Here is a 226,056-nt window from a genome sequence, read left to right on the forward strand (position 1 = left end):
GAGCGGCGAGAATATCGCCAGTCGAGCGGATCTCGATGCTCACGCTTTCAGTATGCGTCGTTGAGTTGCCTCGCGCAACCGTTCCCAATCCGGCCGCGCTCACCACCAGAAGCCGTGCTTCTTCTTTTGGACGGCCTTCTTCTTGGGTGCTGCCATCTCATTCTTGGAGAGAGGCTTCTCTTTTTTGTCCGGCCCGGACATCCTTTTCGCCTCCCCCTTGCGATGCCGGTGTTCCGACGACGCCCCCAAGCCCGCATTCCTCGCCGCCCATCCGGTTCCCGGATCGGGCAGGAGGCCGTTCTTCGCCAGAGCCTGCGGCAGCCCGCGCCGTCCGATCGACTGCATTGAGAACGGAATTTCCGAGCTGGGCCGGAAGCGACCGTCGGGAGCCGACCGGGGCCCGATCACCGAGGCGGACGCCAGGAGAAGCCCGCCTGTGGCGGGCCTTCCGCATCTCGAGCATCGGCTGGTCCGGATCGAAGAGAAGCGCGGGCCCGGAGGCAGTTCCCCCGAAGGCCCGCCCTGCGCAGTCCGATGCGGTAACGCGTGGGCTCGCCGCTATGGTCGGGTGACCGGGGCGCCGACCTTGTTGCCCCACTCGGTCCACGACCCGTCGTAGTTGCGCACCTTCTTGTGACCGAGCAGATAGGTGAGGACGAACCAGGTATGGCTCGATCGCTCGCCAATCCGGCAGTAGACCACCGTGTCGCTTTCCGGGCTGAGTCCGCACTCCCCCTCGTAGATCTTCCGAAGCTCTTCCGCCGACTTGAAGGTCGCGTCCTCCTTTACCGCGGTTTTCCAGGGCATGCTCTTGGCGCCGGGAATATGGCCGCCGCGGAGCGCCCCTTCCTGCGGATACTCGGGCATGTGGAGCAGCTCGCCCGAGTACTCCCCCGGGCTGCGCACGTCAATGAGCGGCAGCCCCGCGCGCTGATGGGTGAGGGTCTGCTCGTAGAAGGCGCGGATCTCCCCATCCCGCCGGGCCGCCGGCGTCGGATAGGTTGTCTCCGGGTAGGAAGGCTTCTCCCGAGTGAGCTCTCTTCCCTCGCTGATCCACTTGGCTCGTCCACCGTTGAGGATCTTGGCATTCCGGTGGCCGTAGAGCTCAAAGGCCCAAAGGGCATAGCAGGCCCACCAGTTCGATTTGTCCCCGTAGAAGATGCAGGTCGTCTCCGGGGTGATGCCGTTTCGGCGACAGAGCGCCGCAAAAGCCTGCGGGGAGATGTAGTCGCGAATCATCTGGTCCTGCAGGTCGCGTCGCCAGTCGATATGGACCGCTCCCGGGATATGTCCCGTATCGTAGAGCAGCACATCTTCGTTGCTCTCCACGATGCGGATCCCTGGGTCGTTCCGGTGCTCCGCGAGCCATTCGGTCTCGACCAGCTTCTCCGGATGAGCATAGGCAATCGTTGTCATCGTTCTCTCCTTTGGTTGTTTCCTAATCCTTTCCGAAACAGATTGCGTAATCGGTGCATTCCCGACAGCTCGGCGCCTTGCAAGCCTGAAATCCTGCCCGCTCGCAGAGCTGCCGGTAAAAGAACTTCTTCCAGCGCATATCTCCGACGTTCTGGTCGCGCAGCGGACGGAAGTGGCGCTCGAGAAGGCGGCTGAGGGCCTTCCGGTCGGGCAGGCCGAGATCCTGCCAGAGATGATCGTCCGCCAGGCAGGCTGCGGCGAGGGCGTGTGCGATCCATCGGGTCTCTTCTGATCCATTCCCCGACTCGACCAAGAGCGAAGCGATCTCCCAAAAATCCTCCGGGATCACGCTGGCCAAGCAGGAGGGCTCTTTCTCAGCCCCGCTGAAGACGAGCAGCCGCTCAAATGAGAGGTCATCGAGACCGAGCCGGGGCACGCACGGGAAAGCTCCCCTGCCGGCGAAGCGCCGGACGACGTGCCGGAACATCCCGCGCAGCATCGCCCTCTCCTCCGCAGCACCGATGGGCGGGGCCGATGCGGAGAGGGGCGGAATCGTCGGAGAGGCCGCGCAAGTGACCATGACCTCTCATCCCCCGTAGCGGGCAACCTCCGGGAACTTCTCGATCATCTCGAGCGCCGCCGCGATATGCTTTTCCCCCGCCTCCGCGAGCTTTTCGCGATTGGGAAAGCCAAAGCGGTGGACGTCCCGGAGGACCTTATTGACCACCGCGAGCCGTCCCGCAAGGAGAACCATCTTTCCAAAGCCTTCGTGGTGCATCGACATCATCGGCACCACCATCACCCCTGTCTTCCGTTCGATCGTAAGCCCGACCGCGTTGAAGAAGAGCTCCACCCGCTCGAGGGTTTCGGGGTCGGGGTCGCCCACGATCGGAATCTGTCTCCGCTTCTCGGCATCGAGGATAAAGGGCTCCAGCAGCTCCTCGTCCTTCTTTCCGTCCCAGACCCCATAGGTGTCCTGGGCCCGCTGCTGCTTCACGAGCTCTCGAAGAAATCCTTCTCGCAGCTCACTTGCCCCGATCTCCGGCTCGACCGTCGCCTTCACTCCATTTCCTCCTTGAAGTCCCATGTTCTCTCCTTTCCTTTCAAAAGTGCCTTTCGCAGCCATGGCGGAGGAGTCCCCCGGAGGACTTCCTGGAGCTTTTCGAGGATCTCGCGGATCGGCTCCAGATCCTTCGCCTTCACCGGGTGAATCTTCTGCGCTACCACCCGCGCCGCCCCGGAAGCGCCGATCGCCGCCACGTAGAGAATCGCGCAATCCTTGATCGCCGCGAGCTTGGGCTCGAGCTTATCCTCGTTTCCGTCCTCCTCGAGGTCCCCGGAAAATTCGATCGTCTTCCAATGGCTTACCTCGGTTTCATCGATCTCATAGATCTCGATCGTCTTCGCCCATCCGAAATGGGCGTTCACACGAATTCCGTCCTGCGTCGCAAAGGCCACTTTCATCCCGTCCTCTGATCCTCCTCTTGGCATTGGCATGCCCGAGCGGCTTCTTCGTGAGGCCCCCGCCCGGGCCAATGAGCTCCTTCTTCCTCCTCCCGAGCCGCAATGAGCCGGTTGGCGACCTCGAAAAGGAAGCTCCGGCTCCCCCGATAGCCGACCAGCACCTGGTGGGCCGCACCCAACCGGTCGAAGATCGGGATGCCGATCCGATAAAAGGGAATCTGGAGCCGGGCGGCCATCTGACGGCCGTGCGAATGGGTCAAGAGAAGCTGGCATCCGAGCGCCTCCTGCTCCAGGTCCTCCAGATCCCCAATGCAGACCCGCTCCACGGGCAGGTCGGCAAAGACGATCGACTCGGTCGTCGAAACCGCCGCCTTGAGCTCGCATCCGAGCTCGGCAAGCCAATGGCCCACGTTCTGCAGCAGATCGGGCTCAGCGCCAATGGCCACCTTCACCCCGCCAAAGAAAAAGTGTCCGTCGAGCATCGCGTCGACCAGTTGGGATCGCTGCCGGCGATAGACCTGCGGCACGGGACGACCCGAGAGCTCCGCAAGAAGATGGAGGAAGCGATCGACCGAACGGAGGCCCATGAGTCGGTCCACGAGGAGATGGGGCACCCCGGTCTTCATCTCAAGCGCCAGCGCTGCGCCCCGCATCTGCTCGCCGAGCGCGATCGTCGCCCGGGAAGCGCCCATCCTGCGGATCTCCTCCAAGCGTGTCCCGCCCAGGGTCGTCGGCGTGAAATCTTCGGGAATATGCCCGTCGAGGGAGCCCGAGAGATCGGGAAGGAGGATCGGCCGCAACCCGAAGGACTCGACGATCTGCCGGATCTCCTCGAGATCCCCGGGGGAGAGGTGACTTCCCGCCAACAGATTGATCTGATCGTCGATCCGCGCCGCCCCGGGCTCGACCAGCTCTTCCACAATTTGGGCAACCGTCTTCGCCCACCCGTCCTGGAAGGCCCCTTTGAAGTCGGGGGTGGATACGTAGACGACAGGGAGCTCGGCCAGCTCGGGCCTCCGCTGCCGGATCAGCTTCAGGTACCCGACGATATCATCCCCCTTGGTCTCCGTCAGCCCGGTGGAGCAGATTCCGACGATCTGGGGCTTCGCCCGCTGCGCGATATTGAGCAGCGCCTGCTCGATGTTCTCCATCCCGCCGAGGATCGTCGTGACCTCGTTCATCGCGGTGGTCTGCAGCGGGATCATCTCGCGGAAGTGGCGGACGAAGAGGACGAGCCCGAAGGCGGTGCATCCTTGCGAGCCGTGCAGGACCGGCATGCAGCCGTGAACGCCCATCAGCGCGAGAGCCCCGCCGATCGGCTGGCTCATCTTGAGCGGGCTGACGCTGCACGCCTTTCTCGAGTTGATGACCTCGGCCACGTTTTCCCTTCTCGGATTCGTTCGTTAGCCTTCCTGCCAGGGAGCCGGAAGACGCACCTCCTGCCAAACCGGGTTATGGAGAGCTCGATCGATCTCGGCGACCAGGGCGACCATTCCCTCATACCCGGCGTAGGCATGATGGCGCTCCTGGTTGATGTCAAGCCAGGGCATCATCGCCTTGAGGGCGACGAATTGAGAACGGCCACCGGAAAGCATGATATCCGCCCGGGCTTCCTTGAGCATCCGGTAGATCTCTCGGGGAGTCATCTCCTCGATCATGTGGGCTTCGTCGCCCATGAGCTTCTTGATCCGCTCCTTGTCCTCGTCGGTCGATTTTTTGACGCTCGTCCCGACGATCTCCATGCCCACCTCCTGCAGGGCGGAGACGACAGACCAGGACTTGACGCCTCCGGTGATCAGGAGCACCCGCTTGCCGGCAAGTCGCTTCTGGTAGACTTTCAGCTTCTCCCACGCCCTCTGTTCCTCCCGTCGGATCAAGAGCTCGGTCTGCGAGAGCAGCTCCTCGGGAGCACCGCGTCCCACGAGCAACCGGGCCATGTTACGAAGGGCGTCGCTCATGTCGGAGATCCCGTAAAAGGAGCCCTCGAAGAAGGGGATTCCGTATCGCTCCTCCATCTTGCGGGCGATATTGATCATCGCCTTGGAGCAGACGAGCATGGTCGCCTTCGCCCGGTGGCACGAGGCGATCTCGTGGTACTTCGCGTTCCCGGAGATGCAAGCGAGGATCCGGATGCCGAGATGGTCGAGAAGCGGCTTCACCTGCCAGAGCTCGCCCGCCAGGTTGTACTCCCCAACAATGTTCACATCGCAGGGCGTCGTGTAGGCTGGCTCCTCGGTTCCGATCACATGATCGAGCAGCGCCTCCCCGGCGAGCTTGTTGCCGAGGTTCTTGCTGCCGGCGAAGCCGGGCGACTGGACCGGGACGATCGGGCGGCCAAACTGCTTCCTGGCCGCCTGGCAGACAGCGTCAATATCGTCGCCAATCAGCGCGGGGACGCAGGTCTGGTAGACGAAGACCGCGGGAGGGTCGTAGCGGTCGATCGCTTCCTGGATCGCACGAAAGAGGCGCTTCTCCCCCCCATAGACCACGTCCATTTCCTGGATGTCGGTCGTGAAGCCCATCCGGTAGAGATGGGAATCGGAGGACTTGGACCCCCGATTGTCCCAGGAATTCCCTTCGCAGGCGATTGGCCCATGGACGAGGTGGACCACGTCGGTGATCGGCTGGAGCGCGATCTTCGCCCCGTCGAAGGCACAGCCTCCAGCGGCGGCCCCTGGCTGGAGCTGCTTGGTGCAGCCCTTCTTCCGCTCCTTTTCCGATTTCGCCCGGTTCTTGGCGCAACCGGGCTCCTGGAAGACCGCCTGGACCTTTTCCGACAGGTTGCTCATCCCGACTCCTTTCGGGTCGTTTCCTTCCTACCGAATGATGTCGAAGCTATAGTCCGACTTCGCGGGGACGTTGGTGTTGTGATCCATCTCGTCGAAGATCTTGTCCAGGATCCAGACGAGCACGTTGAGCCCGCCCTGATAGCCCCAGACCGGATAGCGGTGATGGTGGTGGCGATCGAAGATCGGGAATCCCAGCCGGATCAGTGGCGTTCCCGTATCGCGCTCGAGATACTTGGCATAGGTGTTCCCGATCACGAAGTCGACCGGCTCCGTGAAGAGAAGCGAGCGCAGATGCCAGAGATCCTTCCCAGGATAGACCTGGCAGCCGGCTCCGAAGGGCGAAGAGCTCAAGAGCTCGCGCACCTTCCCTTCCCACGCCGCGTCGGCGTTGGTCGCCAGCACGTGCGCGGGCTCCGCTCCGAGCTCGAGCAGGAATCCCGTGATCCCGAGCGCCACGTCGGGATCGGCATAGACCGCAAACCGCTTCCCGTGGATATGTGGGCTCGAATCGGCGATCGCATCGACGAGCCGACCCCGCTCCCTTTCGAGTGGCTCGGGAATCGGCTTTCCCGAGAGTCGGGAGATTTCCTGGAGGAAGCGGTCGGTGGCCGCGACCCCGATCGGGTAGTGGAGCCCGACGGTCTCCTGCCCCTTGGTCCCGATGTAGGGGAGCGTCTTGGGCGTGCAGAAGCTCTGCATCGAGATCGTCGCCTTGGAATGCAAGGCATCGGAGATCTCGGAGAGCTTGGTGCCGCCGTCGTACATCCGGAAGGTCCCGTCGGCCGGGGTATCCCAGACGTCGCTGTTGTCCGAGACGATCAGGTAGTCAACCCCCATCAGATCGAGAATCCGTCGGATCTCCCGGATGTTCCCGACCACGTTGCCGTCGAAGCCGACGATCAGGTTGATCGTGCCGTTGGGCTCGCGCACCAGCGGGGGCACGGTCTTGGCCTTGCCGTCCCAGAAGTACTCGAGGATCCCCTTCATCATGTTGTCATATCCGGTGATATGACTCCCCACGAAGGAAGGCGTGTGAGCGAAGGGAACGTCAAAGTCCTGGGGAACGCTCCCCTTCTCCCGCGCATTCTTGATGAACGCGTTGAGATCGTCCCCGATCACCTCCGCCATGCAGGTCGTCGAGACCGCAATCATCTTGGGCTTGTAGAGGGCGTAGCTGTTCGCCAGGCCATCGATCATGTTATTGAGCCCGCCGAAGACCGCGGCGTCCTCGGTCATTGAGGAAGAGACGCAGCCGCTCGGCTCCTTGAAGTGTCGGCTGAAGTGGCTCCGGAAGTAGGCGACGCACCCCTGCGACCCGTGGACGAAGGGGAGGGTTCCCTCGAATCCGACCGCCGCGAAGATCGCGCCCAAGGGCTGGCAGGCCTTCGCGGGGTTGATCGTGATCGCCTCGCGGGCGAAGTTCTTGTCCCGATACTCCTTGGTCTTCGTCCACTCGCGAATCCGTTCAACCTCATCCGAGCAGGCTGCGTCCTCAAACTCCCGCTTCTTCCGCTCGAACATCTCGAGGTACTGCGGCTGCCGAAAGAGATGAAAGTGGTCGAGCACGTGTTCCGCGTTCTGGCTCTTGGTCTCTCCATTTGTTTCCATATCTTCTCCCTTTTTTCGTTACCGAGTTGTGCTTTCCGGGCTCTCTTTCCGCTGCGTCAGCCCTTCTTCCAAGGGGCCTTGGTCAGTCCCCAGATCGGGCTGTTGATCGCCATGTCCATGTCACGGGCGAAGATCGCGAAGCCGTCATAGCCGTGGTAGGGGCCGGAATAGTCCCAGGAGTGCATCTGACGGAAGGGGACGCCCATCTTCTGGAAGACATACTTCTCCTTGATCCCGGAGCCGACGAGATCGGGCTCGAGCTTCTCCACGAACTTCTCGAACTCATACCCGGTCACATCGTCGTAGATCAGCGTCCCATCCTTCACATAGTGGGTCGTCCGCTGGTAGTCGTCGTTATGGCCGAACTCATAGCCAGTGCCGATGACCTCCATGCCGAGATCCTCATAGGCACCGATCACGTGGCGCGGCCGCAGCCCGCCCACGAAGAGCATCACCTTCTTGCCTGCGAGCCGCGGACGGAACTTTGCAATCACCGCATCAGCCATCGGCCGATACTTGGCGATCACCCGCTCGGCTCCCTCCTTGATCCGGTCGTCGAAGTGGCTCGCAATCTTCCGGAGCGACTCTTCGATCTTGGTCGGACCAAAGAAGTTGTATTCGACCCACGGAATCCCGAACTTCTCCTCCATGTGGCGAGAGATGTAGTTCATCGATCGGTAGCAGTGGAGGATGTTGAGCTTCACCTTGGGAGTCCGCTCGAGCTCCTTGATCGTTCCATCTCCCGACCATTGCGCGACCACCCGCAGCCCCATCTCCTCGAGCAGGATACGGGAAGACCAGGCGTCGCCACCGATGTTGTAGTCCCCGATGATCGCGACGTCGTAGGGGGTGGAGACCCATTCGGGTTCCTTCCCTGCGGTCTTGTCGAGCACCCAATCCCGGATGCTGTCGTTGGCGATATGATGCCCCAGGGATTGCGAAACCCCCCGGAATCCCTCGCAGCGGACGGGAACGATCGTCTTGCCTTCGAACTCCTTGGTCTTCGCCTTGGCAACCGCTTCGATGTCGTCGCCGATCAAGCCGATCGGGCATTCCGACTGGATCGTGATCCCCTTGTTGAGGGGAAAGAGCTCCTGGAGCTCGTCGAGCGCTTTCGCAAGCTTCTTGTCTCCCCCGAAGACGATGTCGCGCTCCTGAAAATCGGTCGTGAACTGCATGGTCACGAAGGTGTCGACACCGGTCGTGCCGATGTAGTAGTTCCTCCGGGAGGCCCAGGAGTACTGCCCGCAGCCGACTGGACCGTGGCTGATGTGGATCATGTCCTTGATCGGACCCCACACGACCCCCTTGGAGCCCGCATAGGCGCATCCCCGGATCGTCATGACACCCGGCAGGGACTTGATGTTCGACTTGACCCCGCAATCGGGCTTTCCCTCTTCGAAAACCCCCAAATGCTTGGAGCGCTTCTTGACCGTCTTTTCCGGATAGGCTTTCAGGACCTCCTCGATCAATTCGCGGTTCCGGGCGCTCACTTCCTGGCAGTTCTCTGCCGCAGGCGTTGTCAGGCTCATGGTCTCTCTTTCCTCCGCGGTTTGAGGTCTCTTCTCGCACGTAAGGGACTGCCGGCTGGGAAACCGCCCACCCAGCCGGCCAATCCTTCCTTCCCATCCCTAAGCACAAAGGACCGCTTCTTCCGCGGCCTTGCCCACCAGTGATTCGTCCTCCCGCTTCATGATGCCGAACTGCATGAGGAGATCCTCGAGCTCGTCCATGGTGATCGGCGTTGGAATCACTCCATTCCCCTTGTTCGCATGGATCTTCTTCGCCAGGGACCGATATTCGTCCGCCTGCTTCGACTCGGGCGCATACTCGATCACCGTCATCCGGCGGAGCTCGGCATGCTGCACCACGTTGTCTCGGGGAACGAAGTGGATGAGAGTCGTACCCAGCTTGCCCGCCAAGGCCTCGGCCAGCTCCAGCTCCCGATCGGTCTGCCGCTCGTTGCAGATGAGGCCCCCGAGGCGAACCCCACCCGAATTGGCATACTTGAGAATCCCCTTGGAGATGTTGTTGGCGGCATACATCGCCATCATCTCGCCCGACATGACGATGTAGATCTCCTGTGCCTTGTTCTCGCGGATCGGCATCGCAAACCCGCCGCAGACCACATCACCCAGAACGTCGTAGGAGACATAGTCGATCCCCTCGTACGCCCCGTTTTCCTCGAGAAAGTTGATCGAGGTGATGACTCCCCGGCCCGCGCATCCGACTCCCGGCTCCGGTCCCCCCGACTCGACGCAGCGGATGTTCTTGTAGCCGACCTTCATCACATCCTCGATCTCCAGATCCTCAACACTCCCGGCGGCTGCCGCCAGGTGAAGAATCGTGTCCTGATTTTTCGAGTGGAGGATCAACCGGGTGGAATCTGCTTTCGGATCGCAACCGACGATCAGAATGCGCTGTCCTAACTCCGCCAAGGCGGCGAGGGTGTTTTGGGAAGTGGTCGACTTTCCGATCCCCCCCTTTCCATAGAAGGCAATTTGTCGCAGCTCGCTCATTGTGGATCTCCCTTGTTTTCCTAATTCCTTTTTCCCCGAGGGCGATCGTTTCCCGCTTCACCCTTCGGCGCTTTGCGAACGATCGAGCAGATCGCGTGCCAACGTCGATGGCGATTGAACCGCCTCCGGCGCTCGCCCGGAGGGAGAACTCCGGTGCTTCCGCCCGTGGAGCCCGGGAAAAAGCTCCATCTTCGGATTCGACGCGCCTCCTCCCTTGCTTTGAGTGCGCCCAGGCTTCGCTTTCTTCCGCTTCGCGTCCGTCGGCAACGTGCCAAAGCCAACAAACGATCGGCCAATGTCGCAAAGTAAACAGGTCCTGCCGGCGCTCGCCGGCCCTCCCGAGGCGCGGCACCTGGCATGTTTCCTGCTCGAAATCGGAGCATGGCGCCTCCACCCAAAGCGCGCTTGGCTCCTCGGCTAGTCGATACCACCCTTCGGGACGGCGAGCAGGCTCCCGGTGTGGCCTTCTCCCGGGAGGAGAAGCTCCGGCTGGCCCAAGCCCTTCTCTCCGCGGGAGTGCCCGAGGTCGAGGCGGGCATTCCCGTGATGGGCGCAACGGAGCAGGAGACGCTTCGGGCCATGGCGGCGCTCGCCGGCCCCTGCGGCCGGCTCATTTCCTGGGGGAGGATGCATGCCGCCGATTTGGCAGCGATCCAAGCCCTGCCAATCCGCTTTGCCAACCTCTCCATCCCGGTTTCCGATCTCCAGATCGAGAAGAAGTTACAGAAGTCGCGCGACTGGGTGCTCGAGACCGTCCGCCGCTTCGTTCGGGAAGCGGTTGACCTCGGGCTTGAGGTGGCGGTCGGCGGCGAGGATTCTTCCCGTGCCGATCTGGACTTCGTCGTGCGGGTGGTGGAAACGGCGCAATCGGCTGGCGCCGTGCGCTATCGATTCGCCGACACCCTCGGCATCCTCGATCCCTTCTCGACCTTCCGCTCGATGCGCAAGCTCCGTCGCGCCGTCGACATCGACCTCGAGATCCACGCGCACGACGACCTGGGGATGGCGACCGCGAATTCGTTGGCAGCCTACCGGGCTGGAGCAACGCACATCAGCGTCACGGTCAACGGACTAGGAGAGCGGGCGGGCAATGCTCCGCTCGAAGAGGTCGTGGCGGCCTTGCGTTACGGCAGCAGAATCGATTGCGGGGTACGGAGCGACTCCCTCCTCTCCCTTTCGCAACTCGTGGCCGAAATTTCCGGGCGTCCGGTCCCCGAGGCGAAGAGCATCGTCGGGCGAGCCGTCTTCACCCATGAATCGGGGATCCACATCGACGGCCTCCTCAAGGATCCCTGGAATTACCAAGCCTTCGACCCCAAGGACCTCGGCCGCTCCCACGAGCTCGTCCTCGGCAAGCATTCGGGCCCCCGGGCGATCCAGTGGGGCTATCGGCGTCTGGGAATCGAACTGTCGCTTTCCGAAGCCGAAGCGATGCGTCCACCCATCGCCGCGTTCGTGACCGCCCGCAAGCGCTCGCCGCAGGGCTCTGAGCTCCTCCGCCTCCTCTCGGCGACGGTCCCCAGCACCGCTCGGCACTCCTCCGTGCGAGCGCTCCGCCCCGTTCCCTAGCCGGCTACGAAGCCAGGATGCTCGCCCCCAGCTTCAACTGCGCCAGCGCAAGCCGCAGCTCCCGCCGGATCATCAGGAGCACCTCTTGCGAGAGGCGCTTCTTCTCCTCGATCGCCGAGCTCACTTCTTCCCGGTAGGCGGCAAGGGAAGCGGCTACCTGATGCAGGCATTCATGCCAGGCTGCAGCGATGCGGCACATCGATGCGCCAGCCGGGACGCGGGAGAGATGCGAATGGATCCGCTGCTGAGCTGCCACCAGCTCGGCCAAGAGGATCTTTTCTGAGGGAACCCGCTTCAGGTTGCTCACCAGGCCGAGCCGATGCAGGAGCCAGATCGTCCACTTCGTCGGGTCCCACTGCCAGGGCTTCACCCCGTTCCGGTAGTCGTGCTGAAACTCGTGGTGGAAATTGTGGTAGCCCTCACCGAAGGTGAAGAGCGCCATGATCCAGCTGTCCCGAGCGGTGCAGCGGAACGAGTAGGGCTGATCCCCGATCATGTGGCAGAGCGAATTGATGAAGAAGGTCATCTGCTGCACCGCGACCACCCGGGCGACTCCCCCGACCAGAAATCCCCCCAGGGCACCGATCCATCCCGCGTGGAGCGCCCCCAAGGCCGTCGGCAGGCCGAATCCCGCCAGGAATGCCAGCGGCACCACATACTTGTCCTGCCAGCGGCAAAGAGGGTCGGAGAGGAGATCCTTCACGTTGTCGAGAGGCCGCTCCGGCCGGAACTTCACGAGCAGCCACCCGATGTGCGCGTGGAAAAAGCCCTTGCGAATGTCGTAGGGGTCCTCGTCGCGATCGACATGCTTGTGGTGGTGGCGATGATCGGAGGCCCAAGAGATCGCCGATCCTTCAAAGGAGGCCGCGCCGAAGAGCAGCACGAAGAAGCGTACCGGCCACTTCGCCTGAAAGGACCGATGGGAAAAGAGACGGTGGTAGCCCAAGGTGATGCTCAATCCGGTCGCCAGGAAGAACCCCAGAAACAGCACCCACTGGTACCAGTCGATTCCATAAACCCAGGCGTAAGCCGGGGTCGCCGTCAACGCGACTACCAGGGTAGAGATCAAAAAAATGCTCGTCGGCCAATTCACACGATTCACTCGCCATTCTCCTAAGGATGCGCCAAGACACGGGGGATGGAATTCCACAAAAGTTCAGAGGAAAGACCGTCTTCCTTTGGCATCTGTGCCTTGATCAAGATCTAGTTACAGCCAAAAATACGGAAACAGACCCTCCGTTTGGCAGTGTAATCGGCGGCCGCTTGCGTTTACAGCCAATTCTTTGCATCCACCGCATGCAAATTGCGACCGAGATCGGCGCCGAGGACCAGCTTCTCGAGCAAGACCGCGATTCCCGGCTCGCGAGCGAAACCTCACCCGCGCACCCCGCTCCGGGCCGGAGCCGCTTCGGCTCGCCCGACCCGCAATCAGGAAACGCGCAGCCGCAGATCCTCGAGCAGCTCGGCGATCCGGACGCGTTCCTGGCGCATGCTGTCGCGCTCACGGACGGTGACGGTCTCCTTCTCCCCGGCGAACGGTCCGGTACGCGCTCCTTCCAGGGTTTCGAAGTCGATCGTCACCCCGAAGGGGGTTCCCACCTCATCCATCCGGCGATAGCGGCGGCCGATCGCCCCGCTCTCGTCGTAGAAGATCCGCAAGTGCCCCCGGAGGAGGTCGGCGACCTCGCGCGCCTTCCGGACCAGCTCCTCGTTGTTCTTGACGAGGGGAAAGACGCCGGCCTTGATCGGCGCAACCCGGGGGGAAAGATGGAGGACGACCCGCTTCTCGACCTTCCCTCCCTCGGCGACCACATTCTCCTCGTCGTACGCCTCGCAGAGGATGGCCAGGAACGTCCGATCGACACCGCCGCTCGGCTCGATCACGTGCGGGATATATTTCTGCCCGGTCTCCTCGTCGAAATACTCGAGCGGCTTGCCGCTGGCCACGGCGTGCTGGCGGAGGTCGAAATCGGTCCGGTAGGCGATCCCTTCGAGCTCCTGGCGCCCAAAGGGGAAGGTGTACTCCAGATCGTAGGTCTTTTCCGAATAAAAGGCCCTCTCCCCTTCCGGAACGTCCCGCACATGGATGTGCTGCCGCGGCAGCCCGATCGATTCATACCAGGCGAGGCGGGATTCCTTCCACTTCTCCAGCTCCTCGAGCCCGGTTCCCGGTCGAACGAAATATTCGACCTCCATCTGCTCGAACTCGCGGGAGCGAAAGAGGAAGTTCCGGGGATTGACCTCGTTGCGGAAGGACTTGCCGATCTGCGCGATGCCGAAGGGGATCTTCTTCCTCGAGGTCTCGAGCACGTTGCGGAACTGGACGAAGATCGCCTGCGCTGTCTCGGGACGCAGGTAAGTAAGGGAGCTCTCCTCTTCCAAGGGTCCCACGTAGGTCCGGAAGAGAAGATTGAATCGGCGTGGCTCGGTCAGCTCCCCGCCGCACTCCCCCGGACGCTTGGAAGGCTTTTGCGGGCAGCGCGCATCGGCGAGCTGATCGGTGCGGAAGCGCGCCTTGCAGACCTTGCAATCGACCAGCCAGTCGACGAACTGCTCCTCGTGCGTGCTCGCCTTCCAGACCGCCCGGTTCATGAGAATGGAGCCGTCGAGACCCACGATGTCGTCCCGCAGCTGCGTCATCGAGCGCCACCAGAGCTCCTTGATATTCCTCTTGAGCTCGACGCCGAGCGGGCCGAAGTCCCACAGGCCGTTGAGTCCGCCGTAGATCTCAGAGGAGGGATAGACAAAGCCACGGCGCTTGCAGAGCGCAACGAGCTTTTCCATGAGAGGTTCTTCTGTCATAAGAAATCAGCGGCGTGCGGCCAGGCCCGGCCGCACGGCAACGAGAGCGGTTAGGAATCGATGTCTCCCAGATCCAAGACAAGGAAAAAGCCCCTTCCCTCTCGCGCCTCCGTTCTGCGGATCCTTTCCGGCTTCGCCGGCCGAATTGCCAGCCATTTCGTTCTCGCGACGGTCGGGCTGCTTGCCGCGCTCCTCGTCGCCGCCTTCCTCCTATTACGGTTCTCCGGAGTGCCCACGCAAATCAAAAACGTCCTTCTGGCCGAGCTGGAGGCGCGAGAGATCACCATCTCCGTCGGGCGCCTCTCCCTCGACCCGCTGGGCCATCTCATCGCCAGCCGGGTCGCCGTCTTTCGCAATCGGGACCGGCAAGAGGTCTGGCTCGAGGTCGATCGCGTCCGGCTCTCGGTCGCCTGGCTCGCCTGGTGGAGGGGCAAGCCCTGGATCAAGAACGCCTCGGTCCACAACGCCACGATCCGTCTTCCGATCACGCCACAGAGCGAGGTGGAGCTATCCCGGGTTTCCGCCCGGGTCAACTTTGTTCCGGGCGCCCTGGAAATTCTGAGTGCGAACGCACGCGTCCTCAATCTCGAGCTCCGCCTCAAAGGGCGCATCCTCCTCAACGGATACCCCTCGCTCCCGCCCGCCGCGCCCGAGCAGCATCAGGCGGCCGACCTCCTCTGGCATCGCATTCTCGCTGCCGTCGACGAGATCGAAACCCAGCGCCCCATCCCCGTAGAGGTCGAGCTTTCGATGGCGACCAGGGACCCTTGGGAGGCGAGCATCCACGGCCGGATCCTCCCCTCCCCGATTGCGTGGCAGCAGATTCCTCTTGGGCGGTTGACGGGAGAGCTCCGCCTGGCCGGGCGGATCCTCCGCCTGGAGGAGCTCAGGCTCGGATTTCCCCGAGGGGAGATCTCCCTATGGGGGGAAGCTGATCTGCCGCAAGAGACGGGCTTCGTCGAATTGCTGAGCAACGCCGACCCGACCGTCCTCCGCCCTTCGCTTCCGGACCCGGTCGCCGCCGTCGTCCAAGAGTTTCATTTCATCGACCTCCCCAGCTTGAGCGGGCGGCTGACGGCCAAGTGGGGCCGGGAGCCATCCCTCCGCCTCTCGGCCGACCTCCATTGGCACCACTTCCGCTACCGCGGCCATCCCTTCGATGAGCTTTCGATCCCCCTCGCCTACGATGGGGCCAAGCTCTTCATCCCGGAAGCAAAGCTCCGTTCTCCCGGAGGCAACGTCGACGCGGAGCTCCTGTACGAGAGCGCGCCGCCCAAGTTGCGCCTCAAGGCGGAATCGACCATCGACCCGACCGTCTTCCTCGGCCTGGCGGGCAACGCCGCTGACCGGTTCTTGGAATCACTCTCCTTCCCCAAGGAGCCTCCGTGGGCTCGGGGGGAGATCACGAGCCGCAATCCGCTCGATCCCAAGAGCTGGGAGGTACACGGTACCTTTTTAGCAAAGAACTGCTCTTACAAGGGAGTGGCCGTTCGCTCGATCCAGTCCGACATCGGATTCCAGGATCAGATTCTCCGGTTCTCGCACTTCGCGGCGTCCCGGCCCGAAGGGACGATCTCGGGGAACTTCGATAACGATTTCGGCCACAAGATCGTGACCGTCCACGACCTCCTCTCCTCGGTCGACGTAATCGCCTCGGCCCCGGCTCTGGGAGAGAAGTTCCCCGCCTACGTGCAACCCTACCCCTTCGAAAAGCCGCCACGACTCCAGGTGAACGGCGTTGTCGATCTCAACGAGGGGAGCCGGAACCCGGTCAGCAACCTCCGAGTCGAGGTCCAGTCCGATTCTGTGCTCAACTATGTCCTCTTCGGGCGTAACTTCCCGATTGTCTCCCCCAAGGGCAGGATCCTTCTCCGCCGCAACGAGCTCACCGTCCAGGTCGACCAGTCCTCCCTTTTCGGTGGCCCGCTTCACGGAACCTTCCAGGTCACCCTTCGCCCTCAGCCCACCCCCTGTCCCTTTCATTCGGTCTTCGATCTCGATCACGGCGATTTTCACCAGGTCATGACGAACCTCTACCACGTCGAGAAGTGCTCCGGTCCCCTGCAGTTCCATCTCGCCTTGTCTGGATTCGTCGGCAATCTTCCCTCGCTGACCGGCGACGGAGATTTCGACGTTCGCGACGGCTACATCCTCTCGATCCCGTTCCTGGGGGGGCTCTCGACCAGCATGAGCACGGTCATCCCGGATTTTGCGATGGCCAAGGCCGATCAAGCGCACGCCCACTTTCGCGTCGGAAGTGGGGAGATCACGACCGACCAGTTCACCATCTCGAGCGTCGCCTTCACGATCATTGGGAAGGGAAGCTACAACTTCCTTCACGACAACCTCGAAGCCGATGCCCGTGTCAACGTTCGCGGCCCGATGGGAGCTGTCTTGTTCCCGATCAGCAAGCTCTTCGAGTACCATGGCTCGGGCAAGCTCGCCGCGCCGGAATGGAAGCCGCGTAACTTTTGACCGGGCGGAGAAAGCGTCCCGGCTCGCCAAAGCCCGAAGCAGACGATATAGGGAAAAAAATGTCCGAACTTCCCAAAGCGTATGAGCCCCAAGCGATCGCCGAGTCGCTCTACGCTCGCTGGCTCCACGACGGAAACCACCGGGCGGACCCCGAGTCGCTCAAGCCCGCATTCTCCCTCGTCATGCCGCCTCCGAACATCACCGGCATGCTGACTCTTGGCCACGTCCTGAACAACTCCCTCCAGGACGTCCTCGCCCGCAAGGCCCGCCTCGAGGGGTGTGAGGTCCTCTGGCTCCCGGGCACGGATCACGCCGGGCTGGCGACCGAGATGGTCGTGGAGCGCTCCTTGCGCAAGCAGCGTGGCATCGGGCGCAGGGAGGTGGGCCGGGAAGAGTTTCTCCGGCTGGTCGAGGAATGGCGGGAAACCCATGGCCGCATCATCATCGAGCAGCTCAAGAAGCTCGGGAGCTCCGCAGACTGGTCACGAGAGCGCTTCACGATGGATGCGGGCTATTCGCGGGCGGTGCAAAGAGTCTTCGTCGAGCTCTACCGGAAGGGGCTCATCTATCGGGGCAAACGCATGGTCAACTGGTGCCCCGCCTCCCTGACCGCACTCTCCGACGAAGAAGTCCTTCCGCGCGAGGAGCAGTCCCATCTCTACTACGTCCGCTACGCTCTGGAGGGCGACCCCGGCTCCTTCCTCACCGTCGCCACCACCCGACCAGAGACCATTCCGGGAGACACGGGCATCGCGGTCCATCCGGAAGATGAGCGCTACCGGCGCTGGATTGGAGCGCGGGCCTTCCGGCCCTTCCCCCACGAGCCGATTCCGATCGTCGCCGACGCGGCGGTCGATCCCGCCTTCGGCACCGGAGCGCTCAAGATCACCCCCGCGCACGACAAGCTCGACTTCGAAATCGGCCATCGGCACGGGTTGCCGATCGTCGACATCCTCCATCCCGACGGTCGTCTCCACTGCCCTGCCCTTCCCGAGCTCGACGGCCTCGATCGTTTCGAAGCGCGAAGAAGGGCGGCCTCGCTTCTGGAAGAAAAGGGCCTGCTCGCCAAGGTCGAGCCCTACCTCCACACCGTGGGGGTGAGCGAGCGAGCCAACGTACCGATCGAGCCCCGGCTCTCCGAGCAGTGGTTCCTCCGCTATCCAAAGCTCGAGGAAGCCCTCCAGGTGGTGCGGGAGCGCCGGATCCGATTCTTTCCCGAGCATTGGGAAAAGGTGTACGAACATTGGATCGAGAACATCCAGGACTGGTGCATCTCCCGTCAAGTCTGGTGGGGACACCGCATCCCCGTCTGGTGGAAAGAGGGCTCGCATCGATGCCAGGTCGAGTCGCCCGGCCCCGATTGGACTCAGGATCCCGATACGCTCGATACCTGGTTTTCCTCCTGGCTTTGGGCGTTCGAGACGATGGACTCCGCTACCCGGCGAAAGTTCTATCCCACCTCGGTCCTGGTGACCGGCCCCGACATCATCTTCCTCTGGGTCGCCCGCATGATCATCGCAGGACTCGAGTTCCAGCCGGGCCGGGGCTCGGGCCCAGAGGAGAACATCCCCTTCCGCGCCGTCTACTTCACCGGCCTCATCCGCGATCGCTTGGGGCGGAAGATGTCGAAATCCCTTGGCAACTCGCCGGATCCTCTCCTCCTGATCGAGAAATATGGTGCGGATGGCCTCCGCTTCGGGCTCTTACGGATCGCTCCGCAAGGCCAGGACATCCGCTTCGACGAGAAGCAGATCGAAGAAGGCCGAAACTTCTGCAACAAGCTCTGGAATGCCTGCCGCTTTCGGGTCCGCTATGGTCCGCTCTCCGCGGACGCGCGGCCCTGGGAGCATCGCCTCTCTCCATTTGCCGTGGAGATGCTGGCCGCGCTCGGCCGGACCGGAATCCGACTCGAGGAAGCCTTCGCCGCCTACGAGTTTAGCGAGGCCGCGGGGCTCCTCTATGCCTTCGTCTGGGATGACTTTTGCGCCTCCTTCCTCGAGGCGACCAAGGTCGACCTCGCCCGGGAGGGAAGTCCGACCGCCTCCGGAACCCTCGCCGCGTTCGACTATGCGCTCTCCTGGACCCTTCGGCTGCTCCACCCCTTCTGCCCTTTCGTCACCGAGGAGCTCTGGAACCGGCTCGAGCTCGGCCCCTCCACGATTCAGTTCGCCGGCTGGTTCAGCGCCGCAGAGGCGCAGGAGCTCGAGGAACGGCTGGCCGAGAGGAAGGAAGCGGCTCTGCAGGCTCGGGCGATCTATCAGGCGGCCGAACGGGGACGTCATCTCCGGTCCACCTACGGCGTTCCCTCCAACCAGAAGGTCCCCTTTCTGCTCCGCGCTGATGCGCCCCTGGCCGATGCCGAGAGGGCGGTGCTCGCGGCGCTCGCGAACGCGAGTGAAGTCGCCGACCTCGATGGCCCGCCACCCAAGGCTCCGATGGTGCTCACCGCCGTTGGCGAGCTCTACCTCCCCTTGGAGGGCATTCTCGACCTGGAGCTGGAGCGGAAGCGGTTGACCCACGAGAAGGAGAAGCTCGCCCGCAACTGGAAAGGGATCCAGGAGCGGCTGCAAAATCCGGAGGTCTCTGCCCGGGTGCCGGCCGAAAAGCTCAAAGCCTGGAAAGAACAGGCAGAAGAGCTCGAAGGCGCGATGCGCCGCATCGAGGCTCAGCTCAGCGAGATCTCCCAATAGAACGAATAGAGCGCCGCTCTTCAGCCACCCGACGGCTTCTCGCCCGGCATGGCCGTCTCCCCGTTGCCTCCGCCGAAAGCCTTCGCGCGGGCGGCTGCGTCGATGCGGGCCGCGAGCTCCGGGTTGCTCTTGATCGCCTGGACGGCCGCCTCCCTTCCCTGTCCGATCTGGGTCCCGTCGAAATAGATCCAGGCGCCGCGCTTGTCGAGGATCTTCTGGTCGAGCCCGAAGTCGATGAGCGACCCCTCCCGGGAGATCCCCTCGTTGTAGAGGATGTCAAACTCGCACTCGGTAAAGGGGGGCGCAATCTTGTTCTTCACCACCTTCATCTTCGTCCGGTTCCCGTAGACCGTTCCGTCACTCGTCTTGAGCTGCCCGATCCGGCGCACGTCGACACGGACCGAAGCATAAAACTTGAGTGCCCTTCCCCCCGGAGTGGTCTCAGGATTCCCGAACATCACTCCGATCTTTTCGCGAAGCTGGTTGGTGAAGAGGCAGATCGTCTTCGCCTTGCTGATGAGTGCGGTCAGCTTCCGCAGGGCGCTACTCATCAGCCGCGCCTGGGCACCGACCGTCGCGTCTCCAATCTGCCCTTCCAGCTCTGCCCGCGTGGCGAGAGCGGCCACCGAGTCGACCACGATCACATCCACCGCGTTGGAGCGAATCAAGGTCTCGGCGATGGTCAGCGCCTCCTCTCCGCAGTCGGGCTGGGAGATGAGCAGCTCGGACATGTTGACTCCCAGGCGCTGGGCATATTGCGGGTCGAGCGCGTGCTCCACGTCGATAATGACCCCGACCCCTCCCCGCTTCTGCGCTTGGGCCACGACCGTAAGGGCGAGTGTCGTCTTTCCTGACGACTCGGGACCGAAGATCTCGACGATCCGGCCTCTCGGAAAGCCCCCCGCGCCGAGCGCCCGATCGATCACCAGGCAGCCGGTGGGAATGACTTCAATCTGCAGACGCGCCCGGTCGTCTCCCAGGCGCAGGATGGCTCCCTCGCCATATTCCTTCGAGATCGCCTGGAGAGCCAGATCGAGGTTCTTATCCTGTCGTCGCCCCTTGAGATCCATCTTTTCGGATTCCACAGAACGCCCCTTTTCCCCTTTTCTTTCCCCTTTGCCCAGAAGGAATTCCCCTGCACGGAGTCCCAAAAACCTTAAAAGCCCCGATCGGCTTCGAGGAAGCCCTCGAGATGGCGCAGCCGGGTTGGATGACGCATCTTCCGAAGGGCCTTGGCCTCGATCTGCCGGATCCGCTCCCGCGTGACGCGGAACTGCCTGCCGACCTCCTCCAGCGTGCGGGGATAGCCGTCAAGCAGCCCGAACCGCTGCTCGATCACCGTCCGCTCCCGCTCCGTCAGGGTATGCAGCACGTCGCGGATCTTCTCCTTGAGCAACGAGTAAGCGGTCATCTCGGAGGGGTTTTCTGCCGACTTGTCCTCGATGAAGTCGCCGAAGGTCGTGTCGTCGCTCTCCCCGACCTGGCTTTGGAGAGAGATCGGCTGCTGCGCCATCTTGAGGATGGCTCGGATGCGATCGACGCTCAGCTGGATCTCGTCGGCGATCTCTTCCGGATTCGGCTCGCGGCCCAGCTCTTGGATCAGCTGCTTCTGCACCCGCATGAGCTTGTTGATCGTCTCGATCATGTGCACCGGGATTCGAATGGTACGCGCTTGATCGGCGATGCTTCGCGTGATCGCCTGGCGAATCCACCAGGTCGCGTAGGTCGAGAACTTGTAGCCGCGGCGATACTCGAACTTCTCGACCGCCTTCATCAGCCCCATGTTCCCCTCCTGGATGAGATCGAGGAAGGAGAGGCCGCGATTGGTGTATTTCTTCGCAATCGAGATCACGAGCCGGAGATTGGCCTCCACCATCTCGGTCTTGGCCCGCATCGCCTGATGCAACCACTTCTTGAGCTCGTTGTGCCTCTTCTTGAACTCCTCCACCCCGGCGTGAGCCTGCCTCTGGAACTGCTGCAGCTGCTCCTCCACCGCCGCAAGCGCCTCGGCGGTCTTGGCCCCTCGCCCCTGCGCCCGAAGCCGCTTCCGCTCGCTCTCCCAGCGGCAGATCTCCTGAAAGCGCTCCTCGCTAACCTGGACTAGGTCCTCGATGACCTTCTGCTTGAAGTAGAAGCGACGAAAGATCTTCTCCAGGGCCTGGTGCTGCTTTTCGAGATCCTTGGCCAGCTTCCCCTTCTCTTTCGAGCCGGCCGCCAATCCGCTCAGCCGGGCGTAGATCTCGTCGCTCTCCTCGATCTTCTCCTCAAGCTTGCTCATGAGGCCGGGCAGGACCTTCATGTAGGCCTCGCGCCCTTCGATGTGCTTGTCTTGAATGAGCCGGTCGAATCGTTCCCTTCCCTGCTCGAGCTTGCGGGCCAGCTGCAAGTATTCCCGCGCGATGAACCCGAAGCTATGAAGGCACTTCTGCACCATCAGCTCGGCATTCTCGATCCTCTTGGAAATTTCGACCTCTTCCTCCCGAGTCAGAAGGGGCACCTGGCCCATCTGCCGGAGGTACATCCGTACCGGGTCGTCGAGGATATCGAGCTTGGTCTCCTTTTCCTCGGGAACCACCCCCGTCTCCACCGGGGCCGGGCTCTTCTGCCGATCGACCTCCGAGCTCTCGATCACATCGATCTCGAGGCTCCGCAAGAACGCGATGATCGCTTCGATCTCGTCGGGTTGCGGCACGCAATCGGGGAGCGCCTCGTTGATGTCGTCGAAGGTGAGATAGCCCTGCTCCTTGGCGAGCTTGACCAGCGTTCGCAGCTTTTCCTGTCGCAGGGGCTCGTCGGACCAGATCTTGGCGAGCTTCTTGGCGAGTTGCTGCTCCTCGGCGACGAGCGGGGCCGACGGGACCGATGCCTGAGCGGGGCTGGCGGCAGAATGGCCGTTTTCCTCGGAGCTGCGAGCTTTGCTCAGGGTCGTGGAGCGAGCGGGGGAACCGGCGGAATTTCGGGAGAGAGAGGATGAGGACGGGGTTCGGGATACGATGGTTTTCTTGCTTCTTGGATTGCGCGGCATGGTCATGCTCGACTCATTTTCAGGGTTTCGACGACAACGAGACGGCCAAGGAAAGACAAAGTGAAAAAGGTTACTCGAGAGTCTTCCGCAAGTCAACGAGTTCCCTCAAGGCACCCTGCGCCTCGGAAGAGGCTCCTCCGGCTCGAACCCGCTCCTCGAGGAGGCAAATCCGCCTGCGCTTCCCCAGAAACTCGAGCCGCCGGCGGAGCGTACTCCAGCGTTCTTCCGGCTCGATCGAAGGGTCGACGAGCGGGGGACTCACCAGCAGGCCGATGACCCAGGCCCGTTCTTCCTCGGAAAGGGTGGGGAAGAGCGTCTCCGGATCCGGGCCGGACGACAGGATCTTCCGCACAAGCTCTCCTTCCTCGTTCTCCTCCAGCCACCGGAGGTCGAGCTCTGCGCGAACCCGCCCCAGGATTCCCGGCGCTTCGCAGAGCATCCAGATTAACTCCGTCAAGACGGCATCCCGCTTCACCAGGGGAGGGCTCTCGGGCCCCCCGCGCTCCCTGCTTGCCATGCCCGCCCTGCGAATCGCTTCCTCCAGGGCTCCGCGAGAGATTCCCAAGCGCGTCGCCACCTCCAGGGCAAAAGCTTCCCGACGGATCGGGTCGGAAATCCTGGCAAGCCAGACGGCCATCGATTGGGCCGCTTGGCTCCGGCCCCGGGGCAGCGCAAGGTCATTCTGGCGAACGGCTCGATCCAGGAGATGGGAGAGATAGGCGGGGGCCCCCTGCAGGATTTCCCGAAAGCGGCCAACCGCCGCCTCTCCGCCGCGGAGGAAGCTGTCCGGATCCTCGCCCGCGGGCAGAGAGGCCACGCGGACATCGAGCCCCGCCTCCGTCAGAATTTCGAGTCCCCGCACCGCAGCGCTCTCGCCCGCCCGATCGGCATCGAAGCAGACGATCACTTCATCGGCAAACCTCCGGAGAAGCCGGGCATGGTGCTCGGTGAGCGCCGTGCCCTGCACGGCAACAACGTTCGAAAAGCCCGCGGCATGGCAGCGGACCAGATCCATCGGCCCCTCGCAGAGAACCGCTCTCCCCTCCTGAACGATCGCCCGCTTGGCGCGATCCATGCCGAAGAGGACCTTGCCCTTGGTAAAGATCGGGGTCTCGGGAGAGTTGAGATACTTGGGTGTCGATCCGTCGGCCCCCACGCTCCGTCCACTGAAGCCGACGACCCTTCCCCCTTCCTCGGCGATCGGAAGGATCAGCCGGTCGCGGAATCGATCGTAGGGCCTCCCCTTCTCTCCGGGGACCACCAAGCCCGCCTCCACCAGCAGCTCGACCGGGTAGCCCCGCGAGGCACCCCACCGCAGGACGCCATCCCAGCGATTCGGTGCATATCCCATCCCGAATCCTTCCGCGACCTCCCGTGGGATGGCCCGGGATTCGAGGTAACGGCGGCCCGCTTCCCCTTCACCCTCCTTCCATAAGATTTCCCGCCACCAGTCGGCGACGGCCTTGTGAAGGGAAAAGAGGCGCTCGCGCGTCGAGGGGGCTCCCGCCTCTTTCCGAAAGCTCGCGGGCATTTCCATTCCGGCGCGCTCGGCCAACAGGCGTAAGGCGCCCAGAAAGTCGAGGCGCTCGTACTGCATCACAAAATCGAAAACCGTTCCCCCGTATCCGCTGCTGAAACACTTGAAAAGCTGCTTCTGAGGGTCGACAAAGAAAGAGGGCGTCCGCTCCGCGTTAAACGGAGAGAGAGCCTTGTATTTAGAGCCGGCTCGCTTTAGAGGAACATAATTGCCGATGACCTCCACAATGTCGCTGGCGGCGCGAACCGTTTCCACAAAATCCCGGAACGCCGGCATCCCCATCTCATTGGAATAAATCGGCTGCCGTGGCAAAACGCAAGGCCTACCCGAATCCCATGGGATACCTCCTTGTTCTCGCTGCCATCTTACTATTCTTATCATCCCCCGCTCATTCGAGAGCCTCCGGTTCGGCCGTGGTCATCGTCGAGCGGCCCTCCGTCATCCGCAACTTCTCCGCCGACCGCGCCGCGGTTCGGACCATGTTCCGCGACGCGCTCCTCCAATACACGAGGCAGGCTACGATGAAGGCCGCTTGGGCCAAGGTCGGCATCGCCCCGCAAGACATCGTCGGAATCAAGATTTCCGCATCGGGCGGTCCCGTCATGTCGAGCCGCAAGCCGCTGGTCGCCGCGATCGCCGAGAGCCTGGAGGAGGCGGGCGTGCCTCTCTACCAGATCGTCGTCTGGGACAAGCTGGAAGACGACTTGCGGGAAGCCGAATACTTCCCGCGGCCCGAAGGGGCGCCCTACCGCATCCGCTCGGTGATTCCGGAAACGGGTTTCGATGAGCATGTCTTCTACGTGAACGAAGTCCTTGGCCGCCTCATCTGGGGAGATCTCGCCTTTCGGGGGATCAAGCCCGGCGGCGGCCAGGCACAGCGCTCCCAGAAGCGCGGCGAGAAGCAGAGTGTTGCACAGATGTACGGCCAAGGCGTCTCGGCGGGCAGCCTGGAGAACCAGGTCAGCAACAAGTCCTACTATGCGCGGCTGCTCACGCAGATCTGCACCAAGATCATCAACGTGCCGGTCTGCACCGACCACAGCGGGGTCGGCTTCTACGGGAGCCTCGCCTCCCTCGCCCTCGGCATGGTCGACAACACCCGCCGGTTCCAGGGGGAGGGGAACTGGGGCGATCCGGCCATTGCGGAGATCCTCGACCGGCCTTTCGTCCGCAGCAAGGTCGTCCTCCACGTGATGGACGCGCTCATCGTCCAATATGCGGGCGGACCCGACTTCAGCCCGGAGTTCACCTATCCTCTCGGAGCGATCTACCTGAGCAGGGATCCCGTTGCGATCGACTCCCTGCTCGTCGGCCGCGTTGACGCGTGGCGCGTCGGCGCGCACATTCCTTCGCTCCAACCCATGATCCATTACATCCAGACCGCCGTCGAGTACGGGCTGGGCACCTCCGACCCCAAGGACATCCTGCTGATCCCCCTCCCATGAATCCCTCCTCTGATCCTGTCATCGACCGTCTCCAGTCCATCCTGGCCCGGCTCCGAGCCCCCGGCGGCTGCCCGTGGGACCGGGCGCAGACGCATCAGAGCATCAAGGGCCAGCTCCTGGAAGAGTGCTACGAGGTCCTGGAAGCGATCGACCGGAACTCACCGCAGGATCTCCAGGAGGAGCTCGGCGATCTCCTGCTCCATGTGCTCTTCCACTCCCAGATGGCCGGGGAGCGGGGCGCCTTCTCCTTCAACGACGTCGCCGAAGGCCTCTCGGACAAGCTCATCCGGCGCCATCCCCATGTCTTCGGGGATGCGAGTGCCAAGAGCGCGGAGGAGGTCATCATCCACTGGGAACGGAGCAAGCGGGAAGAGAAGCCCGAGCGGAAGAGCCTCTTCGACGGGATTCCTCGCGAGCTGCCCGCCCTCCTACGCGCCCAGAAGTACCAGAGCAAGGCGGCCAAGCTCGGCCTCGACTGGAACGATGCGGAGGGGCCCAGGGCGAAGATCGCCGAGGAGCTGGCCGAGGTGAACGATGCCCTAGCCGGGGGAGATCCCAAGCGGATCGAGGAGGAGGTTGGCGACCTGCTCTTTACCGTCGTCAACCTGGCCCGCCATCTCCACGTCAACGCGGAGTGCGCGCTCGGCGGGGCCGCCGGCCGCTTCCGGGCCCGGGTAGAGTTCATTGAAGAGGCATTGCGCCACCGTCCTCCCGGGAATCCCCCCGGGCTTGCCGAACTGGAGCTCCTCTGGGAACGGAGCAAAGAGGCTACCGGAGGATAGCGAAGCGCCCCCAATCCCTCTTGACTTCTTCCCCCCGCCCTCTCCCTTTTCGTCCATAAGATGATCCATGCCGTCCACGACCCCGTGAGCATCCACCGGCGCGCGATTGCGCTCGGCCGCCTGCTGGGATGGAGACGGGCCATCCTTCTCCGCATCCGGAACGACCCCGTGGAGGTGCTCTGCTCCCCGAGAGCGCCTGCCCGGGTGGGGAAACCCCGAATCCTCCTCTCGGCGGGGATTCACGGGGACGAGCCGGCCGGCGTGGAAGCCCTGCTTTCCTTCTTCGAGCAAAAGCCCCACTGGATCAGCCAGTTCGCCTTCACCCTGATTCCGCTGCTCAATCCCTGGGGGCTCCGCCACAACTCCCGCCTCAACGAACAGGGCCTCGACCTCAATCGTTCCTTTCACCGGGACGACCTGCCGCTGATCCGGGAGCTCTGCGCGCTCTACGCCCGCCGCGGGCCCTTCGATCTGGCGCTCCTCCTCCACGAGGACTACGATGCCTGCGGCGTCTATCTTTATGAGACGGGCCCCAGCGGCGAAGTCCGCTTCGGAGAAGAGATCCTCTCCCGAGTGAGCCCGTGGTGTCCGATCGACCCCCGGGACCGGATCGAAGGGCGGAAGCATCGGAACGGGATCCTCAACCGGCCCCTGCGAAAAAAGTGGTTCGAGAAGATGGGCCTGCCCGAGGCGGCCCATCTCCATTTCACAGGATGCCGGCGGGTCTTCACGATCGAGACTCCCTCCGAATTCGACGTCGGGTTGCGCGTGAAAGCGCACCGGGAAGCGATCGATGCGGCTCTCGGCCTGCTCGCCGCGAGCCGACCACCCGCCAACGCTCGCGCACGCGCTCTCGCCTCCCCTCACCGCAAGGACGCTATTTCCTCGCGCGCTCCTCTTCTCGCCACCTCTCCTGCGCCGAATGGGGAAAGTCGATCGGATCAATCTCGTAGCGCCTGACAAGGCTCTCGAAAAGAGCGAGCAGACGCTCGTGGATCCGTTGGGTAAAGGCGCAGCGATCCTCGCCCGGCCCGGAAGCAAACGGCTCTCCGAAGGAGACAAAGACGCGCGGTGGGCGGTGCCACGATCGGAGCTGATAGAGCCGGTCGGAGCCCACGACGACCGCCGGCAGAACGGGCGCTCTCGCCATCTGGGCGAGTGCGGCGGCACTCGGGCTCAGCTGGGCGCCGAGCAGGATCGAAGCCTTGCCATGGCGGATCCCGCGCTCGGGGAAGAGACCCACGACCCTTCCCTGCTTGAGCCGTTCGACCGCCGCCTTCGCCGCCCGGGCGTCCTGGCGGCTCCGATCGACCGGAATTACATTGAGCGCGCTCAGGATCTGCGCGAGAACCAGGTCGTTGAAGAGCTTCCCATCCGCCACATAGTCGATCGGCCGCGGGGACCGCATCCCAAGGAGAATCGGATCGAAATGGCTGATGTGGTTGGAGACCAGGAGGCAGCCGCCGCTCTTCGGGATCCGCTCGAGGCCTTCGATCGAGATTCGCCCGCTCCTCTGGAGCACGCGGAGGCAGATCGCGCCGCCAATGGCGAAAAAGCGATCCCTCCCCCCTTGCCCCAAACAGCCGTTGTTCCTTCGCCGGCCCTTGTCCGGCGAACCGTTTCGCGCTGCACGCCCCTCGGGAACAGAACCTTCTTCTCCCGGCCCTGCCAAATGCTCCTCTTCGATTCCCATTTTTTGGAGGAAAAACTTTGCCTTGCTATCGCGGGTCCGAACAAGCAAATCCTTTGCCTCGGAGAGCCCCAACCCATGCAAACGCCACCACCCACACTGGCGACCAAGCCCGCCGTCCTTTTCCTCTGCACCGGCAATTCCGCCCGGAGCGTTCTCGCTGAATTCCTCTTCCGCTCCCTCGCCAGAGACCGCTTCCGGGTCGAGAGCGCTGGCTCCCGCCCCACCGGCCGGGTCAACCCCCACGCCCTTTCCGTGCTGCGGAAAGTGTACGGTATCGACGCCTCATCGGCCCGCAGCAAGCGGATCGACGAGCTGCCGAGTGATCCGTTCGCGGCGGTGATCACCCTCTGCGACAGCGCCGCGGCCGAATGCCCCATCTGGCCCTATCCGGCCGCCCGCTCTCACTGGCCCTTTCCCGATCCGGCGGCCGTCGAGGGAACCCCTGAGGAGAAGGAGCGGGCCTTTGCCGACGTCGCCCGCGCGCTCGAGGGACGTTTCCGCAGTCTCCTGGCACTTCCCGTGGAAACGCTCTCCCGTTCCCAGCTCGAGGCCGAGCTGCGGAAGCTCTCCTCGTAGGGCGCAGGGCGGATCCGCGAGCCTTGCCGAACCGATCGCCCGCGCGCCCTCGTTCTCCGCACCCTTGCCGCGCGCCATCGCCCCCAAGCATGGTGGGAGCGGCAGGTAGCAGGCCGCCTTTTCCGCAACGACTCTCCGCCCGCACACGGGCAGGGGTTGGCTCGCGCCTCCCGAAGGACAGGATGGGGAGCTCGTCCACGGGAATCTCGTTACGACTGAAGAAATCCACCGCTTCGCCGAGAACCCGGAGAAACTAGACGTTCCCCGTGCGCCATCCTGGTCGCCAGGCTAGGCCAAGCCGAGTTAGACGAGCTCAATGAGAGCAGAATGTCCGGGAGCTGCAGCCAGGCGTGCGTCCCGAGTCAGAAGGGGCGCTCGAAGCGCCTCGGCAAGAGCCACGTAGATCGCGTCATAGACGGTGAGGTTCGGATAGAGCTCCCATGCCCTGCCAAGGAGAGGAAGGTGTGGATATCGTTCGATGGGAAGGTCGCTCAAATCGGTGAGAGCTTCCTTCCCTCGGCGTCTGCTCATCACGCGACGGAGACAGTATCTTCGACAAACCTGGGCCACTTCCAGATCCAAAAGATGGGGAGCGTGCATCGATTCGTCCGGATGGAAGATTCGTTCCTCAATGGTCCTCCCCTGCGCGGTGCGAAGCAGAACCTCTAGAACGGCGGAAGCGTCGAGGACGATCATCGTCCATCGCGTTCCTTCCGAACCGCTTCGGCGGGAGAAGGAGAAGGGACCACCCGAGAACGCCGCTGCAAACGCTTCCGCAGCTCCTCTGGAGTCGGTCGATCGGCGATCCGTTGGATTTCGCGAACGAGATATTCCGATAGAGAGGTGGCCAGCAAAGCCGACCGAGCCTTGAGCTTCCGGTGCAGACTCTCGGGCACGTTCCGCAACTGGATCATCTTTGACACGATGAGAGCATGCTTTCATGTGCCGCACATGTCAAGGAGCGCTAGCGCGGAGCAGAGTGCCTCGATCGTCCCGGAACGCTCTTCCCAGCCGGCGAGAAGGAAAAGGGATGGAACGGAGATCCAGACCTTAGCCCGCCGCTCGCGGGTCGGAGCGATCGATCAACTCCCGCAGCGGTGCGATGCCGACCGGCTCCCGCTCCAAGAGCGGAACCAGGGCGAAACGCTTGGCGTGAACCGCCGCCACGGCGTCGATCTCGCGCCATTCGCTCTGCGCACGCTGCCGCAGCAAGGGCGAACGCGGGTTCGCCGCCGCAACGCTGCTGTTCACAATCCATGCCCACGGCTCGATGCCGGCACGGCGAAGGTCGGCTTGCAAGCCCGCGGCTTCGAGCACGGGTGTCGTCTCGGCCAACGTGACGATCAACACCTTCGTCTGTCTCGGATCCTGCAGCCGCATGAGCGGGGTCGTGCAAGAGGTCCCGCGTTTTTCCTTCTGGCGGATGACCTCGCGGTGATAGGCGCCGGTCGCATCGAGCAAGAGGAGCGTGTGGCCCGTGGGGGCGGTGTCGAGGATGACGAACTTCTCCTCCGCCTCCTGCAGGATGCGAGAGAAGGCTTGGAAGACCGCAACCTCCTCCGTGCAAGGCGACCGCAGGTCCTCCTCGAGCAGGGCGCGCCCCGCGGCGTCGAGGTGGGTACCCTTGGCCTCCAGCACCTCCTTGCGGTACCGCTCGGCCTCCTCGCGCGGGTCGATGCGACTGACCATGAGCCGGGAGGAAGCGTCTCCCAGCGTCTCGGTCAAGTGGGCCGCCGGATCGGAGGTGGTCAGATGGACGGGAAAGCCGCGGCGCGCCAGCTCGACCGCGAATGCGGCCGCAAGCGTGGTCTTTCCGACCCCGCCCTTGCCCAGGAACATCACGAGCCCCCGGCCGTCGGCGGCGATCCCTTCGAGCAGGGCGGAGAGCGCAGGGGAGCTCGGGCGGACCAGTTCCGTCGCCTCCAGTAACTCCACCCTTGGCCCCTTTCCCTTCAGCAGCCGCCGCAGCGGATCGAGCCCGACGAGGTTGAACGGCTGAAGGGGAATCTCCTCCCGCGGCAAGGCACGGAGCGCCTCGGGCATCCGGCGAAGCGCGTCCTGCTCCCGCCGCCGGATCGAGGCGGCGAGTCGATCCTCTTGCGCTTCGTCCGAAGGGAAGATCCCGTTGACGACCAGGTGCTGCTGCCGGAGGCCAATCGCCGCCAGCTCTTCCCGCGTGCGGGCGACCTCCCGTAATGCGGCTTCCTGGGCGCGCGTGACCAGGACCAATCGAGTGCGCCCCGGGTCGGCCAACGCCTCGACGGCGGCCTTGTACTGGTTGCGCTGCCTGCCGAGCCCCGCCATCGGCCCCAGGCAGGAGACCCCCCCTTTTCCCGCCTCGAGGAATCCGCTCCAAGCGCTGGGGAGCTGCAGCAGCCGAATCGTATGCCCCGTAGGCGCGGTATCAAAGAGAACATGGTCAAAGCCCGCCGTCCGCTCCGAGTCGGTCAGCAGCACGGTGAACTCGTCAAAGGCGGCGATCTCGGTCGTGCATGCCCCGGAAAGCTGCTCCTCGATCCCCCGGACCACCGGCTCGGGCAAGTGGCCGCGGACGGGGCCGACGATCCTCTCCCGATAGGCGCGGGCCGCCTCCTGGGGGTCGATTTCCAGCGCGGAAAGATGAGCCACCGCGGGAACGGCCGCGATCCGGTGACCGATGGAGAAGCTGAACACCTGCCCCACGTTCGAGGCCGGGTCGGTGCTGACCAGAAGGACCCGCTTGCCTTCCTCCGCCAGATACACGGCCGAGGCGCAGGCCAGAGAGGTCTTGCCGACCCCACCCTTCCCCGTAAAGAAGAGGAAGCGGGGTGGATCTTCGAGAAAGCGCATGGAGGACGGGCGGCTTCAGCAGCAGGAACAGTGTCCGGAGCCGCAATCCTCCTCCGGCTCCTCCCCGACCTCCTCCGCCAGGCCCGCCCAGCGGGCCAGCTCGGAACGGCTAGGGTAGCGACCGGCCAAGGCCACTTCGCCTCCAACCAGAACCAGGGGAAGCGCCTCTTGGCCGGAACGCTCGAGGAAGGCCCTCACCGTGGCGTTCTCGGCAAAGGCGATCGGCTCTTGGGCGAGATTCCGCCGCTCGATCGGCGCCCCGTTCCGCTTCGCCCACTCCACATCGGCGGCGAAGTCGACCAGCACCTGGTCGACCTCGGCACCACAGACTCCCGTGCTGCAACAGAGCGGCGGCTCAAAAATTTCGATCGTTGTCATCTCTCTTCCTTTCCTGGTTTTTCCTCTTCCCTGCTTTCTTGCGTTCCGCGCGACCCTCCAGCCGAGCCTCGCAGGATTTTCCTTCCCCTTCCTTCTCCTCGCCCTTCGGCCTTACCGGCCGACCGGACACCCCACCCCTTCGTACCAGGCCTTGGTGCCGAGGCAGAGCCGACAGACCGAAAGCATGACCGGCACCTCGACCAGCACCCCGACCACGGTCGCCAGCGCCGCGGGGGAGGTCGGACCGAAGAGCGTGATCGCAACGGCGACCGCAAGCTCGAAGAAGTTGCTCGCCCCGATCAGCGCACCGGGGGAGGCGACGTTGTGCGGCACCCGAAACCAGCGCATGAGCAGATAGGTGAGCCCCGAGTTGGCATAAACTTGGAAGAGGATCGGAATCGCCAGAAGCCCGACGGCAATCCAGTTGGTCAGGATGTTCTCCGACTGGAAGGCAAAGATCAGCACCAGGGTCGCAAGCAGGGCAAGAGTCGTCACTGGCTTGAAGCGCGCTAGAAACGCGCTCTCGAACCAGGCAAGGCCCTTGAGCCGGATTACGAGGCTGCGGCTGATCCAGCCCGCAGCCAGCGGAATCACGATAAAGGCGACGACCGAGGTGAGCAGCACCTCCTTCGGAACGACGATCCCGCTCACCCCGACCAGGAACATCACGATCGGGGCAAAGGCAACGGTCATGATCAGGTCGTTGATCGCCACCTGCGCCAAGGTGTAGGCCGCGTCGCCATCGGTCAGATAGCTCCAGACAAAGACCATCGCCGTACAGGGCGCGGCCGCCAGGATGATCAGGCCCGCCAGGTAGTTGCGTGCGGTCGCCGGGTCGATCCAGTGGAGGACCGAAGAAAAGAGCCCGACGACAAAGAGCGATCCAAAGAAAGCCATGCTGAAAGGCTTGACCAGCCAGTTGACGAACAGGGTCACCGCCAGCCCTTTTGGCCTCCGGGCGACCCCACGAAGCCCGCCGAAGTCGATCTTGAGCATCATCGGAAAGATCATGAGCCAGATCAGCACCGTGATCGGGACATTGACGTGGCTCCCTCCCAGCTCCAGGGAGCTCAGCTGGCGAGTCGCATCGGGAAAGAGCTTCCCAATGGCCACGCCAAGGACCATGCAGGCCGCCACCCAGAGGGTGAGATACCGCTCGAAGAAGTCGATTCGCTTGCTTGACCTTGTCTTCATAATCTATTATTGAGCAATAAGAAGCGATTCTCTCTGCATCTTACAGTTCTACAATACTAGAATTATGAGAACGAGTCAAGCGGTCGAAGTGCTCGCAGCGCTCGGGCAGGAGACGCGGCTCGACATCTTCCGGCTGCTGATCCAAGCGGGCCCTGCCGGGCTGCCGGCCGGGGAGATCGCGGCTCGGCTCAAGGTTCCGCTGGCTACCCTCTCCTTCCACCTCCAGCATCTGAGGCATGCGCGGCTGGCGAGCTCGCGAAAGCGGGGGAAGCTGGTGCTCTACTCTCCCAACTTCGCGACCGTCGACCGGCTGATCAGCTATCTGCTCCGCGACTGCTGTGGCCGGCCGAGCGTGGCGCGGGAGCTCTGCGGGGAGGCAGTCCGCCGGCCCAAGGCCGGCGCCAACCCGGGTGCGAGCGCGGGCTCCCCAAGCCCGTGATCCGCCGGCGAGGAATCGAAGGCGCCTGCCGTCGCTACGGCGCAAAGGAAGCCGAGCCGGAGAGAGCGTCGGGAAGCCGCTCCAGATACTCGTCGCGGCTGATATCGATCGCACCCATCTGGCGGGTGGTTGGCGTCGCCACCTGGGTGTCGAAGAGCCGGAAGCCGCGCTCGATCAGGCGATCGACCGTGAAGACCAGGGCGGCCTTCGAGGCGTCGGAGACCAGGTGGAACATCGATTCGCCGGCGAAGAAGCCCCCGATCGCCACGCCGTAGAGCCCCCCGACGAGCTCGCCATCCTGCCAGACTTCGACGCTGTGGGCATACCCTTGCCGATGAAGCTCGCAGTAGGCCTTGATGAACCGCGGGCTAATCCAGGTGTGCTCCCGCCCGAGGGCCGGGCGCGCGCAGCCGCGGATCACCTCGGTGAAGGCCTGGTTGACCGTAAAGGAGAACTTCCCTTGCCGCAGCTTCTGCGAGAGCCGACGAGGAACATGGAACTGATCCATCTCGAAGACCGCCCGCGGATCGGGTGACCACCAGGTCAGCGGCCGATCCGTCCATGGAAAGATGCCCGACCGGTAGCCCGCGAGGAGGCGGCCGACCGAGAGATCCCCGCCGACCGCCACCAGGCCGTCGGGATCGGCGCGGGAGACATCCGGAAAATGGATGCGAAAGAGGTTCAGGATGATCGCAGCCACGGCGCTATTTTAAAGAAAAGTTCGTGGTTCAAAACAACTCTTAATTTCATCACAGCGCAAGCTCACCCCCGGCCAGGAGGGCTTGGCGGAGCGCGTCGAGGGCGGCCTGAGAGGCAAGCCGCTTCACCATGCTCCGATCCCCCGGAAAGGTTTTCCGGAAGGAATGGACCTTTTCCTTGGTCGCCAACCCGAACCAGACCAGCCCGACGGGCTTTTCTGCCGTGCCTCCCGCGGGTCCGGCGATCCCGGTTACCGCAACCGCCAAGTCGGCCCCGCTCCGCCGCGAGGCTCCGAGGGCCATCGCCTCGGCGACCGCAGCGCTCACCGCTCCATGGGCCGCAAGCAGCTCCCGATCGACTCCCAGCTCCGCTACTTTTGCCTCGTTCGCATAGGCGATCCAGCCGAAAGTGAAGGCCTCGGAGCTCCCCGGCACGTCGGTCAACCGATGGCTCACGAGCCCTCCGGTGCATGACTCCGCCGTTGCGATCGTCTTTCCGGAACGAGTCGCCAGCCCGACTACCGCCGCTTCCAGGGTCGTTCCATCTTCTCCAAAGAGGGCCGAGCCGAGCCGCTTCTTGACCAGGGCTTCCGCCTGATCCAGGACCGATGCCTCGGAATGGCCGATCCGAAGCTCCACCTCTCCCGCTCGCTCGCAGTAGCCGATCTCCCGGATCCCCAGGGCACGCAAACCTTCCTCGACCCGCTCCTGCACCTCCCATTCTCCCAAGCCGACGCTCCACCAGGAGCGCCAGAGAAACACCTGCCCCTCGGCGCGGGCGCGGAGCCAAGGGACGACCGCCGCGCGCCACATCGGCACAAGCTCCCGGGGTGGACCGGGCAGGAGAAACATCGCCAGCCTTCCTTTCTGGACAAAAAGGCCCGGGGCCGTTCCGACGGAGTTCCAGAGGATCTGCGCTCCCTTGGGAACCATCGCCTGCCGTCGGATGGTCTCCGGGAGTGCCGCGATCCCCTTGGCGGCGCAAAAAGCGCGGATCCGCGCATCGACCGCCTCCTGGAACTCGAGCTCCCGGCCGATCGCCTCTGCCGCCGCCTCCCGCGTGTTATCGTCCGAGGTGACTCCCAAGCCCCCCGTCACCAGCACGACATCAGAACGAAAGAGGGCGTCCTCGAGGACGCGCCGAACGACCGCGCCGTCGGGCACGACCGTCTGCCGCTCCAGCCGCAGCCCAAGCGTCCGGAGCTCCCTCCCCACAAATGCCAGATGCGCCTCCGTCACCTCGCCCAACAGGAGCTCGGTTCCGGTGCTCACCAGTTCGACGGTCATCGGGTCCCTCCGCTAGCCGGCCTCTCTCGATCGGAGGAGATCAGGACTTCTTCTTCTCGCCCTTCCCGCGCGGCGGAGGAAAGGACTGACCCGCAAGAAGAGAGACCTTGATGCAGGTCTTCTCTCCCAGGGCGCCGCAGCAGTTCTTGAACTTCTTCGTCGGATCGAGCGGGCAGGGGTCGTTGCGACCCATCTTGGGACCGCTGCGGCTGATCGGCACGATCGGATGGTCGTGGTGCGCCGCTTCCGCCTCCGGTGCCGCACCCTTCGGCTCGGGAGCGGCCCCTGCCTCGCCGTCCGAAAGGTCGGGCCGCACCAGCTGCTGCGGCAAAGACGAGAGGAAGCGCTCGAAGGCGAGCACGCTCGACGCCGACCGGAAGAGATTCTGGACGATCTCCCGCTTGATCCTCCCCATCAGATCCTGAAAGAGAGCATAGGCCTCCTGCTTGTACTCGATCAGCGGATCCTTCTGGCCGTAGGCGCGCAGACCGATCCCGCCCCGCAGCCCGTCCATCGCGTAGAGATGCTCCTGCCAGAGGCGATCGATCGCGGACAGGGCCGTGATCCGCTCAAGCTCCTGGAGCGATGCGGGATCTTCGTACTTCACCTTGAGCTCGTAGGACTGCTGGACCCGTTCGAGGATCTTCTGCGCGGCAGCCTCGGGATCGCCATCACCCAGGTCCTCCTTGCGCATCCCCACCGGGAAGGTGGCGTTCGCCCATCCGAGCAGCCCGTCGAGATCGGCCACCCCGCCTTCCAGCCGCGCGTGCGCCTCCTCCCGCACGACCTCGCCCAGAACATCGAAGAGCTCCTTTCGCGGCTCCTCGGCCTCCAGGATCTGGTCGCGGAAGTTGTAGATCACCTCCCGCTGGAGGTTCATCACATCGTCATACTGGAGGGTGTGCTTCCGAATGCTGTAGTTGCGCTGCTCGACCCGCTTCTGGGCGGTGGCCACCGCCTTCGTGAGCCAGGGATGCTCGAGCTCCTCGTCCTCCTTCATCCCCAGGCGAGTCAACAGGCCGGCGATCCGGCGGGAGTCACCGAAGTTGCGCATGAGATCATCTTCCAGGGAAATGAAGAACTTCGAGTTCCCGGGATCCCCCTGACGGGCGCAGCGTCCCCGGAGCTGGAGGTCGATGCGTCGGGCCTCATGCCGCTCGGTTCCGAGGACGAAGAGCCCTCCCAAACCGTGCACCCCCTCCCCGAGCTTGATGTCGGTTCCTCTTCCCGCCATGTTCGTGGCGATGGTCACCATTCCCCGCAGGCCCGCCCGAGCGACGATCTCGGCCTCCTGCTGGTGGTATTTCGCGTTGAGCACGCTGTGAGGGATCCCCTCCCGCTTGAGCATCCGGCTCAGGAGCTCGGAGGACTCGACCGAGATCGTTCCGACCAGGACCGGCTCCCCTTTTCCGTGGAGCTCCCGGATCTTCTCCACGATCGCATGGTATTTTGCCCGCCGCGTCTTGAAGATGCTATCGTCCATATCCTCCCGAACGCAGGGACGATTGGTCGGGATCGCCACCACGTCGAGCTTGTAGATATCGTGGAGCTCGTTGGCCTCGGTCGCCGCGGTTCCCGTCATCCCGGCGAGCTTGGCATAGAGCCGGAAGTAGTTCTGGATGGTAATCGTCGCAAGGGTCTGCGTCTCCCGGTCGATGTGGACGCCCTCCTTCGCCTCGATCGCCTGGTGGAGACCGTCGCTCCAGCGGCGGCCCGGCATCAGCCTCCCGGTATACTCGTCCACGATGATCACCTTGTTGTCCTGGACGACGTAGTGAACGTCCTTCTCGTAGAGGCAGTATCCGCGCAGGAGCTGGGCGATCGTGTGGATCCGCTCGCTCGATTCTTCGTACCGCTTCTGAGCCTCCTGGCGCTTTCGCTCCTTCTCTTCCTCGCTGAGCGCCACATCCTTCCCGATCGCGTCGAAGAGCGTGGCGAGATCCGGCGGGGCGAAATAGTCGGGGTCGTCCGGGCTCAGGAACTTCCGCCCGCGCTCGCTCAAATCGGCCTCGTGGTTCTTTTCGTCGATCGCAAAGAAGAGCTCCTCCTTGATCTGGTAGAGCTCGATGCGCCGGGAGTCCTGATAGAGAGCCAGCTCCGCATCCTCCATCATCCGGCGGGCTTCTCCCTCTTCCAGGATCTTGAGAAGCTGCTTGTTGCGCGGCATCCCGAGCTTGATCTTGAAGAGGATCCGACCGATCTCCTCCCGGGGGCGGCCTTCGGCCAAGGCTTTTTGCGCCTCCTCGGCGAGCCGGGCGCACTCGATCATCTGTTGCTGCACCAGGCGCGCGACCGGACCCCGGTAGCGCTCGTACTCCCCGGTCGAGGCGACGGTCGCCGGGCCCGAGATGATCAAAGGGGTGCGGGCCTCGTCGATCAGGATGCTGTCGACCTCGTCGATGATGGCGTAGGGATGGCCCCGCTGGACCTTCTCCTCCCGGCTCGTCACGACGCTGTTGTCGCGCAGGTAGTCGAAGCCAAACTCGCTGTTGGTCCCATAGACGATGTCGCAAGCATACTGCCGCCTCCGCTCCTCGAAGGACTGTCCCTGCTGCAGGCAGCCGACGGTGAGGCCGAGAAAGCGATAGATCTCGCCCATCCACTCGCTGTCGCGCGCCGCCAGGTAGTCGTTGACCGTCACGACGTGGACACCCTTCCCGGTCAGGGCGTTCAAGTAGACGGGAAGGGTTCCCACCAGGGTCTTCCCCTCGCCGGTCGCCATCTCCGCGATCTTCCCTTGGTGCAGGACGATCCCGCCGACCAGCTGCACATCAAAGGGGATCATCTCCCAGGAGATCCTGTGGCCCCGCACCTCGACTACCTTCCGAGCCTCGGTGAAGCGGCGGCAGACGTTCTTCACGACCGCAAAAGCCTCCGGCAGCAAGTCCTCGAGCGTCTCTCCCGCAGCGAGCCGCTTCCGGAACTCGACCGTCTTCTGCTGGATCTCCGCGTCGGGCAGAGCACGCAACTGCTCTTCGAAGCGATTGATCTCCGCCACGCGCGGCCAGATCCGCGCCACCTCCCTCCGGTTCTTCGAACCGAAGAGCATCTCCAGGATCTTCTTCAACATCAGAAAGACTCTATGCAAACGAGGAAGCTCGCACAAGGGGCGAGCGTCTCGCCCCCTTCCGCTGACCACCCCGCAACCGATTGCCCGCCATACCCATCCCGCCCTATCGAGCGACGACCTCGACGGTCTGCGTCCGCTGAAAGAGGATCGGCCCCCGCTGCTCCACGAGCGTAACGGTCAAGGCGACCTTGGCTCCCGCCCCGATCCTCGCCAGCTCGGGCGGCAGCTCCCCAAGCTCGGTGAGCGGGACATTCCCGATGGCCGCCACGATCATTCCCGCCTGGATCCCGGCGGCGGCAGCCGGGCTCCCGCTCTCCACCGATCCGACCAGGAGGCCGCTCCCCGGTGCCACCCGGAACGAGGCGGCCAGATCCTCGGTCAGCTCCTGGGCGACAATGCCAAAGCGCCTGACCAGAAAATCGGCAAGCGTCGCGGTCGGAGCCTTCCGGCCCTCCTGCGCGTTCTCCCTCGCCTTCCGATACCAAGCGAGCACCCGGTCTCCGGGAATGGCAAAGCCGATCCCCTCGATCGCCTCCCCGCTGAACTTGGCCGAGCTCAAGCCGACAAAGGCGCCCGTGAGATCGACCAGCGGCCCTCCGCTGTTGCCCGGATTGATCGCGGCATCAGTCTGGAGCAGTCCTTCGATCTGGCCCTCCTCCGTGTGGATCACCCGGCCTTTGGCGCTCAAGATCCCCTTGGAGACGCTGTTCTGATAGCCGACCGGGTTTCCCAGCACGATCACTGTCTGGCCCAGAAGATTGGGAGAGAGCCGGTGAATGTCGTACGAGGGGAGCGGCTTCGGCGCATCCACCTTGAGGAGCGCCAGATCCTGGACCGGATCCTCGAAGAGGACCTTGGCCTGGAAATCGTTGCCCTGGGAGAGGCTTACCTTGACCGCCCGGTTGACCGCCCGCTCGACGACATGGGCGCAGGTGAGCACGAACCCTTCGGGCGCCACGACCACCCCCGATCCGAGGCTGCGCACGCGCTCCGAAAAGGAGTAGTACCGGCCGAAGAAGAGCTCGAAGGGGTCCCGCACCTGCCGCTGCACGACCCGTTCAGCGTTGATGTTCGCCACGGCCGGAAGCACCTTCTGGACGACCTGGACGACCGGCTCGTCGGCCGGAGCCTCGGCTCTGCCGAGCGCCGGGCCGAGCAGCCCGAGAAGGACGAGCCCGATCGATCCTCTCTTCCCCCATTGTCGTCTCATTCGCCCGATCCTTTCTCCGTTTCCCGCTGCCCAGGAGCTCCTCTCCCGGCTCCTGGGCTCGCCCAGATCGCCGAGGCGCGTCGCAGCTCGGGTGCGAGCCGTTCGGCCGACCGGAGCCGCTCCGCCACGATGCCGCGATCGAGCAGCTCCTCGACCGTCTCGAGCGCTTCGGCGAACGAGGCAAGAGACCCCCCGGCGAGCAGCCCCACCGCGGCGTTGGCCGCGAGCAGCGCCCGAACGAGCCCCTTCTCCCGACCCTGAAAGACCGCCCGGAGCCGGGAGGCGCTCTCCTGCGCGGACCCGACCAACGCCTCCTCCAACCGGGTGCCCACATAGCCCCGGCGCCGCGCGAAGGCGGCCAGCACCTCCCGGCCGTCCGGCAGAGCCAGACCCCGGATCTCCGCCTCTCCCTCGACGCCGAGCTCCCCAAGAGCCCGCCCCTTCGCGTCGGTCCCGAAGACCACGGCCGCCCGCTGGCAACCGCCAAGCCGGAGCGCCTCCTCGAAGAGGGTCAGATGGGCGCGGGAAAAGACCCCGACCACCTGCGCCATGGGGCGGGCCGGATTGAGCAGCGGCCCGAGCAGATGAAAGATCGTCTTCCGGCCCTGGGCGGCGAGCTTCTTCCGCAGGGGTCCCAGCGCCAGGAATGCCGGATGGTAATCCGGCGCATGGAGATAGGCCATCCCGAGCTCCTGCAGGCTGCGCTCCGCCGCCTCCGGCGAGAGACGGATCGGGATCCCCATCGCCTCGAGCACGTCCGCACTTCCCGAAACCTTGCTCACCCCGCGGTTGCCATGCTTGACCACCGGAAGGCCCGCCGCGGCGAGCACGAACATGGTCCCAGTCGAGATATTGCAGAGGTTGAGCCCGCCCCCGCCCGTCCCGCAGCAGTCTAGAAGAGGTCTTCCTCCCCAATGGCCGCCAAACCCCAGGGGCACCGCGCGCCCCCGGAAGGCCTCGGCGAAAAACGCGGCTTCCCCGCCCGTCGCTCCGCGTTCCTCGAGGTCGAGAAGGAAGGCGATCTTCTCTTCCTCCGCGACCCCCGCGTCGAGCAGGAGCGCGACCGCCCGCTCGACCTCTTCCCGGCCAAGCGGTCGGCCAACGAGACTCCCTAGCGCCGAAGAGTTCACGGGCCGCCCTGGGAGTGGAGCGGGCGCCCACTTTCGGCCATCGTTCGAAAGGCCGAAAACCAGCCGAGCCCGTCATTGGGACCGGGAGCCGCCTCCGGATGATACTGGACCGAAAAAATCGGCAGCTCCTCGTGCGCCATCGCCTCGCAGGTTCCATCGTTGAGGCTCACCTCCCGAACGCGGACGCCTGGAGGCAGCGATTCGGGATCGACCGCATAGCCATGGTTCTGCGAAGTGATCCTCACCATTTTTGTGACCAGGTCGGCCACGGGATGGTTGGCTCCGCGATGGCCGAACTTGAGCTTAAAGGTCCTCCCTCCCAGCGCAAAAGCAAGGAGCTGGTGGCCGAGGCAGATCCCGAAGATCGGCTTCTTCCCGACCAGCGCCCGCACCGTCCGGTGGAGCGAGGGGAGGGCCGCGGGATCCCCGGGCCCGTTGGAAAGAAAGACCGCGTCGATCCCGCTCGCCAGGATCTCCTCGGGCGGCGTTCCCGCCGGCACGACGCGCACGGCGAAGCCCGCCCGCCGCAGCAGCCGCAGGGTGGCATACTTGATCCCGAAGTCGAGGGCCGCCAGCCGGAGGGGCGGCCGGGTGGCCCCCCTTCCCTCCTCGTTCACCTCTTTCTCCCAAGAATCCTCCGCCGCCGGATGGGTCTCCCAAGCGTAGGCCTGGGGACAGGTCACCTCCCGCACGAAGTCACGCTCCCCGTAGCTCCACCCCCGTGCCATCGCCACCGCCTGGGCGAGCTCGATCGGCTCGGTCGAGAGAACCCCGCGGCAGACCCCGTGCTCCCGCAGCCGAAGGGTCAAGCGCCGCGTGTCGATGCCATCGGCGGCGACCACCCTCGCCCCGGTGAGGTAGTCCCGAAGGGTGGCGGTCGCCCGCCAGCTACTGGCCCGTTCGGAAAGCTCCCGCATCAGGAAGCCGGCGACCTGCACCCGCGAGGACTGGTCATCAAAGGGGTTGACCCCGTAGTTGCCGATCTCGGGGAAGGTCATGGCGACCAGCTGGCCCCGGTAGGAGGGATCGGTCAGCACCTCCTGATAGCCGGACATCGCGGTATTGAAGCAGACCTCACCCACGACGGTCCCCTCGCTCCCCGCCGCCCGTCCGCGAAAGACCTCCCCATCCTCCAGGACGAGCACGGCTTCCTTTCCCCTCACAAGCGCCATACGATCTTCCCCTCCACCATCGTGAGCATCGCCCTTCCCTGCACCTCCCACCCCGAGAAGGGTGTGTTCCGACCCCGGGATTGGAACGCCTGCGGATTCACGGTCCACCGGAGATCGGGATCGATGACGACCAGGTCGGCCGCGGCTCCGGTCGAAAGCGTCCCCCCCGGAAGGCCGAGGAGGCGGGCGGGAATCGTGCTCAGGCGGGCGATCAGCCCCGGCCAGTCGAGCAGCTTGGGCTTCACGAGCGTCTCCGCGGCCACCGCCAGCGTCGTCTCGAGCCCCACGATCCCGAAAGGCGCCCGATCGAACTCGACCTCCTTCTCGAAGGAGCAGTGGGGAGCATGGTCGCTCGCGATCAGGTCGATCGCTCCGTCGATGATCCCCTCGAGCAGCGCTTCCCGGTCGGCCTCGGAGCCGAGCGGGGGATTCATCTTGCAGTGGGTGTCGTAGCGGGCGAGATCTCCATCGGTCAGGGCCAGGTGGTGGGGCGTGACCTCGGCCGAAACGGCCACCCCGCGCCGCTTGGCTTCGCGGATGAGGCGGACCGAGCCCGCGCTGGAAAGATGCTGGCAGTGGAGCCGTGCGCCGGTACGCTCGGCCAGAAGGAGATCCCGGCTTACGATCAGCTCCTCGGCGAGGCTCGGCCACCCCCGGAGCCCCAGGACCGCGCTCCAGTAGCCTTCGTGCATCACCCCTCCGGCCGAGACGCTGCTCTCCTCGCAATGCTCGAGGACCGGAAGATCGAGCATGGCGGCATATTCCATGACCCGGCGCATGAGGCCCGCATCCTGGATGCAGCTCCCGTCGTCGGTCAACGCCACCACCCCGGCGGCACGCAGCGAGCCCAAGGGAGCGAGCTTCTCCCCCGTTCTCCCCTCCGAAAGGCAGCCCGTCGGGTAGACCCGGACGACCCCCTGCTCCCGGGCCCGCTCCCGGATCCAGCCGATCGTATTGGGCTGATCGGCGGGAGGACGGGTATTGGGCATCGCCACGACCGCCGTGAACCCTCCTGCCGCGGCGGCACGCGTTCCGGAGGCGAAGGTCTCCTTCTGGGGCTCCCCCGGCTCCCGCAGGTGGACGTGGATGTCGATCAGCCCCGGGGCGACGATCCGGCCGGAGGCGTCGATCGATTCCCACCTCGTCTCCACCGGAAGGGAGGCGGGATCGACGATCCGCCCGCCGGCGACAAAGAGGTCGCCCACCTCATCCCGGCCACGGCTTGGATCGAGGATGCGCCCCCCTGAAAGACGGTAGAAGCCGCTCACACCCCTTCCCTATCCCGCCGATGCAACCGAGCCAACTCCGAAAAGACCGCCATCCGCACGGCAACCCCGCTGGCGACCTGGTCGAGGATGACCGAGCTCGGCCCGTCGGCGACCTCGCTCTCCATCTCGATCCCCCGCTCGACCGGCCCCGGATGCATCAGCAGGACCTCCGGAGGGCAGCGGCCCAAGCGGGCGTTGCCGAGCCCGTAGAGAGAGACATACTCCCCGAGCGAGGGGAACATCCCCTCCCGTTGCCGCTCATGCTGGATACGCAGCAGGATGATGACCTGCGCCCAGGGCAGGACGGGATCGAGCTCGCTGCTCAGCCTGACCCCGAACCGGCCGAAGACCTCCGGAAGAAGTGTCCGAGGGCCGACCAGGGTCACCTCGGCCCCGAGCTTCCGCAAGCCCCAGATATCGGACCGGGCCACGCGGCTGTGGAGAATATCGCCGACGATCGCCACCCGGACCCCTTCGATCTTCCCGAGGCGGCGACGGATCGTGAGAAGATCGAGGAGCCCCTGCGTCGGATGCTCGTGGGCCCCATCTCCCGCGTTGATCACCGAGGAGCGCACCCGGTCGGCCAGAAAATGGGCTGCACCCGCCGCCGAATGGCGGAGCACCAGGAAGTCGGCGCCCATCGCCTCGAGGTTCCGCGCGGTATCCTTGAGGCTTTCCCCCTTCCGGATCGAGCTCGACTCCTGATCGATCTCGAGCACATGGGCACCCAGCCGCTTGGCGGCCAGCTCGAACGAGACCCGCGTGCGCGTGCTCGGCTCGATGAAGAGATTGACCACCGTGAGGCCGCGCAGCGACGGCGACTCCCGTCCGCCTTCCCAGCGGCTCGTCATCGCGTCGGCGGCATCGAGAAGCAGGAGGATCTCCTCCCTGTCGAGCTCCCGCAGGCCGAGAAGATGGCGCCGGGTCCATTTCCCTTCGGCACGATGCTCCGGATTTCCCTTCGGACCTTCCGACCCCATAGCGGAAGGAAAATGGCAAAAGGGTGCCTTCGCGTCCAGCGGGATTGCTGGGCCTCCACAGCTCCCGCTACGGATCCTCACCCTTTCCCGAGCCCTCGCCCCTTCCGCCACCGGCCCCTCCCCTCTGCAACCCCATTCTTTTCGGATTGCCATCGGTAGTGGCTCGTCCTACAACCAGAATAGAGAACGAGCAGTGGCTACGCTATCCGGTCCCGCCTACGTCGTTGGCGACAACATCGACACCGATCAGATCATCCCGGCGCAATACCTCATGCTGGTGCCGACGGTGCCCGACGAGCTCCGCAAGCTCGGCTCCTACGCCCTTTCGGGCCTGCCCGACGATCTCTACCCCGAGCGGTTCGTGGCTCCCGGGGAAGAGACGACCCGCTATCCGATCGTGATCGCCGGTCGCAACTTCGGCTGCGGCTCCTCCCGGGAGCATGCGCCGATCGCGCTTGCCGCCGCGGGCTGCCGGATCGTGATCGCCGAAAGCTACGCGCGGATCTTCTTCCGCAACTCGGTTTCGACCGGGGTCCTCTACCCCTGCGAGTGCGCCGGGCGGCTCTGCGACCGGATCCGGACCGGCGATCTCGTCGAGGTCGATCTCCAGCGGGAAACCCTCTCCGTGGGCACCACGCGCCACGCGCTGAAGCCGCTGGGAGAGGCGAGGCCCGTCATCGAAGCGGGAGGCATTTTCCAATACGCCCGCAAGACCGGCATGGTGCCGACCCCGTAGGGGCGCTGCGGCCCGCTACCGCTTTTTTCCTCATGAAGACCTATCGCATCGCCGTCCTCGCCGGAGACGGCATCGGCCCGGAAATCATGGCCGCCACCCTCCCGCTCCTGCGGTCCGCCGCGCACAAGTTCGGTTTCCGCCTCGACTTCGAGGAAGCCCTCGTGGGGGGAGCCGCGATCGACGCCGCCGGCAAAGCCCTCCCCGATGAGACCCTGGAGGTCTGCCGCAACTCCCAAGCGATCCTCTTTGGCGCCGTCGGGGGCCCCCAGTGGGAAGCCCTTCCCGCCGAGAAGCAGCCCGAGCGCGCCGCCCTTCTGCCCCTCCGGCGCACCTTCGGCCTCTACGCCAACCTCCGCCCGATCTCCTGCTATCCGGAGCTCCTGGGCGCCTCCCCCCTCAAGGCCGAGGTCGCCCGCGGCGTCGACCTGCTGGTCGTGCGAGAGCTGACCGGAGGGCTCTACTTTGGCCAGCCCAAGGGGACCGTGATGACCGACCGGGGAGAGCGGGCCATCGACACCCTGGTCTACGAAACCGCCGAGATCGAGCGGGTCGCTCGTGTCGCCTTCGAGGCGGCGCGCTCGCGGAAGAAGTTCGTCACCCTGATCGACAAGGCCAATGTGCTCGAATCGAGCCTCCTCTGGCGGAAGACCGTGCGCCGGATCGCCGCCGACTACACCGACGTCCAGCTGGGCTTCCTCTACGTCGACAATGCGGCGATGCAGCTGGTGCGCAACCCCCGGCAGTTCGACGTCCTCCTTTGCGAAAACCTCTTCGGCGACATCCTGAGCGACGAGGCGGCCGCCCTCTGTGGCTCCCTCGGCATGCTTCCGAGCGCTTCGCTCGGCAAAGCCCGGTTCGGCCTCTATGAGCCCGCCGGCGGCTCCGCCCCCGACATCGCGGGCAAGGGGATCGCCAATCCGAGCGCGCAGATCCTCTGCGCCGCCCTCCTCCTCCGCTACAGCCTCGGCGAGGAAGAGGCGGCCCAGGCGATCGAAGCGGCATTCCGCGCGGCCTTGAGCGATGGCTTCCGGACGCCCGATATCGCCGATGACGGCGGGAAGACCGTCGGAACGGAAGCGTTTGCCCAGGCGATCCTCGACCGGCTCGAAAACCCCTGACCGCTTGCCAGAAGGCTGCCGGGGGGTTTTGCTTTTCAGGAGTCCTCGTTCTTTGTCAAAAGGATGACCATGAACTCGATCAAGCGGAGGGAACCCCTTCCCATCGGTACAGAGGACCTGGTCAACGCGCGCATCCTCTCGGTCTCCGAGGACAAGCTGGCCGGCTTCCACCCAGAACCCTTTGCCGAGATCGCCCGCCTCGCCGACCTTCCCCTCGCCACGGTCACCGCCCGGATCCGGGCGATGCTCGAGGGCGGGACGATCCGCCGGGTGCGGCAGACCCTGCTCGCCAACGACCTGGCTCCCGGCGCCCTGATCGCCTGGGAGATCCCGGAGGAGAAGCTCGGGGCGGCCTTCGACTTCCTCGTGGTCGAGGACCCCTTCAGCGGCCATGTCGTCCTCCGCTCGACCGATTCCGCCTGCGCCGGCTCCTCCTTCCGCCTCTGGAGCACCCTCAAGGTGCCGCAAGGCTTCTCCCTTGAAGCCCACTGTCGCTACCTGTCTACCCAGATCGGGGCGATCCGCCACCGGATCCTCCGTGCCAAGGGAATCTTCACCCTCGGCGTCGGCCACGTCCGCCGGCGGACGCTCGAGATCGGTGCGATCTGCCCGGCCAAGGCCCAGATGCACGCGGTCGAGGTGAGACGACTTTCCGGGGAGCAGTGGAAGGTCCTCGGTGCTCTCAAGGAAGAGCTCCGGCCGGAGGAGATTAGCCTGGGTCTCTGGGACTCTCGAGCCCGGTCGGTCGGCCTGGGCCTTCCGGAATTCGTCCGAATCGCGCGAGAGCTCGAGCAGCTCGGCATCCTCGGCCGCTTCTCGACCTTTCTCGAGCATGTGAAGCCCCTCTCGACGGGCGAGCGGGTCACCCGCTTCAACGGCCTCTTCCACTGGGCGGTGCCGCAGGGAAGGGAGAAGGAGGCGGGGGAAGAGATCGGCCGCTTCGAGGTCCTCACCCACTGCTACTGGCGAGAGGCCGGCCCCGACTTCGGCAACGTCAACCTGATGGCGGTCGCGCATGGCCGGGAAAAGGATCGGCTGCTGCTCCACAAGGCCGCCATCGACGAGCACCTTCGCCAGGTCGGGATCCCGGTCCTCTACTCGAACATCTTCTGGGGAGGCCGCAGCGAAATCAAACCGTCGGAAATCTTGCCGGAGGCGTACCGGAAATGGAGCCACACAAGGAGAATCGACTGGGAGACGATGCGCGACGGCTCTTCCTGAAGCGCATCTGGCCCGCGTCCGCTCGACTGGCTCGCCGGCTTCGGGATCAGTGGAACGAGCTCCACCTGGAGCTCGGGCCCTTGCGGGCCACCTTCCGCTCCTACTCGGGGGCGAAGCTGCGCGCCGACCTGAGTGCTGCGCTCAACGTTGCCCTCCTCTCCTTTCCGCAGGGGATGGCCTATGCCCTCATCGCGGGGCTGCCCATCCAGTTCGGAATCTACGCCTGCGCGGTCTCCTCGGTCATCGGCCCGCTCTTCCAGAGCTCCCGTTACGTCGTCCTCGGTCCGACCAACGCCACCGCGGTGCTGGTCTTCAGCTCCTACCTGAGCATGGAGGGGAAGATCGACAAGCTCCACTCCTTGAGCTTTCTTTTGCTCCTGATCGGGCTGGCCCTCCTCGCCGGCGCGATCTTCCGTGCGGCGGCCCTCACCCAATATGTCTCCCGGACCGTCGTGATCGGCTACATCACCGGCGCGGCCCTCCTCATCATCGCCAACCAGGTACACCATATCCTCGGCGTTTCGATCCCGGAAGCCTCGACCTTTTTCGACATCCTCAACCAGACGATCCGCCACGCGGGCCAAGCCCAATGGCCCTCCGTCGCCTTGAGCCTCCTCTCCTTCCTCGCCTGGTGGTGGCTCAAGACCGCCTTCCCCAAGCTCCCTGCGGTAGCGATCGCCCTCCTCGTGGTCTCCCTCCTTACGCTCCCTCTCCGCTCGCTCCACCTTCCGATCCGCTACCTCGACCCGATCCCCTTCGGCTTCTGGCCGGTGAGCCTGCCCTCCTTCCACTGGGACTGGTTTTCCCAGCTCGCCAGCGCTTCCTTAGCCCTCGCCTTCTTCGCCGCGATCGAAGGGGCGAGCATCGGCAAGTCGCTCGCCAGCCGCTCCGGCGAGCCCATCGATCCCAACCGCGAGATGTTCGCCCAGGGCGCGGCCAACGTCGCCTGCGCCTTCCTGGGAGGCATGCCCGTCTCGGGATCCCTCACCCGCTCCGCCCTCAACTGGATCAGCAGGCCCGCCACCGTCCTCGCCAACTTCTGGAGTGGCCTCTTGCTGGCGGCGGGTCTCCTTCTGGCGGGCCCCTTTTTCGCCTACATCCCCATGCCCGCCCTCGCGACGCTGGTCGTCCTTACGGGATTTTCCCTCATCAACTGGCGCGACATCCGCATCGCGGTCGAAACGACGACGGCCGACGCCCTCGCCTTCCTGGTGACCTTCCTGAGCGCCCTCCTCACTCCCCTCGACTTTGCGATCGGCCTGGGCATCGGCGTCTCCCTCCTCCTCTTCCTCAAGCAGGTGGGCCAGCCTTCCTTGATCGAATACACCTATGACGAGCAGGAAGGGTTGCGCGAGAAAGGCCGCGCCGAGGAGAGGATCCTCCCCGAGATCTGCATCATCCATGTCGAGGGAGAGCTCTTCTTCGGTGTGGCCGATCTCTTCCGCGAGCAGATCCGCCGGATCTGCTTCGATCCTTCCCTCCGCGTCGTCATCCTGCGGATGCGCAACGCCCACCACCTCGATGCGACCTGCGCCCTCGCCATCGACGAGCTCGCCAAGATGATGCACGAGAGCGGCCGTCACCTCCTCATCAGCGGGGCGACCCGGCCAATCATCCGGGTCCTCCGCAGCTCTGGCGTAATCGATACGATTGGCCGGGAGAACGTCTTCCCCCTCTTTGGCGTCCATCCCAACCTCTCGACCCGCAACGCCCTCCTCCGCGCCCAGCAGCTCCTCGGCAAGAAGGAGAGCGAAGTCCGCATCTTCTTTGAGAAGATCCATGCCAAGCCCAAGGGCGGGGAGCGCCAGACGGAGAGCGAGGGGTAGAGAAGGCTATCGAGCCTTAGGGGTAGAAGCCGCAATAGCCTGGGCGGACGAGGAACTCGCCTTCCCGACCGGCTGAACTGGTTCCAGGCTCACCAGCCCATCGGTACTGAGCATGAGGGCTTTCCAGTTCTCATCCGGATTTTCCCCAAACCACTTCTTCGGCGCAAGAAAGAGGTATTTTTCCGCCTTATACACAACGCCCACCTTTATCGCCCCATTTCCCACGCGCTCGACATACTCCTTTTCGGTTTCTTTATCTAGCTTCAGCTCCTCCTTCCATCTTGCGATGTAGTGCTCCCCCCGAAACCCACCGAATTGCTGGGGAATTCCCGCACTGATCGGCATGATTAACTGCCTGAACCACCACATACCACCCACCACGACAAACCAACAGATCACATATATCCACATTTTTCTATCTTCTGGAACCAATGTCCCCAGTATCGTAATTGAAATTCCTATAGGAATCATAACACCAAATATATATCCGAAGAGCGAGCAGAATCGCCAAAAGTTTCCACTCCACATTTCCTGTTGATACACAATCGAGGAAACGAGAAGCACGGTGCCAACGGCAACCAGAGCAAAAGACAACAGATAAGGAATTACAATTTTCAGTTCACATCCTATAAATTCCGGCTCCTCGCTGAATTGAGTGGGTAAGGGGGGGAGCGGATTTTCCGTTAAGGGATGGCAAGAAGCGGGGTTCTTGCCATCCGTCTTCGACGGATTTTTGGGGAGAGAGGAAGCCGTCAAGGACACTTCGACTTCGTCGATCCTCCTTGACGGCGGATTGCCAGACCGGGCTGCCTGGTGGATGCTTGCGGAATGGACGCGAACAAGCTTTTTGCTGCGGCGCTGCAACTGGGTTCGGAATGGAAGGTGAGCCGGAGTGAGCTCTCCGCGAAGGAGCACACTCTGAAGATCTGGCTCGATTTTCAGCAAGGTCATCGGTTTCCCTGTCCGGAATGTCGAAGAGCTTCCCCCGTACACGACACGGTGGAGAAGCGGTGGAGGCACATGAACTTCTGGCAGTACCGGACCGAGTTGATCGCTCGGGTTCCTCGGATCGACTGTCCGGAGCATGGAGTTCGGCTGGTGGAGGTTCCTTGGGCCAGGGCGGGGAGCGGGTTTACTCTCATGATGGAGGCGGTCATTTTGATGCTTTCCCGGGAGATGTCGGTTTCCGCGATGGCGGAGATGCTCAAGGAGCAAGATACCCGGCTCTGGCGGGTCTTGGGGCACTACGTGGAAAAGGCCTACCGACGCGAGGACTGGAGCGAGGTCAAGAAGATCCTGGTGGATGAGACCAGTAGCAAGCGGGGCCACCGTTACGTGACGGTCGTTACCGATGCGGAGAGCCGGAAGCTGCTCTTCCTTGCCGAGGGGAGAGGAAAGGAGGCTCTGGAGGCCTTCGCCAAGGAGATGAAGGAACATAATGCCGATCCGGGGCAGATCGAAGCGATCTGCATGGATATGAGCCCCTCCTACATCTCTGGAGCCCGGGAGTTTTTTCCGAAGGCGGAGAGGATTTTTGATCATTTCCATGTCATGCAGATGGCGGGAGAGGCGGTCGACCAGGTGCGCAAGGAGTTCGGGCGTCAAGGGTTGCTGCCGAAAGGAAGCCTCTGGGCGCTCCGAGGTAACGAATGGACGCGAAGCGAGGAGCAGAAGGGTCTGCGGAGTTCCCTTTGCGCCGCCTATCCTCGATTGGGAAGAGCCATTGGGTTGCGAGAGGCTCTCCAAGAGATCCTCTCCCAGGAGGATCCCCAAGAGCTCCGCTGGTGGTTCCGGTGGGCGGATCGCAGTCGGCTTGCCCCCTTCCGAAGACTCTCCAAAACCATCAAAGAGCATCTGGGGGGAATCATCGCCTTTCTCCAGAGCCGGATCACCAACGGAACCATCGAAGCGATCAACGGGCTGATCCAGCTGGCCAAAAGGATGGCCAGAGGCTTTCGGAGCTTCCGCTACCTGAGAATTGCCGCGTTCCTCAAAGCCGGAAAGTTGCGGCTCGATCTTCCCGCCCTACCCACTTGAAACAGCGAAGAGGCTAAATTCCCAATACAGTGTCGTGAACGGCCCTGCTTTCCGACTCCGCACCTCCGCACATGCCTTCGTCACTATTTCCGAAAGGTTACGATTCCGTCCGCGCCTGAAGCGCGCCACGCATTGTTTCCAACAACCGACCGGTTCTGCCTTTTCCAGCTTGGCATTGGCTTCATTCACTGTTTTCGATAATTCACACTCCTCGTCCCGCTTCAGCCTGGCCACAGTATCCCGTAAGTAATCTAGGGCAACTGCAATCAGAACCGCTGAACCAGATATGGTAGGCAAAAGGATTAGACCAATTAGCGCAATATCCTCCGTGCGATTTGTCGACATGAATGCAATCCCATGCTGGACACACCACAAGGCTCGCACAAAAAATCCATATAGCGCTAAGCCAATCGTCGCATACGAAAGCAGGGCAATAACTACTTTATAAATATATCTATATTTCCGTTGAATGCCATCATGTGTGACTGAGAGACCACATACGGATCCATTGACCAAATAGATAAGGAGACTAAAAACAATGCGTCCGTATTTCGCAAGAGCAATGAGCATGATTGCAACAACCATCAAGATGCAAAATACAACAGGAAACACTGTGCGTATAAAAAGGATGCACCTATCAGGCCACTCAAGCCAAACTAAGGCGGTGACTATTGCAACTACCAAAATTAACAATGCAAAAAGGCGCCGCCGGTTATTATCACCGCTACTGGTCGTATCTTTGCTATTCCCCTGGCACATGGCACCCTCCCCGATCATCAGCTCCCCCGCAACCGCAAGCACTTGCCTTATCCGCGGCATCACCAAGAAAAAGCCCAGCAGGAGGGCAGTAGTAAGAGTGTCGTCAGAGCTGTGGACGACGGCCGGCTCCTCTCGCTCCTCGGCTAAGCGGTAGATCCTCACCGTCTCTCCCCGCCGGTCGAAGATTCAGTATTTGGCAACCCTCCTTTCTGAACGTAAGCTTCCCATCCCATTGCCTGATCTGCTCAATCGGCATGTAACCAACATCGAGCACTGCTCCTTCCCGGTCCGGCTCGGTCACGCCCGAGAAGCGAAAGACGATGTTGTTCCTCATGAGGCCAAGCGGGCGATCATCCAAGTCGTTCCCGATCCCTCGGATAATCTCTACCGCCAAGCTGCAATTGCCCGGCATCTCCTCCCTCCTGAGGAGATTCCCGTGGATAAGCTCCCCATGCTCCTCCTCGGGAGCCGCCAGCCAATCCTTCCCCGTGTAGGGATCGAGCATGGTCGGCATGGGAATCTCCGGCTTCCCCCCTTCCACGATAGTGGCGTCTTAGGCGTAGGGCAAGCGCCGAAGGCTCGGCCGCTCCGGCCTACCCTCGCTCGGGCTTGAGCCGCGCAAAGAAGCGCCGGCCGCAGCGGAGAAGAGGATGGTCCGAAAGGCTCACGGTCGAGCGGGGATCGGTGACCCGCATCCCGTCGATCAGCACCGCACCCTGGGCCACCAGCCGCTTCGCCTCGGATTTGCTCGGTGCGGCTCCGATGAGGAGGAGCGCTTCGAGAATGGGCTGCTCGTGGCCGGGAAGGGCGAACTCGGGGATCTCCTCCGGCACCTCCCGCTGGGAAAAGACCCGCTCGAAGGTCTTGCGCGCCCTCTCTGCCTCCTCCGTGCCGTGAAATCGGGCGACCAGCCGCTCGGCGAGCCGCTTCTTCGCCTCCATCGGATGGACCTCGGGGGAGAGGGGAGCCCCCAGGAAGATGGGATACCATCTCCCCATCAGGTCATCGGAGATGCTCATCGTCTTCCCGAAGATGTCGTCCGGGGACTCGGAGACCCCGATCGCATTCCCGAGCGACTTGCTCATCTTGTTCTCCCCGTCGACCCCCTCCAGGAGGGGGAGGGTGAGCACAATCTGGGGAGGCTGCTTCACCTGCTCCTGGAGATCCCGGCCGATCAGCATGTTGAAGAGCTGATCGCTGCCACCGATCTCGACATCGGCACGGACCATGACCGAATCCCAGCCTTGGAGAAGGGGATAGAGGAGCTCGTGGAGCCCGATCGGCTCGCCCTTCTCGAGGCGCTGCTGGAAATCGCGCCGCTGGAGGATCTGGGTCGCGGTCGCCCGGCGCTGGAGGAGCAGCAGCTCCCGGCTCGTCATCTTCTCGAACCAGCTCGCATTCCAGACGATCTCGACCCGATCGGGATCGAGGATCCGAAAGGCCTGCTCCCGGTAGGTCGCCGCGTTGCGGCGCACCTCCTCGGCGGAAACCTCGGGCCGGGTGGTGTTGCGGCCGGTCGGATCCCCGATCTGGGCGGTAAAGTCGCCGATGACCAAGACCGCCTGGTGCCCCAAGTCCTGGAACTGGCGGAGCTTGAAGAGCGGCACCGAATGGCCCAGATGCAGGTCGGGCGAGGTCGGATCGACCCCGAACTTCACCCGGAGCGGGCGGGAGGCCGCCAAGCGCTCCCGCAGCTCGTGCGCGGAATGGACCTGCTCGGTGCCGCGGAGCAGCAGCGCAAGCTCCTCTTCGCCCGCCATGTGCGCAATCCTATCGGGAGGGTTCGGAGCTCTCCCTCTGCCCTTCCCGACGCTCCGATTTCGCTCCGCTGACGACGATCGGCCTACCCACCAGCTCCGAGCGATTGAGCTGGGCAAACGCCTGCTTGGCCGCTTCCAGATCCGCCATCTCGACGAAGCCGTAGCCCTTGGAGCGATTGGTCCTCCGGTCGCGGACGATGTCGACGTTCTTGACCGTTCCGACCTTGGAGAAGAAGTCGAAGAGGTCGCTCTCGGCCAGGTCGTAGGAGAGATTGCCGACGTAGAGCCGGGGCGTGGAGGGCTCGACGACCGATTCGAACATCGGCGCTTCGCGCTTCGGCCCCGCACTCGTGGGTCTTTGCGACTCCCGCTCCCGCTCTCGGTCCCGCTCCCGCGGGCCGCTCGAACGAGGGATGGGGGCTAACGGCTCCTCCCGTTTCCCGAAGAGGCCTTGGAAAAAGGCCTGCACCTTCTCTCCGAAGGAGAGCTTCCGCGGCGGCTCCGGAGCGCGGTAGCGGCCCCCGCGCCTTCGCGTCCGCTGGTCGCGCCTGGAATAGCGCCCATAGTTTCTTGATGATGAAGGATCCTGACTCATGATGGACTATCCGTTGGTGAGGACCCCAAATTCCGCCGCCCGATAGAGCCAGGGAGCCGGAAGGGATCTCTCGCTTGTTGTATGCTTCGATTCGCACGCCTGGTTCTCCCCCGACAGCTTCCCTCCTCGATCCGCCGCGATCCGCCAGGAAGCGCAGACGCGGGACTCCCGGCCGATGCCGAAGGCCGACGGACGGGAGGAAGACCCCGACCGTCCCCGGCTCTCGAGTTGTGGAGGCCCCCCAATGGGGCGACGAGACGAATGCATGGGCGGAGGATTGGATCGAAGCCGCAGGCTCATTCACTCGCATCCCCGACCCCCTCCCGAAGGGGGCTGCATTCGGCCCAGCGGCGATTTCCTCTTCCACGCGCAGAACTACTCGTCTCCGTCTCGTACTTGAGAACTCTGCCCTAAAGGATAGGCAAATGTCCCGAGGACGCAACGAATTTCCCGCAGCGCGGAGGCGAGAGTGCTTACCGTCAGGGCAGCGCGCGGTCGGCCTCTCCCTCCGGGGCGGCTGCCATGCGAAACGGCGGGACGCCGACGACGATCGCCCTCCCGCCGTCGTCCTGGCCGAAGTAGGCCCCTTCGGCCAAGGTGGCCTGCCGATAGAGATGGTAGCTCGAATAGCAGAACTTTCCGCCCGGCCGCAACTCGGGAAACGATCCAACGATCCCCTCCCCCTCGATCACCACCCTTTCTCCCGTCTCCTCATCGGTGAGCACCCACTTTCTCCCTTGGAGCCGAACGGTCCGGTCGCTCCCGTTGCGGATGCTCAGGTAATATTGGCAGACCAGCGGACGTTCCGACTCCCCCTCGGAAGAGGCGCGAAAACGAAGCCGCTCGATCTTGACCTCCAGTCCGGGCACGGCTTGCGGGGAGAAAGCGTGTTTCATTTCCCTTTCCGAGAGAGGAAAGACAAATTTAGAGTAAATCCGCCGCTTGGCTTTGGCAAGGCCCCTCGATGAGCTCCTTCCCTCCTGTCGCGCTGACGATCGCGGGCTCCGACTCGAGCGCCGGTGCGGGCATTCAAGCCGATCTCAAGACCTTCTCCGCTTTCCGCACCTATGGGGCCACGGCAATCACCGCGGTCGTCGCGGAGCACCCCGGCAAGGTTCTGGCGATCTCGAGCGTCGCCCCGTCCCTGGTCGGCAGCCAGATTGCCGCCGTCCTTGCGGCCCTCCCGGTGCGTGCGGTCAAAACCGGAATGCTCTATCTTCCTGCTATTGTCCAGGAAGCGGCCAACCAGCTGAGGGAGCTCGCTCGCGGCCTTCCCCTGGTCGTCGACCCGGTCTTGGTCGCTTCGTGCGGCGATCCGCTCTCCTCCCGGGAGACCCTGGCGGCCCTCGGTGAGACGCTCTTTCCCCTGGCCCGCCTCGTCACCCCGAATCGGGCAGAAGCCGAGCTTCTCCTGGGAAGGGAGCTCGGCAGCCCCGCAGCGCTGGCGGACGCGGCCCGGGAGCTTGCAGGGCGATTCGGGGTCCCCTTCCTCCTCAAAGGCGGTCATCTGACCGGCGAGTCGGCGGTCGACTTCCTGGCCGAGGGAGGAACGCTGCGCTCCTACGCCGCGCCGCGGATCTCCGGGGCAAGCCCGCACGGGACCGGCTGCACGCTCTCCGCAGCCATCACGGCGCGGCTGGCCTGGGGAGATCCGCTCCCCGACGCCGTGGAGAAGGCCAAGCGGTGGCTCACCGCCCTGCTCCCACACACGATCCGCTCCGGGCCCTACGCATTCCTTCCACTGCCCGGGACGGGGGAGCTACCCGCGGCTACCAGCCTTCCGTAACCAGGACCACGACCCGCTTCGCGAAGTCCTGGGCCACCCAGGGCATCACCTGCCGCTGCGCCTCCGGCGAGTTGATCTGCGTGAAGAAGAAGCTCGATCCGGAGACACCTACCCCGTTGAGCGTCTTCCGCCCGAGCTTCCGATTGAGGAGCGTCGCGCTCCCGATCAGGACGAAGCGGTATTCCGCGGTCGTCAGCGGATCGAGGACCTCCGGACGAATGGGCATCCGGGTAAAGTCGGTGAGCGTCACGTCGAGCTCCGCATCGGCCTCCTCGGGGCCAACCGTGCGCAAGCTCCCATCGTTGTCGAAGGCCTGGATGATCTCGTTGGTGACCATCGACTGGAGCTGCGGGATGACCGTCTTGTTGCGCACCGTCGGAACCCAGATGGTACGGAGCCCGTGCATCTGCTTGCCGCCGACCGTTCCGAGGCGATAGCCTCCCGAGCAGCCCCCCAGCAGGGCCGCGAGCAGGAGCAGAACCAGCCATGGGCGCCCAGCCCCCGTTGCGTTCGACCGGCACCTCACGGCCCGTTCGCTCCGCTGCTGCCTCCGGGCGCACCCGTTGGAGGCGGACCGGAAGGCGCCTCCAAGGGAGTGGCCGTGCTTGCCGTTTGCGCTGTAGGCAGGCCAAGGTCCTTTTCGACCATGGGGCGAAGCTGCTTGACCTTCTGCTCCGCAATCTTCCCCTGCTCCGAGTCGGGGTTCTGGCGGATCACGTCGCTGTAGTAGATGAAGGCGGCCTTGTAGTTGCGCGTCTTCTCGTAAAAGGTCGCAATGTTGAAGCTGCCGAGGGTGGCCCGCTTCTTGAGAAGGACCAGGTGCTCCCGTGCGGCCGCCACCTTGTCTCCGAGGGGGTAGCGGACGATATAGTCCTCGAAGGCTTCCATCGCCTTCTCCCCCGAGCTCTGGTCGTAGGCCGTGGCCAGGGCCGAGACGTACCATGTGTAGCCGAGCTGGTACTGTGCATCGTCGGCCAGCTCCGAGTTCGGGTATTTGTCGAGGATCCGGCTGTATGCCGCAATCGCCTCGGTGTACTTCTTCTCCTGGGTCCTCGCCAAGCCCAGCTGAAACTCCGCGATCGGGGCGAGCCGGCCGTACGGTGCTGCCCGAATGATCGACTCGTAGATATCGACGGCGGTCTTCACCGAGGGCCCGAAAGGCACGCCCAGGAGCCGCTGCGGCTCTCCCGCCAGGTAGAGATTACCGATCGCCAGCTTCCGCTCGAGCGCCTGCTCGAAGAAGGAGCTCGCCGGGTACTTCTGGATCATCTTGTCGTAGGCCTTGTCCGCCTTGAGGAAGTCGCCTCGCTTCTCCAGGCACTCGGCGATCCGGAACTGCGCCTCAGGAGCAAAGAAGGAGTAGGGCCACCGGCGCACGAGCACGTTAAAGGCGCGCAAGGCGTTATCGTAGTCCTTCGCATCGAGGAACTTCTTCCCCAGGGCAAGCTGATCGCGCGAGCTCGACGCCGAGAGGCCGGCTCCCGTGCTCTCGTCGGTCCAGCCCTCTCCGGGCCTCCAGACGAGCGGAGCGTAGAGCCGCATGGGGGCAAGCCCGACTACGAGGAGAGCCAAAAGCAGCCGCCGAATACGCACCGTGAGCTGCTAGACTAGCCGCTCCAACCCGAGCGGTCAAGGGGTCGGTCGGAGAAGCGCCTCTCCCGCCCGGGGAAGATTTTCCCGGACTTCCCGCTGGTCGGGACGATGGGATTCGATTAAGATCGCGCCCGTTGGCAGGAATCGGAGTTCGGCGGATCCGGGAGATCGTTCGTTCCGCGCTCCGGACGCCCGCGGGCGGGGCCCGCGCGGTCGAAGCCGGAACGGGGGAGGACGACGGCATCTGCGGAGCAGGGAGGAAGTGACGCCTATGACCTCGCGCAAGACAACCCCCCGTCGGCAGCCTACTCGCTCGAAACCGGCCACGCGCCCGGCTGCGGCGGCTCCTCGCAAGGGCACCTCCCGATCCAGGCCCCCGGCCGATCCGGTCGTCACGCTCGAGCCCATGATCGCTGGGGGGAACGGACCGGCAGCTTTGGCCCCGGTCGATCCCCCCACCGGCCTCCCGACCCCGGCGACCGAAGCCGGCTCCCCTCGCCTCTATCTCGTCGCTCGAGGACCCGAGTCCCTCTTCGCCTACTGGAACTGGTCCGAAGAACGCCTGGCCGCCGTCGCCCGCGAGGCCGACGACGGCTGCGTCCTCCTCCGGCTCCGGCGGGCCGACGGGACGATTCGTGAGGAGCATGCTCTTCCGCCCGGCTGTCGGAACTGGTACTTTTCGCTCCCGGAGGGCGGAGAGCGCTTCTCGGTCGAGCTCGGCGCCTACCGCGCCCAGGGGGCCCGGAGGCTCTTTCGCCCCTTCGGCTCTTCCCCGTCGGTCACCCTGCCCCGTTTCGCGCCTTCGGAGCGGAGCGACCAGACCCTGGTCACCCTCCCTCCGCGAATCCCCTTCGGCCGGCTGGCCGAGGAGATCGCCCCCCTCGCCCGTCCGGGCGAGCGGGTCGCCGAAACCCTGGCCCGCCTGCAGCAGGCGCCGGGCGAAGGTCCTTCTCCGGTCTCCCCCGAGCTTCTCTCCCGCTGGACGGCGGACTGGGCCGCCTCGCAGACCGCCGGAAGCTTTGGAGGCAGCCCTTCGAGCCTTGGCCTCGTTTCCTGGCCCGGCTCTTTCCCTTGGCCCGGCTCGGTGACCGCTTTGCCGGGCTCCCTTGCCTGGCCAGGTGCGGCGATCGGCTGGCCGGGCAGCTTCGCCTGGCCCGGCTCCTTCGCCTGGCCGGCCTCCTGGGCCTTCAGCCCCTTCGGGGCTTCCTGGGGGCTTCCGCCCGGGATCGGCCGCGAGCGGGGCTTCTTCCTCCACGTCAACGCAGAGCTCATCCTCTACGGGGGAACCGATCCCAAGGCACGGGTCACCGTGCTCGGGGAGCCGATCCAGCTTGAGCCCGACGGCACCTTCCGCTACCACTTCCTCCTTCCCGACGGAAGCTACCGCATCCCGATCGAAGCGCTCTCCCCAGACAAGGTGGAGACCCGCGGGGCGACCCTCTCCTTCCTTCGGCAGAGCGACTACCAGGGGAAGGTCGACGCCACCCCGCAGCCTCCGCTCCCGCCCGAGCCCTTGGGACGCATTCGCGGCTGAAGCGGTTTTCGGAAGGAAATCGGGCGGAAGGGGGATCGCGCGATGGAGACCCAGGGTTACCTGTCGATTCTTCTTCACGGCCATCTCCCGTTCGTCCGCCACCCCGAGCATGAGGAGTTCTTCGAGGAGGACTGGCTCTTCGAGGCGATCACCGAGTGCTATCTCCCGCTCCTTGCGGTCCTCGAGGGGCTCCTGCGCGACGGGATCGACTTCCGGCTCACCCTCTCGCTCTCGCCCACCCTCTGCGCGATGCTCGGCGACCCCCTCCTCCAAAGACGCTACCGGCTCCACCTCGAGCGGCTGCTCGAGCTCGCCTGCCGCGAATCGGACCGGACGATCTTCTCTCCCCCTTTCCCCGAGCTCGCCCGCTTCTACCGGACCCGGCTCGAAGAGGCCCACGCGGCCTACGTCGATCGGTACCGGGCCGACCTCCCGGGCGCCTTCCGGCGGATCTCCGACACGGGGAAGCTCGAGCTGATCAGCTGCGGGGCGACCCACGGCTACCTCCCGCTCCTCGCCGAAACCCCCGAAGCGGTTCGCGCCCAGATCCTGATCGCCCGCGACTCCCACCGGGCGCTCTTTGGGGAAGGGCCCAGGGGATTCTGGCTCCCCGAATGCGCCTACGATCCGGGGATCGAAGCCTATCTCCGGGAAGCCGAGATCCGCTGGTTCGTCGTCGACACCCACGGCCTGCTCTTCGCCGACCCCCGCCCCCGGATGGGCTTCTATGCCCCGGTCTACACTCCCCATGGGCCGGCGGCCTTCGCCCGCGACGTCGATTCGAGCCGCGAGGTCTGGAGCGCCTCCGAAGGCTATCCCGGCGACTTCGACTATCGGGAGTTCTACCGGGACATCGGCTTCGAGCTCGACTATGACTACCTCCGTCCCTACCTTCTCCCGACTGGCGAGAGAAAGTTCCTCGGGATCAAGTACTACCGGATCACCGGGGCTACCCAGGACAAGGAACCCTACTCTCCCGAGGCCGCCCGGGCGAAGGCGGCCCTCCACGCCGAGGATTTCCTCGCCAAGCGTCGGCGCCAGGTTGCTTCCCTCCGGGAAGAGGGCCTCCCCCTTCCCCCGATCATACTCGCCCCCTACGACGCCGAGCTCTTCGGGCACTGGTGGTACGAGGGGCCCCAGTTCCTCGACTTCCTCTTCCGTGAGATCGCCTCCGATCCGGGTTCCCTCTCCCCGATCACCCCGAGCGAATACCTCGAGCGCCACCCGACCCAGCAGCTCGCCCAGCCCGCTTCCTCATCCTGGGGATGGCGTGGCCACTCGGAGGTCTGGCTCGACGGGGTCAACGACTGGATCTATCCCCACCTCCACGAAGGCGCCCGCCGGCTCGTCGTGCAGGCCAGGCGGCACAACAGCCACAGGAAGCCGCCCGAGCGGCTTCTCCGCCAAGCGGCCCGGGAGCTCCTGCTCGCCCAAGCGAGCGACTGGGCCTTCCTTCTGAAGACGGGGACCGCCTCGAGCTACGCCAAGCGCCGCACCGAAACCCACCTCTACCGGCTCGACCGGCTCTGTGGCCAGCTCGAGAACGGCTCCCGCGACTTGGACTTCCTCCGCGAATGCGAACGGCGGGACAACCTCTTCCCCGATCTCGACTGGCGCTACTTCGCCTGATCCTCTTTCCCGCCCTTGCCATCGGAAGGCTTTTGCCCTACAAAGACCAGTGCCCGCTTCACTGCCGCGTGGTGCAATTGGTAGCACACCAGACTCTGGATCTGGGTGTTCTAGGTTCGAGTCCTAGCGCGGCAGCCAGATCCCTAAAAACGCTGTCGTTGTGGGACACCTCCCAAGACGATCACGATGTCACACACCCACAATGATCTGGCCTTAACCGTCGCCTATCCTCTCGCCTCACGGCTTTCGCATGACATCACGCAGGCTATCGGCGACGCGAGCGACGAGTTCGGGGCGATGGGAGCAAACGGTCCGCAGAAGCTTGCACCGGGCGTGGCCGAGCTCGATGACGTTACGCAAGCCTTCGATCCAAAGCGAGGCAAGGTGAACACCTTCCTGGCCGACGGCTTCATCGTGAAGACAGCCCAGGTCGACGCCCACAACAACGTCACTAATCCGACTGTCGGATGCCTTCTTGCCAGGACGATCCTGGCCTGAGTGGCTCCACCCGGGACACGCCGACGATGGCTTGCCCGTGGGATCCTCCGCGAAGGCGATCGGATCTGGCTCCCAAGCTCAACTCGAGCCGCTGGCCGCGGGTACTCCCGGTAGCGCCGAGGCGTGCGCCCGGTCGCCTCGCGGGATCAACACTCATTCGCCAACTCGCCCGACGCGGGCCGACAACCGCTGGGTCCACTCCCGAACCGCCCTCTCCAGCGCGGGAGGCGGAGGCGGAACGGATTCCTCCGTCCGAGCCGTCGAATAGTAGAGGCCGTCGTTATCGTCCTTGTAGCGCTCGCCATCGGTCCAATAATAGAGCTTTAGCCTTACGACCGCATCCCTGGGGACCTGGATCGGCTCCGTCTCCCAAATCGGCCAGCCGGCGTCGTTGCGGTGGTCGGTGCGCCCGAGATCGATCTCCTTCGGCCCGGCGGCCTCCTGGCCTACGATGCGCCAATGCAGGACGATCCGCCCGACCTCGGGCGAGGCAGCAACCTGTGCGGTGAAAACGCCGTCCCGAACGTCCGCTTGCCGCAGCTCGACCTGGAGCGACGGGAACCCGAAATGGAAATTGTGGCCGAAATCGCTGTCGTAGCGCTTCGGGCCGTGGGGGCTTTCATATTCGAACCAGGCGGCCATTTCGCGCGCTCCCGCGGGAATCGCGGCATGGCCGACCAATACGCTTCCGTCGCCGGTCTCGTCATAGTCGGGAGAGGTCAGCATTCCGGACGGGGAGTACAGCGGAGTGACGCTGACCACGTCGGTGGGCGGAAAGCGGAGATGCGCCGTGATCCGGTGGGCGGGGTCGCCGAAGATGTAGTGCTCCTCTGCCGGCACGATGCGCCTGGGATCGTAGCGCAAGGTCACAGTTTGCCCCGGCTGGAAATTGCCCCTGACCAGCTCGTGGAAGTCGGCCGTGAAGGTAATGCGGGGCGGCAAGTTGCCGAAAGGTCGCGGGATCATGGCAGGTCGAGCTCCTTGTCGAATTTCAATCACCTCTCCAGTCGTCTCTGGATCCATGTGGGCCGACTGCGATCGTAACCGAGGCCCGGTCGTCCATGACCTTGACGACGAGCGAGCGGGTGCCGGGATCCTGAGCGAACGCGTCTCCTGGCTGGTTGGCAAGCTGGTCGACGCTTGTGAGTTGCGGCAGCGTGCCCCCGTTCACGGTGACCGAGGCGGGCAAGCTCGCGGTAGTGGGATCGTACAGGACGCGCACGAGGAGATAGGGCTCCGCAGGGGTATAGGCATCGATCAGGCGTTGCACCACGATCGTCCGGACTCCCCCCTGGGACCTCTGGCTGATTCGTGTCGTTCGGTATTCCCCGTTGCTCTCCGCACGGGTGGTGAACCCGTCATCGAGGTACATCAGGTAATCGCGATCGGGGCCGGGATAGACGGTGATCTCGAGGGGATTCTGCGGCAGCTGCCCGACATACTGCTCGACCAGCGAGAGCATCGGCAGGATCGCGCCGGCGCGAATGTAGATCGGCACCTGGTCGAGGCCCGCCACCCAGTCCGGGATGTGGGTGCCCGCAGGGACCGCCGCGTCGAGCGGCGCCGTATTGTCCTTGAATGCGTACCAGGCAGCCGTGTTGGGAAGGTAGACGCTGCGCGTCGCGACGGGGGGATTCTGTTGCTGCGCCGGGAAGAGAATCGGGGCCACCAGAAAGTCGCGTCCGACGAAAAACTGATCCCCGAGATGGTGGTAGACCTCGGGATCCGAAGGGTCGTTCAGGAATAGGGCGCGCGCGGGCGGCATGCCGGTCTGCGTCCATTCGTACAGGGCATCGTAATGGATCTGCAGCATCCGGTAGCGCAGCTCCACGTATTTGCGGCAGTGGGTCGGGACCGGCTCCCCGTAGTTGTAGGGCTCCTGGAACTGCTTGTTGTATCCGTCGTAGTGATTGCGATACCAGGGCAGGAACGCGCCGAGGTGCATCCACCGCGTCAGCAGCTCGTAGTTGGTGACGCCGCCGTGGACGAAGCCGGGGCCATAGCTCGATTCGCCGACGCTGGCCGAGCCTTTCGCAAACCCGCCGATGTCGCAGCCCGAGATCGGCACGCCGGAGAGCCCGAGGTTGAGCACCTCAGGAAGGTTGACCGCGAGGAAGTCCCAGCTCGACGCGGAGTCCCCGGTCCAGAGCGCGCAGTAGCGCTGGATTCCAGCGAAACCGCCGCGGGCGATCATGAAGTTGCGCCGGTCGGGGCGGAGCGCGCGCAGGCCCTCCCAGGTCGCCTGGGCCAGGAAGAGCGCGTAGGCGTTGTGGCAGGCGCCGTTTGGCGCGTAGCCCACGCCGTCATTGACCATCAGCGTCAGCGGGAAGGTGTTGTACGCAAACTTCGTCGAATCGAGCGCCGGGCACATCATGTCCTGCCAGATCATGTCGATCCCGACCTCCCGGATCAGATGGGCATATTGCTGGCCCCAAACCTGCCGCACGTCCGCTCGGCCAAGATCGGGGTAGTTCCCCGACGACGACAGAGGCATGTTTCCGTACTGGTTGGGAGTCAGCGGCGGGTACTGGTAGGGATTGAAGCGATTGAAGTTCACTCCGTAATTCACCCCACCAATGAAGAGGGAGCGGCTGGGTCCCTGCCCGACATAGGTCCCATAGATCAGGCCGCCCATGTTGAGGATGGCCTGGCGTTGCGCATAGACCATGGTCTTTCCGTTCTCGTCCAGCGCGTTGTCGGTCAGGAAGGGCGTGATGTTGGTCGAGCACTTGAAGCCTTGCGCATGAAGCTTCGCGAGCAGGGCCGGAGCATTGGGAAATTTGATCTCGCTATGGGTGAAGGTCCGATAGTTGTCCTGGAAGTCGACGTCGATATGCAGCCCGTCGCAGGGTATGCCGCTTTGGCGATAGGCATCCGCTGCGGCCTGCAGCCGGTTGTGATCGTAATAGCCATAGGCTCCCTGGTGAAACCCTAGTGCGTACCGCGGCGGCATCGGGCTGCGGCCGGTCAGCGTCGTGTATTGGGCCAGGACATCCTGTGCGTGATCGCCGAGCAGAAAGTAGGTGTCGAGCTCGCCGAAGAGCGCCCCATAATAGATCTTGCCATCCATGTTTGAATAGTCGTTCGATCCTAGGTTGAAGTAGGATTGCGAGCTATTGTCCAGGAACAACCCATAGGCATAGGGCGCGCCGGCAAATTCCTTGTTCGGGCTGGGATTCACTTCCAGAAGGAAAGGGATCGACACGTAGAGCGGCTCCGACGGATTGAGCGGCCCCGGGCCCGACGGCACGGTGACGCCCACGCTGTAGGTGTAGTTGTCGAAATTGAACTGCGTCAGCGTAAAGAGGCTCTTGTTCAGCTGTGCACCGGCCTTCTCGCCCAATCCAAAATACAGGGCCGTTTCCGGCCGTTGCCGGAAGTTGGCGATCACAAAATGGCCCGGAATATAGACCAGGTTGTAGGTCGGTGGGTCGGCAGCAATCAGTTGCGCACCGCGGAAGACCTGCAAACGGTAGGGCTGCCGGTCGATCTGGACGCGCATCGACCCGGTGTCGACGACCAGGCGAGCCGGCGAGTCTTCCGTGACGGTCAGGCTCACGGGCCCAAGATTGAGGTTCACCACGGCGGGCGAGCCCTGCGGCCCGTAGGTGGCCGTCGGATCCGGGTGGAAGCGAAGGCGGAAGCTCGTCGTCGACAGAAAGGAGAGCAGGATCCGGCGACCTCCCGCGAGTTCCAGCGTGAAGGTGTCGCCGTTCCGGGTCACGTTCTGAACGGGCCCGGCGGAAGTCCAGTCGCCGCGGTTCGGCGTGAAGTCATTCACCGGGGTGTAATCGATGTCCGCAGGGTAAGCGAGGTTGGTCTGGGCGTCCATGACAAGGATCCTGTGGTTGACGATTGCGGAGGCCCCAGGCGATCAATGTGCGATGTCGATGAAGCCGGCGGGCCCGCGCGGCTTGGCCGGGGCCGAGTTTGGCAGCGGCGCCGTTTGCGCTTCAATCTGAAGGAGCCAGGAGAAGTTCCCGTTGCCGGTCTTCCCGAAATGCGAGTTCTCGCCAAAGATCGGGATCTTCCGCCCATTGCCGTCCCGCTTGAGGCTTCCGTCCTCGTTGGTCCGGAATCCAACGGCGGCGCCGGCGGAGTAGTGGCAGCCGACGCAGCTTTCCGTGCCGAACACCGGCGTGCTATCGATCGGCGGTGCGCCGTCTGCCAGTCGATCGTCCTGCTCCAGCGGGCCGGCCGGCTGCAGCCCTTTCTGGAAATAGGTCTCCATCGTCGTGTTCACCAGGAAGACAGGGACCATATCGCCGGGCGTCTTGTGCGTGATGCTCTCCGGTGCGCTCATGTTCCCCCCAGCAAAGGCGGGCGCGTTCGGGTGCACCGGCCACTGCGTCCCGATGAGCTCGTAATACTGGAAGACCGAATGCTCTCTGCGCAGCGCCGCCTGCACCTCCGCGTTGAGCGCCGCCGTCGAAGCGGCGATCTTCTTGTCGAGTGGATTGAGCGTTCCCTGGGTCGGCACCTCGACTCGCGTCACCTGGACGGGGGTTGTGGTCAGATGCTCGATCCAAGTGGTGGCCTTGGCGGGGTCGGGCTCGATCACCGGCGACCCGCTCCTCGGATCGAGGGTCGCGTTCTTGGGCGGCAGCTGGTTGGGCGTAGCATGGGAATGCGGGTCGAAGAAGTTCGGATGGGATTCGCCTCCCCCGGGAAGGGGGTTGGAGCGCACGTTGTCGATCTGCTCGAACGTGGCCCAGATCCATTCCGGCGACGAGCGGGTCCGCATCGCAATATGCATGCCCACCAATCCCGCATCGATCTCGCGTGTCGGTGGCTCCTGGCCGTCCGGAAAGGGCTCGGCGAGCTGGACGCGGACGCGGCGCGTGAAGAAGCGGCTGCGATCATCGTTAGCGCCGAGCTCCTTCCACGCAAACTTCACCTCGATCGCGCCGCGCAGCCGTTTGGATGCCGAGCCGATGGGGAAGGAGATCTCGTTATCGTCGGCTTTCTGCGTATATTCGACTTGGCCGTCGAGGCTATAGAGCTTGTGGCTGACGAGGTAGTCGAACTCTTCCTTGTTCACCAGCACTTCGTAGCGGACCCATTTCCCGTTCTGATCGACCAGCGGGCCCGAAAAGGCCTGAAAATTCTGATCTGCGCTGGTCGTATGCTGCCGCCACGCCGCCTTCGGGCGGAAGAGGGAGCTCTCTTCCGCGGTCGCTTGGCTCGGGTTCCAAGGCCTGGGACGGGCCCCCTCCGTCAGGAAGATGGTGCTGGCGGGTCGCCAGAAGCTCCAGACCCGCTCCGCGAAGCCGTCGGCGATCGTCTTGCCTCGGGCCGGCTTTCCGTCGGACGCCGCAGGCCAGTTCAACGCGATGAAGGTCTGCCACGCGAGAATGTCAAACTCCCGTTGCGCTTCGAGCACTCGACCCTCTCGGTCGAGACGATCCACCACCGCCCGATCGACGTCGTAGGGAAGGTTTGAGGAGAACGGCAACGGGAAGGAGCGCCCAGCCGGCGATTGCGCAAACGCGGTTGAGGCGAATGCCAGAAGGCCGGCACCGAGAGCCGAGCGACAGAACCTGGTCCCCATAAACGCCATAGTTTCCCCTCCCGCCACACCCAAGCACTCAGCGTGCCTAAAACACTTAAAAAGCATTAAGCCTCATTCTTTCCGGAGGTCAATCAGATTTCCCCCGAGTGCGATTGACCCATCCCCGGGCCACGAAGCCTCGTCCACTCCCCAGAAGGGAACTCGGCGTGACCGAGCACAAGGATTGGCGCCGGGAGCTTCAACCGAAACCGCTCCATCTCCTCCACCGCTGCGCATCTGCCTGGTGCGACTCACCGAGGGCCAAGGAAACCATCCTTATGACCAGAGCAGCGGTCAGGGGATCCACTACCTCCTGCACCGCTGCTGCGGACGACAGCTCCGCTGCGTCAGGACCGCTCCCCATCTCTTTTTCCGATCCGATCCTCAGGCGGGCGACGACCCTTGGCTTCCGGCCTTTGGAAGAGCAGACTTGTCCGAATCGAAGGACGGGAGTCCGTCGGGAGCTCCTCCAGGGGCGGGTGACCGGGGGGAGCCCGATGCGCCTGGCTTGGGCGCGCGAGCAAGAAGCAGCCAAGCGGCTCCCAAGGGCATTTTTTCGGTGGGCAGGGGCGCGGTAGTCTGCTAAGCGGGTTGGATGCAGGGACCGGGGACGAGATCGGGACGCGACGAGAGGCTCGATCCTCAGGGCCGCTTTCGTGCGGCGTGGAGGCCCGTAATGGCGGCCGTCCGCCAGTTGGGGCCGGAGGAGCTCGCTCGCCGCGCGACCGCGCTCAACCGCCTGACCGACCTGGCCGGACCGTTCGGCGATGCGCCACGCTCCATCTACGATCCGCTGCCGGTCTTGCTGACCGCCAGCGAGTTTTCGGGGCTCGAGGCGGCGGTCCGAGGGCGGGCCCGCCTGCTGGGCCTGGTGCTCGAAGATCTCTACGGGCCCCAGAGCCTCCTCCGCCGGGGCCAGATTCCCCCCGCGCTCGTGCTCGGGCAGGGCCGGTTTCTGCGCGGCCTCCATACTCGGGCCCCCCTGGCGGCGCCCCGCCTTTCCCTCTACGCCGCCGACCTGATCCGCACCCCCGACAACCGGTTCCGACTCCTCCGGGATCATGCGGGGGCGATCTCGGGCCTCGGCCATGCGCTGAGCCTCCGCCGCCTGGCTGCGGGCATTCTTCCGGAGCTCTTTCCCGCTGGCGGCTTGCGCTCCCTGCGCCCGGCGCGCGAGATGCTGGTCGACCATCTCTACCGCGAAGCCGAGGGACGGCTCGTCGCCGTACTTTCCGCCAGCACCGCCTCGCGCCCGAGCCCGGAAGCGGTCGACGAGGCCCTCCTCGCCCGCTCCCTCGGGCTCCTGCGGATCGAGCCGGGCGACCTCGCCACGCGCAACGGCGGCTTGCACATGAAGACGCTGAGCGGCCTGCTTCCGATCGCCACCTTGATCCGCGGGATCTCCGGGGTCGACCTCGATCCGCTCGAGCAGGGCGGACGGCCGGCCCGGGGCGTCCCGGGCGCCTTCGGTGCCCTCCGCGCCGGGGTCCTGACCATGTGGAATGCCCCTGGGACGGCCCTGGTGGAGGCGGCGGAGCTCCTCCCCTTCCTCGACCAGCTCTGCGAGCCCTTGCTGGGCGAGGGTCCGCTGCTCTTGCGCGCCACCGAGGAGGATCGGGCGCTCGCCTCGCAGGCGCCTTTCGCTGACAACCAGGCCACCACCGCGGCCCCGATCGCCTTTCGGCTCTTCGCCTGGAATGACGGGACGGAGTGGCGGGTCTTGCCCGGCGGGCTCGGCCTGCCGCTCGAAGCTTCCGGGCCAGACACCCCCTCACCCGGTTTGAAGGATCTCTGGGTGCTCGAGTCGGAGGAAGACTCCTACATCGTCGGGCCTCCCCCGGTGGAACCGCCCGATCTTGGACCCTTCCTCGCCGCCGCCCACCTCCCCTCGCGGCTGGCCGACAACCTCTTCTGGCTCGGCCGCTCGGTCGAGCGGCTGGAGGCCGCCTGCCGCCTGCTCATGCTCGCCCTGCCGCGCCTCGAGTCGGGCACCTCGCTGCCGCGCGACATCGCCGAGCGCACCCTCCTCATCCATTGCCTCGCCCGGGCCGGGCTTTTGTCCGCCGACATCGCCGGGGGCGCCGTCTCAGGACGGCTGCTGCGCCAGACCCTGGCGCGCGGCCGGCCGATCGGAGGGCTAGTCAAGGAGGTCGACCGGCTGGTCAATGTTTCCTCCGAGCGGCTCTCGCCCTCGATGCTGGCCACGGTCCGCTTTGCCCTTCGGCAAGCGGCCGACAGCCTCCCCAACGAGGAGACCGCACTCCCCATGCTGCTCAGCTTCGCGGCCACCTTTGCGGGCATTGCGGCCGAGAACATGTCCCGCGATGGTGGATGGCTCTTCCTCGAAATGGGTCGGCGGCTCGAGCGCGGAGAGACGATGGCGGAGAGCTTCGCCATCCTGCTCGACGCCCCGCCCGAAAGGCTCGAGCCGGGGATGGCGCTGAGCATCGAGCTGGCCGATTCGGTCTTGAGCTACGATCTGCGCCACGCGGGCATCCTCTCTCCCGGCCCCGTGCTCTCGATGGTCCTGGCCGACCTCTTCAACCCACGTTCGCTCGCCTTCCAGTGCGCAGCGCTGCGCGCCTGCCTCGAGCGCCTGGGCGCCGACGACGACGCGGAGACCGTCCACCAGCTGCAACGGGAGGTCACTAACCTGGTCGGTGTCGCCTCCGGCCTGGGCGAGCCTCTGCGGGAGGCGGCCGCCAAGCTCCGCCTCCTCTCCGACCGGATGCACCGGCGCTTCTTTGCGCTGCTGCCCGAAGCGCACGCCCTCGAGGAAAACGAAGTCCGCGAGCCTGCGCCATGACCCTCTACCGGCTCCACCACACCACGGTCTACGACTATACCGAGGACGCGGTGGTCCTGGGCACCCATTTCCTCCATCTCCTGCCGCGCGAGCGTCCCGGCCAGGCCGTCCTCGCCGCCCAGCTCGACATCTCCCCGACTCCCGACAGCCGCCGGGACGAGATCGATCACTTCGGGAACTTGACCACGACCGTCTCGATTACCGGGGCGCACCGGGAGTTCCGGGTAGCGATGAGCGCCACGGTCGAAGTCGGCCAGCCGGCCCCTCCCGCCTCGACCCCGCCCTGGGAGGAGATCGCCGCCCGCGGCCTCGGCGACGTCGATCTGGCCGAGTTCTGCTTGCCGAGCGCGCTCGCGACACCCGATGCGGAGATCGCGGCCTATGCCGCCAGGAGCTTCCCGGCGGGCCGATCGATTCGGGATGCGCTGCTCGACCTCAACGGGCGCCTCCACGCCGACATGACCTACGAGCCCGGGGCGACCGGCAGCGCCACCACCGCCTCCCAGGCGTTCGCCGGCCGCCGGGGCGTCTGCCAGGACTACGCCCACCTCATGCTCGCCTGCCTCCGCGCGCTCGGGCTTCCGGCGCGCTACGTCTCGGGCTACCTGCGCACCCAGCCGCCGCCGGGGCAGGACAAGCTCCGGGGGGCCGATCAGTCGCACGCATGGATTTCCGCGTGGGCCGGACCGGAGGCGGGCTGGATCGACCTCGACCCGACCAACCGCCTGCTGGTCCGGGACGAGCATGTGACCCTCGCCTGGGGACGCGACTTCCATGACGTCTCTCCCCTGCGGGGCATCATCGTGGGTGGCGGACGCCACACGGTACAGGTCCAGGTCGATCTCGACCCGCTCCTGCTCCCGCTCTGATCGGATGAGGAAATTCCTTTCCAAAGTCCTCCCGCCGTGCTGACTTTCTCCGGGAACAAGCCCGGAGACCCGATGTCGATCCACGCTGCGCTCACCCACCGCACCTCCTACCGCTACGACCGCCCGGTGATGCTGGGCCCACAGGTGATCCGGCTCCGCCCCGCCCCGCACAGCCGCACCCCGATCCTCTCCTACTCCCTCCAGGTCGCCCCCAAGCCCCATTTCCTCAACTGGCAGCAGGACCCACAGGGCAACTTCCTGGCCCGCGTGATCTTTCCGGAGCGGGTCACCCACTTCGAGGTGACGGTCGACCTGGTCGCCGACCTGGCCACGATCAACCCCTTCGATTTCTTCTTGGAGCCGCAGGCGGAGTCGTGGCCTTTCTCCTACGATGAGACGCTCGCCGAGGAGCTGGCCCCCTTCCGGATCGTGCCGGAGCCCGGTCCCCTGCTTGCCGCGCTCTTGGGCGAGACCCGCAGCCGCTTCGGAAGCTCGCCTCCCCGCACGGTCGAGATGCTGGTCGCGATCAACCGCGCTCTCCACGAGCAGATCGCCTACGTGGTCCGCACAGAGCCCGGCGTCTACGCCCCGGAGGAGACGCTCGCCCTGGCCCGAGGCTCCTGCCGCGACTCCGCCTGGCTGCTCGTCACCCTCCTCCGCCATCTCGGCTACGCGGCCCGCTTCGTCTCCGGCTATCTCATCCAGCTCGCGGCCGACACCAGGCCCGTCGACGGCGGTCCCGCCGGTCCGGAGGCCGACTTCACCGATCTCCATGCCTGGGCCGAAGCCTACCTGCCCGGAGCCGGCTGGGTCGGGCTCGACGCGACCTCGGGGCTCCTCGCGGGTGAAGGCCATCTCCCCCTGGCGGCGACCCCTTCGCCCCAGTCGGCCGCTCCCATTTCCGGCAGCTTCTCGGCCGAGGAGGGCGCCGGAAGCCGCTTTACCTTCGAGATGTCGGTCCGGCGCGTCTCGGAAACTCCGCGGGTCACCAAGCCCTACACCCCCCAGCAGTGGCAGGAGATCCTCGCGCGGGGTGCGGCCATCGACGCGGCCCTCCGCCAGGCCGATGTCCGCCTCTCGATGGGCGGGGAGCCCACCTTCGTCTCCGCCACCGACCGTGAAGCTGCCGAATGGAGCATCGAGGCGCTCGGCCCGACCAAGCGGACCTACGCCGGACGGCTCCTCCGGAAGCTGGCTCCACTCTGGGCCCCGGGGGCGGCGCTCACCTACAGCCTGGGCAAGCAGTATCCGGGCGAGCCTTTGCCGCGCTGGGCGCTCCATGCCCACTGGAGGGCCGACGGCGAGCCCGTCTGGAACGACCCCGACCTGCTCGCCTCCGACGACGATGCCGACAATGCCGCAGCATCGGATGCCGAGCGGTTCGCCCAGGCCCTGGCCGAACGGCTGGGCATACCTCCCGATCTCATCCGCCCGGCCTACGAGGACATCCATTACTACCTCTGGCGAGAAGCGCGGCTGCCGGCGAACCTCCTCGTCGAGGACGCCAAGCTTTCCGATCCCCTCGAGCGCGCTCGCTTCGCCCGGATCTTCAGCCGGGGGCTCGCCGCCCCGGTCGGCTCGGTCCTTCCCCTGCGCCGATCGCTCGGCAGCGGGCGGCCCCGCTGGGAGTCGGGCCGCTGGTTCTTCCGCGACGATGCGCTCTTCCTCGTCCCCGGCGACAGCCCGATCGGGCTCCGGCTTCCGCTGGCCAGCCTCCCTTGGGCCGACCCGGCGCGAATGGAAGGGCACCACGAGCTCGACCCGCTCGCCCCGCGGGAACCCTTCCCCCCACGCGCGGCTTGGCAGCCGAGGCGTTCGCGTGAGCCGCAACCCGAGGGCTTCGGCCCGGTCCCGCAGGAGACCCCGGTGCCGGGCCGCGAGGAACCAGGGATCGTCCGGACCGCCCTTTGCGTCGAGCCACGCGAGGGGCGCCTCCACGTCTTCTACCCGCCGCTCTCCGACGCCCTCGACTGGGTCGAGCTCACCGCCGCAGTCGAGGAGACCGCTGCCGCCTTCGGCCGCAAGGTTGTGCTCGAGGGCTACCTGCCCCCCCGGGATCCGCGCCTGCTCCACTTCTCCGTGACCCCCGACCCGGGGGTGATCGAGGTCAACATCCACCCGGCGGCAAGCTGGGCCGAAATGGTGGAACGGACCCGCCAGCTCTACGAAGCGGCACGCGAAGTCGGCCTCTCGGCCGAGAAGTTCCTTCTCGATGGCCGTCACGTCGGCACCGGCGGCGGCAACCATGTGGCGATGGGAGGCCCATCCCCAGCAGAAAGCCCCTTCCTCCGCCGGCCGGACCTCTTGAAGTCCCTCCTCGGGTTCTGGCACAACCATCCCTCGCTCTCCTTCCTCTTCGCGGGCCTCTTCCTCGGCCCCTCCTCCCAGCATCCCCGCGTCGACGAGGCGCGGGAGGATGCGGTCAACGAGCTCGAGATCGCCTTCCGGCAGGTCGGAGAGCCGGCGCGGACCCCACCGTGGCTCGTCGACCGGATCTTCCGAAACATCCTCTGCGACATGACCGGGAACACCCACCGGACCGAGTTCTGCATCGACAAGCTCTTTGCTCCCGAGAGCGCCTCCGGGCGGCAAGGCTTGGTCGAGTTCCGCGCCTTCGAGATGCCGCCCCATCCCGAGATGTCCTCGGCCCAGATGCTCCTGCTCCGCTCCGCGATCGCCGCCTTCTGGAAGCGGCCCTACGAACGGAGGCTCATCCGCTGGGGCACCCGGCTCCACGACGAGTTTTTGCTCCCCCACTATGCCGAGGCCGACCTCCGGGACGCTCTCGAGGAGCTGGGGAGCTACGGCTTCCCGCTCAACCCCGATTGGTTTGCCCCCCACATCGCCTTCCGCTTCCCCAAGCTCGGCGAGGTCGCGGTTCGCGATCTCCAGCTCGAGCTTCGCCAGGCGCTCGAGCCCTGGCATGTGCTCGGCGAGGAGCCGGCCGCTGGCGGCACGGCCCGCTACGTCGACAGCTCGCTCGAACGGCTCCAGGTCAAGGTGGAGGGCTGGGTGAGCGAACGCTACCTCCTCGCTTGCCATGGGGCCGCCCTGCCGCTCCAGCGGACCGAAACCCAAGGCCAATATGTCGCCGGGGTCCGCTACAAGGCCTGGCAGCCCTATTCGGCGCTCCATCCGACCATCCCGGCGCACGGACCGCTCATCTTCGACGTCTACGACCGCTGGAACGGCCGGAGCCTGGGGGGCATGACCTACCATGTCGTACACCCCGGAGGGCGCGCCAACCTGGAGATCCCGGTCAACGCAAACGCCGCCGAAGCTCGCCGCCGCGTCCGCTTCTGGCCCTTCGGCCACACTCCCGGCCCATGTCCCGAGCCACAGCCGCTCCCCGGCCCCGAAGAGCCGCGCACGCTCGACCTGCGGCGACGCTAGGGAGCGGCAGGAGCTCGGAAAGGGGGAAGCCGGTCCCGCCTGGATCGGCGGGCGGATTCGACGGGATCATTGACCCCCCTTGGGCACAAGGAAGCAGTGCTCCCCGATGAGCCCGAGGATCTCGTTCCACGCCTGCTCCTCGCTCTCCGTTGCCGGATCGAACGTCTCCGCGGCAGCAAAGAGGCTTTCCGCGAGCTCCTTGGCATCCCGCTTCCCCTTGTAGCCGACCTCCCGGTTCTGCTCGAGGATCCGGCTCCAAGCGGAACGGACCGACTTCCAGAAGGGACCGGTCTTTCGGAGGTAGCGGTCAGCCGCCGGAAAGTCGGCCCCCCTTCCCGTGCCGTAGGAAATGACGCCAAGCTCCCGGGCCAGGACCGACTCCCCCCCTTCTCCCCGGCTCACCTTGTCGTTCTCCTCCTCGAGGATCCAGCCGCCTCCAAAGGCCAGCTGATGCATCACCGAGCGCAGGAGGTCGTAATCCGACCTTCGGGTGAGCTCGCGCCGGGGAAGCGGCCGCCACAACGGATGGGAGACCCATTCCGAAACGCCTTCCGCGTGGCTCCATCGTCCGTAGCCCGCATACCGGGGCGCATCGTCGACATTCCAGACCGTCTGGGTCCAGCTCCCTTCGACCTCCTTTGGGCCCAAATCGAGGGACCTCCATCCCCCCTTCCCGGCATACTCCCAGAAGGAGCTCCTCTGGTAGTCCCAGTCCTGCCTCCAGTGCTTGGTCACCGCACCCTTCGCGTCCACGAGCAGATGCTGGAGGGCGATATGCCCGCCCTTGTCCTCGAGGATGACGACCTTTTCAAACCCGCCGATCTTGTATGGAGGATGGAGGGCATATCCAGGCTTCCAGGACAGGATCTCCTCGAACCGGTAGGAGACCCGCCACTCTCCGGCCATCGCCAGGATGGCCTTGCGATCCGCTTCGAAGGCAGCCTCGCGGGCACCGGCGGCCGCAGGCTCCCCATGGCGGGGAGGCACCTCCGCGCCAAATGCGGGCACTGCAGCCGCACCGAAAAGAAAGAGAGCCAGGATGGAGGAAGGCGGTGCCATGCGATGGCGATGATACGCTCCCGCGCAAGCCAGCGCGAACCATTGGTGATCCGCCGTGGGCGGTCTTGCCTGGGCTCGCCCCAAGGAGCGCCAGCCACTTTTTCATCGCCCGGCGAACGCCCGATCCGTTAGCCTCAAAGCCGCCCTGAGATCTCCTCAGGTCCTCCGCAACGAGCCCATGACGCTGATCTACGACCGGCTCCAGTTCGCCTTCACGGTCAGCTTCCACTACCTCTTCCCCCAGCTGACCATGGGGCTCGCCCTCTTCCTGGCCCTCTTCCAGACGGCGGCCATCGTAGGGAAGGACCCACTGGCTGACCGGGCGCTCCGGTTCTGGAGCAAGATCTTCGCGATCAACTTCGTCTTTGGGGTCGTGACCGGGATCGTCATGGAGTTCGAGTTCGGCACCAACTGGTCAGGCTTTTCTCGCTTCGCCGGGGAGACGGTCGGGCAGATGTTGGCGGTCGAAGGGACCTTCGCCTTCTTCCTCGAAAGCTCCTTCCTCGGGATCCTCCTGTTCGGGAGAGAGCGGGTCGGAAAGGGCCTCCAGCTCCTCTCTGCCTGGATGGTCTTTCTCGGGACCTGGCTCTCGGGCTTCTTCATCATCGGGGCCGACGCCTGGATGCAGCATCCGGTCGGCTACACGGTGGGGCCCGACGGGGTGGCCCATCCGAGCAGCCTTTGGGCTCTGTTGTTCAATTCCTGGGCCTTGACGCAATATGCCCACAACATGGCCGCTTCGGTGGTCACCTCCTCGTTCGTGGTCGCCGCGGTCGGTGCCTTCTATCTTCTGAGCGGCATCCACCGGGAGGCGGCTTCCTACTTCCTGCGGCGGGGAGTCCTCCTGGGGCTCTTGAGCACCGTCCTGGTCATCTTCCCGACGGGGGACCGGGAGAGCCAGCAGGTCTTCGCCGGGCAGCCGACCAAGGCGGCGGCGATGGAGGGCCTCTTCCAGACCGAGAAGGGGGCCCCGCTGATCCTGATTGGTCAGCCCAACTTGAAGTCCGAGTCGTTGGACAACCCGATCTACGTGCCCGAGCTCCTGAGCTTCCTCACCTACCATCGCTTCGCGGCGGATGTCAAAGGGCTCGAAGCCTTTCCGCGAAGCGACTGGCCCGACAACATCCCCCTGGTCTACTACGCCTACCATATCATGGTCGGGCTCGGGACGGTCTTTGTCGCCATCATGCTCGCCGCAGGGGTCTTGCTCGCGACGGGGCGGCTCGGGCAGAGCCGCTGGCTCTTGTGGACGATCCTGCTCTCCGTCCCATTTCCCTACATTGCGGCCACCGCCGGCTGGATCACCGCCGAGGCGGGACGGCAGCCCTGGCTCGTCTACTCCCTCTTCCGGACCGCTCATGGCGCCTCCCCGGGAGTCAACGCGGGGAATGCCCTTTTTACCTTTCTCGGCTTTCTTGGGCTCTATCTCTTCCTCGGGCTCCTCTTCGTTTTCCTGATCGGGAAGCGGATCTCCGAGGGGCCTCCGGGAGATCCGGCGTAGGGCATCCCATGGAGACCCTCTGGTTCGTTCTCTTGGTCGTCCTCGTCGGCGGCTATGTCGTCCTCGACGGATTCGACTTCGGCATGGGGATCCTCCTCCCCTGGCTCGCGCGGACGGAGGGAGAGAAGCGGATGCTCTACCGGGCGATCGGCCCCGTCTGGGACGGCAACGAGGTCTGGCTGATCGCAGGAGGGGGACTCCTCTTCTTCGCCTTTCCCAAGGCCTATGCCTCGGCCGCGAGCGGCTTTTACCTGGCGATCATGATCTTCCTCTGGGTGCTCATCCTGCGGGGGATCTCGATCGAGATCCGCTCCCAGCTCGCCCATCCGCTCTGGCACAGCTTCTGGGACGGAATCTTCTTCCTGGCCAGCCTGCTCGCCGCCCTCGTCCTCGGCGGGTTTCTCGGGAACCTGGTGACGGGCGTCCCGATCGAGGAGAGCCGAAGCTGGTTCTTGCCGCTCTGGACCTATTTCGTCCCCTCTTCCCGCCACGGGATCTTCGACGCGCTCACCCTGCTCTTTAGCCTCCTTTCCGTGGTGAGCCTCGGTCGGCATGGGGCCACCTACCTGATCCTGAAGACCGAGGGGGAGATCCGGGAGAGGATCCGGCGGCTCGCTCTCCAGTGGTGGAACGCCGAGGTCGCCCTCGTCCTCCTCTCGGTCGTCCTCATGCTCTCGACCCACCATCTCCTCCTCGCGCGGTGCGCGCACCGGCCGCTGGGGGTGGCCTTCCTCGCGCTGGCGGCGCTCTCGCTCCCCCTGGTTCTCTTCTTCCTTCGACGCCAGCGGGAGCTTCTCGCCTTCGTCTGCTCCTCGCTCTTTCTCCTTTCCGCCATCGGAGCGACCGCGGTCGGCCTCTACCCCTGCCTCTTGCTCTCCTCCTTGGACCGGGCCAAGAGCCTGACCATCTTCAACGCGGCGGCCAGCACGCCCGCGCTCCGGATGGGGCTCCTCTGGTTTGGGATTGGAGCTTTGCTGATCCTCGGCTACACCTTCCTTTCGTATTGGAGCTTCCGGGGGAAGGTGCGGAGCGAGGGCGAAGGCTACTGAGGCCACTGCCGGCCGAAGAGAGCGGCTTGGGGCGCCTTCAGCGGGAGCCGCATCGCCCGCTCACCGCCAGCCCGGCCCTGCGACGAGAGGGGAGCCGCACCGCCTTGGCGCATGGCCCTCCCTGAATCGAATGGAATTGCCCTACCCCGGAACGACCGCTCAACCGTTCCATGCCGTTGGCATCCTCTCCGGTTCGTGGTAGATTGAGATTTAGCTCACTCGTCTCGGGCGCCGGACGCTCCCGTCCGAAAAGGGGAGCGACCCGGGCCCCGGTGGCCGGGTCACGCAGCCGAGCGGGGAATAGTCGCGGAGGATAGACCGATGAATCCCGAACAGACGCAGGAGCTCCTCTCCGAGGAGACGCTTGAAAAAGAAGCGCTCCTCTTCGAATACAGCCAGGCGGCCGATCCGATCGGCTCCGGAGTGACTCCGAAAGTTCCCGTCAAGCAGTTCCTTCCCGGGGCCTATCTCTTCGGAAAGACCGTTCTGGCTTCCTTGGACCTTTCGGGCGAGCTCGGAGTTCCCTATCCGGCGACGAGCCCGAGCCTGCTCGCCGGCTTTGCCGAGATTCGCGGGGCGGAGTCCCTGGCGACCTCCCCCGATGCCACAAGCCAGCTCCTCTACGTCATCGAGGGCTCGGGCTTCACCGAGACCGAGTGGGGAGCCATCCCCTGGAGGAAGGGGGACATCCTCGTGCTTCCGGGCACGGCAGCGGTTCACCGGGCGGAGGAGGATGCCCGCTTTTACCTGGTCGACGACAGCCCGCTCCTGGCCTACCTGGGCGTGACCCGCCTCCAGGGCCGCTTCCTCCCCCTCCTCTTCCGCGGGGAATCGATCCGCCAGGCGCTCGCCAGGGCGCAGGCCGACCCGGAAGCGGCCCGGAGGAGCCGGGTGAGCGTGCTCCTGGCCAACCGGCAGTTCCCGCAGACCCTGACCGTGACGCACTGCTTGTGGGCCATGTTCGGGATCATCCTTCCGGGGACGCGGCAAAAGCCCCACCGCCACCAGTCGGTTGCCCTCGACTTCGTGGTCGAGGGGAGGCCGGGCGTCTACACCCGGGTCGGAGGGGAGCTCGAAGCCGACGGATCGATCCGGGAGCCCGCGCGCATCGACTGGGTGAGCAGCTCCGCCTTCGTCACCCCTCCGGGCTACTGGCATGAGCATGTGAACGAGTCAGACGGGCCCGCTTATATCCTGCCGATCCAGGATGCGGGGCTCCACACCTACCTGCGGACGCTCGACATCCGATTTGCGTAGGTGCGGGAGGCCCGGCCGAGGAGCGCCATCCGCGCCTCGGAGCTGGAGCCGTTCCCGCCTGCACAGCCTCAGCGAGCGGGGTCGCTCGCGGCCTTCGGCGCTTCGGCGCCGATTGCGGAGGGCACCTTCTCGACCGATGCGGCGATCCCGTTTTCATCGTACCGGACCCGGTAGAGCGTGAGCTTGCTCTTGTGGATGAGAATCCTCGCCTCCCGGCTGGCGAGCGAGAGGCCCGAGGTGAAGACCGCCGTGGCAATGGTCGCAGCGCCGATCTGCGGCTCCCGATACTTGGAGCCATCGGGAGAGAACGCATAGACATCCTCGCACGCCGAGCCCTTCCCCTGCGTGGCGTTCGGGGGCCCAAGGACGGCGTGGATCCGCTGGCGCGAGATCCCCGCCTGAAGGACCGCCGGGTCATACTGGATCGATGGATCCTTGCCCGACATCTTCTGCCGCACCTGACCCAGCCGCCCGCGGACCCGGCCCAGAATCCCGCCCGACTCCGACTCACCGGCGTCGGAAGATTGGGCGAAGGCGGCCAGTGCTCCGGCCCAGAGGAGCGCCAGCGTGGCCAGGACGGGCCAGCTGCTGCCGAGGAGGGGGAAACGCATGCCCGAGGCTAAGATCGGGAGATCGCTCCGAGCGAGGAAGAAATGGTCGACCGGGTGCGAACGGTCTACGATCGCCCTCACAAGCTTCCCGGGGAGGATCACCATGGACCGCCGTCGGTTTTTGCGGCTGGTCAGCCTGGCCGCCATCGCATCCCGCGCCCCCACCGTTGCCGTAGAGGCATCCGGCGGGGAGGCTGGCGGTCTCGACGCATCCCTGACCCGACTCCTCACGGAAGTGATGGATCGGGCGGAGATTCCGGGAGCGATCGTCGGAGTGTGGCAGGGTGCCGCTCGGCTCTACCATCGCGCTCTCGGCGTCCGCCATCTCGCGACCGGCGCTCCCATGGAGAAAGGCCTCTCCCTGTGCATCGGCAGCGAAACGAAGACCTTCACCGTCACGGCCCTGTTGCAGCTGGCCGATCGGAAGAGGCTCTCTCTCGATGATCCGATCGCACAATATCTCCCGAAGGTGCCCAACGGAGAGAAGATCACCTTGCGGGACTTGGCGGCAATGCGGAGCGGCCTGCCCTGCTACACGAAGAACACGCAGTGGCAGGCGATCTGGATCGAGCAGCCCTGCCGAGAGTGGGCTCCGGAAGAGCTGCTCCGCTATGCCTTCGCCCAGGATCCGCTCTTCCCGCCGGGAGAAAGGTACTACTATTCCAATACCAACGCCATTCTCCTGGGCCGAGTCGTGGAGATCGTGAGCGGCAGACCGCTGGCGGACTTTCTGGCCAGGCAGATTCTACGACCCTGCCATCTGAGCCACTCCTCTCTCCCGCAAGGCGCGGAGATTCGTTCCCCTCACGCCGACGGCTATACGAAGCAGATGGCGACGGGGGAGAGGGTCAATGCGACGCACTGGAACCGCTCCTGGGCATGGGCCGCGGGGGCGCTGATCTCCCATGCGGAGGATCTGCGACGCTGGGCCGCGATCGTGGCCAAGGGAACGCTGCTGAGCAGGGCAACCCAAGAGGAACGGCTGCGCTTCCTCCCGACCGACGATCCCAAGGTGGAATATGGCCTCGGTCTCTTTCGGGTCAATGGCTGGATCGGGCATAATGGTTCGCTGCCCGGTTACCAGAGCGTGGTGATCTATCTCCCGGAGAAGGATCTCACCTTGGTGGTGCTGGTCAACTCCGACATTCCGCAGGGAAACGACCTGCCCAGCACGCTCTTGGCCTACACCGTGACGAAATCGATCACGCCCCAGAATCTCTATCCACTTTGAAGGGGAACCCGGCCCCCTTCTGCCGGGCAATGGGCCTCATGCCGGTAAGCCAGGTGAGCGATCGCCACCAACGCCTCGCCGAAGAGGTGCACATCAAGCCCGACCAGGGGCAGCCGAATCCGGCGCTGCAATTCGAAGCCATCCTGCTTCAGCTCGAAGGCCTCCAGACGCGACTGCAACAGCTCGCCCGTCTGCCCGCCTTCCCAGTTGACCCGTTGATCCTGCAGCCAGCCCAGCGTGCGCCCTTGATCGGTGAGGATCGCTTGGTCTCGAGAGACCGGTTCGACAAAGAGCTGAACTTGCCATCCGTCCGGATAGAGGAGGGGAAGCGCCAGGGCGAGGCCTTCGCCCGTCTCGACGATCTCCGTCTGCTCCGTCCAGAATTGAAACAGCGCCTTGCGGCACGTATCCTCGCTCAGCAACTTTTCGGTCGTTTTCATCACAGCTCCTCCACGGGATATGGAATGTTCCAATGAAGGCAGACTTTTCGGAAGAAACCTTTCCAGTCGGTCGGCGCAAAGCTTTCTCATCGCTGATGCTGGTTTTGGCGGCCGTCTCGATCGGGCAAGTTGGGATCGATCAGGTTTTCCTGCCATCCCTTCGGAACATGCTCCGAGTACCATCCTCTTCTCCCCGTCGCCGAGTCGCCAATGCCGCGGACTCGTTCTTCCGCCAGAAGCAATGCGGCCTCGCAAGTCGATCGGCTCGTCGAGCTCCCGCAAAGCCTTGAGGGACCCCGCGACTATTGGCTCCCCAAGCGCTCTCCGATGTACTGGAGCACGGCGGTCGAGGTCGGCTGGCCGCCGTCGACGCCGATCACCTGGCCCGTGATCCAGGACGCGCCATCCGAGCAGAGGAAGGCCACGACCTCGACAATCTTCTCTGGCTGCCCCAGGCCGCCAAGCGGGGTAACCGCGGCGCACCGCCGGAGGAGGTCGGGCGGGAAGGTCTCCACCGCCATCGCCGTCTGAGTCGTGCCGGGAGCGACCGCATTGACGGTGATCCCGCGGGGGCCGAGCTCGATCGCGTGGCTCCGGGTGAGCGACTCGACCGCAGCCTTGGTCGCGGCATAGACCGAGCCTCCGGGCGAAGGAAGGCGGCCCGCAATCGAGCTCAGGTTGACGATCCGCCCGCGGCGGCTCCGGCTCAAAAGCACAAACTCCTTCGTCGCAAAGAGGACCGAGCCGATGTTGAGGGAGAGGAGCCGGAGGACGGACTGCTCCTCGAGATCCTCGATGGCACCCCCGTCGCCCGCAGCGGCGTTGTTGACCAGGATGTCCAGGGCGCCGAACTCGGAGAAGGCAGCGCGCACCACGTCCCGGGCACCAGCCGCAGACGAGAGATCGCCCTGTACGGCGGCGGCTTTCCCTCCGTTCCGCTCGATCTCCCGGGCGATCTCCTCCGCCGCTCGGGCGGTCCGGTTCGCGTGGAGGACGACCCAGGCTCCTGCCTCGGCCAGCCTCCGCGCAATCGCCGCCCCGATGCCCCGCGAGGAACCGGTCACGAGCGCGGTGCTTCCGTTCAAGCTCATGGGAGGATCCTACCGGTTCGCAGGCGGATCTTCGAGCCTTCGGGCTCCGCCGTCGCCGAAACCCATGGGGAAGGTCCGCTTGACAGAAAGGAGGGATCTTTTTATTTTGATTTAAAATCATTTTAATTCAAACGATATGCCGACCCACTACCAAGGTCCGCTTCCCGAGGTTCGGGCGCTCAACTGCTACATCAAGCTGACTCGCGCCTCGGAGAGGCTCGCTGCGGCCTTGCGCGGCCCCCTCTCCCGCGAGGGGCTGACCACAGGGCAGCTCGGCGTCCTCGAAGCGCTCCTCCACATTGGCCCGATGAAGGAGCGGGAGCTCGGCCGCAAGCTCTTGCGGAGCGGAGGCAACGTCACGGTCGTCGTCGACAACTTGGAGAGGCGGGGCCTGGTCCGTCGTGCCAGGAATCCGGAGGACCGGCGCTGTGTAATTGTCACCCTCACCCCGGAGGGAGAACGGCTCATCCAGCGGGTCTTTCCCGGTCATGCGGCGAGGATCACCGCAGCAATGAGCGTCTTAAGCCGATGGGAGCAGGACGAGCTGGGCAGGCTCTGCCGGAAGCTCGGGCGAGGCGTCGAGGAACGCAGCGCCCTGGCCGAGCCCATATCGACTCTCGAAAACCAATAAGCCGAAACAGGAGGATCCCCTATGTCAACCAAGGTGCTCGTGGTCTTCTACAGCATGTATGGACATGTCTATGCACTCGCCGAGGCGATCGCTGCTGGCGCCCGCGAGGTTCCCGACACCGTGGTCGAGCTTCGGCAGGTCGCTGAGCTCGTGCCCGAAGCCGTGCTGGAACGGAGCGGAGCCCAGGCGGCCCGGCAGGCATTCGCCCATGTCCCGGCCGCCCGGGTCGACGAGCTGGCCGAGGCCGACGCGATCCTCTTTGGCACGCCGACCCGCTTTGGCAACATGGCGGCTCAGATGCGCAACTTCCTCGATCAGACCGGGGGGCTCTGGATGAAGGGGGCACTCGTCGGGAAGGTGGGGAGCGTCTTTGTCAGCACGGCCAGCCAGCACGGTGGCCAGGAGACGACGATCACGAGCTTCCACACCACCCTGCTCCACCACGGGATGGTGATCGTGGGGGTCCCCTACACCGTGCCGGCACTCACCAACATGGCCGAGATCACCGGAGGCACTCCCTACGGCGCATCGACGCTGGCGGGCATTGACGGCTCCCGCCGGCTTTCGGAGAACGAGCGGGAGATCGCCCGCTGCCAAGGCCGCCATGTGGCGGAGATCGCCAAGCGCCTCAAGGGTGGGAGCTGAGGCCGGAGCCAAAGCAAGGAGCGATCCTGTGGACCATCCGGAAGAGCGAAGAGCGCGGGAGGACCGCGGGACGAGGGGTCGCGCACAGTCTCGCCCGACGGGGCGGAGGGCTCCCGGTGGCGCGCGGCGCCGTGCGGGCGAACGGCCATGAGCTTTGCGAGGGCGACGGCGCCGCCCTTGCGGAGGAGAGGACGATCCGGATGGGGGGCGTGGCCGCGGCGGAGCTCCTTGTCTTCGATCTTCCTTGAGGCATCAGGAACCATTCGCGTTTTCAGAGGGAAGGGATAGGTTTGCTCGAGATGGTCCTCCGAGCCCAATTTCCTGGCGAGCAGTCGGACGAAGGCGCCTTCGTCCGGCAGCGCGATGCGTTCCGCGGCTGGGTGAGTGCGGACGGCCGCTCCGGCTTCCCCGCCGAGGCGGGGCGCTACCATCTCTACGTCTCCCGGGCCTGTCCCTGGGCTCACCGGACCATCCTCGGACGGAAGCTCAAGCGGCTGGAAGGGGTCATCGGGATGACCGTCGTCGACCCGATCCGCGATGAGCGGGGCTGGGCCTTCCGGGAGGTGCCCGGAGCCTCAGCCGATCCGATCCACGGCTTCCGGTTCCTCAGCGAGGCCTATCTTGCCACCGACCCGGCCTACCGGGGCCGCGTCACCGTTCCGGTGCTCTGGGACACGCGGACCCGGCGCATCGTGAGCAACTCGGACGACGACATCCTGCGGATGTTCTCGCTCTGCTTCGGCGCCTGGGCGGATCCCTCGGTCGATCTCTATCCCAACGGCCTGCGGACGGAGATCGATGCGCTCAACGACTGGCTCTACGAACGGATCAACGACGGGGTCTACCGCGCGGGCTTTGCCACGAGCCAGAGAGTCTATGAGGCGGCGGTCCGCCTCCTCTTCGACTCCTTGGACGCGCTCGAGAAGCGGCTGGCCATGACCCGCTACCTCTTTGGGCCAAAGCCGGTCGAAAGCGACCTGCGGCTCTTCGTCACCCTCATCCGCTTCGACGCCGTCTACCACGGCCACTTCAAGTGCAACCTCCGCCGGATCGTCGACTATCCGAACCTCTCGGGCTACCTGCGGGACCTCTACCAGTGGGACGGAGTCGCCGAGACCGTCGACTTCGACCAGATCAAGCGCCACTACTACATCACGCACGACGACATCAACCCGACGCGCATCGTTCCTCTCGGGCCCATCCAGGATCTGACCGCGCCCCACGGCCGGGAAGCAATCGGCGGCTGCCTGAGCCGACCGGGTCGCGCGACAAGTCATTGAGCCGGCGCTGCCGCACCCGCCAGTCGGGCAGGAAGCGGTCGAGAAGGGCCTTGAACCGGTGGTCATGCCAGCGGACCAGAAGATGCGCCATCTCGTGGACCACCACGTATTCGAAGCAGTCGACCGGCTTTTTCGCGAGCTCGCTGTTGAGCCGGATCCGCCGGTCGCGGATGTTGCAGCTCCCCCAGCGCCTCTTCATCCTCTGGACGAAGAGGCGGGCGACACGGACCCCCAGGCGGGGCTCCCACTGCGCGATCAGGCGAGCGGCCGCCTGCCGGACGAGACCGCGGTACCAGAGGGCGAGCAGAGCTCCCCTCCTCTCTCGCGATGTTCCCGGTGGAACTTGGAGGCGGATCGCGCCCGCCGAGAGCCCCACCCAGGCGGGACCCGCTCTTTCGACCAGCCGGAGCGGATGGCGCTCCCCCCAAAGATCGTGACCTTCGCCGTCGCTGTAGGCAAAGGCGATCGCCGAGGGACGGCGAACCTCCGCCTGCTTCCGTCGGATCCAGTCGAGCTGGGAAGCCGCAAAGGCGTAAGCGGCCTCGAGCGGCATCCGGTCGGGGGTCGAGAGGGTCGCCCTCCCGTCCGGCGGGGAGACCCGGAGGTCAAGGTTCCGAATCCGCTTGCGCCGGAGGACCACCTCGACCTCCCCGAGCCGAAGCAGGATCGCGGGGTTCACCCGCTCTCCTCCGACCGCTTCCTCGCGGCGTAGACCGCGCTCTCGAAATCGAGGTAGCCGCCGGCGGCGGTCGGATCGCCGAAGGGCAGCACCTGGGTGGCCCAGTAGCCGCCGATTCCGTTCCGGCGATCGATCCAGAAGAAGGTGTTGGCGAGGCCCGCCCAGCTGAGGGAGCCCGCGGGACGGCCCGTCGAAAGATCCTGCCCATCGATCAGAAAGCCCAAGCCCCAGGATTTCGTGGGTCCGGGGAGGAGCTCCGCGAGGCGGGGATGGCGCGAGGCGGCGCCGGGAAAAGGAGCGATCGGGCCGCTGCCGAGATGGTTTTGCTCGGCCATCCGGACCGTCTCCGGCCGGAGCACCCGGCCCCGGTCGCCCATTCCGTCGTTGACCCACATCCGGATGAGCTTGAGGAAGTCGCCGACCGTTCCGTAGAGGGCATGGCCGCCCATCTCCACCTCGGGATTGGCGGGCAGCTCGAAGTCGGTCGGCAGCAGCGACCCATCCGGGCTCCGCTTGTGAAGGGCCGCGAGCTTGGCCCGCATCGGAGCGGTGAGGACGAAGCCCGTGCTCTCGATCCCGAGCGGCTCGAAGAGATCGGACTCAAAGACCTCCCCGAGACGGCGGCCGGCGATCCTCTCGATGATTTGGCCGCACCAGTCCATGCTCGTCCCGTACTCCCATCTCTCCCCGGGCTCGAAGAGGAGCGGGGTCATGAGGCTCGCCTTCAGCCCGGAGACGCTTGCGGGCTGACCTCGGGTCCGGTGGAGCCGGAGGTAGACCGGGTGGAAGAACTCGTAGCCGAATCCCGCCGTATGGGTGAGGAGCATCCGGGTCGTAATCGCCCGCTTCGGGGGACGCAAGATCGGCTCGCCGCTCCGATCGAAGCCTTCGATCCGCGGGAGCGTCCCGATCTCCGGCGCATACCGCGCCGCCGGAGCGTCCAGGTCGAGGCGACCCTCCTCCACGAGCCGCAAGGCGGCCGTCGCCGTGAACGCCTTGGTGGTCGAATAGAGAGCGAAGACGGTGTCGGCCCTCATCTCCTCCGGACGATCGATCCGCCGCTTCCCCGCCACTCCCTCGTAGAGGGTTCCCCGGCGGCCCGTCACCATCGCGACCACTCCGGGCACGCCCGGCCGGCCGGTGACCGTGCGCTCGAGGATCGGATCGAGCGCGGATCGAAAATCGGGAGCCATCGAGCGTTCCAGTCCGATTGTTCCCGCCGGAGCGGCCGCAGGCGAACCAAAAAGGGGAGCGCAACCGGAGGAGTGCCGCGGAAAGCCGCTGGAGCGGATGAGAGCGCGCTTCCTAGAACGCGAGGCAGATCTTGGCGACATGCTTGCCCGACTCCTGGTAGCGGAAGGCGTCGGCGATCTCGGCCAAGGCGAACGTCCGATCGATCACCGGCCGGAGGCCCGTCGCTTCCATCGCCCGCACCATCTCGCTCTGGTGACGGCGGCTCCCGACGACCAGCCCCTGGAGCCGGATCTGCCGCTGCATCAGGAGTGCGGTCCGGACGGGCCCCTCGATTCCGGTGAGAACCCCGATGAGAGCGATGCGGCCGCCAACCCGAGAGGCCCGGATCGACTGGTCCAGGGTACCGGGGCCCCCCACCTCGACCACATGGTCGACCCCTCGCCCCTCGGTCCAACGGAGGACCTCGGTGGCCCACCGAGGCTCCCGGCGATAGTCGATCGCCTGATCGGCGCCGAGGGCGAAAAGCTTCTCGATCTTCTCCTCCGAGGAGGAGGTGGCGATCACGCGGGCTCCCATCGCCTTGGCGATCTGGAGCGCGTAGATCGAGACGCCGCCGGTGCCCAGCACGAGCACGGTGTCGCCGGCCTTGAGCCCGCCTTCGACCACGAGCGCCCGCCAGGCGGTGAGGCCGGCGGTCGTGAGGGTCGCGGCCTCTTCGGGAGTCCAGCCGGCCGGCGACCGCGTGAACCAGGAAGCCGGGGCGACCACCGCTTCCCGGGCATATCCATCGATCCCGTCCCCGGGGACCTGGGAGAAATCTCCGGTGACCGGATCACCGTCCTGCCAGCGCGGGAAGAAGCAGGAGACGACCGCATCGCCCCTCGAAACGTCCAGGACCCCCTCCCCGACCTCCTCCACGAATCCGGCACCGTCCGACATCGGGATGCGGCCCTCTTCCGTTGGCAGCTTTCCCGAGGCGACGAGGTAGTCGTGAAAGTTGAGCGAGCTGGCATGGAGGCGGACACGGATCTCCCCCGGTCCCGGGACCCCCGGGTCCGCGCGCTCGACCATTCGCAGCCGTTCCAGGCCGCCGGGATGCTCCAGAATCACCGCGTTCATCGCGAGTCGCCTTCCCTGCCCATGCCCGATGCGCCGGAGAGACGCAAGCCCAATGCGCGGGCCGGGGCCCGCGCCCGGTGGCCTCCTCCCTGGTGCGGCCGAATGGCGGCTTCTCCCCGCGCTTGGGCTCTGCGGGATCGGTAGGGCCGAGTGCAGCCTTGACCAAGCCAAGCATCGTGGTTAGGGTGGCGCGAGGCGCACTTCGCACTCCGGGGAGGGATGGCTCAGCTTTCGACGCAAGACAACTCCCTGCCCAAGCCCATGGAGCGGACGATCGCCGGCGGAGGAAAGCGGGGCTTTGTCCTCTTCGGCCTCGTCGTCCTGATGGGAACCGCCTACACGGCGGTCCACTTCTTCCGAGATCTCTCCGGTTCCCACCCGCTGGCCTTCCTGCCGTTCCTGCTGCTCGCGGTGGCCCTGCTGACCGCTCTCTCCTTCGAGTTCGTCAATGGCTTCCACGACACCGCCAATGCGGTAGCGACCGTCATCTACACACGCACCCTCCGCCCCGGAGCCGCCGTCCTCTGGTCAGGAGCCTGGAACTTCCTGGGGGTGCTCGCCTCCTCGGGCATGGTGGCCTTCAACATCGTGGCACTCCTGCCGCCCGATCTCGTCCTCCATGTCAGCACCCAGGCCGGATTCGCCATGATTTTCGCCCTGCTCTCCTCGGCGATCCTCTGGAACCTCGGGACCTGGTACCTGGGGCTTCCCTCCTCGAGCTCCCATACGCTGATCGGTTCGGTGATCGGCGTCGGCCTGGCCAGCCGGCTCGGCTCGGGCCGAGGGGGCCTCTCCGGGATCGACTGGTCGCAGGCGATCAACGTCGGGAAGGCACTCGTCCTCTCGCCGCTGATCGGCTTCGTCCTCGCCTGGCTTCTTCTCGTCGTCGCCAAGGCGCTGATCCGTGATCCCCGGCTCTACCTCCCTCCGGTAGGGGAACGACCTCCGCCCCTCTGGATCCGTTTCCTCCTGCTCCTGACCTGCACGGGGGTGAGCTTCGCCCACGGTTCCAACGACGGGCAGAAGGGCATGGGGCTCATCATGCTCATCTTGATCGGGGTCGTCCCCACCGTCTACGCCCTCAACCATGCCCTTCCGGAGCGGGAAACCCAGGGGATGCTGCTCGAGACCGAGGCTTGCATCCGCGTCCTCGACCGCTACGCCCCTCCCGGAGCGATTTCCGAGGCCGATCCCGCCGCCCGGGCGACGGCTTTTGTCCAGAGCCGGAAGATTCAGCCGGGGACCGTTCCCGCGATCCGCCAACTGCTCCAGGATGTCGCCGCGCAGCTCCATTCGTGCAAGTCGTTCGCGGAGGTTCCCGCGGCCCAGGTCGCCAACATCCGGAACAAGCTTTTCGTCTTGAACCAGTCGCTGCGCGCGCTCACGAAAGCTCCACAGATCGGGCTGAGCGCAGGCGACCGGGAGGCTCTCACCGCCTATCGCCACCAGATGGACCGCGCGATCCAGTTCATCCCCGCCTGGGTCAAGGTGGCGGTCGCTCTCGCCCTCGGCCTGGGCACGATGGTCGGCTGGAAGCGCATCGTCGTGACGGTGGGAGAGAAGATCGGGAAGGAGCACCTCACCTATGCGCAGGGAGCGGCGGCCGAGATCACGGCGATGACGACGATCGGCTGCGCCGACCTCTTCGGCCTCCCGGTGAGCACGACCCACGTCCTCTCCTCGGGGGTGGCGGGAACGATGACCGCCAACGGCGCCGGGCTGCAATGGGCAACCGTCCGGAACTTGGCGGCGGCCTGGCTGCTGACGCTTCCGGCCTCGATCCTGCTCTCCGGCCTGCTCTTCACCCTCCTGCGCTGGGGGAGCTGACCGCAAGGGGGATCTTCCTGGATGGGCAGATCCCCCCGGGTCGCCGGCTAGCGCCTCTGCGGGAAAGACCGGGGTTAGAGACCCATGTCCTTTTCCGCTTTCTTGAGGGAGCTCTTCTCCTTCTTGCTCTTGCTGTGGAGATGCTTCTTGGCGTTCTTCTCGTCCTTCTTCGTGCTCTTCTCGACCTTCTTCTCCTCCTGCTTGCCCTCGTTCTCTACCTTCTTTTCTTCCTTCTGAGCATCCTTTTGGACCTCACCCTCCGCCTTCTGTGCCTGGCCTTGCGCCTGCTGCTCCACCCCGGACGCCGAGGGCATCCCCTGGGCGAGCGCATGCCCGGAGATTCCACAACCGAGACCCGAGAGCGCGCTGCAGATCAAGAACCGCGACAACCACTTCGTTTTCATGCTCCTCCTACGACCGCCCGGAAGGGTTGGTTTCCGGACCCTCCTCCCGAGGAATCCCCTGCTCGCGCTTTCCCGTCGCCGGAGAAGCGCCTTCTCGGAACGGCTTCCCTTCGTATGAACTCGGGCCCCATCGTTGTCAACCCCATCCCCAAGACCCCGGGCGGTGGACGGCCGCCCCTTTGGCGAAGGCCGCGACGCGGAGAGGCTTCTTTTCCCTCCCCTCCTTCCTTGACGCGCAGGGAAGAAAGCGGTTTGCTTGTGTTCTCGATCCCGTCGCAAGGGATCTTTTTCGGGGCATCGGTCGGATGGCACGCGCCGGCGTGGCGGAATGGCAGACGCGCCAGACTCAAAATCTGGTCTCGGCAACGGGGTGTGGGTTCGAGTCCCTCCGCCGGCAGACCTCAAGCTCCGGCGCGGCCTCAACGATCCGCCCGCGCCACCCCCCGAAGACTGCAGCGGCGCGATCGGGCGACCCGATCCTGATCCCGGATCGGCGGAAGGACTGCCGCCTCATCCCCCATTCCATCGCTAGCGCAAGAAACGGTCACCGAGGGCAAGCGACCGCCCTGCTGGTTGACCGGCTTTTCGAGCAACGTGGGCCGCGAGGATGCCAAATTGACGTCGACAAGAAGGTTAAGGCGATTCTCCAGCTGGTAGAACTTGGCCACCGTCTGAGCGGGAAGCTTGGCGCTGAACTCCTGGAAATCCTTCTTCCTCACGTCGAGGCGGCGCTGCTCGAAGGCGAACATGCGCCTCACCCTCTCCTTGGCTTGTACGTCGGCCGGCAAGGGTGCATGGCCGAGCTCCCATCCGGCTGCGACGCTTCGCCGGTGGGCTGCGCGTGAATGGTTGAGGGCAGGAGGAGAAAAGCGGCGAGAGCGGCCGAGAAGATCGGCGTTTCCCAAGGTTTCCTTCCACTGGCCGCAGGCTTGCGCATGGACCAGATTGCCTTGGCGGGCGAACCGTACAGGGAATCTCGAACGCCCTGAACCCGTACCGTGCGCTCTCGACACGGAGTTCGGCCCCATCGTTGCGGGCCCCGGGCTCCCGAAGGGATTTGCGGAAACCGGGTCGCTTGTGCGATTTTCCGATAAAGGCGATGAACAACGGTGCGAAAGCGGCTGCCGCTCTGCTGGCCCTTGCCGGATGGGTCGTCCTCGTGGTTGCGACAGCGTCCGCGTTCTCGGTCGGCGCATCCCTTTGGCTTTCGCTCCCTCACGCTTCTCTAGCCGATACGCTGCAGACTCTCCCCTGGCAGAATGCCGTATGGGCTCTTGCGGCTGCAGGGGCCTGGCTCGGCTTGCGCAAGCTGCGCCTGCGCCTCGAGGCGCGGATCTCGGCCGAGCCGGAACCGAGGAGCTTGGAAGCGAGGGAAGAGCGTCTGAGAAGCGGCCGCATCTACCAATGGTTCCTCATCGTCGTGACCTCCGTGATCGTCCTGACGGCGTGGAGCCTCCATGGCGCTCTGGCTGCCAGCCGCGAGCGATTCAACGAGATCTTGCTCTGGCTTTTTGCGGCTCAAGCGCTCTTAACCGCCGGAACCTTCGCGTTCTTCGCCTACGGCGTGGATATCCGCCAGCTCTTTCGGCGCAGGACGGGCCCAAGCAGGAACGAATCGAGCGGCGGGGATGGCTAGGCCGCCTACGGCGCTAAGGGTCCTGGGTGATCGGGTTCGCTGCCTGGCCTTCTGATCCTCCCCTTGGCCTCGGGCAAGTTCGCTCGCCTGCTTTCCCGCTGAGCAAGCAAATGGGCACTAAGAAGAAGCTCGCTCGCCGCGTCGCCGAGCCGGCGGTAGCGCAGCTCTTCGGTTTCCTGGCCAACCAAGGAACGGCGCGCGCTGCCTCTCCGGGATGCCTACTTCTCCGGTGCGAACTCGAGGAAGTACTGGTAGGGGAGGAAGTCATGCTCCTGCACGACGCGATAGCCGGCCTGCCGGAACTCCTCCTTGGCTTCCGCCTCGAGGATTCGATGCGCGGGGGGCGGACCGACAGGCGAATTCGGCTTGAAGTCGATCAGGACGACCCTCCCCTCGGGCTTGAGAGCGCCCGAGAGCTTCCGGAGATATTCGATCCGGTTGTCGACGTGGTGGAGAACCACGCAAAAGAAGATCCGGTCGACCGATTGGGGCTCGAGATCGGCGCTGCCCGGCTTGACCAGGCGAACCGTCACGTTCTGGAGACCCTTCTCCTTGACCTCCTTTCTCAAGTAGTCGGCCATCGCGGGCTCGGAGTCGATCGCGTAGACCTTCCCTTCCGCTCCCACCGCCTGGGAAAACCTCCGGGTGAAATAGCCCGTTCCCGCGCCGATGTCGGCCACCACGGACCCCGGCTTCAGGTTGAGAGCCTCGATCACCCGATCGGGCTCCTGCCACTTGTCCCTCTCCTTCGATTCAAAGAGCCGGGCATACTTCCCCACGTCATGAAAGCTGTGGTGATAGCCATGCATCGCCTTCGGCTCGGTCGCCGGAGCCTCCGACTCCTGTCCATAGAGGGTCGTGCCACTCCCCAGCAGAAGAAAGGCGGCCCATCGGATGAGCGGCTGACGCATCGTCGGGAAGAGATCAGTCATCGGGGAAAGCTCCTTGGGGGGTTTTGGGACGAGAAGCCGATAAGACATGGCGCAGTTCGGGCGGCGGCGCCCGTCGTGTCATGACAAGCATGGACGCCCGCGCTCGCCCGCTCAAGAAAGTTTTTTCATCGGGCCGGAAGCGATTGCCTGTTGCGAAGCGTCGCTCCCCGCGCCGGAGGGACGCATCCGGATCCGAGCCGCCCCGAGCGCCGGCAGATGCGCACGCAGTGCGCTCTCGACGGCCGAGGAGACTCGCTCCGCCTCCTGGAGGGTGGCACGGCCATCCATCGCCACGTCGATCTCGGCCGCGAGCCGGTGGCCCAGCCAGCGGGCCCGCACCTCGAGCAGCCGGTGAACGGGGACCGCGTGCCCGGCGGCATGGCGAATGGCCTCGACCACTTCCGGCTCGACCCCGTCGAGCATCCGCAGGAAAGCCGTCCTGGCCGACTGCCAGACGATGCCCAGGATCGCGGCGGTGATCCCGAGGCCGATGATCGGGTCGGCGAGCGGGAAGCCGAGCCGGGCACCGATGGCGCCCAGAACCACGGCCAGGCTCGTCAGTCCGTCCGTGCGGGCATGATAGCCGTCGGCGATCAGCGCAGCGCTCTGGATCCGCCGGCCCACCCGGATCCGGTAGAGCGCGACAAGCTCGTTGCCGAGAAAGCCGGCCACGCCCGCGGCAGCCACCCAGCCGAGGAGAGCCACCGGCTGCGGGTGAACGAGTCGATGGGCCGCCTCATAGCCCGAGACCAGGGCGCTGAAGAGAATGATGGCGACGATCGCCAGCCCCGCCAGGTCCTCGACCCGGCCGAGGCCGTAGGAGAAGCGCGCCGTCGGCTTGCGCTGGGCCAGGCGGAAGGCGACCCCGAGCGGGAGCGCGGTCGCCGCGTCGCCGATGTTGTGGATCGCATCGGCGAGCAGCGCCACGCTGCCCGAAAGGAGAACGATCCCGAATTGCACCGCAGCGGTAAGCAGAAGGATGAAAAAGGATCGTTGGACGGCCTGGAGCCCTTGTTGACTCGCCGCGATCGCGGGATCAAGGACCCCATGAGCGTGGCCATGGCGGTGGTTCGTTGCGCAACGCGGTGCTTCAGGAGGATCTCCCACTTCCGAGAAATGCTCGAGCGGCCGGGGCGGCAAGGCGGAGGGGGTGAGCTCGCCCATCCCCACAATCCTAATCGACCTCCAAGCGCGGAGAAAGCCTCAAGAAGCGGGTCTTCCGGAAAACCCGGAGGTAGATAGGGGTCGTTCCCTGCCGGAGAGAGGCCCTCCAATCCCGTCAAGCCTGGGCGCGGATGCCTCCCGGGGCATTTTCTGAAACTTCGGAGGAAACATTGATCCCGCCAGCTGGATTGGATCTAAAGATAGCAACCGAACCATCCTCCTTCATCTATGAAAGCCACCATCGAGATCCCGGACGACCTCTACCGGAAGATCCAGGCCAAGAGTGGCGCTCTTGGCAAGCCGCTCCAGGAATTGACGATCAACCTCCTCGAGCAGTGGCTCAGCGAAAAGGAAAAACGCTTCCAGGAATTGGTGCCAGCCGGGCTCGATTCTCGGCTTCCTGCCGTGGACGAGGCGATTCAAGCTGCCCCTTCCGTAATCCTCAGAAGAGCAAGGAGCGAGGATGTCCCCGCTCTTGTCCCTCTCCTCCAAAGCCTTTTTTCCCAAGAAGAGGAATTTGCGCCAAACGGCGCACTCCAGGAGCGGGGCTTGCGCGCGATCCTCTCCGATCCGCGGCTCGGAGACGTCTTGCTCGCCGAGGAAGATGGACGAGCGATCGGGATGGTGAGCCTTCTCTACACGGTTTCCACCGCTCTCGGAGCTCCTGTCGCCATCCTGGAAGACATGGTCGTCGATCCCTCTCGGCGGGGAGCCGGGATCGGCAGCGCCATTCTCGCCCGGGCGCTTCGGCTCTGCCGGGAACGGGGATGCGCCCGGGTGACCCTGCTCACCGACGCCCGAAACACAGGAGCCCAGAGATTCTATGAGAAGTCTGGATTCGCCCAGTCGGTGATGATTCCGTTGCGACTGATCCTGCGAGAAGAAGCGCGGCCTTGAACGAGCCGGCTTGGGCCGCTCCTGCGGCTTCGGACGGGGCGGCACGCCTTCTCGCGCACCGCCCCTCCAAAGGAAAGCGCGAAACTTCCGGAGCCCCTTGATGGCTCCTCGCTGAATTGAGTGGGTAAGGGGGGGAGCGGATTTCGGTTAAGGGATGGCAAGAAGCGGGGTTCTTGCCCTCCGTCTTCGACGGATTTTTGGGGAGAGAGGAAGCCGTCAAGGACACTTCGACTTCGTCGATCCTCCTTGACGGCGGATTGCCAGACCGGGCTGCCTGGTGGATGCTTGCGGGATGGCTGCGAACAAGCTTTTTTGCTGCGGCGCTGCAACTAGGTTCGGAAGGGAAGGTGAGCCGGAGTGAGCTCTCCGCGAAGGAGCACACTCTGAAGATCTGGCTCGGGTTTGGAGCAAGGTCATCGGTTCACCTCTCCGGAATGTCGAAGAGCTTCCCCCGTACACGACACGGTGGAGAAGCGGTGGAGGCAGATGCACTTCGAGCAGTACCGGACCGAGTGGATCGCTCGGGTTCCTCGGATCAACTGTCCGGAGCAGGGAGTTCGGCTGGTGGAGGTTCCTTGGGCCAGGGCGGGGAGCGGGTTTACTCTCATGATGGAGGCGGTCATTTGGATGCTTTCCCGGGAGATGTCGGTTTCCGCGATGGCGGAGATGCTCAAGGAGCAAGATACCCGGCTCTGGCGGGTCTTGGGGCATTCCGTGGAAAAGGCCTACCGACGCGAGGACTGGAGCGGGGTCAAGAAGATCCTGGTGGATGAGACCAGGAGCAAGCGGGGCCACCGTTCCGTGACGGTCGTTACCGATGCGGAGAGCCGGAAGCTGCTCTTCCTTGCCGAGGGGAGAGGAAAGGAGGCTCTGGAGGCCTTCGCCAAGGAGAGGAAGGAACAGAATGCCGATCCGGGGCAGATCGAAGCGATCTGCATGGAGATGAGCCCCTCCTCCATCTCTGGAGCCCGGGAGGTTTTTCCGAAGGCGGAGAGGATTTTCGATCCTTTCCCGCTCATGCCGATGGCGGGAGACGCGGTCGACCAGGTGCGCAAGGAGTTCGGGCGTCAAGGGTTGCTGCCGAAAGGAAGCCTCTGGGCGCTCCGAGGCAACGAATGGACGCAAAGCTAGGAGCAGAAGGGTCTGCGGAGTTCCCTTTGCGCCGCCTATCCTCGATTGGGAAGAGCCATTGGGTTGCGGGAGGCTCTCCAAAAGATCCTCTCCCAGGAGGATCCCCAAGAGCTCCGCTGGTGGTTCCGGTGGGCGGATCGCAGTCGGCTTGCTCCCTTCCGAAGACTCTCGAAAACCATCCAAGAGCATCTGGGGGGAATCATCGCCTTTCTCCAGAGCCGGATCACCAACGGAACCATCGAAGCGATCAACGGGCTGATCCAGCTGGCCAAAAGGATGGCCAGAGGCTTTCGGAGCTTCCGCTACCTAAGAATTGCCGCGTTCCTCAAAGCCGGAAAGTTGCGGCTCGATCTTCCCGCTCTACCCACTTGAAACAGCGAAGAGGCCCCTTGATCAAGGCTCCTTGTCGTGCATCATCGCCTCTTCCTTCGCTGCTTCTTCGGCGTGTGCCTGGGCGTTCTTGCTATGCCGTTCCTAAAAACATAGACAAACATTCCACTACCAGGGAAGGTCGTCGATGACGTCGGCCGAACCGTTCTGCCGACGGTTCGCGTGCCGGGATTGCGCCGGCAATGCCCAGGTTGCGCCCAATGCCCGCGTTTCCGGGAGCAAAGGCGCGGGCGGCTCTCGCAAGCCTCCCGACCGGGCATGCGCTGCCTGCGCCGCTTTGAGCCTCCTCCGAACCTCCGACCAGAACGACCACACAGGCTTCGCCCGATTCCTCGCGGGTAGGGCAAAGGTGAGGTGGCTGCCATTGCGGGCCGGCGCGGGCGGCCTCCCGCACGGTCGGACGCTTGGGAGAGGCCCAAGCCTCTCCTGGCCACGGCATAGGCCGCGCCCTGGTGAGAACCGATGCCGTGACGACGCGCGTGGTTCATGGCACCCATCATGGAAGTATAGGCCGGATCGACTTCGATCCCCTCGACTCCGGCTCGAAAACACCCCACCTTGAGCAGGGAAATGGTCTTGGAGTAGCCAAACGACGAGATCTTCCTGGCGGCGGATGGACTCGCCACCTCAAGCTCAGCCCTTCTTTTCTTGAGATCCAGCCGCTCAAGGACCAGGGGAAGACCACGCTCCCGGGCCATCTCCACAATCATCCTCGCCGCGTCGCCGATGATCGCCTTGGCTTGATCTTCGGTCTTGCCGTAGAGGTTGAGATCCACCCGAAGGGCCCGCCGCAGGTTGCCGAACCGTTCCGTCTCCGCCACGGCCAGATGGTCGTGGTTGATGTCGATCCCAACCGCTCCCGCCAGACGGCTTGTCGCAACGGGAACGGGCCTGGCCGGGACGCTCGCGAAGACCCGCCAGCCCTTCCGGTCCCTTAAAAAGCGGTAGCTTACCGCCACTCCCTCCCGCTTCCGGACAGGCTTGCCCGTCTTGGTCTGCGACAGAACGATCCGGCTCGCGGCAAGCCCCTGAAGGATCTCCTCCTGGCCGTAGGCGAATCGCACGCCGGGAATGACCGGGTGCGCGACAAGCCCCGTCCTTCAGGGCGGGGAAGGATAGCGCGGTCGTCCTTAGCTTTGGCTGGGTGTCTGTTGCTGGATGGACTCGTCACTGGACATTCCACGGAGACCAAGGAACGTTTGCATCCATCATGATACGCCCGTATGATTGAGCGCAATGCGGCGGCTGCAAGCCTTCCAGTACCAACTGCGGCCAGACGGCCAGCAAGAGAGGCAAATGCGCCGCTTCGCTGGCTCGTGCCGGGTTGTGTTCAACGAGGCGTTGCACTTGCAGATGGCGCGTTACGATGCCGGGGAGAAAAAGCTCAGTTACGCCGGGCTGTGCAAGGAGCTTACGAAATGGCGTAACGGCGAGCCCATGCCTTCCGGGCGTGTCGCGGCATGGCTGGCCGATGCGCCTGTTCATCCCTTGCCACAGGCGCTCAAGGATTTGGAGCGGGCCTACAGTAACTTCTTTGCCCAGCGGGCCGACTTCCCGCGCTTCAAGAGGAAGGGCCAGTCGGATCGCTTCCGTTACCCCGACCCGAAACAGATCAAGCTCGACCAGGCAAATAGCCGCCTGTTCCTGCCCAAGCTGGGCTGGCTGCGGGTCCGCCTCAGCCGGCAGGCGCTTGGGACGGTGAAGAACGTCACCGTCAGCCAGTCCTGCGGCAAGTGGTACGTGAGCATCCAGACCGAGCGCGAAGTCGAGCAACCCATCCCGAAGGGCGGCGCGGTCGGCATCGACATGGGTGTGGCACGGTTTGCCACCCTCTCGGATGGCACGTTCTATGCGCCACTCAAGAGCTTCAAGCGGCATGAAACCGCCCTGTGCAAGGCGCAGCAGGCCATGAGCCGCAAGATCAAGTGCAGCAACAACTGGAAGAAGGCCAAGGCCCGAATCCAGAAGATTCATTCCCGCATCGGCAATGCCCGCCGCGACTCCCTGCACAAAGTCACGACCACGATCAGCAAAAACCACGCGATGGTGTGCATCGAGGAGTTGCAGGTGCGGAACGTGTCCAAGTCGGCTTCGGGCACGGCGGATGCGCCGGGAAGAAACGTTCGGGCCAAGCCTGGACTGAACAAGTCCATCCTCGACCAAGGCTGGTTCGAGTTCCGGCGGCAGCTGGAGCACAAGATGGAGTGGAGAGGCGGCTGGCTCCTTGTCGTGCCGCCGCAGAACACGAGCCGGACCTGTCCGTGTTGCGGCCATGTGTCGGCGGACAACCGTCGGACGCAAGCCCGGTTCGAGTGCGTGGAGTGCGGTTTTGAGGAAAACGCCGATCTGGTCGGCGCGATCCATGTTCTAAGGGCGGGACACGCCCGGATCGCCTGTGAAGTGAGCGGCATCGAGTCGCCAGCAGCAGGAACCCGCCGAAGCGGCTCATTCCGGTTCAAGCCCGGATTGAGCGCCGTAGGAATCTCCGGGCTTTGGGCCGGGGAGGATGTCAAAGAAACGGGATGAATGGCGCGGAGAAAGTGCGCATCGCCTTCGTAGGCAAGTCCGCGCCGAATCGCAAGGATGCCGTTATTCACGCTGCCGCGCCTTCAGTGTGCTCCAGTGTTTCGAGAAACCACAACCGCCTTGCGAGCACAGTGCTGCCATAGTCGTGGTGCCCGGCGTTCGGTCGCAGGGATGTCGGGGCTTTGGGCGATGCGCCAGTGGATGATGTCCAGTCGAGCAACGGCGGTCTGCCACACCTGGGATTCGGGAAAGCCGCCCATCCGACCACCAAATGGCATTCCCCAAGCAATTCCAAGGCATTGGGCGTTTTCACCGGCGGCCTCCGTTCGGGGAAAGCCTTAAATAAGCAAGACGTTGATTGGCAATGGTATTGAGTCGGCATCGGCTGCATGGCCCTGTTCGCTATTAAATAAGCATTAGGCCCAGGACGGCAGATACCGGGCGAACTTCCTGGAACCGCCGACGCTCTCGTCAGCTTTGATTAGGCGGGCCTCGATCGTGGCTGCGATCACCTGAGAGGCAATGGTCGCCTTGTCTTCGCCCAGGTGAAATCGTTCGCGCAACGACTGGTTGGTCATGCGCTCCGACCGCACCCACTTCAGGACGCAGTGCTGGTAGCAGGCACGCACCCGGTCATTGCGATCCATCGCCTCGAATGGGCGCGGTCCGTAGATCGTCACCGACGTGCGCCGGAAACCCGAGCGGAAGTCCGGCGCTGGCAACTGGTAGAACTCGGCCGCTTGTACGACCCGGTCGATGCCGCTGCTCTTTTCCTCGCAAACGCCCATACGGCGCATCAGATCCGCCAGGCGTTCATTGCGCGATTGGTAGCCGTCGATGAAGCGCTCTACAGGCACCAGTGGTTCGCCGGGATTCGATATTTCCACGCGATTGCTATAGATCTCGACCATTACTGCCGCACCGCTCACCAGGAAGTCCTGGTGGATCAGCGCATTGGCAACCAGCTCGCGGATCACGACGTCCGGCACCAGCTTGACCTCTTTGCGCAGCGCGTCCTCGATCACTTCGTTTTGCGGAAGCTGTGTCATCACGAAGCGCACCAATCCCTGGAAGCCTACTGCGTAGCCACGGGTGCCCGCCCAGTCCAGGCGGGTCTCTAGTTTCGACGAGCCAGCATAGACAACTACACGGGGCACCTTGCGTGACACGTCCGGAAACTGTTTCAGGTCACGTGCCAGCAGTAGCGCACCCAGTCTACGGATCGTGTACGTGCCGTCGGCTTTGTCTACCAGCCGTTCGCACACGAGCCGATCGAGCACGCCGATTCGGTCGGTCGGGTACGGCAGCTTGAGCAGCTCGAAGAAGGTTTGCGTGTCGAGCAGATCCACGACCTGCTGCGCATCAAGGCCGGTGCGCGACGGCTCTTCGAGCCAGTCTGGCTGCCCCTCGGCGAATATGCGCCGCAGTTGATCTTCGCTCATAGGCACCAAGGCTTCGCCAGCGCGCATGAGGTATTTGCCATCGTGGTGGTAGGCCGTGCCGCGCGGTCGCGAAGGAATGTGAAAGACGAGCACGCGCCCTTCTGGATGTTCTACCGCCTCAATGTCTACGCGGAAGCCGACTGACTGGAAGAGCTTTTCGGCCGTTCGGATGGTGTCTGGGAATGCCTGCGTGCCGACTACTGGGCGCGGCGGCTTATCGGCTACACCGAGCAGCAGCACTCCGCCCCCTTCGTTAGCTAGCGCGACGCAGTACTCGCTGAGCTTGCGGGTGTCAATCTGGTTCTTCGCTTCTTTAAACTCGAGATGCTGGTGCTCTGACGCAGCCTGCCGCCACAGGTCGATCTGTTCGGGGTTCGTGGACATCAGACGATTTCCTCGACGAACTTTCCGGCGTCCTTCGCGCGTAGCTCGCCAGAGATCAGCTTGGGCGGCAGGGTGTCGCGCAGGGTGGCGAAGGTACAGGACGGATGGATTGTCGCTGACATACTGTCGACCAACGATCGGACAATCTCTCCGAATGCAGCGGCAACGGGCTCGGAAGGACGCGTGATGGCGTAGTGTGCCATATCTGCCCATCTCGTGCGCGGCATTTTCGTCCCGCTGGACCCTGCGTTCCTATATTCGACGAAATCGACACTCGAAACGTGGCCCAGCACGAACCCAAACCATTTTTGGCTTTTGGGTGCAATCACAAGTATGTCCGTGGAGCACACGCCATCCAGGGGCGCTACCCCCACTTTATGGAAGTAGGGGCGCAGCTTTCCAAACAGGATTTCACCTTTGTTGAATGCGAACTTATTGCTTTCCAATCCGTCCGCGAACCCCCAGTCGGATAAAGCGATGTGACGCCTTGGCATGTGCTCCAACGCGATATAGGCCGTGTCTGGCTCAATGCTCTCTGGTTGTACGCTCCGACGAAGATGTTCCGCCTCGTCACCAAGCGTGCAAACCCGCCACCCCTTCGGAATCAACCCCAACTCCAACACCTCGAACTTGTCGGGAAATAGGGCTGCGGTAGCTGCACCCATGCCCTCGGGCGTGCGGCCTTCCATCTTGGAGCGCACGGGTTCAAAGTCCACAAACCACGCCTTGAACAAGGCGCGGGCCATCGCCTCCAGCGTTTCGTTCTGCGCCTCTTCGCTGCTTCAAGCGGGTAGAGCGGGAAGATCGAGCCGCAACTTTCCGGCTTTGAGGAACGCGGCAATTCTCAGGTAGCGGAAGCTCCGAAAGCCTCTGGCCATCCTTTTGGCCAGCTGGATCAGCCCGTTGATCGCTTCGATGGTTCCGTTGGTGATCCGGCTCTGGAGAAAGGCGATGATTCCCCCAGATGCTCTTGGATGGTTTTCGAGAGTCTTCGGAAGGGAGCAAGCCGACTGCGATCCGCCCACCGGAACCACCAGCGGAGCTCTTGGGGATCCTCCTGGGAGAGGATCTCTTGGAGAGCCTCTCGCAACCCAATGGCTCTTCCCAATCGAGGATAGGCGGCGCAAAGGGAACTCCGCAGACCCTTCTGCTCCTCGCTTCGCGTCCATTCGTTACCTCGGAGCGCCCAGAGGCTTCCTTTCGGCAGCAACCCTTGACGCCCGAACTCCTTGCGCACCTGGTCGACCGCGTCTCCCGCCATCGGCATGAGCGGGAAAGGATCGAAAATCCTCTCCGCCTTCGGAAAAACCTCCCGGGCTCCAGAGATGGAGGAGGGGCTCATCTCCATGCAGATCGCTTCGATCTGCCCCGGATCGGCATTCTGTTCCTTCCTCTCCTTGGCGAAGGCCTCCAGAGCCTCCTTTCCTCTCCCCTCGGCAAGGAAGAGCAGCTTCCGGCTCTCCGCATCGGTAACGACCGTCACGGAACGGTGGCCCCGCTTGCTCCTGGTCTCATCCACCAGGATCTTCTTGACCCCGCTCCAGTCCTCGCGTCGGTAGGCCTTTTCCACGGAATGCCCCAAGACCCGCCAGAGCCGGGTATCTTGCTCCTTGAGCATCTCCGCCATCGCGGAAACCGACATCTCCCGGGAAAGCATCCAAATGACCGCCTCCATCATGAGAGTAAACCCGCTCCCCGCCCTGGCCCAAGGAACCTCCACCAGCCGAACTCCCTGCTCCGGACAGTTGATCCGAGGAACCCGAGCGATCCACTCGGTCCGGTACTGCTCGAAGTGCATCTGCCTCCACCGCTTCTCCACCGTGTCGTGTACGGGGGAAGCTCTTCGACATTCCGGAGAGGTGAACCGATGACCTTGCTCCAAACCCGAGCCAGATCTTCAGAGTGTGCTCCTTCGCGGAGAGCTCACTCCGGCTCACCTTCCCTTCCGAACCCAGTGGCAGCGCCGCAGCAAAAAGCTTGTTCGCGTCCATCCCGCCAGCATTAAGCAAGCAGCCCGGTCTGGCCATCCGCCGTCAAGGAGGATCGACGAAATCGAAGTCTCCTTGACGGCTTCCTCTCTCCCCAAAAATCCGTCGAAGACGGAGGGCAAGAACCCCGCTTCTTGCCATCCCTTAACGGAAAATCCGCTCCCCCCCTTACCCACTCAATTCAGCGAGGAGCCCGTTAGCAAATCGCCTCGCCCCAAGCCTTCTTGTTGTTGACGCGCCGGGCGTGCTTCATCACGAGCCACATCGACACGGGCTTCACTCGCGCCAACAGTGTCCCGCCCTGGTTGCCCAGGTTTCTGATGCGATGCACTTCCAAGGGTCATAACTTCCAGCTCTCCTTCTCGTTTGGCCCTTCGCCGGCTGCCCGGCTACTACGGCCTCTGCTGACTTCTCGCCCCGGCTTGCGCCGTCACCCTTTCAGGCATCAGGCGAGATCTCCCCTGGTAAGAACGCGATCCTTCCCCGCACAACCGCCAGATCTACGCGATTTGACATTGACCACGAAAGCTTCGCAGTGATAGGCCTGCTCGCCTTGCCCAGTCGCGCCTCATATCCAGTTCTTGTCCATCGGCTCGCGGGTTCATTCCATGCTTCCTTCCCACGCTCGGTCACCCTCACGCAGTTGCACTTCCTTTCGTTCGCTGTGGTCAGCTCACGGGAGTACTTTCACCTCCAAGATCGCGCCCATGCTGGGCGCACCTATCCTTCCCCGCCCTGAACGGCGAGGCTTGTCGCGCTCCCGGTCCAACGGAAAGCGCTTCGCCGGGAAGCCTCGAGCCTGCGCGCGGATGGAGCTTTCCCCTATCATTTCGGTCTTGGAAACCGCGAGACGAGAATCGTCCTTCCGAAAGGCGCGGCCTGCTTGAGAAAGCGATTGATGTTCTGGCCTTCGATGTGCTTAAAACAGGCAATCTTGCTGTCCTCAAGGAGGGTTGCGGCGTAGAATGCGGAGAATTGCGTCTAATAGGAACGAGGGAAAAGCGTCCCACCCTGAATCCCGGGCCTGAGCCAATGAGACACATTCGCTTTTCGCAGAAGGGGTTGCTTTTCGCCGCCCTGTCTTTCTGTTTCTACGCCGCGGGAGCGAGCGGAGAGACGACCCTCATGAAGACCTCGAAGGGCTACCGGCTGTCGATCCTTCCGGCAATGGGTGCGGAGAAGGTCGAGCACAAGCCGCGGGAAGCCAAAGGAAAGGTCCGGATCGAGACCTTGAAGGAGACGGTCTACGGCAAAGCTGAGGCGCCCAAGCAGTAGCGCCGACCGTGGAAGCCCGCTCGAGGAAGGCTGCGGCAGGGATCAAGAGCTCAGCCTTCCCAAAGCGAACGAGCGGCTTCGGCTTCGTAAGCCACTGGAGAGAGCTTTAGCTTCCCATCCAAACGGCTGATTTTGCCAGCCACCGTGGACCGCCGCCATCCGGTCCGCGGGATGGGCTCAGGGGATGCGTTTAAGGAGAGGGAGCCGCAAGCTTTTGAGAGAGCTCCTTGCCCATTGCGGGATCGAGCTCCTGAACCTTTTGGCTCGCTGCGGCCATCTTTTCTTTCTGACCCGTTGCCTTGTACAGGGTCGCGAGATTGTACCAGGCCGCTCCATAATCGGGCTTGAGGTGCACCGCCTTCTTGGTTGCCGCGATCGCCGGATCGTACTTCTTCAATTCGGCATAGGCGCATCCGAGATTGCACCAGGCCTCGGGAAGGTCGGAGCGGAGCTGCGTCGCTTTTTCCAAGGCCGTGACCGCCTCCTGGTGGCGCCCAAGCTCCACATAGGCCGCACCGAGGTCTGACCAGGCCCTGCCGAAGTCCTCCTTTTGCGCTACGGCCGTCTTCAGGGCATCGACCGCTTCCGAGTATTGGCCGAGGTAGGCATAGCAGGTCCCCAAGTTGCACCACGCCTTGGCGAACTCCCGCTTCTTCTGGATCGCTTCCCGATAGGCCCGGATGGCCTCGTGATACTGGGTCAGCTTCTCGTAGGAGAGCCCGAGGAAGAACCAGGCGGCCGCCTCCTTCGGGTAGGCGCTCGTCCATTTCCGGGAGAGATCGAGCAGCCGCCTCCACTCCTTCTTATCTTCCAGGGTGATCGCACGCTCGAAATAGGGCAGCTCCAGATCCTCGCCCCCCTGCGTCCCGTGCACCCCCGTAATGTCCGATTGGCGAAAGTGGCTCTCGGAGATCTCCTCAACAGGGACGGCGACGTCCCGAATGGCCGAGCCCTCGGAAAGGACCTGGTCCCCGACCGGCGAGGAAGAGAAGGCCGCCGGGCCTTCGCCCGCGGTCGATGCCCCGACCGCAACAGGAAGCAGCCCGAGTCCCGCCGCGAGGCAGAGGAGGAAGGAGAAGCCGGACGCCCGCTCGCGTTCCTGACGGGCGCTCCTCCCTCTCCCGGAGGATGACCCGCGGAAACCAAAGAGATCCTGGCAAAGAGCTTTCATCGGAAGAAGCGCCGCAAGATGAGTTCTGGGAGGCAATTCCATCTACATCTATGGATTGTCGTTTTGTTCCCAGGGAGTATGGCCGGAGGAAGCCTGTTTGCCAAAGGAATAAACGCAAGGCCGGATATTTTTTGCCGGGCTGCGCGAAGAGTCGGCGGACGACAACCGAAGCGCCGACCTCGATCGGTGAGCACGACCAAAGGGATTGCCGTTTTCCCGGCATGGCGGCATAAGGGTGGGGCAAAGGCAATTGGACGACCTCCTGCCGCGGATGGCCCTCTTCTTCCTCGATCTCACCCAGCGCCCGCCACGCAGCCCGCGGCTGCGCCTGGGAGGCCACGCCTGCCTCCCTCGCCTGCTCGACAAGGGGCGAGCCCAGCTCGCCGGCAAGGCGGGCGACTACCGGTACAACTGCCCGCTCGATCAACGCTGGTTTGCCTTTACCGGCCTCTCGGCCGATGCCCTTCTCGCCGAGATGGCCAAGGAACGGAGCGATGGCGAGCTATTGGCCTGGATCGCCACAAACGCACCTCTCCACCGCGACCCATGGGAGATCGCCTCCTGGTCGGCCTTCATGGAGGCCCGCGCTCCCGGGGACGCCGAATCGCACCAGATCTTCGCAGAACGGATCCAGAAGCTCGCCCCGAATCGGGAAGATGTCGTCACCTGGTTCGATCTCCTCGACCTGGATGACTACGTCTCCTTCGGCGGAAAGGCCTAGCCGGCCAGCCGGGCGAGCAGCCGATGCACGAGATCTCCGTTCGGCCCCGCCTCGATCCCCGGATGAGGAGATGCGAGCTTCTCCTCGAGGAGCCGGCAGGCCGCCAGGATGATCTGCCGATGATCGAAGGCCAGTGGCGGCAGGTCGGGCAGAGGAAACCAACGGACCGCAGCCGCATCGCTGCCGGCGGTGGCATCGACCGAAGCCGGATCGGCCCAGGCCAGATGGGCGACGCTGACGACGGGGCCGCGCGGATCGCGCCCGGCTTTTCCAAAGACCCCGACCTCCCAGAGGGTGAGCCCGGCGACCCCCGTCTCCTCGAACAGCTCCCGGGCCGCGGCCTGGCGCGGCTCCTCCCCCGCCTCGACAAAGCCTCCCGGCAACGCCCAGCCGCCCGCAAAAGGGGGATTCTTCCGCTCGACCAGGAGGACCGAGATCTCCTCCCGGCGGAGGCCGAGCACGACGGCGTCGGCGGTGAGGGCAAAACGCGCGATGTCGGCCCGAAGGCCGGGGGGCGGCGCTGATGCGGCCTTCATCCCTTCCTCGGGAGCCGAACGCTCCCGCTCCTCGGTCCGAAAGACGATCCCCTCCTTCTGGATCTCCCGGTAGGGCAGCAGCCAGACAAGAGACTCGTCATGGAGGTCGACGACCTGGATCCGATTGCCCCACGGGTCGCGAAAGTCGCAGCGAAAGCCGGGAATGAGCGAAAGGCCATACTTCCGGGTGATCTTCTCTCGGACCTCGGCGATCTGCGCCTCGTCCCGGACGAGGAGCCCGAAATGGCGCTCCGAGTCGCGCCGGATCTCGGGCACCACGAAAAGGGCGAGGAACTGGTGCTCCCCGAGCGCAAAGAAGGCGTCGCCCTCCCCTTGGTCGAGCAGCTCCAGCCCGAAGACATCCCGGTAGAAGGCGATCGCCTCCTCCCGGCTCCCGACCTCGATCGCGACATGGTTGCACCCATAGACCCGGACGCTCATGGAACGATTTTCCGCAAGCCGGCGGCGAAGCGCAACCCCCATTCGGGACACCGCTCCTACTCCGGGGAGTCGCGGCTCGAGCGGAGCCAGAAGGTGACCGGGCCCGCGTTGACCAGCGCAACGTCCATTTCGGCACCGAAGATTCCGCTCGCGACCCGGCCGTGGCGGTCGCGCGCCCGCTCGACCAGGTAGGTGAAGAGCGCCCGTCCGACCTCCGGAGCGGCGGCGGGGGAGAAGCTCGGGCGGGTGCCCTTCCGGGTGTCGGCGGCGAGCGTGAATTGCGGAACCAGGAGCAGGCCGCCACCGGTCTCGGAGAGCGAGCGGCCCATCCGTCCGGCTTCGTCGGGAAAGATCCGATACCTCAGCATCCGTTCGAGGAGCCTCTCCGCCGCCGCCTCCCGGTCTTCCCGCTCGACGGCGACAAAGCCGAGGAGCCCCGACTCGATCTCGGCGACCAGCTTCCCCGCCACCAGGACGCGGGCCTCCCGCACCCGCTGAATCAGCGCAATCATTCCCTCTCCTCCCAATCGAGGCTCGAAACTCGGGCCCGACGCCTCCTGGCCCACTTCCCACCGGAAACCGAAGGAGAATTGCCAGGAATTAAGCTTGCCAGCAATCCGCTTCGGACGTAGACGAAGGGAATCGGTTCAATCGCCTCAAGCGTAGGAATGCTCCGAAGTCGTTGGACCAGAAAACCGTTTAAGGAGGGAAACGACATGAAGGATCGTAGCATTGCGCTCCTGACGGCAGCCGCCTTCGCCGGCCTACTGGCGGGATCGGCCCTGCGCGCCAGCGGAGCGGATCTCACCACCGAATCGGGCAGCGCGCACGCCCAGATGACGGCGGAAAAGGGAAGCTGCGGACAGTGCAGCAGCAAGAAAGAGAAGAAGTCGAAGAAGAAGAAAAAGAGCAAAGAGGGAGAGCAGGGCACCCAGCAGTAGGCGGCCCGTCGGCTCGCCGCTCGAGGGTTCTTCCTGCGAAGGCAGGCGGGGCGACTCGCCTGCCTTTTCCCTCCCCGGCGGACTGCTCTCTGCCTGGCCGGCATGCCTCTCAACCGCTTCAACGCCCACTCTCGATACGGCATCGGCGTCGGCCTCCGTCTGCCCCACTACGATCACATCCTGCGGGAGAAGCCGGTGGTCGGCTGGTTTGAGCTCCTCTCCGAGAATTTCTTGTCCGAGGGCGGGAGGCAGCGGGCCGTGCTCGACCAGATCCTCGAGCAATACCGCGTCGTTCTCCATGGCCTCGGGCTCTACTTCGGCTCCGCTGGCCCCCTCGATCGCGACCACCTCCGGAAGCTCAAGGCGCTCGTCCGCCGGACGGAGACTCCCTGGTTCTCGGACCATCTCTGCTGGGGGAGCGCGGACGGACGCTATAGCCACGACCTCCTTCCCCTGCCGTTTACGATGGCGACCGCCCGTCATACCGCGGCCAAGATCCGCCAGGCCGCAGACTTCCTGGAGGTTCCCCTCTCCGTGGAGAACATCAGCAGCTACATGGAGCTGAGAGCGTCCACCATGACCGAATGGGAGTTCCTCTCCGAGGTCGCGGAACAGGCCGACTGCGGGATCTTGCTCGATGTCAACAATATCTACGTCGTAAGCCAAAACCACGGCTTCGATCCCTACACCTACCTCGACCAGGTCCCGCGCGATCGCGTCGCCCAGATCCACATCGGGGGCCATAGCCGCCTCTCGACCCACCTTCTCGACACCCACGATCAGCCGGTCGCCGATCCGGTCTGGAAGCTCTACGCCCACGCAATCGGCCGATTCGGTTTCACCCCCACCCTTCTCGAGTGGGACGACCGCATCCCCCCTTTTGAAGAAGTCCATCGTGAAGCCCACAAAGCCGACCGCTTCCTCGCCTCCCTCGCCCCGACCCCTGCCCCGGGCGGATAGCCTCGAGGAGCTCCGCGAGCTCCAGCGCCTCCTCTTCTCCTGCCTCACCAGGCCGCTCGGCCCGGAGGATCGGGTGCAAGGAGAACGCAATCCAGAGGAAAGCCTGGTTGCGCTGGCGGCGCGGCTCATCCGTCCCTCGGACCGGCTCGCCCCCTTCGATCGGCTCGAGATCTACCATCGCCAATACTGGCTCCGGCTCCGCGAGGCCCTCTCGGAGGACTATCCGGCCCTGGAGCGCCTGCTCGGCACCGAGCGCTTCCGCGAGCTCGCCCACGCCTATTTTCTCCACCATCCCCCCCGCTCCCCGATGCTCCGGGAGATCGGCTCCCGGCTCCCCCGCTTCCTCCGCGAGGAGCCCGATTGGGCGGCTCCCCTCCCGCACCGGCTCGTCGTCGACCTCGCCCGATTCGAATGGGCCAAGATCTCGGCCTTCCACGCGCCCGAGCATCCGCTTCCTCGCCGGGAGGAGATGACCACGCCAGAGATCCGGCTCTTTCTCCAGCCCCACCTGAGCCTCCTCGATCTCCGCTACCCGGTCGAAGCAGAGAGCCCGGAGGCGCTCTCCCCCGCCTCCGCTCCCCTCCCCAAGCCCCGCCGGGTCGTCGTCCACCGGCAGGGGGCAACCGTCTACCACAAGCTTCTCCCGCCCGAGGCATTCTTCCTGCTGGGCTCCTTTGCCAAGGGGCTTTCGCTCCTCCAGGCCTGCGAGCGGACGGCCGGGAGGTTCCCTCGCCTCGCTCCGGAACGCGCCCGGGATTGGCTCCAGGAATGGTCCTCGCTCGGCTGGCTGACGACCTCTCCCTCCCCGCGGGCCTCCAAGACTTCTTGACCTTTGCCGCCTTGTCGGATTTGGTTTGGCTGCCGCACGGCACCACACCCTCCATGGAGCTTCCTGAGACTGTCTTGCCGCGCTGGGAATTCGGTCGGGGAACGGTGCAGAAGGCCCTCCTCCGCTTCTTCCGGATCGCGGTCGCCGCGGCCTTCAACCTGATCATCCTCCTGCTCCTCTTCGGCTTGGGCATCGAAATCGTCCGGAGCGTCTGGGAGCTCGCCCCGACGCTCGTCGGAGCCGCCCCGGCCTGGAGCTTCCGGAACCTGGTCGGGCGCACGCTTTCGCTCGTGGTGCTCCTCGAGCTCCTGCGCGCCTTCGTCGAGTACTTCCAGTTCGACCGGATTCGCCTCCATGTGCTCCTGGAGGCGGCGGCGGCCTTCGTCCTGCGGGAGCTGATGCTCTCGCTCTTCGACGAGAAGATCACCGGCATCAACGTCCTGATCTGGAGCGTCGCGGTCGTCGTCCTCGTCCTGGGGCGGACGGTGGCGCTCTTTTCCCCCCCGCTCCCCGGCGCCGCGCCGAAGCGGACGCTCCCGGGAACGCAGCCGGAGGAGCCGGAGGAAAAGCGGCCGCCGGCGAGCTAGCAGATCCGCGGGAGCTGCTCCCCGGGGAGGAGCGGGAGCGGGCGCCTGCCGCCGATCGCGCTTCGCAGGAGCGTCTTGCCCGGGTGCTCGGCCGCCACCCGACCGATGGCAGCGGCCTGCGGCCATCCGCTCTGCTGGATCTCGAGCAGCGCTTCCTCGGCGATCTCGGGCGCCACGACCGCAACGAAGCGCCCTTCGCAGGCCACATAGAGGGGATCGAGCCCCAGGAGCTCGCAAGCGGAGCCGACCTCCTCTCCCACGGGAATGCGCGCTTCCTCGACCTCGATTCCCTTGCCCCCCTGCTGAGCCGCCTCGGCCAGCACGGTCGCCACTCCGCCCCGGGTCGCATCCCGCAGAAAGTGGATTCGGGATCCGAACCGGTCGAGCAGCCGGAGCACGGTCCGATGCAGCGGGGCGGTGTCGCTCTCGATCGCCGATTCGAAGGAGAGTCCTTCGCGCACCGAGAGGATCGCCACCCCATGGTCCCCCACCGGCCCATTGAGCAGGATCCGGTCGCCCACCTCCATCCTCCGGGCGGAAATCGCGGCCTCCGGATGGAGATCGCCCACCCCGGTCGTATGGAGGAAGATCCGGTCGCCCTTGCCCCGCTCGACGACCTTGGTGTCCCCGGTCACGATCGCCACCGAGCAGTCGTTGGCCGCCTGGCCGATCGAGCAGAGCACCTTCCAGAGCTCGGCGATCGGAAGCCCCTCTTCCAGGATCAGGCCGAGCGCCAGATAACGGGGCCGGGCGCCGCACATCGCCAGGTCGTTGACCGTCCCGTGGACGGCGAGCGTTCCGATGTCCCCGCCCGGAAAGAAAAGGGGAGAGACGACGAAGCTGTCGGTCGTGATCGCGATCCGGCCCGCCGTAGAGACGATCGCCCCGTCATGCTGCTCGGCCAGCGCGGGATGGGAGAAGAGTCCGAAAAGGGGCTCGAGGAGCTTTTGCATCAGCATCCCCCCGCTCCCATGGCCGAGCTGGATCTCCGAGAAGTCGAGCTTCGGGAGCGGGCAGGAGAACGCGGGATTCATGGGGCAGAGGCTGCGGATTCTTTGGTCTCGGCGCCCGAGGCGACCCCGGCGAAATGGAAGTAGGCGGCGCAGGCTCCCTCCGAGGAGACCATCGGCGCCCCCTTGGGGGCGATCGGGGTGCACTCCTTCCCGAAGAGCGGGCATTGGGGCGGCTTGAGGATCCCCTTGAGGATCTTTCCCGCCTGGCACTCCCCCGCTTCCTCGCTCCTTTCCGGATCGAGAGCAAACTTGACGCGCGCGTCGAAGGCCTTCCACTCGGAGCGCAGGTCGAGCCCGCTCCCCGGGATCGTTCCGATCCCCCTCCACTCCCGGTCGACTCGCGCGAAGATCCTCGTGAGCAGGGCTCGCGCCTCCGGATTCCCCTCCCGCCGGACGACGCGACCGTAGGCGTTTTTCGCCTCCGCCCTTCCCTCTTCCAGAAGAATGACCAGCTCGAGGATCCCTTGGAGAAGGTCGAGCGGCTCAAAGCCCGTCACCACGATCGGGACCCGGTGGCGCGCCGCCAAAGCCTCGTACTCCTCGCAGCCCATCACCGTACAGACATGGCCCGCGGCCAAGAAGCCGTCGATCCGGCAGTCGGGGTCGGTCAAGAGCGCCTCCATGGCGGGCGGGACGAGCACATGGGCCGAAAGCAGAGAAAAGTTCCGCAGCCCCTCCCGGGCCGCATGGGCGACCGCCAGGCCGTTGGCGGGGGCCGTCGTCTCGAAGCCGACCGCAAAGAAGACAACCTCTCTTCCGGGGTTCTCCCGGGCGATCCGAACCGCCTCGAGCGGAGAGTAGAGCATCCGGACGTCGGCTCCGCCGGCCTTGGCTTCCCGGAGGCTCTTCCGCGACCCGGGCACCCGGAGCATATCCCCGTAGGAGCAGAGGACGACTCCCCGCTCCGCGAGCTCCACCGCCTGGTCGATCAGCCGCCGGGGCGTGACGCAGACGGGGCAGCCCGGTCCATGGACGAGCGTGATCGCCTGGGGGAGAAGGGAGAGGATCCCATACTTGACCAGGTTGTGGGTCTGGCCCCCGCAAACCTCCATGATCCGCCACGAACGGGTGAGTGGCTCCTCGATCTTGCCCAGCAGCCGGCGGACGAGCTCGGGATCGCGGTACTCGGAGAGCAGCTTCATGGCGATCCCTCTTCTCCCGCTCCGGCAGCGGTCGCAGGCGCAGCTTCTGCCCCGAGCTCCTCGAGCTCCCCCATCTCCCGAAGCAGGGCGAAGGTCTTCTCCGCCTCGTCCGCATCGACCCGGGCGATCGCCAGCCCCACGTGGACCAGGACATAATCGCCCACCCGGGCCTCCGGCAGCAGCTCGAGGTTGACCTCCTTGACTACCCCGCCAAAGCTCGCCCTTCCCATCCGGAAGCCGTCCGGAAAGGGGGTGTAGATCTCCTTCAATTCCCCAGGAATCGCCAAGCACATCGCCTAACTCCCTTCCTTGTGGAGCGCCGGGAGCGCCACCCTTCGCCCCGCCGGCACCCGGTTGTCCTCTTTGAGCTCTCCGTTCGCCCAGGCCGAGGCGATCATCTGGCCGAAGGAGATGCTCTCGTCGTTGGGCGAAAGGTCCCGGCAACTATAGACCGAGAACCGCTCTCCCCACAAAGCCTCGATCAGGTCGACCAGAAGCCCGTTCTGGAAGACCCCCCCGGCGAGCGCCAGCTTCTGGCCGCCCACCGATTCGGCGACCCGCCCCGCAAGCTCGGCGAGCGAACGATGGAAGCGGAAGGCGATCTCCTCTGGGGGAGCACTGCGAGCCAGATCCCCGGCGATCCCTGCGCGCAGGCCCTCGAGGCTCACCACCCCTCCGGAGAGGAGCGGCAGCGGGTAGGGTTGCTCCTCCCTCCACCTCGCCACTCCACCGAGCGATCGCGCATAGCGGAGGGCCTTCGTCTCGAGCCGGCCCGCCGCCTCGCCCTCGTAGGAGGCGCGGTCGCAGAGGCCCAGGAGGCTGGCCACCCCGTCGAAGAGCCGACCGACGCTCGTCGTCCGAAAAAACCGGCCTTGTGCGAGAAGGCCCTGGTAGATCGGCCATTCGGCTGGCCGGAACCTCGCCTCCAACCGCTCCCGCATGGACGCGCAGGAGCCCCAGAGGGCGAGTGCCGAGAGGCGCGGCTCCCGGATCGCCTTCTCGCCCAGGAGCAGCGGAAACTCCTCCAGATGGGCCATCCGTTCCATCTGCCCTTCCCTCCAGAGGAAAAACTCGCCTCCCCAGATCGTCCCATCCTCGCCGAGCCCGGTCCCGTCCCAGACCGCGCCCAGAACCGGCTGCCGTTCCCAAAGGAGGGAGTGCTCCGCCAAGACCGCCCAGAAATGGGCCCGGTGGTGTTGCACCCTCTCCACGGGGAGCCCCCGCTCCCGCGCGCGGGCGAGGCCCTCCTCGACCGAGGCGTAGCCGGGATGGAGATCGACCACGATCCGCCGGGGCTCGAAGGCGAGCAGCCGGCAGAGATGGGCGACCTGCCGGCGGAAGTTCTCCTGCGCCTCCCAGCTCTCGAGATCCCCCAGGTCCTGGGAGAGCGTGAGGTTCCCTTGGTGGGCCAGGGTGACGGTCGCCTTCCGCTGCGCCCCCATCGCGAGGATGGCCGCGTCCGGGTCGACCGCGAAGCCCCCGGGCAGGAAGAGCGGGGCAAAGCCTCGGGCCCGGCGGAGGAGAAGGGGCTTGGCCAAAAAAGGAGAAAGCCGGACCACCGAATCATCCAGGGCGCTCTCGATCCCCCGGTTGTGGCTCAGGACCGCATCGACGACGCTCCCCAGGGAACCCAGGAGCTCTTCCTCGGTCGCCAGGATCGGGGACTCCGAGAGGTTCGCGCTCGTCGCCACGACCGGACCCCTCAGCCGGTCGAGAAGCAGGGCAGGCAGCGGAGCCGAGGGGAGCATGATGCCCAGGGTCTCCTCTCCCGGAGCGACTCCGGCGGCGATCCGGCTCGGCCCCTCCCTTCGACCGAGGATCACGACCGGCTTCTCGCGGCAAAGGAGCCACCGCTCCTCTTCCGGGCCGACCCGGGCTTCCCTCCGGGCCGCCGCGAGGTCAGGAAAGAGGAGCGCAAAGGGCTTGGAGGGCCTCCGCTTCCGCCGGCGCAGCTCGGCGACCGCCCGCGGATCGGTCGCATCGACCAGCAGCAGGTAGCCCCCGACTCCCTTGAGCGCGACGATCTCCCCCCGTCCGATCCGCTGCGCCGCCTCCTCGATCGCCCCGCTTCCGGAGGCCAGCGGCGTCCCCCGCGGATCGAGCAGCTCGACCCTGACCCCGCAAGAGGGGCAGGAGTTGGTCTGGGAGTGGAAGCGCCGGTCGGCGGGGTCTCCATATTCCCGGGCGCATTCCGGACACATCCGGAAGGGCTCCATCGTCGTCCGCTCCCGGTCGTAGGGCAGCCCGCGGAGGATCGAGTAGCGGGGGCCGCATTCGGTGCAGGTGATGAAGGGATAGTGGAAGCGGCGGTTCCCCGGGTCGTTCATCTCCTGCCGGCAGCGCTCGCAGAGGTCGAGATCGGGAAGGAGCAGGACCGTCGCCCTCCCGACCCGGCGGCTCTCTCGGACCACGAACCCACCATCCTCGCCCAAGGGCGCCTCCTCGATCTCGGCCCGGGTCACCACGGCGATCGGCGGATAGTCCCGGAGCAGGGCTGCGCAAAAGCGATCGAGCGCCTCGACCTCCCCCTCCACCCGGATGTCGACCCCGTCGAGGCCGTTGCTCACCCAGCCTGCCAGCCCCGACTCGCGCGCCAGCCGGTAGACGAAGGGGCGGAAGCCGACTCCCTGGACCTTGCCGTCCAGATGGATCCGCCGCGCCGCCCGGGAGGTCACCCTAGATCCCTCCCGTCCAGAGCCAGAAGACGCCGATCCCGATGGCAAAAGCCCCGGTCGCCAGGCGGGCGGCACGAAAGCCGCGACTCCCGCGTGCGGCGGGAAGGAGCACCCATCTGCCCAGCACCCAGGAAAAGAGCGCCATCCCGAGGATCGCCCCCAGCCCGAAACCGGCGATGTATCCCGCGGCCGCCACCCCATTCGGCAGGGCGAGCACCGGGAGGGCGGCGAGAAAATGGTGGCTGCCCGCCACGCCGTGGAGGAGCCCGATGCCAAGCGGGGCATGGGAGTGCCGGTGCGCCCCGCCCGCTTCCCGGTCGGAAGAGAGCGTTCCCTTCGGCTGAGCGACCGGAAAGGGGATCTGGCTCCGGAGAGCGCGCCGACAGGACCAGAGGCCGATCGCCACGAGCACGACGCCGACCAGCCGTTCGCCCCAGTGCGCGAGGGGTGCCGTCGGCAAGGCGTCCCGCAGCCAGAAGACGAGCAGGCTCAGGATCCAGACTCCGCCGCTGTGCCCGAGCCCCCAGGAAAGTCCCACCCGCCAGGCATCGCTCCGCCTCTCGATCGAGAGCGGCGCGATCGCCGCCAGGTGATCCGGCCCGGTGAGCGCATGCACGACTCCGGCAATGACGCCCGCGCCCGTAGCGGCGGCAACCAGCGAGTCGACCATCTCCGTTCCGCCCCTTCAACGAGTCACCGGCTCCGCATGGTACGAAGCCTTTGCGCGAAGCCATCCCCCCTCCACCCAGCGGAGCCACTCCTCCAGCCCCTCCCCCGTCTTTGCCGAGAGCAGCAGCGGGTCGAGGCCGGGCCGGAGCCGATGGGCGAACTCGACACACTGCTCTACGGAAAAATCGACATAGGGCAGGAGATCCGCCTTCGAGAGGAGGAGAAGGTCGGCTCCATGAAAGGCTTCGGGATACTTGCGGGGCTTGTCCTCCCCTTCGGTCACCGAGAGGATCACCACCCGCTTCCCCTCCCCCAGGTCGAAGAGAGCCGGGCAGATCAGGTTGCCCACATTCTCGATCCAGAGGATCCCCCGCACGGGGAGCGGGAGATCTTCGAGCGCGTGGCCCACCGCATGGGCGTCGAGGTGGCAGCTCTTGCCCGTCTGAATCTGCCGGACCGAAACTCCCGTGGCGCGGATCCGCTCGGCATCGAGCTCGGTCTGCTGATCCCCTTCGATGACCGCCATCGGGATCTTCTCCCGAAGCGCCTCGAGAGTGCGCACCAGAAGGGTCGTCTTGCCCGAGCCGGGGCTCGAGATCAGGTTTACCGCGAAGATGCCGTTCCGGCGAAAGACCTCCCGATTCTGGCGAGCGAAGGCGGCGTTGGCTTCGAGCAGGTCGGCCTCGAGGTCGATCCGCCTCCCGCCCCCCGCCCCGTGGTGATGGTCGTGCGCATGGGCATGTTCGTGTCCTTCTCCTCCGCATCCGCAAGTGGCGCACATCGCGTTCTTTCCTTTCCTCTTTCGTTTTCTCTTCCGTTTCCTTTGGGCCGCCCCTCGCTTCGGCTCAATCGACCTCGATCTCTCCGAGACGGAGCCCGATGTCCTCCTCGAGCATCAGCCGATAGCTCCCGCAACGCGGGCAGGCTTGCGCAAGCTTCTCCACCTTTCCTTCGTAGGAGCAGTCGAGGCAGGCCGCCTGGGCCGGGACCGGCCGGATCTCGAGAAGCGCCCCTTCGGCCAGGGTGCCGCGGGAGGCGACCCCGAACGAGAAGGCCATGACCTCCGGCTCCACCATCGCCCGGGGCCCCACGCGCAGCTCGATCCGGCGGACGCTCTTGTAGTGGTGCTGCTCGGCCTGCTCCTGGAGAATCGCGAGAATCGATCGACAGAGCGCGAGCTCGTGCATCCGTGTCCCTCTCCCTTCCCGGAGGGCGCCGCCTCGTGTCCGGCGCATGTCAGTACAGCTTCGCTCCGATCCGCTCCGGCGTCAGCAGAAAAAGCGCGCGGGCCCGCGCCACCAGATCTGCTTCCGCGTCATCTCCTGCAATCGCTCGTTTTGGGTTGCCTTCGTCGTCATGACAACACTAGGATAAAGCTAAGGAGCGCGGAGGGTGCCTATGCGAGTCTTCGGGAGAGGCGAAGGGGGGGGTTCGGCCGACGGGATCGGGGCGAGGAGCGAGTCCGAATACGAAGCGCTCCGCCGCCGGTGCGAAGAGCGCCTCCGGGAGCTCGAGGCTACCGAGCCGCTCAAGCAGGTCCATCTCCCCTCCCTCCTGCGGAGCGAGGGGATGAGCCGGCGCACCTTTCTCAAGTGGGCCTCGGCGACGACCGCTCTTCTCTTCCTGCCTGCGAGCTTCGAGAAGCTCGTCGCCCGTGCGGCAGCGGTCATGAACCGGGTGCCGGTCATCTGGGTCGAGTACCAGGATTGCGCGGGCAACTCGGAGGCCATCCTCCGCGCCGACGGCCCGACCATCGACGAGCTTCTCCTGGACGTGATCTCCCTCGAATACCATGAGACCCTGATGGCCCCGTCGGGCTTCCAGGCCGAGGCCCAGCTCGAGGATGCCCTCCAGGCATTCCGGGGGAAGTATATCCTGATCGTCGAAGGGTCGATTCCGACCGAAGGCGGCTTCGGGTTCAACGGCCCGCGCGGGGAGAGCTTCCTCGAGAACCTCAAGCGGCTCTCCCGGGATGCCCTGGCCGTCATCGCCGTGGGGAGCTGCGCCTCCTATGGCGGCATCCCCGCCGCCTATCCCAACCCGACCAAGGCGATGGGCGTCTGGGACATCGTCAAGGGAAAGCCGATCGTCAACATCCCCGCCTGCCCGATGAACCCCGCCAACCTGATCGGGGTCGTCCTCCACTATGTCCTGACCGGCACGCTCCCCGAGCTCGACTACCTCCTCCGGCCCAAGTTCGCCTTCGGCTACCGCATCCATGACAACTGCGAGCGACGCGCTCACTTCGACGCGGGCGAATATGTGGAGCAGTGGGGAGATGAGGGCGCCCGGAACAACTTCTGCCTCTACAAGATGGGCTGCAAAGGCCCGATGACCTTCAACAACTGCTCGATCATCCGCTACAACGACGGGACCAACTGGCCGATCGGGGTCGGCCGGGGATGCATCGGCTGCTCGGAGCCCGGCTTTTGGGACAAGTATGCGTACGAGCGTCCGATGGCCGGAGCCAACATTCCGGTTCCCGGCCTCTGGAACATGGGCATCGAGCGGAGCGTCGACCTTCTCGGCGTGGGCCTCTTGACCGCAGCCGGGGCCGGCATCGCGATCCACGCCTTCCTGAGCGCCAAATATGGGAAGAAATCGGACGAAGGCGCGCCCGGTGCCCCTCCCAAGGAGAAGTCATGAGCAAGCGCATCGTCGTCGACCCGATCACCCGCATTGAAGGCCACCTCCGGATCGAGGCGCGGCTCGACGACACCAACACGATCCAGGATGCCTACGCCTCGGGAACGATGTTCCGCGGGATCGAGACGATTCTCCAGGGCCGCGATCCCCGGGATGCCGGGCTCCTGGCGATGCGGATCTGCGGCGTCTGCACCGGGGTCCACTACTGGACGAGCATCCGAGCGGTCGAGGACGCCTTCGGAGTCCGCGTCCCGAACAACGCCCGGCTGGTCCGCAACCTGATCGCGGGCTCCCTCTACCTCCACGACCATCCGGTCCACTTCTACCATCTCCATGCGCTCGACTGGGTCGATGTCTTGTCGGCCCTCAAGGCCGATCCGAAGAAGGCGGTCGATGTCGCCTACCAGTTCACCGACACGCCCTGGAACGCGAGCGTCGAGCACTACCGGAAGGTGCAGCAGCGGCTCGGTGGCTTTGCCGCGCAAGGGCGCCTGGGGATCTTTGCCGGCGGCTACTGGGGCAATCCGAGCTACCGCTTCTCGCCCGAGGAGAATCTCGTCGCCCTCTCCCACTATCTCGATGCGCTGGCGATGCAGCGGGGTGCCGCCAAGATGATGGCGATCTTCGGCGGAAAGAACCCCCACCCGCAGTCGATCGTCGTCGGCGGGGTCACCTGCGTCCAGGACATTGAGAACCCGAGCCGGATCTCCCTCTTCCAGACCCTGCTCGAGGAGCAGCACCGCTTCATTCGGCAAGCCTACCTCCCGGATATCCTGATGGCCGCCCATGTCTACCGCGAGGAGGGCCTGGCCGGTATCGGGTCGGGCCTCAAGTCCTACCTGGCCTACGGCTTCTTCGACATGGACAACGAGGGTCCCGGCCGGGGCAAGACCCTCTACCCGAGCGGGATGGTGCTGGGAGGCGATCTCTCGAAGGTCTACGATTTCGACCCGGCGAAGGTGACCGAGGATCTCCTCCACTCCTGGTACCAGGGGAGCGACGGCCTCCACCCCTACGTCGGCCTCACCCATCCCGCCTTCAGCGGCCTGCGCAAGGAAGGGGAGATCGCCTATCTCGATACCGAGGGCAAGTATAGCTGGATCAAGGCGCCGACCTACGACGGCCATCGGGTCGAGACCGGCCCCCTCGCCCGCTTGATCGTCGGCTATGCGCGAGGCGATGCGCGGATCCGGGAGGCGGTCGACGGGATGCTCCAGCGCGGAGGCCTGCCCACCACCGTCCTCTTCAGCACGCTCGGCCGGACGGCGGCGCGGGCGATCGAGACCGATCTGATTGCCGAGGCCTTGGCCGGCTGGGCGCAAGAGCTCGCGAAGAACACGGCAGCCGGGGATCTCTTGACCTGGACCCCCTTCGATTTTGCGAAGGTCTCCCGCGAGGCGCAAGGCTGCGGCCTATCCGAGGCCCCCAGGGGAGCGCTCGGCCACTGGGTCAAGATCCGTGAGGGGAAGATCGAGAACTACCAGGCGGTCGTCCCGACCACCTGGAATGCCTCCCCCCGCGATCGCCAGGGCAGAAGGGGAGCCTACGAGGAGGCGCTCCTGGGCACTCGGCTCGCCAACGCCGACCAGCCCCTGGAGATCCTCCGGACCATCCACAGCTTCGACCCCTGCCTCGCCTGCTCGGTCCACCTGGTCGACTTTCGCGGGAGAGATCTGGGTACCTGGCGGGTTCTTTGAGCGGGAGGGCGTTCCGGAGGATGATGCGATGAACGGAGAAGCGAGCGGGACGATCGTCCGGGTGACCCGGATGCCGAAGAGCTGGCGGATCTTCCACTGGGTCAACTTCCTCGCGGTGTTCGCGGCGGTCGTCACGGGGATCTACATCGCCCGCCCCTACTACCAGGCGATGATCGCCGAGCCGGCGGTCCGGAAGTTCGTGATGGGATGGAATCGGGCGATCCACCTCTATGCGGCGATCACGATCGATGTCCTCTGCGTCGTCTCCTTCTACCTCTATTTCCTGAGCCGCTTCGAGCGACCGGTCCGCAAGCTCCTGCCGACCAGAGAGCATGGCCGGGAGTTCTTCGAGGTCCTGGCGAACTTCTTCACCTTCAACCGGAGGAAGCGCTTCGATTCGGCCGAGCTCGATACCTTCAACGCCGCCTGGTTCACCCTGCTCCATCTCCTCCTCCTCTTCCAGCTCTTCACCGGCCTCCAGCTCTACGTCTACAGCCTGGAGAGCGGCTTGAGCTCGGTCGGTGGCTGGTGGCCCTGGCTCATGCACGTCGCGACCGATTGGACCTACTGGGCCTTTGGCGGCCGGATGGGAGTGCGCTGGGTCCACCACTTCACGATGTACCTGCTCCTGGCCTGGATCGCCTTCCACGTCTACTATGAGATCTGGCGAACTGTCTATTGGCGCGAAGGCGACATCGCCATCGCCTTCGGTGGCGAGAAGATCGCACGCCGGCTCCCGGGAACGGCCGCCGAGTAACCTGGCCGTGATCGGCTTGGGGAACGTGATCCTGCGCGACGAGGGACTGGGCGTGCTGGCCACCTGGGCTCTGGAAGCCAATTACGCCTTTGCTCCCGAAGTCCGCTTCTTCGACGGCGGGGTCCTGGGGCTCGATCTCGTCTCCGAGCTCGAGCTCCATGCGCAGATCCTCGTCCTTGATGCGATCGCGAGCCTCGACCCGCCGGGCACGATCTACCGCTTTCCGGGCGAAGCGCTCTGGAAGCGGGAAGGCCCGGCGAGAACCGCACACGAGGTCGATCTCCTCGATGTGCTCAAGGTCGCAAGCCTCCTCGGCCCGGTCCCCGACCTGGTTCTCCTCGGCATGGTCCCCGCCGAGGTCGGCGGACCCGCGCTCGGCCTCTCCCCCGCCATCGAAAAGCCCTTTGCCCGCTTCCTGAGCCGGGTGCTCCGGGAAATGCGGAGCCTCGGGATCCGCATCCGGAAAAGGGCCGACACCTCCCTCCCCGAGATCCTCGAAGCCAAGATGCGGATCCGGCGGCCATGAGCGGCTCCTCGGCCCTCCTTCTCCTTCGGCTCGACCGGCTCGATCCGGAGAGCGGCCTCTTCGCCTCCTTTCCTGCTCAGCCCCGCGTCCCCCTGCTCCGCTTTGCTCCACTCCCCACCCATGGAGCTCGCATCCTGGAAGCGATCGCCGCCCTCGACGAAAACGCGGCACGGCTCCTGCTCCACTTCCGGAAACGCTTCCCGGCGATCTACGAGGCGGTCGAAGCGATCGGCCACGGCCTCCCGGAGGGTGAGGAGGGGAGCCTCTTCTTCTTTCTCTCGGTCTGCAGCATCGCTCTCCAGGTCGAAGAGGCGGATATTCAGGAAGCTGCCTCGCTCCCCTCCGGCCTGCAGATCGACTATGCCCTCGTTGCCCAAGGGGAGCGCTGGTGGATCGACACCCGGACGACCCTCCGCAGCCTCTGGAGCTACAAGCTGGCCGAGGTCCCGGGCGCGGTTCTCCTCTTCTCGCTCTTCGACTCCCTCGGCCAGGTGGTGGGAGCCTTTGCGGGCCGCTGCGGCGATCTGTTGCAGACCCAAGCGCTCCGGCTCTCGGGAGATCTCGCGGCCCACCCGTTTCTCCGCACGGGCCTCCGTCGCGGGCTCCCCCGGAAGTTTGCGATCGAGGAGGCGCCGACGATCGGCATCCTCTCTCCGGACGGGCTCAAGGCTTCCGGGCCAGGGACCGGGAGCTCCGACCCCGTTTCTCCTCCGGCCGCTCCCGCGGCGGGAGAAAGAGGGCCAGGCCGAGCAGAAGGCTAAGAACGATCAAGGCCATCCTCTTTCCTCTCCTCGTCTTGCTCCCACACTTCGGGCTTCACGAGCGCCCGCTCGAGCGCCCGAAAGACCACTCCGAACAGCTGAGGCGCACCCAGAAGGCCCATCATCGCCGTTGCCAGGAGCGCCGCTCCATCCGCGGGCGCAATCTCGGGGCGAAAGGCCCCCTCCTCCGTCCCCTTCCGGAGCATCGCCTCGAGGTCGCTTCTCCACTCGGCCAAGAGCCGCTGGAGGATCCGGGCGATCGCCGGAGACCGGCGGGCGCGGTGGATGAGCTCCTGCATGACGAGCAAGAGCCTCCGCTCCTTGGCCCAGTAAAAGTCGCCGTCGGCAAACTCCTGCCGGAGCCGAGCCAGCCCCGGGTTCCGCGCCCGGGGAGGCCCCGGCGCATGAAGCGTCCGAAAGCGCTCCCCCAAGTAGTCCGCCAGGCCCTCGATCAGCTTTTCCTTGGTCGCAAAGTAGTAGTGGAGGGTGGCGACATTGACGCCCGCCCGCTCGGCCACCCTCCGCGTCCGAAGCCCTTCGAAGCCATGCTCGACCAGCACCGTGATCGTGGCCTCGATGAGCTGGCTCCTCCGGTCGGAGGGGACCCTCCGGCCTGACCGCGTCGGTCCCTCCCTTTCCTGTACCGTCTGGCGAGCCTTCACCGTTTCGCTAGTCTGTCCCGCGGGAGGCGACGAGCAGCGGGGAGTGGGAACCAATCTCGAAGGATTCCACCTTGGGGAATCCCACCTCGGCCAGCCACTCGGCATACTCTTCCGCCGAGAAGACCCCGCCCTCCTCCGTGTTGAGGAACATCCGCAGCCCAAAGAGCACCGGGTCGAGCGGCCCCGTCCGCTCCCGGTTGGGAAGAAACTCGAGGATTGCGATCCTCCCCCCGGGCCGCAGCGCCTTGGCCACCCGCCCGAGGAGCTTGCGCGACTTCCCTTCCCCCTCGCTGTGAAGGATGTGGCCCAGGATCGCCAGGTCGTAGTGGGCCTCGGGCAGGACCACCTCCTGGACGTTACCCGGAAGATATTCGTACCGCCCGGCCAGTCCGTGGCGCTCCCCATAGCGCCGGGTGTAGGCGAGCACGCCGGGAAAATCGACCGCGGTAATCCTGGCCTCGGGATCGGCGTCCGCGACGGCAAGGCTCCAGACTCCCGATCCGCAGGCCAGGTCGAGCACCCGCAGTCCTCGATGGCCAGTACCCGCTCCGAGCGCCCGCGCAGCCGCAATCGCCGGAGTCCGGTTGACGACGTGCAGGAAGCGGATCAGCACCGGGAAAAACTCCTCGGCCCGCTTCTGGCGCTCGACCGGCTCGGCCGCCTCTGCCAGCCCTCCCTTTCTCACCGCCTCGGTGAGATGATCCCACGCCTCGTCCAGGATGGAGCCTTGGACCAGGTCGCCCAGGTAATCGGGGCTTCCCGGCACCAAGAGCGCTTGGGCGATCGGCAGGAGCCGGTAGGAGCCCTTCTCCTTCCCGAGAAGCCCCAGGGCCGTCAGGCCATCGAGGAGCAGACGGGTCCCACGCACGCTCACCCCGAGCGCACCGGCGACTCGCTCCGCAGGAGCGGCCGCCTTGACGAGCTGGGGGAAGACGCCGAGATCGACCGCCGCCCGCACGATCCGCGAGCCCCGGACGCTGTCCAGGCAAAAGAGAAAGGGAGCGACATCGAAGTCGAGGGAGAGCTTGCGTGCATCCATGAATTCCTCCTGGTTGGTTGTGATGGACCGCGGGAGCCTGGTCCGGCTCAAAAGTTCGCTGCGAGTGAATCAACTGATTAGTCCAGTGGCGGGAGATTGTCAACCGCTCTTTGGCGTCCAGAGGGGAGAGGCGCTCCATCGTCCCAGGGCGACGACAAAATCGAGGTCTCGGTCGCCTCCGCACGGGCTGGCTCCCGTAGAGAAAAAAAGGCCGCCCTCTGCTTCTCGGGAAAGCCGCTGGCCCAGCAGGGCTGCCAGAGGGAAGCAGCCGTAAGACAGCTTGTATCGATGATGGGGAAGGCTCTGCCAGAGAGCGGGTGACGGGACTCGAACCCGCGACATCAACCTTGGCAAGGTTGCACTCTACCAACTGAGTTACACCCGCAAGACAGCGTCCTAGTTTGGTCGGGGGGGAGCGTTGAGGCAAGAGGAAAAGATGCTTCCCTCGCGTGCCCATTGGCCATCGAGGACGTCAGGATCCCCTTCCGTAAGCGCCTGCTTGGCACTCTCGCCTCTCCCTTCTCCTCCGGGGACGGTGCGGCCGTGCGGTGGGCTGACCCCTGTCCGAAGATGCCTACGGAGCGGGCTTGACCCTGGCCCGGAGATTGCGATAATCTGATGCTCCACCAATCGGCCCGTCACAGCCCCAAGAGACTCTTGCCGCCGTGCTCGACCGACATGCAAACGGGGAGCCGCGTGAACGGAAAGCGACAGCCTGGGGGCTGACAAAAGGGGCGAAGGCAGACGATGGATCGCGGATTCCCCAAGGGTCTAAGAGTCCAAGGGTCGGTCGTCGACCTGACAACAGAGTGTAACCTACGTATCGATCGAAGGAGTTATCCAGATGGCTTATGATCAGTCTCACCGCTACAGCAATTTGAAGCTGGAGGAAGCGAAGCTCATTGCCGAGGGCAACCATGTCCTCTGCGCCTACCGGATCCAGCCGAAACCCGGCCACGGCTTCCTGGCGACGGCGGCGCACGTCGCTGCGGAATCTTCCACAGGAACCAATGTGGAGGTGAGCACGACCGACGACTTCACCCGTGGCGTCGATGCCCTGGTCTACTCGGTCGATGAGCGGGCCTTCGGTGATGGCGACGGCTTGATCAAGATTGCCTTTCCGCTGGAGCTCTTCGATCGCAACCTCACCGATGGACGCATGATGCTCTCCCAGTTCACGAGCCTCATCATCGGCAACAACCAGGGCATGGCCGACTTCGTCGGCTTGCGTCTTCTCGATGTCTACCTGCCTCCCAAGGCCTTGACTCTTTTCGACGGCCCGGCCGTCAACATCCGAGAGCTCTGGCGCATCCTCGGCCGGGCTCCCGTCGACGGCGGCTTCCTGGTGGGTACGATCATCAAGCCCAAGCTGGGCCTGCGTCCCAAGCCCTTTGCCGATGCCGCCTACGACTTTTGGCTGGGCGGGGATTTCATCAAGAATGACGAGCCCCAGGGCAATCAGCCCTTCTGTCCGATGCGGGAGGTCATTCCCCTCATGGCCGACGCCCTGCGCCGCGCCCAGGACAAGACGGGCGAGGCCAAGCTCTTCTCGGCCAACATCACGGCGGATGATCCCCGGGAAATCATCGCCCGCGGGGAGTATATCCTCGAGACTTTCGGCAACGAGGCCAATCACGTGGCCTTCCTGGTCGATGGCTTTGTCGCCGGACCGGCCGGTGTCGCCACGGTCCGCCGGCACTTCCCGAGCACCTTCCTGCATTACCACCGGGCCGGCCACGGAGCCATCACCTCGGGGGTCAACCCTCGCGGCTATTCGACCTTCGTCCACATCAAGCTCTCCCGGCTCCTCGGTGCATCGGGCATCCACGTCGGCACCATGGGCTACGGCAAGATGGAAGGGGGCAAGGAAGACCGCGACATCGCCTACATGATCGAGCAGGACAGCGCAGATGGTCCCTATTTCCATCAGGAGTGGCATGGCATGAGGGCGACGACCCCGATCATCTCCGGTGGAATGAACGCGGTCCGGGCCCCGGGCTTCTTTGATAACCTGGGCCACGGCAATCTCATCATGACGGCGGGTGGCGGCTGCTATGGGCATGTCGACGGTCCGGCTGCCGGAGCCAGGTCCTTGCGGCAATCCTACGAGTGCTGGAAGGCCAAGGCCGACCCGCTGGAGTGGGCCCAGTCCCATCGGGAGTTTGCCCGGGCCTTCGAGAGCTTTCCTCACGACGCCGATGCCCTCTACCCGCAGTGGCGCAAGGTGCTCAAGGTTGGTTGATCCCAGACTCAGTCGGCTGATCTCCCGCTGCCTGCCAGGCCAAGGGATCGGACGAGCAGGAGGGGCCCAGGGCGGAGGCACCCCGGCGAACCCTTCCCGCGGGTCCGGGAGATCGTCTACGGCAACCGGGACGAGGAAGGAGCGGGCTCCGGATATTCGCCGAGCTGGTGGATCAGCTTGGCGACCAGCGCGGTCCATCCGGCCTGGTGGGATGCACCCAGTCCCGCTCCGGTGTCGCCGTGGAAATACTCGAAGAAGAGCGGGCAGTCGGTCCAGGCGGGATCTTCCCCAAAGATCGGCCAGTTGCCGAAGACCGGGCGCCTGCCGTTCCCATCTCGCGTAAAGATCGAGACCAGCCTTCGGCTGATCTCCTGGGAGACCTCCCAGAGGTTCATGAGGCGACCCGTGCCCGTCGGGCATTCGACCCGGAACTCCTCCCCGTAGTAGTGGTGGTATTTCTGGAGCGACTCGATCAAGAGGAAGTTGATGGGGAACCAGATCGGGCCCCGCCAGTTCGAGTTGCCGCCAAACCGGTGGAGAAGGGATGCTCCCGGAGCATAGTCCAGCCGATAGAGCCTCCCGTCGATCCGCAGCTCGAGGGGATGGTCCTCGTGGAACTTTGACACCGAGCGGATCCCGAAAGGGCTCAGGAACTCCCGCTCATCGAGCATCACCCGGAGCAGCGAACGGAGCTGCTCCTTGCTCACGAGCGAGAGGAGGATCTCGCCGGCCTCCCGCCCTCCCTCCTTGTCCCCGGAAGGGGTCGTCGCGTGGAGCGGGACGATCTCCTTCTCGAGTGCGGGATGCGTGCGAAGAAACCAGCGGATCCGCTCCCGGACGCGGCCATCCTGGGCCTGGAAGAGGCTCTTGGGCACCGACCCCACCGCGAAGACCGGCATGATCCCCTGGAGGGAGCGGGCCTTGAGGGGAAGAAAGCGACCCGACGGGAGCCGGAGGACGTCGTAGTAGAAGTGGTCCTCCGGATCCCAGAGCCGCTCGCGGAGCGCCTCCGGCAGGGAGCAGACATGGTTGAGCGCCGCGGCGATGTTGCCGAAGTGGAGGAAGAACTCGGTTACGATGCCCTCGAAGGCCGGGTCCTCGCGGGCGAGCTCGATGGCGATCTCCATCATGTTGATCGTGAACAGCCCCATCCAGCTCGAGGCGTCGACCTGGTACATGGTCGAGCCGGGCGGGACCGCGCTCCGATCGAAGAGCCCGATGTTGTCGAGGCCGAGGAATCCTCCCTGGAAGAGATCGTTGCCATCCGCATCCTTCCGATTGAGCCACCATGTATAAAAAAGAAGGCAGCGATGGAAGATCCGGACGAGGAAGGCCCGGTCCCCCTTGCCGGTGTTCTTCCGCTCGATCTCGTAGATCCGCCAGGCGGCCCAGGCATGGAGCGGCGGGTTGACCTCGGAAAAGGACCACTCGCAGGCGGGGATCTGGCCGTCCGGGTGCATGTACCACTCGCTCGCCAGCAGAAGGAGCTGCTTCTTGGCATCCTCCGGATCGACCATCGCGAGCACCACCGCCTGAAAGCAGAGATCCCAGCTCGCAAACCAGGGAAACTCCCACTTGTCTGGCATCGTCAGGACCTCATGGGCGTAGAAATGGCGCCAGCGGGCGTTGGGCAGCCGATAGCGGGAGGCGGGAGGGGGCGGAAAGGCCCGATCCCCTTCGAGCCATTGCGAGACCACATAGTGGTAGAACTGCTTGTTCCAGAGCAGGCCCGCGAACGCCTGCCGCTCGATCCGGTGCAGCTCCTCGGATTGCCCGGGCACTTGCTTCCGCGCGTAAAACTCTTCGGCCTCGGAGAGGCCGCGCGCAAGGATCGCTTCCAGATCCCGGCTCCACTCCTCCGCGGGAAAGCACCGGCTCGAGAGCCGCAGCAGGATCTCCCGGCTCTCCCCAGGCCCGAGGAAGAGGGGGTAGTGGACCGCCGCCTTGGTTCCCTCCCGGAGCGGGTTGACTGTCGGAAGCCCGTGGATCAGGGAGTCGTGGATCCCATCCTTGGGATAGGGGGTCGTGTTCTCTCCCCACCCGAACCGCCGCCGGTTGGTCTCGTTCTCGACGAAGAGCAGCTCCGGGGCGGAGGGATGATAGAGCCTCATCGGGTCGAGCTCGGGATGCTCCGCCGCGATCCACCCGGAGGCGGCATCGGAAGGTCCACCCGCGCGCAGCATCGGCTTCCGCGATCCCGGGTTCCAGGACCAGGTGTTGCGGAACCAGAGCGTGGGAAGGACGTGCAGGTGCGCCGAGGCGGGACTCCGGTTCGTCACCCGGATCCGAATCGCCATATCGGTCGGCCCCTCCTTCGCATATTCGAGCCAGACATCAAAATAGGCTCCATCGTCGAAGATCCCGGTGTCCAGCAGCTCGTACTCCGGAAGGTGGAGGTCGGCCTTGCGCCCCCGGTTCTCCGCAAGGAGGTCGTCATAGGGGAACGCCCGCTGCGGATACTTGTAGAGGAACTTGAGGTAGCTGTGGGTCGGCGTGGCCTCCAGCGGAAAGTAGTACTCCTTGACATCCTCCCCATGATTCCCCTCGGTGTTGCTCAAGCCGAAGAGGCGCTCCTTGAGGATCGGATCGACCCCGTTCCAGAGCGCCAGGGCGAAGCAGAGGCGGCAGCCCTCGTCGCAGATCCCCCCCAGGCCGTCCTCCCCCCACCGGTAGGCCCGGGAGCGGGCATGATCGTGGGGGAAGAAGGACCACGCATCCCCATTCGGGCTGTAGTCCTCTCGTACCGTCCCCCACTGCCGGTCGCTCAGGTAGGGTCCCCACAGGCGCCAGGGGGCAATCCCCTCAGCCGCCTCCCGCAGCCTCTGCTCTTCCCGACTCATCGCCCCACACGTCATGGCGCCGCGGTGCGGGGTTCGCCTCCCGGTGGCTCTATCTTCTTCCCGCACAGCTCCCTGGGCATCCCCTCCCAGAGGCGAAGGCCGCCCGGAAAGGCGAGCGAGTTCTCGCCCGGGAAGCAGTGCGGAGGAAGCTTCTTGAGCAGCCGGCTATTCCCTCCCCCCAGGACCACGTAGTCCGCCTGCACGATGTAGCGGAGCAAGCTCACCACAGAGCGGACGTGGGCGCGCCATTTCCGGTGGCCGAGCCGCTCGAGGCCCGCCTCCCCCACATAGTCCTCGACCGTTCTCCCCTTGCGATAAGGCACCGCCTCGAGCTGAAGCGGTTGGAGCACTCCTTCGATGATCAAGGCCGAGCCCAGGCCCGTGCCCAAGCCCAAGAAGAGCATGTCCCCACCCCGGTAGCTCCCCAGGGCCTGCATCGCGGCGTCGTTGACGATCCGGACCGGAAGCCCAAAGCCCTTCTCGAAATCGAACGAGGTCCAGCCGGGGCCGAGGTGGCGAGGCTCCTCCGCCGGCCTCCCCTCGCAGACGGGACCCGGGTAGCCGATCGCCACACGGGAGTAGCTTCCATCCGGGGTGAGCCGGCGCACCTCGCGCACCAGCATCGCCGGCGTGAACTCGGGCCCGGTCGGAATCTCCAGGGGAGAGGGATGGCCCGAGGCATAGACCTTGACATGATGGCCGCCCACGTCGAGAACGAGCGTCTTCTCCGGCTGGCTCTCCTTTTTCTTCGACAAGATCTTCCCTTCTCCCCCCCCCAATGGGAGGAGATTCTACCGGCTTGAGCCCAGGCCACAAGAAAGACCATTCCCCTGCTGCCTCGTGGCTCGATCTTCTTTCCTCAAGCCCACTCGGGCTAGCACCCACCCGCTCGCAATCGGGCCCGCGGCACCCCCCTTCCCCTCGACGCGAAAGATGGGTGTAAGCCAAAAGTAGCCACGAGCCTGCCAATGCGGCAGGCGCAGAGCAGAGCCCAACAGCAACCCGTGGATTGTTCGCAGCCTCCGTTCGGTGCGGTCAAACCAGAGGTACGAGCGCCTACCGAGAGTGCTTGCTTCCTCAGCTGCCCTGCAAAGCCGCCGTTATGTGGCAAGATTCACTGTGCAGTAAATATTGTTTCCTCCTTGAATATCTAACATAGATATGATGTTTTCTCCGTAGGGAGGAAGGGGGGGTGAGCCAATGCAGGCTGAGCGAGATCTAGTTGAAAGCGTTGTGGAGACCCTCCGCAGCCTGCCCCAAGCTCACGCCGAACCCGGCCCATGCAAGCGGGCCGCCGAACAGGACCGCGGCCATGACGCGCGCATCGATCTGCACCTAGGCGGCCAATCCGTGAGCCTCCGGATCGCGACCAAGCGCGCCGTTTATCCCCGGGATGTGCGCGAGCTCATTTGGCAGCTCCGTCGCCGCGTGGATCCTGCGCCACAAGGGAGGGCCAAGGAACAGCGCCTGCCTTTCATCGTCGCGAGATTCCTCTCGCCGGGCGCAAAGGAGCTGCTTCGTGAGGCGCAGGTAGGATATTTTGACAGCGGAGGAAGCTTATATCTCCCCGGAAGGGGCGCCTACGTCTACATCGAAAAGCCGCCACCCAAGCCAGTCGCGAAGGCGCTGCGGTCATTGTTCTCCGGCCGCCGGTCACAGGTTCTCCACGCGCTCCTTCTTCGACCCCGCAGATGGGTAAACGTCAAAGAGCTCGCTGAGCGGTCCCAAGCATCGCCCGCAACCGTCTCAGAGGTCATGGCCGAGCTTGAGCGGTTCGATTGGCTGGAGACGCGAGGACAGGGACCCAATAAGGAGCGCCTCCTTCGAGAACCTGGCGCCTTGTTGGATGCGTGGTCAAAGCAGCTTGGGTTGGCTCGGCCGCCCGCGCTTCGACGGTACTACGTGCCAGCGGTCAAGCCGAACGATCTGCCGGAACGGCTCGATCGGGCATTCGAGCCGCATCAGGTGGCCTACGCCATCACGCATGAAGCGGCGGCGCAACGCTACGCGCCCTTCCTCTCCGGCGTATCGCAGGTTCGTTGTCGCTTGATGCCAGGGCGGCCGGAGGAAGAGGCGCTTGGTGCCCTCGACGCGCGGGCCGTCTCCGAGGGGGCAAATCTCGCAGTCATCGAGGTCCACTCATCGGGGGAGCTGCTCTTTCGGGAGAAGGTCGATGGAGCGTGGCTCGCCAGCCCAATCCAAGTCTACCTCGACCTTGTGCACAGTGAAGGTCGCGCAAAAGAAATGGCCGAGCACTTGCGCCATGAGAGGATCGGATTCTGATGGCCAAGCCCGCCACCCTCGGGCGGATACGCCGACGCCTACACGCTCGATTGCGAACGGGTCCTCTTGACGCTCCTTCGTGGCCTCGGGCCGTGGAAGAACTCTGTCTTCCTGGTCGGCGGGCTGACGCCGAGATATCTCGTCAAGGCGCGGCCCCCGGAAGTCCCGCTGCACGCCGGCACGCAGGACGTCGACATCGTCATCGACCTCCAGATCCTCGCGGACACCGAAGCCTACCAGACGCTCGAGGATAACCTTCGGAGGCTCGGGTTCATCCCGCCGCCTGCCGGCAGGGACAGTACAGCCTCTATGGAGAAGCCCGCGTCGATATGTCGATCGTAATAGTCGGGATCGGAGAGTGTCGTCGGATTTACCGGACTGAGGAGGAGTGCGATGGCATCGAGGATCGTGGTCTTGCCGACGTCGCCGCCGCCTAGAATGACATTCACGCCGCGCGACGGCTTCCACTTGAGAGACGTGATGCCGCGAAATCGCTCGACAGTGAGAGCGTAGATCGTTGGGGCCAGTGACGCGGCGTCGGTCATTTCGCCTCCCAGACTTGCCGCCAGGCCGCGAATTCCGAGGGCCGAATTCGATAGCGGGCGAAATTGCCTTCATGCAGGCTTGTGAGTTCGGCCTCGACGATCTCGCCGAAACGCTGGCGGTCGTCTTGGCTGATTTCTCTCGTTGACCAGGCGGCTATTCGCGCCGCGGCATCCCTGCGACTGACGCGCGCCCGGACGAGGTCGGCGATCAACTCCCGAAATTGCTCTCGATAGCGAAGCCGGAACGGATCGGGCTCACCAAGGGATTGACGAACGGCGGCGTAGCGGGCGGCCGAACGCTCGTAGGCCCAGATGAAGACGTCCTTGAGAAGATCGACCTTGTTCAGCTCATAGACGCCGAGTACGGCTTCCCTATAGGTCGCCCGGGGTACATCGGCGAATGATAGTGGCGATAGGTTGCGCTTGATGAGCGGGATGTTCGCCGCGAGGCGCGAAACGCGCTTGTTCCCGTCGTCGAAGGGCTGCAGGTAGGGGAGCTGCACCATGACGAAGAAGGCTTGCTCGAAAGGATCGGTGATCGCAGCCGCCGTCGCCAGAATCTGATCGAAGGTTTCCTCAACGAGCTGCGGCACTTCCAGCGGATGAAATGCCGAGCGCTCGATGCCGACCGCGATATAACGCAGCCTGCCGGCTGCTGTGGGATCGGCCAGGAGGTTGTTGGCCAGAAGCGCGTGGAGATTGAGGATGGTGTAACGGTTGAAGCCGATCTCGTCGGCAGCGCTGACCAGGAATTCGATCGCATCCTTGTGGTTCAGGATCATCTGCGCTTCAAGGTGCGCGCGCCCCTCCGCTTCTTCGCCCAACTCAATGAGACGCTTGGTATCGAGGAGCGAGTAGGTATTGCCTTCGAGGCGGCTTGAATTCCAAGCGAGATCGATCAGAAGCCTGTTGAGGATCTGCATGGCGTAGGTGCCGGCGGGCTGTTCGGCGATCTGCGAGCGGCCGATGGCCGCAAGATGTGCGCGATCCTCCTCGGTCAGGTAAAAGGAATCGTTCGGCCGATAGCGGTCGAGGAATTTACGGTCGTAGCCGACCGGCTTGCGGGCTTCGAGCGCGCGCTGAACATAGTCACGGATAGATGCCCCTGCCTCGGATAGAGGAATCGCGGGCGGTTCGGCCTCAGGACGCGCAGCGACCTCGGCTGGAGGGATAGCGGCGGCACCAGGGGATATCCGGTACCTCGCCCAGCGGCCTTCGCCGTCCATCACCAGTCGTTTTCGGTCAACGAGAGATTTCAGGCGGTACTGGAGGGTTCGAAGGGGAATCGGGCCCGCAAGGGAGCGCAGGACCTCTTGCGCCGACGCGCCGTCAGGATAGCGGCGGACGGCCTCTTCGATGGAGGCCAACGCATCGGCGGGGGTTTGCTTCGCCAAAATGGGACCTTTCTTGCGCGTAGAGCTTATGCGCAAGAATGGCTCGGGCTCGCGCAACAATCAAGTCTATGCGCAGGCATTCTATCTACGCGCAATAAACATTGCGCGTAGCGAGACTCAGCCGCCCTTGGCCTGTTTCCCGAACGCCGTAAGGAACGTAGCATTGATCCCATCCGGCTTCCGATGAGCCTTGGTTAGTGCGGTTTCACAGCGTTCCCACAGGGCATCTGCCCCGCCGGGGCTTGAGACGAGTTCGAGCAGGACACCCCTGAGCCACCATTTCTCACGAAGGCCGACCAGAACGGGAAGCAAGAAAGCCTGCAGAAGAGCACAGGAAAGGCCACCTTTCCCTGGTATAAAGTGCGTTAAGCAGACGTAATTACAACAAGGAAGGAAAGCGGCCTTCTCTGACAGAGCGGATCGAAGAGACTTTTGGGTTGAGAGCCTATTTTTCGCGTTGGGGGAAAGCGGGATTCCCCTAGGACGGGTTTCGAGCGATGGGGGCGCGATCCTCTTACGAAAAGCCGATCGGAAGATCCGTTTGTGAAGACGGCTGGAGCGCTGCTTCCGGGATCGACGCCATCCGGGGCGCATCGTACATCGGATGCGAGAGATGCAGGTACCCCGCATCTTCGGGATTGCGCTAGGCTACGAGGCTCTCAATGACCACGAGCAGCTGCATATCGATCCGTTGGTGGCTCTCCTGAGCGGCAAAAGGGATCGGGGAGAGGATCTGGCGGGCAAGAGTACGCTTGAGCCGCCTGGAACGGGTGGGTCGAAGAGAACGCTACCACAAGATCGATTCCTCAGCCGAAACCGTCGATCGGTGATTGGTCGATCTCTCCCTTGAAGCGCATCCCCAGCCTCCCAAGGAGGTGGTGCTCGGGTTTGATGCGCCCAACATCCCTCTTTACGGACAAGAGCCCGAGCGCTTCTTCCTTGGGGTTTCCGATGCGTATTGTGATTTGCCGCTCTCCATCTTCGCTAAAGATCAACTCCTCGGTGTGCGGCTTCGGCCATCGAACCCGGATGCGGCGGAGGGATCCCTTGCCGAGATCCTCCGGATCGTGGGACACCTCCGCACCCATTGGCCCGAGGTCAAGATCGTGCTCCAGGCCGACTCGGGGCTTCTGCCGGAAGTGGTGGACAAGGCCAACGCCCTCACCTCCTCGTGAGCTTTGCCCAGGGCTTGGGCTCCTTCAATGGGCCTGGCTGCTCAACAGCCTCCGGAGCCAGGGGACGGCCAAGGCCGCACACTGGTAGGCCTCCTCTCCTTCCGCTGCGGAAAAGGCTTCGGTCGGAAAGGCCTCGAGCTCTGCCACAACAAGGCTCCCGACCTCGTGCGCCCGCGGAGGATCGATCCCCAGGAATCGCAAAGCCGCTTTGAGCACAAGCGCAACCCTCTCTTGCGCCTCTCGCCGAAGATTGGCGTAGGATCGTCTCTCCCGGAAGACTCCGAGCGCCTCCAGCCGATCTTCGGCCAAGCGTAGATAAGCACGCCAGCTCAACTTGAGTCATCGAGAGCAAAGGAAGCCAAGCCTCCTTTTCCTCCGGGGCCTCGAAAATCCCAGCATTCCACCCCGGCCAGCGTGATCCTTCGCGCGCCTTCCCGCGTCCGCATCTGCCGGATCCTCTGGAGAAACTCCGAAACGAAGCCTCCTCTCTCAAAAAGAATCTTCGCTTCCTCCGGGAGATCGAGGAAGAAGGGAGCTCCCTCCCGCAGCTCCTCGGGCGTGCGAAAGATCCAGGAGCTCTCTGAGGGATACCCCCGGAGGAAGAGCGCTTCCCGCGCCTTCTCGAGCGACTGGACCGCCTCGCCGCCAAGCCCAGCATACCTCTCTCGGCGTCGCCGAGGCAGATCCCGAACGATCAGGAGCAGATCGAGGTCAGAGTCGAACCGGGCATCCCGCGCGCCACCGATCCGAAGAGCAAAAGACCGAGAAGGCTCTCGCCATTGATCTTCTGGCAGGCCTCGTCGCAAAGCGGCAGGAGCGTGCTCAGCTCCTCGGTCGCCTCCGTTGGCTTGCCCCGCTTCATCGAAAGCTTCTTCTCCTCCAAGTTCTTGAGCTTACCATCGCTCGATCGGGCTGCCAACGCCAAGCGCCCCAGCCTCGGGCAGAACTTTCGCTGGAACAAAGCACAACCCCTGCCAAGATTGGGGATGAAGGGTCGAATGGGGCTTTCCGCTTTTGACGACTCGTGTCCAGATGCTGTCCATCGTGTGCGATGGCGGCATGGGTTGATGCCATTCCGCGCACGAGCTAGGCGAAACGCTGCCGTCGGCCATCGGGCATCTCGACGCCAACGAATCGTCAGAGATTCGACAGGACCGCCGTCAGGAGCCGGAACTTCCGCTCTTGCTCCATTCGGACGAACATTGTGGACTGATCAACCCACGGGCAACCCTTTCCCCTCGTTGTGATCGCGACGTTCAATGCTCGTTGCTGATATCCTGGGCATACCTCATGGTATTGACGATGGGGCCCGCTACCGATAGCCAGCCGTTAATCCACGACCCTGCTCGAGAAGCGGTGGCATCGATACGCGGCTACGAGGCTCAATTCTGGAGGAGCGTCCTCGTCTGGATGAAGCTGGGGGACGAGGAACGCCTCTACCTCGAATGGGCGGAAGACTTCGACCGGATCAGCGGCACCGGGGCGGAGACTGTCCAGGTCAAGAACGTGGCTGGCAATATCACGTTGAGGTCGCCCGATGTGATCAAGGCCATCAACAACGCCTGGGAGCATCAACAACGCAATCCACAGCGCAACATAAAGTTTCGATTCCTGACTACGTCCGGAATTGGCGTTGAGCAGGGCGCTCCCTTCGGGCCCGGCATTGGCGGATTGCGGTTTTGGACCGAGAGCCGCGCATTGGAGGATGAAGGCGAGCGCGGACGCACTGCTCGGACGATTGCGGACTTTCTCTTGGACGAAGCAAAGGTTTCGCTGCGGGTGCAAACATTTTTGCAAGAGGCGTCGGACGCAGAGATTTGGAAGCGGATGATTGCCGTAGTCGAATGGGACACCGAGGCCGAAGAGGTTCCGGAGATCGTCCGCGAGATCGAGGATCGGCTTGTCCTGCTTGGAAAAGAGGCTTTCGTTGCGCCTGATAAATCCAAGGAGGTAGCGGACTCGCTATTCAAGACAGTCTTCGAGACTGCGACGCGGGAGAAGGACCCGTTTCTGACACGCGCGAAGCTGTGGGAGCTTTTCTATGAGCGGACATACGTCTCGATGCCGGCCGCAACCGCGAACATGCTACGCGGCTTTTTTGAGCAACATTGGAAGTCTGCCGGACCATTGCCGATGGCAATCGGTGGCAGGGCGAGTTGGATCGGTCGTCCACCGCCGCTACCGGCACGCTATTACCGTCGCCAGGCGATAATGGACGAGATCGCGGCTCGGCTTTCTTCCGATCCTGTGCTGGTTTTGCAAGGGGGCACCGGCGTTGGCAAATCGATTGCCGCCGCTGGCCACACTGCCCTATCGACCTCGTCTTGGGGATGGGTCGATATGCGTGGGGTGCCGGCTGCAACACTCGCCGATCTGCTCGATCGTGTCGTCGGCGAGCTTGCCGCAGAGGAGGGGATCAAAAATCTCGTGCTGGATAACATCGAGCTGCCTGCCGATGCGCGCGCTCTCGAGGCGCCCATGGAGCGAATTGCAGCTATTGTCCGTGAGCGCAGCGGCCATCTCATCGTTACTTCCGCCATAGCGCTGCCGCAGCGCTTGAGCCTCGCATTGGCATTGCCCGAAAGCGGGATGATGTCGACCCCGGCATTCTCGCGGGATGAGATTCGAGAATTTCTGATTCTCCGGGGATGTCCGGGCCCGCCCGTCGTCGATGGGTGGGCTGCCTTCATCGAATTACATACCAGCGGCCATGCGCAGCTCGTGCATGCGCGGATCGCCACACTCGAAGAACAAGGTTTCCCGACGCCGGAAATGCCAAGTGCGCTTGCAACGCCCACCGATGTAGTCAAAGCGCAGGAGGAAGCGAGGCGGCTGATTACCGCGCTGGATCTCCCGACGCGCGAGCTCGCCTACCGGCTGAGCCTGACGCCTCACGCTCTGCCCAAAGGCCAGGCGATCGCAATTGCAAATTTACAGTCGCCTATCCCCGAGCCGGGACTCGCGTTGGATCGGCTGGTTGGACCCTGGGTCGAAGTGGTGGCAGACGGGCTCTACAGGATCTCGCCCGTCCTGCGCAATCTCGGCGTGGAAATCCAGGGCGAGGCTTGGGCAACGCAGATGCATTGGGATATCGCCCAGAGATTTCTGAGCTTCGAGATCCTCTCGCCGATCGATGTTTCGACGATGCTGTTCCATGCCACGGCATCGAAGAATTGGTCGGCAGTAGCGCATCTCTCTTCCGGTATCCTGAAGGCAGACAACGAGACTTGGGAGGCCCTGGCACGGAGCGCGGGCTGGTTCGTTTTCGTGGGCATTAAAAGTGCGATTCGCCCGGAGACCGACGCCTCTTCACTTGTTCTGCTGCGAAGCTTGCAGTTCCGTTTGGCGGCCGCGGCTCGCGACGATAAGGGCGCTGCGGCCGTCATTGCCAGCATAGATGAAGAATTGCCGGCGACGGTCAACGATACACCGCAACGACTGGCGCGGTACTTCTTTCTCGGGCAAGTCCTGCTGCGGACAGAAGTGAAGCTGCCGATGACGCAGATCGTAGCGATGAGCCTCGAATACATCCGGCTCGGGGATGAATTGAAGGAGGTGCTCGTCGCCATCCATAAGCCCGAATTCGACCGCACCATGGCCGGACCGGACGGCATTCCCGATCTGGCCGGAGTGGCTGGCTTCACGCTTAGCTCGCATGTGGTGGATCGGCAAAGCTTGTCGTCGCTGCTGCTTGCGTGCGAGCCGCTCGATCCGACGGTGGTCCGCCGTCTTTTGTGGTTTGTCGGCGGCCGGGAATCTACGGCTCGACAGACCCTCGACCGCGTATGGTTGGCCGAATCGCAATTGGAGACGCCGGACTGGATCGCATGTCGACGGGTCTTCGAGGATACCTATGCGCTGGCGCGCCGCTGTGCGCTACTCGGCTTGGCCCAGGGTGCGGCCTACGCCATTGCGCGGTTGACCGATGAAAATCTCAACGACTCAGCCGATGCGCTGCGCCGCGCGGACGCGATGATGGCAGAGATCGGCTCATCACCGGTCCAGGAAGATGGTCGCGCGTTGATCTTGTTGCGCAAGGGCAATGCCTCGGATGCGCTAGCAATCTGGCGGGAGCTGCTCCCGCGCTGGACCCAGCGTGACGAGTTCGATCGCCAACAGACCGTTTCGCATCGACTTGCAGCGGTCGCTGCAGCGCGATTGGGTCACTGGAAGGAAGCTGCGGGCTGGTTGCGCAGTGCCCGGTTGCTGGCGGACAGCGTCAATGCGGCCCTCTACTGCGCGGGTCTGTGGGTCGACGAAGCATTTGCGCGCTGGAAAAGCGGCGATCATCGCGGCGCTCTCGATTGTGCGGTCGAAGGATTCGAAGCGATCGATCGGCTCCCGTCCGACGCCGCTGATGAAAGCACATATCTCCTACGAAAGCGCGCCAACCTCACCATCATCTGGATGGTGCGGTCGACTGCGGGCTCGCCCCCGACCAGGTTAACTGAGCCCCCTCCGGCATGGTGCAGCAGCCTGGAGCCCGTGAAGGAGGCCCAAAGAACGCCGACGCCCAGCGATGCGGCATGGCTACATATCCTGGAATTCGAGTTTGCTAGTGGCTTGGGCGATTCGCACTTCCGGAAGTTGGAAGCCCGGTTGAAAACCTCCCCCTACAGCCTGATTCGTTACGCATTCAATAGATTGCGCTTACAACACCGACTGCGCAGCCTAATGCTCGAGGATTTTCCAGAGGCAGTTGGTGATTGGACAACCAGTTTGGCTCTGTGCCGCCGTTCTTTCAAAAAAGATGGCCTCGGCGCAGGGGACTCCCTTGCTGCCGATGCAATCATACCTGAGCATGATCCAGTTGATGCGGAGCTGGTCCTCAGTGGAATGTTGAGCGCGGTTTTCGCGCTAGCCGCGCGAGGCGCGGTGACGAGCACCATGCTCAACCAATGGTCCTTGAGCGCATCGCGCGCCGACCTGTCTGCAACGATCGATCCTTGGTTGAAATTCGTAGCAGGGCTTTTCGTCGACAACACCATCAATGCGCAGACGGCTCTGCGCGATAGGTCCCTACCGTGGCCCTGGCGGGCGGTAGCGTCGGTCCGGGTAGCGATTGACCGTGCGACACGGCCGGTCGAGCTGCTGATGACTCACCATGATTGGACCAGCCTGCTGCCCAAGGGACCAGCTGGTTTCATTGTTCTTGCCGATGTGGAGCACCTGGTGGTGAGTGCATGGCTTCGGCTTGCAAAACGCCATTTCCTGCTCCGTGCGCCCGCGGTAACAGCTGCGTCGCTCGAACGGGCGTGCGCGAGCGCAGATAGAGGTTGGAGCAAGATCGGAAAGGTTCTGCTCGCGGCGTGCGATGCAGTGCCGGCCGAGGTTCCGGCGGAATTTCGGCCTCTTCGCTGTTTCAAGTGGGTAGGGCGGGAAGATCGAGCCGCAACTTTCCGGCTTTGAGGAACGCGGCAATTCTCAGGTAGCGGAAGCTCCGAAAGCCTCTGGCCATCCTTTTGGCCAGCTGGATCAGCCCGTTGATCGCTTCGATGGTTCCGTTGGTGATCCGGCTCTGGAGAAAGGCGATGATTCCCCCCAGATGCTCTTTGATGGTTTTGGAGAGTCTTCGGAAGGGGGCAAGCCGACTGCGATCCGCCCACCGGAACCACCAGCGGAGCTCTTGGGGATCCTCCTGGGAGAGGATCTCTTGGAGAGCCTCTCGCAACCCAATGGCTCTTCCCAATCGAGGATAGGCGGCGCAAAGGGAACTCCGCAGACCCTTCTGCTCCTCGCTTCGCGTCCATTCGTTACCTCGGAGCGCCCAGAGGCTTCCTTTCGGCAGCAACCCTTGACGCCCGAACTCCTTGCGCACCTGGTCGACCGCCTCTCCCGCCATCTGCATGACATGGAAATGATCAAAAATCCTCTCCGCCTTCGGAAAAAACTCCCGGGCTCCAGAGATGTAGGAGGGGCTCATATCCATGCAGATCGCTTCGATCTGCCCCGGATCGGCATTATGTTCCTTCATCTCCTTGGCGAAGGCCTCCAGAGCCTCCTTTCCTCTCCCCTCGGCAAGGAAGAGCAGCTTCCGGCTCTCCGCATCGGTAACGACCGTCACGTAACGGTGGCCCCGCTTGCTACTGGTCTCATCCACCAGGATCTTCTTGACCTCGCTCCAGTCCTCGCGTCGGTAGGCCTTTTCCACGTAGTGCCCCAAGACCCGCCAGAGCCGGGTATCTTGCTCCTTGAGCATCTCCGCCATCGCGGAAACCGACATCTCCCGGGAAAGCATCAAAATGACCGCCTCCATCATGAGAGTAAACCCGCTCCCCGCCCTGGCCCAAGGAACCTCCACCAGCCGAACTCCATGCTCCGGACAGTCGATCCGAGGAACCCGAGCGATCAACTCGGTCCGGTACTGCCAGAAGTTCCTGTGCCTCCACCGCTTCTCCACCGTGTCGTGTACGGGGGAAGCTCTTCGACATTCCGGACAGGGAAACCGATGACCTTGCTGAAAATCGAGCCAGATCTTCAGAGTGTGCTCCTTCGCGGAGAGCTCACTCCGGCTCACCTTCCATTCCGAACCCAGTTGCAGCGCCGCAGCAAAAAGCTTGTTCGCGTCCATTCCGCAAGCATCCACCAGGCAGCCCGGTCTGGCAATCCGCCGTCAAGGAGGATCGACGAAGTCGAAGTGTCCTTGACGGCTTCCTCTCTCCCCAAAAATCCGTCGAAGACGGATGGCAAGAACCCCGCTTCTTGCCATCCCTTAACGGAAAATCCGCTCCCCCCCTTACCCACTCAATTCAGCGAGGAGCCACATTCTCCCAGCAGGAACCCATACTCTTGCACCAATGCCTCGTCCTCGAACAACGATCGATCCGTCAACCTTGGGGCCACAAGCGCTTCTGCTTGGCCAGAGAAGACCCTCAAAAGATGGAGCGCGATGCGCCAGAAGATCTTGAAGCGCTTCCATTCGAGGACAATCACGACCTCTTCTATTGTCATCTGCCCGGCCTTAACTAAAGCTGTGGAGGCGTCGAGAACAGCGGATACCAACGCGTCCCTTATGGTGTGATCAATGTTTTGAGGATCGATCTCAATCGTGTTACGCCAGATGAAGGAGTCATCTTCCATTCGCCTCTCCGGCCCTTCCATCCGGGAACGGCCAATGGCCTTCCCCAGGAGATCGCACAGGAGCTTGAGCGCGGGCAGGCCGATTCCCGGTATAAGAGTCTTTAGGTAATGGTTTTTAAGAAACCGCTTGTAATTCCAGACATCCAAACGCGCTTGCGGTTCAAAGGGAGGACGAAACGCCTCGTTGGCCGGCAGGATGTCGAGCAGAACGCTAGCTACACGCAAGGCCTCATCCTTCTTTTCAGGTGGCCCTTCTTTTGCCCAGTGAGCGAGCAACTCCCCCAATTTGTTCGGAAGCTTTTCCGTACATAGATAAGGGCATTCTGCCCAGTGAACGACTTTATCCACTAGGCTAATCGACCGATCTGGCGGCATGGCGAGCAGCGCCCCTACCAAATCCAGCAGCACCGCAGGGTTATCGGTATGATCCATCTCCTGGATGATTTGCGCCACAAGCTCCGGCTTGCGTTTAGCTGCCCGAACGAGATACCCGGCCTCGGGCCACCGAGAAAAGCTAACGCAGCCTTCTTTGTCGTCGTACTCCACTTGAGGGGGATGTTGAAACCACCCTTTTCCTTTGAGGAGCTCTAGCCATGCGGGCGCTTCACTCCGCTCGAAGAAGTATTGCCGGAAGATGCGATTGTTGGGGACCTTCTGGGTAAGTGTTTGCAGATGATTTTTGGTAGGTTGCGGTTCCTTTAAAAGCTTATCGAGGACCGAAAGCCATTTGAAAAAGTTATTCCGCAACGCTGGCGATAGAAGCTCAAGCCAAAACTGACCTGAGGTCCAGAGCTCTCGGATTTCATCCACGGGTCGCGGCGGATCCAGATCGCACCGATGAGCCATCTTGGGAAGTTTGTCAGCCAACGCAAACCATGCTCGGGACACGGAACTCTTTTCCGGTATACCCAGAGAACGGAGGATAACACATATCTCTTCCCTCTGGTTTTCCTTCTGGCGCGATTTGTCTGCCCCATCTTCCGTCTTCTTTTGGAGTAGCGGTTTTAAAGCCGGGCCGATAGCCTCGCGTAGCAGATGTGCCACTAGGTGTGCCGTAGATTGGAGCTTATCGGGATTCTCCATTAGCCGACAGGCGTCTTGGAAAAACGCAAGCGACCCTGAACCGAGGTCACCCTCTTTCTGCAGGTGGGATTCAACCAAAGATCGTCTCTCCTTCCAAAACTCTAGAAACTTTTTATCCACAGGTGGCGGCGAAGCGAGACCGCGGCGATGAACCCATTTCTGACATTCCTGGTATAAGCGGAGTAACGGACAAGCATCACGGTTACGGCTTTTGTTGGGAGACTTTTTCCGCCGGGCCTCGCCGGTCAACGGCAGGAAGGCGCTACGGAGTGCGCTTTCCATCTCACGCAGCAGATGCGCTACCAGGTTCAAGGTAGTTTGGAGTCCTTGGGGATTGGCCATGAGCGAGCAAGCGTCCTGGAAAAACGCAGCCGGCCCTAGGCCGAGGATACGAAGGTTTTCGTATATCCTCTCCTGGCTCGGATCTAAGAACTGATGCTGCGGTGTTGGGCCTTGTGCTTCCCTCTTCCCGCGTATGGCCTTGCCCATGGTTGAGTGCTCCTAGGGTGCCGGATCCTCAGTCCTGGCAGCCCCGGTGAATGTAATTGCTCAGATCGTGCTTTCTGCCCATGCCGAGATGCTATCATACATGGCTCTGCTCCGGGAGGCAAACGGAAATGAGTCGTTCTGAAGGAGCTAGCAGAGGACAGCCGAGAATGATTCCCTAACGATATGGGAATGGACCCCTGGCGGGAACGGGAGGTGTTCATGGGTAAAAAAAGAGCAGAGCATCGACCCCTTGCGATGGAGCAGGAGGGAAGAGATGCGTGAGAGGCTCACCTTCCCTTCGCAACCCATTGGCAGCGCCACAGCCAAAATCTTCTTCGCGTCCATCCCGCAAGCCTCAACCAGGCGGCCCAGTCTGGCTATCCGTCGTCAAGGAAGATCTACGAGATCGAAGTGTCCTTAACGGCTTCCTCTCTCCCAAAAAATCCATCGAAGACCGATGGCAAGAACGCCGCTTCTTGCCCCCCCCTCGAACCGAAATCCGCACCCCTGGCCACTCCATTCTGCGGGGAGCCAAGAATCGAAGGAGGGTTCGCCACTCACTCGCCTCGCAAAAGTGGAGCGACGGTTTTCGCCACAATAGCAGCGCCCACCCAATAGGAAGCTCTGCCTTTTCAGAGCGGCAGCGGATCGGTTCCCTGGTCAAGCAACGCCAGACAGTCCGAATAGGAGTAGATCCGGCCACGGTGCCGTCCTGTAAACTCCCGGACGATGCCGATCTTGGCGAGATTCTCCAAGGCCGCGCCGGCGGTCGGGAAAGAAATGCCGAGCTTATCGGAAGCCGTCTTGATGGTGACGATCGGACTTGCCTGCATCAGCTCATGGACCCGAAGTGCCGACGAGGCCAATCGACCGAGGCCGGCGATCTTCTGCCGGTGGTCCTCGAACAGCGCCATGAGCTTGCGCGCCGTCTCGGCTGCTTGCTCGGCCGTCTGCGCGATGCCGGACAGGAAGAACTCCATCCAGCTCTCCCACGCGCCCGCCTCCCGAACCTCCTGTAGCAGACGGTAGTAGTCGTCGCGCCGGGATTTCAGGAAGAGGCTCAGGTAGAGGATCGGTTCGTGCAACACCCCGGCCTCACACAGGATCAGCGTGATGAGCAGCCGGCCCAACCGTCCATTCCCGTCGAGGAAGGGATGGATCGTCTCGAACTGGACGTGGGCCATGCCCGCCCTGATGAGGGGAGGGAGGGCCGGGTCCTCGGTGTGCAAAAAATGCTCCAGCGCATCCAGGCATTCATCCAGCCTGTCTGGCGGCGGAGGCACGAACAGGGCGTTACCGGGACGGGTTCCCCCGATCCAGTTCTGCGAGCGGCGGAATTCGCCCGGTTGCTTTGCGGCGCCACGCCCGGACTTGAGCAGGATCGCATGCATGTCGCGAATCAACCTGAGCGACAGAGGAAATCCACCGCGCAGACGCGAAACACCATGGTAGATCGCCGCGACATAGTTCGACACTTCGGTCACGTCGTCGAGGCCGACGGCTGGCGCCTCGTGATTTTCAAACAGGAGCAGGTCGGACAGCGAGGATTGCGTGCCCTCAATCTGCGCGGAGAGCAGGGCTTCCTTGCGGACGTACATGTAGAGGAAGAGCGGCGTCGATGGCAGGATCGTGGTCACACCGTCAAGGCGCCCGATGGAGGCGATCGCGCACTCGTAGACATTCATGAACCGCCCCAGCTCGAGCGGGGGATCGGGCGGCAACGGCGCAGGCACGTAGGCGCGCACGCGCTCGCCCCCTGCGCTCCTCTCGACATAGCTACCAAGCCTCCGGTTCCCCGCGTCCATCACCTGCGATCCTTTCATTAGCTCCGCCCGTTATTGAAACGAATCGGACTTCGCTTTAATAACTGGCCTGGCTAATTTAAGCGAGCCTCTCCGTCGCATTCCCTGCCTGAGCCAGGTCCGCGTCCCCGCCATCCCCCAGGCACATTCTGCCACCCAAGCTGAGAGATCCGGCGGCGCGGAATGGCTCCAGGGATCCGAAGCCGGTCCCCGTGGACCAAGCCATCGTGCATGTCCTCTGACCAGAGGGTGTCACCATTGGCCAGGGGCGCAGAAGCGAGATCAACGACGGATCGAGGAAGCTACCGGGCATTCGCCTTGTCCTAGCGGACAGTCGTGCACGAAACGCGCGCAGGCGCTTCAGGAGCTCTTCCGGCCCAGGATTGCGGGCGACCGCAAAGGCTCGCGCAGCGGCAACAGGAATTTCCATCTCGTCGCCTTCCTTTCGCTCCAGCGCGTCGACGACCGTCGCCGGCAGACGGACGGCCAAGCGATGGGCCCGCTTCGCGGCCTGCATTGCGATCCTGCTAAATGCCTCTTCTCCGTTTCCCGTAGGTAGAGCCGGAAGATGATGCCGCAACTTTCCGGCTTTGAGGAACGCGGCAATGCTCTGGTAGCGGAAGCTTCGAAAGCTTCTGGCCATCTTTTTGGGCAAGCTGGATCCGCCCGCGGATCGCTTCGATGGTTCCGTTGGGGATCCGAGTCTGGAGAAAGGCGATGATTCCCCCCAGGTGCTCTCGGATGGTTTTGGAAAATCTTCGGAAGGAGGCAAGCCGACTTCGGTCAGCCCAAGGGAGCCATCAGCGGAGTTCCTGCGGATCCTCCGGGGAGAGGATCTCTGGGAGAGCCTCCCGCAACCCAATGGCTCTTCCCAACCGAGGATCGGCGGCGCAAAGGGAACTACGCAGACCCATGTGCTCCTCGCTTCGCGTCCATTCGTTTCCTCGGAGCGCCCAGAGGCTCCGTTTGACGCCAGCCCTGGACGTTAGCACTCCTGCACTCCTTGGGCTCCTGGTCGACCGACCGCCTCTCCCGCCGAACCGCACGCTCCGGACAGTCGACCGAGAAACCCAAGGGATCCACTCGGTCCGGTACTGCCAGAAGTTCATCTGCCTCCAAAGCTTCTGCACGGTGTCCTGCGTGGGGGGAAAGTCTTCGAGATTCCGGAGAGGCGAACCGATGATCTTACTCCAAACCGTAGCGAGATCTTGTCAGCATGCTCGTTCGGGGAATGCCCACTCTGGCTCACCTTCCCTTCCCAACCCAGTGGCAGCGCCGCAACAAAAGGCTTGTTCGCGTCCATCCCGCAAGCATGAGTGTTCTTGACGGCCTCGTCTCTCCCCAAAATCCGTCGAAGACGGATCGCAAGAAGTCCGCGTCTTGCTAGCCCTTAACCGAAAATCCCGTCCATCTCACTCACTTAATTCAGCGGGGAGCCCCCAAGGGACGCTCCCAAACTCGCCTCCCGTGGAGACCTCTTGTTGACGTCCCTAAGGTCATTTATGGCTGTCGTTCGATGAGCGCTATGGGTAAGTTTGCCCTGTGCCAGCTCGGAGCTGAACTGAATTTGAGGCTTAGCCCACAGGAGATGAAAAACCCGTTGGGAGGTCTTGTGAAAAAACTATATCTTCTTGCCGCAACTAGCTTACTTCTAAGCATATCCAGCCTTCTAGCAGCTGCCAACAACTTAGCGGAATTGGAGCAAGCGGCCAAGAAGGGGGATGCCCAAGCGCAATGCAAGCTGGGCTTTGCCTATTACCAAGGCAAAGGCGTTCCCCGAGATTTTACAGAGGCAGTCTATTGGTTTCGGAAATCGGCTGAGCAGGGGAATGCCGAGGCGCAATTCATCAGCGGCCGCGCCTACTATGTTGGTGTAGGCGTTCCTCAAAATTATACTCAGGCAATCTATTGGTATCGGAAATCGGCTGAGCAGGGGAATGCCGAGGCGCAATTCAGCCTGGGCCTTGCCTACTCTGAAGGCAAAGGCGTTCCGAAGGATTACGCCCAGGCGGTCTATTGGTTTCGGAAAGCAGCCGAACAGGGGGATGCCGTGGCGCAATTCGCTTTGGGCTTTGCCTACAACGAAGGCAAAGGCGTTCCACAAGATTATGCCCAGGCAGTGTTTTGGTATCGAAAAGCGGCCGAACAGGGGAATGCCGCGGCGGAATTCAATCTGGCCATTGCCTACTTAGAAGGCAAAGTCGTCCCGCAGGATTCCACCCAGGCCGTGTTTTGGTTTCGGAAAGCAGCCGAACAGGGGGATGCCAAGGCCCAATTCGCTTTGGGCTTTGCCTACAACGAAGGCAAAGGCGTTCCGCAGGATTCCACCCAGGCGGTCAATTGGTTCCGGAAAGCGGCCGAACAAGGAGATGCCGCGGCGCAATGTAACCTAGGCTTCGCCTATGCGCATGGCCAGGGCGTTCCGCAGGATTCCACCCAGGCGGTCTATTGGTATCGAAAAGCGGCCGAACAGGGGAATGCCGCGGCGGAATTCAATCTGGCCATTGCCTACTTAGAAGGCAAAGGCGTCCCGCAGGATTCCACCCAGGCCGTGTTTTGGTTTCGGAAAGCAGCCGAACAGGGGAATGCCGCGGCGGAACTCAATTTGGGCCTTGCCTACCACGAAGGCAAAGGCGTCCCGCAGGATTACGCCCAGGCGGTCTATTGGTTTCGGAAAGCAGCCGAGCAGGGGAATGCCGAGGCGCAATGTAACCTAGGCTTCGCCTATGCGCATGGCCAGGGCGTTCCGCAGGATTATGCTCAGGCGGTCTATTGGTATCGAAAAGCGGCCGAACAAGGAGATGCCGCGGCGCAATTCAATCTGGCCCTTGCCTACGACGAAGGGAAAGGCGTTCCGCTGGATTCCACCCAGGCGGTCTATTGGTATCGAAAAGCGGCCGAACAAGGAGATGCCGCGGCGGAACTCAATTTGGGCTTTGCCTACGACGAAGGGGAAGGCGTTCCGCAGGATTCCACCCAGGCAGTGTTTTGGTATCGAAAAGCGGCCGAACAAGGAGATGCCGCGGCGCAATTCAACCTGGCCATTGCTTACAACGAAGGCAAAGGCGTCCCGCAGGATTACGCCCAGGCAGTGTTTTGGTATCGAAAAGCAGCCGAACAGGGGAATGCCAAGGCGCAATATAATCTAGGGTTCGCCTACGATGAAGGCCAAGGCGTCCCGCAGGATTACGCTCAGGCAGTGTTTTGGTATCGAAAAGCGGCCGAACAGGGGAATGCCAAGGCGCAATATAATCTAGGGTGCGCCTATGCGCATGGCCAAGGCGTTCCGCAGGATTCCACCCAGGCGGTCTATTGGTTTCGGAAAGCAGCCGAACAGAGGGATGCTGTGGCGCAATTCGCTTTGGGCTTTGCCTACGACGAAGGGGAAGGCGTCCAGCAGGATTCCACCCAGGCAGTGTTTTGGTATCGAAAAGCGGCCGAACAGGGGAATGCCAAGGCGCAATATAATCTAGGGTTCGCCTATGCGCATGGCCAGGGCGTTCCGCAGGATTATGCTCAGGCGGTCTATTGGTATCGAAAAGCGGCCGAACAGGGGAATGCCGATGCGAAGGAACGTCTTGCTGCCCTCGAAGCACGACGAAAATAAGCGGAATAGGGGAGCGTGTCCAAAAATTTGTGTGGTGGTCCCAACCGAGGATCGGCGGCGCAAAGGGAACGACGCAGACCCTTCTGCTCCTCGCTCCGCGTCCATGCGTTGCCTCGGAGCGCCCAGAGGCTTCCTTTCGGCAGCAACCCTTGACGCCGGAACTTCTTGCACACCGGATCGGCCTCCTCTCTCCCAAAAAATCCGTCGAAGACCGATGGCAAGAACGCCGCTTCTTGCCCTCCCTGAACCGAAAATCCGCACCCCTGGCCCACGCTATTCCGCGGGGAGCCCGATTGGGAGGAGCTCGGCCCGGGGCCGGGGACCGCTCCGCTCCTCGCCGGGAAAGGCAGGCTTGCCTTTCCGCGATCGCCTTTCTTTCTTCTAGCCCTGGCCGGCCTTCGGGAGCACTGGCGGCCAATGGTCAGGGCCCCTCAGGCAGGCAGGGAACGCCGGTCTTCAGAGAGGCAGTGCGCAGCTCCTTGTCGAGTGTCGCCAAGGGGAGATTGCGGCGCATCGCCAGCTCAAGATAGGCACCGTCAGAGAGCGTGAGCCCAAGAGAGGGCACCAGCTCCATGCTCGCAGTTGCCGCTCGGGGAGCCGTTTGCGGATCTGTCTCGATGGGGAGTCTCCCAAGGATGGTCAGGAAGTGGCTCGACTCGGCAACGGTCCAACGCTTCTGCCGCTCGGCCATGAGCAAGATGTCGCAAGCCTCCAATGCCCAATGTGCCGGAACAATAGCCTTTCCACCGTTGTGGAGCAGATCGAGCAACGCCTCCGTGGCGGCTGTGGCTTCCCCATCGAAGAACCACGAGAGGGTGACTGAGGAGTCGAGAACGAGCTCCCGGCTCAACGGCGTCCCTTGCTGCGCCACTGGAGGATCTCCTCAAGACTGGCACTTCTCTGCTTGCGGGTCGCGCGCATCTTGGCAATGGCCTCGAGGATGTCTCGCCGGGGAGGACGCCCGATCGGAACGATCCGGGCAATGTCGATATTGTGGCGGCTGATGACAATCTCCTCGCCCCGACTCACTCGATCCATGAGCTCGGAGAGCTTGTTCTTTGCCTCGGCAAGAGGAATAGAAGCAGGGGAGATCATGCCGCGCTCCGCTCATCTAGACTAAAGCTAGATTCTTTTCAAAGGAGAGATCCCGCAAGTCGGAAATGGGGGCGGATCGAGGGACCCCTCCGCTGCAGCCACGGCGGAGCTCACCCGATTTTCCCCTCTGGATCATCGAGCTCGCTACCGTTCCTAAAATCATAGACAACCATTCCACTACCAGGGAAGGTCATCGATGACGTCGGCCGAACAGTTCTGCCGACGGTTCGCGTGCCGGGATTGCGCCGGCAATGCCCAGGTTGCGCCCAATGCCCGCGTTTCCGGGAGCAAAGGCGCGGGCGGCTCTCGCAAGCCTCCCGACCGGGCATGCGCTGCATGCGCCGCTTTGAGCCTCCTCCGAACCTCCGACCAGAACGACCACACATGCTTCGCCCGATTCCTCGCGGGTAGGGCAAAGGTGAGGTGGCCGCCATTGCGGGCTGGCGCGACGGCCTCCCGCACGGTCGGACGCTCGGAGAGGCCCAAGCCTCTCCTGGCCACGGCATAGGCCGCGCCCTGGTGAGAGCTCACACCGTGACGACGCGCATGGTTCACCGCGCCAATCACGGAAGTATAGGCCGGATCGACTTCGATCACCTCGACTCCGGCTCGAAAAGAGGCCGCCTTGAGCAGGGAAATGGTCTTGGAGTAGCCAAACGACGAGATCTTCCTGGCGGCGGATGGACTTGCCACCTCAAGCTCAGCCCTCCTTTTCTTGAGATCCAGCCGCTCAAGGACCAGGGGAAGACCACGCTCCCGGGCCATCTCCACAATCCTCCTCGCCGCGTCGCCGATGATCGCCTTGGCTTGATCTTCGGTCTTGCCGTAGAGGTTGAGATCCACCCGAAGGGCCCGCCGCAGGTTGCCAAACCGGTCCGTCTCCGCCACGGCCAGATGGTCGTGGTTGATGTCGATCCCAAGCGCTCCCGCCAGACGGCTCGTCGCCATGGGAACGGGCTTGGCCGGGACGCTCGCGAAGACCCGCCAGCCCTTCCGGTCCCTCACAAAGCGGTAGCTCACGGCCACTCCTTCCCGCTTCCGGACAGGCTTGCCGCCCTTGGTTTGCGACAGAACGATCCGGCTCGCGGCAAGCGCCTGAAGGATCTCCTCCTGGCCATAGGCGAATCGCACGCCGGGAATGACCAGAAGCTTGCCATCCGAGGCCAGCGCATCGGGAAGACGCAGGCGCAGGGTCAGGCTGCCGTCGTCCTCGGCCGAAGCCCGGCAGGACTGGTTGCCCGCGGTCTCGTCCTTCGAGCCGATCACGAAGAACTGGCCGCTCCGTGCGGATTGCCAATCCTCTTTCCACTCCGCATGGCTGCCGTAGCCGTTCTCCTTGAGGGCAAACTGCTTGCGGAAGAGGCGGCGGGAGCCGAAGCAGAGGCGGACGCGACCCGAGTCCCGGTCGGCGATCCGCGCCGCGAGCCTGGCGCGAAGGCTCCCAAGCCGCCGCTTCTTCTGGTGCAACTTCTCGGAGCCCGGCTCCCTCGCCGAGAGGATGCCAATGACCCTTTCGGCTTTCTGGATGCGGGACTCGGCCTCGGCGATCCACTCTGGAAGCCGCTCCCGGATCGAGGCGATCTTGCCCTCGAGGCCCACGCGAATCGCGTTGAACTGCCGGGCGGTGATCCCAAAGCGCCGCAGGAACTCAAACTTGAGATCGCCCATCGGAATCCCCACCCGCATCCTGGCAAAGAGTGTCCGCTCGGCTCGCCCGTAGAGATCCGCATAGGCGTCCAGAGCCGCGACCTGCCCCTCCGTCAGCCTCAAGCGCGTCTGGTAGGTGAAGACCGGACGATCACTCATGCAGAGCCTCCAGCGCCTTTTTCGCCCGCATCCGCCGGTCCCGATGCTCGACCAGAATGACGCCGAACCTCGGATCGCGCAAGAGCCGCAAGAGCCCCTTGCGAGGTCCGTTCATCCCGGAGCCGACCTCCTTGACCGCATCGACAATCGGCAACCGCTTGGCGAGCGCCCACTCCGTCAGCCGCGCCAGCTGCCTGTCCAGATCGGCCTTCTGGTCGGCGCTGGAGACGCGCGCGTAAAGGGCAACTCCGCCGGGCTGCCTCTCCTCCGCATGCACGATCACCGTCCCGGTCGGCAGGTGCTCGACAGGCACCGGCATCTTCCCGTCCTTCCCCATCCGCCAAGCCGTCTTGTAGACAATCCCCTGCCGCCTTGCCCAGTCGCTCAGCTTCATGGGAAAATAATGCCATGCAAAATGACTTATATCTATGGATTAGTCAACTGTTGGCAGCCCTTGCTCACCAGTGCAAGATCTGGCCAAGCCAGGAGATCGCAGGCTTGCCCAAGGGGCAACGGCGCAGGCACGTAGGCGCGCACGCGCTCGCCCCCTGCGCTCCTCTCGATATCGGAACCAAGCCTGCGGTTCTCCGCGTCCGTCCCCTGCGATCCGTTCATTCGCTCCGCCCGTTATTAAAACGAATCGGCCTTCGCTTGAATAACGGGCCTGGCTAATTTAAGCCAACCTCTCCGTCGCATTCCCTGCCTGATGCAGGTCCGCGTCCCCGCCATCCCCCAGGCCCATGCTGCCACCCGAGCGGAGAGATCCGGCGGCAAGGAATGGCTCCAGGGATCCAAAGCCGGTCCCCGTGGACCAGGCCCTCGTGCATGTCCTTTGACCAGAGGATGTCACCCTTGGCCAGGGGCGCAGAGGAGAGATCGAGGAGGGGAGACCCCCGCAAAGTCCCGCGGATGGGCGATCGGGGAATGCCGGTCAATCGCCCGATTCGGGAGGGCCCGCCTTCGGCCAATGGCGATGGAACCAATCGGCGGCCAATCGAGCCACTTCCTGCAGGGTTCCCGGCTCCTCGAAGAGATGGGTCGCTCCGGGGACGATGGCGAGCTCCTTCTCGCAGTGGAGCGCGCGCAGCGCTTCTCGATTCAAGCGGAGCACCGGATGGTCTTCCCCGCCGACGATCAGCAGGGTCGGAGTCCGCACCCGGGCCAAGGCGGCCCCGGCAAGATCGGGCCTGCCTCCCCGGGAGACGACCGCGGCGATCTCCTCGCCCTCGTGGGCGGCGGCGACCAGGGCCGCTCCGCCGCCGGTGCTCGAGCCGAAGTAGCCGAGAGCCATGCGCGGGTCGCCCAGGCGGTCTCGCAGCCAGCGTGCCGCGCCCTCCAGCCGTCCGGCCAGGAATGGGATATCGAAGCGGAGAGCGGCGGTCCGCTCGTCCTCCTCTTCCTCCTCGGGAGTCAAGAGATCGAACAGCAGGGTGCCCGAGCCACTCCTCCGGAGGATCTCGGCCACAAACCGGTTGCGGGGACTGAAGCGGCTCGAGCCGCTGCCATGCGCAAAGAGCACGATCCCGCCGGCAGCGGGGGGCACCTCGAGCGTGCCGGGCAAGAGGATCTCGCCGAGGGCAACCTCGACCTCCTCCTTCCATCCTCCCTTTCTGGCCATAGGGACAAGAACGATCGGCAACGGTCCTTTTGGGTAAATTACCTCCAGGTTTCCTCTGCCGCAAGGCGCTTCCCGGCTTGCGCTGCCGGGGAGCCATCCTCTACTCTTCCCCCGACCGACCGGAAGAAGCTCCGGCGAAGCCGCGCGCGGGCCGGCACCCGAGTCAACCACCGAACAGGGAAACTCCCCCATGAACCGCTCCTCGCTCTCCCCCACCGTCCTCGTCATCTTCGGCGCTGCGGGCGACCTTGCCTGGCGCAAGCTCGTGCCCGCCCTCTACTGCCTCTCGGCCGAAGGATGGCTTCCCGAGAAGTTCGCCATCGTCGGCGTCGACCGCAAGGAGATGACCAAGGAGGAGCTCTTGGGCCACTTCCGCTCCGGCGTCGAATCCTTCTGCCGCCGCAAGCTCGACGAGGCTTCCTGGACGACCTTTGCCACCTCCCTCACCCAATACCATTGCGGAGACCTCGCCCATCCGGATACCTTCGGGGTCCTGGCCAAGGCGATCGAAGACCTTTCCCAGCAGTGGGGCGGGCCCGCCAACCCGGTCTTCTACCTCGCCGTCTCGCCGACGCTCATCGAGCCGATCGCCACGGGCTTGGGGAAGGTGGGGCTCGGCAAGAACACCCCCGGGAGCCGAATCGTGGTCGAGAAGCCCTTCGGGCGGGACCTCGCCTCGGCCGAAGCGCTCAACCGCTCCCTGGCCGAGGTCTTCGCCGAGAAGCAGATCTTCCGGATCGACCACTACCTCGGCAAGGAGACCGTCCAGAACATCCTCGCCCTCCGCTTTGGGAACGCCTGGTTTGAGCCGATCTGGGACCGCCGCTACATCGACAGTGTGCAGATCACGGTCGCCGAAACGATCGGGGTCGAGCAGCGGGGCGCATACTACGAGCATGCCGGCGCCCTGCGCGACATGGTCCAGAACCACCTCCTCCAGCTCCTCTGCACCGTGGCAATGGAGCCGCCGGTCTCCTTCGAGGCGGAAGAGGTCCGCAACAAGAAGACCGACGTGCTCCACGCGATCCGCCCCTTCCCCACGGAAGCCGTCCACCGGCTGGCGGTGCGCGGCCAGTATGGCTCGGGCTGGGTACGTGGCCAGCATGTCCCCGCCTACCGGAGCGAGCCGAGTGTTTCCCCAAGCTCCTTGATCGAGACCTTCGTCGCCCTCAAGGTCTTCGTCGATAACTGGCGCTGGCAGGACGTTCCGTTCTACCTGCGGACGGGCAAGCGGCTGCCGCAGCGCGTCTCCCAGATCGTGATCAGCCTTCGGCCCGTCCCCCACCAGGCCTTTCCCGAGATCGCGGTCGACCAGTGGCATCCCAACCGGATGATCCTCAATATCCAGCCCAAGGAGAGCATCCTGCTCAACTTCCAGGCGAAACGGCCGGGGCCGACGATCCGGCTCACCCCGGTCGACCTCCGGTTCTCCTATCCCGACGCCTTCCAGTCCGAATCCCCGGAAGCCTACGAAACCCTGCTGCGGGATGTGATCCTGGGGGATGGCACCCTCTTCATGCGCGCCGACCAGGTCGAGGCGGCCTGGTCCCTGGTCGATCCCATCTTGCAAGTCTGGGAATCCAACGCTCCGACCGACTTCCCCAACTACGCGGCGGGGAGCTGGGGGCCCGAGGCGGCGCAGGTCCTGATCGCCCGAGACGGCAGGAGCTGGTTCGAGAGCCCGGAGGACGGCGAGTAGCGCGCCTACCCCCGCTGCCGCCGGGCGAGCGTGCGCAGCCGGAGGGCGCTCAAGCGGATGAAGCCGCCCGCATCGCGCGGATCGTAGGCTCCCTGGTCGGCCTCCATGGTCGCCAGCTTGGGATTGTAGAGGGAGCAGGGACTCTTTCGGCCCAGCGTCTGGAGAGCTCCCTTGAAGAGGCGGAGGCGGACCGTGCCGGTCACGTACTGCTGGCTCTGCTCGATCGCCGCCTGGAGAAACTCCCGCTCCGGCGCAAACCAGAACCCGTAGTAGACCAGCTCGGCATAGCGGGGCAGGAGCGAGTCCCGCAAATGCATGACCTCCCGGTCGAGGGTCAAGGTCTCGATCTGGCGGTGGGCGAAGCGGAGGATCGTCCCTCCGGGACATTCGTAGACCCCGCGCGATTTCATCCCGACGAAGCGGTTCTCGACGAGGTCGACGCGGCCAATGCCATGCCTCCCCCCGATCTCGTTGAGGGCGCCCAGGGCCTCCGCGGGGGAGAGGGCCTTCCCGTTGACGGCGACGCAGTTTCCGCCTTCGAAGTCGAGATCGACCGTCTCCGGCTCATCGGGGGCACGCTCCGGATCGCGCGTCAGCCGGAAGAGATCGGCGGGCGGGGGCTGCCACGGATCCTCGAGGACCCCGCTCTCGTAGCTGATGTGGAAGAGGTTGCGGTCCATCGAGTAGGGCTTGGCCTGCGTGACGGGAACCGGGATCCCGTGCTTCTCCGCATAGCGGATCAGATCGGCCCTTCCCGCAAGCTCCCACTCCCGCCAAGGCGCAATGACGCGCAGGTCCGGGGCGAGGGCCGCAAAGGTGAGCTCGAAGCGCACCTGATCGTTCCCTTTCCCGGTCGCTCCGTGCGCGAGCGCGTCGGCTCCGAGCTCCCGGGCGATCTCGACCTGCTTCTTGGCGATCAGGGGGCGCGCAATCGAGGTGCCCAGCAGGTACTGGTCCTCGTAGAGCGCTCCCGCCCGCAGCATCGGAAAGACATAGTCCCGGACGAACTCCTCCCGGAGATCGGAGATGACACAGCGGGAAGCCCCGGTCCGGCACGCCTTCTCCTCGAGGCCGGTCAGCTCCTCCGCCTGTCCGACGTCGGCGCAGTAGGCGATGACCTCGGCCTGGTACTGCTCGGTCAGCCACTTGAGGATCACGGAGGTGTCGAGCCCTCCCGAATAGGCCAGAACGATTTTCATGGAAGCTTCCCGTACAAAACGGATGTTCTTTCCGACCGGGGAATCCCGCCTACGCGATCTCCCCGAAGGAGCTCTGCCTTCGCTTGAGGACGGGACGGAGCTTTTCCAGGGCCGCCGGGACGGTCAGGCCGTATTTCCTTCGCAGCTGATCGACCTTGCCATGCTCGATGTACTGGTCGGGCCAACCGATCCGGACGACGGGGACCGCAATCCCCAGCTCGGAGAGCGCCTCGAGCACGAGCGACCCAAAGCCGCCGGCCAGGACATGGTCCTCGATGGTGACGATCGCCTCCACGCTCCGGCCGAAGAACTCGAGGGTCCCCCGGTCGAGCGGCTTGACCGTCCGCGGATTGATCAGGGCGGCCGAGATCCCCTCGGCCTCGAGGGCCGTCGCGAGCTCCCGGCCCATCGGCAGCATCATCCCCAAGCAGAAGATCGCCACATCCCTCCCGTGCTGGAGGACCTCGGCCCGGCCGATCGGAATCATCTCCGGGAAAGGCTTCACGGCGACGCCGGAGCCGGCTCCGCGCGGATACCGGATCGCAACGGGGCCGGGATGGTGCATGGCCGTGAAGAGCATGTCGGCCAGCTCGTCCTCGTCCTTGGGATGGAGAAGGGTGATGTTGGGGACGCAGCGCAGGTAGGCGATATCGAAGAGCCCGTGGTGGGTCGGCCCGTCGTCTCCCGAGAGCCCCCCCCGGTCCATGCAGAACACCACGGGGAGGTTTTGGAGGCAGACATCGTGGACGATCTGGTCATAGGCGCGCTGCAGAAAGGTCGAATAGATCGCGCAGTAGGGCTTGAACCCCTTGGTGGCCAGCCCCGCCGCAAAGAGCACCGCGTGCTCCTCGGCGATCCCGGTATCGAAATAGCGGTCGGGGAACTTCGGTTGAAACCGGTCGAGCGCGGTCCCGTTCGGCATGGCCGCCGTGATCGCCACTACGTTCCGGTTCTGGTCGGCCAGCTTGACCAGGGTGTCGGCGAAGACCTGGGAGCAGGTCACGACCTCGCTCGCCGGCGTCTCCCCGGTTACCGGGTGGTAGGGACCGAGGCCGTGGAACTTCTTCTGCTTCTCCATGGCCGGGGCGAAGCCCTTTCCCTTCTGGGTCAGCACATGGAAGAGGACCGGATGCTCCTGGTGCTTGAGGAACTCGAACATCGAGATCAGCATCGCCACGTCGTGGCCGTCGACCGGGCCGTAGTAGGTCAGCCCGAGCTCCTCGAAGATGACGCTCGGCAGGAGCAGGCTCTTGACCGCCTCCTCCGCCTTCCGCGCCGCCCGCAGGACCCCGCGGTTGGGGATCTTCTTCAGGAACTCCTCCGCCCGGTCTCGGATCCAGGAGTAGGTCGGATGGCTGACGATCCGGCTGAAGTAGCTCGCGATCGCCCCGACGTTCTTGTCGATCGACCACTCGTTGTCGTTGAGGACCACGATCAGCCGCTGGGTCTGGTCGCAGACGTTGTTGAGCGCCTCGTAGGTGACGCCGCAGGTGAACGCCGCGTCTCCGCAGACGGCGACCACGTTCTCCTTCCCGCCCCGTCGGTCGCGGCCGACCGCCATGCCCAGGGCCGCGGAGAGGGCGGTGCCGGCATGGCCCGCTCCGTAGCAATCGTGCTCGCTCTCCTCGCGGTTGAGGAATCCCGAGAGCCCGTTCGGCTGCCGGATCGTCGCAAAGCGCTTGCGGCGGCCGGTCAGGAGCTTGTGGACATAGCCCTGGTGGCTGACGTCAAAGAGAAAGTGGTCTTCCGGCGTCTGGAAGACGTAATGGAGGGCGATCGTCAGCTCGACCACCCCCAGGTTCGGGCCAATATGGCCGCCATTCTTCGCCAGGACCGTGATCATCTCCTGGCGGATCTCCTCGGCCAGCTGAGGCAGCTCCGCGATCGAGAGCCTCTTGAGATCCGCCGGCGAATCGATCCCATCGAGTAGACGTGCCAAGGCTTACCCCTCCTTTTCGGCTTCCCCCCGGCGGGTGGAGTCCTTCTCCTCTTCCCGCGGCGCACCGGCGGCCGACAGGTCGCCACCGGGCCCTTGCGCCAAAACGGTGATTTTCTGTTCCGCCAGGGAGAGTTTGTCACTACAAAACTTCACCAGGCGCATCCCCTCCTCGTAGCGCTCGAGCAGATCCTCCAGAGCCAGGTCTCCACTCTCCATCCGGGAGACGATCTCCTGCAGCCGTCGAAAGGCCTCCTCGAAGGTAGGTCCGCCTGCGGGATCGGTTTTCGCCATGGCGAGCCGCGCTATCCCCGGATCTCCGAGACTTCCCGCCTCCGGATCCGCAGCCGATCGTCTCCGGAAAGGATCTCCTCGAGTCCCTTCCAGCCCACATCCTCGATCTCGTTGAAGAGGCGGAGGTAGATGGCCACGTCAAGGGCCGGGTAACGAACGAGAAGCCCTTCGAGCGCCGCCCGAAGCTTTTCCGAGGCCGGCTCCTCCGGAAACTCCTCGACCACCCCCTGCTGGTCGTGCGGGATCCCGAGCGCATCGAGCCAGTCGCAGAGCATCGGTGCGCGCGTCTGTACGAGCCAGCGGGAGAAGAGATGGGAGGAGATCTCCTCGCTCTGCGGCAGGGAAAGCACGCGGCGGGAGAGCTGATGCCGCTCGGTTTTGGCCATTTCCAGGAGCTTGGCCTGCCGGATCCCGAGGCGGCGGCTGGTCAGCTCGACCACGACACGGTAGAGCCGCTTGTCGGAGTCTCGCACCGCCAGAAGGACCTCATGGACCAATTCCTCTGGGATTTCCTGCCAAAGAGTGCACGTGGCCATGCGCGTTGTGGGAAGACATCTTGCCTCCGCAGTGCAAAAAGACAATCGTTTTCCACGATCCTCGGAACGGGAGCATGCGCAAAGCCCCAAGGAAGGAAGAAGTCCGGCAGGTCCCCGCCGCCCAAGACCGGGCCCCTGCCCTCCCGCTCTCCCCTTCCGAGCTCTCCGGCCACCTCCTGGGGGCCCATGTCTCGATCGCCGGAGGGGTCGAGCGCGCAGTCGAGCGGGCGCTCCAATGCGGCTTTTCCGCGGCGCAGATCTTCGTCAAGAACTGCCGGCAATGGAAGGCCCCGGCGCTTGGGCCGGAGGAAGCCGCAGCCTTCCGCACAGCGGCCTCCGCCTCGGGGGTCTTCTTCTTCGGCCATGCGGGCTACCTCCTCAACTTGGCCTCTGCCTCGGATCCCCTTGCGGAGCAATCTCTCCAGGCGCTCCGAGACGAGGGGGAGCGCGCCGAGCTCCTGGGCCTCCCCTTCCTCGTCCTGCATCCGGGCGTCGCCGCCCGCGGCGAAGAGCCCGAAGCGGCCCTCTCCCGGCTGGCCCGCCGGCTCCGGGCTCTCTTCCCGAAGGGCTCGGCTCTGCCGCGCGTCGGGATCGCGCTCGAGACGATGGCGGGACAGGGAAGCCAGCTCGGATGGCGCCTGGAGCAGCTTTCCTGGCTTCTCGAGGAACTCGACGACCCACGCCGGTTCGGAATCTGCCTGGATACCGCGCACCTCTGGGCAGCCGGCTACCCGATCGCGACGCCGGCCGGCTATCGGGCCTTCGCCGCGGAGCTCGAGGAGCGACGGCTCGCCGCCTGCGTCCGGGCCATTCATCTCAACGACTCGGCAGCCCCGTTCGGATCGCGGCGGGATCGCCACGAGCATCTGGGACGGGGAACCTTGGGCCTTTCCGCTTTCGGCCAGATCCTCCAGGATCCGCGCTGGTCCCGGACTCCGATGGTCCTGGAGACCCCCAAGGAGGACGGGATGGAGTCCGACTGCCGCAACCTGCGCGCGATCCTGCCCTTCCTTCCCCGCAACCCCATGGAACCCGATTGGAAAAGGCCCGCAGGGCATCGAAAAGCGGAAAAAAGCACTAGCGTTCCTCCCGGACCGGACCTATAGGGTATAGCATGAGTCAACCTAAGATCATTGCCTATCTGAAGCCCACCTGCGGCTGGAGCCAAGGCGTGCGGGCAATCTTCCGCAAATACCAGCTTCCCTACGAAGACCGCGACATCGTCAATGTGCCGGCGTTCCGGGAGGAGATGATGGAGAAGAGCGGCCAGCCCCTTTCCCCGTGCGTCGAGGTCGACGGCGAGATGCTCGCCGACGTCAGCGGCCAGGAACTCGAGAAGTGGCTCCTCGCCAAGGGATTGGTTCAAGCGAGCGATCGCCCGGTGGAGGCTCCGACCGACCAGGGATGCTCGGGCGAGCACCATGGCGAGATCCCCGTGCGGATCAACTTCTAGCTTCCGCGCCGCTCCCTCGGAAGCGGGCTCCCGAGGAGCTCGCGGGCGCGCGAGAAGACGGCGTCGAGCATCGCCTCGGTCAACCGGCCGGTGAAGGTGTTCTGCTGGCTCGGGTGATACGAGGCGAGGAGAGCGCGCTCTCCCGGAAGCGCGATCTCTGCGCCGTGGGCAAAGGGAGCCTTCGCCCGGAGGAACTGTCCCCTTTCTTCCGGCCAGCGCTCCCGGGCCCAGCGGAGCAGAGTCTCGAAGGCCATGCCGCCAAGCGCGACAAACACCCGAAGGTGGCTGAGCGCCTCGAGCTCCCGCGCGAGGAAGGGGTAGCAGTTCCGTCGCTCGGAGGGCAAAGGCCGATTTTCCGGCGGACAGCAGCGGACGGCCGCGCTCACGAAGCCGTCGGTGAGCCGCAGGCCGTCTTCCCGATCCCGCGAGAGGGGCTGATTGGCAAAGCCCGCCCGGTGGAGCGCCCGGAAGAGCCAGTCCCCGCTCCGGTCCCCGGTGAAGATCCGGCCGGTCCGGTTGCCTCCATGCGCAGCGGGAGCCAAGCCGACCACGAGCAGGCGGGCGCGCGGGTCTCCGAACCCCGGCACCGGCCTGGCCCAGTAGCGCGATCCCGCATAGCGCCTGGGGGCATGGGCCGCCACCTCCTCGCGCCAGGCCACCAGCCGGGGACAGCGGCGGCAAGCCACGACCTCGCCTTCGATCTCCGCGATGCGCCGCTCAGAAGGGTCCTCTTCCCCCGGCAAACGGCCCCCCTCGCCTTCCCGCCGCGTCATGGTCCGGAGCTCCCTCCCCGTTCTCCCTCGCGAAGCCCGATGTCTTCCTCCCAAGCGCGGGGAGAGCGGCGGATGAACTCCTCGAGCAGCTCCCGGCACTCGGCATCGTCCCTCACCTCGACCGCCACCCCGCAGCGGCGCAACAGCTCCTCCGACCCGAGGAAGGTCCGGTTTTCCCCAATGACCACCCGGGGGATGCGGTAGAGGAGGATCGCCCCCGTGCACATCGGGCAGGGCGAAAGGGTCGTATAGAGGGTGCAGGAGCGGTAGAGGGAGGCGGGCTGACGACCGAGGTTCTCGAGGGCGTCCATCTCTCCGTGACGGATCGCGCTCCCCCACTGGATCCTACGATTGCGACCCCGCGCCAGGATCTGTTCGCCCTGGACGATCACCGCGCCAATGGGGATGCCACCTTCTGCCAGGCCCGCACGCGCCTCGGCGATCGCCGCTTCCAGGAAGGGATCGGGGGAGCCCATCGTTTTCCTCCAGCTGCTCTTCGGGCGGTAGCAGCCTACCGCACAACCAGCCCTAAGCCCATCGCTTTGACCCTCTTCGTGCGCCTTCCCCGCCCTTCCCCTAGCCCGCTGATCGGTGGCGCACAAGAACAAACCAGCGACCGCCCCTTTGCCCAACTCCCGCCTTCTCCACCGATCGGAAGCTGAGGCCGGCGGGATTGGGGCCTGCGCAGGACCTCGATCACCCCCGATCCAGGATGCTGCGCGAAATCCCCGCGGAGTAGGTGGGAGGCTCCTCGCCGCGAGTGCCCTCCCCCTTACCTTCAACCCAACCTAGCCTGCCCGAGGAGAGCGCCAGCCAGGATCACGGTCGTTTGCCACGCTGATTCAGCGTCCGTCCTGAGGCAAGGGCATCTTGGCCAGAGCTCCCTTTCCGATCCGCGACATTCCGGTCCGCGGCGGGCCCGAAGGAAAAACCCTTGACGCGCCACTTCCCTGGGTCGCAGCATCTGCCAAGAGCTGGATGAGCAAGCCCATTGCCTAGGATCTCTTTCCAAGGCGCCTGCCTATGAGAATCGTCAGGTCCCTCGAGGAGCTGCTGGAGCTCCCGCGTGACCGGTGCGTCAAGGGCATGGGGCCGCGCGAGCCGCTGCCGCTCGAGATCCCGAACCCGAGGCGCTGCGATCCAATGCGCACACGGTTGCGATTCCCCCGCGTCCAGTCGCGGTCGCTCGTTCCGCGATTGGGCGCCTTGGCAATCGGCTTCCTCGCAAGGCTGCTGACGCTCCGGGACGCGCTGGCCGTTTGCGCGCGACTGCCGCAGGCCATCTCTGGCGCTCTCCGGCCCGCCCGCGATCCGCAGCCAACGATACGGTCAAGGAGACAGCGCAATGTCCGCCTGCACCCAATGGGCCGATAAGCGCGTCATCGCCTGCCAGGTGTGGGCGGAGCGCGGGAGGCGGCGCTGCCGGAATTGGGCGAGCAACGTCCGCCAAGCCTGCGATCGCTTCCAGGAACGGGGCGTCAGCGCTTGCCGTTCCGGGAGCAAACGCTGGTCGGAGCGGCTGCCGAGGCCGCTGGGCAATCTCTGCCATGCCTTCGAATGGGTCTGCCTCGCCTCGGTCTGGATGCGCAAATGGGCCTGGAAGGGCTCGACCGGCATTGTCGAAGGGAGCTGCCTCGCCTGCTTCTGGCTGATCGTCGCCGCCTCTACCCTAGGGTCCTCGCTGCTCAAGCTCGTTTGCCTCGCCTGGGACAGGGCGCGCTGCCGTATCGTTGCCGTCGGCGAAGGGATCGCACGCGCATCCGGGCGCCGACCCCGACGGCGCCGCAAGATCCAGCATGTCTTCGTGCTCATGCTCGAAAACCGCTCCTTCGATCACCTGCTCGGCTTTTCCGACATCACCGGGGTGGACGCAAGCACAGGCCAACCCACCAGGATCAATAACCTCATGGGCCATCCCTCCTCCAACATCGATCCTCGAACCAGCGCCACGATCCCCGCTGCGACGCCAGCCGACTTTGCGCTCTCCGCGGAAGCCGGTGACCCCGGGCATGAGTTTGAGGATGTGCTCGAGCAGCTGGTCGGCGCAGGCGCCGTCTATGCGCCCGGCAAACCCTATCCGCCGATTACCAACAGCGGCTTTGTCGCCAACTACCGCCGCCACGGGGCTCCCTTCCCCGAGAAGCCGATGCAGGTCTACACCCCGGAACAGTTGCCGATCCTGAATCTGCTCGCCCGCGAGTTTGCCGTCTGCGACAGCTGGTTCTCCTCCCTGCCCGGGCCGACCTGGCCCAATCGCCTCTTCGTCCACGCCGCGTCCTCCGCAGGGCTCGACAACAGTCCCCGCGGGTGGGAGGCGGCCACAAGAACGCTTCTCGACGGCTACCGCTTCGAGAACGGCACGCTCTACGATCGCCTTGAGGAGAAGTGCCTCGAGTGGCTCGTCTTCAAAGGCGACGAGACGCCCCAGGTGCTCTCGCTCTCCGGCATGGACCTCAACTTACTGGAGGGGCGCTTTCAGGATTTCCCACACTTCCGCGACTCGGTCAACCACCCGGCCTTCTCCGCCTCCTACTGCTTCATCGAGCCCAACTATGGCAACATCTTGCCCTTGACGCCGGGAGACTTCACCTGCGGCAGCTCGCAGCATCCGCTCGACGATGTGACCCGCGGCGAGCGGCTCATCAAGGAGGTCTATGAGGCCGTACGCAATTCGCCACACTGGGAATCGAGCCTCCTCATTCTGACTTACGACGAGCACGGCGGCTTCTTCGACCATGTACTGCCTCCACCCGCCGTCCCGCCCGGCGACCACGCGACGGACGAGGAGAATGGGCAGGTCCATTTCGACTTTTCGCAATTGGGACCGCGCGTGCCAGCCGTCGTGATCTCGCCCTGGATCCCGCGCAATACGATCGACCATCTTCCCTATGACCATTCCTCCGTGGTCAAAACCGTGACGGAGCTCTTTTCGCTCAAATCCCTGACCAACCGCGACCGCGCCGCCAACAGCCTCTGCCACCTGCTCTCGCTTGCGGTCCCGCGCACAGACGCACCCACCGAATTGCCGCCCGTGGCGGAATCCGGATTGCGCTGCGCGGGCGATCTGCTCGAGGCCGGGGTCGGGGAGGTTGCTTCTGGACTCCTGCCCCGCGACCAGCTCGAAAGCGAGAGAAGCCGTCGAGACCAACTGCGCCGCAGGCTCGAGTCGCGTCCGCCCGAGCCAAGCATCCGTGGCTTTGCGCGCGTGGCCCTACGGCGCTATCTCCGCATCGCACCGATCTCTCAGCGCGAAGAGATTCTCGAGCGCTTCCTGCGGATCAAGACCAGTTATGAGGCACGGCTCTTCCTCAAAGAGGCCAGAGAGGCGATCCGGCTCCACAAGCAAGCGCAGCCGCAAGCCAGATGATCGAAGGAGCCCCCAGAGGAGGAGACGGGGATTGCGAGCTGCGCGCCGCCCTTCCCCATTGGGTCCACCGATCGGAGACAAGAGCAAAGGATTGACTGCGCCTTTGACCAAACGCTATCCGTAGGGCCCGAGGGGAAGTTGGGGCCCGCATTTCCGGTCACCCCGCTCCGTAGACCGCATCCCAGGAGAGGAAGGAGTTCGTTCGGCTTCCGAGCTTCCGATCCCGGCATGCGGCTGGCAGGGGCTATGAGAAGATCCGAACGAAGCGCTCGTCCGTTTCTGGACGAAAGCGCTGCGGCAAACGGACCGACCGATCGACGAGAGGAGAAATCGCATGGACAGAAGCGAAGGGCGGGATGGAGCCAGCAAGATGGATCTTCGGGCCAGCTCTTCTCCCCGGGACGGGCAGTGGGCCGCCATCTTTGACTGGGATGGGGTGTTGGCCAACTCCATGGGCCCTCATCTCGAGAGCTGGCAGCGTCTCGCCCAAGAGGAGCGGCGGGTGCTTCCTCCCGACTTTTTTCTCCCCTCCTTTGGCCGGAAGAACGACTGGGTCATTCCTCATCTGCTCCGCTGGACGGAGGATCCCCAGGAAATTGCGCGGCTGGCGGAGCGAAAGGAGGAGCTCTATCGGGCCATCGTCGCCGAGCGGGGAGTCGAGCTTTATCCCGGAGGGCTGACTCTGTGCGCGTCGCTGGCGAAGGGGTCGGTCCCCAGGGCGATCGCTTCCTCGACGGTGCGAGCCAACATCGAGCTCACCCTGGATCAGTTTGACCTCCGGCATTTCTTCCAGGCGATCGTGACGGCCGAGGATGTAACGCGGGGCAAGCCCGACCCAGAGGTCTTCCTCCTCGCCGCCAAGCGGTTGGGAGCCTCACCGGAGCGGTGCGTCGTCTTCGAGGATGCGCCAGCCGGAGTGGAGGCGGGCGTGCGGGCGGGCATGCGGGTGATCGCCGTCACGACGACCAACCCGGCAGAATCGCTCCGGAGAGCGGATCGGACGCTTTCGGGCCTCGAGGGGCTTGCCGCCTCCCAGATTGAGGCGTGGTTCTTTCGCTGACCGGGCACCTCGATCGGAGGATTCCCGCAGGATTTTGGGAAAACTCCTCTTTTGGGATTGACCGTCCCGGAACTCTGGCTATGGTTAGCGCAACTCTTATCGAGAGCGGCGGAGGGATCTGGCCCGACGAAACCGCGGCAACCGGGGAGAGGCGAAAGCCGATCCCGTCAGGTGCCAACCCCAGCTCCGGGAAGGCCCGGGGAAGGATGAGAGGGATGAGAATCCCCATCCTGCTCTGTCGCATCGGTGAGAGCCAGAAAGGCAGCCGATGCAGTCCGAGTTGTTTACGAACCTCCGGTGCCGCGAATGCGGCCGGCTCTATCCCAAGGCGGCCGTCCACGTCTGCGAATGGGACTTCGGCCCCCTCGAGGCGGTGTACGACTACGAAGCCATTCGCCGGCGGGTCTCCCGCGACCGGATCGAATCCCGGCCTCCCACGATGTGGCGGTATCGGGAGCTGCTCCCCCTGGACGGAGAGCCGACGGTCGGCACGCAGGTCGGCTTTACTCCGCTCGTCCGGGCCGACCGCCTGGCCAAGGCCCTCGGGGTGCGGGAAGCCTATGTCAAGAATGACACCGTCAACTACCCGACCCTCTCCTTCAAGGATCGGGTCGTGGCGGTCTCCCTCTCGCGTGCGAAGGAGATGGGATTTAGCGTCGTCGCCTGCGCCTCGACGGGAAATCTCGCCAACAGCGTCGCGGCCAATGCGGCGAGCGCGGGCCTCGAAAGCTACGTGCTGATTCCCTCTGACCTCGAGGCGTCGAAGGTGCTGGGAAGCGTCGTCTACGGGAGCCGGGTGATCGGGATTCGTGGGCCCTATGACAAGGTCAACCGCCTCTGCTCGGAGATCGCCGGCAAATACCAGTGGGCCTTCGTCAACGTCAACCTCCGGCCCTACTACGCCGAGGGATCGAAGACCATGGGCTTCGAGATCGCCGAGCAGCTCGGCTGGCGGCTTCCCTCCCATACGGTGATCCCGATGGCGAGCGGCTCGCTTTTGACCAAGATTGCCAAATCCTACCAGGAGTTGATCGTGACGAACCTGGTCGAAGAGGCCCCGTTCGCCATCCATGGCGCTCAGGCCACCGGGTGCAATCCGATCAGCGACGCGTTCCGGAGGGGGACCGAGCTCGTGCAGCCGGTGCCCAAGCCCCAGACGATCGCCAAGTCGCTGGCGATCGGCACCCCCGCCGACGGCTATTATGCGATTCAGACGATCCGGAAGAGCGGAGGAGCGGCCGAAGATGCCTCCGACGCGGAAATCCTCGCGGGCATTCAGCTGCTGGCCGAAACCGCCGGAATCTTTGCGGAGACGGCGGGAGGAGTGACCGTAGCCTGCGCGCAGAAGCTCATCGCCTCCGGGAAGATTCCGGAGGACGCCTCGGTCGTGCTCTGCATCACCGGCCACGGCTTGAAGACGGCCGAAGCTCTCTCCGGAGCCTTGGCCCCGCCCCGAGTGATCGACCCGAGCTTGCGGGAATTCGACCGGCTGGTCTCCGCCGACCTGGGCCCAGCCTCGCTTCCGGAGGGGGCCGCACCGGAGAGCATTGATTTTCAACCAGAGAAAGGAAGATAAGACCATGAGCAAAGTGAGTGCAGCGCAGACGATTCCGGTGAGGATTCCCACCCCTCTCCGTGGATTGACCGGCAACAAGGATCAGGTCTCCGCGCGGGGCCAGACGATTGGAGAGCTTCTCCAGGATCTCCAAGCCCAGTTCCCCGGCATCGGAGAACGGCTCTTCGACCAGACGGGCGCACTCCGCCGCTTCGTCGCGGTCTACGTCAACGGCGAGGATATCCGCTTCCTCAAGGACCAGGAGACCCCGGTCGGTCCGGAGGACGAAGTGAGCATCGTGCCGGCCGTGGCGGGAGGCTGAAGACCGTGGCAAGAGAGAAACAGCGGCTCTGGCTGACCTTTGGCGAGGCGCTCTGCCAACGGCCGATCATCTGGGAGCTCAGCCGCTCATTCGAGCTGGCCTTCAATATCCGAAGCGCCCAGGTCACGCAGACGACCGGAATCGTCGCCATCGAGCTCGAAGGGGAACGAGAGGTCCTCAAGCAGGCGATCCAGTGGCTCGAGAAGACCGGGGTTGCGGTCGAGCCGGTCGAGCTCAGCACGATCGAAGGCTAAGGCGCCTCGAGCCCTCCCCGAAGCCCCTTCGCTTCCTGCGTCAATCCAGTCGCTGCGCAGGCAGCAACGCCTCAAGCCGAAGTCGCTGGCGTCGAGGAGGCCGCTTTCGAAGGCTCTTCGCCTCCGGCGGCGGGGGCGGTCGCCTCCGTCCATTCGATCACCGCCATTCGGGCGGCATCGGAGAGGCGATGCCCGATCTTCGTCACGCGGGTATAGCCCCCGGCGCGCCCGGCAAATCGCGGTCCGATCTCCCCGAACAGCTTCTGGACCGCCTCCTTCCCGTGCAGGCGGGAGGCAGCCAGGCGCCGGTGATGAAGGGAGCCCTTCTTGGCCAGGGTGACCAGCTTTTCCGCGTACGGTTGCAGTGCCTTGGCCTTGCTGAGGGTGGTCTTCGTCCGGTTATTCCGAATGAGGGCGGTGGCGAGATTCGCAAGGAGCGACTCCCGATGCTTGGAGAGCCTCCCCAACTTGCCGCGTCGTTTCAAATGGCGCATCGTCGTGTCCCCTGGTTATTCCTCGCTCGTCGCTTCCGAAACCTCCGGGGCCTCCACCTCCAGGAGCCCCGGGCCGAGCTTCATTCCGAGGGAGAGGCCCAGCTGGGCGAGCTTGGATTTGATTTCGTTCAGCGACTTCTTCCCGAAGTTTCGATATTTGAGCATCTCCGCCTCCGTCTTCTGCGCCAGCTGGCCCACCGTGGCGATATTGGCGTTGTTGAGGCAGTTGGCGGCCCGAACCGAGAGCTCGATTTCGTTGACGCTCATGTTCAGAATCTTCCGAAGGCGGTTCTCCGCTTCCTGAACGGGCGGCTTCGGCTTCTCGAACTCCACCGTGTCCTTGCCGTAGCCGACAAAGAGATCGAGATGGTGACGAAGGATCGCCGCGGCTTGCACGAGCGCGTCGTCCGCGGTAATCCGCCCATCGGTCCAGATTTCCAAAATCAATCGATCATAGTCGGTCCGCTGGCCGACGCGGGTGTTCTCGACCTCGTACTTGACACGGCGGACCGGGGAAAAGAGGCAGTCGATCGGAATGAGGCCGATCGCCTGATCCGGCTTCTTGTTCTCTTCGGCAATCAGGAAGCCTCGGCCGACCTTGACCTCCAGCTCCATCTGGAACTCCCGCTTCTTGTCGAGAGTGCAGATGAGCTGGCCGGGGTTGACGAGCTCGACGCCGGTCTCGAGCTGAATGTCGCCAGCGACGACGGGTCCCTCCTTGACCACCTCGAGCGCGAGAGAGCGCGGCTCCCTCGAGGGAATCCGGAAGAGAATCTTCTTCAGGTTCAACACGATCTCCGGCACGTCCTCCACGACACCCGGCAGGCTCGTGAATTCATGGAGAGCTCCGTCGATCTTGATCGCCGAAATCGCGGCACCTTCGAGCGAGGAGAGGAGGGCGCGACGCAGGGAAGTCCCGATCGTCTGCCCATAGCCGGCCTCCAGGGGCTCGACGACGTAGCGGCCGTACGTCTCCGTGGAAACCGCTTCATCCTTCGCCAAGGAATGGGGCATTTCAAAACGACCTAAGCGCACTGCCATAGAACAGATTACCTCCTACGTCCACCCAAGTGCCGGCCGCGCCGACGCGAGGCAAGCCTCCCGCTCGGTCGCAACCGGACCCTGATCGTTGCGATCCTTACGAATAGAACTCCACCACCAGCTGCTCGTTCGCAATCGGCCGCAGCTCGTCCTTGCTCGGCAGCCGCTTGACCTCACCGCGAAGCTTCTCTCGTTCCAGCACGAGCCAGTCGGGGATGCGCGCGGCCTGCATCGCCTCGAGGTTCCGCAACGCCAGCTTTCGCGATTGCGGCTGGTCACGCACCTCGACCCTGTCTCCCGGCCGCGTGCCGAAGCTGGGGGTCATCGTTCGGCGGCCGTTCACCTGCACATGGCCGTGGGCAATCATCTGCCGCGCCCCGAAGCGCGTCGTCGCGAACCCGAGCCGATGGACGATGTTGTCGAGCCGAGATTCAAGGAGCTGGAGCAGCACTTCTCCCGTGACGCCCCGTTTCTTGAGGGCAGAGGCGAAATAGCGACGAAATTGGCGCTCGGTCACTCCGTACATCAGGCGGAGCTTCTGCTTTTCGGCCAAGGCGATGGCGTAGTCGGACTGCTTGCGCCGACTCTTCTCTCCATGAACCCCCGGCGGATAGGGACGCTTCTCCAGAGCTTTGCAGGGCCCGAAGAGGGCGACGTTGTATCGCCGCGCCTTCTTCGCTCGGGGACCAAGATATCGTGCCATAAGACCTCTTCCGTTACCTGCCGAACGTTCGGCTCAGACTCGCCTCGATTTCCGTGGACGACATCCGTTGTGGGGAACCGGCGTGACATCGAGGATCGTCGTCACCTCGAGCCCGACAACTTGCAGGGCGCGAATCGCGGATTCCCGACCCGTCCCCGGCCCCTTGACCTTGACGAGCACCTCCCGTACGCCCTGCGCCACCGCTTGCCGAGCGGCATCCTGCGCGGCAAGCTGCGCCACATAGGCGGTCGACTTCCTCGAGCCGCGAAAGCCGCAACGGCCGGCGCTCGACCAGGAGATCGTCCTGCCGTTGAGATCGGTAATCGTAACCACGGTGTTATTGAAGGTGGCGAGAATGTGCGCGACCCCGCTATGAATGCCCTTCCCGCCCTTAGCCTTGTGCTTCTTCTCCTTCTCCTTCTCGGCGGGCTCGGCTACTGCCGTCTTCCCCTCCGCGGCCTTGGGCGAGGCTCCGCCCTCAGGTTCCGCCGGGCGCCGCACCTCTTCCGATACCGGCTGCGTCTTTTCTTCCCCCGCCATAAGATCTCCCCGCTACGGTCCCCTTACACAAATGCTCGAGGGGCTACACCTTCCCCTTCTTCGCTTCTTTCCTCCGCACCACTCCGACCGTCCGCCGCGGACCTTTGCGCGTCCGCGCATTGGTCGACGTCCGCTGCCCGCGAACCGGCAGGCCGCGGAGGTGGCGGATCCCGCGATAACACTTGATCGCTTGCAGGCGCTTGAGATTCTGCTGGATCTCCCGGCGGAGGTCGCCTTCGATCACAAAGCTGTTCTCCTGGATGACCTGGACCATTCGATTGATCTGCTGATCGGTCAGCTCCTTGGCGCGCAAGTCGGGATCGATCTCGGCCAGCTCGCAGATCCACTTCGCCCGGGAAGGGCCGATTCCGTAAATATAAGGGAGAGCCGCGACGGTTCGCTTGGCCCCTGGGATTTCCACTCCGAGGATACGAGGCATGGTCTTTGTTCTGTCCTGATGTCCGGACCTATCCCTGTCGCTGCTTGAGCCGGGGGTTCTTCTTGTTGATGATGTAAATTCGTCCCTTGCGACGTACGACTTGACAGTTGGCGGTACGCCGACGAACGGAGGCCCGAACCTTCATGAAGCTCCTCTTGGTATTGCCTGCTCGCTTCTCATCGCTCACACGATGAAGGGGTCGATTGTTAGCGGACTGGCATTCCTTTGGCAAGTTTTTTTGTTGTTGACCGCCCCTCACTCACCAGAGCCTTCCTCCTGCCCGGTCGCCACCACCCCTTTGCCATTCGAGGCGCCGGGCATCCCGTGGTCGGTGAGCACCTCGGGCTCCCCCGCCGTAATCAGTACCGTATGCTCGAAGTGGGCGGAACGCCGACCATCGGTCGTTACGACCGTCCACCCATCCGAAAGCAGCCGGACCGCAGCCCCGCCGGCATTGACCATCGGCTCGATCGCAAGCGTCATGCCCGCCTTCAACCGGGGTCCCGCTCCCGTTCGACCGTAGTTGGGGACTTGCGGATCTTCGTGGAGCTTGCGACCCACGCCATGGCCGACAAACTCCCGCACCACCTCGAACCCCTGCGCCCGGACGCAGGCCTCGATCGCCGCACCGATGTCGCCGATCCGATTGCCCGCCCGGGCCTGCGCGATCCCTACCCAGAGCGCCCGCCGCGTGACTTCGACGAGCTTGAGGTCGCCGGGCTCCCCCATTCCGATCGGGAAGGTGGCCGCCGTGTCGCCGACCCAGCCATCCTTGACGATGCCCACGTCGAGCTTGACCAGATCCCCATACTGGAGCAACCGGTCCCCGCCGATCCCGTGGACCACCTCCTCGTTGACCGAGATGCAGATCGTCCCCGGAAACCCGCGGTACCCGAGAAAGGCGCTCTTCCCTCCGCGCGCGGCGATCAACTCGGCAGCGTAGCGATCGACCTCGCCCGTCCGGACCCCGGGAGCCAGGATCGAACGCAATGCGTCGACCACTTCCGCCACGAGGCGGCCGCTGCGGCGCATCCCGTCGATCTCCTTCCCTCGCTTGATGGGGATCATGGCGGCAATGGCAAAAAGGAACCGGCCGCCTCTCTCTTCCGAGCAACCAGCGGCGATCTCACGCGGAGGATCTCTACTCCTGCTTGGCGGCTTCCGCGCCGGAGGCGGTCGAAGCGAAGAGCGTCCTGGCTACTCGCTGTTTCCGTCGGGCGGCCGCGTTCCGAGTGAGCCGTCCCCGCTTGACGAGCCGATCCAAGACAGACTGGTACTGGGAGAAATAGCCGATCGCCTCTTCCTTGTTTTCGGAAGCGGCCTTCTCGCGCATCTGGCGCGAGACCTGCTGCAATTCCTTCTTGGCTTTCAGGTTGTATCCTCTTTTGCGGAGACTCTTCCGCGCTTGCTTTGCGGCTGATCGAGTGTTAGGCATGGGGGTTTCCTAATAAGAACCTTCTGCCGGCGGTGTCAAGCCTAGCGAAGATAATTAAGTTCCTCCTCGGGCTCGGTGCCATGCCGCTCATCGCGGCCGAGGTTCTGCTCCTCAAGGATCTTCTCGAAAGCTATTTCCGGGAGGGGGGCTGGCTTACGGTTCCCGTGGAGAGCTTCGCGGGCGGGCTCCTCCTCTGGTCCTTCGCCTGCTTTCTGTGGAGGATTCCCGAGAGGCCCTACATCTTCGCCCACGAGCTGACCCATGCGCTCGCAGTCTACCTTCATGGCGGGAAGGTTTCCCGGTTCCGGGTCGGTCGCCGGAGCGGCAGCGTCCGCTGCAACCGGTCCAACCTCTGGATCGTCCTCTCCCCCTATTTCGTCCCCTTCTATATGCTGCTCTGGCTGGCCTTGTGGACCATCGTTGACTTTTACTGGCCGATCCGGTCCTATCAATGGCTCCTCTACGCGGGGACGGGGTTCACATGGGGATTCCATCTCTTCTTTACCGTGGAAGCCGTGCATCGGGAACAGCCGGATCTCCACGTAGAAGGCTGGTTCTTCTCCCTCGTAGTGATCGTGGGGCTCAACTTGTGCATCCTGGCGGCTCTCCTTGGATTCCTCTCGCCGACTTGGAACGTCTCGCGCTTCCTCTCGCGCTTCGGAGACCATCTCCATTTCTGCTATCGGCTCTGCGGCCAGGGCCTTGCGGCCTTCTCCTCCTGGGCGACTCGACCGGGGCCGCTTTCCCCGCACGCGGACCATCCCTGATCTTCCCCTAACCCCCGGATCCCCCGAAAGGCTTTCGCCATGCAATTTCCCGCCGAGTTCTTAGGAGAGAAGCTGGCCTCCGTCCTCGCGACGTACGGGTTCGGCTCCCCCCTCCCCGAGCTCCTCATCGAGCCTTGCGCGGATCCGCGCTTTGGCGATCTCCAGAGCAATGCCGCCCTGATCCTGGGCAAGCGCCACGGTCGGGAGCCGCGCATGCTCGCCGCCGAGCTGGCGGCCAGCGTGGGAGCGACCGAATGGTCGCTTCCCCCGGAGGTCGCCGGTCCCGGGTTCCTCAATTTCCGGCTCAAGCCGGATCGGTGCGTGAGCGCCTTTTTCTCCCTCATCGGGGATTCCCGGCTCGGCATCGAGGAGGCGAAGGAGCCGCAGCGGGTCGTCGTCGACTTCTCGAGCCCCAACATCGCCAAGGAGATGCACGTTGGCCACCTGCGGAGCACGATCCTGGGGGAGTGCCTGGCCCGCGTCTACCGCTTCCTGGGCCATCGGGTGACTACGGTCAACCACCTGGGCGACTGGGGCACCCAGTTCGGCATGGTTCTCCTCGGCTTCAAGCGACATGGGGAGGAGGCACGGCTGGAGGAGCGTCCGCTCGAATATCTCGAGGAGCTCTATCAGCAGATCCAGTCGGCGGCCAAGGAGAATCCGGCGATTCGGGAGGAAGCAAAAGCGGAGCTCTGGAAGCTCCAGAATGGAGACCCGGAAAACCTCGCTCTCTGGCGCCGCTTCATCGCAGCGTCGCAAGTCGAGCTCTCCCGCCTCTACGAGGAGCTCGGCGTTCATTTCGACTTTACGATGGGAGAGAGCGCCTATCGCGATCAGCTCCCTTCGGTCGTCCGCGATCTCCAGGCGTCCGGCATCGCGCAGCCGAGCCAAGGGGCGGTCTGCGTCTTCTTCCCGGACGACCCCGAGCTGCAGGACAAGCCCTTCCTCATCCAGAAGAGCGACGGGGCCTATCTATATGCCACGACCGACTTGGCCGCCCTCCGCTTCCGGGTCGAGGAGTGGAAGGCCGACCGGATCCTCTACATCACCGACGGCCGGCAGCGCCTCCACTTTCAGCAGCTCGCCGCAACCGCGAAGCGGTGGGGATTGCCCGTCCGGATCGAGCATGTCTGGTTCGGCTCGATCCTGGGCGAGGACAAGAAGCCGCTCAAGACCCGGGAGGGGAAGCCGATCAAGCTGCGCGAGCTGCTCGCCGAAGCGTTGCGCCGCGCCTACGCGATCCTTGCCGAAAAGAGGCCCGATCTTCCCGAGGAGCGGAAGGTCCGGATCGCGCGCGCCGTCGGGCTCGGAGCCCTCAAGTACGCCGACCTCTCGCAGAACCGCAATCTCGACTACGTCTTCCGCTGGGAAAAGCTCCTCTCCTTCGAGGGCAACACCGCTCCTTACCTGCTCAACGCCTACGTCCGGATCCGGGCGATCCTTCGGAAGGCGGACGCTTCGGGGATCTCCGCAGCCCACGGCCCCCTTCGGGAGCCCACTGAGCTGCGGCTGGTCAAGCTCCTCCTCGACTTCTGCCCGACCCTCGAGCGGGTCGAGTCCGAAAGCCGGCCGCACTTTCTCTGCACCTACCTCTATGAGGTGGCCCGCGCCTTCCACCGGTTCTACGAATCCTGCCCGGTCTTGCAGCCGGGTCCGCATCCGGGCACCGAATCGGTGGGGAGCCAGCGGGCGGCCCGGCTGGCTCTCTGTCAGGGTACCGCAGCCACCCTGGGCACGGGGCTCGACCTGCTCGGAATCGAGCGCCTGGAGGAAATGTAGGGCAAAGGCGACGAAAGCCTTGCAGCGCCCCTGGGAGACGATCATGCTTCTTCCGGTCATGGCACGAAGGACCGCGAAGCTCGACAAGGCCGGTGTTCCCCGTGAGCCCTGCGGCCTTTCCGTCGCCGACTGCCTGGGAGCTGAACGGATCCAGGGCTTTTGCACCATCGCGGGATGGATGCATCAGATGCTCGACCAGATGTTCGAGGGGATGCTCGTTCTCGGCGCCGCGCTCTCGATCGAAATCGCCAACCGCGCGGCCGCGGGCATCTTTGGCTATCTCCCGGGCGAGCTTCTCGGGCGACCGCTGGCTTCGCTCTTGCACACGCCAGAGCAGACCGTCATCCCCTCGGTCGACTTCCCGCATCGCCCGTCCAGGACTCTCTCCTTCACGACGGGCCGTCACGAGGCTCTCGGACGAAGAAAGAACGGAGACATCTTTCCCCTGGAGTTGTCGGTCAGCCAGTCGCTCGTGGAAGGGCGTCCTGCGCTCACCATTCTCGTACGGGACCTGACCGAGCGGAGAGCCCTGGAACGGGCTCTCTTCGATGCCGAAGCCCGGGAACGGCTACGGATCGGGCAAGACATCCATGACAGCCTCTGCCAGATGCTGATTGGAGTTCACTACCAGGCGGAGCTCCTGCAATCGAAGCTTTGCGAGCGCTCCGTTCCCGAAGCGGCCCTCGCCGCGCGGATCGGCGAGCTCGTCCGGGAGGCGAGCGGCTGCGCGCGCGCCCTCGCGCAGGGGCTCATGCCGCTGGCGATCTCCCCCGCCCAGCTGCCGCAGGCGCTCGGCGATCTGGCTCGGAAGAGCGAAGAGGATTCGGGGGTCTCCTGCCGCTTCGCGCTGATCGGCCAGCCGGCCCTTCGGGATGCGGACACGGCCATCCACCTCTACCAGATCGCCCAGGAGTCGCTCCACAATGCGATTCGGCATGGGAAGCCGCGCCACGTCGAAATTCTTTTGGGCGGGGGGGACGAGTCCGTTTATCTTCGCATCGCGGACGACGGAGAGGGGATGCGACCGAAGGCCGCGTCGGCTTCCGGTCTCGGGCTACGTTCGATGCGATACCGCGCCGGATTGATCGGAGGCGTGATCCGCTTCGAATCGAAACCCAAGGGAGGAGTGATCGTCCTTTGCACGGTTCCTTCCGCCCCGAGGGGAAACAAGAAAAAAGGGGTAGCTGGAAATGAAAGAGACCAGAGGCAAGTCGGGCCAGCCTAGGAAGGTCCTGATCGTCGACGACCACGCGCTGGTGAGCGAAGGGATCGCACAGCTCATCGGAGCCAAGGGAGGGCTCACGGTCTGCGGAACGGCGGCGACCGCCCATGAAGGCTTCGACCTGGTCGGGAAGACGAAGCCCGATCTGGTCATCGTCGACCTCTCCCTGCCGGGAAAGAGCGGGCTGGAGCTCATCAAGGACGTCCACGCCGCCTATCCCGAAGTGGCGATCCTGGCGCTTTCGATGCACGAGGAGTCGCTCTATGCGGAGCGGGCGCTCCGGGCGGGGGCGAGAGGCTATCTCATGAAGAGCGAGGGGGGCCAAAAGCTCCTCGAAGGCATTCAACGAGTGCTCGAAGGCGGCATCTTCGTCAGCAACTCGGTCGCCACCCGCGTCCTCGAGCGCTTTTCCGGCCGGCGGGCCACGCCGACGCTCTCCCCGGTCGAGTCGCTGAGCGACCGGGAGTTCGAGGTCTTCCTCTTGATCGGACGGGGCCTGGGAACCCGGCAGATCGCCGATCAGCTCCACCTGAGCATCAAGACCGTGGAAGCCTATCGGGGCAGCCTCAAGGAAAAGCTCAAGCTTGCCTCGGGACCCGAGCTCGTCCATTACGCGATTTCCTGGCAACAGTCCCAGGCGGTCCCCAGCGCTTGACGCATCCGCTCGACCTTTTCCGCGATCGGGCGGAACCTCGCAGTCATGGACCCGTCTCCCTGGATGACCGAAAGCGTCCTCGAGTCCGCACGCTCCCTCGGGGAAGCTTGCTGGCTCGCCACTCTCCTCGGACGCTTTACATTCTGGAACCCGATCGAGCGGGCCCTCCGGGATCGACTACCGCCCAATGCCGCCCTCTCGACGGAAAGGGCCATCGTCGGCTTCCTCGCGGTCGGAGCCATCCCCGTGCTAGGCTCCCTTCTCCCGGCGCTGGGAAGAAGCCCAGCCCCGGCCACCTTCGGTGCCTTCCTGGGCGGTCTCTTCGGCCTCGGCTTTCTTTTGTCCTTGCCCTTGCGGAGGCCGACGATTCCCTGGTCCGGGCTCCCCTGGACGCTCTGGGCCCTGCTGGCCGGCACCCTTCTTCTCGATCCCGCCGGGAAACCGGCTACCCCCCTCGGGCCGGAAGCACCCCTGCTCTGGAGGGTTCTCGTCCGGCTCCTTCTCCTTTCGCTCTCCTTGTGGATGGCCACCCTCCTCGCCGAGCTGCTGATCCTGACCCCGGTCCTTGCGCGAACCGGCAGGCGCGATCCCTTCATCCTCCTCCTCGGAACCGGGTCGCTGGTGAACAGCTATGCGATCACTCTCTTCGGCATGAGCGGCCTCGGCCTGGTCTGGCTGCTCCTCTTCCATCCCCTCTCCTCCTCTTCCGGCCCTTCCGGTTCGCTTCGGGAGGGGATCGGGGCGTTCTCGCTCTTCGCCCTCCTTCTCCGATCCTTCCATCAGATCTTGGCCGAGCCGGCGGCCACAGCCGTGCTGATGCGTCCCCGGGCCCGCCGCTCTCGCGACGCCCAATCCGGGGCCCCGTCTGCCTGCCGCCTCCCCTTGACCACGCATGCACTCGAGCTCTTCGCCGTTACGGGGACGCTCGTGGCGGGGAACTTCCTGGCCGCCCGCCCGCTGGCCGGCGTGCCTTCGGTTCTGGCATTCCGCCCGACCGACCTTCTGCTTCTGCCCCTGCTCGCACTCGTAGCCGCCGGAGGCCATCGGCTCTTTCACTTTAGCCGGCAGCTCGTCCAGGCCTGCCTCGATCTACCTCGGGAGGAAAACCCCGACCGGGTACCGCCGGTCCTGGTCCTGCTCGGGCTACGCCAATGGCTCTGGGCGGGAGGACTCTTTTCCCTGGGTGCGGTGGCGATCGTCACCATGGCGAGCCACCTCCGTTGAATGCGAAAGACCTCGCGGACGCCTTTCGCGCTTGCCGCTCCCGCCCGGTTCTGCTTTGCTCCTCCCGTAAGCGCGCGCACAAGCATCGGCCGCCCGACCCCATTGTGTAGTGGTTAGCACCCCACCCTTTCAAGGTGGTAGCACGGGTTCGAATCCCGTTGGGGTCGCCATTCCCCGGCAACCATTCAACCTTTCGGTCCGTCGACCGTGACGTCGAGATCCTTGACCAAGCCATCGGCCAGGGAGTAGACCCAGCCGTGGATGGAGACCACCTGTCCGCGCGCCCAGGCCTCCTGGAGGAAGATGTCGGAGGCCACATTGCGCACCTGGCGGATCACGTTGAGCTCGCAGAGCCGATGGAGGCGGGATTGAGAATCGGGAATGGCCTCGATCTCCTCCCGGTGATCTCTCCAGACCTCGCGGATCGGATGGAGCCAGTGGTCGACCAGGCCTCGGCGCTGCCCGTCCACGGCCGCACTCACCCCGCCGCACCCGTAGTGGCCGACGACCAGGACGTGCTCCACACGGAGGACGTCGACCGCATACTGGAGCACGGAAAGGTAGTTTGCGTCCTGTGGAGGGGCCAAGTTGGCGACGTTCCGGTGCACGAAGAGCTCGCCCGGTCCCAGGCCGATGATCTCGTTGGCCGGCACCCGGCTGTCGGCGCAGCCGATCCAGAGGCATTTCGGAGACTGCTGCCCAACGAGCCGCCGGAAGAAGCCGGGGTCGCGGGCCACCATCCGCCGCGCCCAGGCCCGATTGTTCGCTTTGAGCTCTTCGATCATGTCTGGCTCCGCCCGAAGGCATCGAGCGTCGGGTAGTCGGTGTAGCCTTTTTCCCCGCCGCCATAGAAGGTCGCGGGATCGGGCGCATGGAGCGGAGCTCCCCGGCGGAATCGCTCCGGCAGGTCGGGATTGGCCAGGAAGAGCTTGCCGAAGGCGATCGCATCTGCGATCCCCGCAGCGATCGCCGCCTCGGCACGGGCGGCGGTATAATTTCCGCAGAAGGTCAAAACCGCAGAAAAGGCCCTGCGCAGCGCACCCCTCTCCTCGTCGGTGAGCGGCGAACCGCCCGCCCAGTCGGGCTCCGCGATATGGAGATAGGCGATCTTTCGCCTGTCGAGCTCGGCTGCGACGTAGAGCGAGGTCTCCCAGCTCCCTTCGACGCTCATATCCGAGAAGACCCCATTGGGGGAAAGCCGGACCCCGATCCGCTCGCGACCGATCGCTTCGGCGGCCGCATCGACGACTTCGAGCAGGAATCGCGCCCGGTTCGGGAGCGAGCCCCCATATTCGTCGCGGCGCTGGTTGGCCCGAAGGTCCAAAAACTGGTTGAGGAGGTAACCATTGGCTCCATGGATCTCGACCAGGTCGAAGCCCGCGCGGCGTGCCCGGAGGGCCGCAGCGGCATATTCTCCGACGATTCTCCGGATTTCCGGCTGCGAAAGCTCCCGCGGTGTCTCCACTGGCACCTGGGCCGGGGTGCCATCGGCGAGGACGACGAAGCATTCGGTCTTCTCGGCGCGAATCGGGGAAGGGCCTACGGGTGGCTGGTGGCCTTCCTGGAGGAGAGGATGGGAGACCCGGCCCACGTGCCAGAGCTGCAGCGCCATCCGTCCCCCGGCGTGGTGGACCGCCTCGACGACCCGGCGCCAGCCCGCTTCCTGCGCGTCGGTGTAGATCCCCGGGGTCCAGGCATATCCCTGCCCTTCCCGGCTGATCTGGGTGGCCTCGCTGACGATGAGGCCCGCGGAAGCCCGCTGCGCGTAATACCGGGCATTGAGCTCGGTGGGGACGTCTCCGGGCTGCCCCGCCCGCGATCGCGTCAGGGGAGCCATCCAGATCCGGTTGGGCGTTGGCACCGCTCCCACGGTCAATGGGGAGAAAAGATGAGATAGAGAAGACATGAGGACCTCCGAGGGTTCAATCGCGACACGCAGTGGCTTGGTAGCGGATTTTCCAGCCCGAGTCGAGCCGCGAGGCGGGCGGATCGCCAGACGATCTGCTATCCTTCGCCCGATGAGCCAAAAAGCCCCCCGCCTCGACTCCTATTTTGCCCGGATCGGCTACGGCGGCCCGGCGACCGCTTCTCTTGAGACGCTCTGCTCCCTCCACGCGCTTCATCCCCAGGCTATTCCGTTCGAGAACCTCGATCCGCTGCTCGGCCGGGTGGTGGCGCTCGACCTCGGCTCGATCGAGCAGAAGCTCGTCCTCGGGGGCCGCGGAGGCTACTGCTTCGAGCAGAATCTCCTTTTTGCCGAGATCTTGCGCTCTCTCGGATTCCCGGTCACCGGGCTCGCCGGGCGCGTCTGCTGGAATGTCCCGGAGGGGGCCACGCGGCCGCGCACCCACATGGCGCTTCGGGTCGACCTCGAGCGTCCCTACCTCGTCGACGTCGGCTTCGGCGGGCTCACCTTCACCGCCCCTCTCTGGCTTGAAACCGGCCTCGTCCAGGAAACATCCCATGAGCCGATGCGCATCGTCCGTTCGGGAGAGGGTCTCTTGACCCAGGTGCTCCTCCGCGGGGAGTGGCGCTCCCTCTATCACTTCGACCTCCAGCCCCAGCTGCCGGTCGACTACGAGATGGCCAACTGGTATCTCTGCTCCCACCCGGAGTCGCCCTTCCGGAAGGAGCTGGTGGCGGCCCGGCCCGATGCCGGCCGCCGGTATGCCCTGCGGAACCACGAGCTGACGATCCACCGGCTCGACGGAACGAGCGAGCGGCGGCGGCTGGCGAGCGGGACCGAGATCCGGCGGGTGCTCGAAGAGGATTTCCGGCTCACCCCGCCCGAAGAGCCGAGACTCGACGATCTCCTGGAGGCGATAGCCGCAGGTGGGTGCCCCAGCTCCTCCTCCCGATCGGGGAAACCCGGATAGGGCGAAGGGGACAACGCCCGTAATCTTTCCCCTTTCTCCGGGTGGCCAAAGAGGGAATCTTCTTTTGATGGCTCGCCCGATGGCCGGCGCTTCCGGTTTCCGGCTCTTTGCCGCTCTTTCCCTGCTCCTTTTCCTCGGGGCTCCCTCCCTCCCTGCCAAGAGCGGGCGCGCCCTCTTCCTCGAGAACTGCTCGGTCTGCCACGGGTCCCGCGGAGAAGGGCTCGATTCCATCCCGCCTTTACGGAACTCTCCCTGGGTGACGGGCGATCCGGATCGGCTCATTCACATCGTCTTGAACGGCTACGCCGGGAGGATCCGCGTCGGGGAGGAGGAGTACCGGGGCCGGATGCCCTCCTGGAGAACGAGGCTCGATGACGATCAGGTGGCTTCCCTCCTCTCCTATCTGCGCTCCGAATGGGGGGGAGAGGAGATCACCGCCGAAGCGGTCGCGGCCGTTCGCCAGAAGACCAAGGGCGAGCCGACCACGGGAGCCTTTTCCGGCTGCATGGGAGGTCGAGGCGGGATGGGGCACGGACATCGCCAGGGAATGGGATGCGGGATGGGAGGCTGCGGCGGCGGGAGATGATCCCCCGGCCCCGCTACGGACGGAGCAGCAGCAGGGCGATTGCGGTCGGCAACAGCGCTCCCGCGGCCAAGCCGAGAGGGGAGATCCCGTTGGGGAAGTATCGGCTCAAGAGGGCCTGACCCGCCGGGTTGGGAGCGTTGGCGATCACGGTCAGCCCCCCACAGGCGATCGCTCCGGCCATCACGGCCTGCTTCGAGGATTCCCCCAGATCAGGAACGAGGCTGGCCAGATAGGTCACCAGGGCATTGTCGTTAAAAGCGGTGATGACCGAGCTGCTGAGCAGGAGGTCAGGTTCGTCGAGCCGCTCGAGGAGCGGGCCGATCCACCAGCTCTGCCGGCTCCCGAGCAGCTCCAACCCGGCCAGGAAGAAGCCGACCAGCACCGCTTGCCGGAGGGAGACCTCATCCTGGAATGGGCTCGTCACGCGTAGGAAGCCCAGGAAGAGGAGGAGGCCGCCCACGCAGAGCGCCGGGATGGCCGCGGTCGCCACGATCCAAGCCAGAAAGAGGAGATGGGCGCCGGTGATCCAGGGCGGGACCCGCTCTCCTGCGGCTTCTTCGGTTTGTCTCCCGCGACGGAGCCCCTCCAAGCGGGCAAGCTCCTTTCGGAAGGCCACGAGGCAAGCCAGGCTCCCCAACACCGTGGCCACCGCCGCCTTCCATCCAAAGTGAACGAAGAGATATCCGCTCCCCCAGCCCCAGGCCCGCGCGGCCAGGACCACCGGAGGGGCGGCAAAATGCGTCAGGGAGCCACCGATCGAGACGTTGACGAAGAGCAGGCCGATGGTCGCATACGAGAGGGCCGGACGCGGACCGAGCGCAAAAAAATGCTTGCCGAGCAAAAGAGCGCTCACCGTCATCGCTCCCGGCTCGGTGACGAGGGAGCCCGCCAAGGCGCCCAGGGTCAGAAGGGAAAACCACCAGGCGGAGACTGAGTCCCGGCCGATGGCCGCAACCCGTCGCAGCAAGCTCTCCAGAAAAAGAAGGATGGGGCGGCTCGAAGCGACCGTCATGACCGCGACGACAAAGATCGCCTCAGCGAAATCCCGGCCCAGCCCCAAGCGTTCGATCGCACCGCTCCAGCCCTGGACGCCCACCAGGATCCAGAAGAGCGGGATGACCCAGAGGCCGAAGACGACTTCGACCTCGCCCAGGAGAAGGAGCAGCTCCGCGGCCACCTGCTGCGTCGCCGCCTGCGAGCTCCGACCGGGTTCAAGCGCGTCGGCGCGCGCCAAGCGACGGCTTCCCAGTCGATGGAGGGTAGGAGCCAGAAAGGTGTGAACGATCGCCAGGAGGAAGATTCCCGCCTCGACGAGCCGAAGCGGATCCTCCCGGACGGCCTTCCGCAGACACTCCGCCAGGGGGAGAGTGCCCGCTCCACTCGCAAGGACCGTAAACCACGCGATCATCGTCTCTTTCCACTCTCTTTTGCTTGGGCGTCATGGCAGCTCCTCCCAGAGCGCCCGCTCGAGCGCGCCCACCATCCCGGCCAGATCGCCGGTCGTGGCACAGAGGGGAGGGATCAGCACGAGGACATCCCCGATGGGCCGCGTCAAGAGCCCGTGCGCCCGCGCCCGCTCGCAGACCCGGAAGGCCACCTCCCGCTCCGCGGGAAAGGGTGCCCGATCCTCCCGCCGCTCCACAAGCTCAACCGCCAGCACGAGGCCTTCCTGCCGGACATCCCCCACGTGGGGATGCCGCCAGAACCGCCGGGAAAGGGCGCCCAGGGCCTCCGCGGCCCGGGCGGTCCGCTCGAAGACCGCTTCCTCCTCGAAGAGCGCGAGCGTCGCCAGGGCCGCCGCGCAGCCGATCGGGTTTGCCGTGTAGCTGTGCCCATGGAGGAAGGCCCGGCCCTTCCCGCCCGTGAATCCCCCGTAGATTTCTTCTCGCACGAGGGTAGCCGCCAGAGGCGTCATCCCCCCGGACAGCCCCTTGGCCAAGCAGAGCAGGTCGGGAAAGGCCCCTTCCCTCCGGCAGGCGAGCCACTCCCCCAGCCGGCCGATGCCTGTGAAGACCTCGTCGGCGATCCAGAGGATCCCCCTCTCCCGGCAGAGGCGGTCGAGCTCGCGGAGGTAACCCTCCGGATGCATCCACATCCCGGCGGCCGCCTGCACCTTGGGCTCGATCACGAGAGCGGCCACCCGATCGCCGTGGCGATCGAGCGCCTCCTCCAGCGTCCGGACGCACTCCCAGGCGCAGCGGCGGTCGAGCCTCGCATCCCGGCTCCCCGCCGGCGCCCGATTGAAGGGACAGCGGTAGCAGGCCGGCGGGAGGATCGAGGCCGAAGGGAAGCGCAGCCCCTCGAAGATCCGGTGAAAACGGCTCTGGGCGACGCTCATCGCACCGACGGTGTCCCCGTGATAGCTCTCCCCAAGGCAGAGAAAGCGATCGCGCTCCGGCTGGCCGTTCTGCTGGAAATATTGCCAGGCGATCTTGACCGCCGCCTCGATCGCGGTCGCCCCGTCGTCCGAGAAGAAAGCCCGATAGCGCCGACCGCTCTCGCCCGCGGCAATGGCGGAGAGCCTTTCCGCAAGCTCGACCGCCCAGGGATGGGTCAGCCCGAGAAAGGAGACATGGTCGATCCGATCGAGCTGCTCCCGGATGGCCGCCACCACCCGCGGATGGCGGTGCCCATGGACATTGGTCCAGATCGAGGCATTGCCATCCCAGTAGCGCCTTCCCTCCTGGTCCCAGAGGTAGGGTCCCTCCCCACGCACGATCACCGGCAGGCGATAGGCGGGGTCCCGCCAGGGCTGATCGGGGGTGAAGGGATGCCAGACAAAGGCCTTGTCCTGTTCCTCCGCACTCATCCTTCTTCTCTCGAAAGCTCCGACCGGAGCCTCCGGATCTCTTCGGGCGTGTGGAACGCGCAGAGCGAGATCCGCAGCCGTGCCTTCCCCTTGGGGACGGTCGGAAATCGGATGGCCGGGGCGAAGATTCCCTTTTCCCGCAGCCGGGCGGCCACCGCGACCGCCCGCCTCTCCTCCCCATAGATCACGGGGAAGATGGCGGAGCGGTCTCCCTCACCCCCTCCCCAGAGGGCGATGAGCGATCGCAGCCGCTCCCGCCGCTTCTCCCCCTCGGCCGAAGTCAGCAGGGCGAGCGCCGCCTGCGCCGCCGCGGCCGCCGGCGGCGGCAGGGCCGTCGAATAGACGAAGGAGCGCGACCGGTTGACCAGGAGCTCGACGAGCTCCCGGTCCCCGGCGACAAACCCGCCCCCCGATCCCAACGCCTTGGAAAGAGTCCCCAGCTCCACCTCGACCTGGCCTTCCAGGCCGAGCGCCTCGATGAGCCCTGCCCCGGTTCCTCCAAAGATTCCCTCGGCATGGGCTTCGTCCACCAGGCACCAGGCCCGATGCCTCTCCTTCACGGCGACCAGCTCCCGCAAGGGAGCGGTGTCTCCGTCCATGGAGAAGACGGATTCTGTGACCAAAAGCACCCGCCGAAACTTCGCCCTCATCCGGAGCAAGATCGCTTCGAGCGCGGCGAGATCGTTGTGGGGGAAGACGCGCACCGTCGCCTTGCTGGCGCGCGCCCCGTCGATCAGCGACGCATGGCTCAGCCGGTCGAGGAGGACCAGATCCCCCCTCCCCACCAGGGCGGGAATCGTTCCGGCCGCCGCCGCGTAGCCGCTTGAGAAGACCAGGGCCGCCTCGCGGCGCTTCCAGGATGCGAGACGGGTTTCGAGCTCGCGATGAAGAGCCGCGTCGGGACAGAGCAGCCGGGAGGCGCCGGCCCCCGACCCCTGCTCGCGGAATGCCCGGCAGCCCGCCTCGATCACCTCCGGATGGCGGGCGAGGCCGAGGTAGTCGCTCGAGGCAAAGTGGATCCAGGGCCCCGCCGCTCTCACACCCCCTGGCTGCGGCAGGGAACGGAGCAGGCCCGCTTCGGCGAGCCCTTTGAGCTCCGTCTGGAGCTCCCCGCGAAATTCCGCGCTCACCGGTACCCGCGCCCCTCCGCCCGGAGCACCTTCCCATCCACCATGAGGAAGAGAGGCTCCTCCCGCCCTTCCACGCAGGCTTCCCAGGGATCGGTGCCGCTTGCCCACCGAAAGGCGGCCAAGTCGGCCCAGGCTCCGCCCCGGATTTCGCCCAGGGTGCCGGGAAAGCCCAAGGCTCGGGCGGGTGCCGAGGTGACCATCTCCCACCAGCGCTGGGCCGGGATCCCGGGATGCTGCCGGCGAGCCGCGCGGATCTCCTCCCGCAAGTCGAGGGAGTCGTTGCTGGCCAGGCTGTCGGTCGCCAGGCAGACGGGGATGCCGAGGGAGAGCATCCGCTCGAGAGGGAACGGAGCGTACGAAAAGAAGGCGTGCGACTTGGGGCAGTGGACGACCGGGTGCTCCCCTCGCGCCAGGAGAGCCCAGTCCGCATCCGCCAAGTAGTTCAAGTGGACGAGCAGCATGCCGGGGACCAGGCCGCCGATCCGCTCGAGCCACTGGAGCGGGGAGAGCTCGCGGCCGTTCTCCCTTGGGCTCCCGGCCTGCCGGACCAGATCGAGGAGAGCGCCGCCTCCCTGGCAAAACATCTCCCACTCCTCGGGCGACTCGGAGAGGTGCGTGGTCACCGGAAGGCGAAAGCGCTCGGCGCTCTGCCGGACGAGCCGGTAGAGCTCTGGGGAGACCGTGTAGGGCGCATGCGGTGCGAGCCCCAGCTTGCCGAGCGGGCGGTGGGGATCGTCAAAGAAGCGGAGCGCCCCGCAAGTCGCCTCGGGAGACCAGAGGTGGGGACGGATATCGAGCAGCTCGAGGAACCACCAGCAGCGGAGCGGAAAGCGGTCGGCCAGCAGCAGAAGCTCGGGATAGGCCTCCATGTTGGCCACTCCGGTCGTGCCGGACCCGGCGAGGAGACCGAAGCCCTCCTCGAGCGCCGCTTCGAGCTCCAGTGGGCTCAAGGAGGCCTTGAGGCGGACGATCTCCTTGACCCAGGCGGGAAAGGAGTGGGCGGGAAGCTTCCCCCGGAGTCCCGTGTAGTCGAGATGAACATGGGCGTTGATCAGGCCCGGGGAGAGAACCGCATCCTCGAGGACGACCCGCTCCTCGCCGAGCCGCAGAGGAATCTCCTCCGCTACCTGGACGATCCGGTTCCCGAGGACGCGAACCGTCCCGGGGGCCAGGAGCTCGCCGGGTCCGAGGATGAGAGCCTTTGCGCAAATGAGCATCTGTCGTTACCCGATCCCGCCTTCCTCTGCTTCCTGCGGCTTCTCCCCGCGCCGATCCCGGGCGTAGAGGAGTCGGGGATGGGCGGCAAAGAGGCGTGGGGAAACCTGGGCTCCCCACCGGCGCCAGGCGTAGGCGGCCCCAGAGGAGAGCGCCCAGCCATAGAAGGCTCCCGCAAGCCAGCCGGCGAGAACGTCCGAGGGATAGTGGACCCCGAGATAGATCCGCGAGTAGCCGACCAGGAGCGCCCAGAGCCAGACCCAGGCCAGCCGCGGCCCGTAGAAAGCGGTCACCAGGTAGGCGAGCGCTGCGTTGTTCGCCGCATGCCCGGAAGGAAACGACCGGCCCCGTGGGCCCTGGCTCGGGTCGGACCAGGAGATCTTCCCTTCCTCCACCTCCCGAACCCCGGGAAGCACCGAAAAGGGACGGGGGCGGTTGACGAGGTGCTTGAGCCCGTCGGTCATGCCCATATCCCCGACCACGAGGCTCAGCCCCACGAGGCCCAGGAAGCAACGCTCGCGGAAGCGGCCGAAGAGGGTCAAGAAGACCACCCCCGCCAGAACGATTCCCTGGAAATGGTGATAGTGGGAGACGAAGGGCATCGAGCGGTCAAGGAGGGGACTGGTCCAATGGGTGTTGATCTCGTAGAAGAGCCAGAGATCCCAACCCATATCGTTTGACCGCTCCGCCGCGCTTCCTCGCGCTCCCCGTCGCCGGGAGCGCGAACCCCCTTCGTACGTCAGCGGCGGTAGAGTCGCAAGGCATTCCCGACGACAAAGAGGTCGGACATGCCCATCGCCGCCGCGCAGACGGCGGGAGCGAGCACGCCGAAGATCGCCAGAGGAATGGCCGCCGCGTTGTAAAAGAAGGCCCAAAAGAGATTCTCGTGGATCGTCCGGAGCGTCTTGGCGCTCAAGGAGAGAATTTCCGGGATCGCCTCGATGTCCCTGCGCAGCAGGATCACATCGGCCGATTCCCGGGCGATGTCGGTCGCCTGGAGCACGGCGATGCCGAGGTCGGCCTGGGCGAGAGCGGGCGCATCATTGATCCCGTCTCCCACGAACGCGACCCCCTCCCCTTGGGACTGGAGCTTCTGCACAAGCTCCGCCTTGGCTTCCGGACGCACCTCGGCAAAGGTCCGCTCCGCCGGGATTCCCACCTCTCGGGAGAAGGCGAAGGCCGCCTCGGCCCGATCGCCCGAAAAGAGGTAGACCGCATAGCCCGCTTCCTGCAGCCCGCGGAGCACCTCCGCCGCCGAGGGCTTGGGCCGGGCGAGGATCGGCAGGGTCGCCAGGAGTTGCTTGCCCGAGGCGAGGCCGAGCGTTCCGTTGGCTCCGCCTGCCACCTCCGCAGGCAGCGAAACGCCGAGCTCTTCGAGCCAGCGCAGCGAGCCCAGCCGCACGCTCTCTCCCTGGAAGGATGCCCGCACTCCCAGGCCGCGCTCCTCCTCCCAGTCCTCCAGCTCGACACCCTCCGCCTCCGCAAAATGCCGGGAGACCGCTTGGCTCAACGGATGGCGGCTCGGAGCGGCGAGCGCCCGTGCGAGCCCTTCCGCTTCTGCGGGCTCGCAGCCATAATAGGAGGGCTTTCCCACGGTCGGCTCGGTGAGCGTGCCGGTCTTGTCGAAGACGATCCTCCGGATCCTCCCGCACTTTTCGAGCGCCTGGGCATCTCGCAAAAGAACCCCCCTCCGGGCCGCCACGTTCGCAGCCACCAGGATCGCCGCCGGAGTCGCCAGCCCCATGGCGCAAGGACAGGCAACGACCAGGACCGAAGCGGCGCGCAAGAGGGCCTTTTCCCACCCGAGCCCGACCCATCCCCAGCCGAGGACGGTTCCCGCGGCGACGGCGAGGACCGCGAGCACGAAGACGTTGCTCACCCGATCGACCAGCCGCTGGATCGCCGCCCGGCTCTGCTGGGCCCGCTCGACGATCGCCGCGATATGGGCGAGCACCGTCTCCGACCCCGCGGCCGCCACCCGCATCACGATCCGCCGGCTCACATTGATCGTTCCGGCGTAGAGCAAGCCTCCCGCCGCCTTCTCCACGAGCTGCGACTCTCCGGTCAGCATGCTCTCGTCGAGCACCCCCTTCCCTTCCTCGATGACCCCGTCGACAGGCACCCGGTCCCCCGGCCCCAGAACCACCAGATCCCCCTTCTTGAGCTGCTCGACCGAGACCTCCTCCTCTTCTCCGCCCGGGTGATGGAGGCGGGCTTTCGGAGGCGCAAGGGACAAGAGCGTGCGCAGCGTTCGAGAGGCGCGCAGGGAGACGCGGGCCTCGAGCCAGTGGCCCACGCTCACCAGGGTAAGGATTGCGGCCGCCTCATCGAAATAGCCATGACCGAGCGCCCCCGGGCGCAGCAGCCCATAGACGCTCAAGAGGAAGGCGGCCGAGCTGCCCAGGGAGACGAGCACATCCATGTCGAGCCTGCCGTTGCGAAGCTGCCGATAAGCCCCCTGGTAGAAGGGCCCCCCGGTGATCAGCTGCACCGGCAGGGCCAGGGCAAGCTCGACCCAGCCGAGCCAATGCGGATGAGGAGGCGCCCGGACGAGCCAGGGCAGGACGAAGAGAAGAGGGGTGAGAATCACCCCGACCAAGAGGCCCCGCTGCCAAGGGCCCGATGAGTCCTCCTCGTCGTCCGCGGGTGCGGCCTCATAGCCGGCCTTCTGCACCGCTTCGACGAGAGCGGCCGGCGAGGGGCCTCCTTCGCCAACCTCCACCGTCGCCCTGCCCTTTTCGAGATCGACCCGCGCCGAGCTCACCTTGGGAACCGCGCAGAGCGCTGTCTGCACGTGCCGGGCGCAGTTGGAGCAGGTCATTCCGCCAATTCGCAGTCGGATGTTCATCCCTCCACTATACGGGATTCCCGCCGAAGCCAAAGCGGGCAGATGCTCCCGAGAGCGCGAAGGGGGAGCAAGAGGGCCGGATCTTGCCCGTGACCGATTACGATCGCTTCCCGCCCGTTATCACAGGATCGCCGCAGCGCGGCTGGTTTTTTCAACCCGCGGCCAGGAGCTCGAGGATCTGGACGGCGTTCCAGGCCGCTCCCTTGAGGAGCTGGTCTCCGCTCACGAAGAGGGCGAGCGCGCGCGGATGGGAAGGATCCTCCCGAAGCCGGCCGACCAGCACCTCCCGCTTGCCCGCCGCCTCCAGGGGGGTAGGAAAGCGGTTGGCCTTCCGGTCGTCGACCAGCGTGAGACCCGGGGCATGGCGGAGGATCTCCCGGGCCTCCTCGGCGGAGAGCTTGCGCCGGGTCTCGATCACGACCGCTTCGGAATGCGCCCGAAAGACCGGAACCCGGATGCAGGTGGCGCAGATGCCGAGCTCGGGCTCTCCGAAGATCTTCCGGATCTCCTGCGCAACCTTGTTCTCCTCCTCGTTGAAGCCCGACTCGCCGATGGGCGTGTTGTGGGAAAAGACGTTGAAGGCGATCTGCTCGGGAAAGACCTTCTTCTCGATCGGCTCTCCGCCCGCATATTGCCGGACCTGGGCGTCGAGCTCGGCCAGCGCCTTCGCCCCGGCACCGCTCGCCGCCTGGTAGGTCGCGACAACGATCCGCTCGATGACGGCAGCTTGATGGAGGGGCCAGACCGCGGTGGCGAGGATGGCCGCAGTGCAATTCGGATTGGCGATGATCCCCGAATGACGGCCAAGGGCCTTGGCGTTGACCTCGGGCACCACCAGGGGGACATCGGCCGCCATCCGGTAGGCCGAAGAGTTGTCGATCACGACCGCCCCGCCTTCGACCGCCGCCGGCGCATGCTCCCGGGAAACTGTGCCGCCGGCGCTGAAAAAGACGTAATCGAGCCCGGCGAGCCGCTCCGCCCGGATCTCCTCGACCCGGACCGGCTCGCGGCGAAAGGAAAAGGATCGGCCTGCGGAGCGCGCCGAAGCAAAGAGCCGGATCTCGGAGATCGCGAGGGTCCCCTGCTCGAGCAGGCGAAGCGCCTCCTGACCGACCGCTCCGGTGACGCCGACGATGCCGATGCGCAAGCCCATGGGGCGCGGGTGGATGCGCCGCGGCCTAGGCGGCGGCTCCCTTTTCAACGGGCTTCGCTTCTGCGCCGGGAAGCGGCTTGGTCGACTCGGTCCCCTTTCCAACCCTCGCGGGCGTGGTTTCCCGAACGCCGGGGCTCAACATCTTGAAGAAGGAGGCGACGTCGGGTTTCTCCACCTTGTCCGCCTGCAAGCTCTCGGACCTTCCAACGAAGACTGCGCCCTGCTCGATCGCAAGCGCTCCGGTCTGCACATCCCCGAAGACGCGCGCCGATCCCACCATTTCCAGGCGCTCGCGAGCAAGAATGTTGCCGAATACCTGACCACGGACGACCACCTTCTTCGCCCGGATGTCGGCTTTGACCAGGGCCGTATCGCCGATGACCAGGGTTCCGTCCTCCGAGAGGATCTCTCCTTCGAGCCTCCCGTTGAGCTGCAGCTCTCCTGTGAAGCCGACCGTCCCCCGGAATTCGGTATCCCTCGTCAGCACGGTCACCTTGGGACCGAGATTCTCGCTCTGGCTCTTCATCGCTTCGGTGGAAATGTTCATAAGAGATCGCGGGAGGGCTTTTCGCTTGGCATAGCAAACGCGGCCCCCTGGTTCTTTTCAATCTCTTTTTTTCGGGCTTTTCCGGCGCTCCCACGCTTTGCGATTTTCTGGCCGGGAGGTCGCTGCTAAGATCCCGGTTCCAATGACGGGCGATGGACAAGAGCCGGCACGGACCGGCCCTCCCCGGAAGAGACGATTTCTCCGGCGCCTCGTCCTGACGCTCGCGCCGCTGCTCCTCCTCCTCCTGCTGGTTTTCGCCGGCGGGCCCTGGGTCGGTCGGCGCATCCGAGCCAATACCGCCTTCCTCCTTACGGGGCTCGCCCGCCGCTTCGACCTTCCGCTCGACCTCGCCTCGGCGGACTGGCTGTCGCCAACCGCTTGCCATCTTCACGGCGTCTCGTTGGGAGACGTCGCCCTGATCTCCGATGTCGTGATTCGGTGGAGATGGGACGATCTCCTCCTGCGGCAGCGGCTGGCCTATGTCGAAATTCAGTCTCCGACGGTCTGGACTTCGGCCCTCATCTCCTTTCTCGAGCGAGCCTCGACGGGAGGAGGCCAACCGAACCGGTGGCTCCAGCTTTTCCCCCGACCTCGCCTCCAGATCGACACCGTCCGGGTGGCTCGGGCGACGATCAACATCGACCGCCTCGCCCCCCACCTGCCGCCCATCCCGCTCGCCTTGGGCTTTCATGACCAGCCGATCGAGCTCCACGACATCCCGGTTGCCGGGTTGAGCCAGGACGATCGCCTCTTAAGCATCGCCGCCGCACGGAATGTGACGATCTATTCTCCCTACGATCCGCTCTCCAAGATCCTCACGATCGGTGCGCTCCGCGTGAAGTTTTCCTGGCGCGGGCTCTCGGAGCACCGGATCGACCAGCTGGCGATCTTCCATCCGGTGCTCTATCTCGGACCCGATCTGTTCTGGTACGTGGAGCAGTTTCGCAAGGAGGAGGAGATCCGACGAAAGAGGGGGCGTGAACGGACCCTCGAACAGTGGAACGCCGACAAGGTGCTCGTTCGAGGAGGACAGTTCGTGATCAGCGCCTTTGGAGCGCCAGGAGTCGTCCTTCCGTTCCTCTTCGGCCTGACTTCCGCCAACGTTCCGCTCAACGACTGGACCCAGGCAAGCCTCAAGAACGAGATCGAGATCATGCCGGAACGAATCGATTATCCTTCCTACCATGTCGTCCTCGATGTGCGCCGAGGGCGCCTCTCCTTCAACCTGCCCCTGAGCGAAAGCAAGGCCAACAACCTCGTCCATACGATCTTCTTCCGTTCGGTGTCCTGGCGGGGGATCACGGCGACCGACGACTGGCTCGACATCACCTTCAACAGCAGCGGCATCTTCGGCCACTTCGGAGGGGAGCTCTACGGCGGATATGGGGATGGGGGATTCTCCGTCCTCTTCCAGAACGATTTCCCGTGGGACGGATGGATCCACCTGAGCGGCGTCTCCGTCGAGCCGATCGCCCGTCAGCTCACGAGCGACCGCTTCGCCCTTTCGCTCACGGGGACGGCGGGGGGACGCCTTCACCTCGATGCGCGGGGAACGAGCCTCCGGAGCGCGATCGGCTTTTTGACGCTCGACGGCCCGGGAAGGCTCGAGATGCGCGACATCGACTCTTTCCTCCAGCGCCTTCCTGCCGATTGGAGCCCGACCAAGCGGCAGCTGATCGAGATGCTCGCCCGATCCCTTCGCAGCTATGCCTACCATGTCGGCTTCCTCTCCCTTTCCTATGGTCTGCCGGAGAGCCGCCTCCGGCTGGAATTGCGCGGGCCCGAAGGGAAGAGGAACTTCACGATTCGCTGGCAGCAGGATCCTCGCTTGGGGAAACCGATCGCAAGCGGCTTGTCTCTCGAGCAAAATTCTGGTCAGGTGCCGGAGAACGCGCATGGAGAGTATCCTCCGATCTCCCCGTAGGGGATGGCTTCTTCTGGCCATCCCGCTTCTCCTGCTCGGCTGCTCTCCGACGGTGCGCGTCACGACTCCGGAGCCGGTGAGGATCAACGTCCACATGGGAGTCGTCGTCACGGAGAAGGAGAACACGCGCGCCGCGCCGGTCCCGCCCGAGGTCGCAGAGCGAAGGCGGCTCCGCTCGGGGGAGATCCAGGGATTGAAAAACGCGGGTGTAGTCGGAGAGGATCGCGACGGATTCCTGGCCGTCGTCAACCCTCCGGCGGATGCTGCCTACAAGCAGTATGCGGAACACGTCGTCCAGGAAGAGAACCGGGATCGCTTGAAGCTCTACATGGCGCAGACTAAATTGCAGGGAAAGCCCCTCGAAGAGATCCAGGACGAGTACGCGCGCCGCTGGGCCAGGCGCACCTTCCCGGGAGAGTATGTACAGCAGCCGGACGGAGCATGGATTCGCAAATAACGAATCGATGAGCTTCGCCCTCCGATCGGGTCTGGTCGCGCTATCCCTCCTTCTTGCCGCCCTCGCCGCTCCCCACCGGGCCCAAGCGCAAAGCGACCCCGAATATCCTCTTCCGGCCGCGGGGGAACCCTCGAGCCCCGCACCCGAGCAGGCCCCCTCGGAGACGCCTCTTCACCCGGTACAGATGGGCCCGGCCAACTCCCCCGCGCCCGGGCAGGTTCCCGGAGTCGGCGGCTCCCCCGCAACCGGCCGGGAGGCACCGTACGATCCGACGGGAGGACTGCGGGAGTTCCTCGAATCCCTGCCAGAGAAGCAGCGAAAAGGGATCGAGCACCGGCTCAACCGGAAGGCGACCCATGCGCTGGTCGGCAGGACCGACTCGCTCAGCGGGACCTACATCCTCGTCCACGAACGGCCTCCGCCCCCGAGGGCTCCCCTCGTCCATGCCTTCCTGTTGACTGGCGGAAAGGTTCAGCCGCTCTTCACCAGCGGCATTCCCTTCCGGGTACCCGCGAGCCTCCGCATCGCCCGGGAAGACAAGATGTCCCTGCTCCTTTCCTACATCTTCTTCCAGCAGGCCAACCGGGTTCCGCCGGTCCTCTCCCAGGAAGCACAGCCAACGGGCCCCTGATGCGGGGAAAAGATCGAGCCTCGTGGGGAAGGGCGGAGCTATTTTCCTTGATCCTGCGCGGGAATCGTTTCAATTGAGCAGGAACTCCGATGCGGTTCGTCGAGCGCCCGAAACGGCAACCCCTGATCAACCTGGTTTCGCTGATCGACATCTTGTCGATCGTGCTCCTCTTTTTCGTCGTGACGACGACCTTTCAGCGGGAGGAGCCCGCCGTGAAGATCGACTTGCCGGAATCGGCCCGGGCCAAGCCGGTTCGGGCGGACGTCCCGCGCATCCTCTACGTGACCGAGGAAGAAAAGGTTTTCCTCGACGACAAGCCGGTCGAGCCCAAGGAGCTGGGCCGGATCCTCAAAGAGACCCTCGCCAAATCTCCCGAGACGAAGATCGCCCTCAAGGCGAGCAAGAAGGCTCCTTTTGAGATCATCCTGCAGGTGATGGATGCCGCCAAGGTTGCCGGCATCACCAATCTGCCTACCTTTACCGTAGATCCCAAATCCACGCAGAGCCCCCAACCGTGATTCTCCCGATCGCTCTTTACGGCAACCCGGTCCTTCGCCAAGCCGGGGCGCCCGTTCGCCGCTTCGATCCGAATCTCCGCAAGTTCGCCGAAGAGATGCGCGAGACCATGGTCGCCCATCATGGAGTCGGGCTCGCCGCTCAGCAAGTGGGCAAGGCTCTGCTCTTTGCGGTCGTCGACATTACCGCGGCCAAGGCTGCCTCCACGATGGTCGTGGGCGGCATGCCGGTGCCGGTCGAAGAGCAGATGCCCCTCTTCCTGGCCAACCCCGTGCTCTCGCTGACGAAGTCGAAGGAGATCGGCAACGAGGGCTGCTTGAGCTTCCCCGGCCTCCGGATCGACGTTCCGCGCTCCCGGCGCGTCTCGGTCCGCGCACAGGATCTCCACGGGAAGCCCCTGGTCTTCGAGGCCAGCGGCTTTCTCGCCGTGGTCATCCAGCACGAGGTCGATCACCTCTATGGCAGGCTCTTCATCGACTATCTCAAGCCCGCGCAGCGAAAAGAGATCAAGGAGGAGCTCATCCGGATCCAGAAAGGACTGCCTGCGGGCACGCCAGACTGAGGGTGGCGCTCACCCTCAGCGCGGATCAGGATAGATCCTTGTCGCGGAGGAAGGCCTCGAGCTCCTCGGCGCCGAAGTCGGCAAGCACCTCGTCTCCCCATTCCATGGTCGGCGCGCGTGACTGGCCGGAAATCGCCTTCATCCGGCGATAGGCCTCCGAATTGCGCAGGACATCGAAACGGTCGTAGGAGATCCCATACCGCTGGAGCACGGCCTCCACTTCGACGCACCAAGGACAACCCGTTTTCACGTAGAGAGTGACTCGTTGCATGGATCAAAACAGCTTTACACTCACATTCATTTCCTTCGCCGAACTCGCTTTCCCTTCCGTCGCAGAGAGTCGTCGAGAACTCGGGAGAGAGGACGGTTCAGACGGCAAGCCGACCGAGGATCTCGGCGAGCGGCGCCTGCAGTCCGGTAAAGAACGGGCCGAACTCCCCATAACGGGCACTCACCGGATCGAAGCGCATCTCCGCCACGATCGCCTTCACATCAAAGGGGTCGTGGGCAAACAGGGTGACTCCCCACTCCCAGTCGTCCAATCCGGTCGAGCCCGTGACGTACTGGATCACTCGGCCAGCGTAGCGCCGACCGACCAGCGCGTGCCCTTGCATCAGCTCCTTCCTTTCCGCAAAGGGGAGAGCATACCAGTTGGCACCCGCCTCTCTCTTCTTGTTCATGGGATAGAAGGCGAAGAAGCGCCAGTCCGGCAGGGTCGGATAGAGGCGGACCTCGGTATAGCGGTGCATCCGCTCGCGAAAAGAGCCCATCTTCTCCTCGAACTCGGGCGAACCAGGGACGAGCCCCTCCTGAGAGGAGAGCTGATCGGCATGTTCCTCTTCGGAGGGGGTGTAGTCGGAGCGCTCGGTCATGGAGAAAAAGGAAAAGACCTTCTTCCACCCGTGGCGACCGAGCAGCGCGGCAAGGCGCTTCTCCCATCCGTGCAGCCGGTGGAGGTCCGGGGAGAAAAAGAGGAAGCCGAGGTCGGCCCTTCCGATCAGGGAAAGCGTCGCCGCTTGGCTGCGATCCGCCGCCCGGGCTTCGGTGACCAACGCCTCCAGGCCTCCGAGCAGCGTCTTGGACGACCCCGCCCCCGCAGCCTCTCCCGCCGCGAATTGATAAAAAAGATGCAGGACGAAAAGTCCCTCCTTTGGCTCGAGCTTCTCGATGGTTGCTTGGCTCACAACCCATGGATCTTTGCGGAAAACGGCGCAGAATGCCAATCGAAACTCTCTCCCGCCCCCCCCTCGCCGGCAGGAGCCCGTTGCAGGACATCGGCCCTTCTGGTATTGTTCGCAAGCAGCATGGACAGATCCCGCCAGGGCGGCCTACCCGATCCGGCTTTTCCCCACTTCGGCTCCCGAGGAGAGATCTCCCTTCCTCCCTGGGGACATCCTCCCCCGCCCGGCTCCGCAACCTCCCTGCCGCACGACACGGCACCGGAAGTCTCCGAAGCCCCGGGGCACGAGAGGGAGGCCCACTTGGTCCAGCCCCGGGTCCTCCACCGAGCCGAAGGGGAGGAAGAGGACGGGATCTACCCCCTCTCCGCAAAGGGGCTCGTCAAGCAGTTCGGCCACAGGCGCGTCGTCAACGGAGTCGATCTGCACATCGCACGGGGCGAGATCGTGGGCCTCCTGGGCCCCAACGGGGCTGGGAAGACGACCACCTTTTACATGCTCGTCGGCCTCATCCAGCCGACGCAGGGCGAGGTCTTCATCGACGGACAGAGGGTCACGCAGATGCCGATGCATCGGCGGGCGCGGAAGGGACTCGGCTACCTTCCGCAGGAAGAGTCGATCTTCCGCAAGCTGACCGTCGAGGAGAACCTGATGGCGATCCTGGACTTTCTCGACGTCGACGCCGAGGAGCGCGAGACCCGATGCGAGGCGCTCCTCGAGGACTTCGGCATCGCCCATCTCCGCCGGACCATGGCCCTGGCCCTGAGCGGCGGCGAAAAGCGACGGCTGACCATCGCCCGAGCCCTGGCAACGGCTCCGACGGTCCTTCTGCTCGACGAACCGTTCAGCGGTGTCGATCCGCTGGCGGTCGACGACCTGCAGCAGATCGTGCTCGGCCTGCGCAACCGGGGCTTGAGCGTGCTCATCAGCGACCACAACGTGCGGGAAACCCTCGCCATCGTCGATCGTGCCTACCTCGTCTGCGAGGGACGCGTGATGAGCCATGGATCGAGCGAGTTCCTGATCAACGATCCGGTGACCCGCGAGCTCTACCTCGGTCCCCGCTTCTCGATGTGAACGAGCCAGCACTCCTCTGGATATGGAGCCGGCTCGTTTCGGCCAAGATGGCCGACTGCTGGGTCGAGCGTCTCCACTTCCTCGGGGAGGGCAGGCTTGCCCTCCACCGTCTGGCGGGCCGCCCGACCGTCCGGCTGGAGGCCTACCTGCCCGACCTTTCCGCGGGCCACGATCTCCTCGCCCGGTACGGGGGAAAGCTTCGAAAGGTCCCCTCCGCGGGCTCGGTCCCCGCTCTACCGGGCAAGCCGATCCGCATCGGGGGAAAGCTCCGGATCCTGACGGAGACAGAAGCCGGCACCCCCGCCCATGACCCTTCCGGAAATCATCCCCTCTCTCTGGTCATTCCGGCGGGAATGGCCTTCGGCACCGGACGGCATGCCACGACCGGGATGCTCCTGAGGGAGATGGCCGCACTCCCCGATTGGCGGGGAAGCCGCGTGCTCGACATCGGAACCGGCAGCGGGATTTTGGCGCTGGCCGCCCGGCGCCTGGGAGCGACCCGCATCTGGGCGCTCGACACCGACCCCTCCGCCCTCGAGGTCGCCCGCCAGAACGAAGGGGCCAACTTTGCTGCAGCCGCCATCCGCTGGATCGAAGCCGATCTGGCCCGCTGGCGCTCCCGGGTGCGGTTCGAGCGGATCCTCGCCAACCTCTTCCTGATGCCCCTGCTGCAAGGAGCGGCCCGGCTCGCGGCCTGGCTCGCCCCCCAGGGCGTACTCCTGGTGAGCGGCCTGCTTCGGGAGCAGGCTCCGGAGGTCGAGGCGCGTTTCCGGGCAGAAGGTCTTTCCCTCCACAGGAGGAAACGCCGGGGCAACTGGATCATGCTCCGCTTCGGTGCGCCGGGGCATTGTCATTCGACGGGAGCCCCGCTACCTTGATCCGACCGTGATTGACTACGGAAAGCTCCTCAACGAAGAGCAGCGCCAGGCGGTAACCGCCGCTCCCGCGCCGATCCTGGTCGTGGCGGGGGCCGGCAGCGGAAAGACCCGGGCGCTCACCTACCGGGTCGCCTACCTCCTGGACAACGGCGTCGAGCCCTCCCGTATCCTTCTGGCCACCTTCACCAACAAGGCCGCCCGGCAGATGCTCGAGCGGGTCGCCCGACTGATTCCTCACGGGACCGAGGCGATCTGGGGCGGGACCTTCCACCATATTGCGCACCGGCTTCTCCGCCGCCACGCCTCGCTGGCGGGCTACGACCCGAGCTTCACGATCCTGGACCGCTCCGATTCGGCCGAGCTCCTGTCCGAATGCTACGAGGAGCTCAAGCTCTCCCGCAGCGAGCTCCACTTCCCGCGACGCGAGGGAGCCCTCGAGATCTTCGGGCTGGCGGCCAACCGGGAGATACCGCTGGAAACCCTGATCGCCGAGGAGTTTCCGCATTTCGCCGAGCGGACCGACCGCCTGATCGAGCTCGCACGCCTCTACCGCAAGCGCAAGCAGAAGGCATCGGCGGTCGACTACGACGACCTTCTCTCGGAAGCCGCCCGGCTCCTCCGCGAGCAGGAAGCGCTCCGGGAGGAATACCAGGACCACTTCCACCACATCCTCGTCGACGAATATCAGGATACAAGCCGGCTGCAGGCCGACTTCATCCACCTTTTGGCCTCCGGACACCGGCAGATCATGGCTGTCGGGGACGACGCCCAATCGATCTACTCCTGGCGCGGGGCCGACATCCGGAATATGCTCTCCTTTCCCGAGCGCTACCCCGACTCCCGGATCCTCTACCTGCGGGCCAACTATCGCAGCACCCCCGAAATTCTGTCCTTGGCCAACGCGGCCATCGCGGCGAACCGCTTTCAGTTCCCGAAGGAGCTCGCTCCGGTGCGGCAGGGCCAACGGCTCAAGCCCTCGGTCGTCTGCTGCCCGACCGCCAACGCGCAGGCCTCCTTCGTCGCCTCCCAGATCCAGGAGCTGCGAAGGGAGGGGATCCCGTGGAACGAGATCGCCATCCTCTATCGCGCGCATTTCCATGCCCTCGAGCTCCAGCTCGAGCTCACTCGGGCGGGCATCCCCTTCGCCATCACCAGCGGCCTCCGCTTCTTCGAGCAGGCCCACCTGAAAGACGTCGCCGCCTTCCTGCGGCTGGCAACCAACCCGCGCGACTCGGTCGCCTTTGCCCGGCTCGTCCGGATGTTCCCGGGAGTCGGGGAGAAGACCGCGGGGCGCCTCTGGGAAGAATTTTCCCGAACGGGGGACCTCGCCTCCGTCGCTCCGCCCAAGGCCTCGGCCACCCTATGGAAGGAGTGGGTCGCCCTCCAGCGGGAGATCGCCTCGCCCGAGCTACGGCGAGAGCCCGCAGCGCAAATCGAGAAGGTGATCCACACCTTCTATCGCACCTACGTCGAATCGCAGCATGCGGACGCCGCCCACCGGTTGGAGGACCTCTCCCAGCTCGTCTCGTTTGCCGCCGAGTTCCCCGATACCGAAAGCCTGCTCACCCAGCTCACCCTCTTGACCAACACCGATCGCTCCGACGCGCGGGAGGGGGTCCAGCTCTCCACCATCCACCAGGCCAAGGGCCTCGAATGGCGGGCGGTCTTCGTGATCATGCTGGCCGATGGCCTCTTCCCCTCGGGCCGCTCCGCCGAATCGCTCCTGGGGGAAGAGGAGGAACGCCGGCTCTTCTACGTGGCGACGACCCGCGCCCAGGATCATCTTTTCCTGGTCTATCCCCGCTACCGCGCCTCCCATTATGGGGAAAATTCGCTCCGCCCCTCGCGCTTCCTTGCGGAGATTCCCCGCGAGCTTTACAGCGATGTCCGCGCCTCGCGCACGGGATGAAGGCCGCGAGGAGAGGCGAAAAAAGCGTTTCGCGCGAAGGTGCTCCGATCGAGTAGGGTTGCACCACCGATCATGGCGTCCACCGATTTTGTTCACCTCCACGTCCACTCCGACTATAGCCTGCTCGACGCGACCTGTCGGATTCCGCGGCTCGCCCAGGCCGCGCGCGAGGCGGGCATGTCGGCGGTTGCCCTGACCGACCATGGCAACCTGTTCGGCGCCATTGAATTCTACAAGGCCTGCCGGTCAGCCGGGATCCAGCCGATCCTCGGATGCGAGGCCTACCTGGCTCGAGAGAGCCGTTTTGCCCGGACGGGCGGCCAATCCGAAACGAGCCACATGACCCTTCTGGTTCGGAACGAGGAGGGCTATCACAACCTCCTTCGCCTGGCGACCGCCGCCTACTTGGAGGGCTTTTACTACAAGCCCCGGATCGACAAGGAGCTTCTGCGTGAGCACGGGAAAGGGCTGATCGGGACGACCGGCTGCCTCAAGGGAGAGGTCCCGCAGCGCCTCCTCGAGGGAGACCTCGATGGCGCACGCCGGACGATCGAGACGCTCGCCTCCGGCTTCGAGCCCGGCTGCTTCTATCTCGAAATCCAGAACCACGGGCTGCCCGAGGAAGAGATCGTCCGGGATGGCCTCGCCCGGCTCTCCCGCGAGACGGGCCTTCCCCTGGTCGCCACCAACGACGTTCACTACCTGCACAAGGAGGATGCCGCCGCCCACGACGCGCTCCTCTGCATCGGGACCGGGGCCCGGCTGACCGATAGCGCGCGCAAGCGCTACGGGGCCCCCGAGTTCTACTTCAAGTCGGCCGAGGAGATGGCGAGCCTCTTCCCCGACCATCCCGAGGCCTTGGCCAACACGGTCCGGATCGCCGAGAGCTGCCGGCTCGAGATCCCGCTCGGAGCCAACCGCTACCCCTCCTTCCCCCCGCCCGAGGGCCAGAGCCAGGCGGGCTACCTGCGGGATCTCTGCGCAAGGGGCCTGGAGGCCCGCTACGGAAGCCCGAGCGAGGAGTTGCGGCGACGGCTCGACTACGAGCTCGGAGTGATCGAGAAGACCGGATTCGTCAGCTACTTTCTCATCGTCTGGGACTTCATCGACCACGCCAAGAGGCGGGGCATTCCCGTGGGGCCGGGCCGCGGAAGCGCGGCCGGCAGCCTAGTCGCCTATGCGCTCGGGATCACCGACATCGATCCGATCCGCTATGGGCTCGTCTTCGAGCGTTTCCTCAATCCGGAACGGATCTCCCCTCCGGATATCGACATCGACTTCTGCTATACCCGCCGTCCCGAGGTGATCGACTATGTCCGCAAGAAGTACGGCGAAGGCTCGGTCGCCCAGATCATCACTTTTGGCACGCTCGGAGCCAAGATGGCGGTGCGGGACGTCGCCCGCGTCCTCGGGCTCTCCTACGGGCAGGCCGATCGCCTGGCCAAGATGATCCCGACCGATCCCTCGATGACCCTGGAGCGGGCGCTGCGGGAGAGTGGCGACCTCCGTTCCGAGAGCGAGCACGACGAGGATGCGCGGGAGGTATTGCGGCTCGCCCAATGCCTGGAGGGATTGACGCGCCAGCCGGGTGTCCATGCCGCCGGGGTGGTGATCGCCCCCGCCGATCTCGTGGAGTTCGTCCCGCTCGCCCGGGGCGAGCAGGGCGAAACGGTCACCCAGTGGTCGATGGAGCCGCTCGCCGACATTGGCCTGCTCAAGATGGACTTCCTCGGGCTCAAGACGCTCACGGTGATCGCGGATGCGCTCGCGGCAATCCGGGAGCACACCGGCCTCCGGCTCGAACCGGGCTCCATCCCCCTCGACGACACCCTCACCTACGACTCGCTCTCCGCCGGAAGGACCGTGGGCATCTTCCAGCTCGAGTCTCCCGGCATGCTCGATCTCTGCCGCCGGCTCAAGCCGCGCAACATCGAGGATGTGATCGCGCTCGTGGCGCTCTACCGCCCGGGACCGATGGAGAACATTCCAGCCTACGCCGACCGGAAGCTCGGCAAGATCCCGATCGAGTATGCCCACCCCCTGCTCGAGCCGATCCTCAAGGACACCTACGGGGTGATGATCTACCAGGAGCAGGTCATGCAGGCGGCGAGCCTTCTCGCCGGCTACTCGCTCGGGCAGGCTGACCTCTTGCGGCGCGCCATGGGAAAGAAGAAGCCGGAGGAGATGCGCAAGCACCGGGACCTCTTCGTCCGCGGCTGCTGGGAAAGGAACCGGATTCCGGAAGAGCAGGCCGGAAGGATCTTCGACACGCTCGAAAAGTTCGCGGGCTACGGCTTCAACAAGGCCCACAGCGCCTGCTACGGGCTCCTCGCCTACCAGACCGCCTATCTGAAGGCCCACTACCCCGTCTATTTCCTGAGCGCCCTGCTCTCCAACGAAATGGGGGAGAGCGACAAGGTCGCCTCCCTGGTCGCTGAGGCGGCCCGGATGGGCATCCCCGTCCTCGGGCCAGACGTCAACCGGAGCGAGGCCCGCTTCACGGTCGAAGGCGGGGGAATCCGGTGGGGCCTGGCCGCGATCAAGAACGTCGGCGTCGGCATCGCGGAGGGTCTCGTCCAGGCGCGGAAGCAGAAGGCCTTCTCCTCCTTGGCCGATCTCTGCCTGCGCACGACCGGCAGGACGCTCAACCACAAGCTCTTGGAGAGCCTGATCAAGGCGGGGGCCTGCGACGGCTTCGGCCGCTCGCGCGCCCAGCTCTGCTCCGAGATCGACCTGTCCCTCTCCTCGGCGTCGACGGCGGCCCGGGAGCGAGCCGAGGGACAAGGGTCGCTCTTCGACCTTTCCGTCGCGCCGGCGCAGAATCGGGAGGAGATGGGGCTTCCCGAGTTTCCCACCTCGCAAAAGCTCCGTTTCGAGAAGGAGCTCCTGGGCGTCTATCTCTCGGGCCACCCGGTCGAGGAGTTCCGGAGCCAGCTCCGCCCCTTCCAGACTGCGGAGATCGGAGCCCTCTCCTCCCTTGCCGATGGCGCCCCGGTTCGGCTCGCCGGCATCGTCGGCCGCATCGAGGTGCGGACGTCGAGCCGCGACGGGCGTCCCTTCGCCCGGCTCCAGATTGAAGATTCGACGGGTTCGGTGGAAGCGATCGTCTTCCCCGATCTCTACGCCTCCCTTGCCAAGGGGTGGGAGCCGGGCGAGCTGGCGATCCTGGCGGGCACGGTTTCCCGGCGGGACAACGGGACGAGCGTGCGGACCACCGAGCTTCTGTCGCTGCCGGAGGCCTGCGAAGGGCTCGCCCAAGCCCTGCTCCTCCACCTCTCCCTCGACCGCTGGACCTCGGAACGCTGGCAGGAGCTGGCCGGCATTCTCCGGCAGTGGCCGGGAAGGCTCGCCGTGCGCCTCCATTGCCGGCGAGCCGACGGAGCCTGGGTCGAGATCGAGCCCTCGCGAAAATTTTTTGTCCAGGCGACGCCCCCGCTCCTCGCCGCCCTCGAGGAGCTGCTCGGCTCGGATGGGGTCGAGCTTCAGGTCTCCTCCCCCATTCCGAGGCGCGGCAGCTCCCGTCGGCGGAGCCGGGAGGAGCGGCCGAGCGCTTCCTCTCGTCCCGCCTCCTCTTCTTCTCTACATTCCTCTCCATGAATCCCATCTGCTCCGTCACCGTTTCGGCCGGCAGCCGCACCTATCCCGTCCGGATCGGCAGCGGCCTCCTGGAAGAGCTTGGACCCCGGCTTTCCTCCCACTACGCCCTGGGCGCGCGCCTCGCGCTGGTCGCCGACGCACGGCTGGGCTCCTACGCGGAAGCGGTCCGGAGCTCGCTCGCGAACGCGGGCTTTGAGCCCGCGGTGCTCTGGATTCCTTCGGGGGAAGGTTCGAAGAGCCTTTCTCAGCTTGGCCTCCTTCTGGAAGCGATGGCCGAGCACCGGATCGATCGGAAGGGGGCCCTGCTCGCCCTGGGCGGAGGGGTGGTCGGCGATCTCGCGGGCTTCGCGGCTTCGATCTTCCTCCGGGGGATCGCTCTCTTCCAGATCCCGACAACCCTCCTCTCGATGGTGGACAGCGCGGTCGGGGGAAAGACGGGGATCAACCTCCCCCAGGGGAAGAACCTGGTTGGAACCTTTTATCAGCCCTGGGAGGTCCTGGCCGATCTGCATACCCTCGCCACCCTTCCCGAGCGCGAGATCCGCGCCGGCCTGGCCGAAGTGATCAAGTACGGCATGATCGCCGATCCTTCGCTCCTCTCGACCCTCGAGGAGAGATCGCTCGATTGGGAGGCGATCGTCCGGCGGTCGGTGGAGATCAAGGCGGCGGTCGTCGGCGAGGACGAGCGGGAGACGGGCGGAAGGCGGGCGATTCTCAACTTCGGCCATACCATGGGCCACGCCCTCGAAGCCGCCCTCGCCTACGGAACGCTCGTCCACGGAGAAGCGGTCGGCCTCGGCATGCGGGTGGCGACCCTCCTCTCCCAGCGGCTCTGCGGGCTCCCCGAATCGGCGGGCGCCCTTCTCGACCGGCTGCTCGTCCGTCATGGCCTCCCCCGGGTCGTCCCGGGAGTTTCCCGGGCCCGGATTCGCGAGGCGCTGCTGGTCGACAAGAAGCGGGAGCGGGGAGTCAACCACTGGGTCCTGCTTCGCGCCCTGGGCGATCCGCTCATCACCCGCGTTCCCGAGGAAGAGGTCGACCAGGCTCTCGCCATCATCCTCGATCCGCCGGCATGACCCACCGCGAGGCGGTACTCCTCCTTCACCTGCTGCCGGAAATCGGCTCGGCTCGCGCCCGCCGGCTGATCGAGGCCTTCGGCTCCGCCGAAGCCGTCTTTGCCGCAGGGGAAGCCGCGCTCGCCCGCCTTCCCGGGATCGGGCCCAAGCTCGCTGCGGCAGTCGCCCGCGCCGATCCCGCCGCAGCCCAGAAGGAGAGGGCTCGCTGCCAGGCCCTGGGAATCGAGCTTCTCTTCCTTGGAGAGCCGGGCTATCCCGAGGCGCTCGCGGAGATCCCCGATCCTCCGCTTCTGCTCTACCTGCGCGGCGAGCGACCCGAGCGCTGGCTGCGCGGAGTCGGTGTCGTCGGGTCGCGCCGCACGAGCGTCTACGGAATCGAAGCGGCCCGTCGGCTCTCCTACCAGCTCGCCTATTCGGGCATTCCGGTGATTTCAGGACTCGCCCGCGGCATCGACACGGCCGCCCACATGGGAGCCTTGGCCGCTCAAGGATCGACCTGGGCCGTCCTCGGCTGCGGCATCGATCGCGTCTACCCTCCGGAAAACGAGGCGCTCGCCCGCCGGATCGAGCAGACCGGCTGCCTCTTGAGCGAGCTCCCGCTCGGCACCGCCCCCGCCCGTCATACCTTCCCGCAGCGCAACCGGCTCATCAGCGGCCTCTCCTCGGGAGTGGTCGTGATCGAGGCGCCGATGGCGAGCGGGGCGCTCCTCACCGCCCAGTGCGCTCTCGAGCAGGGCCGGCAGCTCTTCGCGGTCCCCGGCCGGATCGACAACCCCCTGGCCGCCGGCTCCAACCGGCTGATCCAGCAGGGAGCCAAGCTCGTGACCGAAGCCGGGGACATCGTCTCGGAGCTGGCCCTCTGGCTCCCGGCGGCTCCCGTAGCCCGGGAGCGCCCCCTCCCCCCCTCCCTGACCGAGGAAGAGCGAGCGGTCTTTGCCGCACTCGGCCTGGACGAGAGCCTCTTTGATGCGATTGTCGCCAGAACAGGTTTGCCATCGCCGACCGTCTCTTCTACGTTGCTGCGACTCGAAATGAAGCGGCTCGTCCGCCGGCTGCCGGGAAACGCCTTCGTGCGTGTCGCCTAGCGGAGCGCCAGGCACCCGGCTCGCAAACCCAGAGGAAAACCCGCGGAAGAAAGGCGCGTCATTCGAAAAGGCATGGCCAAGACTCTGATCATCGCCGAAAAGCCGAGCGTGGCCGCGGATCTCGCCTCGGCCATCGGCGGATTCCCCTCCGGTCGCCATGATGTCTACGAAAACGATCGCTACCTCATCTCCTCGGCGATCGGCCACCTGGTCGAGCTCTGCCGACCCGGCGACATGGACGAGAAGCACAAGGAGTGGTCGCTCGAGCATCTCCCGATCCTCCCCTCCGCCTTCCAGCTACGACCGATCACCCAGACCAAGCAGCGGCTCGATCTGCTCCTCCGGCTGCTCCGGAGGAGCGACGTCGAACGGATCATCAACGCCTGCGATGCGGGAAGAGAAGGCGAGCTCATCTTCCGCTACCTGATCGACTATGCTCGCGTCCAGAAGCCGGTCGACCGCCTCTGGCTCCAGTCGATGACCCCGGAGGCGATCCGCCAAGCCCTGAACCATCTTCGCCCTCAGGCGGAGATGGAGCCTCTGGCCCAGGCGGCGCTCTGCCGCTCCGAAAGCGACTGGCTCATTGGCATCAACGGCACCCGCGCACTGACCGCCCTCCACTCGAGACCCGGTGGCTTTGCTCTCACCCCGGTCGGAAGGGTGCAGACGCCAACCCTGGCGATTGTCGTCGGGCGGGACCGGGAGATTCAGGATTTCCGTCCCCGCGACTATTGGGAGCTTCACGGGACCTTTCAAGCCGCTACGGGCTCCTACACCGGACGCTGGTTCGATCCTGCGATCGCCGCCTCCAGGAGAAGAGCCGAGGCCTCGGAGGAGAGACCGGAGCGGATCTGGGAAGAGGCGCGGGCCCGGGCAATCCGGGAGCGCTGCCTCGGGAAGAGCGGGCCCGTCACCGAGGAGCGGAAGGTCCTTCTCCAAGCCGCTCCCCCCCTCTTCGACCTCACCTCCCTCCAGCGGGAGGCCAACGGACGCTTCGGCTTCAGTGCCAAGCGGACCCTTCAGATCGCCCAGGCTCTCTACGAGACCCACAAGGCCCTCACCTACCCGAGAACCGACTCCCGCCATCTTCCCGAGGACTACCGGGCGACTGTCCGCGGCGTCGTGGAAAAGCTCGCGCAGCTCTGGGAGGGCTCGGCCCGCACGATCCTCGAGAAGGGCTGGATCCAGCCCAACAAGAGGATCTTCGATAACGCCAAGGTCTCCGACCACTTTGCGATCATCCCGACGGGAACCCTGCCGGGCGGGCTCGATCCGGCCGAGCGGAGGATCTACGATCTTGTGTGCAAACGCTTCCTGGGTGTCTTCTACCCGCCGGCCCGCTTCGAGGCGGTCACCCGGATCACCGTGATCGAGGGAGAGAGCTTCCGAACCGAGGGAAAGATCCTGCGCGATCCGGGCTGGCTCTCCGTCCACGGGAGAGAGGCCGTGGCGGAGAGGGGCGGGGAGGGAGAGGCCAACCTCGCTCCCATCCCCGATGGGGCGATGGCCCGGGCGGAAGCGCTGGAAGTCGTCGGGCTCTCGACCAAGCCTCCCCCCCATTTCACCGAGGCCACCCTTCTCTCGGCGATGGAAAACGCCGGAAAGCTCGTGGAAGAGGAGCAGCTCCGGGAGGCCATGGCCAAGAAGGGCCTCGGGACGCCCGCCACCCGGGCGGCCATCATCGAAGGCCTCGTCCAGGAAGAATATCTGCGCCGGCAGGCCCGCGAGCTTCTCGCGACTCCGAAGGCCTTCGCCCTCTTCGAGCTCCTGCAGGCCGCAGGAATCCCCGTCCTCTCCTCCCCCGAGATGACGGGCGACTGGGAGTGGAAGCTCCAGCAGATCGAGCGAGGCACCTTCACCCGGTCCCGCTTCATGGAGGAGATCTGTCGACTCACCCGCCAGATCGTCGACGATGCGCGCCGCTTCGGCTCGGCCGATGCCTACGCGAAACCGATGGAGGCTGAGGGACCGGACGGCTCTCCCCTCGTCGAGACGCTCTACGACTATCGTTCGTCGAGCGGCTTCCGGATTCCCAAGTTTCTCGCGAGCCGGCCGCTCTCCCGGGAAGAGGTGACCACACTCGTCCGGCAGGGCGAGATCGGCCCCCTCTCGGGCTTCCGGAGCCGCTCGGGCCAGCCGTTCTCGGCTCGGCTCAAGCTCGGGCCCGAGGGGAAGGTGACCTTCGTCTTTTCCCAAGAGAGCTCCGAAGGAGCATCCCGGCAGATCATCAATGAGGAACCGGTCGGCTCTTGTCCCGTCGACGGAGGAAGCGTCTTTGAGACCGCCACCGCCTACGCCTGCGAGCATGCCCTCAAGGAAGCTCCTGGCTGCTCTTTCCGGATCGGCAAGCAGATCCTGAGCCGGGAGATCTCCCGCGAGGAGGTCGCCCAGCTCCTCCGGGAGCGGAAGACCGCACTCCTTTCGGGCTTCCTCTCTCGAAAGACCAAGCGCCGCTTCTCAGCCTTCCTCGAGCTCAAGGAAGGAGGGAAGATCGGCTTCGCCTTCGAGAAGCGCTCCCCCTCCTCCGCTCCGAAAGAGGGCTCCCGCCGGTCCGGCGGCGGCGCGAAGGCAGCGCCCGCCCGGGCCAAGAAGGCCGCGAAGAAAAAATCCTCTTCCCGGGCGCGCGGGAAGACCGAGAAGAAGTAGCCGCTGCAGTCCCAAGCCTCCCTGGATGGTCGAATCCCGCTTGCGCTCGAGCCGGGCCTTTTGCCAAACTGTCCTCGTCGTCGGCTTCCGCCGCATCACACCAACCATCCACCGGGAGACTTCGTCCCATCATGACCCCCCTCTCCGCCGAAAGACTGGAAAAGCTCGACTCCTATTGGCGTGCGACCAACTACCTGGCCGCGGCGCAATTCTACCTCAAGGAGAACCCGCTTCTCCGGGAGCCGCTCCGACCCGAGCATCTCAAGCCGCGGATCCGTGGCCACTGGGGCTCCGCTCCCGGCCTCAACCTCATCTACGTCCATCTCAACCGGCTGATCCAGGATACGGGCGCCCGATTCCTCTTTCTCACCGGCCCGGGCCACTGCGCCTCGGCCATCTTGGCCAACGTCTACCTGGAAGGCACCTACTCGGAATTCTTCCCCGAGATCACCCATGACTTGGCGGGCCTCACCCGCTTCTGCCGGCAGTTCTCCTCGCCGGGAGGCGTGCCGAGCCATGTGAGCGCGATGACCCCGGGCTCGATCCACGAAGGGGGAGAGCTCGGCTACTCCATGCTCCATGCTTTTGGGGCGGTCTTCGACCGGCCGGAGCTCATCGCGGTCGCCGTCGTGAGCGATGGCGAGGCGGAAACAGGCCCTCTTTCCGGAAGCTGGCAGTCGATCCACTTCCTCAACCCGAAGCGGGACGGGGCGGTCCTGCCGATCCTTCACATCAACGACGGCAAGCTCTCCGGCCCCACGATCTTCGGCCGGATGGAGGACGAGGAGCTCCGCCTGCTCTTCTCGGGCTTTGGCTACCAGGTGCTTACGGTCGCCGGCTCCGATCCCGCGAAGGTGCATCCCGAGTTGGCGCAGGCCCTCGACCAAGCCTACGAGCAGATCCGCTCCTTCCAAAAGGAGGCTCAGGAGAGCGGCGTCAAGGGACGTCCGCGATGGCCCTTGATCCTGTTGCGCACCCCGGATGGGTGGACGGGCCCCAAGATGGTGGACGGCGTTCCCCTGGAGGGCACTTGGCGGGCCCATCGCTCTCCCTTGATGGACGCAGGCGAGAATCCCGAGCATCTCCGACTCCTGGAAGGCTGGCTGCGCAGCTACAAGCCCGAGGAGCTCTTCGAGGAGAGCGGACGGCTCCGGTCCGAGCTCGAGGCGCTCGCGCCCAAAGGCGATCTCCGGATGGGGGCCAGCCCCTACGCCAACGGGGGGAAGCTCCTGGTCGAGCTCGACCTGCCCGATTTCGCCAACTATGCGGTCTCGATCAAGCCGCGCGGGGCGGTCGACGCGGAAGCCACCCGGGTGGCGGGGAGCTTCGTCCGCGACGTCATCCGACGCAACCCCAACAACTTCCGTGTCTTCTGCCCCGACGAGACCGATTCGAACCGGCTCGGGGCGGTCTTCGAGGTGACCGACCGCTGCCTGGTCTCCAAGGTCTTGCCCGGAGATGACCATCTCTCTCCCGACGGGAGGGTCATGGAAATCCTGAGCGAGCACGCCTGCGAGGGCTGGCTCGAAGGCTATCTCTGGACCGGGCGCCATGGCCTCCTGGTCTCCTATGAGGCCTTTGCCACCGTCCTCGATTCGATGGCGAGCCAGCATGCGAAGTGGCTCAAGCTCTACAAGGAGATCCCTTGGCGCCACCCGGTCGCTTCACTCAACTACCTGCTCACCTCCCACGTCTGGCGGCAGGAGTATGACGGCTACACCCACCAGGGACCCGGGTTCATCGACACGCTGATCAACAAGAAGGGCGACGTCGTCCGGATCTACCTTCCGCCTGACGCAAACACGCTCCTCTCGACCCTCGACCACTGCTTGCGCAGCCGCCACTACGTCAACCTGATCATCGCCGAGAAGCAGCCGGCGCTCCAATGGCTGAGCCTCGAGGAGGCCCGGGCCCATTGCGCCCGCGGCGCCGGCATCTGGGACTGGGCGGGGAACGATGGGGGCGACCCCGACATCGTCCTCGGCTGCGCGGGCGACGTTCCGACCCTGGAGGCGGTGGCAGCCTCCTGGCTGCTCCAGACCCACATTCCCGAGCTCCGGGTCCGGGTCGTGAACGTCGTCGACCTGATGTCCCTGTCGCCTCCGGCCTACCATCCGCACGGGATGGATACCCAGGACTTCGTCAACCTCTTCACCGAAGAGAAAGAGGTGATCTTCGCCTTCCACGGCTACCGGCGGATGGTTCACGACCTCGTGCACGGCCGGCCCAACCCGGCGCGCTTCCATGTGCGGGGCTACGTCGAGGAGGGGACGACGACGACCTCCTTCGACATGGTCGTCCTCAACGAGATGAGCCGGTACCATCTGGCCATCGAGGCTCTTCGCCGCGTCCCCCGCCTGGCTTCCCGCGCCCAGCCGGTCATCGATCTCTTCGAGAAGAAGCTGGCGGAGCACCGCATCTACGTGAAGAGCCATCTCGACGACCTTCCCGAGATCCAGAATTGGACCTGGAGCGCCCCGCACCCGGCAATCGGATAGGGAAGAGGCGGAGGGGGCGATTCCAGCCGGCGATTCCCGGCCTCCTCCTCGTCCTCCTCTGCTGGCCCGCCGCGGGCCGGGCGTGGACGGAGCCACCGAAGAGCGCGCGGGGGCTGCACGAACGGGCCGTCCGGGTCTTCGGCCCGCTCACGCCGGCAGAAACCGCCCTTCTGTCGGCGGTGCCAGCCGGGCTGCCGGCACGGATCGGCTCGACCGTTCCCCCATGGCTTCCCCGCAATCCCCAGAGCCTTCCTCCGGGGGAGCTCCGCCGGACGATTCGCGCCGAGATCATCCGCTGGCTCCTCCTGAATCGAACCGCGCGGGGCTTTCTCACCCAGCGCGGGATCGAGATCGATGGAGCCAGGATCTGGGGGCCAGTCTACCTCTCCTATCTCCGGATCGCCGTTCCGCTCCGCCTTCGCCACTGCTTCCTCCACTACCCGGTGGATATCCTCCACTTGACCATCCCGGCGCTCTCCTTCGCCGGATGCGCCGGGAGCGCGATCTACGGAGAGCGGCTTGTGGTCTCCGGCGACGTCGACCTCCGCGGCCTTCAGGCTTCGGAGGAAGTACGGCTTGGAGGCCTCCGCGTCGGCGGGAACTTCGATGCTTCGCAGGCGCGCTTCACCTATCGCCGCCCCTGCGCCCTCTTTCTGGAAGATGGTCGAATCGACGGTTCGCTCTCCCTGCGCGACAGCTCGTTTCTCCAGACCGGGGCGATCCTCCGCCGCCTCCGGGTTCGAGGCAGCGCCGACCTCCGCGAGATCCACCGTGGACCAGAGAGCAAGTTCGATCTGCGCCAGATGAGGGTCGGCGGCCGGTTCCTGGGATCCCAATTCCTCCGACGGGACTGAGGCGCTCCATTCCCCGGCACCGGCTAGTAATAGAAGCGGAACATCAGGTCCCAGGCATGGTGGAAGATGGCCGGCTCGGTCACCGCGATCTCGTAGCCCACGCCGAGCACCACCATGTAGCGCGTGCCGGGGATCGGAACGTAGCCGATTTCCAGCTCGGGCATGAGGACGACCTGCGTCTCCCCGGAATAGGGGCCATTGGCCCAGTACGTGGAAAAGACCTCCAGCGTCGGCCAAAGATAGGTGAGCCAGTTGTACTGCATGGCTACCCGGAGCGAGGCGGGAGTCCCCAGCTCCGAGGAGAGGCCGGTCGGGATCGCGACATCGACCCCGCTCTGGATGTCGAAATGACCCCAGCCTTTGCCGACCACAAAAAAGGGATCAAAGATCCAGGCACCCGTGCTGACCGGCATGGGCCCGATCGGTGCCTCGGTCAGCAGAATGACGCTCACCGCGTAGTTGCCGTTCTCCTCGTTGGCGGAAGCGATCCGGTACTTGAGGAAGGCCGCGGCATCTCCAAACCCGTTCGTCCCCGGTCCTCCCACATTGGTGGCGTACATCGGCGGGCTGAGCGCCAAGGCCAGGTTGTCGCCGAGGATATTCTTGATTCCGGTGAACGGAGCCGCGTACTGCGTCGCCTGGATCCCCCCCGGGGATTGCTGCCAGCCCTGCGAGTATTGCATATACTCCTCCAACCTCGGGGTTTGGGTCACCATGGCCGCGGGCCAGATCGGCTGCTCCTGGGAACGGGCGATCTCGGAATGCGTGAGCCAGCGATCGATCCAGAAGTGCGGCCCCAATCGGACGGGCCCGGCGGAGGCGGAGCTCGCCCTGCCGGAGGCGGCCCCCGGGTTTCCATCCTCGGCCGCCTCCAGCCAGTTCCCCAGATATTGGCGGCGACTCGCTCCCTCCACGTCCGCCCATCCTGGCCGCGCGTCGAGGAGCCAGAGCAAGCCGACCAGCCCGACGACCACCGCCGGCCAAGGGCTCGGCACCGAGGCAAGGATCGTCCGCCGGCCGAACGGTCGGCCGCCAGGCTGGGTAGCGCGCAGGAGAGTTGCCACGAGAGCAGTTGCCACGAGCAAGAGAGCAAAAAAGGAGCGCTCAGGCGAGCCCCCTTCCTCCGCGAGGAGCCTTTCCCGGACAGGAAGAGGCTCCCTGCCGGCTGCCCAGCTCTTCCCGGGCGCGATTCCTGGCGCCCTCGACCGCCGCGGAGGTGACCTGGAGCGCGACAAGCCTCGCCGTTCAGGGCGGGGAAGGATAGCGGGGGAGGCGTTAGCTTTGGCTGAGTGTCCGTTGCTGGATGGACTCGTCACTGGACATTTCACGGAGACCAGGGAACGTTTGCATCCATCATGATACGCCCGTATGATTGAGCGCAATGCGGCGGCTGCAAGCCTTCAGGTTTCAACTGCGGCCAGACGGCCAGCAAGAGCGGCAAATGCGCCGCTTCGCTGGCTCGTGTCGGGTTGTGTTCAACGAGGCGTTGAACTTGCAGATGGCGCGTTACGATGCCGGAGAGAAGAGGCTCGGTTACGCCGGGCTGTGCAAGGAGCTTACGAAATGGCGTAACGGCGATCCCATGCCTTCCGGGCGTGTCGCGCCTTGGCTGGCCGATGCGCCCGTTCATCCCTTGCAACAGGCGCTCAAGGACTTGGAGCGGGCCTACAGTAACTTTTTTGCCAAGCGGGCCGACTTCCCGCGCTTCAAGAGGAAGGGCCAGTCGGATCGCTTCCGTTACCCCGACCCGAAGCAGATCAAGCTCGACCAGGCGAATGGCCGCCTGTTCCTGCCCAAGCTCGGCTGGCTGCGCTATCGCCTCAGCCGGGACGTGTTGGGAGAAGTGAGGAGCGTCACCGTCAGCCAGTCCTGCGGCAAGTGGCACGCGAGCATCCTGGCCGAGCGCGAAGTCGAGCAACCCATCCCGAAGGGCGGCGCGGTCGGCATCGACATGGGCGTGGCGCGGTTCGCCACGCTTTCGGATGGCACGTTCTATGCGCCGCTCAACAGCTTCAAGCGGCATGAAACCGCCCTGCGCAAGGCGCAGCAGGCCATGAGCCGCAAGGTCAAGTTCAGCAACAACTGGAAGAAGGCCAAGGCCCGAATCCAGAAGATTCATTCCCGCATCGGCAATGCCCGCCGCGACTACCTGCACAAAGTCACGACCACGATCAGCAAAAACCACGCGATGGCGTGCATCGAGGACTTGCAGGTGCGGAACATGTCCAAGTCGGCTTCGGGCACGGCGGATGCACCGGGAAGAAACGTTCGGGCCAAGTCTGGACTGAACAAGTCCATCCTCGACCAAGGCTGGTTCGAGTTCCGGCGGCAGCTGGAGTACAAGATGGAGTGGAGAGGCGGCCGCCTTCTGGTCGTGCCGCCGCGGAACACGAGCCGGGCTTGTCCGTGTTGCGGCCACGTGTCGGCGGACAACCGTCGGACGCAAGCCCGGTTCGAGTGCGTGGAGTGCGGTTTTGAGGAAAACGCCGATTTGGTCGGCGCGATCCATGTTTTAAGGGCGGGACACGCCCGGATCGCCTGTGAAGTGAGCGGCATCGAGCCGCCAGCAGCAGGAACCCACCGAAGCGGCTCATTCCGGTTTAAGCCCGGATTGAGCGCCGTAGGAATCTCCGAACTTTAGGCCGGAGAGGATGTCAACTCCCTTACCGAGCACAAGGAGTGGCCGCTCGCGGAAGGCTTGGCTCGGGAAGAACGGCTTCCCTAGCTGTTCCGCCTCACGCGGCGGCCTTCTTCCGCCGCTCGAGCGCTTCAGCCGAGAGCAGGATCACCTCGATCTCCTCGGTGATCTCCTCCTGCCGGAGCCGGTTGGCCGCGCTCGTCAGCTCGGCGACCCGCTTGTCCAACCGGTCGAGCGCATTCTGCATGTGCTCCATCCGCTTGCGGTTCTCAGCGGCAAGCGACGAGTAGAGGGCTTCGTGCAGCGCCGCCAGCAGGTAGGTGTCGACCAGATCCTCCGAAACGTGGCGGGGCGAGATCTGCAGGAGAGGAGGAACCCCGGCGGCTCCCTTCCGCAGCATTTCGGCGGCGATGGGAAGGGGCAACAGCCTCCGCTCCTCGATCGACTCCGGATCGGGCTCATGAAAGATGACGATGAGCCCGGTCGAACCCGCCTCGACCAGCTCCCGGATCGTGGCCATCAGCCGCGGGAGGAAGTCGGCCACCTCCTCCCAGACGCTCGGTCCCGCCAGGGATCGGGAGATCTTGGGAAAGCCCGCCGCCCGTCCCTCCAACCGCCCTCCGACCAGGATCAGCTCATAGTCCCCTTTGGCCGCCACCGCCTTGACCCGCTCCTCCCAGAAGCGGACGAGCGAGGAGTTGAAATCGGCGCAAAAGCCCCGTTCCGAACCCAGGAGCAGATAGATGGGCCGGTCCCCGGGACGATCCGGAGGGAGCAGCTCGGGATGTGCCCCGTAGAAGCCTTTGGCCATCCCTTCGAGAGCCGCGATCAGATCGCGCTGGACGCCCGAAAACTTGGCGAGCTTGCGCACTTCGACCAGCGCCATGTTCTTCATGGCCTTCATGATCTCGCCGATCTCCTGGAGGGAGTGGCGATAGTGGAGGATCTCGCGACGGCGGCTCATGCGGCAACGGGCGCGGGTTGGCCTGGAGCGGGGCCGGGTGTCAAGGGAGAGAGCGGCACGAGGACCTCTTTCGCGAGGGCCAGCCAGCGCTCCCGGGGCTCCTCGACCGTAAGGCCCGATTCGGCGATGCGGGAGAAGAGGGCCGCTTGCGCAGCCCGGACCCGATCGGTCGGAATGGCGTCGAAGAGATTCTCGTTGAAGGCCGCCAGCCAGCCGAGCTCCTGCTCGGGGCTCGCTGGGACCAGCTTTTCCTGCTTGAGGAGCTCGCGCAGCAGCCTTCCCCGTTGGATCCTCTTCTCGAGCGATGCCTCGAGCTTGGTTCCGAACCGGGTGAAGACCTCGAGCTCGAGGAACTGGAGGAAATCGAGCTTCATCCGTCCCGCCTCCTTCCGCAGTGCGGGATGCTGCGCCGCTCCCCCGATGCGGGAGACCGATCGCGTCACGTCGATCGCGGGAAGGGTGCCGGCGGCGAAGAGGCTCTGCTCAAAAAAGACCTGCCCGTCGGTAATCGAGATCAGGTTCGTCGGGATGTAGGAGGCGAGCTCCCCCTGCTGCGTCTCTACGATCGGGATCGCCGTCAGGCTTCCTCCGCCTTGAGCAGCGCACAACCGGGTCGACCGCTCCAGGAGCCGGCTATGCAAGTAGAAGATGTCTCCCGGGTAGGCCTCCCGCCCCGGAGGCCGCCGCAGCAGGAGCGAGAGCTCCCGGTAGGTCTGTGCATGCTGCGAGAGATCGTCGTAGATCACCAGCGTCTGCCGTCCCGAGCGCATCCACTCCTCGGCCAGGGCGCAGCCGGCAAAGGGGGCGAGGTATTGGAGCCCGGGGAGCGCCGTCGCCTCGGCCACCACGACCGCCGTGTATTCGAGAGCTCCTTGCGCCCGGAGAGTCTCCACGACCTGGACGACGCTCGAGCGCTTCTGCCCGATCAGGACATAGACGCAGAGCACGTCCCTTCCCCGCTGGTTCATCACCATGTCGAGGCAGAAGCTGGTCTTTCCCAGGCCATTGTCCCCAATCACGAGCTCGCGCTGCCCCTTGCCGATGGGAACCATCGCGTCGACGATCTTGTTGCCCGTATAGAGGGGCTGGTCGACAGACTCGCGGTCCACGATCGCCGGCGCCGGAGCTTCCAGGAGTCCCCTCCGATCCGCCGCCGGAGGGGCCTTCCCGTCGAGCGGGTTTCCCACAGGATCGACCACTCGGCCCAGCAACGAGTCTCCGACGGGAATGCTCAGCCGCCTTCCCGTCCGGTGCGCGAGCGTCCCGGCCGTCAGCCCGGTGGTCTGCACCAGCAGCATCACCCCGACCGATTCGCGGCTCAAGCTATAGACCAGCGCTTGGCTCCCGTCTTCCAGCTCGAGCAGATCGTCGATGGCGGCCGAGGAGAGCCCATCGATCCAGGCGATTCCGTCGCCGACGGAAGTGACCCGGCCGAATTCAGCAACCTCGGGGGCAAAATGATACTGCTCGACCCAGTTCGCCTTCTGCTCGAGCGGGGAAAGTTCCTTCGTTTCCAGCATGATTTACCCCTCTCCTTTCGAAGCGAAAAACAAAAGCTCGTCCTTCACGTTCGCCCGGGCCATCCACCCGCCCACGACCGCCCGCACCCCCGCCCCGAGCGAACCGTCGACGAGGCAGTCACAGGGCAGCTCCTTCCCGCACGCCACCCAGAGCGCGCGCACGAGGCGCTCACGCCGGGCGGGATCGAGCGGAAACGCGGTTCGAACCTCCATCCGCTGGACGCCTTCCCGGGTTACGGAGCCTCGGATTTCGGCGAGCGTCTCCTCGGGCAGCCGCTCGATCTCCTCGATCGCCCGATCGATCAGCTTCGCCTCGAGATCGGGTGTCGCCAGATCGTGGAGGAAGCGGCTGGCGAATTGGCTGGCGATCCGCAGCGCGCGGCTCTCCGCCTCCTGGGAGAGAGCGGCCAGCCGGTGGGCTTCCACCGCTCGCGACCGCTCCCGCTCCTCCCGCATGAGCCGCTCGTTTTCGCCCTGCAGCCGGCTCCGTTCCTTCTGCATCTCTTGGAGAAGCTTCGCCCGCTCCTTCTCCTTCTCTGCCTCCCAGAGGCTCATGCGATTGGCATAGGCATTCTGTAGCTCCTCGCCCTCCTTCTTGACCCGCTGGGCTTCCTCCCACGCCTTCGCGGTCGCCGCCTTCCTCTCCGCGAGCAGCCGCAAGACGGGACGGAAGAGGAGCCGGTGGAGGAGCCAGACCAGGACAAGGAAGTTAATGACCTGGAGAAGAAAGGTCGTCCAGTCCAAGCTCACAGCGATCGCCTCTCGTTCGATTCCACCCGGGACCTACTTGTGGAGCAGGTAATCGAGCATCGGGCTTCGGAAGAGAACGATGAGCACGACGACCAGGACGTAGATCGCCAGCGATTCGATCATCGCCAGGCCGATCAAGAGCCAGCGCATGATCGACTTTTCGGCCTCCGGCTGACGGGCCAGCGCCTCGAGCGCCTTGGCGATCGCCATCCCCATGCCGATCCCCGGCCCCAGGACGCCGAGTCCCATGGCCAAGACCGCGAGCGCGGTCACGAGCGTGGTGAACAGACCCAAATTGCTCATCGTGCGATTCCTCCCTTTTGTTGTTCCTTCTCGGCCAGCGTCTGCATGCTGCCAGCGATGTAGACCAGGGCCAGCATCCCGAAAATGTAGGCCTGCAAGAGAGCCTCGATGAGATGGAGGAAGAGAAAGGCGACCGGCACCAGGAACCCGGCGAGCAGGAGCAGGATGCCGATCGCCACCTCCATCCCCGTCATGTTGCCGAAGAGACGGACGGCCAGGGTCAAGGTTCGGGTCAGCTCGCTCATGAGATGAAAAGGGAACATCCAGAACATCGGGGCGAAATATTCCTTCAGGTAGGCGGGCAGCCCCTCGGCGCGCACCCCATAGAAGGGCACCGCCAGAAAGACGATCGCCGCCAGCGCCCCCGTCACCGAAAGGTCTCCGGTCGGGGAATGGAGGCCGGGAATCAGCCCGATCAGGTTGGCGAAAAGAATATAGATCCAGAGCGCTCCAATGAGCGGCAGAACGCGCTCCGGCGCCTTGGGGATCGACTCCCGGACAGTCGATTCGATCGCTTGAACGGCCATCTCGAGGACGACCTGCCAGCCAGCCGGGTCCCGGAGGCGCAGCCGGCTCTTCGCCCAGCCGGCCGCCGCGGCGAGCAGGATCGTCAGCGCCGTTGCGCTCACCGCCGACTCGCTCAGCGCGAAGGAGCCGATCCGCAGCATCGGCTGCCCAAGAAGTCCTCCCGAGCTCATAAGTTTTGTCGGAGGTGGTTGTAGACGCTCAAGGCACCCAGGATGACCCCCAAGAGAATCCCCGTGATCGTCCAGTGGATGGCATAGCCCGCCAGATGCTCATCGAGCCATCGCCCGACAAAGGCCCCAACGACGACCGGAAGGATGAAGAGAAGGCCGATCGTTCCGAGGGAGAGCCACGCGGAGAGGACGTTGTGCTTCTCCTTCTCGGCTTTCTTCATCCGCTCCACGTCCTTACCCACTTGGCCTGCCAACCGCCTTCCGTCTTCTTCCGGCAGCCCCGGCTGGGCTCCCCGGCCCGCTCCGTTCTCTTGGTGATCCTCCACAAGCCCCGCTCTCCCCATGCCTACAGCCCCGGCTTCGAGCCGGTCCGGCCCAGCTCCCAGAGCCGCCGGAGCATCTCCCGCTCGAGATTGCGCGCAAGGGCGTGCATCTCCCGAAAATCGGCTTCCTCCCGCTGGATCTCTCCCTCGAGAGCCTGCGCGATCCGATCCCGATCCCGGTCGAGAAAGAAGTGTCGGGTGCAGATCGTCGCCGTGTTGTCCTCGAAGGAGAGGAGGCCGCTGGCCAGTGCAAGATAGGTGACGCCGTCGTCAGCCGCCGAGCGGAAGCGCGCCAGCCCGAGCCGGAGGGAGGTCAGAAAGCGCTCATGCCCGGCCAGAATCCCGAAGCTTCCGGACGAGTCGGCTCCCACGAAGGAGATGACGTCGTCGCGACGGACCACGTGGGTCGGATCGCGCAAGACCAGCGAAAAGGCTCTCATGCGTCCTTCTTCTCCTCCTTCATGCTCCCGCGCATGTAGCACTGCTCCTCGGTCAAGCCGTCCCAATCTCCCCGGAGGAACGCCTCGCAATCGTCGAGCACCTGCTCGAGGGGGACCGTCTGCCCCGCGATCCCGGTATGAGTGGCGGTCGTGAAGAACGGCTGCGTCAGGTACCGCTGGAGCTTGCGGGCCCGCAGGACCGTCTTCCGATCGTCCTCGGAAAGCTCCTCCATGCCCAAGAGATTGATGATGTCCTCGAGCTCCTTGTAGCGGGCGAGGACCTTCCGGACATCGACGGCGATCTGATAATGGCGCTCCCCCAGGAAGGTCCGATCCATCATCCGGCTCGTGGAGAGAAGAGGATCGACCGCGGGATAGAACCCCTTGGCCGCCTGCCCCCGGGAAAGGATCACCACCGTGTCGAGATGGCTCAGGATCGCCATGACCGCCGGATCGGTCATGTCGTCCGCCGGAACGTAGACCGCCTGGACGGCGGTGATGTTGCCCCGCTGGGTCGAGACGATCCGATCCTCGAGCTCGGCCACTTCGGTCAGAAGGGTCGGCTGATAGCCCACCATCGCCGGCATCCGGCCCAGCAGCCCGGAAACCTCGCTGCCGGCCTGGACGAAGCGGAAGAGGTTGTCCATGAGGAAGAGCACCTCCTTCTGGAGGGTATCCCGCAGGTACTCCGCATAGGAGAGGGCCGTGAGCCCGACCCGGAAGCGGACCCCGGGCGACTCGTTCATCTGCCCGAAGACCATCAGGGTCTGCTCCATGACCCCCGCTTCTTGCATCGAATGCCAGAGCTCGTGACCCTCCCGGATCCGCTCGCCCACCCCGGCGAAGACCGATACGCCCTGGTAGATCGACGCCACGGCATGCATGAACTCCATCATGAGGACGGTCTTGCCCACCCCCGCTCCACCGAAGAGCCCCGTCTTCCCCCCTTTCACGAAGGGGCAGAGCAGGTCGATGACCTTGAGCCCGGTCCGCAGAATCTCCTTCGGACCGATCATCTCCGAAAGCGGGGGAGGCTCCTGGACGATATTCCGGTGCTCGGTCGTCGCGATCGGTGCCTTCCCGTCGAGCGGCTCCCCAAAGACGTTGACCAGGCGGCCCAGGCACTCCCGAGAGGTGGGAACCCGGAGGAAGCCCCCCCCGTCATACACGGGCATGCCGCGCCGCAGGCCCGCCGTCGAGTGGAGCGTGATCGCGCGGACATGGTGCCCATCGAGATGCTGGTGGACCTCGAAGGTGTAGCATTCGTGATCGAAGCGGGCCCGGAGGCACCAGTGAATCGGCGGGAGCTGCTCGCATGCGATATCGACCACCGGCCCGTGGACCTCCACGATGTGACCGGCGGCCACCGATGAAGAAGGGATAGGAGCTGCAGCGGGGGAGCTCTGCGGCATGACGGCGGGAAGCCTAGCATCGCCCCGGCAAGCCCTGCAAGCCCCCCCGGAGCCCACTCCTGGGACGCACGCGCGGCTTGCCGGCGGCCCGCTTCTCGGTCATCTAGTTCTATTCCTCCAGGAAAACGGATGAACCTCGAATCGACCCTCCTCCTTACCGATCTCTACGAGCTGACCATGCTCCAGGGTTATGTCCATGCAGGAATGACCGAGAGAGCCGTCTTCGAGCTCTTCGTCCGAAGGCTCCCGAAGAGCCGAAACTTCCTCGTTGCCGCCGGCCTCGAGCAGGTGCTCGCCTTCCTGGAATCGGCCCGGTTCGAGCCCGAGGAGATCGACTGGCTGGCCGGTCAGGGCTTCCGCCCGGAGCTCCTCGCATCCCTCCGGGAGTTCCGCTTCCGGGGCGAGGTCCACGCGATGCCCGAGGGCACCGTCTGCTTTCCCGAGGAGCCGATCCTCCGGGTCACCGCTCCCATCCCGGAAGCCCAGATCTTCGAGAGCCGGATCATGAACCTGCTCCACTTCCAGACCATGATCGCCTCCAAGGCGGCCCGGTCGGTGCTGGCCGCCCCCGGCAAGGAGCTGGTCGATTTCGGCCTGCGCCGGGCACATGGCGCCGAAGCCGGACTCTACGCGGCGCGCGCCGCCTTCTTGGCCGGCTTCTCGGCGACCGCCACGGTCCTCGCGGGCCAGCGGTTCGGCATCCCCCTCTCCGGGACGATGGCCCACTCCTTCATCCAGGCGCACGACTCCGAGGAAGAGGCATTCTTGCGCTTCGCCGAGGCCAACCCCGAGCGGGCCGTCTTCCTGGTCGACACCTACGATACCGAGGAGGCCGTCCGCAAGCTCGTCGGCCTCGCCCCACGCCTGCGGGAGCGGGGGATTCGGCCGCTGGCCGTTCGGCTCGACAGCGGGGATCTCGGCGCCCATGCGCGACACGTCCGCCGGATCCTCGACCAGGCGGGCCTGACCGACGTCGGCATCTTCGCGAGCGGGAACCTCACCGAGGAACGACTCCAGGAGCTCATCCGGACGGGGGCTCCGATCAACGGCTTCGGGATCGGCACCTCCCTCGACACTTCCGCCGATGCGCCCTACCTCGACTGCGTCTACAAGCTCGAGGAGTACGCGGGCAAGCCCCGGCGGAAGCGCTCCGAAGGCAAAGCGACCTGGCCCGGATGCAAGCAGGTCTTCCGGCAATGCAGTCGCGATGGCAAGATCGCCTCCGACCTCGTGGCTCTCGAAGGGGAGGACCATCCCGGAACCCCTCTCCTGCTTCCCGTGATGCGAGAGGGAAAGCGCCTGGCGCCTCCCGAGCCGCTGCGCTCGGCCCGGGAGCGGGCCGCCCGCTCCCTCGCCTCCCTGCCGGAGGATCTGCGCGGGCTCCTTCCCGTAGCGGCGCCCTACCCGGTGCGCTTCTCGGCAAAGCTCGACGCCCTGCGCCGCACCCTCGAGCGCACCCTCGCCTGAGGCGGAAACGAGGGAGGCGCGTCCCCGGGGAAAGGCGTCCGGAAGCCGCCCGAGCAACTTCCCCTTGCCAACCCTGGCCTTTCGGAGCTTGGCTGGGAGGCATGCGGCGACGATCCCCGATCCCGAGGTTCGAGCTGCCCGCCGGGGCAAAGAAGGTCCTGCTCCACTCCTGCTGCGCCCCTTGCTCGGGGGCCGTCATGGAGCGCATCCTGGCTGCGGGCGCCGAGCTCACCGTCTTCTTCTACAACCCGAACATCCATCCACTCCGCGAGTACGAGCTGCGCAAGCGGGAGAATATCGCCTTCGCCCAGAAGCTCTCGGTACCCTTCCTTGATGCCGATTACGATACCGACCACTGGTTTTCCCGGGTGCGGGGCCTCGAGTGGGAGCCCGAACGGGGCGCGCGCTGCACCGCCTGCTTCGATCTGCGCTTCGAGCGGACGGCCCTCTATGCGGCTGAGCGGGGATTCCCCGTGTTTACGAGCAGCCTGGGCATCTCGCGATGGAAGGATTTCGACCAGGTCACCGGAGCTGGGATGCGGGCCGCGGCCCGCTATCCCGGCCTCCTCTACTGGACCTACAACTGGAGAAAGCTCGGCGGCTCCGAACGAATGATCGAGATCTCCCGGGAAGAGGGCTTCTACCAGCAGGAGTATTGCGGCTGCCTCTATTCGCTGCGCGACGCCAACCGCTGGCGGACCGCCCAAGGCCGCCCCAAGATCGAGCTGGGAAAGAAGTTTTACGGGAGACCGGCGCCTCCCGCGTAGCGATGCTCCACTCCTCCGACGAGAAGCCCTTCCTCGACCACCTGGAAGATCTGCGCTGGACGGTCTTCAAGGCACTGGCCGCCCTGGCGCTCGCCTCCGTCGTCGGCTTCATCGAAACCAAGCCGATCCTCCGTCTTCTCCTCGGACCGCTCAAGCAAGCGGGAGAAGACCCGGCCAAGATTCTCCGCTTCCTGGGAGTCGTCGATCCCTTCTCGGTGCAGCTCCAAATTAGCCTCCTGACCGGAATCGTCCTCTCCCTGCCCGCCGTCCTCTACTTCGTCGGTGAGTTCCTCCTTCCCGCGCTGACCCCAACCGAAAAGCGGGCGCTCCTTCCCATCTTTTCCACCGGAGCCTTCCTCTTCCTCCTCGGCGGATTCTTTTCCTACGCCGTCCTCCTGCCCCAGACGCTCCGCTTCTTCGTCCAGTACAGCCACGACCTCGGGGTCGAAACCCAGTGGACCCTGCCCAACTACCTCGACTTCGTCGTCCAGATGGTCGTCGGCTTTGGCCTCGCCTTCGAGCTTCCGCTGGTCGTCGTCCTGCTCACCCACTTCGGCATCCTCCGCGCCGAGCTCCTGCGCCGTTACCGCCGCCATGCGATCGTCGTCATCATCGTCGCCGCCGCCTGCATCACCCCCACCTCCGATCCCTTCACCCTCTTCCTCCTGGCGGTTCCGATGTATCTCCTCTACGAGATCTCCCTCTGGATCGCCATCGGTATCGAGCGGAAACGGGGCCGGCCGATCTCCTCTCCCGGGTCGCCGCCCGCGCTCGAGCCCGAAGCCGAGCAGGACAAGCCGGTGCCTTAGCGGGTCTTCCGGCTCGAGGTCGTGCCCTGCAGCGCCGCTTCGAGCTCCTTGCGCAGCCGCCGGACGACGGGGCCGATGGGAAAAGCCCGACCCAGGTACCGGTTGACCGGCATGATCCCGATCCAGCTGTTGGTCAAGAAGATCTCCTCCGCTTCCTCGAGCGTGGCAAGGGGGAAGCATCCCTCGACGACCTTGCACCGGCCCATGACCCATCCTCGAACCACACCCGCCCGGCAGCCCGCTTCCGGAGCGGGGGTGAAGATCGACTGCCCGCAGACCCAGAAGAGATTGCTGCAGGCTCCCGACGCGATCTCGCCCCTCTCGTTGCAGAGGAGCGCCTCGTCGGAGGCCACCGCCCGCCGCGCCTGCCAGTGCGTCAAGTAGCTGAGCGTCTTGAAGCGGGCATCCCAGTTTGTGGAGCCGACGCGCTGCGGAGCCGGCTCGAGCGAATAGGCAACCCGGCCGGAGGGACTCTCCCGGGCAAAGCTCTCCCACTGGTCTTCCCAAGTGACCACCCAGCGCCAGCGGCCCGTTTCCCCGGGAGGCAGGCCGGACGCCCGCCTCCGAAAATCGACTTTTCGGTCGATGCCGAGAGCCTTGGCCGCTTCCCCGAGAGCCTGCCAGTGCTCCTCCACGAATTGCGGCAGCCCTTTTTCGACGCGGAGCGTTTCAAAGACACCGAATCCGGGAAAGAACGAACGGCCGCCTTCCGGCATCCGCAACGGTTCGCTGCGCTTCACGGGCGGGCCTGCGGCGAGGACGAGAGCGCGGGTGCCCCGGGGCCCGGGCTCGGAAGCTTCTCAAGCTCGTCCAGGAGGATGCGTGGGGTCAGCAGCTCGGGAAGCAGCTTCGGCTCCGACTGGGGATCGGGTCCGTAGAGCGCGTAGGTCGGTACCCCGCTCCTTCCCAGCTCGCTCAAGGCCTGCGTGATCGCCGGATCCCGGTTCGTCCAATCGGCCACCATCCAGACGACCCCGCGGTCGGCAAAGCGCTTGCGGACTTCCGGGTTGTTGAGAGCAATCCGCTCGTTGACCTTGCAGGTCAAGCACCAGGAGGCCGTAAAATCGAGGAAGACAGGAACCCCCTCGGTCCGCAGCTCGTTGAGTCGCGCCGCCGAGTAGGGAGTCCAAGGCTCCTCGGCTCTTCGGCTCGACGCATCTCGCAGGAGATACCCGATGGCAGCACCCACTACGAGCACCCCGACCAGGCCCGCGACCAGCCGGACCGGCAGGATCCGGCTCGGGTTGGCGTATCTTCCGAATAGCCAGGCGCCGAAGCCTACCCCGATGAGGGCGAGGAGGAGAGAGCCCACACCGTCGATCCCGCGCAGCTTCCCATAGACCCAGAGAAGCCAGATGACGGCTGCCATCATCGGAAACCCCAGGAGCTGCTTGAAATCCTCCATCCACCGCCCTGGACGGGGCAACAGCCGCATCAGCACGGGAAAGGAGCACAGGAGAAAGACGGGAGCAGCGACCCCCAGCCCCAGGGCGCCGAAGACCAGCAAGGCGACCCACATCGGCTGAGCCAGGGCAAATCCGAGTGCCACCCCCATGAACGGGGCGGTGCAGGGACTGGCCACCACGGTGGCCAGCACCCCGCTGCCAAAGCTCCCCCAGAGGCCCCGAACCCGATCGGCGACCCCCCCCATTCTCCCGAAGGAGGCTCCGAGCTCGAAGACGCCGAAGAGGCTCAACGAGACCAGAAAGAAGAGGACCACCAGAAACGCGACGAACGGAGCGGATTGGAGCTGAAAGCCCCATCCGAGCTCCGCTCCTTGCGCCCGAAGGGCGAGCAGGATCGTCGCCAGAACGAGGAAGGACGAAACGACTCCAACCAGAAAGGCAAGCCCATGCGCAAACGAGCCGCCGCCCTCCTCCCGACCCCGGTCGACCAGGTGCAGGACCTTGAGCGAAAGGACGGGGAAGACGCAGGGCATCAAGTTCAGGATCAGCCCGCCGAGAAAGGCAAAGCCGAGGATCAGCCAGAGCTCCTTGGAGACGGGAAGGACGCGGAGGCCGATGGGCGCGGACACCGGCTCCGCTTCGAGCGCCCAGGCGATCTTCCGCGTCCCCTTCCATTCGGTCGATTGGGCCAGAAGCAGGCCACCCAGCTTCCTGGGCAGGGGTTTGGCCTTCGCCGGCTGAGGAATCTCGAGAAGGATGCCGAACTGCTTGAGCCGGAAGGTCTGCGGTGCGCTGTCGACGATCAGGCCCTCCTCGACAGGCAGGAAGCGGGGGGACTCGAGGACGGCCGCCTTCTTTTCGGTGCTCTTCAGCTCGAGGTGGAGCTTGCCACGTTCGACCCAGGCGGTCGCCTGCACCGTCTTGGGCGGAGCCTGCGGCAGGGCCGCGCGCGCCTGCAGAAAGGCCGCCCGCAGCGAAGCATCGATCTTCCCCGGAGCCGCCACGACCGGAAGGACGAGCACGAGATCGGCGCTCCCCGGAATGCAGCTCTGCGCGCACTCCACCCAGCTCACCTTCGCCGAGAGGGCCATGGTTTGCCCCAAGGGCAGCGATGCCGGAGGCGTCACGGAGACCAGGAGCCACGCTTCTCCCTCGTAGCCGTAGCTCGTCAAGGGAGGAACCGAGATTACCTCGGGCACCGGCCACTGGATCGGGCCGGCGCGAAAGCCCTCGGGAAGCTTCCACTCGATCCGCGTCGCCGATCCGGCATCCCCGGGATTCCGCCAATAGGTGTGCCATCCCTGCTCCATGCGGAGACGAACCGCCATGAGGACCGGCACCCCCGGGGAGAGGGAATCGGTCTCCGAAAGCAGAACCGCTTCCACATGC

Annotated in this window: 201 protein-coding genes, 4 tRNA genes, 3 pseudogenes and 1 riboswitch (2 of these 209 running past the window's edge); of the genes and pseudogenes, 88 read left to right on the top strand and 120 right to left on the bottom strand. The window is 64.8% G+C overall.

Annotated elements, in window-relative coordinates; genetic code table 11:
* The 11 genes from MacB4_RS02785 to nifH form a co-directional block, all read right to left on the bottom strand.
* A protein-coding gene (locus tag MacB4_RS02785; RefSeq protein WP_206864354.1) for a hypothetical protein crosses the window boundary here: on the bottom strand, window positions 1–43 show its 5' end (the start). The gene continues 1,157 nt to the left of window position 1, outside the view; the window shows 43 of its 1,200 coding nt (coding positions 1–43); the start codon lies at window positions 41–43; its stop codon lies beyond the left edge, outside the window.
* A 56-nt stretch (window positions 44–99) separates the two neighbouring features.
* Window positions 100–345 carry a hypothetical protein gene (locus MacB4_RS02790; RefSeq protein WP_206864355.1) on the bottom strand — a complete coding sequence of 82 codons (246 nt, stop codon included), beginning with the start codon at window positions 343–345 and terminating at the stop codon, window positions 100–102.
* Window positions 346–558: 213 nt separating this feature from the next.
* Entirely contained in the window at window positions 559–1,416 is an 858-nt protein-coding gene (locus MacB4_RS02795; protein ID WP_206864356.1) for a sulfurtransferase, read from the bottom strand.
* A 22-nt stretch (window positions 1,417–1,438) separates the two neighbouring features.
* Window positions 1,439–1,996 carry a nitrogen fixation protein NifQ gene (locus MacB4_RS02800; RefSeq protein WP_206864357.1) on the bottom strand — a complete coding sequence of 186 codons (558 nt, stop codon included), beginning with the start codon at window positions 1,994–1,996 and terminating at the stop codon, window positions 1,439–1,441.
* Window positions 1,997–2,002: 6 nt separating this feature from the next.
* Entirely contained in the window at window positions 2,003–2,503 is a 501-nt protein-coding gene (locus MacB4_RS02805) for a NifX-associated nitrogen fixation protein (protein ID WP_206864358.1), read from the bottom strand.
* Window positions 2,476–2,880, bottom strand: a complete 405-nt coding sequence (gene nifX / locus MacB4_RS02810; protein WP_206864359.1) for a nitrogen fixation protein NifX — start codon at window positions 2,878–2,880, stop codon at window positions 2,476–2,478. Before nifX ends, MacB4_RS02805 begins: the two co-directional genes overlap by 28 nt.
* A complete protein-coding gene (nifN, locus tag MacB4_RS02815) occupies window positions 2,877–4,259 on the bottom strand; it encodes a nitrogenase iron-molybdenum cofactor biosynthesis protein NifN (protein WP_206864360.1) in 1,383 nt (460 codons plus the stop codon). Before nifN ends, nifX begins: the two co-directional genes overlap by 4 nt.
* Window positions 4,260–4,283: 24 nt before the next feature.
* The gene (gene nifE / locus MacB4_RS02820) at window positions 4,284–5,669 is read right to left on the bottom strand and encodes a nitrogenase iron-molybdenum cofactor biosynthesis protein NifE (protein WP_206864361.1); all 1,386 of its coding nucleotides are present in this window, start codon (window positions 5,667–5,669) and stop codon (window positions 4,284–4,286) included.
* 27 nt (window positions 5,670–5,696) lie between these two features.
* On the bottom strand, window positions 5,697–7,277 hold the full coding sequence (nifK, locus tag MacB4_RS02825) for a nitrogenase molybdenum-iron protein subunit beta (RefSeq protein ID WP_206864362.1): 1,581 nt from the start codon (window positions 7,275–7,277) through the stop codon (window positions 5,697–5,699).
* A gap of 56 nt (window positions 7,278–7,333) precedes the next feature.
* On the bottom strand, window positions 7,334–8,809 hold the full coding sequence (nifD, locus tag MacB4_RS02830; RefSeq protein ID WP_206864363.1) for a nitrogenase molybdenum-iron protein alpha chain: 1,476 nt from the start codon (window positions 8,807–8,809) through the stop codon (window positions 7,334–7,336).
* A gap of 99 nt (window positions 8,810–8,908) precedes the next feature.
* A complete protein-coding gene (gene nifH, locus MacB4_RS02835) occupies window positions 8,909–9,796 on the bottom strand; it encodes a nitrogenase iron protein (protein WP_206864364.1) in 888 nt (295 codons plus the stop codon).
* Between the two features lie 381 nt (window positions 9,797–10,177).
* Between nifH and nifV the strand changes: the two genes are divergently transcribed.
* Window positions 10,178–11,365 (top strand): homocitrate synthase, encoded by a 1,188-nt coding sequence (nifV, locus tag MacB4_RS02840; protein WP_206864365.1) that lies wholly within the window; start codon window positions 10,178–10,180, stop codon window positions 11,363–11,365.
* Between the two features lie 4 nt (window positions 11,366–11,369).
* On the opposite strand, the gene MacB4_RS02845 is transcribed toward nifV, so the two are convergent.
* On the bottom strand, window positions 11,370–12,467 hold the full coding sequence (locus MacB4_RS02845; RefSeq protein WP_242529292.1) for a fatty acid desaturase: 1,098 nt from the start codon (window positions 12,465–12,467) through the stop codon (window positions 11,370–11,372).
* Between the two features lie 326 nt (window positions 12,468–12,793).
* On the bottom strand, window positions 12,794–14,149 hold the full coding sequence (locus MacB4_RS02850; protein WP_242529293.1) for a glycine--tRNA ligase: 1,356 nt from the start codon (window positions 14,147–14,149) through the stop codon (window positions 12,794–12,796).
* Between the two features lie 78 nt (window positions 14,150–14,227).
* Here MacB4_RS02850 and MacB4_RS02855 point away from each other — a divergent pair, with 78 nt between their 5' ends.
* The gene (locus MacB4_RS02855) at window positions 14,228–16,642 is read left to right on the top strand and encodes an AsmA-like C-terminal region-containing protein (protein WP_206864367.1); all 2,415 of its coding nucleotides are present in this window, start codon (window positions 14,228–14,230) and stop codon (window positions 16,640–16,642) included.
* Between the two features lie 59 nt (window positions 16,643–16,701).
* A complete protein-coding gene (locus MacB4_RS02860; protein ID WP_206864368.1) occupies window positions 16,702–19,332 on the top strand; it encodes a valine--tRNA ligase in 2,631 nt (876 codons plus the stop codon).
* 20 nt (window positions 19,333–19,352) lie between these two features.
* Here MacB4_RS02860 and recA read toward each other — a convergent pair whose 3' ends face one another.
* The 3 genes from recA to dnaG form a co-directional block, all read right to left on the bottom strand.
* A complete protein-coding gene (gene recA, locus MacB4_RS02865) occupies window positions 19,353–20,402 on the bottom strand; it encodes a recombinase RecA (protein ID WP_206864914.1) in 1,050 nt (349 codons plus the stop codon).
* Between the two features lie 86 nt (window positions 20,403–20,488).
* Window positions 20,489–22,357 carry an RNA polymerase sigma factor RpoD gene (gene rpoD, locus MacB4_RS02870; protein ID WP_370569416.1) on the bottom strand — a complete coding sequence of 623 codons (1,869 nt, stop codon included), beginning with the start codon at window positions 22,355–22,357 and terminating at the stop codon, window positions 20,489–20,491.
* A gap of 70 nt (window positions 22,358–22,427) precedes the next feature.
* Entirely contained in the window at window positions 22,428–24,170 is a 1,743-nt protein-coding gene (gene dnaG, locus MacB4_RS02875; RefSeq protein WP_242529295.1) for a DNA primase, read from the bottom strand.
* A gap of 29 nt (window positions 24,171–24,199) precedes the next feature.
* On the opposite strand from dnaG, the gene MacB4_RS02880 reads away from it, so the two are divergent.
* From MacB4_RS02880 to MacB4_RS02890, 3 genes are read left to right on the top strand one after another with little or no spacing between them, the layout of a single operon-like run.
* Entirely contained in the window at window positions 24,200–25,339 is a 1,140-nt protein-coding gene (locus tag MacB4_RS02880) for a DUF362 domain-containing protein (protein ID WP_242529296.1), read from the top strand.
* A complete protein-coding gene (gene mazG, locus MacB4_RS02885) occupies window positions 25,336–26,121 on the top strand; it encodes a nucleoside triphosphate pyrophosphohydrolase (RefSeq protein WP_206864370.1) in 786 nt (261 codons plus the stop codon). Before MacB4_RS02880 ends, mazG begins: the two co-directional genes overlap by 4 nt.
* A gap of 60 nt (window positions 26,122–26,181) precedes the next feature.
* Window positions 26,182–27,081: a M14 family metallocarboxypeptidase gene (locus MacB4_RS02890; protein ID WP_242529297.1), complete on the top strand. Its 900-nt coding sequence runs from the start codon at window positions 26,182–26,184 to the stop codon at window positions 27,079–27,081.
* On the opposite strand, the gene MacB4_RS02895 is transcribed toward MacB4_RS02890, so the two are convergent.
* Entirely contained in the window at window positions 26,999–27,700 is a 702-nt protein-coding gene (locus MacB4_RS02895) for a 1-acyl-sn-glycerol-3-phosphate acyltransferase (RefSeq protein WP_242529298.1), read from the bottom strand. The genes MacB4_RS02890 and MacB4_RS02895 overlap by 83 nt on opposite strands.
* Before the next feature lie 189 nt (window positions 27,701–27,889).
* Between MacB4_RS02895 and MacB4_RS02900 the strand changes: the two genes are divergently transcribed.
* On the top strand, window positions 27,890–28,390 hold the full coding sequence (locus MacB4_RS02900; RefSeq protein ID WP_206864372.1) for an arsenate reductase ArsC: 501 nt from the start codon (window positions 27,890–27,892) through the stop codon (window positions 28,388–28,390).
* 303 nt (window positions 28,391–28,693) lie between these two features.
* Here MacB4_RS02900 and MacB4_RS02905 read toward each other — a convergent pair whose 3' ends face one another.
* The 4 genes from MacB4_RS02905 to arsB all read right to left on the bottom strand — a co-directional run bounded on the left by MacB4_RS02905 (window position 28,694) and on the right by arsB (window position 32,791).
* Window positions 28,694–29,086, bottom strand: coding sequence for a type II toxin-antitoxin system VapC family toxin (locus MacB4_RS02905; protein ID WP_206864373.1), 393 nt, complete (start codon window positions 29,084–29,086; stop codon window positions 28,694–28,696).
* A 354-nt stretch (window positions 29,087–29,440) separates the two neighbouring features.
* Window positions 29,441–31,219 (bottom strand): arsenical pump-driving ATPase, encoded by a 1,779-nt coding sequence (arsA, locus tag MacB4_RS02910; RefSeq protein WP_206864374.1) that lies wholly within the window; start codon window positions 31,217–31,219, stop codon window positions 29,441–29,443.
* Between the two features lie 15 nt (window positions 31,220–31,234).
* Window positions 31,235–31,597 carry an arsenite efflux transporter metallochaperone ArsD gene (gene arsD, locus MacB4_RS02915; protein WP_206864375.1) on the bottom strand — a complete coding sequence of 121 codons (363 nt, stop codon included), beginning with the start codon at window positions 31,595–31,597 and terminating at the stop codon, window positions 31,235–31,237.
* Between the two features lie 111 nt (window positions 31,598–31,708).
* Window positions 31,709–32,791 carry an ACR3 family arsenite efflux transporter gene (gene arsB / locus MacB4_RS02920; RefSeq protein ID WP_206864376.1) on the bottom strand — a complete coding sequence of 361 codons (1,083 nt, stop codon included), beginning with the start codon at window positions 32,789–32,791 and terminating at the stop codon, window positions 31,709–31,711.
* A gap of 64 nt (window positions 32,792–32,855) precedes the next feature.
* Here arsB and MacB4_RS02925 point away from each other — a divergent pair, with 64 nt between their 5' ends.
* Window positions 32,856–33,230, top strand: a complete 375-nt coding sequence (locus tag MacB4_RS02925) for a helix-turn-helix transcriptional regulator (RefSeq protein WP_206864377.1) — start codon at window positions 32,856–32,858, stop codon at window positions 33,228–33,230.
* 34 nt (window positions 33,231–33,264) lie between these two features.
* On the opposite strand, the gene aat is transcribed toward MacB4_RS02925, so the two are convergent.
* The 8 genes from aat to MacB4_RS02965 all read right to left on the bottom strand — a co-directional run bounded on the left by aat (window position 33,265) and on the right by MacB4_RS02965 (window position 44,045).
* On the bottom strand, window positions 33,265–33,930 hold the full coding sequence (gene aat / locus MacB4_RS02930) for a leucyl/phenylalanyl-tRNA--protein transferase (RefSeq protein WP_206864378.1): 666 nt from the start codon (window positions 33,928–33,930) through the stop codon (window positions 33,265–33,267).
* Between the two features lie 49 nt (window positions 33,931–33,979).
* Window positions 33,980–35,215: a competence/damage-inducible protein A gene (locus tag MacB4_RS02935; protein WP_206864379.1), complete on the bottom strand. Its 1,236-nt coding sequence runs from the start codon at window positions 35,213–35,215 to the stop codon at window positions 33,980–33,982.
* Between the two features lie 40 nt (window positions 35,216–35,255).
* Window positions 35,256–38,285, bottom strand: coding sequence for a preprotein translocase subunit SecA (secA, locus tag MacB4_RS02940; RefSeq protein WP_206864380.1), 3,030 nt, complete (start codon window positions 38,283–38,285; stop codon window positions 35,256–35,258).
* Between the two features lie 103 nt (window positions 38,286–38,388).
* Complete coding sequence (locus MacB4_RS02945) at window positions 38,389–39,495, bottom strand: S1C family serine protease (RefSeq protein WP_206864381.1); 1,107 nt, start codon at window positions 39,493–39,495, stop codon at window positions 38,389–38,391.
* A complete protein-coding gene (trpD, locus tag MacB4_RS02950) occupies window positions 39,492–40,625 on the bottom strand; it encodes an anthranilate phosphoribosyltransferase (protein WP_206864382.1) in 1,134 nt (377 codons plus the stop codon). Before trpD ends, MacB4_RS02945 begins: the two co-directional genes overlap by 4 nt.
* The gene (gene carA / locus MacB4_RS02955; RefSeq protein WP_206864383.1) at window positions 40,622–41,797 is read right to left on the bottom strand and encodes a glutamine-hydrolyzing carbamoyl-phosphate synthase small subunit; all 1,176 of its coding nucleotides are present in this window, start codon (window positions 41,795–41,797) and stop codon (window positions 40,622–40,624) included. The genes trpD and carA overlap by 4 nt, the downstream gene beginning before the upstream one ends.
* Window positions 41,785–43,065 (bottom strand): dihydroorotase, encoded by a 1,281-nt coding sequence (locus tag MacB4_RS02960; RefSeq protein ID WP_206864384.1) that lies wholly within the window; start codon window positions 43,063–43,065, stop codon window positions 41,785–41,787. The genes carA and MacB4_RS02960 overlap by 13 nt, the downstream gene beginning before the upstream one ends.
* The gene (locus MacB4_RS02965; protein ID WP_206864385.1) at window positions 43,062–44,045 is read right to left on the bottom strand and encodes an aspartate carbamoyltransferase catalytic subunit; all 984 of its coding nucleotides are present in this window, start codon (window positions 44,043–44,045) and stop codon (window positions 43,062–43,064) included. Before MacB4_RS02965 ends, MacB4_RS02960 begins: the two co-directional genes overlap by 4 nt.
* A 193-nt stretch (window positions 44,046–44,238) precedes the next feature.
* Here MacB4_RS02965 and MacB4_RS02970 point away from each other — a divergent pair, with 193 nt between their 5' ends.
* From MacB4_RS02970 to MacB4_RS02985, 4 genes are all read left to right on the top strand, one after another.
* On the top strand, window positions 44,239–44,781 hold the full coding sequence (locus MacB4_RS02970; protein WP_206864386.1) for a 3-isopropylmalate dehydratase: 543 nt from the start codon (window positions 44,239–44,241) through the stop codon (window positions 44,779–44,781).
* 32 nt (window positions 44,782–44,813) lie between these two features.
* Window positions 44,814–45,899 (top strand): 3-isopropylmalate dehydrogenase, encoded by a 1,086-nt coding sequence (gene leuB, locus MacB4_RS02975; RefSeq protein WP_206864387.1) that lies wholly within the window; start codon window positions 44,814–44,816, stop codon window positions 45,897–45,899.
* A 69-nt stretch (window positions 45,900–45,968) separates the two neighbouring features.
* On the top strand, window positions 45,969–47,120 hold the full coding sequence (locus MacB4_RS02980; protein ID WP_206864388.1) for an Lrp/AsnC family transcriptional regulator: 1,152 nt from the start codon (window positions 45,969–45,971) through the stop codon (window positions 47,118–47,120).
* Complete coding sequence (locus MacB4_RS02985) at window positions 47,066–48,946, top strand: SulP family inorganic anion transporter (protein WP_206864389.1); 1,881 nt, start codon at window positions 47,066–47,068, stop codon at window positions 48,944–48,946. Before MacB4_RS02980 ends, MacB4_RS02985 begins: the two co-directional genes overlap by 55 nt.
* A gap of 6 nt (window positions 48,947–48,952) precedes the next feature.
* Here the strand turns inward: MacB4_RS02985 and MacB4_RS02990 are convergent, their stop codons facing one another.
* The gene (locus tag MacB4_RS02990; protein ID WP_206864390.1) at window positions 48,953–49,708 is read right to left on the bottom strand and encodes a hypothetical protein; all 756 of its coding nucleotides are present in this window, start codon (window positions 49,706–49,708) and stop codon (window positions 48,953–48,955) included.
* Between the two features lie 66 nt (window positions 49,709–49,774).
* On the opposite strand from MacB4_RS02990, the gene MacB4_RS02995 reads away from it, so the two are divergent.
* Complete coding sequence (locus MacB4_RS02995; RefSeq protein WP_206864391.1) at window positions 49,775–50,983, top strand: ISL3 family transposase; 1,209 nt, start codon at window positions 49,775–49,777, stop codon at window positions 50,981–50,983.
* Here MacB4_RS02995 and MacB4_RS03000 read toward each other — a convergent pair.
* The 4 genes from MacB4_RS03000 to MacB4_RS03015 form a co-directional block, all read right to left on the bottom strand.
* Window positions 50,972–51,904, bottom strand: a complete 933-nt coding sequence (locus tag MacB4_RS03000; protein WP_206864392.1) for a hypothetical protein — start codon at window positions 51,902–51,904, stop codon at window positions 50,972–50,974. The genes MacB4_RS02995 and MacB4_RS03000 overlap by 12 nt on opposite strands.
* A gap of 431 nt (window positions 51,905–52,335) precedes the next feature.
* Window positions 52,336–53,502, bottom strand: coding sequence for a tyrosine--tRNA ligase (tyrS, locus tag MacB4_RS03005; RefSeq protein ID WP_206864393.1), 1,167 nt, complete (start codon window positions 53,500–53,502; stop codon window positions 52,336–52,338).
* Between the two features lie 10 nt (window positions 53,503–53,512).
* The gene (locus MacB4_RS11180) at window positions 53,513–54,097 is read right to left on the bottom strand and encodes a hypothetical protein (protein ID WP_242529299.1); all 585 of its coding nucleotides are present in this window, start codon (window positions 54,095–54,097) and stop codon (window positions 53,513–53,515) included.
* Between the two features lie 479 nt (window positions 54,098–54,576).
* On the bottom strand, window positions 54,577–54,993 hold the full coding sequence (locus MacB4_RS03015; protein ID WP_206864394.1) for an ApaG domain: 417 nt from the start codon (window positions 54,991–54,993) through the stop codon (window positions 54,577–54,579).
* A gap of 68 nt (window positions 54,994–55,061) precedes the next feature.
* Here MacB4_RS03015 and thiD point away from each other — a divergent pair, with 68 nt between their 5' ends.
* Window positions 55,062–55,883 carry a bifunctional hydroxymethylpyrimidine kinase/phosphomethylpyrimidine kinase gene (thiD, locus tag MacB4_RS03020; RefSeq protein ID WP_206864395.1) on the top strand — a complete coding sequence of 274 codons (822 nt, stop codon included), beginning with the start codon at window positions 55,062–55,064 and terminating at the stop codon, window positions 55,881–55,883.
* On the opposite strand, the gene lptE is transcribed toward thiD, so the two are convergent.
* Both lptE and bamD read right to left on the bottom strand, forming a co-directional pair.
* Window positions 55,867–56,409, bottom strand: a complete 543-nt coding sequence (gene lptE, locus MacB4_RS03025) for an LPS assembly lipoprotein LptE (RefSeq protein WP_206864396.1) — start codon at window positions 56,407–56,409, stop codon at window positions 55,867–55,869. The two genes, thiD and lptE, sit on opposite strands and share 17 nt — an antisense overlap.
* Entirely contained in the window at window positions 56,406–57,476 is a 1,071-nt protein-coding gene (bamD, locus tag MacB4_RS03030) for an outer membrane protein assembly factor BamD (protein WP_242529300.1), read from the bottom strand. Before bamD ends, lptE begins: the two co-directional genes overlap by 4 nt.
* A gap of 271 nt (window positions 57,477–57,747) precedes the next feature.
* Between bamD and MacB4_RS03035 the strand changes: the two genes are divergently transcribed.
* The 4 genes from MacB4_RS03035 (at window position 57,748) to MacB4_RS03050 (ending at window position 61,137) form a co-directional block, all read left to right on the top strand.
* Entirely contained in the window at window positions 57,748–59,010 is a 1,263-nt protein-coding gene (locus MacB4_RS03035) for a DUF4912 domain-containing protein (protein ID WP_206864397.1), read from the top strand.
* 42 nt (window positions 59,011–59,052) lie between these two features.
* Window positions 59,053–60,639, top strand: a complete 1,587-nt coding sequence (locus MacB4_RS03040) for a glycoside hydrolase family 57 protein (RefSeq protein WP_206864398.1) — start codon at window positions 59,053–59,055, stop codon at window positions 60,637–60,639.
* A gap of 62 nt (window positions 60,640–60,701) precedes the next feature.
* A tRNA-Gln gene (locus MacB4_RS03045) sits at window positions 60,702–60,777 on the top strand.
* A 48-nt stretch (window positions 60,778–60,825) separates the two neighbouring features.
* The gene (locus MacB4_RS03050; protein WP_206864399.1) at window positions 60,826–61,137 is read left to right on the top strand and encodes a hypothetical protein; all 312 of its coding nucleotides are present in this window, start codon (window positions 60,826–60,828) and stop codon (window positions 61,135–61,137) included.
* Between the two features lie 153 nt (window positions 61,138–61,290).
* On the opposite strand, the gene MacB4_RS03055 is transcribed toward MacB4_RS03050, so the two are convergent.
* Genes MacB4_RS03055 through MacB4_RS03065 form a run of 3 tightly spaced genes read right to left on the bottom strand, consistent with a single transcriptional unit; the run spans window position 61,291 to window position 66,688 of the window.
* Window positions 61,291–62,103 (bottom strand): DUF6209 family protein, encoded by an 813-nt coding sequence (locus tag MacB4_RS03055; protein ID WP_206864400.1) that lies wholly within the window; start codon window positions 62,101–62,103, stop codon window positions 61,291–61,293.
* A 25-nt stretch (window positions 62,104–62,128) separates the two neighbouring features.
* Window positions 62,129–64,969: a TIM-barrel domain-containing protein gene (locus MacB4_RS03060; RefSeq protein ID WP_206864401.1), complete on the bottom strand. Its 2,841-nt coding sequence runs from the start codon at window positions 64,967–64,969 to the stop codon at window positions 62,129–62,131.
* Between the two features lie 42 nt (window positions 64,970–65,011).
* Window positions 65,012–66,688 carry a hypothetical protein gene (locus MacB4_RS03065; protein WP_206864402.1) on the bottom strand — a complete coding sequence of 559 codons (1,677 nt, stop codon included), beginning with the start codon at window positions 66,686–66,688 and terminating at the stop codon, window positions 65,012–65,014.
* A 676-nt stretch (window positions 66,689–67,364) separates the two neighbouring features.
* Here MacB4_RS03065 and MacB4_RS03070 point away from each other — a divergent pair.
* The 3 genes from MacB4_RS03070 to MacB4_RS03080 all read left to right on the top strand — a co-directional run bounded on the left by MacB4_RS03070 (window position 67,365) and on the right by MacB4_RS03080 (window position 73,756).
* Complete coding sequence (locus MacB4_RS03070) at window positions 67,365–69,494, top strand: circularly permuted type 2 ATP-grasp protein (RefSeq protein WP_206864403.1); 2,130 nt, start codon at window positions 67,365–67,367, stop codon at window positions 69,492–69,494.
* The gene (locus MacB4_RS03075; protein ID WP_206864404.1) at window positions 69,491–70,363 is read left to right on the top strand and encodes a transglutaminase family protein; all 873 of its coding nucleotides are present in this window, start codon (window positions 69,491–69,493) and stop codon (window positions 70,361–70,363) included. The genes MacB4_RS03070 and MacB4_RS03075 overlap by 4 nt, the downstream gene beginning before the upstream one ends.
* 72 nt (window positions 70,364–70,435) lie before the next feature.
* Complete coding sequence (locus tag MacB4_RS03080) at window positions 70,436–73,756, top strand: DUF2126 domain-containing protein (RefSeq protein ID WP_206864920.1); 3,321 nt, start codon at window positions 70,436–70,438, stop codon at window positions 73,754–73,756.
* Window positions 73,757–73,822: 66 nt separating this feature from the next.
* Here MacB4_RS03080 and MacB4_RS03085 read toward each other — a convergent pair whose 3' ends face one another.
* A complete protein-coding gene (locus MacB4_RS03085; RefSeq protein WP_206864405.1) occupies window positions 73,823–74,815 on the bottom strand; it encodes a DUF6607 family protein in 993 nt (330 codons plus the stop codon).
* A 178-nt stretch (window positions 74,816–74,993) separates the two neighbouring features.
* Here MacB4_RS03085 and MacB4_RS03090 point away from each other — a divergent pair, with 178 nt between their 5' ends.
* The 3 genes from MacB4_RS03090 to MacB4_RS03100 all read left to right on the top strand — a co-directional run bounded on the left by MacB4_RS03090 (window position 74,994) and on the right by MacB4_RS03100 (window position 78,622).
* Window positions 74,994–76,316: a cytochrome ubiquinol oxidase subunit I gene (locus tag MacB4_RS03090; RefSeq protein ID WP_206864406.1), complete on the top strand. Its 1,323-nt coding sequence runs from the start codon at window positions 74,994–74,996 to the stop codon at window positions 76,314–76,316.
* Window positions 76,317–76,324: 8 nt separating this feature from the next.
* Window positions 76,325–77,365, top strand: a complete 1,041-nt coding sequence (gene cydB, locus MacB4_RS03095; RefSeq protein ID WP_206864407.1) for a cytochrome d ubiquinol oxidase subunit II — start codon at window positions 76,325–76,327, stop codon at window positions 77,363–77,365.
* Between the two features lie 321 nt (window positions 77,366–77,686).
* Window positions 77,687–78,622, top strand: coding sequence for a cupin (locus MacB4_RS03100; RefSeq protein ID WP_206864408.1), 936 nt, complete (start codon window positions 77,687–77,689; stop codon window positions 78,620–78,622).
* A 68-nt stretch (window positions 78,623–78,690) separates the two neighbouring features.
* On the opposite strand, the gene MacB4_RS03105 is transcribed toward MacB4_RS03100, so the two are convergent.
* On the bottom strand, window positions 78,691–79,338 hold the full coding sequence (locus tag MacB4_RS03105; protein WP_206864409.1) for a hypothetical protein: 648 nt from the start codon (window positions 79,336–79,338) through the stop codon (window positions 78,691–78,693).
* On the opposite strand from MacB4_RS03105, the gene MacB4_RS03110 reads away from it, so the two are divergent.
* Entirely contained in the window at window positions 79,337–80,464 is a 1,128-nt protein-coding gene (locus MacB4_RS03110; protein WP_206864410.1) for a serine hydrolase, read from the top strand. The genes MacB4_RS03105 and MacB4_RS03110 overlap by 2 nt on opposite strands.
* On the opposite strand, the gene MacB4_RS03115 is transcribed toward MacB4_RS03110, so the two are convergent.
* Complete coding sequence (locus MacB4_RS03115) at window positions 80,452–80,904, bottom strand: DUF1828 domain-containing protein (RefSeq protein WP_206864411.1); 453 nt, start codon at window positions 80,902–80,904, stop codon at window positions 80,452–80,454. The genes MacB4_RS03110 and MacB4_RS03115 overlap by 13 nt on opposite strands.
* 302 nt (window positions 80,905–81,206) lie before the next feature.
* Window positions 81,207–81,995 carry an SDR family NAD(P)-dependent oxidoreductase gene (locus MacB4_RS03120; RefSeq protein ID WP_206864412.1) on the bottom strand — a complete coding sequence of 263 codons (789 nt, stop codon included), beginning with the start codon at window positions 81,993–81,995 and terminating at the stop codon, window positions 81,207–81,209.
* A 136-nt stretch (window positions 81,996–82,131) separates the two neighbouring features.
* Between MacB4_RS03120 and MacB4_RS03125 the strand changes: the two genes are divergently transcribed.
* From MacB4_RS03125 to MacB4_RS03140, 4 genes are read left to right on the top strand one after another with little or no spacing between them, the layout of a single operon-like run.
* The gene (locus MacB4_RS03125) at window positions 82,132–82,626 is read left to right on the top strand and encodes a MarR family winged helix-turn-helix transcriptional regulator (protein ID WP_206864413.1); all 495 of its coding nucleotides are present in this window, start codon (window positions 82,132–82,134) and stop codon (window positions 82,624–82,626) included.
* 21 nt (window positions 82,627–82,647) lie between these two features.
* The gene (gene wrbA, locus MacB4_RS03130; RefSeq protein WP_206864414.1) at window positions 82,648–83,271 is read left to right on the top strand and encodes an NAD(P)H:quinone oxidoreductase; all 624 of its coding nucleotides are present in this window, start codon (window positions 82,648–82,650) and stop codon (window positions 83,269–83,271) included.
* A gap of 35 nt (window positions 83,272–83,306) precedes the next feature.
* Window positions 83,307–83,519, top strand: a complete 213-nt coding sequence (locus MacB4_RS11305; protein WP_255551670.1) for a hypothetical protein — start codon at window positions 83,307–83,309, stop codon at window positions 83,517–83,519.
* 51 nt (window positions 83,520–83,570) lie between these two features.
* Window positions 83,571–84,551, top strand: a complete 981-nt coding sequence (locus tag MacB4_RS03140; RefSeq protein WP_206864415.1) for a glutathione S-transferase family protein — start codon at window positions 83,571–83,573, stop codon at window positions 84,549–84,551.
* On the opposite strand, the gene MacB4_RS03145 is transcribed toward MacB4_RS03140, so the two are convergent.
* The 3 genes from MacB4_RS03145 to MacB4_RS03155 all read right to left on the bottom strand — a co-directional run bounded on the left by MacB4_RS03145 (window position 84,439) and on the right by MacB4_RS03155 (window position 87,543).
* Window positions 84,439–85,230 carry a M48 family metallopeptidase gene (locus MacB4_RS03145; protein WP_242529302.1) on the bottom strand — a complete coding sequence of 264 codons (792 nt, stop codon included), beginning with the start codon at window positions 85,228–85,230 and terminating at the stop codon, window positions 84,439–84,441. The genes MacB4_RS03140 and MacB4_RS03145 overlap by 113 nt on opposite strands.
* Entirely contained in the window at window positions 85,227–86,423 is a 1,197-nt protein-coding gene (locus MacB4_RS03150; protein WP_206864416.1) for a serine hydrolase, read from the bottom strand. Before MacB4_RS03150 ends, MacB4_RS03145 begins: the two co-directional genes overlap by 4 nt.
* A 112-nt stretch (window positions 86,424–86,535) precedes the next feature.
* Complete coding sequence (locus MacB4_RS03155) at window positions 86,536–87,543, bottom strand: NAD(P)-dependent alcohol dehydrogenase (protein WP_206864417.1); 1,008 nt, start codon at window positions 87,541–87,543, stop codon at window positions 86,536–86,538.
* Window positions 87,544–87,804: 261 nt separating this feature from the next.
* On the opposite strand from MacB4_RS03155, the gene MacB4_RS03160 reads away from it, so the two are divergent.
* Entirely contained in the window at window positions 87,805–89,370 is a 1,566-nt protein-coding gene (locus MacB4_RS03160; protein ID WP_242529371.1) for an inorganic phosphate transporter, read from the top strand.
* 74 nt (window positions 89,371–89,444) lie between these two features.
* Here the strand turns inward: MacB4_RS03160 and MacB4_RS03165 are convergent, their stop codons facing one another.
* Entirely contained in the window at window positions 89,445–89,774 is a 330-nt protein-coding gene (locus MacB4_RS03165) for a hypothetical protein (RefSeq protein WP_206864419.1), read from the bottom strand.
* 314 nt (window positions 89,775–90,088) lie between these two features.
* Between MacB4_RS03165 and MacB4_RS03170 the strand changes: the two genes are divergently transcribed.
* Window positions 90,089–90,171 (top strand) — tRNA-Leu (locus MacB4_RS03170).
* A 22-nt stretch (window positions 90,172–90,193) separates the two neighbouring features.
* Here the strand turns inward: MacB4_RS03170 and MacB4_RS03175 are convergent.
* The gene (locus tag MacB4_RS03175) at window positions 90,194–90,532 is read right to left on the bottom strand and encodes a hypothetical protein (protein ID WP_206864420.1); all 339 of its coding nucleotides are present in this window, start codon (window positions 90,530–90,532) and stop codon (window positions 90,194–90,196) included.
* 341 nt (window positions 90,533–90,873) lie between these two features.
* Between MacB4_RS03175 and MacB4_RS03180 the strand changes: the two genes are divergently transcribed.
* Window positions 90,874–91,410, top strand: coding sequence for a hypothetical protein (locus MacB4_RS03180; protein ID WP_206864421.1), 537 nt, complete (start codon window positions 90,874–90,876; stop codon window positions 91,408–91,410).
* A gap of 218 nt (window positions 91,411–91,628) precedes the next feature.
* Here MacB4_RS03180 and MacB4_RS03185 read toward each other — a convergent pair whose 3' ends face one another.
* The gene (locus MacB4_RS03185; RefSeq protein ID WP_206864422.1) at window positions 91,629–92,342 is read right to left on the bottom strand and encodes a class I SAM-dependent methyltransferase; all 714 of its coding nucleotides are present in this window, start codon (window positions 92,340–92,342) and stop codon (window positions 91,629–91,631) included.
* Between the two features lie 111 nt (window positions 92,343–92,453).
* The gene (locus tag MacB4_RS03190; RefSeq protein ID WP_206864423.1) at window positions 92,454–93,506 is read right to left on the bottom strand and encodes a cation diffusion facilitator family transporter; all 1,053 of its coding nucleotides are present in this window, start codon (window positions 93,504–93,506) and stop codon (window positions 92,454–92,456) included.
* A 228-nt stretch (window positions 93,507–93,734) separates the two neighbouring features.
* Here MacB4_RS03190 and MacB4_RS03195 point away from each other — a divergent pair, with 228 nt between their 5' ends.
* Together MacB4_RS03195 and MacB4_RS03200 are read left to right on the top strand one after the other, a co-directional pair.
* Entirely contained in the window at window positions 93,735–94,403 is a 669-nt protein-coding gene (locus tag MacB4_RS03195; RefSeq protein ID WP_206864424.1) for a GNAT family N-acetyltransferase, read from the top strand.
* Window positions 94,404–95,012: 609 nt separating this feature from the next.
* Window positions 95,013–95,906, top strand: a pseudogene (locus MacB4_RS03200) (ISL3 family transposase).
* A gap of 41 nt (window positions 95,907–95,947) precedes the next feature.
* Here the strand turns inward: MacB4_RS03200 and MacB4_RS03205 are convergent.
* Window positions 95,948–96,988, bottom strand: coding sequence for an IS200/IS605 family accessory protein TnpB-related protein (locus MacB4_RS03205; RefSeq protein WP_206864162.1), 1,041 nt, complete (start codon window positions 96,986–96,988; stop codon window positions 95,948–95,950).
* Window positions 96,989–97,160: 172 nt separating this feature from the next.
* Between MacB4_RS03205 and MacB4_RS03210 the strand changes: the two genes are divergently transcribed.
* The gene (locus tag MacB4_RS03210) at window positions 97,161–98,450 is read left to right on the top strand and encodes a transposase (protein ID WP_242529280.1); all 1,290 of its coding nucleotides are present in this window, start codon (window positions 97,161–97,163) and stop codon (window positions 98,448–98,450) included.
* 416 nt (window positions 98,451–98,866) lie between these two features.
* On the opposite strand, the gene MacB4_RS03215 is transcribed toward MacB4_RS03210, so the two are convergent.
* The 4 genes and pseudogenes from MacB4_RS03215 to MacB4_RS11310 form a co-directional block, all read right to left on the bottom strand.
* The gene (locus MacB4_RS03215; protein WP_206864163.1) at window positions 98,867–100,276 is read right to left on the bottom strand and encodes an ATP-binding protein; all 1,410 of its coding nucleotides are present in this window, start codon (window positions 100,274–100,276) and stop codon (window positions 98,867–98,869) included.
* Window positions 100,276–101,022, bottom strand: coding sequence for a restriction endonuclease subunit S (locus tag MacB4_RS03220; RefSeq protein ID WP_206864164.1), 747 nt, complete (start codon window positions 101,020–101,022; stop codon window positions 100,276–100,278). The genes MacB4_RS03215 and MacB4_RS03220 overlap by 1 nt, the downstream gene beginning before the upstream one ends.
* A gap of 153 nt (window positions 101,023–101,175) precedes the next feature.
* Window positions 101,176–102,095: pseudogene (locus MacB4_RS03225) on the bottom strand (ISL3 family transposase); the annotation flags it as partial.
* Between the two features lie 365 nt (window positions 102,096–102,460).
* Window positions 102,461–102,595: a hypothetical protein gene (locus MacB4_RS11310; RefSeq protein ID WP_255551666.1), complete on the bottom strand. Its 135-nt coding sequence runs from the start codon at window positions 102,593–102,595 to the stop codon at window positions 102,461–102,463.
* Between the two features lie 701 nt (window positions 102,596–103,296).
* Between MacB4_RS11310 and MacB4_RS03230 the strand changes: the two genes are divergently transcribed.
* A complete protein-coding gene (locus tag MacB4_RS03230; protein WP_206864425.1) occupies window positions 103,297–103,539 on the top strand; it encodes a hypothetical protein in 243 nt (80 codons plus the stop codon).
* A 190-nt stretch (window positions 103,540–103,729) separates the two neighbouring features.
* Here the strand turns inward: MacB4_RS03230 and MacB4_RS03235 are convergent, their stop codons facing one another.
* On the bottom strand, window positions 103,730–104,710 hold the full coding sequence (locus MacB4_RS03235) for a tetratricopeptide repeat protein (protein WP_206864426.1): 981 nt from the start codon (window positions 104,708–104,710) through the stop codon (window positions 103,730–103,732).
* 235 nt (window positions 104,711–104,945) lie between these two features.
* Between MacB4_RS03235 and MacB4_RS03240 the strand changes: the two genes are divergently transcribed.
* Window positions 104,946–105,431, top strand: a complete 486-nt coding sequence (locus MacB4_RS03240; RefSeq protein WP_370569393.1) for a DUF5069 domain-containing protein — start codon at window positions 104,946–104,948, stop codon at window positions 105,429–105,431.
* Here MacB4_RS03240 and MacB4_RS03245 read toward each other — a convergent pair.
* Window positions 105,428–106,408 (bottom strand): NUDIX domain-containing protein, encoded by a 981-nt coding sequence (locus MacB4_RS03245; protein ID WP_206864427.1) that lies wholly within the window; start codon window positions 106,406–106,408, stop codon window positions 105,428–105,430. The two genes, MacB4_RS03240 and MacB4_RS03245, sit on opposite strands and share 4 nt — an antisense overlap.
* Before the next feature lie 56 nt (window positions 106,409–106,464).
* Window positions 106,465–106,920, bottom strand: a complete 456-nt coding sequence (dtd, locus tag MacB4_RS03250; protein ID WP_206864428.1) for a D-aminoacyl-tRNA deacylase — start codon at window positions 106,918–106,920, stop codon at window positions 106,465–106,467.
* 204 nt (window positions 106,921–107,124) lie between these two features.
* Here dtd and MacB4_RS03255 point away from each other — a divergent pair, with 204 nt between their 5' ends.
* From MacB4_RS03255 to MacB4_RS03270, 4 genes are all read left to right on the top strand, one after another.
* Window positions 107,125–107,349, top strand: a complete 225-nt coding sequence (locus tag MacB4_RS03255; protein ID WP_206864429.1) for a hypothetical protein — start codon at window positions 107,125–107,127, stop codon at window positions 107,347–107,349.
* Between the two features lie 102 nt (window positions 107,350–107,451).
* The gene (locus MacB4_RS03260; RefSeq protein WP_206864430.1) at window positions 107,452–108,309 is read left to right on the top strand and encodes a DUF692 domain-containing protein; all 858 of its coding nucleotides are present in this window, start codon (window positions 107,452–107,454) and stop codon (window positions 108,307–108,309) included.
* A complete protein-coding gene (locus MacB4_RS03265; protein ID WP_206864431.1) occupies window positions 108,245–109,138 on the top strand; it encodes a DNA-binding domain-containing protein in 894 nt (297 codons plus the stop codon). Before MacB4_RS03260 ends, MacB4_RS03265 begins: the two co-directional genes overlap by 65 nt.
* A 53-nt stretch (window positions 109,139–109,191) precedes the next feature.
* On the top strand, window positions 109,192–109,725 hold the full coding sequence (locus MacB4_RS03270; protein ID WP_206864432.1) for a phosphate-starvation-inducible PsiE family protein: 534 nt from the start codon (window positions 109,192–109,194) through the stop codon (window positions 109,723–109,725).
* On the opposite strand, the gene hypE is transcribed toward MacB4_RS03270, so the two are convergent.
* The 7 genes from hypE to hypA all read right to left on the bottom strand — a co-directional run bounded on the left by hypE (window position 109,722) and on the right by hypA (window position 116,411).
* Window positions 109,722–110,759 (bottom strand): hydrogenase expression/formation protein HypE, encoded by a 1,038-nt coding sequence (gene hypE / locus MacB4_RS03275; RefSeq protein WP_206864433.1) that lies wholly within the window; start codon window positions 110,757–110,759, stop codon window positions 109,722–109,724. The genes MacB4_RS03270 and hypE overlap by 4 nt on opposite strands.
* Window positions 110,756–111,880 (bottom strand): hydrogenase formation protein HypD, encoded by a 1,125-nt coding sequence (hypD, locus tag MacB4_RS03280; protein ID WP_206864434.1) that lies wholly within the window; start codon window positions 111,878–111,880, stop codon window positions 110,756–110,758. Before hypD ends, hypE begins: the two co-directional genes overlap by 4 nt.
* Window positions 111,877–112,173 (bottom strand): HypC/HybG/HupF family hydrogenase formation chaperone, encoded by a 297-nt coding sequence (locus MacB4_RS03285; RefSeq protein WP_206864435.1) that lies wholly within the window; start codon window positions 112,171–112,173, stop codon window positions 111,877–111,879. Before MacB4_RS03285 ends, hypD begins: the two co-directional genes overlap by 4 nt.
* A 3-nt stretch (window positions 112,174–112,176) precedes the next feature.
* Entirely contained in the window at window positions 112,177–114,555 is a 2,379-nt protein-coding gene (gene hypF, locus MacB4_RS03290; protein WP_206864436.1) for a carbamoyltransferase HypF, read from the bottom strand.
* 1 nt (window position 114,556) lies between these two features.
* Complete coding sequence (locus MacB4_RS03295; protein ID WP_024807626.1) at window positions 114,557–115,225, bottom strand: nickel transporter; 669 nt, start codon at window positions 115,223–115,225, stop codon at window positions 114,557–114,559.
* A gap of 15 nt (window positions 115,226–115,240) precedes the next feature.
* Entirely contained in the window at window positions 115,241–116,005 is a 765-nt protein-coding gene (gene hypB / locus MacB4_RS03300; RefSeq protein ID WP_206864437.1) for a hydrogenase nickel incorporation protein HypB, read from the bottom strand.
* Window positions 116,006–116,069: 64 nt separating this feature from the next.
* Complete coding sequence (hypA, locus tag MacB4_RS03305; protein WP_206864438.1) at window positions 116,070–116,411, bottom strand: hydrogenase maturation nickel metallochaperone HypA; 342 nt, start codon at window positions 116,409–116,411, stop codon at window positions 116,070–116,072.
* A 211-nt stretch (window positions 116,412–116,622) separates the two neighbouring features.
* Between hypA and MacB4_RS03310 the strand changes: the two genes are divergently transcribed.
* The 5 genes from MacB4_RS03310 to MacB4_RS03330 are packed head-to-tail and all read left to right on the top strand — an operon-like array spanning window position 116,623 to window position 121,611.
* On the top strand, window positions 116,623–117,870 hold the full coding sequence (locus tag MacB4_RS03310; RefSeq protein WP_206864924.1) for a hydrogenase small subunit: 1,248 nt from the start codon (window positions 116,623–116,625) through the stop codon (window positions 117,868–117,870).
* Window positions 117,867–119,567 carry a nickel-dependent hydrogenase large subunit gene (locus MacB4_RS03315; RefSeq protein WP_206864439.1) on the top strand — a complete coding sequence of 567 codons (1,701 nt, stop codon included), beginning with the start codon at window positions 117,867–117,869 and terminating at the stop codon, window positions 119,565–119,567. Before MacB4_RS03310 ends, MacB4_RS03315 begins: the two co-directional genes overlap by 4 nt.
* A gap of 28 nt (window positions 119,568–119,595) precedes the next feature.
* Complete coding sequence (locus tag MacB4_RS03320) at window positions 119,596–120,324, top strand: cytochrome b/b6 domain-containing protein (RefSeq protein WP_206864440.1); 729 nt, start codon at window positions 119,596–119,598, stop codon at window positions 120,322–120,324.
* On the top strand, window positions 120,278–120,850 hold the full coding sequence (locus MacB4_RS03325) for a hydrogenase maturation protease (protein ID WP_206864441.1): 573 nt from the start codon (window positions 120,278–120,280) through the stop codon (window positions 120,848–120,850). The genes MacB4_RS03320 and MacB4_RS03325 overlap by 47 nt, the downstream gene beginning before the upstream one ends.
* Window positions 120,847–121,611 carry a hypothetical protein gene (locus MacB4_RS03330; protein WP_206864442.1) on the top strand — a complete coding sequence of 255 codons (765 nt, stop codon included), beginning with the start codon at window positions 120,847–120,849 and terminating at the stop codon, window positions 121,609–121,611. The genes MacB4_RS03325 and MacB4_RS03330 overlap by 4 nt, the downstream gene beginning before the upstream one ends.
* On the opposite strand, the gene MacB4_RS03335 is transcribed toward MacB4_RS03330, so the two are convergent.
* The 3 genes from MacB4_RS03335 to MacB4_RS03345 form a co-directional block, all read right to left on the bottom strand.
* Window positions 121,608–122,273 carry a TetR/AcrR family transcriptional regulator gene (locus MacB4_RS03335; protein ID WP_206864443.1) on the bottom strand — a complete coding sequence of 222 codons (666 nt, stop codon included), beginning with the start codon at window positions 122,271–122,273 and terminating at the stop codon, window positions 121,608–121,610. The two genes, MacB4_RS03330 and MacB4_RS03335, sit on opposite strands and share 4 nt — an antisense overlap.
* A gap of 7 nt (window positions 122,274–122,280) precedes the next feature.
* Window positions 122,281–123,312 (bottom strand): methyltransferase, encoded by a 1,032-nt coding sequence (locus tag MacB4_RS03340; protein ID WP_206864444.1) that lies wholly within the window; start codon window positions 123,310–123,312, stop codon window positions 122,281–122,283.
* A gap of 312 nt (window positions 123,313–123,624) precedes the next feature.
* Window positions 123,625–123,697, bottom strand: a tRNA-Gly gene (locus tag MacB4_RS03345).
* A gap of 459 nt (window positions 123,698–124,156) precedes the next feature.
* Here MacB4_RS03345 and MacB4_RS03350 point away from each other — a divergent pair.
* Window positions 124,157–125,554, top strand: coding sequence for a ribulose-bisphosphate carboxylase (locus tag MacB4_RS03350; RefSeq protein WP_206864445.1), 1,398 nt, complete (start codon window positions 124,157–124,159; stop codon window positions 125,552–125,554).
* A gap of 116 nt (window positions 125,555–125,670) precedes the next feature.
* Here the strand turns inward: MacB4_RS03350 and MacB4_RS03355 are convergent, their stop codons facing one another.
* Window positions 125,671–128,394 (bottom strand): glucosidase, encoded by a 2,724-nt coding sequence (locus MacB4_RS03355; protein ID WP_206864446.1) that lies wholly within the window; start codon window positions 128,392–128,394, stop codon window positions 125,671–125,673.
* An 11-nt stretch (window positions 128,395–128,405) separates the two neighbouring features.
* Window positions 128,406–129,149, bottom strand: a complete 744-nt coding sequence (locus MacB4_RS03360) for an ROK family protein (RefSeq protein ID WP_206864447.1) — start codon at window positions 129,147–129,149, stop codon at window positions 128,406–128,408.
* 478 nt (window positions 129,150–129,627) lie between these two features.
* Between MacB4_RS03360 and MacB4_RS03365 the strand changes: the two genes are divergently transcribed.
* Together MacB4_RS03365 and MacB4_RS11195 are read left to right on the top strand one after the other, a co-directional pair.
* Window positions 129,628–130,677, top strand: coding sequence for a hypothetical protein (locus MacB4_RS03365; RefSeq protein ID WP_242529303.1), 1,050 nt, complete (start codon window positions 129,628–129,630; stop codon window positions 130,675–130,677).
* Window positions 130,677–130,950, top strand: a pseudogene (locus MacB4_RS11195) (antitoxin); the annotation flags it as partial. The gene MacB4_RS03365 and the pseudogene MacB4_RS11195, both read left to right, overlap by 1 nt.
* Here the strand turns inward: MacB4_RS11195 and MacB4_RS03370 are convergent.
* Both MacB4_RS03370 and MacB4_RS03375 read right to left on the bottom strand, forming a co-directional pair.
* Window positions 130,911–131,222, bottom strand: coding sequence for an AAA family ATPase (locus tag MacB4_RS03370; RefSeq protein ID WP_206864449.1), 312 nt, complete (start codon window positions 131,220–131,222; stop codon window positions 130,911–130,913). The pseudogene MacB4_RS11195 and the gene MacB4_RS03370 sit on opposite strands and share 40 nt — an antisense overlap.
* Window positions 131,219–132,616: a Fic family protein gene (locus tag MacB4_RS03375; protein WP_206864450.1), complete on the bottom strand. Its 1,398-nt coding sequence runs from the start codon at window positions 132,614–132,616 to the stop codon at window positions 131,219–131,221. The genes MacB4_RS03370 and MacB4_RS03375 overlap by 4 nt, the downstream gene beginning before the upstream one ends.
* A gap of 604 nt (window positions 132,617–133,220) precedes the next feature.
* On the opposite strand from MacB4_RS03375, the gene MacB4_RS11315 reads away from it, so the two are divergent.
* Window positions 133,221–133,466 (top strand): transposase, encoded by a 246-nt coding sequence (locus MacB4_RS11315; protein WP_255551667.1) that lies wholly within the window; start codon window positions 133,221–133,223, stop codon window positions 133,464–133,466.
* 25 nt (window positions 133,467–133,491) lie between these two features.
* Entirely contained in the window at window positions 133,492–133,791 is a 300-nt protein-coding gene (locus MacB4_RS11320; RefSeq protein WP_255551668.1) for a transposase, read from the top strand.
* Window positions 133,792–133,815: 24 nt separating this feature from the next.
* On the opposite strand, the gene MacB4_RS03385 is transcribed toward MacB4_RS11320, so the two are convergent.
* Entirely contained in the window at window positions 133,816–134,124 is a 309-nt protein-coding gene (locus MacB4_RS03385; RefSeq protein ID WP_024807655.1) for a HEPN domain-containing protein, read from the bottom strand.
* 361 nt (window positions 134,125–134,485) lie between these two features.
* Complete coding sequence (locus MacB4_RS03390; RefSeq protein ID WP_206864451.1) at window positions 134,486–134,653, bottom strand: hypothetical protein; 168 nt, start codon at window positions 134,651–134,653, stop codon at window positions 134,486–134,488.
* A 548-nt stretch (window positions 134,654–135,201) separates the two neighbouring features.
* Between MacB4_RS03390 and MacB4_RS03395 the strand changes: the two genes are divergently transcribed.
* Window positions 135,202–139,200 (top strand): hypothetical protein, encoded by a 3,999-nt coding sequence (locus MacB4_RS03395; RefSeq protein WP_206864452.1) that lies wholly within the window; start codon window positions 135,202–135,204, stop codon window positions 139,198–139,200.
* Here the strand turns inward: MacB4_RS03395 and MacB4_RS03400 are convergent.
* The 4 genes from MacB4_RS03400 to MacB4_RS11365 all read right to left on the bottom strand — a co-directional run bounded on the left by MacB4_RS03400 (window position 139,154) and on the right by MacB4_RS11365 (window position 144,888).
* Complete coding sequence (locus tag MacB4_RS03400; protein WP_206864453.1) at window positions 139,154–140,362, bottom strand: ISL3 family transposase; 1,209 nt, start codon at window positions 140,360–140,362, stop codon at window positions 139,154–139,156. The two genes, MacB4_RS03395 and MacB4_RS03400, sit on opposite strands and share 47 nt — an antisense overlap.
* A gap of 173 nt (window positions 140,363–140,535) precedes the next feature.
* A complete protein-coding gene (locus MacB4_RS03405; RefSeq protein ID WP_206864454.1) occupies window positions 140,536–142,443 on the bottom strand; it encodes a hypothetical protein in 1,908 nt (635 codons plus the stop codon).
* A 632-nt stretch (window positions 142,444–143,075) separates the two neighbouring features.
* Window positions 143,076–144,266 carry a Fic family protein gene (locus tag MacB4_RS03410; protein ID WP_206864455.1) on the bottom strand — a complete coding sequence of 397 codons (1,191 nt, stop codon included), beginning with the start codon at window positions 144,264–144,266 and terminating at the stop codon, window positions 143,076–143,078.
* A 58-nt stretch (window positions 144,267–144,324) separates the two neighbouring features.
* A complete protein-coding gene (locus MacB4_RS11365) occupies window positions 144,325–144,888 on the bottom strand; it encodes an AbrB/MazE/SpoVT family DNA-binding domain-containing protein (RefSeq protein ID WP_370569395.1) in 564 nt (187 codons plus the stop codon).
* A gap of 1,053 nt (window positions 144,889–145,941) precedes the next feature.
* On the opposite strand from MacB4_RS11365, the gene MacB4_RS03425 reads away from it, so the two are divergent.
* A complete protein-coding gene (locus MacB4_RS03425) occupies window positions 145,942–147,852 on the top strand; it encodes a tetratricopeptide repeat protein (RefSeq protein WP_242529304.1) in 1,911 nt (636 codons plus the stop codon).
* A 421-nt stretch (window positions 147,853–148,273) separates the two neighbouring features.
* Here the strand turns inward: MacB4_RS03425 and MacB4_RS03430 are convergent, their stop codons facing one another.
* From MacB4_RS03430 to MacB4_RS03450, 5 genes are all read right to left on the bottom strand, one after another.
* Window positions 148,274–148,723, bottom strand: coding sequence for a type II toxin-antitoxin system VapC family toxin (locus MacB4_RS03430; RefSeq protein WP_206864457.1), 450 nt, complete (start codon window positions 148,721–148,723; stop codon window positions 148,274–148,276).
* Entirely contained in the window at window positions 148,699–148,947 is a 249-nt protein-coding gene (locus MacB4_RS03435; RefSeq protein ID WP_206864458.1) for a type II toxin-antitoxin system Phd/YefM family antitoxin, read from the bottom strand. Before MacB4_RS03435 ends, MacB4_RS03430 begins: the two co-directional genes overlap by 25 nt.
* Window positions 148,948–149,124: 177 nt before the next feature.
* Window positions 149,125–150,753 carry an IS200/IS605 family accessory protein TnpB-related protein gene (locus MacB4_RS03440; RefSeq protein ID WP_206864459.1) on the bottom strand — a complete coding sequence of 543 codons (1,629 nt, stop codon included), beginning with the start codon at window positions 150,751–150,753 and terminating at the stop codon, window positions 149,125–149,127.
* Window positions 150,746–151,147 carry a recombinase family protein gene (locus tag MacB4_RS03445; protein ID WP_242529305.1) on the bottom strand — a complete coding sequence of 134 codons (402 nt, stop codon included), beginning with the start codon at window positions 151,145–151,147 and terminating at the stop codon, window positions 150,746–150,748. The genes MacB4_RS03440 and MacB4_RS03445 overlap by 8 nt, the downstream gene beginning before the upstream one ends.
* A 537-nt stretch (window positions 151,148–151,684) precedes the next feature.
* Window positions 151,685–152,371, bottom strand: coding sequence for a dienelactone hydrolase family protein (locus MacB4_RS03450; RefSeq protein WP_206864460.1), 687 nt, complete (start codon window positions 152,369–152,371; stop codon window positions 151,685–151,687).
* A gap of 190 nt (window positions 152,372–152,561) precedes the next feature.
* On the opposite strand from MacB4_RS03450, the gene zwf reads away from it, so the two are divergent.
* Entirely contained in the window at window positions 152,562–154,070 is a 1,509-nt protein-coding gene (zwf, locus tag MacB4_RS03455; protein WP_206864461.1) for a glucose-6-phosphate dehydrogenase, read from the top strand.
* 5 nt (window positions 154,071–154,075) lie between these two features.
* Here zwf and MacB4_RS03460 read toward each other — a convergent pair whose 3' ends face one another.
* From MacB4_RS03460 to MacB4_RS03475, 4 genes are read right to left on the bottom strand one after another with little or no spacing between them, the layout of a single operon-like run.
* On the bottom strand, window positions 154,076–155,269 hold the full coding sequence (locus tag MacB4_RS03460) for an argininosuccinate synthase (RefSeq protein ID WP_206864462.1): 1,194 nt from the start codon (window positions 155,267–155,269) through the stop codon (window positions 154,076–154,078).
* A 49-nt stretch (window positions 155,270–155,318) separates the two neighbouring features.
* On the bottom strand, window positions 155,319–157,208 hold the full coding sequence (gene dxs / locus MacB4_RS03465; protein WP_206864463.1) for a 1-deoxy-D-xylulose-5-phosphate synthase: 1,890 nt from the start codon (window positions 157,206–157,208) through the stop codon (window positions 155,319–155,321).
* Window positions 157,209–157,211: 3 nt separating this feature from the next.
* Entirely contained in the window at window positions 157,212–157,499 is a 288-nt protein-coding gene (gene xseB / locus MacB4_RS03470) for an exodeoxyribonuclease VII small subunit (protein WP_206864464.1), read from the bottom strand.
* 11 nt (window positions 157,500–157,510) lie between these two features.
* Window positions 157,511–158,035: a hypothetical protein gene (locus MacB4_RS03475; RefSeq protein ID WP_206864465.1), complete on the bottom strand. Its 525-nt coding sequence runs from the start codon at window positions 158,033–158,035 to the stop codon at window positions 157,511–157,513.
* 74 nt (window positions 158,036–158,109) lie between these two features.
* Here MacB4_RS03475 and MacB4_RS03480 point away from each other — a divergent pair, with 74 nt between their 5' ends.
* Together MacB4_RS03480 and MacB4_RS03485 are read left to right on the top strand one after the other, a co-directional pair.
* Window positions 158,110–159,141, top strand: coding sequence for a deoxyribonuclease IV (locus MacB4_RS03480; protein WP_206864466.1), 1,032 nt, complete (start codon window positions 158,110–158,112; stop codon window positions 159,139–159,141).
* Window positions 159,142–159,149: 8 nt separating this feature from the next.
* Window positions 159,150–159,488 carry a glutaredoxin gene (locus MacB4_RS03485; protein ID WP_206864467.1) on the top strand — a complete coding sequence of 113 codons (339 nt, stop codon included), beginning with the start codon at window positions 159,150–159,152 and terminating at the stop codon, window positions 159,486–159,488.
* Here MacB4_RS03485 and MacB4_RS03490 read toward each other — a convergent pair.
* On the bottom strand, window positions 159,485–160,261 hold the full coding sequence (locus MacB4_RS03490) for a uracil-DNA glycosylase (RefSeq protein ID WP_206864468.1): 777 nt from the start codon (window positions 160,259–160,261) through the stop codon (window positions 159,485–159,487). The genes MacB4_RS03485 and MacB4_RS03490 overlap by 4 nt on opposite strands.
* On the bottom strand, window positions 160,258–160,737 hold the full coding sequence (locus MacB4_RS03495; protein ID WP_206864469.1) for a nucleoside deaminase: 480 nt from the start codon (window positions 160,735–160,737) through the stop codon (window positions 160,258–160,260). The genes MacB4_RS03490 and MacB4_RS03495 overlap by 4 nt, the downstream gene beginning before the upstream one ends.
* A 547-nt stretch (window positions 160,738–161,284) precedes the next feature.
* Here MacB4_RS03495 and MacB4_RS03500 point away from each other — a divergent pair.
* The 6 genes from MacB4_RS03500 (at window position 161,285) to MacB4_RS03525 (ending at window position 166,819) form a co-directional block, all read left to right on the top strand.
* Window positions 161,285–161,635 carry a hypothetical protein gene (locus tag MacB4_RS03500; RefSeq protein WP_206864470.1) on the top strand — a complete coding sequence of 117 codons (351 nt, stop codon included), beginning with the start codon at window positions 161,285–161,287 and terminating at the stop codon, window positions 161,633–161,635.
* Complete coding sequence (locus tag MacB4_RS03505; RefSeq protein WP_242529306.1) at window positions 161,607–163,628, top strand: alkaline phosphatase family protein; 2,022 nt, start codon at window positions 161,607–161,609, stop codon at window positions 163,626–163,628. The genes MacB4_RS03500 and MacB4_RS03505 overlap by 29 nt, the downstream gene beginning before the upstream one ends.
* Before the next feature lie 334 nt (window positions 163,629–163,962).
* Window positions 163,963–164,688, top strand: a complete 726-nt coding sequence (locus MacB4_RS03510) for an HAD family phosphatase (RefSeq protein ID WP_242529307.1) — start codon at window positions 163,963–163,965, stop codon at window positions 164,686–164,688.
* Between the two features lie 93 nt (window positions 164,689–164,781).
* A riboswitch (SAM riboswitch) is annotated at window positions 164,782–164,901 on the top strand.
* 55 nt (window positions 164,902–164,956) lie between these two features.
* Window positions 164,957–166,264: a threonine synthase gene (gene thrC, locus MacB4_RS03515; protein WP_206864471.1), complete on the top strand. Its 1,308-nt coding sequence runs from the start codon at window positions 164,957–164,959 to the stop codon at window positions 166,262–166,264.
* 4 nt (window positions 166,265–166,268) lie between these two features.
* A complete protein-coding gene (locus MacB4_RS03520; RefSeq protein ID WP_206864472.1) occupies window positions 166,269–166,565 on the top strand; it encodes a MoaD/ThiS family protein in 297 nt (98 codons plus the stop codon).
* A 5-nt stretch (window positions 166,566–166,570) separates the two neighbouring features.
* Window positions 166,571–166,819, top strand: a complete 249-nt coding sequence (locus tag MacB4_RS03525) for an NIL domain-containing protein (RefSeq protein ID WP_206864473.1) — start codon at window positions 166,571–166,573, stop codon at window positions 166,817–166,819.
* Window positions 166,820–166,890: 71 nt separating this feature from the next.
* Here MacB4_RS03525 and rplQ read toward each other — a convergent pair whose 3' ends face one another.
* The 8 genes from rplQ to rpsT all read right to left on the bottom strand — a co-directional run bounded on the left by rplQ (window position 166,891) and on the right by rpsT (window position 171,471).
* Complete coding sequence (gene rplQ, locus MacB4_RS03530; protein ID WP_206864474.1) at window positions 166,891–167,313, bottom strand: 50S ribosomal protein L17; 423 nt, start codon at window positions 167,311–167,313, stop codon at window positions 166,891–166,893.
* Between the two features lie 15 nt (window positions 167,314–167,328).
* The gene (locus MacB4_RS03535; RefSeq protein WP_206864475.1) at window positions 167,329–168,354 is read right to left on the bottom strand and encodes a DNA-directed RNA polymerase subunit alpha; all 1,026 of its coding nucleotides are present in this window, start codon (window positions 168,352–168,354) and stop codon (window positions 167,329–167,331) included.
* A 97-nt stretch (window positions 168,355–168,451) separates the two neighbouring features.
* Window positions 168,452–169,057 carry a 30S ribosomal protein S4 gene (gene rpsD, locus MacB4_RS03540; RefSeq protein WP_206864476.1) on the bottom strand — a complete coding sequence of 202 codons (606 nt, stop codon included), beginning with the start codon at window positions 169,055–169,057 and terminating at the stop codon, window positions 168,452–168,454.
* 33 nt (window positions 169,058–169,090) lie between these two features.
* Window positions 169,091–169,597, bottom strand: a complete 507-nt coding sequence (rpsK, locus tag MacB4_RS03545) for a 30S ribosomal protein S11 (protein ID WP_206864477.1) — start codon at window positions 169,595–169,597, stop codon at window positions 169,091–169,093.
* Between the two features lie 43 nt (window positions 169,598–169,640).
* The gene (gene rpsM / locus MacB4_RS03550) at window positions 169,641–170,036 is read right to left on the bottom strand and encodes a 30S ribosomal protein S13 (RefSeq protein WP_206864478.1); all 396 of its coding nucleotides are present in this window, start codon (window positions 170,034–170,036) and stop codon (window positions 169,641–169,643) included.
* A gap of 28 nt (window positions 170,037–170,064) precedes the next feature.
* The gene (gene rpmJ, locus MacB4_RS03555; protein ID WP_202214049.1) at window positions 170,065–170,181 is read right to left on the bottom strand and encodes a 50S ribosomal protein L36; all 117 of its coding nucleotides are present in this window, start codon (window positions 170,179–170,181) and stop codon (window positions 170,065–170,067) included.
* 110 nt (window positions 170,182–170,291) lie between these two features.
* On the bottom strand, window positions 170,292–171,104 hold the full coding sequence (gene map / locus MacB4_RS03560) for a type I methionyl aminopeptidase (protein ID WP_206864479.1): 813 nt from the start codon (window positions 171,102–171,104) through the stop codon (window positions 170,292–170,294).
* Between the two features lie 73 nt (window positions 171,105–171,177).
* Window positions 171,178–171,471 carry a 30S ribosomal protein S20 gene (rpsT, locus tag MacB4_RS03565; RefSeq protein WP_206864480.1) on the bottom strand — a complete coding sequence of 98 codons (294 nt, stop codon included), beginning with the start codon at window positions 171,469–171,471 and terminating at the stop codon, window positions 171,178–171,180.
* An 80-nt stretch (window positions 171,472–171,551) separates the two neighbouring features.
* On the opposite strand from rpsT, the gene MacB4_RS03570 reads away from it, so the two are divergent.
* From MacB4_RS03570 to MacB4_RS03595, 6 genes are all read left to right on the top strand, one after another.
* Window positions 171,552–172,238, top strand: a complete 687-nt coding sequence (locus tag MacB4_RS03570; protein WP_206864481.1) for a hypothetical protein — start codon at window positions 171,552–171,554, stop codon at window positions 172,236–172,238.
* Between the two features lie 39 nt (window positions 172,239–172,277).
* Window positions 172,278–174,017 carry an arginine--tRNA ligase gene (gene argS, locus MacB4_RS03575; RefSeq protein ID WP_206864482.1) on the top strand — a complete coding sequence of 580 codons (1,740 nt, stop codon included), beginning with the start codon at window positions 172,278–172,280 and terminating at the stop codon, window positions 174,015–174,017.
* Between the two features lie 58 nt (window positions 174,018–174,075).
* Window positions 174,076–175,242 (top strand): ATP-binding protein, encoded by a 1,167-nt coding sequence (locus MacB4_RS03580; protein WP_206864483.1) that lies wholly within the window; start codon window positions 174,076–174,078, stop codon window positions 175,240–175,242.
* Window positions 175,208–175,894, top strand: coding sequence for a response regulator transcription factor (locus MacB4_RS03585; protein ID WP_206864484.1), 687 nt, complete (start codon window positions 175,208–175,210; stop codon window positions 175,892–175,894). Before MacB4_RS03580 ends, MacB4_RS03585 begins: the two co-directional genes overlap by 35 nt.
* 63 nt (window positions 175,895–175,957) lie before the next feature.
* Window positions 175,958–177,118, top strand: coding sequence for a hypothetical protein (locus MacB4_RS03590; protein WP_206864485.1), 1,161 nt, complete (start codon window positions 175,958–175,960; stop codon window positions 177,116–177,118).
* Window positions 177,119–177,213: 95 nt separating this feature from the next.
* A tRNA-Glu gene (locus tag MacB4_RS03595) sits at window positions 177,214–177,288 on the top strand.
* A gap of 15 nt (window positions 177,289–177,303) precedes the next feature.
* Here the strand turns inward: MacB4_RS03595 and can are convergent.
* A complete protein-coding gene (can, locus tag MacB4_RS03600) occupies window positions 177,304–177,903 on the bottom strand; it encodes a carbonate dehydratase (protein WP_206864486.1) in 600 nt (199 codons plus the stop codon).
* Window positions 177,900–179,024: an alkene reductase gene (locus MacB4_RS03605; RefSeq protein ID WP_206864487.1), complete on the bottom strand. Its 1,125-nt coding sequence runs from the start codon at window positions 179,022–179,024 to the stop codon at window positions 177,900–177,902. The genes can and MacB4_RS03605 overlap by 4 nt, the downstream gene beginning before the upstream one ends.
* 112 nt (window positions 179,025–179,136) lie before the next feature.
* Between MacB4_RS03605 and MacB4_RS03610 the strand changes: the two genes are divergently transcribed.
* Window positions 179,137–179,994, top strand: a complete 858-nt coding sequence (locus MacB4_RS03610) for an arylamine N-acetyltransferase (protein WP_206864488.1) — start codon at window positions 179,137–179,139, stop codon at window positions 179,992–179,994.
* 79 nt (window positions 179,995–180,073) lie between these two features.
* A complete protein-coding gene (locus MacB4_RS03615) occupies window positions 180,074–180,580 on the top strand; it encodes a cytochrome c (protein ID WP_206864489.1) in 507 nt (168 codons plus the stop codon).
* A 13-nt stretch (window positions 180,581–180,593) separates the two neighbouring features.
* Here the strand turns inward: MacB4_RS03615 and MacB4_RS03620 are convergent, their stop codons facing one another.
* From MacB4_RS03620 to MacB4_RS03655, 8 genes are all read right to left on the bottom strand, one after another.
* A complete protein-coding gene (locus MacB4_RS03620; protein WP_206864490.1) occupies window positions 180,594–181,988 on the bottom strand; it encodes a putative Na+/H+ antiporter in 1,395 nt (464 codons plus the stop codon).
* 30 nt (window positions 181,989–182,018) lie between these two features.
* Complete coding sequence (bioA, locus tag MacB4_RS03625; RefSeq protein WP_206864491.1) at window positions 182,019–183,389, bottom strand: adenosylmethionine--8-amino-7-oxononanoate transaminase; 1,371 nt, start codon at window positions 183,387–183,389, stop codon at window positions 182,019–182,021.
* Window positions 183,386–184,519, bottom strand: a complete 1,134-nt coding sequence (locus MacB4_RS03630; protein ID WP_206864492.1) for an 8-amino-7-oxononanoate synthase — start codon at window positions 184,517–184,519, stop codon at window positions 183,386–183,388. The genes bioA and MacB4_RS03630 overlap by 4 nt, the downstream gene beginning before the upstream one ends.
* Window positions 184,516–185,736, bottom strand: coding sequence for an amidohydrolase family protein (locus MacB4_RS03635; RefSeq protein WP_206864493.1), 1,221 nt, complete (start codon window positions 185,734–185,736; stop codon window positions 184,516–184,518). The genes MacB4_RS03630 and MacB4_RS03635 overlap by 4 nt, the downstream gene beginning before the upstream one ends.
* A gap of 6 nt (window positions 185,737–185,742) precedes the next feature.
* The gene (locus MacB4_RS03640) at window positions 185,743–186,405 is read right to left on the bottom strand and encodes a phosphatase PAP2 family protein (protein ID WP_242529308.1); all 663 of its coding nucleotides are present in this window, start codon (window positions 186,403–186,405) and stop codon (window positions 185,743–185,745) included.
* Between the two features lie 68 nt (window positions 186,406–186,473).
* Window positions 186,474–188,582 (bottom strand): cation-translocating P-type ATPase, encoded by a 2,109-nt coding sequence (locus MacB4_RS03645; protein ID WP_206864494.1) that lies wholly within the window; start codon window positions 188,580–188,582, stop codon window positions 186,474–186,476.
* Between the two features lie 151 nt (window positions 188,583–188,733).
* Window positions 188,734–189,735 (bottom strand): aspartate-semialdehyde dehydrogenase, encoded by a 1,002-nt coding sequence (locus MacB4_RS03650; RefSeq protein ID WP_206864495.1) that lies wholly within the window; start codon window positions 189,733–189,735, stop codon window positions 188,734–188,736.
* Between the two features lie 25 nt (window positions 189,736–189,760).
* Window positions 189,761–190,282, bottom strand: coding sequence for a polymer-forming cytoskeletal protein (locus tag MacB4_RS03655; protein WP_206864496.1), 522 nt, complete (start codon window positions 190,280–190,282; stop codon window positions 189,761–189,763).
* Window positions 190,283–190,424: 142 nt separating this feature from the next.
* Between MacB4_RS03655 and MacB4_RS03660 the strand changes: the two genes are divergently transcribed.
* The 5 genes from MacB4_RS03660 (at window position 190,425) to def (ending at window position 194,372) form a co-directional block, all read left to right on the top strand.
* Window positions 190,425–192,206 (top strand): hypothetical protein, encoded by a 1,782-nt coding sequence (locus MacB4_RS03660; protein WP_206864497.1) that lies wholly within the window; start codon window positions 190,425–190,427, stop codon window positions 192,204–192,206.
* On the top strand, window positions 192,178–192,663 hold the full coding sequence (locus MacB4_RS03665) for a YdbL family protein (RefSeq protein ID WP_206864498.1): 486 nt from the start codon (window positions 192,178–192,180) through the stop codon (window positions 192,661–192,663). The genes MacB4_RS03660 and MacB4_RS03665 overlap by 29 nt, the downstream gene beginning before the upstream one ends.
* Before the next feature lie 7 nt (window positions 192,664–192,670).
* The gene (locus tag MacB4_RS03670) at window positions 192,671–193,294 is read left to right on the top strand and encodes a hypothetical protein (protein WP_206864499.1); all 624 of its coding nucleotides are present in this window, start codon (window positions 192,671–192,673) and stop codon (window positions 193,292–193,294) included.
* A gap of 89 nt (window positions 193,295–193,383) precedes the next feature.
* Complete coding sequence (locus MacB4_RS03675) at window positions 193,384–193,812, top strand: biopolymer transporter ExbD (protein WP_206864500.1); 429 nt, start codon at window positions 193,384–193,386, stop codon at window positions 193,810–193,812.
* Entirely contained in the window at window positions 193,809–194,372 is a 564-nt protein-coding gene (gene def, locus MacB4_RS03680) for a peptide deformylase (protein WP_206864501.1), read from the top strand. Before MacB4_RS03675 ends, def begins: the two co-directional genes overlap by 4 nt.
* A gap of 25 nt (window positions 194,373–194,397) precedes the next feature.
* Here def and MacB4_RS03685 read toward each other — a convergent pair whose 3' ends face one another.
* Together MacB4_RS03685 and MacB4_RS03690 are read right to left on the bottom strand one after the other, a co-directional pair.
* Window positions 194,398–194,643 (bottom strand): glutaredoxin family protein, encoded by a 246-nt coding sequence (locus MacB4_RS03685; RefSeq protein WP_206864502.1) that lies wholly within the window; start codon window positions 194,641–194,643, stop codon window positions 194,398–194,400.
* A 97-nt stretch (window positions 194,644–194,740) separates the two neighbouring features.
* Window positions 194,741–195,556: a chlorite dismutase family protein gene (locus MacB4_RS03690; RefSeq protein ID WP_242529309.1), complete on the bottom strand. Its 816-nt coding sequence runs from the start codon at window positions 195,554–195,556 to the stop codon at window positions 194,741–194,743.
* A gap of 120 nt (window positions 195,557–195,676) precedes the next feature.
* Between MacB4_RS03690 and lptB the strand changes: the two genes are divergently transcribed.
* The 9 genes from lptB to MacB4_RS03735 all read left to right on the top strand — a co-directional run bounded on the left by lptB (window position 195,677) and on the right by MacB4_RS03735 (window position 211,170).
* Window positions 195,677–196,627, top strand: coding sequence for an LPS export ABC transporter ATP-binding protein (lptB, locus tag MacB4_RS03695; RefSeq protein ID WP_242529310.1), 951 nt, complete (start codon window positions 195,677–195,679; stop codon window positions 196,625–196,627).
* Window positions 196,624–197,505 carry a 50S ribosomal protein L11 methyltransferase gene (locus MacB4_RS03700; protein WP_206864503.1) on the top strand — a complete coding sequence of 294 codons (882 nt, stop codon included), beginning with the start codon at window positions 196,624–196,626 and terminating at the stop codon, window positions 197,503–197,505. The genes lptB and MacB4_RS03700 overlap by 4 nt, the downstream gene beginning before the upstream one ends.
* Entirely contained in the window at window positions 197,462–199,414 is a 1,953-nt protein-coding gene (locus MacB4_RS03705; RefSeq protein ID WP_242529311.1) for an ATP-dependent helicase, read from the top strand. The genes MacB4_RS03700 and MacB4_RS03705 overlap by 44 nt, the downstream gene beginning before the upstream one ends.
* A 72-nt stretch (window positions 199,415–199,486) precedes the next feature.
* Window positions 199,487–203,011: a DNA polymerase III subunit alpha gene (gene dnaE / locus MacB4_RS03710; RefSeq protein WP_206864504.1), complete on the top strand. Its 3,525-nt coding sequence runs from the start codon at window positions 199,487–199,489 to the stop codon at window positions 203,009–203,011.
* On the top strand, window positions 203,008–204,087 hold the full coding sequence (gene aroB / locus MacB4_RS03715; protein ID WP_206864505.1) for a 3-dehydroquinate synthase: 1,080 nt from the start codon (window positions 203,008–203,010) through the stop codon (window positions 204,085–204,087). Before dnaE ends, aroB begins: the two co-directional genes overlap by 4 nt.
* A complete protein-coding gene (gene dprA, locus MacB4_RS03720) occupies window positions 204,084–205,172 on the top strand; it encodes a DNA-processing protein DprA (protein ID WP_206864506.1) in 1,089 nt (362 codons plus the stop codon). Before aroB ends, dprA begins: the two co-directional genes overlap by 4 nt.
* A 72-nt stretch (window positions 205,173–205,244) precedes the next feature.
* A complete protein-coding gene (locus MacB4_RS03725) occupies window positions 205,245–207,818 on the top strand; it encodes a DNA topoisomerase III (protein ID WP_206864507.1) in 2,574 nt (857 codons plus the stop codon).
* A 131-nt stretch (window positions 207,819–207,949) separates the two neighbouring features.
* Complete coding sequence (locus MacB4_RS03730; protein WP_206864508.1) at window positions 207,950–210,316, top strand: phosphoketolase; 2,367 nt, start codon at window positions 207,950–207,952, stop codon at window positions 210,314–210,316.
* Window positions 210,280–211,170 carry a hypothetical protein gene (locus tag MacB4_RS03735; RefSeq protein ID WP_206864509.1) on the top strand — a complete coding sequence of 297 codons (891 nt, stop codon included), beginning with the start codon at window positions 210,280–210,282 and terminating at the stop codon, window positions 211,168–211,170. The genes MacB4_RS03730 and MacB4_RS03735 overlap by 37 nt, the downstream gene beginning before the upstream one ends.
* Before the next feature lie 23 nt (window positions 211,171–211,193).
* Here MacB4_RS03735 and MacB4_RS03740 read toward each other — a convergent pair whose 3' ends face one another.
* Entirely contained in the window at window positions 211,194–212,249 is a 1,056-nt protein-coding gene (locus tag MacB4_RS03740; RefSeq protein ID WP_206864510.1) for a hypothetical protein, read from the bottom strand.
* A 302-nt stretch (window positions 212,250–212,551) separates the two neighbouring features.
* Here MacB4_RS03740 and MacB4_RS03745 point away from each other — a divergent pair, with 302 nt between their 5' ends.
* Entirely contained in the window at window positions 212,552–213,811 is a 1,260-nt protein-coding gene (locus tag MacB4_RS03745) for an RNA-guided endonuclease TnpB family protein (RefSeq protein WP_206864511.1), read from the top strand.
* 94 nt (window positions 213,812–213,905) lie between these two features.
* On the opposite strand, the gene MacB4_RS03750 is transcribed toward MacB4_RS03745, so the two are convergent.
* From MacB4_RS03750 to atpD, 8 genes are read right to left on the bottom strand one after another with little or no spacing between them, the layout of a single operon-like run.
* Window positions 213,906–214,772, bottom strand: coding sequence for a FoF1 ATP synthase subunit gamma (locus MacB4_RS03750; protein WP_206864512.1), 867 nt, complete (start codon window positions 214,770–214,772; stop codon window positions 213,906–213,908).
* A complete protein-coding gene (locus MacB4_RS03755) occupies window positions 214,769–216,292 on the bottom strand; it encodes a F0F1 ATP synthase subunit alpha (protein ID WP_206864513.1) in 1,524 nt (507 codons plus the stop codon). The genes MacB4_RS03750 and MacB4_RS03755 overlap by 4 nt, the downstream gene beginning before the upstream one ends.
* 3 nt (window positions 216,293–216,295) lie before the next feature.
* Window positions 216,296–217,042, bottom strand: coding sequence for a F0F1 ATP synthase subunit delta (locus MacB4_RS03760; protein WP_206864514.1), 747 nt, complete (start codon window positions 217,040–217,042; stop codon window positions 216,296–216,298).
* 33 nt (window positions 217,043–217,075) lie between these two features.
* On the bottom strand, window positions 217,076–217,345 hold the full coding sequence (gene atpE / locus MacB4_RS03765; RefSeq protein WP_024807744.1) for an ATP synthase F0 subunit C: 270 nt from the start codon (window positions 217,343–217,345) through the stop codon (window positions 217,076–217,078).
* Window positions 217,342–218,043: a F0F1 ATP synthase subunit A gene (locus MacB4_RS03770; protein ID WP_242529312.1), complete on the bottom strand. Its 702-nt coding sequence runs from the start codon at window positions 218,041–218,043 to the stop codon at window positions 217,342–217,344. The genes atpE and MacB4_RS03770 overlap by 4 nt, the downstream gene beginning before the upstream one ends.
* Window positions 218,040–218,369, bottom strand: coding sequence for an AtpZ/AtpI family protein (locus tag MacB4_RS03775; RefSeq protein ID WP_242529313.1), 330 nt, complete (start codon window positions 218,367–218,369; stop codon window positions 218,040–218,042). Before MacB4_RS03775 ends, MacB4_RS03770 begins: the two co-directional genes overlap by 4 nt.
* Before the next feature lie 20 nt (window positions 218,370–218,389).
* On the bottom strand, window positions 218,390–218,806 hold the full coding sequence (locus MacB4_RS03780; RefSeq protein ID WP_206864516.1) for a F0F1 ATP synthase subunit epsilon: 417 nt from the start codon (window positions 218,804–218,806) through the stop codon (window positions 218,390–218,392).
* A complete protein-coding gene (gene atpD, locus MacB4_RS03785; RefSeq protein WP_206864517.1) occupies window positions 218,803–220,218 on the bottom strand; it encodes a F0F1 ATP synthase subunit beta in 1,416 nt (471 codons plus the stop codon). Before atpD ends, MacB4_RS03780 begins: the two co-directional genes overlap by 4 nt.
* 129 nt (window positions 220,219–220,347) lie before the next feature.
* Between atpD and MacB4_RS03790 the strand changes: the two genes are divergently transcribed.
* The 3 genes from MacB4_RS03790 (at window position 220,348) to tatC (ending at window position 223,261) form a co-directional block, all read left to right on the top strand.
* Window positions 220,348–221,685 (top strand): nicotinate phosphoribosyltransferase, encoded by a 1,338-nt coding sequence (locus MacB4_RS03790; protein WP_206864518.1) that lies wholly within the window; start codon window positions 220,348–220,350, stop codon window positions 221,683–221,685.
* Between the two features lie 101 nt (window positions 221,686–221,786).
* Window positions 221,787–222,452, top strand: coding sequence for an epoxyqueuosine reductase QueH (locus MacB4_RS03795; protein WP_206864519.1), 666 nt, complete (start codon window positions 221,787–221,789; stop codon window positions 222,450–222,452).
* A gap of 2 nt (window positions 222,453–222,454) precedes the next feature.
* Complete coding sequence (gene tatC / locus MacB4_RS03800; protein ID WP_206864520.1) at window positions 222,455–223,261, top strand: twin-arginine translocase subunit TatC; 807 nt, start codon at window positions 222,455–222,457, stop codon at window positions 223,259–223,261.
* On the opposite strand, the gene MacB4_RS03805 is transcribed toward tatC, so the two are convergent.
* Both MacB4_RS03805 and MacB4_RS03810 read right to left on the bottom strand, forming a co-directional pair.
* On the bottom strand, window positions 223,258–224,001 hold the full coding sequence (locus MacB4_RS03805) for an aminotransferase class IV (protein WP_242529315.1): 744 nt from the start codon (window positions 223,999–224,001) through the stop codon (window positions 223,258–223,260). The two genes, tatC and MacB4_RS03805, sit on opposite strands and share 4 nt — an antisense overlap.
* Window positions 223,998–226,056: the 3' portion of a protein-disulfide reductase DsbD gene (locus MacB4_RS03810; RefSeq protein WP_242529316.1), read on the bottom strand. Its footprint extends 119 nt past the window's final position; 2,059 of the gene's 2,178 nt are visible here — the last part of the coding sequence; its start codon lies beyond the right edge, outside the window; the stop codon is at window positions 223,998–224,000. The genes MacB4_RS03805 and MacB4_RS03810 overlap by 4 nt, the downstream gene beginning before the upstream one ends.

The organism is Methylacidimicrobium sp. B4, assembly GCF_017310545.1.
Lineage (GTDB): Bacteria > Verrucomicrobiota > Verrucomicrobiia > Methylacidiphilales > Methylacidiphilaceae > Methylacidimicrobium.

Excerpts from the sequence above, each read along its gene's own strand:
- MacB4_RS03255 (WP_206864429.1), top strand. The coding sequence starts at position 107,125 with ATGAAGGATCGTAGCATTGCGCTCCTGACGGCAGCCGCCTTCGCCGGC.
- MacB4_RS02860 (WP_206864368.1), top strand. The coding sequence starts at position 16,702 with ATGTCCGAACTTCCCAAAGCGTATGAGCCCCAAGCGATCGCCGAGTCG.
- rpoD (WP_370569416.1), bottom strand. The coding sequence starts at position 22,357 with ATGCCGCGCAATCCAAGAAGCAAGAAAACCATCGTATCCCGAACCCCG.
- MacB4_RS03390 (WP_206864451.1), bottom strand. The coding sequence starts at position 134,653 with ATGAAGCGGGGCAAGCCAACGGAGGCGACCGAGGAGCTGAGCACGCTC.
- MacB4_RS03650 (WP_206864495.1), bottom strand. The coding sequence starts at position 189,735 with ATGGGCTTGCGCATCGGCATCGTCGGCGTCACCGGAGCGGTCGGTCAG.
- leuB (WP_206864387.1), top strand. The coding sequence starts at position 44,814 with ATGAAGACCTATCGCATCGCCGTCCTCGCCGGAGACGGCATCGGCCCG.
- MacB4_RS03245 (WP_206864427.1), bottom strand. The coding sequence starts at position 106,408 with ATGAGCGTCCGGGTCTATGGGTGCAACCATGTCGCGATCGAGGTCGGG.
- MacB4_RS03435 (WP_206864458.1), bottom strand. The coding sequence starts at position 148,947 with ATGATCTCCCCTGCTTCTATTCCTCTTGCCGAGGCAAAGAACAAGCTC.
- MacB4_RS02850 (WP_242529293.1), bottom strand. The coding sequence starts at position 14,149 with ATGGAAAAGCTCGTTGCGCTCTGCAAGCGCCGTGGCTTTGTCTATCCC.
- MacB4_RS03475 (WP_206864465.1), bottom strand. The coding sequence starts at position 158,035 with ATGGCCACGTGCACTCTTTGGCAGGAAATCCCAGAGGAATTGGTCCAT.
- MacB4_RS03645 (WP_206864494.1), bottom strand. The coding sequence starts at position 188,582 with ATGAACATCCGACTGCGAATTGGCGGAATGACCTGCTCCAACTGCGCC.
- MacB4_RS02795 (WP_206864356.1), bottom strand. The coding sequence starts at position 1,416 with ATGACAACGATTGCCTATGCTCATCCGGAGAAGCTGGTCGAGACCGAA.
- MacB4_RS03140 (WP_206864415.1), top strand. The coding sequence starts at position 83,571 with ATGGTCCTCCGAGCCCAATTTCCTGGCGAGCAGTCGGACGAAGGCGCC.
- MacB4_RS02945 (WP_206864381.1), bottom strand. The coding sequence starts at position 39,495 with ATGAGACGACAATGGGGGAAGAGAGGATCGATCGGGCTCGTCCTTCTC.
- MacB4_RS03220 (WP_206864164.1), bottom strand. The coding sequence starts at position 101,022 with ATGGCCCGCGCCTTGTTCAAGGCGTGGTTTGTGGACTTTGAACCCGTG.
- MacB4_RS03330 (WP_206864442.1), top strand. The coding sequence starts at position 120,847 with ATGAGCGGCTCCTCGGCCCTCCTTCTCCTTCGGCTCGACCGGCTCGAT.
- MacB4_RS03055 (WP_206864400.1), bottom strand. The coding sequence starts at position 62,103 with ATGATCCCGCGACCTTTCGGCAACTTGCCGCCCCGCATTACCTTCACG.
- MacB4_RS03510 (WP_242529307.1), top strand. The coding sequence starts at position 163,963 with ATGGACAGAAGCGAAGGGCGGGATGGAGCCAGCAAGATGGATCTTCGG.
- MacB4_RS03085 (WP_206864405.1), bottom strand. The coding sequence starts at position 74,815 with ATGGCACCGCCTTCCTCCATCCTGGCTCTCTTTCTTTTCGGTGCGGCT.
- MacB4_RS03580 (WP_206864483.1), top strand. The coding sequence starts at position 174,076 with ATGGCACGAAGGACCGCGAAGCTCGACAAGGCCGGTGTTCCCCGTGAG.
- hypD (WP_206864434.1), bottom strand. The coding sequence starts at position 111,880 with ATGAAGCTGCTCTCCGAGTACCGCGATCCCGAGCTCGTCCGCCGGCTG.
- rpsK (WP_206864477.1), bottom strand. The coding sequence starts at position 169,597 with ATGGCGGGGGAAGAAAAGACGCAGCCGGTATCGGAAGAGGTGCGGCGC.
- arsA (WP_206864374.1), bottom strand. The coding sequence starts at position 31,219 with ATGCGCTTTCTCGAAGATCCACCCCGCTTCCTCTTCTTTACGGGGAAG.
- MacB4_RS03770 (WP_242529312.1), bottom strand. The coding sequence starts at position 218,043 with ATGAGCTCGGGAGGACTTCTTGGGCAGCCGATGCTGCGGATCGGCTCC.
- MacB4_RS02905 (WP_206864373.1), bottom strand. The coding sequence starts at position 29,086 with ATGATCGTCCTCGACGCTTCCGCCGTTCTAGAGGTTCTGCTTCGCACC.
- tatC (WP_206864520.1), top strand. The coding sequence starts at position 222,455 with ATGCTCCACTCCTCCGACGAGAAGCCCTTCCTCGACCACCTGGAAGAT.
- MacB4_RS03260 (WP_206864430.1), top strand. The coding sequence starts at position 107,452 with ATGCCTCTCAACCGCTTCAACGCCCACTCTCGATACGGCATCGGCGTC.
- nifH (WP_206864364.1), bottom strand. The coding sequence starts at position 9,796 with ATGAGCGAGCTGCGACAAATTGCCTTCTATGGAAAGGGGGGGATCGGA.
- MacB4_RS03190 (WP_206864423.1), bottom strand. The coding sequence starts at position 93,506 with ATGGGCGAGCTCACCCCCTCCGCCTTGCCGCCCCGGCCGCTCGAGCAT.
- MacB4_RS03155 (WP_206864417.1), bottom strand. The coding sequence starts at position 87,543 with ATGAACGCGGTGATTCTGGAGCATCCCGGCGGCCTGGAACGGCTGCGA.
- MacB4_RS02935 (WP_206864379.1), bottom strand. The coding sequence starts at position 35,215 with ATGACCGTCGAACTGGTGAGCACCGGAACCGAGCTCCTGTTGGGCGAG.
- MacB4_RS03500 (WP_206864470.1), top strand. The coding sequence starts at position 161,285 with ATGAGAATCGTCAGGTCCCTCGAGGAGCTGCTGGAGCTCCCGCGTGAC.
- MacB4_RS11365 (WP_370569395.1), bottom strand. The coding sequence starts at position 144,888 with ATGGCCAGAAGCTTTCGAAGCTTCCGCTACCAGAGCATTGCCGCGTTC.
- MacB4_RS03295 (WP_024807626.1), bottom strand. The coding sequence starts at position 115,225 with ATGGTCGACTCGCTGGTTGCCGCCGCTACGGGCGCGGGCGTCATTGCC.
- MacB4_RS03755 (WP_206864513.1), bottom strand. The coding sequence starts at position 216,292 with ATGCTGGAAACGAAGGAACTTTCCCCGCTCGAGCAGAAGGCGAACTGG.
- carA (WP_206864383.1), bottom strand. The coding sequence starts at position 41,797 with ATGGCGCTTGTGAGGGGAAAGGAAGCCGTGCTCGTCCTGGAGGATGGG.
- zwf (WP_206864461.1), top strand. The coding sequence starts at position 152,562 with ATGAACCGCTCCTCGCTCTCCCCCACCGTCCTCGTCATCTTCGGCGCT.
- MacB4_RS03745 (WP_206864511.1), top strand. The coding sequence starts at position 212,552 with ATGCGGCGGCTGCAAGCCTTCAGGTTTCAACTGCGGCCAGACGGCCAG.
- rpsD (WP_206864476.1), bottom strand. The coding sequence starts at position 169,057 with ATGGCACGATATCTTGGTCCCCGAGCGAAGAAGGCGCGGCGATACAAC.
- MacB4_RS03035 (WP_206864397.1), top strand. The coding sequence starts at position 57,748 with ATGACCTCGCGCAAGACAACCCCCCGTCGGCAGCCTACTCGCTCGAAA.
- thiD (WP_206864395.1), top strand. The coding sequence starts at position 55,062 with ATGAGCTCCTTCCCTCCTGTCGCGCTGACGATCGCGGGCTCCGACTCG.
- MacB4_RS03100 (WP_206864408.1), top strand. The coding sequence starts at position 77,687 with ATGAATCCCGAACAGACGCAGGAGCTCCTCTCCGAGGAGACGCTTGAA.
- MacB4_RS03620 (WP_206864490.1), bottom strand. The coding sequence starts at position 181,988 with ATGATCGCGTGGTTTACGGTCCTTGCGAGTGGAGCGGGCACTCTCCCC.
- MacB4_RS03460 (WP_206864462.1), bottom strand. The coding sequence starts at position 155,269 with ATGAAAATCGTTCTGGCCTATTCGGGAGGGCTCGACACCTCCGTGATC.
- MacB4_RS11315 (WP_255551667.1), top strand. The coding sequence starts at position 133,221 with ATGCGAGAGATGCAGGTACCCCGCATCTTCGGGATTGCGCTAGGCTAC.
- hypA (WP_206864438.1), bottom strand. The coding sequence starts at position 116,411 with ATGCACGAGCTCGCGCTCTGTCGATCGATTCTCGCGATTCTCCAGGAG.
- thrC (WP_206864471.1), top strand. The coding sequence starts at position 164,957 with ATGCAGTCCGAGTTGTTTACGAACCTCCGGTGCCGCGAATGCGGCCGG.
- can (WP_206864486.1), bottom strand. The coding sequence starts at position 177,903 with ATGATCGAAGAGCTCAAAGCGAACAATCGGGCCTGGGCGCGGCGGATG.
- MacB4_RS02890 (WP_242529297.1), top strand. The coding sequence starts at position 26,182 with ATGATCCATGCCGTCCACGACCCCGTGAGCATCCACCGGCGCGCGATT.
- rpsT (WP_206864480.1), bottom strand. The coding sequence starts at position 171,471 with ATGCCTAACACTCGATCAGCCGCAAAGCAAGCGCGGAAGAGTCTCCGC.
- rplQ (WP_206864474.1), bottom strand. The coding sequence starts at position 167,313 with ATGCGCCATTTGAAACGACGCGGCAAGTTGGGGAGGCTCTCCAAGCAT.
- MacB4_RS03730 (WP_206864508.1), top strand. The coding sequence starts at position 207,950 with ATGACCCCCCTCTCCGCCGAAAGACTGGAAAAGCTCGACTCCTATTGG.
- MacB4_RS03070 (WP_206864403.1), top strand. The coding sequence starts at position 67,365 with ATGGCGGCCGTCCGCCAGTTGGGGCCGGAGGAGCTCGCTCGCCGCGCG.
- cydB (WP_206864407.1), top strand. The coding sequence starts at position 76,325 with ATGGAGACCCTCTGGTTCGTTCTCTTGGTCGTCCTCGTCGGCGGCTAT.
- MacB4_RS03795 (WP_206864519.1), top strand. The coding sequence starts at position 221,787 with ATGCGGCGACGATCCCCGATCCCGAGGTTCGAGCTGCCCGCCGGGGCA.
- MacB4_RS02900 (WP_206864372.1), top strand. The coding sequence starts at position 27,890 with ATGCAAACGCCACCACCCACACTGGCGACCAAGCCCGCCGTCCTTTTC.
- MacB4_RS03610 (WP_206864488.1), top strand. The coding sequence starts at position 179,137 with ATGAGCCAAAAAGCCCCCCGCCTCGACTCCTATTTTGCCCGGATCGGC.
- MacB4_RS03405 (WP_206864454.1), bottom strand. The coding sequence starts at position 142,443 with ATGGGCAAGGCCATACGCGGGAAGAGGGAAGCACAAGGCCCAACACCG.
- MacB4_RS03115 (WP_206864411.1), bottom strand. The coding sequence starts at position 80,904 with ATGAAAACGACCGAAAAGTTGCTGAGCGAGGATACGTGCCGCAAGGCG.
- wrbA (WP_206864414.1), top strand. The coding sequence starts at position 82,648 with ATGTCAACCAAGGTGCTCGTGGTCTTCTACAGCATGTATGGACATGTC.
- secA (WP_206864380.1), bottom strand. The coding sequence starts at position 38,285 with ATGTTGAAGAAGATCCTGGAGATGCTCTTCGGTTCGAAGAACCGGAGG.
- MacB4_RS03590 (WP_206864485.1), top strand. The coding sequence starts at position 175,958 with ATGACCGAAAGCGTCCTCGAGTCCGCACGCTCCCTCGGGGAAGCTTGC.
- rpsM (WP_206864478.1), bottom strand. The coding sequence starts at position 170,036 with ATGCCTCGTATCCTCGGAGTGGAAATCCCAGGGGCCAAGCGAACCGTC.
- MacB4_RS03640 (WP_242529308.1), bottom strand. The coding sequence starts at position 186,405 with ATGGGTTGGGATCTCTGGCTCTTCTACGAGATCAACACCCATTGGACC.
- MacB4_RS03125 (WP_206864413.1), top strand. The coding sequence starts at position 82,132 with ATGCCGACCCACTACCAAGGTCCGCTTCCCGAGGTTCGGGCGCTCAAC.
- xseB (WP_206864464.1), bottom strand. The coding sequence starts at position 157,499 with ATGGCGAAAACCGATCCCGCAGGCGGACCTACCTTCGAGGAGGCCTTT.
- MacB4_RS02805 (WP_206864358.1), bottom strand. The coding sequence starts at position 2,503 with ATGGGACTTCAAGGAGGAAATGGAGTGAAGGCGACGGTCGAGCCGGAG.
- MacB4_RS03480 (WP_206864466.1), top strand. The coding sequence starts at position 158,110 with ATGCGCAAAGCCCCAAGGAAGGAAGAAGTCCGGCAGGTCCCCGCCGCC.
- MacB4_RS03675 (WP_206864500.1), top strand. The coding sequence starts at position 193,384 with ATGCGGTTCGTCGAGCGCCCGAAACGGCAACCCCTGATCAACCTGGTT.
- MacB4_RS03215 (WP_206864163.1), bottom strand. The coding sequence starts at position 100,276 with ATGTCCACGAACCCCGAACAGATCGACCTGTGGCGGCAGGCTGCGTCA.
- rpmJ (WP_202214049.1), bottom strand. The coding sequence starts at position 170,181 with ATGAAGGTTCGGGCCTCCGTTCGTCGGCGTACCGCCAACTGTCAAGTC.
- MacB4_RS03105 (WP_206864409.1), bottom strand. The coding sequence starts at position 79,338 with ATGGTGATCCTCCCCGGGAAGCTTGTGAGGGCGATCGTAGACCGTTCG.
- MacB4_RS03665 (WP_206864498.1), top strand. The coding sequence starts at position 192,178 with ATGGAGAGTATCCTCCGATCTCCCCGTAGGGGATGGCTTCTTCTGGCC.
- MacB4_RS03060 (WP_206864401.1), bottom strand. The coding sequence starts at position 64,969 with ATGGACGCCCAGACCAACCTCGCTTACCCTGCGGACATCGATTACACC.
- MacB4_RS03355 (WP_206864446.1), bottom strand. The coding sequence starts at position 128,394 with ATGAGTCGGGAAGAGCAGAGGCTGCGGGAGGCGGCTGAGGGGATTGCC.
- MacB4_RS03110 (WP_206864410.1), top strand. The coding sequence starts at position 79,337 with ATGGACCGCCGTCGGTTTTTGCGGCTGGTCAGCCTGGCCGCCATCGCA.
- MacB4_RS03165 (WP_206864419.1), bottom strand. The coding sequence starts at position 89,774 with ATGAAAACGAAGTGGTTGTCGCGGTTCTTGATCTGCAGCGCGCTCTCG.
- MacB4_RS03585 (WP_206864484.1), top strand. The coding sequence starts at position 175,208 with ATGAAAGAGACCAGAGGCAAGTCGGGCCAGCCTAGGAAGGTCCTGATC.
- MacB4_RS03780 (WP_206864516.1), bottom strand. The coding sequence starts at position 218,806 with ATGAGAGCCTTTTCGCTGGTCTTGCGCGATCCGACCCACGTGGTCCGT.
- MacB4_RS03655 (WP_206864496.1), bottom strand. The coding sequence starts at position 190,282 with ATGAACATTTCCACCGAAGCGATGAAGAGCCAGAGCGAGAATCTCGGT.
- MacB4_RS03450 (WP_206864460.1), bottom strand. The coding sequence starts at position 152,371 with ATGGCCAGAAAGGGAGGATGGAAGGAGGAGGTCGAGGTTGCCCTCGGC.
- MacB4_RS02800 (WP_206864357.1), bottom strand. The coding sequence starts at position 1,996 with ATGGTCACTTGCGCGGCCTCTCCGACGATTCCGCCCCTCTCCGCATCG.
- dnaE (WP_206864504.1), top strand. The coding sequence starts at position 199,487 with ATGGCGTCCACCGATTTTGTTCACCTCCACGTCCACTCCGACTATAGC.
- MacB4_RS03285 (WP_206864435.1), bottom strand. The coding sequence starts at position 112,173 with ATGTGCTTGGCGATTCCTGGGGAATTGAAGGAGATCTACACCCCCTTT.
- MacB4_RS03195 (WP_206864424.1), top strand. The coding sequence starts at position 93,735 with ATGAAAGCCACCATCGAGATCCCGGACGACCTCTACCGGAAGATCCAG.
- MacB4_RS02980 (WP_206864388.1), top strand. The coding sequence starts at position 45,969 with ATGAACTCGATCAAGCGGAGGGAACCCCTTCCCATCGGTACAGAGGAC.
- MacB4_RS03520 (WP_206864472.1), top strand. The coding sequence starts at position 166,269 with ATGAGCAAAGTGAGTGCAGCGCAGACGATTCCGGTGAGGATTCCCACC.
- dtd (WP_206864428.1), bottom strand. The coding sequence starts at position 106,920 with ATGATTGCGCTGATTCAGCGGGTGCGGGAGGCCCGCGTCCTGGTGGCG.
- MacB4_RS03750 (WP_206864512.1), bottom strand. The coding sequence starts at position 214,772 with ATGAGCCGCCGTCGCGAGATCCTCCACTATCGCCACTCCCTCCAGGAG.
- MacB4_RS03685 (WP_206864502.1), bottom strand. The coding sequence starts at position 194,643 with ATGCAACGAGTCACTCTCTACGTGAAAACGGGTTGTCCTTGGTGCGTC.
- MacB4_RS03490 (WP_206864468.1), bottom strand. The coding sequence starts at position 160,261 with ATGACGCGGCGGGAAGGCGAGGGGGGCCGTTTGCCGGGGGAAGAGGAC.
- arsD (WP_206864375.1), bottom strand. The coding sequence starts at position 31,597 with ATGACAACGATCGAAATTTTTGAGCCGCCGCTCTGTTGCAGCACGGGA.
- MacB4_RS03080 (WP_206864920.1), top strand. The coding sequence starts at position 70,436 with ATGTCGATCCACGCTGCGCTCACCCACCGCACCTCCTACCGCTACGAC.
- MacB4_RS03370 (WP_206864449.1), bottom strand. The coding sequence starts at position 131,222 with ATGACCGACGCCGCGTCACTGGCCCCAACGATCTACGCTCTCACTGTC.
- MacB4_RS02790 (WP_206864355.1), bottom strand. The coding sequence starts at position 345 with ATGCAGTCGATCGGACGGCGCGGGCTGCCGCAGGCTCTGGCGAAGAAC.
- hypE (WP_206864433.1), bottom strand. The coding sequence starts at position 110,759 with ATGAATCCCGCGTTCTCCTGCCCGCTCCCGAAGCTCGACTTCTCGGAG.
- lptB (WP_242529310.1), top strand. The coding sequence starts at position 195,677 with ATGGACAGATCCCGCCAGGGCGGCCTACCCGATCCGGCTTTTCCCCAC.
- MacB4_RS03660 (WP_206864497.1), top strand. The coding sequence starts at position 190,425 with ATGACGGGCGATGGACAAGAGCCGGCACGGACCGGCCCTCCCCGGAAG.
- MacB4_RS03270 (WP_206864432.1), top strand. The coding sequence starts at position 109,192 with ATGGAGCTTCCTGAGACTGTCTTGCCGCGCTGGGAATTCGGTCGGGGA.
- MacB4_RS03210 (WP_242529280.1), top strand. The coding sequence starts at position 97,161 with ATGCGGCGGCTGCAAGCCTTCCAGTACCAACTGCGGCCAGACGGCCAG.
- MacB4_RS03230 (WP_206864425.1), top strand. The coding sequence starts at position 103,297 with ATGAGACACATTCGCTTTTCGCAGAAGGGGTTGCTTTTCGCCGCCCTG.
- MacB4_RS03495 (WP_206864469.1), bottom strand. The coding sequence starts at position 160,737 with ATGGGCTCCCCCGATCCCTTCCTGGAAGCGGCGATCGCCGAGGCGCGT.
- nifX (WP_206864359.1), bottom strand. The coding sequence starts at position 2,880 with ATGAAAGTGGCCTTTGCGACGCAGGACGGAATTCGTGTGAACGCCCAT.
- recA (WP_206864914.1), bottom strand. The coding sequence starts at position 20,402 with ATGGATCTCAAGGGGCGACGACAGGATAAGAACCTCGATCTGGCTCTC.
- MacB4_RS03615 (WP_206864489.1), top strand. The coding sequence starts at position 180,074 with ATGGCCGGCGCTTCCGGTTTCCGGCTCTTTGCCGCTCTTTCCCTGCTC.
- MacB4_RS03605 (WP_206864487.1), bottom strand. The coding sequence starts at position 179,024 with ATGTCTTCTCTATCTCATCTTTTCTCCCCATTGACCGTGGGAGCGGTG.
- MacB4_RS03065 (WP_206864402.1), bottom strand. The coding sequence starts at position 66,688 with ATGGGGACCAGGTTCTGTCGCTCGGCTCTCGGTGCCGGCCTTCTGGCA.
- MacB4_RS03410 (WP_206864455.1), bottom strand. The coding sequence starts at position 144,266 with ATGAAAGGATCGCAGGTGATGGACGCGGGGAACCGGAGGCTTGGTAGC.
- MacB4_RS03185 (WP_206864422.1), bottom strand. The coding sequence starts at position 92,342 with ATGACTGATCTCTTCCCGACGATGCGTCAGCCGCTCATCCGATGGGCC.
- MacB4_RS03570 (WP_206864481.1), top strand. The coding sequence starts at position 171,552 with ATGCCGCTCATCGCGGCCGAGGTTCTGCTCCTCAAGGATCTTCTCGAA.
- MacB4_RS03075 (WP_206864404.1), top strand. The coding sequence starts at position 69,491 with ATGACCCTCTACCGGCTCCACCACACCACGGTCTACGACTATACCGAG.
- MacB4_RS03160 (WP_242529371.1), top strand. The coding sequence starts at position 87,805 with ATGGAGCGGACGATCGCCGGCGGAGGAAAGCGGGGCTTTGTCCTCTTC.
- MacB4_RS03015 (WP_206864394.1), bottom strand. The coding sequence starts at position 54,993 with ATGAAACACGCTTTCTCCCCGCAAGCCGTGCCCGGACTGGAGGTCAAG.
- MacB4_RS02925 (WP_206864377.1), top strand. The coding sequence starts at position 32,856 with ATGAGAACGAGTCAAGCGGTCGAAGTGCTCGCAGCGCTCGGGCAGGAG.
- aroB (WP_206864505.1), top strand. The coding sequence starts at position 203,008 with ATGAATCCCATCTGCTCCGTCACCGTTTCGGCCGGCAGCCGCACCTAT.
- MacB4_RS03040 (WP_206864398.1), top strand. The coding sequence starts at position 59,053 with ATGGAGACCCAGGGTTACCTGTCGATTCTTCTTCACGGCCATCTCCCG.
- map (WP_206864479.1), bottom strand. The coding sequence starts at position 171,104 with ATGATCCCCATCAAGCGAGGGAAGGAGATCGACGGGATGCGCCGCAGC.
- atpD (WP_206864517.1), bottom strand. The coding sequence starts at position 220,218 with ATGCCGCAGAGCTCCCCCGCTGCAGCTCCTATCCCTTCTTCATCGGTG.
- MacB4_RS03635 (WP_206864493.1), bottom strand. The coding sequence starts at position 185,736 with ATGCTCATTTGCGCAAAGGCTCTCATCCTCGGACCCGGCGAGCTCCTG.
- MacB4_RS03310 (WP_206864924.1), top strand. The coding sequence starts at position 116,623 with ATGCGAGTCTTCGGGAGAGGCGAAGGGGGGGGTTCGGCCGACGGGATC.
- MacB4_RS03670 (WP_206864499.1), top strand. The coding sequence starts at position 192,671 with ATGAGCTTCGCCCTCCGATCGGGTCTGGTCGCGCTATCCCTCCTTCTT.
- atpE (WP_024807744.1), bottom strand. The coding sequence starts at position 217,345 with ATGAGCAATTTGGGTCTGTTCACCACGCTCGTGACCGCGCTCGCGGTC.
- MacB4_RS03400 (WP_206864453.1), bottom strand. The coding sequence starts at position 140,362 with ATGGACGCGAACAAGCTTTTTGCTGCGGCGCTGCAACTGGGTTCGGAA.
- MacB4_RS03535 (WP_206864475.1), bottom strand. The coding sequence starts at position 168,354 with ATGGCAGTGCGCTTAGGTCGTTTTGAAATGCCCCATTCCTTGGCGAAG.
- MacB4_RS03790 (WP_206864518.1), top strand. The coding sequence starts at position 220,348 with ATGAACCTCGAATCGACCCTCCTCCTTACCGATCTCTACGAGCTGACC.
- MacB4_RS03485 (WP_206864467.1), top strand. The coding sequence starts at position 159,150 with ATGAGTCAACCTAAGATCATTGCCTATCTGAAGCCCACCTGCGGCTGG.
- MacB4_RS03315 (WP_206864439.1), top strand. The coding sequence starts at position 117,867 with ATGAGCAAGCGCATCGTCGTCGACCCGATCACCCGCATTGAAGGCCAC.
- MacB4_RS02985 (WP_206864389.1), top strand. The coding sequence starts at position 47,066 with ATGGAGCCACACAAGGAGAATCGACTGGGAGACGATGCGCGACGGCTC.
- MacB4_RS03440 (WP_206864459.1), bottom strand. The coding sequence starts at position 150,753 with ATGAGTGATCGTCCGGTCTTCACCTACCAGACGCGCTTGAGGCTGACG.
- MacB4_RS02995 (WP_206864391.1), top strand. The coding sequence starts at position 49,775 with ATGGACGCGAACAAGCTTTTTGCTGCGGCGCTGCAACTGGGTTCGGAA.
- MacB4_RS03050 (WP_206864399.1), top strand. The coding sequence starts at position 60,826 with ATGTCACACACCCACAATGATCTGGCCTTAACCGTCGCCTATCCTCTC.
- nifK (WP_206864362.1), bottom strand. The coding sequence starts at position 7,277 with ATGGAAACAAATGGAGAGACCAAGAGCCAGAACGCGGAACACGTGCTC.
- bioA (WP_206864491.1), bottom strand. The coding sequence starts at position 183,389 with ATGAGTGCGGAGGAACAGGACAAGGCCTTTGTCTGGCATCCCTTCACC.
- MacB4_RS03505 (WP_242529306.1), top strand. The coding sequence starts at position 161,607 with ATGTCCGCCTGCACCCAATGGGCCGATAAGCGCGTCATCGCCTGCCAG.
- hypB (WP_206864437.1), bottom strand. The coding sequence starts at position 116,005 with ATGTGCGCCACTTGCGGATGCGGAGGAGAAGGACACGAACATGCCCAT.
- MacB4_RS11180 (WP_242529299.1), bottom strand. The coding sequence starts at position 54,097 with ATGAGTCAGGATCCTTCATCATCAAGAAACTATGGGCGCTATTCCAGG.
- MacB4_RS03150 (WP_206864416.1), bottom strand. The coding sequence starts at position 86,423 with ATGGCTCCCGATTTTCGATCCGCGCTCGATCCGATCCTCGAGCGCACG.
- nifE (WP_206864361.1), bottom strand. The coding sequence starts at position 5,669 with ATGAGCAACCTGTCGGAAAAGGTCCAGGCGGTCTTCCAGGAGCCCGGT.
- MacB4_RS03320 (WP_206864440.1), top strand. The coding sequence starts at position 119,596 with ATGAACGGAGAAGCGAGCGGGACGATCGTCCGGGTGACCCGGATGCCG.
- MacB4_RS03350 (WP_206864445.1), top strand. The coding sequence starts at position 124,157 with ATGGCTTATGATCAGTCTCACCGCTACAGCAATTTGAAGCTGGAGGAA.
- dnaG (WP_242529295.1), bottom strand. The coding sequence starts at position 24,170 with ATGCCGGCGTTCCGGGATTTTGTGGAAACGGTTCGCGCCGCCAGCGAC.
- MacB4_RS02855 (WP_206864367.1), top strand. The coding sequence starts at position 14,228 with ATGTCTCCCAGATCCAAGACAAGGAAAAAGCCCCTTCCCTCTCGCGCC.
- dprA (WP_206864506.1), top strand. The coding sequence starts at position 204,084 with ATGACCCACCGCGAGGCGGTACTCCTCCTTCACCTGCTGCCGGAAATC.
- MacB4_RS03180 (WP_206864421.1), top strand. The coding sequence starts at position 90,874 with ATGAACAACGGTGCGAAAGCGGCTGCCGCTCTGCTGGCCCTTGCCGGA.
- MacB4_RS03445 (WP_242529305.1), bottom strand. The coding sequence starts at position 151,147 with ATGAAGCTGAGCGACTGGGCAAGGCGGCAGGGGATTGTCTACAAGACG.
- MacB4_RS02965 (WP_206864385.1), bottom strand. The coding sequence starts at position 44,045 with ATGGGGTCGGAAGGTCCGAAGGGAAATCCGGAGCATCGTGCCGAAGGG.
- arsB (WP_206864376.1), bottom strand. The coding sequence starts at position 32,791 with ATGAAGACAAGGTCAAGCAAGCGAATCGACTTCTTCGAGCGGTATCTC.
- mazG (WP_206864370.1), top strand. The coding sequence starts at position 25,336 with ATGAATCCCTCCTCTGATCCTGTCATCGACCGTCTCCAGTCCATCCTG.
- MacB4_RS03090 (WP_206864406.1), top strand. The coding sequence starts at position 74,994 with ATGACGCTGATCTACGACCGGCTCCAGTTCGCCTTCACGGTCAGCTTC.
- MacB4_RS03725 (WP_206864507.1), top strand. The coding sequence starts at position 205,245 with ATGGCCAAGACTCTGATCATCGCCGAAAAGCCGAGCGTGGCCGCGGAT.
- MacB4_RS03235 (WP_206864426.1), bottom strand. The coding sequence starts at position 104,710 with ATGAAAGCTCTTTGCCAGGATCTCTTTGGTTTCCGCGGGTCATCCTCC.
- MacB4_RS03340 (WP_206864444.1), bottom strand. The coding sequence starts at position 123,312 with ATGGATGCACGCAAGCTCTCCCTCGACTTCGATGTCGCTCCCTTTCTC.
- argS (WP_206864482.1), top strand. The coding sequence starts at position 172,278 with ATGCAATTTCCCGCCGAGTTCTTAGGAGAGAAGCTGGCCTCCGTCCTC.
- tyrS (WP_206864393.1), bottom strand. The coding sequence starts at position 53,502 with ATGGCGGGCGAAGAGGAGCTTGCGCTGCTGCTCCGCGGCACCGAGCAG.
- nifD (WP_206864363.1), bottom strand. The coding sequence starts at position 8,809 with ATGAGCCTGACAACGCCTGCGGCAGAGAACTGCCAGGAAGTGAGCGCC.
- MacB4_RS03120 (WP_206864412.1), bottom strand. The coding sequence starts at position 81,995 with ATGAGCTTGAACGGAAGCACCGCGCTCGTGACCGGTTCCTCGCGGGGC.
- nifV (WP_206864365.1), top strand. The coding sequence starts at position 10,178 with ATGGCGCCTCCACCCAAAGCGCGCTTGGCTCCTCGGCTAGTCGATACC.
- MacB4_RS03395 (WP_206864452.1), top strand. The coding sequence starts at position 135,202 with ATGAAGCTGGGGGACGAGGAACGCCTCTACCTCGAATGGGCGGAAGAC.